The organism is Salinigranum marinum, assembly GCF_024228675.1.
In the GTDB taxonomy this organism is placed as follows: Archaea; Halobacteriota; Halobacteria; order Halobacteriales; family Haloferacaceae; genus Salinigranum; species Salinigranum marinum.
Genome location: NZ_CP100461.1, coordinates 1,632,533 through 1,855,395, shown reverse-complemented (window position 1 = coordinate 1,855,395; position 222,863 = coordinate 1,632,533). Strand labels below are relative to the sequence as shown.

At 68.9% G+C, this 222,863-nt stretch carries 221 protein-coding genes, 2 tRNA genes, 1 other RNA gene and 1 pseudogene (2 of these 225 running past the window's edge); 125 read left to right on the top strand and 100 right to left on the bottom strand.

Translation table 11 applies throughout. The features are described from left to right. The 3 genes from NKJ07_RS09100 to NKJ07_RS09090 all read left to right on the top strand — a co-directional run. Positions 1-97, top strand: partial view of a transcription initiation factor IIB gene (locus NKJ07_RS09100; RefSeq protein ID WP_318570269.1) — the 3' portion only. The gene continues 893 nt to the left of window position 1, outside the view; the window shows 97 of its 990 coding nt (coding positions 894-990); the start codon falls outside the window, past its left edge; it ends in the stop codon at positions 95-97. Between the two features lie 186 nt (positions 98-283). Continuing rightward, positions 284-430 (top strand): hypothetical protein, encoded by a 147-nt coding sequence (locus tag NKJ07_RS09095; RefSeq protein ID WP_318570268.1) that lies wholly within the window; start codon positions 284-286, stop codon positions 428-430. Between the two features lie 63 nt (positions 431-493). Continuing rightward, positions 494-961 (top strand): NUDIX hydrolase, encoded by a 468-nt coding sequence (locus NKJ07_RS09090; protein ID WP_318570267.1) that lies wholly within the window; start codon positions 494-496, stop codon positions 959-961. 33 nt (positions 962-994) lie between these two features. Here NKJ07_RS09090 and NKJ07_RS09085 read toward each other — a convergent pair whose 3' ends face one another. Genes NKJ07_RS09085 through NKJ07_RS09070 form a run of 4 tightly spaced genes read right to left on the bottom strand, consistent with a single transcriptional unit; the run spans position 995 to position 3,579 of the window. After that, entirely contained in the window at positions 995-1,813 is an 819-nt protein-coding gene (locus tag NKJ07_RS09085) for an energy-coupling factor ABC transporter ATP-binding protein (protein ID WP_318570266.1), read from the bottom strand. Continuing rightward, positions 1,810-2,607: a cobalt ECF transporter T component CbiQ gene (gene cbiQ, locus NKJ07_RS09080; protein ID WP_318570265.1), complete on the bottom strand. Its 798-nt coding sequence runs from the start codon at positions 2,605-2,607 to the stop codon at positions 1,810-1,812. The genes NKJ07_RS09085 and cbiQ overlap by 4 nt, the downstream gene beginning before the upstream one ends. A gap of 4 nt (positions 2,608-2,611) precedes the next feature. Next, positions 2,612-2,926: a PDGLE domain-containing protein gene (locus NKJ07_RS09075; protein WP_318570264.1), complete on the bottom strand. Its 315-nt coding sequence runs from the start codon at positions 2,924-2,926 to the stop codon at positions 2,612-2,614. Then, on the bottom strand, positions 2,923-3,579 hold the full coding sequence (locus NKJ07_RS09070; protein ID WP_318570263.1) for an energy-coupling factor ABC transporter permease: 657 nt from the start codon (positions 3,577-3,579) through the stop codon (positions 2,923-2,925). Before NKJ07_RS09070 ends, NKJ07_RS09075 begins: the two co-directional genes overlap by 4 nt. A gap of 209 nt (positions 3,580-3,788) precedes the next feature. Between NKJ07_RS09070 and nikR the strand changes: the two genes are divergently transcribed. Further along, complete coding sequence (nikR, locus tag NKJ07_RS09065) at positions 3,789-4,289, top strand: nickel-responsive transcriptional regulator NikR (protein WP_318570262.1); 501 nt, start codon at positions 3,789-3,791, stop codon at positions 4,287-4,289. A gap of 20 nt (positions 4,290-4,309) precedes the next feature. Here nikR and NKJ07_RS09060 read toward each other — a convergent pair whose 3' ends face one another. From NKJ07_RS09060 to NKJ07_RS09050, 3 genes are read right to left on the bottom strand one after another with little or no spacing between them, the layout of a single operon-like run. Continuing rightward, a complete protein-coding gene (locus NKJ07_RS09060; RefSeq protein WP_318570261.1) occupies positions 4,310-5,464 on the bottom strand; it encodes an asparagine synthase C-terminal domain-containing protein in 1,155 nt (384 codons plus the stop codon). A gap of 5 nt (positions 5,465-5,469) precedes the next feature. Next, complete coding sequence (locus tag NKJ07_RS09055; protein ID WP_318570260.1) at positions 5,470-6,153, bottom strand: PHP domain-containing protein; 684 nt, start codon at positions 6,151-6,153, stop codon at positions 5,470-5,472. Between the two features lie 45 nt (positions 6,154-6,198). Next, positions 6,199-6,402, bottom strand: a complete 204-nt coding sequence (locus tag NKJ07_RS09050; protein ID WP_318570259.1) for a hypothetical protein — start codon at positions 6,400-6,402, stop codon at positions 6,199-6,201. 197 nt (positions 6,403-6,599) lie between these two features. On the opposite strand from NKJ07_RS09050, the gene NKJ07_RS09045 reads away from it, so the two are divergent. The 7 genes from NKJ07_RS09045 (at position 6,600) to NKJ07_RS09015 (ending at position 15,072) form a co-directional block, all read left to right on the top strand. Next, positions 6,600-7,811: a CaiB/BaiF CoA transferase family protein gene (locus NKJ07_RS09045; RefSeq protein WP_318570258.1), complete on the top strand. Its 1,212-nt coding sequence runs from the start codon at positions 6,600-6,602 to the stop codon at positions 7,809-7,811. Continuing rightward, entirely contained in the window at positions 7,812-8,894 is a 1,083-nt protein-coding gene (locus NKJ07_RS09040) for a LeuA family protein (protein WP_318570257.1), read from the top strand. An 87-nt stretch (positions 8,895-8,981) separates the two neighbouring features. After that, complete coding sequence (locus NKJ07_RS09035) at positions 8,982-11,045, top strand: hydantoinase/oxoprolinase family protein (protein WP_318570256.1); 2,064 nt, start codon at positions 8,982-8,984, stop codon at positions 11,043-11,045. Further along, positions 11,042-12,928 (top strand): hydantoinase B/oxoprolinase family protein, encoded by a 1,887-nt coding sequence (locus NKJ07_RS09030; RefSeq protein WP_318570255.1) that lies wholly within the window; start codon positions 11,042-11,044, stop codon positions 12,926-12,928. The genes NKJ07_RS09035 and NKJ07_RS09030 overlap by 4 nt, the downstream gene beginning before the upstream one ends. A 37-nt stretch (positions 12,929-12,965) precedes the next feature. Further along, positions 12,966-13,616, top strand: a complete 651-nt coding sequence (locus NKJ07_RS09025; RefSeq protein ID WP_318570254.1) for an isochorismatase family protein — start codon at positions 12,966-12,968, stop codon at positions 13,614-13,616. After that, on the top strand, positions 13,613-14,272 hold the full coding sequence (locus tag NKJ07_RS09020) for a DUF7351 domain-containing protein (RefSeq protein WP_318570253.1): 660 nt from the start codon (positions 13,613-13,615) through the stop codon (positions 14,270-14,272). The genes NKJ07_RS09025 and NKJ07_RS09020 overlap by 4 nt, the downstream gene beginning before the upstream one ends. Before the next feature lie 152 nt (positions 14,273-14,424). After that, positions 14,425-15,072, top strand: a complete 648-nt coding sequence (locus NKJ07_RS09015) for a helix-turn-helix domain-containing protein (protein WP_318570252.1) — start codon at positions 14,425-14,427, stop codon at positions 15,070-15,072. Here the strand turns inward: NKJ07_RS09015 and NKJ07_RS09010 are convergent. After that, positions 15,059-15,937, bottom strand: a complete 879-nt coding sequence (locus NKJ07_RS09010) for a halocarboxylic acid dehydrogenase DehI family protein (protein ID WP_318570251.1) — start codon at positions 15,935-15,937, stop codon at positions 15,059-15,061. The genes NKJ07_RS09015 and NKJ07_RS09010 overlap by 14 nt on opposite strands. A gap of 137 nt (positions 15,938-16,074) precedes the next feature. Here NKJ07_RS09010 and purL point away from each other — a divergent pair, with 137 nt between their 5' ends. After that, positions 16,075-18,195 (top strand): phosphoribosylformylglycinamidine synthase subunit PurL, encoded by a 2,121-nt coding sequence (gene purL, locus NKJ07_RS09005; protein ID WP_318570250.1) that lies wholly within the window; start codon positions 16,075-16,077, stop codon positions 18,193-18,195. Positions 18,196-18,321: 126 nt separating this feature from the next. Here purL and NKJ07_RS09000 read toward each other — a convergent pair whose 3' ends face one another. Next, a complete protein-coding gene (locus tag NKJ07_RS09000) occupies positions 18,322-19,350 on the bottom strand; it encodes a glutathione S-transferase family protein (protein ID WP_318570249.1) in 1,029 nt (342 codons plus the stop codon). A 218-nt stretch (positions 19,351-19,568) separates the two neighbouring features. Here NKJ07_RS09000 and NKJ07_RS08995 point away from each other — a divergent pair, with 218 nt between their 5' ends. The 4 genes from NKJ07_RS08995 (at position 19,569) to NKJ07_RS08980 (ending at position 23,198) form a co-directional block, all read left to right on the top strand. Continuing rightward, positions 19,569-20,600 (top strand): thiamine pyrophosphate-dependent dehydrogenase E1 component subunit alpha, encoded by a 1,032-nt coding sequence (locus NKJ07_RS08995; protein WP_318570248.1) that lies wholly within the window; start codon positions 19,569-19,571, stop codon positions 20,598-20,600. Continuing rightward, positions 20,600-21,610 carry an alpha-ketoacid dehydrogenase subunit beta gene (locus tag NKJ07_RS08990; protein WP_318570247.1) on the top strand — a complete coding sequence of 337 codons (1,011 nt, stop codon included), beginning with the start codon at positions 20,600-20,602 and terminating at the stop codon, positions 21,608-21,610. Before NKJ07_RS08995 ends, NKJ07_RS08990 begins: the two co-directional genes overlap by 1 nt. Next, complete coding sequence (locus tag NKJ07_RS08985; protein ID WP_318570246.1) at positions 21,611-22,609, top strand: NAD(+)/NADH kinase; 999 nt, start codon at positions 21,611-21,613, stop codon at positions 22,607-22,609. Between the two features lie 82 nt (positions 22,610-22,691). Further along, entirely contained in the window at positions 22,692-23,198 is a 507-nt protein-coding gene (locus tag NKJ07_RS08980; RefSeq protein ID WP_318570245.1) for a VOC family protein, read from the top strand. Positions 23,199-23,207: 9 nt separating this feature from the next. On the opposite strand, the gene NKJ07_RS08975 is transcribed toward NKJ07_RS08980, so the two are convergent. The 5 genes from NKJ07_RS08975 to NKJ07_RS08955 all read right to left on the bottom strand — a co-directional run bounded on the left by NKJ07_RS08975 (position 23,208) and on the right by NKJ07_RS08955 (position 28,186). Continuing rightward, on the bottom strand, positions 23,208-24,800 hold the full coding sequence (locus NKJ07_RS08975; RefSeq protein WP_318570244.1) for a 2-oxo acid dehydrogenase subunit E2: 1,593 nt from the start codon (positions 24,798-24,800) through the stop codon (positions 23,208-23,210). Between the two features lie 136 nt (positions 24,801-24,936). Beyond that, positions 24,937-25,692 (bottom strand): class I SAM-dependent methyltransferase, encoded by a 756-nt coding sequence (locus tag NKJ07_RS08970; RefSeq protein WP_318570243.1) that lies wholly within the window; start codon positions 25,690-25,692, stop codon positions 24,937-24,939. Positions 25,693-25,714: 22 nt separating this feature from the next. Continuing rightward, on the bottom strand, positions 25,715-26,620 hold the full coding sequence (locus NKJ07_RS08965; RefSeq protein ID WP_318570242.1) for a thiamine-phosphate synthase family protein: 906 nt from the start codon (positions 26,618-26,620) through the stop codon (positions 25,715-25,717). Next, positions 26,617-27,258, bottom strand: coding sequence for a dCTP deaminase (dcd, locus tag NKJ07_RS08960; RefSeq protein WP_318570241.1), 642 nt, complete (start codon positions 27,256-27,258; stop codon positions 26,617-26,619). The genes NKJ07_RS08965 and dcd overlap by 4 nt, the downstream gene beginning before the upstream one ends. A gap of 100 nt (positions 27,259-27,358) precedes the next feature. Further along, the gene (locus tag NKJ07_RS08955) at positions 27,359-28,186 is read right to left on the bottom strand and encodes a ZIP family metal transporter (RefSeq protein ID WP_425504739.1); all 828 of its coding nucleotides are present in this window, start codon (positions 28,184-28,186) and stop codon (positions 27,359-27,361) included. A gap of 163 nt (positions 28,187-28,349) precedes the next feature. Between NKJ07_RS08955 and pth2 the strand changes: the two genes are divergently transcribed. Next, complete coding sequence (gene pth2, locus NKJ07_RS08950) at positions 28,350-28,688, top strand: peptidyl-tRNA hydrolase Pth2 (RefSeq protein ID WP_318570239.1); 339 nt, start codon at positions 28,350-28,352, stop codon at positions 28,686-28,688. Between the two features lie 4 nt (positions 28,689-28,692). Next, positions 28,693-30,117: a tRNA pseudouridine(13) synthase TruD gene (gene truD / locus NKJ07_RS08945; protein ID WP_318570238.1), complete on the top strand. Its 1,425-nt coding sequence runs from the start codon at positions 28,693-28,695 to the stop codon at positions 30,115-30,117. A gap of 96 nt (positions 30,118-30,213) precedes the next feature. On the opposite strand, the gene NKJ07_RS08940 is transcribed toward truD, so the two are convergent. Then, positions 30,214-30,384 carry a DUF7550 family protein gene (locus NKJ07_RS08940; RefSeq protein WP_318570237.1) on the bottom strand — a complete coding sequence of 57 codons (171 nt, stop codon included), beginning with the start codon at positions 30,382-30,384 and terminating at the stop codon, positions 30,214-30,216. 268 nt (positions 30,385-30,652) lie between these two features. Here NKJ07_RS08940 and NKJ07_RS08935 point away from each other — a divergent pair, with 268 nt between their 5' ends. Both NKJ07_RS08935 and NKJ07_RS08930 read left to right on the top strand, forming a co-directional pair. Beyond that, the gene (locus tag NKJ07_RS08935) at positions 30,653-32,419 is read left to right on the top strand and encodes a glycoside hydrolase family 13 protein (RefSeq protein WP_318570236.1); all 1,767 of its coding nucleotides are present in this window, start codon (positions 30,653-30,655) and stop codon (positions 32,417-32,419) included. 106 nt (positions 32,420-32,525) lie between these two features. Continuing rightward, positions 32,526-34,301 (top strand): alpha-glucosidase, encoded by a 1,776-nt coding sequence (locus tag NKJ07_RS08930; protein ID WP_318570235.1) that lies wholly within the window; start codon positions 32,526-32,528, stop codon positions 34,299-34,301. A gap of 67 nt (positions 34,302-34,368) precedes the next feature. Here NKJ07_RS08930 and NKJ07_RS08925 read toward each other — a convergent pair whose 3' ends face one another. Continuing rightward, the gene (locus NKJ07_RS08925) at positions 34,369-35,790 is read right to left on the bottom strand and encodes an MATE family efflux transporter (RefSeq protein ID WP_318570234.1); all 1,422 of its coding nucleotides are present in this window, start codon (positions 35,788-35,790) and stop codon (positions 34,369-34,371) included. Next, positions 35,697-36,359 carry a hypothetical protein gene (locus tag NKJ07_RS08920; protein WP_318570233.1) on the bottom strand — a complete coding sequence of 221 codons (663 nt, stop codon included), beginning with the start codon at positions 36,357-36,359 and terminating at the stop codon, positions 35,697-35,699. The genes NKJ07_RS08925 and NKJ07_RS08920 overlap by 94 nt, the downstream gene beginning before the upstream one ends. 241 nt (positions 36,360-36,600) lie before the next feature. On the opposite strand from NKJ07_RS08920, the gene hisF reads away from it, so the two are divergent. Beyond that, a complete protein-coding gene (gene hisF, locus NKJ07_RS08915) occupies positions 36,601-37,419 on the top strand; it encodes an imidazole glycerol phosphate synthase subunit HisF (protein ID WP_318570232.1) in 819 nt (272 codons plus the stop codon). Positions 37,420-37,440: 21 nt separating this feature from the next. Here hisF and NKJ07_RS08910 read toward each other — a convergent pair whose 3' ends face one another. From NKJ07_RS08910 to NKJ07_RS08895, 4 genes are all read right to left on the bottom strand, one after another. Then, on the bottom strand, positions 37,441-37,725 hold the full coding sequence (locus tag NKJ07_RS08910) for a DNA-directed RNA polymerase subunit L (RefSeq protein ID WP_318570231.1): 285 nt from the start codon (positions 37,723-37,725) through the stop codon (positions 37,441-37,443). Between the two features lie 291 nt (positions 37,726-38,016). Then, a complete protein-coding gene (locus tag NKJ07_RS08905; RefSeq protein ID WP_318570431.1) occupies positions 38,017-38,997 on the bottom strand; it encodes an MBL fold metallo-hydrolase in 981 nt (326 codons plus the stop codon). A gap of 537 nt (positions 38,998-39,534) precedes the next feature. Next, positions 39,535-40,164 carry a uracil-DNA glycosylase family protein gene (locus NKJ07_RS08900; RefSeq protein ID WP_318570230.1) on the bottom strand — a complete coding sequence of 210 codons (630 nt, stop codon included), beginning with the start codon at positions 40,162-40,164 and terminating at the stop codon, positions 39,535-39,537. 159 nt (positions 40,165-40,323) lie between these two features. Beyond that, positions 40,324-40,797, bottom strand: coding sequence for a DUF5793 family protein (locus NKJ07_RS08895; RefSeq protein WP_318570229.1), 474 nt, complete (start codon positions 40,795-40,797; stop codon positions 40,324-40,326). An 86-nt stretch (positions 40,798-40,883) separates the two neighbouring features. On the opposite strand from NKJ07_RS08895, the gene NKJ07_RS08890 reads away from it, so the two are divergent. The 8 genes from NKJ07_RS08890 to NKJ07_RS08855 all read left to right on the top strand — a co-directional run bounded on the left by NKJ07_RS08890 (position 40,884) and on the right by NKJ07_RS08855 (position 48,849). Continuing rightward, complete coding sequence (locus NKJ07_RS08890) at positions 40,884-41,387, top strand: DUF7549 family protein (protein WP_318570228.1); 504 nt, start codon at positions 40,884-40,886, stop codon at positions 41,385-41,387. Positions 41,388-41,483: 96 nt separating this feature from the next. After that, a complete protein-coding gene (locus tag NKJ07_RS08885) occupies positions 41,484-43,106 on the top strand; it encodes a type II/IV secretion system ATPase subunit (protein WP_318570227.1) in 1,623 nt (540 codons plus the stop codon). Between the two features lie 6 nt (positions 43,107-43,112). Then, on the top strand, positions 43,113-45,242 hold the full coding sequence (locus tag NKJ07_RS08880; protein WP_318570226.1) for a type II secretion system F family protein: 2,130 nt from the start codon (positions 43,113-43,115) through the stop codon (positions 45,240-45,242). Between the two features lie 144 nt (positions 45,243-45,386). After that, positions 45,387-46,040, top strand: coding sequence for a class I SAM-dependent methyltransferase (locus NKJ07_RS08875; protein WP_318570225.1), 654 nt, complete (start codon positions 45,387-45,389; stop codon positions 46,038-46,040). A gap of 150 nt (positions 46,041-46,190) precedes the next feature. After that, positions 46,191-47,207 carry an NAD(P)/FAD-dependent oxidoreductase gene (locus NKJ07_RS08870; RefSeq protein ID WP_318570224.1) on the top strand — a complete coding sequence of 339 codons (1,017 nt, stop codon included), beginning with the start codon at positions 46,191-46,193 and terminating at the stop codon, positions 47,205-47,207. A gap of 147 nt (positions 47,208-47,354) precedes the next feature. After that, entirely contained in the window at positions 47,355-47,483 is a 129-nt protein-coding gene (locus NKJ07_RS08865) for a hypothetical protein (RefSeq protein ID WP_318570223.1), read from the top strand. A gap of 79 nt (positions 47,484-47,562) precedes the next feature. Beyond that, positions 47,563-47,633: transfer RNA gene (locus tag NKJ07_RS08860), tRNA-Gly, on the top strand. A 514-nt stretch (positions 47,634-48,147) separates the two neighbouring features. Continuing rightward, positions 48,148-48,849: a carbonic anhydrase gene (locus tag NKJ07_RS08855; protein ID WP_318570222.1), complete on the top strand. Its 702-nt coding sequence runs from the start codon at positions 48,148-48,150 to the stop codon at positions 48,847-48,849. A 6-nt stretch (positions 48,850-48,855) separates the two neighbouring features. On the opposite strand, the gene NKJ07_RS08850 is transcribed toward NKJ07_RS08855, so the two are convergent. Next, positions 48,856-49,509, bottom strand: coding sequence for a bifunctional 4-hydroxy-2-oxoglutarate aldolase/2-dehydro-3-deoxy-phosphogluconate aldolase (locus tag NKJ07_RS08850; RefSeq protein ID WP_318570221.1), 654 nt, complete (start codon positions 49,507-49,509; stop codon positions 48,856-48,858). A 197-nt stretch (positions 49,510-49,706) separates the two neighbouring features. On the opposite strand from NKJ07_RS08850, the gene NKJ07_RS08845 reads away from it, so the two are divergent. The 3 genes from NKJ07_RS08845 (at position 49,707) to NKJ07_RS08835 (ending at position 52,634) form a co-directional block, all read left to right on the top strand. After that, positions 49,707-50,756 (top strand): S1C family serine protease, encoded by a 1,050-nt coding sequence (locus tag NKJ07_RS08845; protein ID WP_318570220.1) that lies wholly within the window; start codon positions 49,707-49,709, stop codon positions 50,754-50,756. 57 nt (positions 50,757-50,813) lie between these two features. Then, positions 50,814-51,080, top strand: coding sequence for a hypothetical protein (locus NKJ07_RS08840; RefSeq protein WP_318570219.1), 267 nt, complete (start codon positions 50,814-50,816; stop codon positions 51,078-51,080). A 195-nt stretch (positions 51,081-51,275) separates the two neighbouring features. Next, positions 51,276-52,634, top strand: coding sequence for a hypothetical protein (locus NKJ07_RS08835; protein ID WP_318570218.1), 1,359 nt, complete (start codon positions 51,276-51,278; stop codon positions 52,632-52,634). Positions 52,635-52,676: 42 nt separating this feature from the next. Here NKJ07_RS08835 and NKJ07_RS08830 read toward each other — a convergent pair whose 3' ends face one another. From NKJ07_RS08830 to NKJ07_RS08820, 3 genes are all read right to left on the bottom strand, one after another. Continuing rightward, a complete protein-coding gene (locus NKJ07_RS08830; protein WP_318570217.1) occupies positions 52,677-53,432 on the bottom strand; it encodes an ABC transporter permease in 756 nt (251 codons plus the stop codon). Further along, complete coding sequence (locus NKJ07_RS08825; protein WP_318570216.1) at positions 53,429-54,418, bottom strand: ABC transporter ATP-binding protein; 990 nt, start codon at positions 54,416-54,418, stop codon at positions 53,429-53,431. Before NKJ07_RS08825 ends, NKJ07_RS08830 begins: the two co-directional genes overlap by 4 nt. A gap of 643 nt (positions 54,419-55,061) precedes the next feature. After that, positions 55,062-56,108 carry a Gfo/Idh/MocA family protein gene (locus NKJ07_RS08820; protein WP_318570215.1) on the bottom strand — a complete coding sequence of 349 codons (1,047 nt, stop codon included), beginning with the start codon at positions 56,106-56,108 and terminating at the stop codon, positions 55,062-55,064. A gap of 138 nt (positions 56,109-56,246) precedes the next feature. On the opposite strand from NKJ07_RS08820, the gene NKJ07_RS08815 reads away from it, so the two are divergent. Next, positions 56,247-57,269, top strand: a complete 1,023-nt coding sequence (locus NKJ07_RS08815; protein WP_425504754.1) for an aldo/keto reductase — start codon at positions 56,247-56,249, stop codon at positions 57,267-57,269. A gap of 193 nt (positions 57,270-57,462) precedes the next feature. Here NKJ07_RS08815 and NKJ07_RS08810 read toward each other — a convergent pair whose 3' ends face one another. From NKJ07_RS08810 to NKJ07_RS08790, 5 genes are all read right to left on the bottom strand, one after another. Continuing rightward, complete coding sequence (locus NKJ07_RS08810; protein ID WP_318570213.1) at positions 57,463-57,876, bottom strand: hypothetical protein; 414 nt, start codon at positions 57,874-57,876, stop codon at positions 57,463-57,465. 17 nt (positions 57,877-57,893) lie between these two features. Then, on the bottom strand, positions 57,894-58,124 hold the full coding sequence (locus tag NKJ07_RS08805) for an Rdx family protein (RefSeq protein ID WP_318570212.1): 231 nt from the start codon (positions 58,122-58,124) through the stop codon (positions 57,894-57,896). 66 nt (positions 58,125-58,190) lie between these two features. Next, a complete protein-coding gene (locus NKJ07_RS08800; protein WP_318570211.1) occupies positions 58,191-58,673 on the bottom strand; it encodes a histidine kinase in 483 nt (160 codons plus the stop codon). A gap of 138 nt (positions 58,674-58,811) precedes the next feature. Continuing rightward, complete coding sequence (locus tag NKJ07_RS08795; protein WP_318570210.1) at positions 58,812-59,492, bottom strand: DUF7546 family protein; 681 nt, start codon at positions 59,490-59,492, stop codon at positions 58,812-58,814. A gap of 64 nt (positions 59,493-59,556) precedes the next feature. Then, positions 59,557-61,014, bottom strand: coding sequence for a heme o synthase (locus NKJ07_RS08790; RefSeq protein WP_318570209.1), 1,458 nt, complete (start codon positions 61,012-61,014; stop codon positions 59,557-59,559). A 239-nt stretch (positions 61,015-61,253) separates the two neighbouring features. On the opposite strand from NKJ07_RS08790, the gene coxB reads away from it, so the two are divergent. Continuing rightward, positions 61,254-61,988 carry a cytochrome c oxidase subunit II gene (gene coxB / locus NKJ07_RS08785; RefSeq protein WP_318570208.1) on the top strand — a complete coding sequence of 245 codons (735 nt, stop codon included), beginning with the start codon at positions 61,254-61,256 and terminating at the stop codon, positions 61,986-61,988. Between the two features lie 153 nt (positions 61,989-62,141). Here the strand turns inward: coxB and NKJ07_RS08780 are convergent, their stop codons facing one another. Both NKJ07_RS08780 and NKJ07_RS08775 read right to left on the bottom strand, forming a co-directional pair. Next, positions 62,142-62,582, bottom strand: coding sequence for an FAD synthase family protein (locus tag NKJ07_RS08780; protein WP_318570207.1), 441 nt, complete (start codon positions 62,580-62,582; stop codon positions 62,142-62,144). Beyond that, a complete protein-coding gene (locus NKJ07_RS08775) occupies positions 62,579-63,049 on the bottom strand; it encodes a Mov34/MPN/PAD-1 family protein (protein ID WP_318570206.1) in 471 nt (156 codons plus the stop codon). The genes NKJ07_RS08780 and NKJ07_RS08775 overlap by 4 nt, the downstream gene beginning before the upstream one ends. 124 nt (positions 63,050-63,173) lie before the next feature. Here NKJ07_RS08775 and han point away from each other — a divergent pair, with 124 nt between their 5' ends. Then, entirely contained in the window at positions 63,174-65,087 is a 1,914-nt protein-coding gene (han, locus tag NKJ07_RS08770; protein WP_318570205.1) for a Hef-associated nuclease, read from the top strand. A 324-nt stretch (positions 65,088-65,411) separates the two neighbouring features. Here the strand turns inward: han and NKJ07_RS08765 are convergent, their stop codons facing one another. After that, entirely contained in the window at positions 65,412-67,001 is a 1,590-nt protein-coding gene (locus NKJ07_RS08765) for a phospholipase D-like domain-containing protein (RefSeq protein ID WP_318570204.1), read from the bottom strand. 139 nt (positions 67,002-67,140) lie between these two features. Continuing rightward, complete coding sequence (locus NKJ07_RS08760) at positions 67,141-68,439, bottom strand: HEAT repeat domain-containing protein (protein WP_318570203.1); 1,299 nt, start codon at positions 68,437-68,439, stop codon at positions 67,141-67,143. 746 nt (positions 68,440-69,185) lie between these two features. On the opposite strand from NKJ07_RS08760, the gene dpsA reads away from it, so the two are divergent. Further along, complete coding sequence (gene dpsA / locus NKJ07_RS08755) at positions 69,186-69,734, top strand: DNA starvation/stationary phase protection protein DpsA (protein WP_318570202.1); 549 nt, start codon at positions 69,186-69,188, stop codon at positions 69,732-69,734. Positions 69,735-69,757: 23 nt separating this feature from the next. Here the strand turns inward: dpsA and NKJ07_RS08750 are convergent, their stop codons facing one another. Next, complete coding sequence (locus NKJ07_RS08750) at positions 69,758-69,898, bottom strand: hypothetical protein (RefSeq protein WP_318570201.1); 141 nt, start codon at positions 69,896-69,898, stop codon at positions 69,758-69,760. 97 nt (positions 69,899-69,995) lie between these two features. Between NKJ07_RS08750 and NKJ07_RS08745 the strand changes: the two genes are divergently transcribed. Together NKJ07_RS08745 and NKJ07_RS08740 are read left to right on the top strand one after the other, a co-directional pair. Then, positions 69,996-71,081, top strand: coding sequence for an NADH:flavin oxidoreductase/NADH oxidase (locus NKJ07_RS08745; protein WP_318570200.1), 1,086 nt, complete (start codon positions 69,996-69,998; stop codon positions 71,079-71,081). A gap of 71 nt (positions 71,082-71,152) precedes the next feature. Continuing rightward, the gene (locus NKJ07_RS08740) at positions 71,153-71,914 is read left to right on the top strand and encodes a DUF7547 family protein (RefSeq protein ID WP_318570199.1); all 762 of its coding nucleotides are present in this window, start codon (positions 71,153-71,155) and stop codon (positions 71,912-71,914) included. 9 nt (positions 71,915-71,923) lie between these two features. Here the strand turns inward: NKJ07_RS08740 and NKJ07_RS08735 are convergent, their stop codons facing one another. The 6 genes from NKJ07_RS08735 to NKJ07_RS08710 all read right to left on the bottom strand — a co-directional run bounded on the left by NKJ07_RS08735 (position 71,924) and on the right by NKJ07_RS08710 (position 75,933). Further along, positions 71,924-72,157: a TrmB family transcriptional regulator gene (locus tag NKJ07_RS08735; protein WP_318570198.1), complete on the bottom strand. Its 234-nt coding sequence runs from the start codon at positions 72,155-72,157 to the stop codon at positions 71,924-71,926. A gap of 125 nt (positions 72,158-72,282) precedes the next feature. Continuing rightward, positions 72,283-73,026: a beta-ketoacyl-ACP reductase gene (locus NKJ07_RS08730; protein ID WP_318570197.1), complete on the bottom strand. Its 744-nt coding sequence runs from the start codon at positions 73,024-73,026 to the stop codon at positions 72,283-72,285. 151 nt (positions 73,027-73,177) lie between these two features. Beyond that, on the bottom strand, positions 73,178-74,581 hold the full coding sequence (phaC, locus tag NKJ07_RS08725) for a class III poly(R)-hydroxyalkanoic acid synthase subunit PhaC (RefSeq protein ID WP_318570196.1): 1,404 nt from the start codon (positions 74,579-74,581) through the stop codon (positions 73,178-73,180). After that, positions 74,578-75,099 carry a poly(R)-hydroxyalkanoic acid synthase subunit gene (locus NKJ07_RS08720; protein WP_318570195.1) on the bottom strand — a complete coding sequence of 174 codons (522 nt, stop codon included), beginning with the start codon at positions 75,097-75,099 and terminating at the stop codon, positions 74,578-74,580. Before NKJ07_RS08720 ends, phaC begins: the two co-directional genes overlap by 4 nt. Positions 75,100-75,166: 67 nt before the next feature. After that, complete coding sequence (locus tag NKJ07_RS08715; RefSeq protein WP_318570194.1) at positions 75,167-75,619, bottom strand: hypothetical protein; 453 nt, start codon at positions 75,617-75,619, stop codon at positions 75,167-75,169. A 5-nt stretch (positions 75,620-75,624) separates the two neighbouring features. Further along, the gene (locus tag NKJ07_RS08710; protein ID WP_318570193.1) at positions 75,625-75,933 is read right to left on the bottom strand and encodes an AbrB/MazE/SpoVT family DNA-binding domain-containing protein; all 309 of its coding nucleotides are present in this window, start codon (positions 75,931-75,933) and stop codon (positions 75,625-75,627) included. Positions 75,934-76,089: 156 nt separating this feature from the next. On the opposite strand from NKJ07_RS08710, the gene NKJ07_RS08705 reads away from it, so the two are divergent. Beyond that, positions 76,090-76,731, top strand: coding sequence for a MaoC family dehydratase (locus tag NKJ07_RS08705; protein ID WP_318570192.1), 642 nt, complete (start codon positions 76,090-76,092; stop codon positions 76,729-76,731). A 178-nt stretch (positions 76,732-76,909) separates the two neighbouring features. Continuing rightward, positions 76,910-77,407 (top strand): HTH domain-containing protein, encoded by a 498-nt coding sequence (locus NKJ07_RS08700; RefSeq protein WP_318570191.1) that lies wholly within the window; start codon positions 76,910-76,912, stop codon positions 77,405-77,407. Between the two features lie 184 nt (positions 77,408-77,591). On the opposite strand, the gene NKJ07_RS08695 is transcribed toward NKJ07_RS08700, so the two are convergent. Together NKJ07_RS08695 and NKJ07_RS08690 are read right to left on the bottom strand one after the other, a co-directional pair. After that, a complete protein-coding gene (locus NKJ07_RS08695) occupies positions 77,592-77,969 on the bottom strand; it encodes an OB-fold domain-containing protein (RefSeq protein ID WP_318570190.1) in 378 nt (125 codons plus the stop codon). Beyond that, positions 77,970-79,121, bottom strand: coding sequence for a thiolase family protein (locus tag NKJ07_RS08690; RefSeq protein ID WP_318570189.1), 1,152 nt, complete (start codon positions 79,119-79,121; stop codon positions 77,970-77,972). A 124-nt stretch (positions 79,122-79,245) separates the two neighbouring features. Between NKJ07_RS08690 and NKJ07_RS08685 the strand changes: the two genes are divergently transcribed. The 3 genes from NKJ07_RS08685 (at position 79,246) to NKJ07_RS08675 (ending at position 82,049) form a co-directional block, all read left to right on the top strand. Continuing rightward, entirely contained in the window at positions 79,246-79,653 is a 408-nt protein-coding gene (locus NKJ07_RS08685; RefSeq protein WP_318570188.1) for a DUF7548 family protein, read from the top strand. Positions 79,654-79,713: 60 nt separating this feature from the next. Continuing rightward, positions 79,714-80,024, top strand: an RNA gene (gene ffs / locus NKJ07_RS08680) — signal recognition particle sRNA. Positions 80,025-80,420: 396 nt separating this feature from the next. After that, on the top strand, positions 80,421-82,049 hold the full coding sequence (locus NKJ07_RS08675; RefSeq protein WP_318570187.1) for an extracellular solute-binding protein: 1,629 nt from the start codon (positions 80,421-80,423) through the stop codon (positions 82,047-82,049). Positions 82,050-82,174: 125 nt separating this feature from the next. On the opposite strand, the gene NKJ07_RS08670 is transcribed toward NKJ07_RS08675, so the two are convergent. From NKJ07_RS08670 to NKJ07_RS08640, 7 genes are all read right to left on the bottom strand, one after another. Further along, a complete protein-coding gene (locus NKJ07_RS08670) occupies positions 82,175-82,618 on the bottom strand; it encodes a hypothetical protein (RefSeq protein WP_318570186.1) in 444 nt (147 codons plus the stop codon). 54 nt (positions 82,619-82,672) lie between these two features. Next, entirely contained in the window at positions 82,673-84,559 is a 1,887-nt protein-coding gene (locus NKJ07_RS08665) for a PH domain-containing protein (protein WP_318570185.1), read from the bottom strand. Beyond that, positions 84,560-85,075 (bottom strand): PH domain-containing protein, encoded by a 516-nt coding sequence (locus NKJ07_RS08660; protein ID WP_425504738.1) that lies wholly within the window; start codon positions 85,073-85,075, stop codon positions 84,560-84,562. Positions 85,076-85,174: 99 nt separating this feature from the next. Then, positions 85,175-85,951 (bottom strand): DUF7260 family protein, encoded by a 777-nt coding sequence (locus tag NKJ07_RS08655; RefSeq protein ID WP_425504753.1) that lies wholly within the window; start codon positions 85,949-85,951, stop codon positions 85,175-85,177. Beyond that, a complete protein-coding gene (locus tag NKJ07_RS08650; protein WP_318570183.1) occupies positions 85,948-86,931 on the bottom strand; it encodes a metallophosphoesterase family protein in 984 nt (327 codons plus the stop codon). The genes NKJ07_RS08655 and NKJ07_RS08650 overlap by 4 nt, the downstream gene beginning before the upstream one ends. After that, entirely contained in the window at positions 86,928-87,050 is a 123-nt protein-coding gene (locus NKJ07_RS08645) for a hypothetical protein (protein ID WP_318570182.1), read from the bottom strand. The genes NKJ07_RS08650 and NKJ07_RS08645 overlap by 4 nt, the downstream gene beginning before the upstream one ends. A 124-nt stretch (positions 87,051-87,174) precedes the next feature. After that, the gene (locus NKJ07_RS08640; RefSeq protein WP_318570181.1) at positions 87,175-87,621 is read right to left on the bottom strand and encodes a transporter; all 447 of its coding nucleotides are present in this window, start codon (positions 87,619-87,621) and stop codon (positions 87,175-87,177) included. Positions 87,622-87,940: 319 nt separating this feature from the next. Between NKJ07_RS08640 and NKJ07_RS08635 the strand changes: the two genes are divergently transcribed. From NKJ07_RS08635 to NKJ07_RS08600, 8 genes and pseudogenes are all read left to right on the top strand, one after another. Beyond that, positions 87,941-88,447, top strand: coding sequence for a macro domain-containing protein (locus NKJ07_RS08635; RefSeq protein ID WP_318570180.1), 507 nt, complete (start codon positions 87,941-87,943; stop codon positions 88,445-88,447). Positions 88,448-88,479: 32 nt separating this feature from the next. Next, on the top strand, positions 88,480-88,746 hold the full coding sequence (locus NKJ07_RS08630) for a DUF8145 family protein (RefSeq protein ID WP_318570179.1): 267 nt from the start codon (positions 88,480-88,482) through the stop codon (positions 88,744-88,746). A 114-nt stretch (positions 88,747-88,860) separates the two neighbouring features. Continuing rightward, a pseudogene (locus NKJ07_RS08625) lies at positions 88,861-89,469 on the top strand (beta-class carbonic anhydrase). Positions 89,470-90,059: 590 nt separating this feature from the next. After that, the gene (locus tag NKJ07_RS08620) at positions 90,060-91,328 is read left to right on the top strand and encodes an oxidoreductase (protein WP_425504752.1); all 1,269 of its coding nucleotides are present in this window, start codon (positions 90,060-90,062) and stop codon (positions 91,326-91,328) included. A gap of 79 nt (positions 91,329-91,407) precedes the next feature. Further along, entirely contained in the window at positions 91,408-91,782 is a 375-nt protein-coding gene (locus NKJ07_RS08615; RefSeq protein ID WP_318570177.1) for a helix-turn-helix domain-containing protein, read from the top strand. Then, positions 91,782-92,075, top strand: a complete 294-nt coding sequence (locus tag NKJ07_RS08610) for a DUF7521 family protein (RefSeq protein ID WP_318570176.1) — start codon at positions 91,782-91,784, stop codon at positions 92,073-92,075. The genes NKJ07_RS08615 and NKJ07_RS08610 overlap by 1 nt, the downstream gene beginning before the upstream one ends. Positions 92,076-92,233: 158 nt before the next feature. Further along, positions 92,234-92,662 (top strand): thioredoxin, encoded by a 429-nt coding sequence (gene trxA / locus NKJ07_RS08605; protein ID WP_318570175.1) that lies wholly within the window; start codon positions 92,234-92,236, stop codon positions 92,660-92,662. Positions 92,663-92,702: 40 nt separating this feature from the next. Then, the gene (locus NKJ07_RS08600; RefSeq protein ID WP_318570174.1) at positions 92,703-94,181 is read left to right on the top strand and encodes an AMP phosphorylase; all 1,479 of its coding nucleotides are present in this window, start codon (positions 92,703-92,705) and stop codon (positions 94,179-94,181) included. A gap of 32 nt (positions 94,182-94,213) precedes the next feature. On the opposite strand, the gene NKJ07_RS08595 is transcribed toward NKJ07_RS08600, so the two are convergent. Further along, positions 94,214-94,909: a hypothetical protein gene (locus tag NKJ07_RS08595; protein ID WP_318570173.1), complete on the bottom strand. Its 696-nt coding sequence runs from the start codon at positions 94,907-94,909 to the stop codon at positions 94,214-94,216. 128 nt (positions 94,910-95,037) lie between these two features. Here NKJ07_RS08595 and NKJ07_RS08590 point away from each other — a divergent pair, with 128 nt between their 5' ends. Continuing rightward, entirely contained in the window at positions 95,038-95,985 is a 948-nt protein-coding gene (locus NKJ07_RS08590; protein ID WP_318570172.1) for a ribose 1,5-bisphosphate isomerase, read from the top strand. Positions 95,986-96,321: 336 nt separating this feature from the next. Here NKJ07_RS08590 and NKJ07_RS08585 read toward each other — a convergent pair whose 3' ends face one another. Both NKJ07_RS08585 and NKJ07_RS08580 read right to left on the bottom strand, forming a co-directional pair. Beyond that, complete coding sequence (locus NKJ07_RS08585) at positions 96,322-97,242, bottom strand: sodium:calcium antiporter (RefSeq protein ID WP_318570171.1); 921 nt, start codon at positions 97,240-97,242, stop codon at positions 96,322-96,324. A 60-nt stretch (positions 97,243-97,302) separates the two neighbouring features. Beyond that, positions 97,303-99,204, bottom strand: coding sequence for a DEAD/DEAH box helicase (locus NKJ07_RS08580; RefSeq protein ID WP_318570170.1), 1,902 nt, complete (start codon positions 99,202-99,204; stop codon positions 97,303-97,305). 117 nt (positions 99,205-99,321) lie between these two features. Between NKJ07_RS08580 and NKJ07_RS08575 the strand changes: the two genes are divergently transcribed. Then, positions 99,322-100,620, top strand: coding sequence for a hypothetical protein (locus NKJ07_RS08575; protein WP_318570169.1), 1,299 nt, complete (start codon positions 99,322-99,324; stop codon positions 100,618-100,620). Positions 100,621-100,638: 18 nt separating this feature from the next. Here NKJ07_RS08575 and NKJ07_RS08570 read toward each other — a convergent pair whose 3' ends face one another. The 3 genes from NKJ07_RS08570 to NKJ07_RS08560 form a co-directional block, all read right to left on the bottom strand. Further along, positions 100,639-101,802, bottom strand: coding sequence for a pyridoxal phosphate-dependent aminotransferase (locus tag NKJ07_RS08570; protein ID WP_318570168.1), 1,164 nt, complete (start codon positions 101,800-101,802; stop codon positions 100,639-100,641). After that, a complete protein-coding gene (ribH, locus tag NKJ07_RS08565) occupies positions 101,799-102,203 on the bottom strand; it encodes a 6,7-dimethyl-8-ribityllumazine synthase (protein ID WP_318570167.1) in 405 nt (134 codons plus the stop codon). The genes NKJ07_RS08570 and ribH overlap by 4 nt, the downstream gene beginning before the upstream one ends. Positions 102,204-102,382: 179 nt before the next feature. After that, positions 102,383-103,456 carry a 2,3-butanediol dehydrogenase gene (locus NKJ07_RS08560; RefSeq protein ID WP_318570166.1) on the bottom strand — a complete coding sequence of 358 codons (1,074 nt, stop codon included), beginning with the start codon at positions 103,454-103,456 and terminating at the stop codon, positions 102,383-102,385. A 332-nt stretch (positions 103,457-103,788) separates the two neighbouring features. Between NKJ07_RS08560 and NKJ07_RS08555 the strand changes: the two genes are divergently transcribed. The 17 genes from NKJ07_RS08555 to NKJ07_RS08475 all read left to right on the top strand — a co-directional run bounded on the left by NKJ07_RS08555 (position 103,789) and on the right by NKJ07_RS08475 (position 121,844). Beyond that, positions 103,789-105,543 (top strand): flippase activity-associated protein Agl23, encoded by a 1,755-nt coding sequence (locus tag NKJ07_RS08555; RefSeq protein ID WP_318570165.1) that lies wholly within the window; start codon positions 103,789-103,791, stop codon positions 105,541-105,543. A gap of 87 nt (positions 105,544-105,630) precedes the next feature. Beyond that, the gene (locus NKJ07_RS08550) at positions 105,631-106,848 is read left to right on the top strand and encodes an MFS transporter (protein ID WP_318570164.1); all 1,218 of its coding nucleotides are present in this window, start codon (positions 105,631-105,633) and stop codon (positions 106,846-106,848) included. A gap of 211 nt (positions 106,849-107,059) precedes the next feature. Beyond that, positions 107,060-108,154 (top strand): 5-(carboxyamino)imidazole ribonucleotide synthase, encoded by a 1,095-nt coding sequence (locus tag NKJ07_RS08545; protein ID WP_425504751.1) that lies wholly within the window; start codon positions 107,060-107,062, stop codon positions 108,152-108,154. Positions 108,155-108,156: 2 nt separating this feature from the next. Continuing rightward, positions 108,157-108,777 (top strand): 5-(carboxyamino)imidazole ribonucleotide mutase, encoded by a 621-nt coding sequence (gene purE, locus NKJ07_RS08540; RefSeq protein ID WP_318570162.1) that lies wholly within the window; start codon positions 108,157-108,159, stop codon positions 108,775-108,777. Positions 108,778-108,946: 169 nt separating this feature from the next. After that, positions 108,947-109,360, top strand: a complete 414-nt coding sequence (locus NKJ07_RS08535; RefSeq protein ID WP_318570161.1) for an NADH-quinone oxidoreductase subunit A — start codon at positions 108,947-108,949, stop codon at positions 109,358-109,360. Next, the gene (locus NKJ07_RS08530) at positions 109,357-110,058 is read left to right on the top strand and encodes an NADH-quinone oxidoreductase subunit B (RefSeq protein ID WP_318570160.1); all 702 of its coding nucleotides are present in this window, start codon (positions 109,357-109,359) and stop codon (positions 110,056-110,058) included. Before NKJ07_RS08535 ends, NKJ07_RS08530 begins: the two co-directional genes overlap by 4 nt. Continuing rightward, positions 110,058-111,731, top strand: coding sequence for an NADH-quinone oxidoreductase subunit D (locus NKJ07_RS08525; RefSeq protein WP_318570159.1), 1,674 nt, complete (start codon positions 110,058-110,060; stop codon positions 111,729-111,731). The genes NKJ07_RS08530 and NKJ07_RS08525 overlap by 1 nt, the downstream gene beginning before the upstream one ends. Next, entirely contained in the window at positions 111,731-112,798 is a 1,068-nt protein-coding gene (locus NKJ07_RS08520) for a complex I subunit 1/NuoH family protein (RefSeq protein WP_425504737.1), read from the top strand. Before NKJ07_RS08525 ends, NKJ07_RS08520 begins: the two co-directional genes overlap by 1 nt. 2 nt (positions 112,799-112,800) lie before the next feature. Beyond that, the gene (locus NKJ07_RS08515) at positions 112,801-113,262 is read left to right on the top strand and encodes a NuoI/complex I 23 kDa subunit family protein (RefSeq protein WP_318570158.1); all 462 of its coding nucleotides are present in this window, start codon (positions 112,801-112,803) and stop codon (positions 113,260-113,262) included. Positions 113,263-113,317: 55 nt separating this feature from the next. Further along, positions 113,318-113,599: an NADH-quinone oxidoreductase subunit J gene (locus NKJ07_RS08510; protein ID WP_318570157.1), complete on the top strand. Its 282-nt coding sequence runs from the start codon at positions 113,318-113,320 to the stop codon at positions 113,597-113,599. Continuing rightward, the gene (locus tag NKJ07_RS08505) at positions 113,596-113,982 is read left to right on the top strand and encodes a proton-conducting membrane transporter (RefSeq protein ID WP_318570156.1); all 387 of its coding nucleotides are present in this window, start codon (positions 113,596-113,598) and stop codon (positions 113,980-113,982) included. The genes NKJ07_RS08510 and NKJ07_RS08505 overlap by 4 nt, the downstream gene beginning before the upstream one ends. Beyond that, positions 113,982-114,284, top strand: a complete 303-nt coding sequence (nuoK, locus tag NKJ07_RS08500; RefSeq protein ID WP_318570155.1) for an NADH-quinone oxidoreductase subunit NuoK — start codon at positions 113,982-113,984, stop codon at positions 114,282-114,284. The genes NKJ07_RS08505 and nuoK overlap by 1 nt, the downstream gene beginning before the upstream one ends. Before the next feature lies 1 nt (position 114,285). Continuing rightward, positions 114,286-116,304, top strand: coding sequence for an NADH-quinone oxidoreductase subunit L (gene nuoL, locus NKJ07_RS08495; RefSeq protein WP_318570154.1), 2,019 nt, complete (start codon positions 114,286-114,288; stop codon positions 116,302-116,304). Next, a complete protein-coding gene (locus tag NKJ07_RS08490) occupies positions 116,301-117,824 on the top strand; it encodes a complex I subunit 4 family protein (RefSeq protein ID WP_318570153.1) in 1,524 nt (507 codons plus the stop codon). The genes nuoL and NKJ07_RS08490 overlap by 4 nt, the downstream gene beginning before the upstream one ends. Continuing rightward, complete coding sequence (locus NKJ07_RS08485) at positions 117,825-119,339, top strand: NADH-quinone oxidoreductase subunit N (RefSeq protein WP_318570152.1); 1,515 nt, start codon at positions 117,825-117,827, stop codon at positions 119,337-119,339. A gap of 216 nt (positions 119,340-119,555) precedes the next feature. Continuing rightward, positions 119,556-121,016: a DHH family phosphoesterase gene (locus NKJ07_RS08480; protein ID WP_318570151.1), complete on the top strand. Its 1,461-nt coding sequence runs from the start codon at positions 119,556-119,558 to the stop codon at positions 121,014-121,016. Between the two features lie 45 nt (positions 121,017-121,061). Then, complete coding sequence (locus tag NKJ07_RS08475) at positions 121,062-121,844, top strand: CBS domain-containing protein (protein WP_318570150.1); 783 nt, start codon at positions 121,062-121,064, stop codon at positions 121,842-121,844. A 10-nt stretch (positions 121,845-121,854) separates the two neighbouring features. On the opposite strand, the gene NKJ07_RS08470 is transcribed toward NKJ07_RS08475, so the two are convergent. Both NKJ07_RS08470 and NKJ07_RS08465 read right to left on the bottom strand, forming a co-directional pair. Then, complete coding sequence (locus NKJ07_RS08470) at positions 121,855-122,106, bottom strand: DUF7543 family protein (RefSeq protein WP_318570149.1); 252 nt, start codon at positions 122,104-122,106, stop codon at positions 121,855-121,857. Positions 122,107-122,249: 143 nt separating this feature from the next. Further along, a complete protein-coding gene (locus NKJ07_RS08465; RefSeq protein ID WP_318570148.1) occupies positions 122,250-123,254 on the bottom strand; it encodes a DUF7544 domain-containing protein in 1,005 nt (334 codons plus the stop codon). A 93-nt stretch (positions 123,255-123,347) separates the two neighbouring features. Here NKJ07_RS08465 and NKJ07_RS08460 point away from each other — a divergent pair, with 93 nt between their 5' ends. Both NKJ07_RS08460 and NKJ07_RS08455 read left to right on the top strand, forming a co-directional pair. Beyond that, positions 123,348-124,466, top strand: a complete 1,119-nt coding sequence (locus NKJ07_RS08460) for a M24 family metallopeptidase (RefSeq protein WP_318570147.1) — start codon at positions 123,348-123,350, stop codon at positions 124,464-124,466. 56 nt (positions 124,467-124,522) lie between these two features. Beyond that, positions 124,523-125,650, top strand: a complete 1,128-nt coding sequence (locus tag NKJ07_RS08455) for a serine hydrolase domain-containing protein (protein WP_318570146.1) — start codon at positions 124,523-124,525, stop codon at positions 125,648-125,650. Between the two features lie 152 nt (positions 125,651-125,802). Here NKJ07_RS08455 and NKJ07_RS08450 read toward each other — a convergent pair whose 3' ends face one another. The 6 genes from NKJ07_RS08450 to NKJ07_RS08425 form a co-directional block, all read right to left on the bottom strand. Continuing rightward, positions 125,803-126,126 carry a DUF6176 family protein gene (locus NKJ07_RS08450; RefSeq protein WP_318570145.1) on the bottom strand — a complete coding sequence of 108 codons (324 nt, stop codon included), beginning with the start codon at positions 126,124-126,126 and terminating at the stop codon, positions 125,803-125,805. A 98-nt stretch (positions 126,127-126,224) separates the two neighbouring features. Next, complete coding sequence (locus tag NKJ07_RS08445) at positions 126,225-127,316, bottom strand: phosphotransacetylase family protein (protein WP_318570144.1); 1,092 nt, start codon at positions 127,314-127,316, stop codon at positions 126,225-126,227. Next, entirely contained in the window at positions 127,313-129,454 is a 2,142-nt protein-coding gene (locus NKJ07_RS08440; RefSeq protein WP_318570143.1) for an acetate--CoA ligase family protein, read from the bottom strand. The genes NKJ07_RS08445 and NKJ07_RS08440 overlap by 4 nt, the downstream gene beginning before the upstream one ends. A gap of 88 nt (positions 129,455-129,542) precedes the next feature. Next, positions 129,543-129,842 (bottom strand): DUF7967 family protein, encoded by a 300-nt coding sequence (locus NKJ07_RS08435; RefSeq protein WP_318570142.1) that lies wholly within the window; start codon positions 129,840-129,842, stop codon positions 129,543-129,545. 40 nt (positions 129,843-129,882) lie between these two features. Continuing rightward, positions 129,883-131,187: a hypothetical protein gene (locus NKJ07_RS08430; RefSeq protein WP_318570141.1), complete on the bottom strand. Its 1,305-nt coding sequence runs from the start codon at positions 131,185-131,187 to the stop codon at positions 129,883-129,885. 66 nt (positions 131,188-131,253) lie between these two features. Further along, a complete protein-coding gene (locus NKJ07_RS08425; protein WP_318570140.1) occupies positions 131,254-131,730 on the bottom strand; it encodes a YbaK/EbsC family protein in 477 nt (158 codons plus the stop codon). Positions 131,731-132,205: 475 nt separating this feature from the next. On the opposite strand from NKJ07_RS08425, the gene NKJ07_RS08420 reads away from it, so the two are divergent. Together NKJ07_RS08420 and NKJ07_RS08415 are read left to right on the top strand one after the other, a co-directional pair. Further along, positions 132,206-133,048, top strand: coding sequence for a ZIP family metal transporter (locus NKJ07_RS08420; RefSeq protein ID WP_318570139.1), 843 nt, complete (start codon positions 132,206-132,208; stop codon positions 133,046-133,048). A gap of 65 nt (positions 133,049-133,113) precedes the next feature. Next, positions 133,114-133,275, top strand: coding sequence for a hypothetical protein (locus NKJ07_RS08415; protein ID WP_318570138.1), 162 nt, complete (start codon positions 133,114-133,116; stop codon positions 133,273-133,275). Between the two features lie 203 nt (positions 133,276-133,478). On the opposite strand, the gene NKJ07_RS08410 is transcribed toward NKJ07_RS08415, so the two are convergent. Then, entirely contained in the window at positions 133,479-133,763 is a 285-nt protein-coding gene (locus NKJ07_RS08410; protein ID WP_318570137.1) for a DUF7545 family protein, read from the bottom strand. 105 nt (positions 133,764-133,868) lie between these two features. Then, a complete protein-coding gene (locus NKJ07_RS08405; RefSeq protein WP_318570136.1) occupies positions 133,869-134,996 on the bottom strand; it encodes an NAD(P)/FAD-dependent oxidoreductase in 1,128 nt (375 codons plus the stop codon). 199 nt (positions 134,997-135,195) lie between these two features. On the opposite strand from NKJ07_RS08405, the gene NKJ07_RS08400 reads away from it, so the two are divergent. The 3 genes from NKJ07_RS08400 (at position 135,196) to NKJ07_RS08390 (ending at position 136,230) form a co-directional block, all read left to right on the top strand. Continuing rightward, positions 135,196-135,477 carry a DUF357 domain-containing protein gene (locus tag NKJ07_RS08400; RefSeq protein WP_318570135.1) on the top strand — a complete coding sequence of 94 codons (282 nt, stop codon included), beginning with the start codon at positions 135,196-135,198 and terminating at the stop codon, positions 135,475-135,477. An 83-nt stretch (positions 135,478-135,560) separates the two neighbouring features. Next, positions 135,561-135,836, top strand: coding sequence for a winged helix-turn-helix domain-containing protein (locus NKJ07_RS08395; protein WP_318570428.1), 276 nt, complete (start codon positions 135,561-135,563; stop codon positions 135,834-135,836). Between the two features lie 88 nt (positions 135,837-135,924). Further along, positions 135,925-136,230: a DUF8036 family membrane protein gene (locus tag NKJ07_RS08390; RefSeq protein WP_318570134.1), complete on the top strand. Its 306-nt coding sequence runs from the start codon at positions 135,925-135,927 to the stop codon at positions 136,228-136,230. A 32-nt stretch (positions 136,231-136,262) separates the two neighbouring features. Here the strand turns inward: NKJ07_RS08390 and cysS are convergent, their stop codons facing one another. From cysS to NKJ07_RS08375, 3 genes are all read right to left on the bottom strand, one after another. Then, on the bottom strand, positions 136,263-137,744 hold the full coding sequence (gene cysS / locus NKJ07_RS08385; RefSeq protein WP_318570133.1) for a cysteine--tRNA ligase: 1,482 nt from the start codon (positions 137,742-137,744) through the stop codon (positions 136,263-136,265). 67 nt (positions 137,745-137,811) lie between these two features. Then, the gene (locus NKJ07_RS08380; protein ID WP_318570132.1) at positions 137,812-139,557 is read right to left on the bottom strand and encodes a globin-coupled sensor protein; all 1,746 of its coding nucleotides are present in this window, start codon (positions 139,555-139,557) and stop codon (positions 137,812-137,814) included. Between the two features lie 134 nt (positions 139,558-139,691). After that, positions 139,692-140,186 carry a DUF7523 family protein gene (locus tag NKJ07_RS08375; protein WP_318570131.1) on the bottom strand — a complete coding sequence of 165 codons (495 nt, stop codon included), beginning with the start codon at positions 140,184-140,186 and terminating at the stop codon, positions 139,692-139,694. A 159-nt stretch (positions 140,187-140,345) separates the two neighbouring features. Here NKJ07_RS08375 and NKJ07_RS08370 point away from each other — a divergent pair, with 159 nt between their 5' ends. From NKJ07_RS08370 to NKJ07_RS08360, 3 genes are all read left to right on the top strand, one after another. Further along, positions 140,346-141,224, top strand: a complete 879-nt coding sequence (locus tag NKJ07_RS08370; protein ID WP_318570130.1) for a CbiX/SirB N-terminal domain-containing protein — start codon at positions 140,346-140,348, stop codon at positions 141,222-141,224. Between the two features lie 135 nt (positions 141,225-141,359). Further along, positions 141,360-141,545: a methytransferase partner Trm112 gene (locus NKJ07_RS08365; protein ID WP_318570129.1), complete on the top strand. Its 186-nt coding sequence runs from the start codon at positions 141,360-141,362 to the stop codon at positions 141,543-141,545. 123 nt (positions 141,546-141,668) lie between these two features. Next, complete coding sequence (locus tag NKJ07_RS08360) at positions 141,669-142,250, top strand: DUF7524 family protein (protein WP_318570128.1); 582 nt, start codon at positions 141,669-141,671, stop codon at positions 142,248-142,250. Positions 142,251-142,283: 33 nt separating this feature from the next. Here NKJ07_RS08360 and NKJ07_RS08355 read toward each other — a convergent pair whose 3' ends face one another. Beyond that, positions 142,284-143,399 (bottom strand): DR2241 family protein, encoded by a 1,116-nt coding sequence (locus NKJ07_RS08355; RefSeq protein ID WP_318570127.1) that lies wholly within the window; start codon positions 143,397-143,399, stop codon positions 142,284-142,286. A 193-nt stretch (positions 143,400-143,592) separates the two neighbouring features. After that, positions 143,593-144,918: an adenylosuccinate synthase gene (locus NKJ07_RS08350; RefSeq protein WP_318570126.1), complete on the bottom strand. Its 1,326-nt coding sequence runs from the start codon at positions 144,916-144,918 to the stop codon at positions 143,593-143,595. 237 nt (positions 144,919-145,155) lie between these two features. Here NKJ07_RS08350 and NKJ07_RS08345 point away from each other — a divergent pair, with 237 nt between their 5' ends. Next, positions 145,156-145,461, top strand: coding sequence for a hypothetical protein (locus tag NKJ07_RS08345; protein WP_103425160.1), 306 nt, complete (start codon positions 145,156-145,158; stop codon positions 145,459-145,461). An 88-nt stretch (positions 145,462-145,549) separates the two neighbouring features. On the opposite strand, the gene NKJ07_RS08340 is transcribed toward NKJ07_RS08345, so the two are convergent. After that, on the bottom strand, positions 145,550-148,120 hold the full coding sequence (locus NKJ07_RS08340) for a DUF7527 domain-containing protein (protein WP_318570125.1): 2,571 nt from the start codon (positions 148,118-148,120) through the stop codon (positions 145,550-145,552). 123 nt (positions 148,121-148,243) lie between these two features. Between NKJ07_RS08340 and NKJ07_RS08335 the strand changes: the two genes are divergently transcribed. Continuing rightward, a complete protein-coding gene (locus tag NKJ07_RS08335; RefSeq protein WP_318570124.1) occupies positions 148,244-149,029 on the top strand; it encodes a DUF547 domain-containing protein in 786 nt (261 codons plus the stop codon). 25 nt (positions 149,030-149,054) lie between these two features. Here NKJ07_RS08335 and NKJ07_RS08330 read toward each other — a convergent pair whose 3' ends face one another. Beyond that, positions 149,055-149,303, bottom strand: a complete 249-nt coding sequence (locus NKJ07_RS08330; protein WP_318570123.1) for a CDGSH iron-sulfur domain-containing protein — start codon at positions 149,301-149,303, stop codon at positions 149,055-149,057. A 25-nt stretch (positions 149,304-149,328) separates the two neighbouring features. After that, a complete protein-coding gene (locus tag NKJ07_RS08325) occupies positions 149,329-149,694 on the bottom strand; it encodes a hypothetical protein (RefSeq protein ID WP_318570122.1) in 366 nt (121 codons plus the stop codon). Between the two features lie 54 nt (positions 149,695-149,748). Here NKJ07_RS08325 and NKJ07_RS08320 point away from each other — a divergent pair, with 54 nt between their 5' ends. Then, the gene (locus NKJ07_RS08320; RefSeq protein ID WP_318570121.1) at positions 149,749-151,404 is read left to right on the top strand and encodes a potassium channel family protein; all 1,656 of its coding nucleotides are present in this window, start codon (positions 149,749-149,751) and stop codon (positions 151,402-151,404) included. Positions 151,405-152,098: 694 nt separating this feature from the next. Here the strand turns inward: NKJ07_RS08320 and NKJ07_RS08315 are convergent. Next, on the bottom strand, positions 152,099-152,950 hold the full coding sequence (locus NKJ07_RS08315; RefSeq protein WP_318570120.1) for a cytochrome c oxidase subunit 3: 852 nt from the start codon (positions 152,948-152,950) through the stop codon (positions 152,099-152,101). Positions 152,951-153,038: 88 nt separating this feature from the next. On the opposite strand from NKJ07_RS08315, the gene NKJ07_RS08310 reads away from it, so the two are divergent. From NKJ07_RS08310 to NKJ07_RS08300, 3 genes are all read left to right on the top strand, one after another. Beyond that, on the top strand, positions 153,039-154,466 hold the full coding sequence (locus NKJ07_RS08310) for a hypothetical protein (protein ID WP_318570119.1): 1,428 nt from the start codon (positions 153,039-153,041) through the stop codon (positions 154,464-154,466). Beyond that, positions 154,463-154,813: a DUF7410 domain-containing protein gene (locus tag NKJ07_RS08305; protein ID WP_425504736.1), complete on the top strand. Its 351-nt coding sequence runs from the start codon at positions 154,463-154,465 to the stop codon at positions 154,811-154,813. Before NKJ07_RS08310 ends, NKJ07_RS08305 begins: the two co-directional genes overlap by 4 nt. A 137-nt stretch (positions 154,814-154,950) precedes the next feature. Then, the gene (locus NKJ07_RS08300; RefSeq protein WP_318570118.1) at positions 154,951-156,732 is read left to right on the top strand and encodes a PAS domain-containing sensor histidine kinase; all 1,782 of its coding nucleotides are present in this window, start codon (positions 154,951-154,953) and stop codon (positions 156,730-156,732) included. On the opposite strand, the gene NKJ07_RS08295 is transcribed toward NKJ07_RS08300, so the two are convergent. Beyond that, the gene (locus tag NKJ07_RS08295) at positions 156,733-157,809 is read right to left on the bottom strand and encodes a phytoene/squalene synthase family protein (RefSeq protein WP_318570117.1); all 1,077 of its coding nucleotides are present in this window, start codon (positions 157,807-157,809) and stop codon (positions 156,733-156,735) included. It lies immediately after the preceding gene. Positions 157,810-157,993: 184 nt separating this feature from the next. Here NKJ07_RS08295 and NKJ07_RS08290 point away from each other — a divergent pair, with 184 nt between their 5' ends. Continuing rightward, positions 157,994-159,139: an acyl-CoA dehydrogenase gene (locus NKJ07_RS08290; protein ID WP_318570116.1), complete on the top strand. Its 1,146-nt coding sequence runs from the start codon at positions 157,994-157,996 to the stop codon at positions 159,137-159,139. Positions 159,140-159,185: 46 nt separating this feature from the next. Here the strand turns inward: NKJ07_RS08290 and NKJ07_RS08285 are convergent, their stop codons facing one another. Beyond that, complete coding sequence (locus NKJ07_RS08285) at positions 159,186-159,767, bottom strand: RAD55 family ATPase (protein WP_318570115.1); 582 nt, start codon at positions 159,765-159,767, stop codon at positions 159,186-159,188. A 176-nt stretch (positions 159,768-159,943) separates the two neighbouring features. Between NKJ07_RS08285 and NKJ07_RS08280 the strand changes: the two genes are divergently transcribed. Next, entirely contained in the window at positions 159,944-160,219 is a 276-nt protein-coding gene (locus NKJ07_RS08280; protein ID WP_318570114.1) for a DUF7111 family protein, read from the top strand. Between the two features lie 86 nt (positions 160,220-160,305). On the opposite strand, the gene NKJ07_RS08275 is transcribed toward NKJ07_RS08280, so the two are convergent. Next, positions 160,306-161,004 carry a protein sorting system archaetidylserine synthase gene (locus tag NKJ07_RS08275; RefSeq protein ID WP_318570113.1) on the bottom strand — a complete coding sequence of 233 codons (699 nt, stop codon included), beginning with the start codon at positions 161,002-161,004 and terminating at the stop codon, positions 160,306-160,308. 168 nt (positions 161,005-161,172) lie between these two features. Here NKJ07_RS08275 and NKJ07_RS08270 point away from each other — a divergent pair, with 168 nt between their 5' ends. Further along, on the top strand, positions 161,173-161,613 hold the full coding sequence (locus tag NKJ07_RS08270) for a plastocyanin/azurin family copper-binding protein (protein WP_318570112.1): 441 nt from the start codon (positions 161,173-161,175) through the stop codon (positions 161,611-161,613). Positions 161,614-161,853: 240 nt separating this feature from the next. Here the strand turns inward: NKJ07_RS08270 and NKJ07_RS08265 are convergent, their stop codons facing one another. Genes NKJ07_RS08265 through NKJ07_RS08250 form a run of 4 tightly spaced genes read right to left on the bottom strand, consistent with a single transcriptional unit; the run spans position 161,854 to position 164,496 of the window. After that, the gene (locus NKJ07_RS08265) at positions 161,854-162,498 is read right to left on the bottom strand and encodes a 30S ribosomal protein S3ae (protein ID WP_318570111.1); all 645 of its coding nucleotides are present in this window, start codon (positions 162,496-162,498) and stop codon (positions 161,854-161,856) included. Continuing rightward, a complete protein-coding gene (locus tag NKJ07_RS08260; protein WP_318570110.1) occupies positions 162,491-162,838 on the bottom strand; it encodes a KEOPS complex subunit Pcc1 in 348 nt (115 codons plus the stop codon). Before NKJ07_RS08260 ends, NKJ07_RS08265 begins: the two co-directional genes overlap by 8 nt. Next, positions 162,835-164,031 (bottom strand): exonuclease RecJ, encoded by a 1,197-nt coding sequence (locus NKJ07_RS08255; RefSeq protein WP_318570109.1) that lies wholly within the window; start codon positions 164,029-164,031, stop codon positions 162,835-162,837. The genes NKJ07_RS08260 and NKJ07_RS08255 overlap by 4 nt, the downstream gene beginning before the upstream one ends. Continuing rightward, complete coding sequence (locus NKJ07_RS08250; protein WP_318570108.1) at positions 164,032-164,496, bottom strand: 30S ribosomal protein S15; 465 nt, start codon at positions 164,494-164,496, stop codon at positions 164,032-164,034. Between the two features lie 338 nt (positions 164,497-164,834). Between NKJ07_RS08250 and NKJ07_RS08245 the strand changes: the two genes are divergently transcribed. The 6 genes from NKJ07_RS08245 to NKJ07_RS08220 all read left to right on the top strand — a co-directional run bounded on the left by NKJ07_RS08245 (position 164,835) and on the right by NKJ07_RS08220 (position 170,970). Continuing rightward, the gene (locus tag NKJ07_RS08245) at positions 164,835-165,119 is read left to right on the top strand and encodes a DUF7553 family protein (protein WP_318570107.1); all 285 of its coding nucleotides are present in this window, start codon (positions 164,835-164,837) and stop codon (positions 165,117-165,119) included. 103 nt (positions 165,120-165,222) lie between these two features. Further along, a tRNA-Ala gene (locus NKJ07_RS08240) sits at positions 165,223-165,294 on the top strand. 729 nt (positions 165,295-166,023) lie between these two features. Beyond that, a complete protein-coding gene (locus NKJ07_RS08235; RefSeq protein ID WP_318570106.1) occupies positions 166,024-166,875 on the top strand; it encodes a polymer-forming cytoskeletal protein in 852 nt (283 codons plus the stop codon). Positions 166,876-167,022: 147 nt separating this feature from the next. Then, positions 167,023-168,618, top strand: a complete 1,596-nt coding sequence (locus NKJ07_RS08230; protein ID WP_318570105.1) for an ATP-binding protein — start codon at positions 167,023-167,025, stop codon at positions 168,616-168,618. Positions 168,619-168,672: 54 nt separating this feature from the next. Then, the gene (locus tag NKJ07_RS08225; protein ID WP_318570104.1) at positions 168,673-169,737 is read left to right on the top strand and encodes a DUF4349 domain-containing protein; all 1,065 of its coding nucleotides are present in this window, start codon (positions 168,673-168,675) and stop codon (positions 169,735-169,737) included. Positions 169,738-169,794: 57 nt separating this feature from the next. After that, positions 169,795-170,970 (top strand): redox-regulated ATPase YchF, encoded by a 1,176-nt coding sequence (locus NKJ07_RS08220; RefSeq protein WP_318570103.1) that lies wholly within the window; start codon positions 169,795-169,797, stop codon positions 170,968-170,970. Positions 170,971-171,102: 132 nt separating this feature from the next. Here the strand turns inward: NKJ07_RS08220 and NKJ07_RS08215 are convergent, their stop codons facing one another. Further along, positions 171,103-172,224, bottom strand: coding sequence for a pyridoxal phosphate-dependent aminotransferase (locus NKJ07_RS08215; RefSeq protein WP_318570102.1), 1,122 nt, complete (start codon positions 172,222-172,224; stop codon positions 171,103-171,105). A 459-nt stretch (positions 172,225-172,683) separates the two neighbouring features. Here NKJ07_RS08215 and NKJ07_RS08210 point away from each other — a divergent pair, with 459 nt between their 5' ends. From NKJ07_RS08210 to NKJ07_RS08185, 6 genes are all read left to right on the top strand, one after another. Beyond that, the gene (locus tag NKJ07_RS08210) at positions 172,684-173,592 is read left to right on the top strand and encodes an ABC transporter substrate-binding protein (RefSeq protein WP_425504750.1); all 909 of its coding nucleotides are present in this window, start codon (positions 172,684-172,686) and stop codon (positions 173,590-173,592) included. Between the two features lie 6 nt (positions 173,593-173,598). Next, positions 173,599-174,438, top strand: coding sequence for an ABC transporter permease (locus NKJ07_RS08205; RefSeq protein WP_318570100.1), 840 nt, complete (start codon positions 173,599-173,601; stop codon positions 174,436-174,438). Beyond that, positions 174,426-175,268: an ABC transporter ATP-binding protein gene (locus NKJ07_RS08200; protein ID WP_318570099.1), complete on the top strand. Its 843-nt coding sequence runs from the start codon at positions 174,426-174,428 to the stop codon at positions 175,266-175,268. The genes NKJ07_RS08205 and NKJ07_RS08200 overlap by 13 nt, the downstream gene beginning before the upstream one ends. A gap of 125 nt (positions 175,269-175,393) precedes the next feature. Then, on the top strand, positions 175,394-175,852 hold the full coding sequence (locus NKJ07_RS08195) for a pyridoxamine 5'-phosphate oxidase family protein (protein WP_318570098.1): 459 nt from the start codon (positions 175,394-175,396) through the stop codon (positions 175,850-175,852). 107 nt (positions 175,853-175,959) lie between these two features. After that, positions 175,960-176,310 carry a hypothetical protein gene (locus tag NKJ07_RS08190; protein WP_318570097.1) on the top strand — a complete coding sequence of 117 codons (351 nt, stop codon included), beginning with the start codon at positions 175,960-175,962 and terminating at the stop codon, positions 176,308-176,310. 132 nt (positions 176,311-176,442) lie between these two features. Then, positions 176,443-178,104, top strand: a complete 1,662-nt coding sequence (locus tag NKJ07_RS08185; protein WP_318570096.1) for an acetate--CoA ligase — start codon at positions 176,443-176,445, stop codon at positions 178,102-178,104. Between the two features lie 12 nt (positions 178,105-178,116). On the opposite strand, the gene NKJ07_RS08180 is transcribed toward NKJ07_RS08185, so the two are convergent. Then, positions 178,117-178,314 carry a hypothetical protein gene (locus NKJ07_RS08180; protein WP_318570095.1) on the bottom strand — a complete coding sequence of 66 codons (198 nt, stop codon included), beginning with the start codon at positions 178,312-178,314 and terminating at the stop codon, positions 178,117-178,119. Between the two features lie 93 nt (positions 178,315-178,407). Here NKJ07_RS08180 and NKJ07_RS08175 point away from each other — a divergent pair, with 93 nt between their 5' ends. From NKJ07_RS08175 to NKJ07_RS08165, 3 genes are all read left to right on the top strand, one after another. After that, on the top strand, positions 178,408-179,748 hold the full coding sequence (locus NKJ07_RS08175) for a DEAD/DEAH box helicase family protein (protein WP_425504735.1): 1,341 nt from the start codon (positions 178,408-178,410) through the stop codon (positions 179,746-179,748). Between the two features lie 148 nt (positions 179,749-179,896). Further along, complete coding sequence (locus NKJ07_RS08170; RefSeq protein ID WP_318570094.1) at positions 179,897-182,275, top strand: PAS domain S-box protein; 2,379 nt, start codon at positions 179,897-179,899, stop codon at positions 182,273-182,275. Between the two features lie 104 nt (positions 182,276-182,379). Beyond that, positions 182,380-183,915 carry a DUF790 family protein gene (locus NKJ07_RS08165; protein ID WP_318570093.1) on the top strand — a complete coding sequence of 512 codons (1,536 nt, stop codon included), beginning with the start codon at positions 182,380-182,382 and terminating at the stop codon, positions 183,913-183,915. A 27-nt stretch (positions 183,916-183,942) separates the two neighbouring features. Here the strand turns inward: NKJ07_RS08165 and NKJ07_RS08160 are convergent, their stop codons facing one another. Beyond that, positions 183,943-184,467, bottom strand: a complete 525-nt coding sequence (locus NKJ07_RS08160; protein WP_318570092.1) for a DUF7122 family protein — start codon at positions 184,465-184,467, stop codon at positions 183,943-183,945. After that, positions 184,464-185,369 (bottom strand): RsmB/NOP family class I SAM-dependent RNA methyltransferase, encoded by a 906-nt coding sequence (locus tag NKJ07_RS08155; RefSeq protein WP_318570091.1) that lies wholly within the window; start codon positions 185,367-185,369, stop codon positions 184,464-184,466. Before NKJ07_RS08155 ends, NKJ07_RS08160 begins: the two co-directional genes overlap by 4 nt. A 193-nt stretch (positions 185,370-185,562) precedes the next feature. On the opposite strand from NKJ07_RS08155, the gene NKJ07_RS08150 reads away from it, so the two are divergent. The 5 genes from NKJ07_RS08150 to NKJ07_RS08130 all read left to right on the top strand — a co-directional run bounded on the left by NKJ07_RS08150 (position 185,563) and on the right by NKJ07_RS08130 (position 190,794). Beyond that, complete coding sequence (locus NKJ07_RS08150) at positions 185,563-186,300, top strand: proteasome assembly chaperone family protein (RefSeq protein WP_318570090.1); 738 nt, start codon at positions 185,563-185,565, stop codon at positions 186,298-186,300. A 60-nt stretch (positions 186,301-186,360) separates the two neighbouring features. Continuing rightward, positions 186,361-187,026, top strand: coding sequence for a nucleotide exchange factor GrpE (locus NKJ07_RS08145; RefSeq protein ID WP_318570089.1), 666 nt, complete (start codon positions 186,361-186,363; stop codon positions 187,024-187,026). Between the two features lie 244 nt (positions 187,027-187,270). After that, a complete protein-coding gene (gene dnaK, locus NKJ07_RS08140; protein WP_318570088.1) occupies positions 187,271-189,187 on the top strand; it encodes a molecular chaperone DnaK in 1,917 nt (638 codons plus the stop codon). A gap of 188 nt (positions 189,188-189,375) precedes the next feature. Continuing rightward, positions 189,376-190,548: a molecular chaperone DnaJ gene (gene dnaJ / locus NKJ07_RS08135; protein WP_318570087.1), complete on the top strand. Its 1,173-nt coding sequence runs from the start codon at positions 189,376-189,378 to the stop codon at positions 190,546-190,548. A 117-nt stretch (positions 190,549-190,665) separates the two neighbouring features. Further along, on the top strand, positions 190,666-190,794 hold the full coding sequence (locus NKJ07_RS08130; RefSeq protein WP_318570086.1) for an IS1/IS1595 family N-terminal zinc-binding domain-containing protein: 129 nt from the start codon (positions 190,666-190,668) through the stop codon (positions 190,792-190,794). 36 nt (positions 190,795-190,830) lie between these two features. Here the strand turns inward: NKJ07_RS08130 and NKJ07_RS08125 are convergent, their stop codons facing one another. Then, positions 190,831-192,171 carry a glycerate kinase type-2 family protein gene (locus NKJ07_RS08125; protein WP_318570085.1) on the bottom strand — a complete coding sequence of 447 codons (1,341 nt, stop codon included), beginning with the start codon at positions 192,169-192,171 and terminating at the stop codon, positions 190,831-190,833. A gap of 70 nt (positions 192,172-192,241) precedes the next feature. Here NKJ07_RS08125 and NKJ07_RS08120 point away from each other — a divergent pair, with 70 nt between their 5' ends. Further along, entirely contained in the window at positions 192,242-193,915 is a 1,674-nt protein-coding gene (locus tag NKJ07_RS08120) for a TraB/GumN family protein (RefSeq protein ID WP_318570084.1), read from the top strand. Further along, positions 193,912-194,559 (top strand): zinc metalloprotease, encoded by a 648-nt coding sequence (locus tag NKJ07_RS08115; protein ID WP_318570083.1) that lies wholly within the window; start codon positions 193,912-193,914, stop codon positions 194,557-194,559. The genes NKJ07_RS08120 and NKJ07_RS08115 overlap by 4 nt, the downstream gene beginning before the upstream one ends. 582 nt (positions 194,560-195,141) lie before the next feature. Here NKJ07_RS08115 and NKJ07_RS08110 read toward each other — a convergent pair. Next, complete coding sequence (locus tag NKJ07_RS08110; protein ID WP_318570082.1) at positions 195,142-195,384, bottom strand: DUF8028 family protein; 243 nt, start codon at positions 195,382-195,384, stop codon at positions 195,142-195,144. 258 nt (positions 195,385-195,642) lie between these two features. Between NKJ07_RS08110 and purM the strand changes: the two genes are divergently transcribed. Together purM and NKJ07_RS08100 are read left to right on the top strand one after the other, a co-directional pair. After that, positions 195,643-196,701 carry a phosphoribosylformylglycinamidine cyclo-ligase gene (gene purM / locus NKJ07_RS08105; protein ID WP_318570081.1) on the top strand — a complete coding sequence of 353 codons (1,059 nt, stop codon included), beginning with the start codon at positions 195,643-195,645 and terminating at the stop codon, positions 196,699-196,701. Between the two features lie 47 nt (positions 196,702-196,748). Then, on the top strand, positions 196,749-198,083 hold the full coding sequence (locus tag NKJ07_RS08100) for a cytochrome P450 (protein ID WP_318570080.1): 1,335 nt from the start codon (positions 196,749-196,751) through the stop codon (positions 198,081-198,083). Positions 198,084-198,136: 53 nt separating this feature from the next. On the opposite strand, the gene NKJ07_RS08095 is transcribed toward NKJ07_RS08100, so the two are convergent. Further along, positions 198,137-198,679 carry a CBS domain-containing protein gene (locus NKJ07_RS08095; protein ID WP_318570079.1) on the bottom strand — a complete coding sequence of 181 codons (543 nt, stop codon included), beginning with the start codon at positions 198,677-198,679 and terminating at the stop codon, positions 198,137-198,139. A gap of 38 nt (positions 198,680-198,717) precedes the next feature. Beyond that, complete coding sequence (locus NKJ07_RS08090; protein WP_318570078.1) at positions 198,718-199,077, bottom strand: DUF555 domain-containing protein; 360 nt, start codon at positions 199,075-199,077, stop codon at positions 198,718-198,720. A gap of 319 nt (positions 199,078-199,396) precedes the next feature. Here NKJ07_RS08090 and NKJ07_RS08085 point away from each other — a divergent pair, with 319 nt between their 5' ends. Further along, positions 199,397-199,582: a hypothetical protein gene (locus NKJ07_RS08085; RefSeq protein ID WP_318570077.1), complete on the top strand. Its 186-nt coding sequence runs from the start codon at positions 199,397-199,399 to the stop codon at positions 199,580-199,582. 179 nt (positions 199,583-199,761) lie between these two features. Beyond that, positions 199,762-200,502: an archaeal proteasome endopeptidase complex subunit beta gene (psmB, locus tag NKJ07_RS08080; RefSeq protein WP_318570076.1), complete on the top strand. Its 741-nt coding sequence runs from the start codon at positions 199,762-199,764 to the stop codon at positions 200,500-200,502. Between the two features lie 155 nt (positions 200,503-200,657). On the opposite strand, the gene NKJ07_RS08075 is transcribed toward psmB, so the two are convergent. Further along, entirely contained in the window at positions 200,658-202,187 is a 1,530-nt protein-coding gene (locus NKJ07_RS08075) for a glutamate-cysteine ligase family protein (RefSeq protein ID WP_318570075.1), read from the bottom strand. Between the two features lie 98 nt (positions 202,188-202,285). On the opposite strand from NKJ07_RS08075, the gene NKJ07_RS08070 reads away from it, so the two are divergent. Beyond that, entirely contained in the window at positions 202,286-203,053 is a 768-nt protein-coding gene (locus NKJ07_RS08070) for an MBL fold metallo-hydrolase (protein ID WP_318570074.1), read from the top strand. Positions 203,054-203,068: 15 nt separating this feature from the next. Here NKJ07_RS08070 and NKJ07_RS08065 read toward each other — a convergent pair whose 3' ends face one another. Continuing rightward, the gene (locus NKJ07_RS08065) at positions 203,069-203,626 is read right to left on the bottom strand and encodes a hypothetical protein (RefSeq protein WP_318570073.1); all 558 of its coding nucleotides are present in this window, start codon (positions 203,624-203,626) and stop codon (positions 203,069-203,071) included. 115 nt (positions 203,627-203,741) lie between these two features. On the opposite strand from NKJ07_RS08065, the gene NKJ07_RS08060 reads away from it, so the two are divergent. Continuing rightward, complete coding sequence (locus tag NKJ07_RS08060) at positions 203,742-204,089, top strand: CDGSH iron-sulfur domain-containing protein (protein WP_318570072.1); 348 nt, start codon at positions 203,742-203,744, stop codon at positions 204,087-204,089. Here NKJ07_RS08060 and NKJ07_RS08055 read toward each other — a convergent pair. Together NKJ07_RS08055 and NKJ07_RS08050 are read right to left on the bottom strand one after the other, a co-directional pair. Beyond that, positions 204,086-205,183, bottom strand: a complete 1,098-nt coding sequence (locus tag NKJ07_RS08055) for a DNA topoisomerase IV subunit A (protein WP_318570071.1) — start codon at positions 205,181-205,183, stop codon at positions 204,086-204,088. The two genes, NKJ07_RS08060 and NKJ07_RS08055, sit on opposite strands and share 4 nt — an antisense overlap. Then, entirely contained in the window at positions 205,184-207,634 is a 2,451-nt protein-coding gene (locus tag NKJ07_RS08050) for a DNA topoisomerase VI subunit B (protein ID WP_318570070.1), read from the bottom strand. Between the two features lie 296 nt (positions 207,635-207,930). Here NKJ07_RS08050 and gyrB point away from each other — a divergent pair, with 296 nt between their 5' ends. Both gyrB and gyrA read left to right on the top strand, forming a co-directional pair. Then, entirely contained in the window at positions 207,931-209,847 is a 1,917-nt protein-coding gene (gyrB, locus tag NKJ07_RS08045; RefSeq protein ID WP_318570069.1) for a DNA topoisomerase (ATP-hydrolyzing) subunit B, read from the top strand. Next, entirely contained in the window at positions 209,847-212,438 is a 2,592-nt protein-coding gene (gyrA, locus tag NKJ07_RS08040; protein WP_318570068.1) for a DNA gyrase subunit A, read from the top strand. Before gyrB ends, gyrA begins: the two co-directional genes overlap by 1 nt. Before the next feature lie 69 nt (positions 212,439-212,507). Here the strand turns inward: gyrA and rocF are convergent, their stop codons facing one another. Beyond that, positions 212,508-213,422, bottom strand: coding sequence for an arginase (gene rocF / locus NKJ07_RS08035; protein WP_318570067.1), 915 nt, complete (start codon positions 213,420-213,422; stop codon positions 212,508-212,510). A 264-nt stretch (positions 213,423-213,686) separates the two neighbouring features. Here rocF and NKJ07_RS08030 point away from each other — a divergent pair, with 264 nt between their 5' ends. Beyond that, entirely contained in the window at positions 213,687-214,220 is a 534-nt protein-coding gene (locus tag NKJ07_RS08030; protein ID WP_318570066.1) for an Rrf2 family transcriptional regulator, read from the top strand. Positions 214,221-214,513: 293 nt separating this feature from the next. On the opposite strand, the gene NKJ07_RS08025 is transcribed toward NKJ07_RS08030, so the two are convergent. Both NKJ07_RS08025 and NKJ07_RS08020 read right to left on the bottom strand, forming a co-directional pair. After that, on the bottom strand, positions 214,514-215,692 hold the full coding sequence (locus tag NKJ07_RS08025) for an NAD(P)/FAD-dependent oxidoreductase (protein WP_318570065.1): 1,179 nt from the start codon (positions 215,690-215,692) through the stop codon (positions 214,514-214,516). 82 nt (positions 215,693-215,774) lie between these two features. Beyond that, positions 215,775-216,593 (bottom strand): nucleoside phosphorylase, encoded by an 819-nt coding sequence (locus NKJ07_RS08020; protein WP_318570064.1) that lies wholly within the window; start codon positions 216,591-216,593, stop codon positions 215,775-215,777. A 194-nt stretch (positions 216,594-216,787) separates the two neighbouring features. Here NKJ07_RS08020 and NKJ07_RS08015 point away from each other — a divergent pair, with 194 nt between their 5' ends. After that, positions 216,788-217,117, top strand: a complete 330-nt coding sequence (locus tag NKJ07_RS08015; protein WP_318570063.1) for a DUF8106 domain-containing protein — start codon at positions 216,788-216,790, stop codon at positions 217,115-217,117. 47 nt (positions 217,118-217,164) lie between these two features. On the opposite strand, the gene cdd is transcribed toward NKJ07_RS08015, so the two are convergent. After that, the gene (gene cdd / locus NKJ07_RS08010) at positions 217,165-217,593 is read right to left on the bottom strand and encodes a cytidine deaminase (protein WP_318570062.1); all 429 of its coding nucleotides are present in this window, start codon (positions 217,591-217,593) and stop codon (positions 217,165-217,167) included. A 92-nt stretch (positions 217,594-217,685) separates the two neighbouring features. Here cdd and NKJ07_RS08005 point away from each other — a divergent pair, with 92 nt between their 5' ends. Next, positions 217,686-217,943, top strand: a complete 258-nt coding sequence (locus NKJ07_RS08005) for a DUF7520 family protein (RefSeq protein WP_318570061.1) — start codon at positions 217,686-217,688, stop codon at positions 217,941-217,943. A 63-nt stretch (positions 217,944-218,006) separates the two neighbouring features. Next, the gene (locus NKJ07_RS08000) at positions 218,007-218,222 is read left to right on the top strand and encodes a DUF8142 family protein (protein WP_318570060.1); all 216 of its coding nucleotides are present in this window, start codon (positions 218,007-218,009) and stop codon (positions 218,220-218,222) included. Between the two features lie 18 nt (positions 218,223-218,240). Here NKJ07_RS08000 and NKJ07_RS07995 read toward each other — a convergent pair whose 3' ends face one another. Then, entirely contained in the window at positions 218,241-218,825 is a 585-nt protein-coding gene (locus NKJ07_RS07995; RefSeq protein ID WP_318570059.1) for a GNAT family N-acetyltransferase, read from the bottom strand. A 230-nt stretch (positions 218,826-219,055) separates the two neighbouring features. Here NKJ07_RS07995 and NKJ07_RS07990 point away from each other — a divergent pair, with 230 nt between their 5' ends. After that, the gene (locus tag NKJ07_RS07990) at positions 219,056-221,086 is read left to right on the top strand and encodes an AMP-binding protein (protein ID WP_318570058.1); all 2,031 of its coding nucleotides are present in this window, start codon (positions 219,056-219,058) and stop codon (positions 221,084-221,086) included. 18 nt (positions 221,087-221,104) lie between these two features. Here the strand turns inward: NKJ07_RS07990 and NKJ07_RS07985 are convergent, their stop codons facing one another. Continuing rightward, on the bottom strand, positions 221,105-221,842 hold the full coding sequence (locus NKJ07_RS07985; protein WP_318570057.1) for an acyl-CoA synthetase family protein: 738 nt from the start codon (positions 221,840-221,842) through the stop codon (positions 221,105-221,107). Positions 221,843-222,017: 175 nt separating this feature from the next. Between NKJ07_RS07985 and NKJ07_RS07980 the strand changes: the two genes are divergently transcribed. Further along, a protein-coding gene (locus tag NKJ07_RS07980; protein ID WP_318570425.1) for a glutathione-independent formaldehyde dehydrogenase crosses the window boundary here: on the top strand, positions 222,018-222,863 show its 5' portion. Its footprint extends 315 nt past the window's final position; 846 of the gene's 1,161 nt are visible here — the first part of the coding sequence; the start codon lies at positions 222,018-222,020; the stop codon falls past the right edge of the window.

Here is a 222,863-nt window from a genome sequence, read left to right as displayed (position 1 = left end):
GTCGGAGGTCTCCGACGTCGCGAACATCTCTGAGGTGACGATCCGCAACCGCTACCACGAACTGCTCGAAGCCGAAGAGCAGGTCCAGCTCGGCTGATCGGTCCGTTCTCGCGCTCTCGTCGACAGCGTTCGTCGTGCACGACGGCTGCTCTCCGGACCGTCCGCTCCGGCCGGGGCGCCGCGGCACGGACCGCCGTCGACCGACCAGCCGAAGGGTTTTGCCCGGCGTCGCACACTCCCGAACCACGCCCGTCGAATCCGGTCCCGTGACCGCGTACGCCGCGTGGCACCTCGTCCTCGTCGGTCTCTGGACGCTCGCGTCGCCGTTGCTCTCCACCGTCGAGGAGCGGCGCTCGACGACACCATCGGCGTCGGGATGGTGACGACGGCGCTCGCGCTGTTCGTCGCGGTCGGCATCCGGCGGGGCTGAGACCCACCGACTGCACCGCGGCCATAGCGGAACGCAAAAGCCCGCCGCGCCGGACCACCGCCCATGGAGACGACACGCCACTTCACCGCCACCGTCTACGTCGTCAACGAGGGGGCGACCGCCCTCCACGCACACCCGGGGCTCGGCATCCGTCTGCCGCCCGGCGGCCACGTCGACCGCGACGAACTCCCCCACGAGACCGCGCTCCGGGAGGCGCGCGAGGAGACCGGTCTCGACCCGACACTTCTCACCGACCACCGCGAGATCGCCTCGGAGACGTCGCGGGCGGTCCCGCGGCCCCGGCACCTGATGCTCGCCGACGTGAACCGCTTCGACGACCACGTCGGCCACCAGCACATCGACCACGTCTACTTCGCGACGGTCGACTCCCGTGCGATCGCGCCGGACGACGGCGAGGAACCGGCCGCGGCGTGGGACTGGTACACGGCTGCGGAGCTCCGCGCGGCCGACGTGGACGAGGACGTGTGCGCGCTGGGAACCGAGGCGATCGAGACGGCGGCCGCCGACTGACGACCCGTACCCGGCTCGCCGCCTCGCCCGCGCTCAGCGGCGCGCGAGACCCCGAGCGGCGAGTCGCTCGGCAGCCGCGTCGACGTCGACCGGCGGATCGTCCCAGCCGAGTGTCTCGAAGAGGCGGACGACCGTGGGCGGTTCGAGCCCCGCGGTCGCCAGCGTCTCGGCGTCGGTCAACACGTCCGAGACGGGACCGTCGGCGACGATGGTTCCCGTGGGGCCGACGACGACGATCCGGTCGGCCACCCGGGGGAGCAGTTCGACGTCGGGCGTGACGGTCACGAGGGTCGCTCCCGCTCGACAGCGCCGGTCGAGCAGGTCGAGCACGTCGGCCGTCCGTGGCGCGTCGACGGCGCTCACGGGCTCGTCGAGGAGGAGCACGTCCGGTTCGAACGCGAGGACGCTCGCCAGTGCGGCGCGCTTCTTTTCGCCGCCGCTCAGGCGGTGCGGTGGCTTGTCGAGCAGGTCGCCGAGATCGAGCGCGTCGGCGAGAGCCGCCACGCGGTCGTCGGCCTCCTCGCGCGGCACGCCGAGTTGGGCGGGGCCGTACTCGACGTCCGCTCTCACCGTCGTGTTGAACAGGTAGTCGTCGGGCTCTTGCAGAAGGACGCCGAGTCGCTCGCGGACCGCCTCGGCGTTCGTCGTCTCGCCGAAGTACTCGACCCGTCCATCCGCGGGTTCGACGAGGCCGCCGAGCGCCTGCAGGAGCGTGCTCTTCCCCGACCCGTTCGGGCCAGTGATCGCCACGCGCTCGCCCGACGCGACGGTGAGGTCGACGCCGTCGAGCGCGACGGTCCCGTCGGGGTACGCGTACCGGAGGTCGCGCGCACGGAGGACCGGCGCGGTCACGACAACACCACCAGCGCGAGCGTGCCGAGCGCCGTCAGGGTGAACAGGCCGTCGCGCACGCCGAGCGGCCGCGGCCGACGGTACGGCGTCGCCGGTCGCGCACCCCCCCGGGCCCGCATCGCTCGCTCGACGCGCTCGCCGCGTTCGATCGTCCGCAGGAGAAAGCTCCCCGAGAGCGCCCCGAGTTCGCGCCACTCGGCGGCGATCCCGCGCGGGCGGAGCCGTCGGCTCTCCCGCGCAAGCAGCGCCCGGTGGAGCTCGGCGAAGCTCACGAACAGGTAGCGGTAGGTGAGCGCGAGGAGCGTCGTCGGCGTCGTCGGCGCGCCGAGCCGCCGGAGCGTCGCCACGAGCGTCCCGAACGGCGTCGTCAACGTGAGGAGCGTCACGAGGGCGACGCTCGCGGTCACGCGGGTCTCGAAGACGGCGACGTACGCGAGCCCCGTGTGGGTGATCTCGACGCCCCAGAGTGTCGCTGCCGTCGGCCCCGGGTAGAGGATGAGCTGGGGGAGGACGACGACACCCGAGAGCGCCGCGACGGCGAGCGTCCGCGCGAGGAACGATCGGAGCGGCACCCGCGACGCGACCGCGAGGGCGACCGCGAGAGCCAGCAGGCCGACGAGGACGACCAGATCCGCCGAGAGCGCGGCCGCGACGAGGAGCGCGACGACGCCGAGGAGCCGGACGGCGGGGTGGAGTCGCTGGACGAAGCCGTCGACCGCCGCCGTCTCCTCGGTTTCGAGCGCCGCGCGGACCACACCGACGAGATCGGTCGAGACGTGGAGGAGGGCCGTCATCGCCTCACGGGTCGGGGTTGCGGTCGAGTAGCCGGCCGACGCCGAGCGCGACGCCGAGGGTGATCGCCGTGCCGACGACCCCCGAGACGAGCGTGCCGACGACCGTTCCGGTGCCCGGGACGGAGTAGTCGGGGAGGGGGCTTCCGAGGAGCGTCCGCTCGTGTTCGACCGCGCCGGTCGCCTCGGCGACGTTCTCCAGCGGTTCGGCGTAGCCGACCGCGCCGGCGGCCAGCGCGAACACCGGCGCGAGCAACACCAGCACACCGACGGCGACGAGCGAGCGGCGGAGCCACGGGCGGGTCACGGCCGAGGCGCTCACGCCGCCACCTCCTCGGGGGTCGCGCGGGCACGGCCGAGCCCGAGCACGAGGTCTGGTCGGACCTGCACGAGGTAGCGCACGACGAGGACGGTGATCGCTCCCTCGACGAGGCCGAGAACGGCGTGTCCCGCGGTCATGACGGTGAGGGTCGTCCCGAGGTCGTACGCGAACGTCGACGAGAGGCCCGCCTGAAGGCCGACCGCGGCCGCCGAGACGGTGATCGCACCCCAGCCGGCGACGAACGCGGCGAGGGTCTCGTCGACGCCGACGAGCGCGCGGAACAACACGTAGCCGACAAACACGTCGATGACGGCCATGTTCAGCAGGTTCGCGCCGAGCGCGAGGACGCCCCCGTCACCGAAGACGAACGCCTGGACGACGACGACCGACGCCATCGCCAGACAGCCGAGATACGGACCGAGGAGAATAGCGGCGAACGCGCCGCCGACGAAGTGCGCGCTCGTGCCGCCGGGGATCGGCCAGTTGAGCATCTGTGCGGCGAAGATGCCGGCGGCAACGACGCCGAGAAGCGGGACGCGCGCCCCGTCGAGGCCGCCGCGCAGTTTCCACGAGGAGACCCCGACCGCGGCCGCCGCCAGCAGGAAACAGCCGGCGAGCACCCACGGGTCGAGAAAGCCGTCAGGAATGTGCATGTGGGGTTCGACCGGAACGTTTTGCCCGGCGCGGATAATACTTTCTACTCGGTTCGTAATATCGGTTCTGTTCTCCGAGAATTGACAACGAAAGCGCTTTTATCCGGTCGAGAACCGGTTGTTCGGTCACTCATACACGCTCGATCGTGACGACGCCCGTGGGTCGGCGGAGAGAAAGCTTCATCGCGCCGGAGGCGGGACCGGGAGGCATGGCCGAGCGCCTCGACCGTGTGAGTCTCACCGTCCCGACCACCCTGCTCGCGGAGGTCGACGACGTTGTCGCAGACGCCGACTACGACAGCCGTTCGGAGGCGATCCGGGACGCCCTCCGCGGGTTCGTCTCCTCGTACCGGTGGCGCGACGACCTCGACGGTCGCCATCAGGGCTCGGTCGTCATCCTGTACGACCACGATGTCGCGGGCGTGACGGACGCCCTCCTGGCTCTCCAGCACGAACTCCACGAGACGATCGTCTCGACCCAGCACGTCCACCTCTCGGCGGACCGGTGTCTGGAGACGCTCGTCGTCGACGGGCCGGCGGCCGACATCCGCGACCTCGTGCGCCGCATCCAGTCGCTCCGTGGCATCCAGCAGGTGCAACTGGCGGTCGTCGGCGACTCGGACGACGAGATCAGGTCCGTCCACGGCGGTGGCCACGGTTACGACCACCACGACGGTCACGGTCACGATCACGACGGCCCCGACCGCTGAACCGGTCCGCGACCGACCCGTCAGGTCTCGTCGACGAGCGACCGCACGTACTGGCCGACGTGGTCGTCCAGCCGGCGTTTGTAACCCGCCTGTCGCGCCAGCCGGTCGAGTTCGCGGGAGACGAGGCTCCCGTACTGGACGGCTTTCTTTTTCGAAGCGGCGACCGACGCGGGGACGACCCCCTCGGCGGCACGCCTGAGCGCGACCTTCCGCTCCTCGTCGGTCGCCAGCAGGTCGCCGGGGAGCGGGAGCGCCGCCCGGACCACGCGGTCGTCCAAGAGGGGTGCGACGGGTTCGACGCCCGCCGCGCGGAGCGCGAGGACGTCCCGTTCCAACTGCCGGGGTAACGTTTCGACGGTCTCCCGGCGGGCACCCCTGACGGTGTCGGCGTCGACGCGGTGGTCCTCGGCGGGGGAGACGACCTTGGCGTAGCCGCCGAACAGTTCGTCCGCGCCCTGGCCCACGGCCAGCCGCGAGAAGCCGTCCGCGCGGGCGCGCTCGGCGACGAGGACGAGCGGGAGCGCGATCCCCACGTCCATGGGGTTCGTCCGGCCCGTCGCGGCGACGACCCGCGGCACGGCGTCGCGGAGGTCGTCGTGGGTGAGTTCGACGACTCGGAGGTCGCGGTCCATCGCCGCGGCGGCCTCCCGGGCGGCGGCGACGTCGTGTGAGTCGGGAAAGCCGGCGACGTAACAGGGGGCGTCGACGCCGCTGGCGACGAGCGCGGAGTCGACGCCACCGGAGAACGCGACCGCGAGGCCCTCGTCGTTGACGCCGCGGACACTCTCCAGCACGGCCGTCCGGACCGCTTCGATCGCCCGCTCGCGGTCGGACTCCGGCGGGTGGTCGGGAAGCGTCCACACCCGCGCATCGTCGCCCGAATCGAGGTCGACGACGCGGCCCGCTCCCACGGGTCGTGGCTCGTCGAGTCGACCGGGTTCGAAGCTCCAGCGATGGCCGTCGACGAAGACGGGCTGTCGCCCGAGGACGTCGCGGACGACGCGCCCGCCGCGCCCCCCGGCCGCGCCCTCGCCGGTCCCTCCGTCGTCGGCCGAAACGGCCGCCCCGGTGTCGAGCGCGCCGGCGAACCCGCCGGTGCCGGGGAAGGGATCGCGGTCCGCGAGCGCCGCCCGGACGACGGCCGGCGCGGCACCGCGGAGAACGTCACGGGCCATCGGCGTCACAAGGCGTCGAGGACGGTGTGTTTCACCCGGCGCGGGACGCCCGACAGCGCCTGTCGGACCGAGACGCGCCACGGCGTTCGCCGGCCGACGACACTCGTCCGCCCCTCGCAGACGGCGTCGAGGATCGCTTCCGGCGTGCGATCGTCGGTGCCGACCGCGGTGACGGCGCGTCCGACCATCTCGGCGATGTGCGCGTCGCTCCCGGCGGTCGTCGGGAGGTCGTGTCGGGCGGCGAACTTCTCGGCTTTGCGGTTGGCGAGGCCGGTCAACAGCCGCGAGTTGTACACCTCGATGGCGTCGGCGCTGGCCAGTTGCGCGGGTGAGACGTGTCGAGCGACGCCGTGGCGAGAGCTGTGGAACGGATGGGGAACGATCGCGACGCCGCCGCCCTCGCGGATCCGGTCGAGCGTCTCGTCGAACGGGAGGCCCGCGGGAACGAGTTCCTCGACGCCGAGCGCGAGGACGTGGCCCGCGGCCGAGGAGATCTCCATACCGGGGATGCCGACGAGGTCGTAGTCGGCGGCGATCGACGCGGCTTCGAGGCTGGCGTCGATCTCGTCGTGGTCGGTGACCGCGAGCGCGTCGAGGTCGGCCGACCGTGCCCGTTCGAGGAGGTCCTCGACGGGGTCACGCCCGTCGTACGAGAGCGCCGAGTGTGCGTGCAACTCGACCGATAACACGGCCGTATTTTGCGCGGGTCAGTAGAAAAGCGCCTCGGTCCCGCCTCACTCGCCGGCGACCATGCTCGGCCCGATGACGAGGAGCGTCACGACGGTGACCGCGGCGACGCCGACGACGTAGACGACGATCGGTTCACCGACGTGTCCCTCGCCGAGCGCCGTGAGGAACTCGTGGTCCAGCGCGATCACGACCAAGCCCGCGAGGGCGAGCAGGATCCCGAGCGTACCCCAGATGCGTGACTCTTCCATTACTCGTGGGTGATTCGGGCGCTCGATAAATGCGTGTCGAAATTCGCCGTCGGGAGTCCAACTCGAGCGTCCACCGTCGCCGCCGACGGCGCGTGGCACACTGATAAACGACCTACGCTCGGAGGGGCAAACCGTTTTAGCCGGATCGTCGTACGTGGCCCAATGCCCGTCAGTTGCCTCTCGACGCCGGAGGATCGATGACCGCGCTCTCACGCCCTGGGCCGCTCGACGGCCTCCGAGTCGTCGACTTCTCCGGCATGATCAGTGGCGGCTTTGCGACGCTCATGCTCGCCGACTTCGGCGCGGACGTCGTCTTCGCCGAACACCCCGAGCACCCCGATCCCCTCCGCGAGTGGCCGCCGTTCGAGGCGGGCGTCTCGCTGTGGTGGAAGGCGATCGCCCGGAACAAACGCTGTGTGACGCTGAACCTCTCGACCGACGAGGGGCGAGATCTCGCGCTCGATCTCGTCGCGGACGCCGACGTCGTCTTCGAGAACTTCCGCCCCGGCACGATGGAGCGGTGGGGGCTGGGCTACGAGGACCTCAAAGCCGTGAACGAGTCGGTGATCATGCTCCGCATCTCGGGCTACGGCCAGACCGGGCCGCGCTCGGAAAAGCCCGGCTTCGGGACCGTCGCCGAGGGGATCTCGGGGTGGGCGCACGCCAACGGCTTCGCCGACCGCGAACCCCTCCTGCCGCCGATCTCGCTCGCGGACCTCACGGCTGCGCAGTTCGCCGTTCAGGCGACGCTCATGGCGATCTTCGAGCGCGACGTCGGCCGCGGCGGCAGCGGCGAGGGCCAGGTGATCGATGTGTCGCTGTACGAACCGCTCTTCCGGCTGTTCGTCGGCGACGTCGAGGCGTTCGACCAGGACGGGTCGGTGCGCGAGCGCCGCGGGAACCAGCATCCCAACGCCGCGCCGCGGAACGTCTACGAGACCGCCGACGGCTACATCACGCTGTCGGCGTCGAACCAGCGCATCTGGGAGCGCGTGGCGCGGGCGATCGATCGCGAGGACCTGCTCGAGCGCGACGAGTTCGCCACCAACGAGAAACGGGTCGAGAACGCCGACGCGCTCGACGCCGAGATCGAGGCGTGGACGCGCGAACACCCCACCGAGGAGGTGATCGAGACGATCGAGGCCGAGGGCGGCATCCTCGGGCCCGTCTACGACATGCGCGACGTTTTCGCGGACGAGCAGTACGCCGCCCGCGACAACGTCGTCAGCGTCGACGACGACGAGGTCGGGCCGTTCCGGACCCACGGGGTGGTTCCGAAGTTCTCGCGGACGCCCGGCGAGGTGACCCACGCGGGCCCGCCCCACGGCGAACACAACGTCGAGGTGTACACCGAACTCGGCCTCGACGCGGAGGAGATCGCCGAACTCGAAGCCGGGGAGATCATCTGAATGCGCCTGCAGGACGTCACCGTCCGCGAGGGCGGGCAGATGCCGGGGCGATCGTACGGCGTGGACGACCGGGTCACGGCCGCGAGCGCGCTCGATCGCCTCGGCCTCGACTACGTGCAGGCCGGCTTCGCCGTCACGGGCGACCCCGACGCCGCCGCCATCGACCGGGCGGCGAGCGTCTGCGACGCGGACATCGTCTCGATCGCCCGGGCCGTCCCGAGGGACGTCGACGCCTCGCTCGACGCGGGCGCGGACGTCGTCGAGGTGTTCGGCCCGCTCTCTGAGCTCCACTTGGCGCACACCGTCGGGAAGTCACGCGCGGAGATGCTGGAGGCGATGCGCGCGGCCGTCGATCGGGTCCGCGAGGGCGGCGCGACGCCGTTTCTGACGCTCGTCGACGCGTTCCGCACCCCACCGGAGGTCGTCGTCGACGCGGTCGCGGCGTTCGACGACTGCGCGTTCGTGAGCTTCGCCGACACGGTCGGCAACGCCACGCCGCGGTCGGTCCGGGCGTTCCTCGAATCGGTCGGCGAGTCGGTCGACCTCGGTCGTACCGGCGTCCACCTCCACGACGACCTCGGCTGTGCGACCGCGAACGCGCTCGTCGCTTACGAACTCGGGGTGGGGAAGGCGGACGTGTCGGTCGCCTCACTGGGCGAACGCGCGGGCAACACGGCGCTGGAGGAACTCGTCGTCGCGGGCGTGCTCGACTACGACGAGGGGTTCGGACTCGCGGTCGAGGAACTGGTTCCGGCCTGCCGGGACGTGCTCTCGACGCTCGGCGAGTCGGTCGACCCGCGGAAGGCGGTGCTGGGCGAGGAAGTCCACGAACACGAGTCGGGCATCCACGTCGCCGCCATGCTCGAAGCGCCGAGTTCGATGGAGCCGTACGATCCGACGCGCTTCGGCGGGTCCCGAACCCTCGTGTTCGGTCCCGAGACCGGCCGCGGCGGTGCCCGCCGACTCCTCGACCGGGCGGGGGCGGAGGTTACGGACGAGCGCGTCGAGCGACTCGTCGCCCGACTCGCCGACGAGGGGCCGATGGAACTCGACGACGCGGTGTCGCTCGCGGACGAGGTCTGAGCCGCCCGTTCGGCGCGTGCCCGGCCAACAGGGGGAGGGCAACAGTTAGGCCCCCCGCCCCTCCAGTAACGCGTGGAGTGTTTACAGGTGACACATAATCTCGGTGTTGACGTCGGGGGAACGTTCACCGACGTCATCGTCTTCGACGAGGAATCCGGCGAACTCACGATCTCGAAGGTGCTCTCCACGCCGGAGAACCAGTCTGAGGGGGTCGTAACAGGTGTGACGCGGGCGACGGAGAAGGCGGACACCGCCGTCGGGGATCTCGATCTCGTCTTCCACGGGACGACCGTCGTGACGAACATGCTGTTGGAGGAGACGGGTGCGGACGTGGGGCTGCTCGTGACGAACGGGCATGAACACGTCCTGCACCTCGCCCGGGCGTGGACGCCCGGCCCGCTGTACGGCTGGATGGCGATGGAGAAACCCGCGCCGCTGGCGGATCTGGTCGACACCCGCGGGATCTCGGGCCGGGTCGCCTCCCCCTCGGGCGAACGCACGGAAGGAATCGACGAGGCCGAGGTCGAAGCCGCGGTGGACGAACTCGTCGACAACGGCGTCGAGGCGCTCACCGTGGCGCTGTTGAACTCGTATCTGAACCCTGCTCTCGAACGACGGGTCCGGGAGGTCGTCGCCGACGCATACCCCGACCTCCCCGTCTCGATCTCTTCGGAGATCGTCCCCGAGTACGGCGAGTACGAGCGCACGCTGACGACGGTGATCAACGACTACGCCCGCCCGACGGTCATTCGCTATCTCGACACGCTGGACGATCGACTCGCCGCCGAGGGCTTTCACGGGAGCATGAACCTCGTCCGCTCGGACGGGGGGCTGATGTCGTCGGCCTCGGCGAAACGGCGACCCGTCGAACTCGCGCTGTCGGGGCCCTCGGGCGGCGTGGTGGGCGCGGCGACCCTGGCGGAGAAGAAAGGCATCCCGGACGTCCTCACCTTAGACATGGGTGGCACCTCGACCGACGTGTCGCTGGTCGAAGGCGGCTCGCCATCGACGTCGCGAGAGACGAAGGTGGGCTACCGCGAGTTCAAGGCACGGTCGGTCGACATCAACACGGTCGGGGCGGGTGGGGGCTCGATCGCCCGCGTCCAGATCAACGGCTCGCTCGTCGTCGGTCCCAACTCGGCGGGGGCCGACCCAGGGCCCGCGTCGTACGGCAGAGGCGGCGACCAGCCGACCGTGACGGACGCGAACGTCGTCCTCGGGCGCATTCCCGAGGCGGTGAAGCTCGGCGGTGATCTCGAACTCGACCGCGACGCCGCCCGGTCCGCGATGGAACGCGTCGCCGCCGACCGTGGGTCAAGCGTCGAGGCGGCCGCCCAGGCCGTCGTCGACCTCGTCAACGAGAACATGTACAGCGCGCTCCGGGTGGTGAGCGTCGAACGCGGCTACGACCCCCGCGAGTTCGGTCTCGTCGCCTTCGGCGGTGCCGGACCGATGCACGCCAACGCGCTCGCGGATCTCATCGGCTCCTATCCGTTGCTCATCCCGCCGGGTCCGGGCGTGATGTCGGCGTTCGGCTTCCTCACGAGCGACGTCCAGAACGAGTTCACCGAGACGTTCCTCGAGACCGAGACCGACGTCTCCGGCGGCGACGTCGCCGCCGCGTACGACGGACTCCGCGAGGAGGCCGCGGCGTGGCTCCGCGACGAGGGGGTCGACCCCGCGGATCACACGTTCGACTACTACGCCGACTGCCGCTACTACCGCCAGGACATCCAGATGTCCATCCCCGTCGAACGCGACGCGCTGACGGGCGAGAGGGGGCTCGCGGAGATCAAGGGCGACTTCGAGGACAGACACGACCGGCAGTTCGGCTTCTCGCTCGACGCGCCCCTCGAGATCGCGAACCTCCGCGTCATCGGGAAGGGGACGGTCCAGGGGGTCGAACTCGCCGCCGAAGAACTCGGGGGCGAAGACCCCTCGGCGGCGCACCTGGCCACCGAGTCGGTCTACTTCGGCGACGGGTTCCACGAGACGCCCGTTTACGACCGCGAGGAACTGCGGCCGGGCAACCGTCTCGCGGGCCCGGCGGTCGTCATCGAGGACGACGCCACCGTGGTCGTCCAGCCGGACCACGTGGCCGAGATCGATCGGTTCGGCTGCATCGAGATCACCCGAGGTGACACCCAATGAGTGAACCCGAGACCGAGACCGAAACCGAAGCCGAACCGGACTTCGTGGGTGCCCACGAGCGAATCGATCAGACGACGCTCGACATCGTCGAGTCCACGCTCGCGAACACCCGCTACGAGATGGATCGCGTCGTCGAGACGACGGCCATCTCGCCGGTCATCCGCGAGCAGTCCGACCAGTTCCCGATGATCGCCGACCGCAAGGGGCGGATGGTCATGGGGCAGTTCGGCTCCGCCATCGACGACATCATCGCCAACTCCCCGTTCGGGTGGGACGAGCTGGAGGAGGGGGACGTGATCGCCACGAACGACCCGTACATGTGCGAGGGGGCGGTCTCACACCTGCCGGACATGATGCTCCTCCGCCCCGTCTTCTTCGAGGGCGACCTCGTCGGCTTCTCGAGCCAGTGGGGCAACCTGATGGACGTCGGCGGGAAGACGCCGGGGTCGATCCCGATCAACGCCAACACCGTCTTCGAGGAGGGCATCCGCCTCCCACCCACCAAGCTGTACAAGCGTGGCGAGTTCGACGCCGAACTGCTGGAGACGTTCAAACACAACACTAGACTCCCCGACCACGCAGAGGCGGACATCAAGGCGCTCGCCGCCGGGACGAAGGCCGCGGAGACGCGCATCAAAGAGCTCTGTGAGCGGTTCGGCAAGGAGACGTATCTCCTCGCGTGTGACGCCATCCTCGACCGCACCCGCGACGGCGTCACCCAGCTCATCCGCGACCTCCTGCCCGAGGGCGAGACGTTCGTCTTCGAGGACTACGCCGACGACGACGGCCAGGGCAACGGCCCGATCAAGCTCCACATGGAGATGCGCCGCGAGGGCGACGACATCCACGTCGACTGGACCGGGACGGACGAGCAGGTGCCAGGCACGGTGAACTTCCTCCTGAACGAGAACATGTTCAAGATGTTCACGGGGGTGTTCCTCATCATGGCGTTCGATCCGCAGCTGACGTTCAACGACGGCTTCTACGACCGGATCCACGTCACTATCCCCTCCGGAACGGTCCTGAAACCGGAGTTCCCCGCCGCCCTGGGGAACCGACTGACGCTGATGGCCCGCCAGTTCGACCTCTTGCAGGAGGTGTTCTCGAAAGCCCTGGGCGAACAGTTCTCCGTCGCGGGTTCCTACGGGACGAGCCCCAACCTGGTGTACGCGGGCACCGACGCCGACGGGAACGACTTCCAACTCCTCGAAATCCTCTACGGCGGCATCCCCGCCCGGCCCGGCGGCGACGGGCTCGACGGCCACTCGTGGTGGCCGCTGTTCAAGACCGTCCCGACGGAGTACCTGGAGGCGTACTACCCGCTCACGATCGACGAGTACTCAACGCGAACGGACACCGGCGGCGCGGGCCGGTTCCGCGGCGGCCACGGCGTCCGGAAGGTGTACACGTTCGAGGCCGAGGGGGCGATCACCTTCCAGGACGACCGCGCACTCACTTACCCCTACGGTGTCGACGGCGGCGCGCACGCCCAACCCTCACGGAAGGAGCTGGTGCGGACGGACGGCACGCGCGAGGCGCTTCCCTCGAAGGTCGAGAACGTCCCCGTCTCGCCGGGCGACAAACTCGTCTTCGAGACGGCCGGCGGCGGCGGGCTCGGCGACCCGCTCGAACGCGACCCCCAGACGGTCGCCACCGAGGTGCGCCGGGGACTGATCTCCGCCGAGAGCGCCCGCGACGACTACGGCGTCGTCCTCGACGAGGGCGACCTCGACGCTGACGCCACCGCGGCCCTGCGCGAGGAGCGCCGCGCCGAGCGCGGCGAACTCCCGGAGTTCGACTTCGGGCCGCTCCCGAGCGAGGCCGAACTCGCCGCCCAGATCGAAGAAGAGCGCCGGGAGTTCGACGCGCGGTACACCAGCTGATCCATCAGTAGCCAGCGACCTACGTTCATCTCAACCCATGACAGACGACACGGCCACCGCCCACGGCGACGCAGTCGCCCGCTACTACGCCGACCACGAGTTCGGCAGCGACGTCGGCTTCGGCGACCGCCCCGCGCTCGTGGTCATCGACCTCATCAACGCCTTCACCGACCCGGAGACCGACCTCGGCTCGGACGTCTCCGCCGTGCTGGACGCCACCGCCGACCTCCTCGACGCGTTCCGCGAACACGACCTCCCGCGGTACTTCACCACCGTCGCCTACGAGGAGTCGTACGGCGACGCGGGCGTGTTCATCGAGAAAGTACCGGCGCTGCGCGAACTCCGACTGGGAACCGCGGCGGTCGACGTCGACGACCGCGTCGCGCCCGTCGGCGACGAACGGGTGTTGCTGAAGAAGTACGCGAGCGCCTTCTTCGGGACCGACCTCTCGACGGAACTGGTCACCGATGGGGTGGACACGCTCGTGCTCGCGGGCGTGACGACGAGCGGCTGTATCCGCGCGACCGCGGTCGACGGCATGCAGCACGGCTACCGCGTCGTCGTCCCCGAGGACGCGGTCGGCGACCGCGCCGAGGGCCCTCACCGGGCGAACCTCTTCGACATCGACGCGAAGTACGGCGACGTTCGGCCGCTCGACGCCGTGCTCGCGGAACTCGACCGGGAGTGAAAGTCGTCGGCGATGACCGCGTCGATCCGCTCGCCGAACTCGGGCCGGTAGGTCCACGTCCCGAGCCAGGTGTTCGGTGTCTCCTCGACGGCGACGAGCGCTGTCCCCGCTGCGGCGGTCGCGTCGAGGCGCGGTACACGGCCGATCAGGTCCTCTACGTCGACTGCGTGGCCTGTGCCCTGCGCACGATGATGATCCACGTGCCGCAACACGGCGTCGCCGGCCGCTCGCGGGAGGCGTTGCTGACGGCGGGATCGATCCGCTTTCGGGCCCACGTTCGGAGCCTCGTCGCCGGCGTCTGTCCGTGGTGTTCGGGGCGCGCCGACGCCGCCGTCTCCCCGGTCGACGACGGGACGCGCGGCCAGCCGGTCGCGACCTTCCTCTGTCGCGACTGCGGCGGCGTCTACTTCCCCTCGGTCGGCGCGACGCTCCTCTCACATCCGGCGGTCGTCTCGTTCTGGCACGACCGCGGGGCCGATCTCCGCGACCGCCGCCCGTGGACCGTCCCGTTCGCCGTCGCACCCGACCGCGCGGCCGTCACGTCACGCGATCCACTCCGGGTCCGGGTCGACGCACGCCGTGCGGGCGACCGCTGTCGGGTCGTCGTCGACGACCGGCTCACGGTCCGCTCGGTGACGGTCGAGTCGGCCGAGTGACGGCCGACTGATGCCCCTGGCGTCGCCGACACGCGGGGGGTCGCGGTCGACCCCGCCGGGTGATCGTCCCCCTTCGAACAGCACAGTCGAGCGCTGTACATGTGAAACGTTTATCATACTGGCGCGCGACTCGCGTCACAGAGAGGGGAGAGATGTTTCAGGCGACCTTATACTTCAAGCAGCGGACGGACTGTATCCTCAACGAGCTGCTGGACGGTACCGACGACTCGGTCGTCATCGAGGTCGAGGAGGTGCAGAACGACCTCGTCACGTTCGTCATGCGGGCCGGCGACCACGCCGACGAGTTCTACGACCGCCTCGCCGCCGCCGACCACGTCAGGGAGGTCGCCCGCCTCGACGACGACAACCTGCTGGTGACGAAGCCCTCCTGTGGGGCGTACTCGGCCATCTACAAGAACCACGGCACGTTGCGCCGGCAGAACACGGTCGCCGGGAGCCAGCGGATTTACCACGTCCTCTTCTTCCGGCGGGAGGACTTCAAGCGGATCGTCAGCGACATGCGTGAGATCGGGACGGTGTCGCTCGGCCGCCTCGAGAAGATGGGCGACCGACAGGGGGAACTCACCGAGCGCCAGCGCACGGTCGTCATGCACGCGCTCCAGGCGGGCTACTACGAGTGGCCTCGCGAGGTAAAAAGCGAGGAACTGGCCGCCGAGCTCGGGATCTCTCGGGCGACGCTCCACGAACACCTCCGCAAGGCCGAACAGACGCTCCTCTCGGACGCGCTCGGCATCCGCGACGAGCCCACCGCGGCGTTCGCCGACGCTACGATTTCCTGAGGCCCGCGCCGACGCTCGCCGCGAACAGCGGCACGGCCGGCAGCACCGTCTCGACCGGCCCCCGTGCGAACTCGTCGAACAGCGCCCGGACGGCCGTGATCGTCTCCCCGTCGAACCCCGCCGCCGCGAGCGCCGCGGGCGTCACGCCCGGCGCGTACGGCGTCGACTCGGCGAACTCGACGGCGACCGCGCGAGCGTCCGCACACGCCGTCTCGAACGCCCCCGACCGCACGAGCGGTTCGACGTCGTCCCACAGCCGGGTGAACGCCGTCGGCCACTGGACCAGACAGCGGTAGACCGACGGGAGCCCCTCGTCGAAGCCGTGGAACGCCTGCACCGCCGCGACCGTCTCCGCGACCGCCGCGGGCGGGTCGTCGAACGCCGCCATCGTCGGCTCCAGCCCGCGGTCGCCGTCGAACCCGTCCGGGAGCGGCGCGGTCGCGGCGGCGTCCGTCCGCGGCTCCGTCCCGACCGGCTCGTCGTGGAGCGAGCGGTAGAGCAGCTCGAACGCGAGCGCCAGCCGCGGGGCGACGGTGTCGAACGTCCGGAGCTGGCCGCGGAGTTCGCGCCAGGCCCACGGGGCACAGCCGAGGTCGGTGGCGCGGTACCGGGGCCGGTCGTCGGTGAACGGCTCCAGCACCGCGTCGCGGTAGGCGGCACACGCCTCACCGCACGCCCGCGTCTCGAAGACGGGCTTGAGCTGCCCCCAGAGATATCGGGTGAGCTCGGTGTCGTTCGCCGCGAGCGTCCGGAAGATCCAGTTGACGACCGGCGCGCGGAACGTGGCCTGGATGTCGTCGTAGAGGCCCCGTCGCCACCCCGTCGCGTCGGCCGCGGACAGCTGGGCGCTGGTGTCGAAGCGCATGTCCCCCGCCACGGCCCCGTGGTATATAGCTCGATCCCGCCCGTGCGTGGATCGCGAGAGGGCCGGCGACGGCCGAGAGTATCCACGAACGTGCGTACAGAAACGCATTAATGGGGACGGGATCGACAGGGAAGTGAATGAGCCTCCGCGATTCGGACCGCGCGATTGTCGAGCGGGAACTCGGCCGCGCCCCCACGGCGGCCGAGGCCGCTCTCTTCGAGAACCTCTGGAGCGAACACTGCGCGTACCGCTCCTCTCGGCCCTTGCTCTCGGCGTTCGAGAGCGAGGGCGAGCAGGTGGTCGTCGGCCCCGGCGACGACGCCGCCGTCGTCGCACTCCCCACCGACGACGCCGACGACCTGTACATCACACTGGGCATCGAGAGCCACAACCATCCCTCGTACGTCGACCCGTTCGACGGTGCCGCGACGGGCGTCGGCGGCATCGTCCGCGACACGCTGTCGATGGGCGCGTACCCGATCGCGCTCACCGACTCGCTGTACTTCGGCGACTTCGACCACGACCACTCGCGGTACCTCCTCGAAGGGGTGGTCGACGGCATCAGCCACTACGGCAACTGTATCGGTGTTCCAACGGTGGGCGGGAGCGTCTGTTTCCACCCCGACTACGAGGGCAACCCCCTGGTCAACGTCGCCTGCGTCGGCCTGCTCTCGCCCGAGCGTCTCGTCACCGCCGAGGCCCAGTCCGTCGGAAACAAGCTCGTCCTCGTCGGCAACGCGACGGGGAGAGACGGCCTCGGCGGTGCCTCCTTCGCCAGCGAGGACCTCAGCGAGGACGCCGAAACCGAGGACCGCCCGGCCGTGCAGGTCGGCGACCCCTACGCGGAGAAGCTCCTCGTCGAGTGCAACGAGGCGCTCGTCGACGAGGGTCTCGTCCGCGCCGCGCGCGACCTCGGGGCGGCGGGGCTCGGCGGTGCCTCCTCGGAACTGATCGCCAAGGGCGGCTTCGGCGCGCGGATCGAACTCGACCGGGTCCACCAGCGCGAGCCGAACATGAACGCCCTCGAGATCCTCCTCGCCGAGTCTCAGGAGCGGATGTGTTACGAGGTCGCCCCCGACGACGTCGAGCGCGTCCGCGAACTGGCGACCAGATACGACCTCGGCTGTTCGGTCATCGGCGAGGTCACGGAGGGCAACTACGTCTGTACCTTCGAAGGCGATCGGGTCGTCGACGTGCCCGCCGAGTTCCTGGCCGACGGCGCGCCGATGAACGACCTCGAGTCGGTCGCGCCGGCGGCGCCCGAGCCGTCCCTGCCCGACGCGGAACTGGCCGCGGCGGTCGAGGCCGTCGTCGGCAGCCCGAACACGGCGTCGAAACGGTGGGTGTACCGCCAGTACGACCACGAGGTCGGCAACCGCACGGCCGTTCGGCCGGGCGACGACGCGGCCCTGCTGGCGATCAGGGAGATCGGCAAGGGGCTCGCGCTCTCGGCGGGTGCGGACCCGAACTGGACGAGCGCCGCGCCGTACGAGGGCGCGCGCGCCGTCGCGCTGGAGAACGCGACGAACCTCGCGGCGAAGGGTGCGCGCCCGCTCGCCGCGGTCGACTGCCTCAACGGCGGCAACCCCGAGAAGCCCGACGTGTACGGCGGGTTCACGGGCGTCGTCGACGGCCTCGCGGACATGTGTCGGACGCTGTCGGTTCCGGTCGTCGGCGGGAACGTCTCGCTGTACAACGACTCCGCGACGGGACCGATCCCGCCGACGCCGACGCTCGCGATGGTCGGCATCTCGGACACCGTCGCCGCACCGCCGGCCTCGGTCGCAGGCGAGGGGACGCTTCTCGTCGTCGGTGACCCGGGGAACGCGCTCGGCGGCTCGGAGTACCTCGCACGGCAGGGCGGGACCGACCGGTTCCCCGCACTCCCCGACGAGCCCGCGGCGGTCGTCGACGCGCTCGCGGCGGTCGCGAGCGCGGAGTCGACGCTGGCGGTCCACGACGTGAGCCACGGCGGGCTCGCGGTGACGCTCGCCGAGATGGTCGGTCCCGACGCGGGCGTCACTGCGGCCGTCGATTCCATCGAAACGCTGTTCGACGAGACGCCCGGCCGCGCGGTCGTCGAGACGATCGACCCGGCAGCCGTTCGCGCGCGGTTCGAGGGCGTCGCCGCGGTCTCCGCGGTCGGCGAGGCGACCACGGACGGGACGCTGACGCTCGACTGCGGCGGCGAGACGGTGACGTACGACCACGACGCGATCCGCGAGCTCCGGGACGTGCTGGTCCGCGAACTGGACTGATCGATCGGCCGCTCCGGTGTGGCTGCCGCGCCGTGCTGGCAACGCCGTCCGCACCGCGCCGACGGCCCGTGGCCTCGACCGCTCTCCGGTAGAATCGGACCGCCCTTCGGCCTCGCTTTTGACCGCTCAGTCGTCCGCGGGTGCGGCCGCGTCCGCGAGATCGGCGGGCGGGCCGCCGGGGAGGCGAGCGCGGTCGTGTGGCTCGGTGAAGTCGATCTCCGGCCCGGTCGGCACGAGTCGCGAGGGGTTCACGTCGCCGTGGCTCCGGTAGTAGTGCTCGACGATGTGTTGCACGTTCACCGTCTCCGCCACCCCCGGCAGTTGGGAGAGCTCCTTCGTGTAGTTCCAGAGGTTCGGGTACTCGTGGATCGCCCGGCGGTTGCATTTGAAGTGGGTGTGGTAGACGTGGTCGAACCGGACCAGCGTCACGAACATGGCCACGTCGGCCTCGGTGAGGACGTCGCCGGCGAGATACCGCTGGTCGCCGAGGAGCTCCTCGTACTCGTCGAGGGCGTCGAACAGTTCGTTCACGGCGCGGTCGTACGCCGCCTGCGAGCCGGCGAACCCCGCGCGGTAGACGCCGTTGTTGATCGGCTCGTAGATTTCGTCGATGAGCCGTTCGACCTCCTGTCGATGTTCTCCGGGCCAGAGGTCGACGTCCCGCTCCGCCAGGTCGTCGAACGCGACGTTCAGCATCCGCATGATCTCGCGGGACTCGTTGTTGACGATCGTCTCTTCTTGTTTGTCCCAGAGGACGGGCACCGTCACGCGTCCGGTGAACTCGGGGTCGGCGCGGGTGTAGATGTCGCGGAGGTACGGTTCGTCGAAGAGCGGATCGGGGTACTCCTCGGAGAACTCCCAGCCGTCGTCGATCCGGACGGGCTCGACGAGCGAGAGCGACACCACGTCTTCGAGACCTTTCAGCGCCCGGGTCATCGCCGCGCGGTGTGCCCACGGGCAGGCCCGACAGATGTACAGGTGGTACCGGCCGGGCTCCACGGAGAACGCGGAGTCGGGGTCCGGGTTGGCACCCTCGCGAACGCCGTCGCCGCCGACCCACCCCCGGAAAGCGGTTTCTTGACGGTCGAACTCGCCGTCGTCGGTCGTCGATTCGTACGCGTCGACGCGCCACTCGCCGTCGACGAGCATGTTCATCGTCTCACCGCCATCGTCTCACCGCAGAAGTGGTCTGCATACGCGATCGAACGGGACGGCGACCGAAAAGCGTTGCTCGCTCGTGTACGCCCGGAATAATAAGTCGGATGTATAATCTGGTAGTAACGCGCAGTCAGGCATTAATACACCTCAATTACTTACAGATATCTATTATTTGTACGAACTATTATGAGGGTCGGAAGAGTCCCTACGGATGCATGGTATCCATAGACATCGAGACGGAGGACGGACAGCGGGAGATCCTCCGCCGAATGTTGACTATCAGGGCTTTTGACACGAAGGCTGGAGAACTGTTCGCCGACGGCGAACTCCCAGGGTTCGTTCACCTGTACATCGGCGAGGAAGCAGTGGGGGTCGGGGCGATCTCCGCGCTGGAAGAGCAAGACTACATCACCAGCACCCACCGTGGGCACGGTCACTGTATCGCGAAAGGGCTCGACACGTACAAGATGATGGCCGAGCTCTACGGCAAGCGAGACGGCTACTGCAACGGCAAGGGTGGGTCGATGCACATCGCCGACGTGGACGCAGGGATGCTCGGCGCGAACGGCATCGTCGGGGCCGGTCCACCGCTGGCGACCGGTGCGGCACTGACCGCCCAGTACAAGGGCGAGGACAAGGTCGCGCTGGCGTTCTTCGGTGACGGTGCCGTCGCCCAGGGGCAGGTCCACGAGGGGATCAACCTCGCGGCGACGTGGGATCTCCCCGCCGTGTTCGTCGTCGAGAACAACCACTTCGGCGAGGCGACGGCGATGGAGGACCAGCACAACGTCGAGCATCTGTCGGCGACGGCCGAGGCGTACGACATCCCCGGCTTCACCGTGGACGGGATGGACGTCACTGCGGTGTACGAAGCCGTGAAGGAGGCCCGCGAGCGCGCGGCAAACGGCGAGGGACCGACGTTCATCGAGGCCGACACGTATCGGTACGAGGGACACTTCGAGGGCGACCACCAGCCCTACCGAACGGAGGAGGACATCGATCTCTGGAAGGACCGCGACGCCATCGAGACGTTCAAGAACCGCCTGGTGGAGGCGGGTGCCGTCACCCAAGACGAGTTCGAGGAGATGCGCGACGAGATCGAGGCCGAGATCGAAGACCACGCCGAGCGGGCGAAGGCAGCGGACTACCCCGACCCGTCGGAGGCGTACGAGGACATGTTCAACGCGAACGTCCCCGAGATCAACGACTTTGCGGCGCGGATGCGCGCCGACGGAGGTGAGCGATAATGAGCACAGACACCGCAAGCGGCGAGGGCTTCTCAGACACCGAGACGATGACCGTCCGTGAGGCGATCCGGCAGGCGCTTCGCGAAGAGCTGGAACGCGACGAGGACGTCTACGTCATGGGCGAAGACGTCGGCACGTTCGGCGGCGTCCTCGGCGTGACGGGCGACCTCGTCGAACAGTTCGGCGAGACGCGGGTGCGAGACACACCCATCAGCGAGGCCGGGTTCACCGGCGCGGCCGTCGGTGCGGCCGCGACCGGCACCCGCCCCGTCGTGGAGATCATGTTCTCGGACTTCATGGGTGTCTGCTCCGAGCAGATCCTCAACCAGATGGCGAAGAACCGCTACATGTTCGGCGGGAAGACCGAGATGCCGGTCACCATCCGGACCACCGAGGGTGGCGGCATGGGTGCGGCCAGCCAGCATTCGGGAACGATCCATACCTGGTTCGCGCATCTCCCGGGCATCATGGCTGTCGCGCCCGGGACGGCCCACGCGGCGAAGGGCCTGACCAAGTCCGCGATCCGCTCGGACGACCCGGTCATCATCTTCGAGAACAAGCAGATCTACGAGAACGAGGGCGAAGTCCCGGTCAGCGAGGAGTACACCATCCCACTCGGCACCGCGAGCGTCGAGCGCGAGGGCGATGACGTGACCGTCGTCGCCACGCAGCGGATGGTCGGTGAGTCGCTCGACCTCGCCGAGGAACTGGCGGGCGAGACGAGCGTCGAAGTGATCGACCTCATGTCGCTGTACCCGATGGACACCGATACGCTCCTGAAGAGCGTCGAGAAGACGGGCCGCCTCGTCGTCGCCGACGAGAGCCCGCTCTCGTACGGGACCCACGCAGAGGTCGTCGCGCGCGTCCAGGAGGAGGGCTTCTTCAGCCTCGACGCGCCCATCCAGCGCGTCGGCGTCGCGGACACGCACATCCCGTTCAGTCCCGCGCTCGAAGAGGAGATCCTCCCGCACGCCGAGGACGTCCGCGCGGCCATCGACCGCGTGGTCTGAGTGGGCGCGACAGTCGGTCTGGTCGTCAATCCCGCTGCGGGCCGCGACATCCGCCGCCTCACCGGCGGTGCGAGCGTCAGCGACGACTACGAGAAACGTCGGACCGCCGAGTGCGTCCTCTCTGGGCTGACGCTCGCGGACGACATCGAGGTGCTGGTCATGCCCGACCGCGGGAGCCTCGGCCAGAAACTCGTCAGCCGCGGCCCCGACGAACTCGACATCAGCCTGCTCGACATGACCGTCGGCGGCGACGGCCAGGACTCGAGGCGAGCAGCGGAGATATTCGCCGACGAGGCGGACGCGATCGTCGTCCTCGGCGGAGACGGAACGAACAGAGATGTCGCCCACACCTCGGGTGACGTACCGCTGGTAAGCGTCTCGACCGGGACGAACAACGTGTTCCCCAACGCCGTCGACGGAACCGTCGCCGGCGGTGCCGCCGGCCTGGTGGCGACGGGGGCGGTCCCGCGGTCGGAGACGACGTACCGACACGGGATGGTCGAGGCGGTCGCGGACACGGCGAACGGCGAACGCAGCGTCCGTGGACTGGCGACGCTCGGACTGCTCGATCACAAGTTCATCGGGACCCGCGCGATCCTCGACGCCGAGAAGATCGTCGGCGGCGTCGTCTCGCGGGCCTTCCCGACCGAGATCGGCCTGTCGGGCATCGCGGGCGGCCTCGCGGTCCACCCGCCCGACCGGTCGGGCGGGATCGGCTACCGACTCGGCGCGGCCGAGGACTGTCCGGAACAGGTCGACGCGATCACCGTCCCCGGCGTCGTCGAACGCCTCGGCGTCCGGGAGTGGGAACGACTGGACGACGACCAGCCGATGACGTTCGAACTCCCGCGCGGCGTCGTCTCGGTCGACGGCGAGCGCGAACTCGAGGTCAGGGAGGCCGTCATCGACGTGCGGCCCATCGCGGACGGGCCGTGGGTGGTCGACATCGACGCGGTGTACGAACACGCCGCGCGAGACGGCTACTTCCGGCGGCACTGAGCTCGCCGCCGACCGTCACACGTTCCTGAATTACCGTTATGTTTGCGTAGAAGTATATCCCCCTCGACGGCGAACGACGGGTATGGATCCGACAGTTCCAGACCTCGGTATCGAGATCCCCGAGATTACCCAGATCGCATTCGTCGTCAGGGATATCGACGACGGCATGGACCGCTTCGGCGGGCTCCTCGGCCTCGGGCCGTGGGACGTCTACCGGTTCGAGCCGCCGACGCTGACCGACACGACGTACAGAGGGGAGCCGCACGACTACTCGATGATCCTCGCGCTGACGTTCGCCGGCGACACGATGATCGAACTCATCGAACCGCTGGAGGGACCGAGTATCTACACCGAACACCTCGACGAACACGGCGAGGGACTCCACCACGTCGCCTGCTTCGCGTTCGACGACACCGAGGCCGTCGTCGAGACGTTCGAGGACGCCGGCATGCCCGTCCTCCAGAGCGGCGTCTACGGCGAGACGCCGTACTGGTACTTCGACACCCAAGAACAGCTGAACGGCGTGACCTTCGAGACGGCGACGAACCTCGAGGCGATGCCCGATCCGGACCGGACGTACCCCGAGTAGCGCAGCGACTCAGCGCCCGTTCGCGCCGATGACGAGCGGCCAGGGGTTTTCGACGTGTTCCACGAGCGAGTTCAGGAACCGCGCCGCGTCCGCCCCGTCGACGATCCGGTGGTCGAACGAGAGGTCGAAGGAGATACGCTTGCGGACGCCGACCTCGTCGTCCCCGACTGGCACCACCTCCTTCTTGATCGTGTTCACGCCGAGGATCGCCACCTGCGGCGGGTTGATGACCGGATCGAACGACTCCACGCCCAGGACGCCGAGGTTCGAGACGGTGAACGTCCCGCCCGAGAGGTCCTCCATCGTGTAGTCCCCGGAGAGCGCTTTTTCCGTCATGGCGCGGCGCTTCTCGGCGAGTTCGACCAGGGAGAGTTCGCCCACGTTCCGCACGACGGGGGCGATGAGCCCCTCGTCGATGTCGATGGCGAGACAGATGTCCTGCGTCCGGTGGAGTCGGTGGACGTCCTCTTCGAACGTGGCGTTGAACGCCGGGTGCTCGTCGAGCGCCGCCGAGAGCGCGAGCAGGAGGACGTCGTTGACGCTCACTTTCACCCCGAGGGCGTCGTTCGCGGCGTCGGCCGCGGCCAGCATCTCCTCGGCGTCGGCCCCGCGGTGTTCCGTGACGTGGACCGCTTCGCGGTCGCTCTGCCCGAGACGGTTGGCGATGGTGCGGCGCATCCCGCTCAGGGGGCGCTCCTCGTCCCGCGTGCCGGTGTCGTCAGCCGTCTCCGTCGCCGCCTCCGCGTCGGCAGCCTCGCCGTTCCCGACCGCACGGACGTCCGCCTCCGTGATGGCACCGCTCGGCCCCGACCCCTCGACGGTTTCGAGGTCGACGCCCAGTTCCCGGGCGAGACGCCGGACCCGCGGCGGGGCGAAGACCCGGCCTTCCCCGCCGGTCTCGGCTGCCGACTCCGCGTCGGGTTCAGCGGCGGGTTCGGCAGCGGTCTCCGCGGCGGCCTCGACGTCCTCCTCCGAAACCGCACCCTGCGGTCCAGTCCCCTTGACGCCCGCGAGGTCGACGCCGAGTTCCTCGGCGCGTTTCTTGGCTCGCGGCGTCGCTTTCACCGACCCCGCGGCCGCGCCCTCGCCGCCTTCCGCGGCGGCCTCGACGTCCTCCTCGGAGACGGATCCTTGCGGCCCTGTCCCCTCGACGGTCGTCAGGTCGACGTCGAGTTCCTCGGCGCGTTTCTTGGCTCGCGGTGTCGCTTTCACCGACTCGGCGCTCGCACCTCCGCCCGACCCGCTTTCGGAGACCGCCGAGGGGCCGTCGAGACTCGCCTCCGCGGGTGACGAGTTGTCGTCCGCGGACGCCTCGGCGGCGGCCTCCGGTTCGGCGGTCGCTTCGCCGCCCGCGCCGGAGACGAGATCGGAGATGTCCTCGTCAGGGCCGCCGACGACCGCGACGTCGCCGCCCGGCTCGACGCTGTCGCCCGTGTCGAGGAGGATCGCCCGGAGCACGCCGTCCTCGCGGACTTTAATCTCACCGGTCGTCTTCTCCGACTCGATCTCGGCGACAACCTGACCCGACTCCACCTCGTCGCCCTCGTCGACAAGCCACTCGACGATGGTGCCCTGATCCATGTCCATTCCCAGCTTCGGCATTTTCACAACGTAGCCCATGGCGGACGTACACACGACGGAGCCGATTAAAAAACCAGCACCTGTCCGTCGGCGAAAACCGGCCGGTTGCGCGGTCGACGGCCACGAAAATCACGTCAGCGAACTCATCGGTGTGGCGTCACGGTCGCCGCACATCGGCGTGGTCCGTGTCGGACGCGGGGTCGGTGTCGGCGACGGTGCCGACGCTCAACCGCGCGTAGCCCAGCGCGTGCGTCTCGTGTTCGACCTCCTCACAGAGCTCGAAGAGCGCGCGGTGGGCGGCGACGACCCGTCGATCGAGCACTGCCGCGGGGGCCTCGTCGAGTCGCGAGCGCGTCCCCGGCGGCGAGGTGCCACGGACGACCAGCCCGAAGAGGTCGTTGAGCGGACGACCGACGGGCCGGGTGCTCCGCGCGAGATCGAGGAGGCCGAGCCGCCCGCCCGGTCCGACGATGTCGGCCCACGTCCGCACCGCGTGTGCGGGCTCCGCGAGCATGCCCGAGACGAACGAGGCGAACACGGCGTCGGCCTCGCGGACGGGCGGGCGGGTGGCGTCGCCGCGGACGACGCCGACGCCGTCGAGGTCGGCGAGGCGGTCGCGCGCGATGCCGAGGACGCCAGGCGTGAAGTCGACGCCGAGCACCCGTCCCGTGGTGCCGACCCGCGTGCGGAAGTACGGCAGGTTCGCGCCGGTGCCACAGCCCATATCGACGACCACGTCGCCCGCTTCGGGCGCGAGGCGGTCGGCCGCGCGTTCGCGGAGCCCGCCGACGCCCGGCGTCCGCCGCGCGACGGCGTCGTACAGCCGGGCCCACCGGGTGTAAAACGCCTGCGTCGTGGCGACGCCGCCGTCGGTCAGGGCTCGCTCACGGGTGGTGCGGTCGGTCACGGTCACGGGGACGTGTCGTCGGTCATGGTCACAGGAGCGTCCGGACGGTCTCGGCCACCGTGGGGGCGTCCGGGCCGAGGACGTACGTGATCGGTTCGATGCCGTACCCGCCGGTCTGGTAGAGGACGAACACTCCCGAGAGCTCCTCGTCGAGGCCGTCGAGCGCGGCGTGGACGCCGCCGATCTCGCCGTCGTCCTCGGGAGCGAACTCGACGCAGGCATGGCCGGCCGCGCGGAGGTCGTCGACGAGCCCCGGCTCGTACCGGACGTTCACCGCGGCTCGCGCTGGCGCGTGCTCGCGCGCGGCCAGGAGGACCGACGCGACGTACTCGCTCACGCCGAACTCGGGGTCGCCCGGAACCGTCGCTCGCCCCTTCACGTCGAAGATGCGACCGGGGACGGCGGCGACGTCGTCGATGGTCGTCGCCTCGGGGAGACACTCGACCAGGTTCGCGCCGACGTTGGGGATCAGCGACGAGAAGCCCGAGGCGTTGGTGAGACTGCGGACTCCCCTCCGGACCGACGAACGGACCCGCTCTGTCGCCCGAACGGCGCTGTCGGGGTCGTGGATCCGGGCGTGGTCGACCGCCGCGAGCTCCGGCATCGCCGCCTCGTGGAGGTCCGCGAGGAGGTCGCCGGCCTCCAGCCGACGGACGAGCACCTCGCTCTCGACGAGCGCCTGCACCCGGGTCATGTCCCCGCTAGCCAGCCCCGCGCCGACGCGTTCGACCAGGTCGTGGACGCGCTCGTCGGCGGCGATCCGCTCGTTGCGCGCCACGTCGCCGTGGGCGTACTTCGAGACGGCGCTCTGGCTGATGCCCAGCGCCGAGGCCACCTCGCTCTGGGTCAGGCCTCTCTCACGCAGGTCCTCGGCGAGCATCGAACGGAACGTCGGGAGGAACTCCTCGACGACGACCTCCTCGATGAACTTCATCGGCCGGTGTCCGCCTCCTCGTCGACGGTGTCGCGGTCGCGCGAAGGGCCGCCCTGACGCCCGTGGAACTCGTCGTCGCCCCCGATCCGTGACGCCTGTGGCCCGGTCTGGTCCTGGTACTTCGACCCCCGCTCGGTGCCGTACGGCCGCGTCGCCGGGCTCTTCATCTCGGTGAAGACGAGCTGGGAGATGCGCATCCCGGGCGTGAGCGCCACGGGGGCCGTCCCGAGGTTCGAGAGTTCGAGGGTTATTTTCCCTCTGAATCCAGGATCAATAAATCCGGCAGTGGCGTGAACTACCACGGCCAACCGCCCGAGCGACGAGCGCCCCTCGACCTGCGCGACGAGGTCGGGCGGCACCTCGACCCGTTCTTTCGTCGTCCCGAGAACGAAGTCGCCGGGGTGGAGGATGAACTCGTTGCCCTCGTCGACGATCGTCTCGGAGACGTACTCGTCGACCTCGGCCTCGCTGTTGGGGTGGATACAGGGGATGTTCGCGCGCTGGAACTCGAGGAACTCCCGGCCGAGTCGGACGTCGATGCTCGCGGGCTGGACCTGCAGGTCGGGATCGTCGAGCGGTTCGACGACGAGATCGCCGCCGCGCAACCGTGCGAGGAGGTCCGTGTCCGACAGAATCATACAGGGAGGCACTCCGCGGGCGGCTTTAGTCTTTAGTCTCCGTGCCGGCAGTGGCGAGACGTCCAGCTCACGTCGCTTCGACCCACGACTCCGACTCCGATCATCCGAGCGAGATGTCGAGATACAGCATCACGATCGCGCCGAGGATCGTCCCGATGGTCGCGACGCGCTCGTGGCCCTTTATATGCGTCTCCGGGACGATCTCGTCCATGATGACGAACAGCATCGCCCCGGCGGCAAATCCCATCGCGTACGGGAGGAGCGCCGAGACGGTCTGGACGGCGTACGCGCCGAGCACGGCTAGGGGGATCTCGACGACGCCCGAGCGAACTCCCGCGAACACGGCGTAAAACCGCCTGTCGAGGCCGGCGTTGATCGCCGCGACGGAGACCGCGAACCCCTCGGGGATGTTCTGAATGCCGATCGCGAGCATCAGCGGAATCGCCGTCGCGAGGTCGCCGCTGCCGAACCCCACGCCGACCGCGAGCCCTTCGGGCATGTTGTGGAGCGTGATCGCCAGGATGAACAGCACGACGCCGGCGAGCCGGTCGTCGTCGACGGGGAGGTCGCTTCCGGGGTTCGCGGCGTCGGTTCGCCGTCGCCCCGAGAGCAGGTAGTGCGCGTGCGGCACGAGCACGTCCGACCGGTCAAGAAAGGCCGCGCCGAGGGCGACGCCGACCAGGACGGGGACGGGGTTACCGTTCGAGTACGTCTCGATGCCGGGGATGATCAGGCTGGTGAAACTCGCCGCGAGCATCACGCCCGCGGCGAAGCCCAGCGCGCCGTCCATCGCTCGCTCGGAGGGGTCCCGCCAGACGAACACCAGCATCGCGCCGAGGAGGTTGAGCGAGGCGATGACGAGGCCGCCGACGAGCCCGTGCACGATCGGATCGGACCCGAACAGCGCGGTGAAGCTGTCGGCTACCACGCGCGCCACCTCGTGGTGGAACTCACCGTCTCACGACTCCCGTTGTCGGAACGCATCGTCTCACGGCCGGGGTACACGGTCGGGCGTCTTGAAGATTGAGTGATCGCCTCGCCGGCATCGCCCGGATAGCAGGAGACTTCACCCCGGCCCGACGAGGGAGCGTATGAAACAGGCCATCGCCGCCCGGACGGACATCGGAATGGGACGCGGAAAGCTCGCCGCCCAGGTCGCCCACGCGTCGCTGTCGGCGTACGAGGACGCCTCGACGTCGGCGCGCACGGAGTGGAAAGGGTCGGGCCAGAAGAAGGTCGTGCTCAAGCTGTCGGGCGAGCAGGCGGTGTTCGACGTCGCGTCGGAGGCCGAGCGCCTCGGACTCCCCAACGCGGTGATCCGCGACGCCGGCCACACCCAGCTCGACCCGGGCACCGTGACCGCCGTGGCCGTCGGCCCCGCCGCGGACGACGAGGTCGACCGCGTGACCGGCGATCTCTCGCTGTACTGAACCGATGCGCGAGGCACACCTCCGGGAGCGGACAGTCGGGATGGCGTACTACGCGAGCGACGGGGACGGGATCGGCGGCCGTCTTCGAACCCGGCCCGAGGAGTTCCGCGTCCGGGAGGTCGAGACCGTCGATCCCGCGCCCGTCGACGCCGACCCCGGCGACTACGCGCATCTGCTGATCCGGGCGACCCTCCACGGGTGGGACACGAACGACTTCGCCGCCCGGATCTCCGACGCGTTCGGGATGAGCCGCGAGCGTGTCTCGTGGGCCGGCACGAAGGACAAACACGCCGTGACGACACAGCTGTTCTCGCTCCGGGGGGTCGACGCCGCCGCACTCCCCGGGATCGACGGCGCCGAGATCGAGGCCGTCGGGCGTCTCGGGCGCGCCCTGCGGTTCGGCGACCTCGCGGGCAACGCGTTCGTCGTTCGCGTCTCCGACCTCGCGGTCGACGCGGACGAGGCGCGCGGACGCGTCGATCGCGTCACTGAGGAACTCCGTTTGGTGGCGGCCACGGACGACAGGACCGCGACCGACACGACCGCCGACGAGCGGGGGACTCTCGTCGGCGTTCCCAACTACTTCGGCCACCAGCGGTTCGGTTCGCGCCGCCCCGTCACCCACCGCGTCGGTCTCCACGTCGTCCGCGGCGAGTGGCGCGAGGCCGTTCGTGCCTACTGTGGCGACCCCGCCGACACCGAACCGCCGGAGACGCAGGCGGCGCGTGCGGTCGTCGACGAGGAGGCCGCGACGGCCGATCCCGACTGGCAGCGGGCGCTCGACGCGATGCCGGGCTACCTGCGGTACGAGCGATCGATGCTCCACCGACTCGCCGACGCGCGAGCCGGCGACGCCGAGGGAGGCGACGCGGACGAGGACGGCCGGTTCCGGGACGCGCTCGAAGCCGTGCCGTCGAACCTCCAGCGCCTGTTCGTCAACGCCGCCCAGTCGTACGCGTTCAACCGGATCGTGAGCGAGCGGCTCCGGCGGGGACTGCCGCTCTCGGAGCCGGTCGAGGGCGACGTGGTCTGTTTCGCCGATCGATCGCTCGACGAACCGTTCGCCGTCCCCGACACCGACCGCGAACAGCGCGTCACCGGCCGCCGCGTCGACATCGTCGGGAAGCACTGCGCGCGCGGACGGGCGTTCGTCACCGCTCCGCTCGTCGGGACCGGAACCGAACTCGCCGACGGCGAACCTGGTGAGATCGAACGCGAGGTGCTCGCGGAGCTCGATCTCTCGCCCGACGCGTTCGAACTGCCCGGCGCGTTCGACTCCTCGGGGACGCGGCGGGCGATCCTCGTGCGGACGCGACTGGACGCGACCGTCGACGACGAGGGCGCGACGTTCGAGTTCGCGCTCCCCCGGGGGGCGTACGCGACGGTCCTCCTCAGGGAGTTCCTGAAAACGGACCCGATCGATCTCTGAGACGGGGTGTCGTCTCTCTCCTGGGGCTTCGCCGACCGCCCCGGCGACTCCCGGTGGTGACGTCCGACAGGTGATCGACTCGTGTGACGGTGCCGGTTACGCCGCGAGCAGCGGCACGCCGAACGTGACGAGGAGGCCGACGGCGAGGACCGCGAGGCCGACGCCGACCTGCGCCGTCGAGAAGTTCTGCATCGGTGAGGTGACGCGTCCGCCCTCGGAACCCTGGTGGTCGCCGTGGTCGTGGTCGCCCGCGTGGTGGTCGTCCATACGGGTCCGATACGAGTGAGAGTACAAAAACGGCGGGGAATCCGACGGGCGCGGTCGATGACTGCTCGGCACCGTCCCGGAGGCGGCGAGCGACGACTCCGGCCCGGCCCCCGCGTCACCCCTGACGAGCATCGCGACCGGGACCGGCTGTTTCCCCGCCTGAACGCCGGCTGGACACACGAAGTCGCGGTCGGCTCGACGTCGAACGACGGCACCGAGAGCTGACGAACCGACGGAACCAAACCGTCTCCGCTCGCGCCTCTGGACGATGACCGAGCGCGACATCGAACGGCGATGGTGGAAGGAGGCCGTCGTCTACCAGGTCTACCCGCGGTCGTTCAACGACACCGACGGCGACGGGATCGGTGACATTCCCGGGATCGTCGAGAAACTGGACTACCTCGACGACCTGGGGGTCGATGTCGTCTGGCTCAACCCGGTGTACGAGTCGCCGAACGCGGACAACGGCTACGACATCGCCGACTACCGGGCGATCATGGACGAGTTCGGGACGATGGCCGACTGGGAGGACCTACTGGCGGGACTGCACGACCGCGACATCAGACTCGTCATGGACCTCGTGGTCAACCACACCTCCGACGAACACGAGTGGTTCGTGAAGTCGCGGGCGGGCGATCCCGACTACGAGGACTTCTACTGGTGGCGCGAGGGGCGAAACGCCGACGCCGTCGACTGGAGCGCGACGGAGGGGCCCGAAGGGGAGGCCCCGCCGAACGCCTGGCGGTCGTACTTCGGCGGGCCGGCGTGGGCGTACGACGACGACCGCGGCGAGTGGTATCTCCACCTGTTCGACCGCAAACAGCCGGATCTCAACTGGGAGAACCCTCGCGTCCGCGACGAGGTGTTCGACATGATGGAGTGGTGGTTCGAGAAGGGGATCGACGGCTTCCGGATGGACGTCATCAACCTCGTCTCCAAGCCCGAGGGGCTCCCGAACGACCCCGACGATCCGTTCCGTGGGGCGATGACGGGGCCGACGAACGGGCCGCGGATCCACGAGTTCCTCTCGGAGATGAACGAGCGCGTCCTCGACCCCGACCTCCTCACCGTGGGCGAGATGCTCGGCCCGGAGATGCGGATGGAAGACGCCCGCCGGTATCTCGACCCCGACGAGGACGGCCTCTCGATGCTGTTTCACTTCGAGCACATGCTGCTCGATCGAGGCGACGCCATCTGGGAACGGCGCGACTGGGCGCTCTCGGATCTCAAAGCCGTGTTCAACCGCTGGGACCGTGGGCTGGGCGACGAGGGGTGGAACTCGCTGTATCTGAACAACCACGACCAGCCCCGGCTGGTGTCGCGGTTCGGCGACGACGGCGAGTACAGGCGGGAGTCGGCGACGGTGCTGGCGACGCTGCTCCACACGCTCCGCGGGACGCCTTACATCTACCAGGGCGAGGAACTGGGCATGACGAACTACCCGTTCGACTCCCTCGACGAGTTCCGCGACGTGGACACGCTCAACCCGCTCCGGGAGGCGCTCGACGAGGGCGAGATCGAATCGTTCGACGCGGTCAAGGAGGCGGTCCGTGCCAACAGCCGCGACAACGCGCGGACGCCGATGCAGTGGGATTCGACCGAGAACGCGGGCTTCACAGACGGGGAGCCGTGGATCGGCGTCAACCCCAACCACGACGAGATCAACGTCGAGGCCGAGCGGAGCGATCGAGAGTCGGTGTGGCACTACTACCGCGACCTCATCTCCCTGCGCGGGGAGCACGACGTCGTGGTCTACGGCGACTACGAGCCGTTGTTCCCCGACGACGACACCGTCTGGGCGTACACCCGGACGCTCGCGACGGACGCGGGCGAGGAGCGACTGCTCGTCGCGCTGAACTTCTCCGACGCCGCGGTCGCCGTCGGCCTGCCGGACGGCGTCGGGAGCGACGACGCGACGCTGCTGCTCGGCAACTACGGCGACTGGGGCGACGCCGACTCCGTACGCGAACTCGCGGCCGGTGATCTCCACCTCCGGCCGTGGGAGGCGCGGGTCTACTACGACGGCGCGAACTGACGGCGTCGCGGTTCGTCTCCGGGTCGGGGTCGCCACCCGGCACCCGACCCACGTCCCGCGCGCCCGGACCGACGGACAAAAGAGCGCCGGCGGGGGAGTTCCGACGATGACCGTCCCCGAGCACGAACGCGCGTGGTGGAAGGAGGCCGTCGTCTACCAGATCTACCCGCGGAGCTTCAACGACACCGACGGCGACGGGGTCGGCGACATCCCCGGGATCGTCGAGAAGGTCGAGTACCTCGACGATCTGGGGATCGACGTCGTCTGGCTCTGTCCGGTGTACGAGTCGCCGAACGTCGACAACGGCTACGACGTCGCCGACTACCGGGCGATCCTCGACACGTTCGGCTCGATGGCCGACTGGGAGACGCTGGTCGAGGAACTCCACGCCCGCGGCATCAGGCTCGTCATGGATCTCGTGGTCAACCACACCTCCGACGCACACGAGTGGTTCGTGAAGTCGCGGGCGGGCGACCCCGCGTTCGAGGACTTTTACTTCTGGCGCGAGGGAGAAGCCGTTTCGGAGGCCGAGTACGAGGCCGGGCTGTACGACCCCGCCGACTACGGCCTCCCGCGCGACGCCCGCGAGCGTCCCCCGAACGACTGGGAGTCGTTCTTCGGTGGGCCGGCGTGGACGTACGATGACGACCGCGGCGAGTGGTATCTCCACATCTTCGACGAGCGCCAGCCGGACCTCGACTGGGACAGCCCTGCGGTCCGCGAGGAGATATTCGAGCTGATGGAGTGGTGGTTCGAGAAGGGGATCGACGGCTTCCGGATGGACGTCGTCAACCTCATCTCCAAACCCGAGGGGCTGCCCGACGGCGCGGACGACGACGCCATCGTCCGCGGCGCGGATCAGTTCGTCAACGGGCCGCGGGTCCACGAGTACGTCCGCGAGATGCACGACCGGGCGGTCCCCGACGACGCCATGACCGTCGGCGAGATGGTCGAGTTGAGCGTCGACGAAGCGACGGAGTTCCTCGGCCCCGACGGCGACGGGATGAGCATGGCGTTCAACTTCGACCACATGCGGCTCGACTTCGGCCCCGAGGGCGGGCGGTGGTCGCGCGGCGACTGGAGCGTCCGCGAACTGAAAGCGACTATCAGCCGCTGGCAGACGAGGCTGGACGGCGAGGGGTGGAACTCGCTGTATCTGAACAACCACGACGAGCCCCGGCTGGTGTCGCGGTTCGGCGACGACGGCGAGTACAGGCGGGAGTCGGCGACGGCGCTCGCGACGGTTCTCTACACCCTCCAGGGCACACCGTACCTCTATCAGGGCGAGGAGCTCGGGATGACGAACTACCCGTTCGACTCGATCGACGAGGTCCGGGACGTCGACACGCTCCACAACGTCGCCGAACTCGAACGCGAGGGGCGCTTCGCCAGCGACGACGACGTCCTCGAACTCGTCCGGTACCGCTCGCGCGACAACGCGCGAACGCCGATGCAGTGGGATTCGACAGAGAACGCGGGCTTCACAGACGGGGAGCCGTGGCTCCCGGTCAACCCTAACCACGACGAGATCAACGTCGAGGCCGAGCGGAGCGATCGAGAGTCGGTGTGGCACTACTACCGCGACCTCATCGACCTCCGGGGTCGCGAAGACGTGCTCGTCTACGGCTCGTACGATCTGCTCCTGGCTGACCACGAGCGGCTGTGGGTGTTCACGCGGACCCTCACGCACGACGCGGGGGAGACTGCCGAGCGGACGCTGACGGTGGTGAACGTCGCGAGCGAGGAGACGACGTTCGAGCCGCCCGCGGCGGTCGCCGGCGCGGCCGACGAACTGCTCGTCTCGAACTACGACGTCGACTCGACAGTGGTCGAACGGGAGACGCTTCGGCCGTGGGAGGCGCGGGTGTACCGGCTGGCGTAGCCCGCCTTTCGACCGGCGATCACCCCCGGACCGTCGCGGCACGGTACCGCGCCGTTGGCCCCGTCGCTCACTCCGGCTCCGGTTCGGCGCGCTGCGGACGATACGTCCGGCTGATCGCCTTCCAGGTGCCGGCGCGGAACCGGGCGACGTTGACGACCATCGGAACGAGCGTCTCCGCGACGAGCGCGAGCAGCAAGCCGGCGACCCCGAGCGCCGTGACGCTACCGAGCCACGCGACGGGGAGCGCGACGAGGTAGAGCCCGGCCAGCGTGGCGACGAGCGGGACGTTCGTATCGCCGGCTCCGCGGAGCGTGCCGGTGACGGTGCCGTCGACGCCCAGCGGGACCGCGCTGACGACGGCGACACGGACGAACGAAGTCGCAACCGAGAGCCCCTCGCTCCCGACGAAGACGGCGGCGACCGGGCGGGCGAACACCGCGACGACGGCCGCCGTCGACACGTAGACCACCACGGAGAGCTTGGTGATCTCCCAGCCGTAGGCGGCCGCCGTCGCCTCCTCACCCCGGCCGAGCGACTGGCCGACGAGCGTCGAGGTGGCGATCGAGAAGCCCCAGCCGAAGCTGTCGAGGAGCGCACGGACCTGTCGCGCGACGCCGACCGCCGCGACCACGAGCGGGCCGAAGGTGGCCGCGATCGCCAACAGCGGGAAGACGGCGGCGGTCTGTGCGACGCGCCGGGCGACGAGCGGTGCCGAGACGGTCACGAGCTGCCGGCACAGGTCCCGGTCCGGGAGCCGAGCGAACGTGACGGGGACGGGGCTCGCCCCGCGGCCACCGTACGACCGCCCGGACAGCCCCCACGCGAACGCGACGGCCACGAAGACGGTCGACAGCGTGGTCCCGATCGCCGCGCCGGCGACGCCGTACCCCGCCCCGAGGACGAGGCCGCCGCTCAACACTACGTTCAGCAACGCGCCGGTCGTGCGCAGCGCCATCGGCGTCAGCGTGTCCCCGACGCCGGCGTACGTCCGCGAGGCGACGAGGTTCAGCGACTCGAAGAACAGCCCCGGGGCGACGATCGCCAGGTAGGTCGCTCCGTAGCCGAGCGTCGTCGCGTCGCTCCCGACGAATCCGACGAGCGGCCGCGACCCGACGACTAACAGCCCGACGAGCGGCAGCGCGACGATCCCGGCGAGCAACAGGCTCGCCTCGACGGTCCGGGAGGCGCGGCCGACGTCGTCCCCGCCGTAGTTCTGTGAGACGAGCGCGATGGTCCCCCCGGCGAGGCCGACGAAGACGAACTTCCCGACCGTCCAGTACGCGTTCGCCAGCGTGAGTCCGGCGACGGCGGTCGGCCCGATCGCGATGCCGACGATGGCGAGGTCGACCGTCCGTTTCGACATGATCGCAAAGCCGGTCAGGATCCGGGGCCACGCTAGGTCGGTCGTCTCGTGGAGCCGCCGCTCCTCGATGACTCCCGCGGTGGCGAGGAAGGCGGCCAGGGCGGCGGCCAGACGACGGGGTCGCACGTCCGTGGATTCGTGAGCGAACGGATACGCGTTTTCATCGACTTTAGCGGGCGCTTCGGCGCCGACGCATCCTTGACCCCCAGCCCGGACGCATCAGCCGGACTGCTCTCCGAGCGTCCGTAGTCGCTCGACGGTCCGCCCCACGAGGTCGACGAGGACGGGTTTCGGCGGGCGGTTGAGCGCGGATTCGTACGTCGTCTCGACGCCCTCCAGCGGGTCGAGAGGGCGGGCGACTCTCCCTCCGCGTCGGCCGCCCGCTCGTCGGCGACGCCGTAGGCGACGAGGTGGCTCTCGGCGGTTATCTCGATTTCCTCGCCGGCGACGCTCCGGCGTCGAGTCTCCGAGAGCTCTTCGTGGTCGGCGCTCGGGTAGTCGAACTGCTCTATTCCTCCGGGAGTGAGCCCGGCGGGAACGGCGGTGAACGTCTGCCGTGTGACGCCGCCACACCCCGCGAGCGATGCGGTGACGCCCGCGCTCGCCGTCGCCCGCAGCAGTCGCCGTCGGGTCACGCCCGTCAACTGGTCCGATCCGGTTCCTCTTTCGGCATTGTCTGTCTCCTCTCGTTCCATCCGGCCCATCGGGTCAACAGGTCGTGTGAACGATCAGCACACTTCTGCCTCTACGTCACGGTCCACCTACATGACTGTTTGGCCGACTGTTTCTCTCGCGAACAGGCCACTCCTGACGTCGAGGTGAGGGGCCGAGGATCCCGGATTCACCGGCGAGCATCCCGTGAGCTCCCAACGAGCGTGCGGCGACTGTCGCAGACGAAACGGTCAAACCCGACACCCGCGAAGGAGCCGATAGCGAATGCTCACGAAGCGAATCATCCCCTGTATCGACGTCGACCTCGACGACGAGGGCAACGCGGCAGTCTACACCGGCGTCAACTTCGAGGATCTCAAATACACCGGTGACCCCGTCGAGATGGCCAAACGGTACAACGAAGCCGGCGCAGACGAGTTCGTCTTCCTCGACATCACCGCGAGCGCGGAGGGCCGCGAGACGATGCTCGACACGGTCTCGCGCGTCGCCGACGAGGTGTTCATTCCTCTCACGGTCGGCGGTGGCATCCGCACGAAGGAGGACATCAAAGAGACGCTTCGGGCGGGCGCGGACAAGGTCTCGATCAACACCGCGGCGCTCCAGCGCCCCGAGATTATCGACGAGGGGGCACGCGCGTTCGGTTCGCAGTGTATCGTCATCTCCGTCGACGCGCGCCGGCGCTACGACGACGAGGGCGAGTACTACGAGCAGGTCGACGGCGAGTCGTGCTGGTTCGAGTGCACGGTCAAGGGCGGGCGCGAGGGAACCGATGTCGACGTGGTCGAGTGGGCCACCGAAGCCGAGTCACGCGGGGCGGGCGAACTGTTCGTCAACAGCATCGACACCGACGGCACGAAGGACGGCTACGACATCCCGCTGACGAAGGCGGTCTGCGACGCGGTCTCGACGCCGGTGATCGCCTCCTCGGGTTGTGGCGGCCCGGAGCACGCCTACGAGGTGTTCACGGAGGCGAACGCCGACGCGGCGCTCGCGGCGTCGATCTTCCACTTCGACGAATACACCGTCCGCGACGTCAAGGAGTACCTCGACGAGCGCGGGGTTCCGGTGCGGCTCGAAGGCTGAGCCGCGCGCGAAAAGCCCCGTTCAGTGGGCCGCCTCGAACGCCTGGCGGAACGCGTTCGTGGTGTCCTGTACCCGTCCCGCGGCGTCGGCGAGCGCGTCGAGGGGGTCGACGCCGGGTTCGGTCTTCAGCGTCAGGATCGGTTCGGTCTGTCCGCCGGACTGTTCGGGGTTGACGTCGTACGTCGCCGCCGCGACGCCGGGCGTCTCCAGCAGGCTCCCCTTGAGGACGTTCATGAACGTGTGGTCCTCTCCCGCGACCTCGATGCGGAGTTGCTCGTCGGTCTTGTCGATGACCCGCAGTTCCATACCTCTCCTTCCCCGGTGACGTGTTTCAACGTTTCGTGTCCAGCCGGTGGGCGTCGTTCGTGGCGCGCGAGAGCGTTCGTCGGAGTGATGAGTCGCGGACGGAACGATCACGGTCGCCACGGCGGCGATATGCCAGGCCCTCCCCAGCCGATTCCGTCACTCGTTCAGTCAGCCCTCGCGCGTCGGCCCGGCCGGAGTCGGGCCGGCCGCGCCACCGCAGGTCGGTCGAGGCGTAGCTTCGAGCTGTGCTCCCGGTGACCGGCACGCAGGATCGCTCGAACGCCGACCGACTCAAATCTCCGGAAACAGCGATCCGACGTCCACGTCCTCGTCGATCAGCGCGTACGCGTGGCCGTCGCGGTCGACCACCCCGGCTTCGTGCAGGTGATCGAGGTGCGCCCAGGCCTCGCCGGGACCGTGGAGGATGTGGATGCGTTCGAGTTCCCCGAACAGGTGCGCGGAGACGGTCCAGACGTCACAGGGGCCGTGTGTCGAGAGCACGTCGACGACCCGGCCGGTCCGTTCCCTGTGGTGGTCGAGGATCGTTCGGGCCCGCTCGACTGGTGTGTCGATCGGGTCCCGGTGACCGGGCCACGCGCGGGTCCACCCGGCGTCGACGACGCGTCCGAGGCTCTCGACGTACTGCTGGAGCGGCGAGTCGACCCGGAGATCCGCGCCGCCGACGTTCGGCGTGTACTTCGGGAGGATCGCGTCCCCGACGAACGCCTCGCGACCCTTCGCGGCGTCGAAGTCGAACCCGCAGAGCCCGGCGGCGTGGCCCGGCAAGTGGACGATGTCGAGGTCGTACCCCCCGATCCGCAGGCTTTCACCGTCGGAAAACGGGGTCACGTCGACCGCGTCGCCCTGGACGTCCGCGTGCGCGTCGAGGAACGAGCGCAGCTCCGCCCGGGGCCCAGCGGGGATCCGCCACTCCTCGAACCGGCGTGTCTCGATGTCGTGGTAGCGATCCCACGCTGTCGGGTCGCCGGAGACGAGTTCGGCGTCGGCGTCGTGGACCCGGACCGTCGCGCCGCTTTCGGCCTGTATCTCCCCCGCGAGTCCGGCGTGGTCGGCGTGCCAGTGCGTGAGAACGACCTCGTCCACGTCCGCGAGTTCGTACCCGAACTCCGCCAGTCCCGCCGCGAGTTCGTCGCGCGTGTCGCGGGTGGCGACGCCGGCGTCGACGAGTCCCAGCCCTCCGTCCGTCCCGCCGAGGACGTAGACGGCGTTTCGTCCCTCGAACACCGTGTTTCCGAGTTGGATACGGCGCACGGTGAGGTCCCGACACCCCTCGTTCGGGTTCGCGTTCGGATCCGTAGCCATGCTCCTCGTCTCCGTGGCGTCGTAATGAGGCTTTTCACCGCTCGGGAGCCGCCGGAGCCGACTCGCGGGCGTGAGCCGTCGCTGTGGACGGAGAGGCAAACGGGGACCGCAACGATGGCGGGCCCCGGACTGACCAAGCCACTGCAAGGAGCACCAGTCCTGCAGGTGCCTGACGCGCCCGGCGGAGTCGATACCACGCGCGCCAGGAGTTTGTTACGTGGATGTATTAAAAAAGGTAGTGTTACCGCCAATTACGACCACTCGATCCGCCACGTACTAGAACATCGTGTTATTGCTTGCCATATTATTGGATACTGGCAAACCAAAATCGAATACCTCACGAACGTCCGGGTAAAACGGCGTCGGCGGACGCGGCTTGACTTCCGACTCTGTCGTGTCCCAGTGGTCGGCTCACGGTCCGCCCGCTCGCCCCCCGTCTCCCGTGCCCGTCTCAGCCGACGGTCGCTGTCACCCCCATCGTCGCCGTCACCGGACGTGGTACGGCTGATCGCCGGCGATGAAGCGCCCGAGATCGACCTCGCGTCGGTAGTCGGTCCGCTGGAGTTCCTGGAGCCCGGCGACGAGACGGTCGTGGTCCTCGTCATCCCACTCGGCGGGGTCGCGAACGGGGACGACGAGAAAGCCCGAGCCGCGGAGTTCGGTTCCGTGTAACGCCGCCATATCCAGCGGCGACGTCACAGATCGGGCGGTGTAGTTCCGCAGGACGTGCGCCGTCGCCCGGGCCCCGACCGGGAGCAAGACGTGTGCGGCGATCGCCCGGAGTTCGGCGTCGAGGTACCGCTCCATCTCCGTGTACGACCGCTCGTCCGGCTCCTCGCCGTCCGGCACGCACATGTGGAGGTACGAGAGGTACGTCTGGTCGACGCGCGGTTCGTCGCCCGTCGTTTCGAGGAGGCCCGCGGCTTCGAGCGCGGCCTGGAGTCGGTGCCCAGCGTCGTTGGTGAAAGGGACGCCGGTGTCGATACCCCCGTGGACGCCCGGGTGGTCACCGACGACGTGGAAGTGCGCGTTGGCGTCGCCGTAGCCGGGGACGAACCGCTCGCACGACGGCTCCATTCCGAACGGGTTGCTCGTTCGATCCGTGACGTTTCTCACGCCCCAGGGTAGGACCGACGGCTGTTAAATCGACGCGGTTTCGAAACGGCTGAGGCGAGGAGACGGCGCTCCGTCGGCGGGGACGGGCCTGGAGGCGACGGCGCCGTGGACGAGCCGAACCGTGAGGCGACGACGGCCCGCGACGGGGGACAGCGACGGCTACAGTTCGACGCCGGAGGGGATGAGACTCTCCGACCGGAGGAGGTTCCCCTCGGCGTCGTAGACGAGGAACGTCTGTTTCTCGTAGACGACGAGGTCGTCGCCGTCGAGCGAGATCTCCACCCGGTACCGACCGTCGTCGGCGTCGGCCGTCCGGCCGTACTCGCGGGCCGCCCGGATGAACCGGAAGACGTCATCGGCCGCCTCGTTGAGTTCGAGGACGAAGTCGCCGGTCACTCGGTTCGTGACCCCGACGACGCCGGCGGCGGCGTCGGTGTCGAGCGGATCGACGAGGCGGAACGCCACGTCGGTCTCCGACGCCGAGAGGAGGTCACCATCACCGCCCGTGAGGCGCTCTGTGAGCAGTTCTTTCGGGCCATGGAAGTCGATACGCACCAGTGGTTTGTGGGGCTGTTCCCCCGCGTCGACCCAGTCGACGTCGTGGACGTCCAACGTGAAGTAGTCGCGCCTCATTCGACGGATGGGGCTAGGGTATGCCCCCGTATGAACGTAACGCCCGACGCCGACAGCTTTTTTCGCCCCGGAGGTGGCTACGAGGTATGGTCTGGGTCCGCTCGGAGTACGCCGGGGAACTCGCCGTCCTGTCGGCGTGGCTGTCGGCGTTCATCCCCTGGAACGTGATGCTCTCCTCGGTGGCGGGCGGAAGCGTCCTGTTCGTCCGGTTCGTCTTCGTCCAGGTGCGGTACACCTACGGTGTCCCCTTCGCCGAGGGCGTCGCCGTCTCCGATCCGCTTTCGGCCGTCTCGTTTCAGGCCGGCAACTCCATCGCGGTCGCCTACCAGGCGTGGGCGGTCGGTGCCGGCGTCTTCGGCGTCGTGTTCCTCCTCTCGATCGCGTACTACCTCGCCGAAGCGCGGGTCGAGGCGCTCCCCGTCGACCCCGTCCGCCTGATCGGTGCGCTCCTCGGCCTCTCGGGGGCCGTCCTCGCCGCCGCGACGTACCTCCTCACCACCCGCGGCTTCCCGGGCGTCCCTCTTCCCATCGGCGTCGTGTTCCTCCTCGTCTTCGCGGGCGTGCTCCTCACGATCGATCGGACGGACTGACCGTCGATGGATCGACTGCCGATCGAGTATCACCTCTGATACCCGCTGGGCCGGACTTATGTACCGACGCGGCGGACGCTCTGACGATTGGTACGAATGTCCGGACAGACGACCGAGGGGGAGGCCGCACGGACGGCCCCGCGGGCGGGGCTCCGTGACCGGATCGAGCAGTTCGTCGAACTGCTCCGGGGAACCGACTACGAGACCCAGCCGTTCCGTCCGGCGACCGACGGGCCGCTCGCCTCGTTCGACCACCCGCCGGGTCACCGCGAGGTCGACCGGTACTGGGTCAACGCGCCGTACGCGTACGTGGTCGTCACCTACGACCGCGAGGCGTCCGAGCACCAGTATCACGTCGTCGAACCGGACGTCGACGAGTTCACCGCGACGCTGCTCGACCGCGTCCGCCGGGACATCCGCAACCCACTGTTGTACGGCGACGACGACGATCCGACCGGCGAGTCGACGCTCCGGGCCGAACTCTCCGACCTGATCGGCCAGTACGGCGTCGCCGTCGACGTCGCGACGTTTCACGCGATGGTCTATTACCTGTTCCGCGACTTTCGGGGGTACGGTCGGGTCGACCCGCTCATGCGGGACCCTCACATCGAGGACATCTCCTGTGACGGCTACGACCTCCCCGTCTTCGTCTACCACGACACATACTCCGACATCGAGACGAACGTCGTCTTCGACCGGGAGGAACTCGACCACTACGTCGTCCGCATGGCCCAGCGGTCGGGCCGTCACATCAGCATCGGCGACCCCGTCATCGGGACGACGCTCCCGAACGGGTCGCGCGCTGAACTCGTGTTGGGCGAAGAGGTCACGCCCCGCGGCTCCGCGTTCACCCTCCGAATGTACGCCGACGAGCCCTTTACGCCCATCGACCTCATCGACTACGGGACCTTCTCGGTGGAGCAGATGGCGTACCTCTGGCTCTGCATCGAACACAACAAGTCGCTCATCTTCGCCGGCGGGACCGCGTCGGGCAAGACCACGTCGATGAACGCCGTCTCGATGTTCATCCCCCCGCGGGCGAAGGTGCTGTCGATCGAAGACACCCGCGAACTCTCGCTGTACCACGACAACTGGCTCTCCTCCGTGACGCGACAGCGACTCAACGAGGGGACCGACATCGACATGTACGACCTCCTCCGGTCGGCACTCAGACATAGACCGGAGTACATCATCGTCGGCGAAGTGAGAGGAGAAGAGGCCGTCACGCTGTTTCAGGCGATGAACACGGGCCACACGACGTTCTCGACGATGCACGCCGACAGCGTCGAGACGGTGATCAACAGGCTGGAGAACGAACCGATCAACGTCCCGCGGCCGATGATCCAGTCGCTCGACCTTCTCCTCGTCCAGACGCTCACCCGCCTCGAAGACGAGCGCGTCCGCCGGTCGAAGGCGATCGGCGAGATCGGCGAGATCGACCAGCGGACGGGCGAACTCGACTACGCGAACGCCTTCTCGTGGAACACCGAGGCCGACCGGTTCGAGCGTCACGACAGCACGCTCCTCACCGAGATCCGCAAGGACCGCGGATGGACACAGGCGCGGGCCCGCCAGGAACTCAGAGAGCGTGAGCGGTTCCTCCGCTTTCTCTCCGACCGCGGGGTCACCGACTACCGCAAGTTCACCGCACTCGTCAACGAGTACTACGCCCACCCCGACGAGATCATCGACCGCATCGACGAGGCCGAGGGCCGGTGAACCGGCGTGGTCCTCGTCTATCTCCCGCTCGTGGCGGCCGTCGGCCTCGGTCTCCTCGTCGCCCTCGCGCCCGTTAGCTCGACCGTCGATCGGTTGGTGTCGGCGGCCGCGCTGTGGCTCTTCGGCGACTACGTCTCCCGCGACACGCCCCGCCACACGGCGGAACTCGAACGGATGCAGGCCGCCCACGTCGACGGGACCCACCGCCAGTACGCCGCGCGCACGGCGTTCGTCGCGCTGGTCGTCGGCCTCGTCGGCTCGACCGTCGGGATCTACGTGGTCGCCGGGGCGCTCGTCGTCCTCTCGGTGAACTCGTCGGCCATCGGTGTGTCCCTCCCGCCGGCGCTCGACGTCGTCAGCGGTTCCGTGCGTCCGTCGATCGAGTACGGTCGGCTCCTCCTGTTCGCCGCCGGCGCGGGCGTCCCCGTCGGGGCGGCCCTCGCCGGGGCCACGTACTGGGCGCGGTGGCTCTACCTCGACCAGGTGGCACAGACGAGACGGAACCGGATCGACGCGTCGCTGCCGCGGACGGTCGCGTTCGTCTACGCGCTGTCGCGCTCGGGGATGCCGTTCCCGATGGTGCTGGAGACGCTCGCCGACAACCAGCACGTGTACGGCGAGGCCGCGACGGAGTTGGCCGTCGCCGTCCGCGAGATGGACACGTTCGGGACCGACGTCGTCTCCGCGCTCCAGGCCGCCGGTGACCGCTCGCCGAGCGAGGCGCTCGAGGAGTTCGCCGAGAACCTCTCCAGCGTCCTCTCCAGCGGTCGGAGCCTCTCGTCGTTCCTCCACATGCAGTACGAACGCTACCAGGAGGAGGTCGAAGCACAACAGGAGAAGTACCTCGACCTCCTGGCCGCGTTCGCCGAGATCTACGTCACCGTCCTCGTCGCCGGCCCGCTGTTTTTCATCACCGTGCTCGTCATCATCGGCCTCGTCATCAGCGACACCCTCCCGCTCATCCAGTTCATTACGTATCTGGGCATCCCGCTCGCGACGCTCGCGTTCGTCGTCTACATCGACAGCATCACCCAGGGACTCCGCGGCCCCGGCTGGAAGAGCAGCCTCGACGTCTCGACCGACCGCGTTCCCGACCGCCGGCTCGCGTCGACCGGCGTCTCGATCGCCTCCGACGGCGGGACCTCTGCCCGGGCCCGAACGGCGCTCACCCGCCTCGACGCGTACGACCGGCTCGAACCCGTCCGCCGGTGGCTGTCGGAGCCGTTCCAGCAGCTCCTCAACCGACCGACGGCGACGGTCTACTTCACCCTCCCGCTGGCGGGGCTCTGGGTCCTCTGGCGCGTCGGCTTCGACGCGCTCTCGCCCTCGGGCGCCGCGGCGACGCTCGGCTCCGCGTCGACGCCGGATCTGACCGCGCTCGTCGCGGCGGTCGACGAACCGCTCATCGAGGTCGCCGTTTTCGTGCTCGTCCCGGTCTCGCTGGTGTACGAGCTGCGCAAGCGGCGGTACCGCGACTTCGAGAACGCGACCCCGGACTTCCTCGACCGGATGGCGAGCGTCAACGAGGCCGGGCTGACGGCGATCGAGAGCATCCACCGGGTCGCGGGGACCGACCTCGGCTACCTCGGCGACGAACTGCAGAACGTCTCCCGGGACATCTCCTGGGGGGCGGACGTGTCGACGGCGTTGCGGCGGATGGCCAGCCGGACGCCCGCGCCGTCGCTGAACCGCTCGATGACGCTCATCACCAACGCGATGCGGGTCAGTGGCGACATCTCGCCGGTGCTCCGGATCGCGGCCAACGAGACGCAGAGCGCGCGCCGCCTCCGCCGCGAGCGCCGCCAGGAGATGATCACCTACCTGCTCGTCATCTACCTCTCGTTTTTCGTCTTCCTCGGGATCATCGTCGCGCTCACCGTCTCGTTCATCCCCGCGATCGAGGAGGCGGCCAGCGCGTCGGTGCTCGACAGTGACACCATCTCGGTCGGGATCTTCGCCGGACTGCGCGACGTCCAGACCGAGGGCTACCGGCTCATCTTCTTCCACATCTCGGTCGTCCAGGCGGTGTGCTCGGGACTCGTTGCGGGGCAGCTCGGCGAGGGCAGCGTCTACGACGGCCTGAAACACGCGCTGGTCCTCCTCGCTGTCGCCTACGCCCTCTTTACGTTCCTATGAGCCGACGGCCGCCCTCGCCACGGCGGCCGGTTCACGCTGCCCCCCGCCCCGCGGGCCGACGCCGGCACCGGCACCGACATCGGCACCGGCCTTGGAGTCCACGGCGTTCCGCCCCCTTTTGTACCCTCGCGCCGACCCTCGGGTATGGCCGACGGCCCCGGTGAGACGTACGACCGCATCGCCGCCCATTTTTCCGCCACGCGGGAGTACGCCTGGCCCGAGGTCGAGACGTTCCTCGACGGACGAGGCGGCCGACGGGCGCTCGACCTCGGCTGTGGCAACGGTCGCCACACGGAACTGCTCGCCGGCCGGGCCGAAACAGTCGTGGGGTTCGACCTCAGCCGCGGCCTCCTCGGGGAGGCGCGGAGCCGTGCCACGGAGCGGGGGTTCGACGTCGGACTCGTCCAGGGCGACGCCGCGGCGCTGCCCCTCCGTCCCGACCGGTTCGACTTGGCCGTGTACGTCGCGACGCTCCACCACCTCCGTCCCCGGTCGCGTCGCCTCGGGAGCCTCGACGAACTCGCGCGCGTGCTCGCCCCCGGCGGCCGGGCGCTCGTGAGCGCCTGGGCGACGGTCCACGACCGCTTCGCGGACGAGCACGGCGACGCGGACGAGGGGTTCGACACGCACGTCGACTGGACGCTCCCCGGCGGCGAGCGCGTCCCCCGTTTTTACCACATCTACGCGCCGGCGGAGTTCCGCGCCGACCTCGACGCGAGCGCCCTCTCGGTCGCCGAGACGTTCGTCTCCAGCGGGAACTGCTACGCTGTGGTGGGGTCCGCGGTAGCGACGGACTGAGCGACGGTCGGTGTCGAGTCGCCATCGTCGGGGCGTCGGGGCGGCGGCACGAGGACGCCGAGTCCGTGAGGGTTGTCAACGTGTGTCGGCTGGTCCGGATCGGCGCACGAACGTCCGACGTTTAAGCCCACGCAGTCCTATCTCCAGACGATGGCTGATTCGTCTACCCTCAGGGAGTTCGAGGTCGTAGTGATCGGCGGCGGCCCCGCGGGGCTGACGTCGGCGCTGTACACCACGCGACTGGGACACGACACCGCGCTGATCGATCGCGGTGGGGGTCGCGCCGCGATGATGCTCGACACGCACAACGTGATCGGCGTTCCCGAATCGGTGTCCGGAAACGAGTTCCTCCAGACCGCCCGCGACCAGCTGGAGGAGTACGGTACCGACCTCGTCCGTGACTTCGTCACCGAGGTCTCCCACACGGACGACGGGCGGTTCCGTCTCGCCGGCAACGACGGCGAGTACGTCGCCGAGCAGGTCGTGCTCGCGACCGGGTTCAACGACGAGCGCCCGGAGCCGCCCCTGCCCCGAACCGGTCGCGGGCTCCACTACTGTCTGCACTGCGACGCGTACATGTTCGTCGACGAGTCGGTGTACGTGATGGGCCACTCGGACTCGGCGGCGTACGTGGCGATGATCATGCTCAACTTCACCGACGAGGTGGACGTCCTCCTCCGGGGCGACGAGCCAACGTGGAGTGACGAGACCGACCGTCTGGTTCGTGCACACCCGGTCGACATCGTCGAGGAGGAGGTCGTCGGGCTCACGAAGGACGACGACGGCTGGCTGGAGAGCTTCGAGTTCGAGGACGGATCGGTCCGCGAGTACCGGGGCGGTTTCGCGATGTACGGCTCGAACTACAACACCGGCCTCGCCGAGCAGTTCGGCGTCGAACTGAACGACGACGGCACGGTCGACGTGGACGATCACGGCCGCACGTCGGTCGACGGCGTCTACGCCGTAGGCGACATCGTCCCCGGACACAACCAGATACCGGTGGCGATGGGGATGGGCGCGAAGGCCGGGATCGCCATCCACATGGCCCTCCGGGAGTTCCCCAAGTCGCTCGACGAGATCGAGAGCGAGGGCCCGGTCGACGGCGAGGCCGTCCCCAGCATCTCCGACGAGTTGCGCGAGACGGCGCGCGCCCACGGCGGCGATTAGAGCGGGCGGGTCGAAGTCGGTCTCGGTGATTTCGCCGTCCGGTTTTCGTTGCTCTGATGCAGAGACGCTTCACTCGAAGGACGCTGATGGCACCGTTCTACCGAGCGAACACGTGGGGTACGGAAACCGGAAACCGGTCGCCAGGGTGTGGGCACCACGGGCCTCCCCAGCCGAGTCGCGCTCTCACTCGCGCTGCTCGGTCGGTCGCTCATCCCTCGCGCGATGACCTCGCGGCACGGGAGCCGCGAGGCCGCGCACCACCGCACCGACGAGTAACGTAACACCCTTATTCCGGGGTTGGGTACGGGAGGGTGAACGCTCCACTTCGGCGCGCGAGCGAACGAAGTGAGCGAGCGCGCCGGTGGTCTAGTGGTAGGACCTGAGCCTTCCAAGCTCATGGCCCGGGTTCGAATCCCGGCCGGCGCATGCCGTCTCGAACGACAGTGAGAGACGTGTCTGCGCACCGATGGCGATTCGAACCCTACCGGTCGCAGCGCCCGAGCGAAGCGAGGGCGACCGTCCGGTTTCGGTTCGAATCCCGGCCGGCGCACTCTGCGAGGAACGGACGTGACGAGCGAACGCGCCACGTAGGGATGCTGAACCCGACGAGTCGCAGTCCGCACAGCGGAGCGAGCAGGAACGTCTCGGCTCGGTTCGAATCCCGGCCGGCGCAGTTCAGTCGCGGAGTCGTAGCGCGGAGAGGTTTCTCGGGCGTTCGTTGACACTCACCGGAGTTCTCCGTGGTTGGAACCAGTCGGCGACCGGTCCGTCTCCGTGGGGGAATGGGAGGGAGCGTGTGACACGTCGTGTCCCTCCGAAAGAATGTACGGAAATGATGGATATAACGGTTGTGTTGTGTGGCGTCGGGCGCGGTGGACCGACCGGCGGTGCCGTCGGACGTTTCCGAGGTGCTTTGCACCCGGCCCTCGTTGGCGCAGCCATGTCACTGGACGAAACCGACACGCTCGACGAGACCGACACCCCGGACGAAACGCTCGCCGAACTGCTCGCCGGCAACGCTCGCCACGTCGCCCGGGCCGATGCGGCGGCCTTCGACGCCGTCCGCGACGCCCAGCATCCGCCCGCGGTCTCTGTCTGCTGTTCGGACTCGCGCGTCTCACAGGAGGGGATGTGGGACGTTTCGGAGCCGGGGACGCTGTTCACCGTCGCCAACATCGGCAACCGCGCGACGACCACCGTCGACGGCGAGCGCGTCCTCGACGGCGGCGTCGCCTATCCGGTGACGTTCACCGATACGGGGCTCGTCGCGATCGTCGGGCACACCGGCTGTGGGGCCATCACGGCCGCCTACGACGTCGTCCAGGGCGAGACCGACATCGCGGACCTCCCGCCGGGCGTCCGCCAGGATCTCGGGTCGCTCGTCGCGTGTATCGAGCGCGCGCCGGTCGATCTCGACGGGCCGACGGACGCGGTCGTCGACCGACTCGTCGAGCACAACGTCGGCGAGCAGGTCGAGTTCGTCGCCTCGCGGACCGACGCGTCGGTGTATGGCTTCGTCTACGACTTCCACCACCGGTACGGGGACCGCGACGGCCGGACCTACCTGGTCGCGGCGGGCGACGGCGACCCCGCGGACGCCGTCTCGACCGACAACCGCGACGCCGTCCGGTCGCTGCTGTAACTCGACTCACTCCGAGCGCGCCTCGGCGACGGCCGCCGAGAAGGCGCGAGCGTTCTCCGTGACCGTCTCGAACTCGCCCGCGGCGACCGCGTCGCCGGGGACGAGCGCGCTTCCGGCCCCGACGACTTCCGCGCCCGCGCGGATGAACGCGCCCACGTTGTCGGCGTCGACGCCCCCGGTGGGCATGAGCGGGATCTGCGGGAGCGGGCCCTTGATCCCGCTGAGGTGGCCCGGGCCGCCGGAGGAGGCGGGGAAGATCTTCACGAAGTCCGCGCCGGCCTCGTACGCCGAGAGCGCCTCCGTCGGCGTGAACGCCCCCGGCGCGACGAGCGTCCCGTAGCGGTTGCAGGCGTCGATCACGTCGGGTTCGACCGTCGGTCCGACGACGAACTCCGCACCCGCGCGGATGGTGTCAAGCGCCGTTGACGCGTCGAGGATGGTTCCCGCGCCGACGACCACCTCGTCGTCGAAGCTTCCAGTGACCGTGTCGATCATCGACAGCGCGTCGGCGTTGTCGGCCGTGATTTCGACGGCCGTGACGCCGCCCTCGCGGAGGGCCTCGACGGTCTTCATCAGCGTGTCGGCGTCGGCACCGCGCATCACCGCGACGGTTCCGCTGTCCGTGAGTCGCTGCATCACGCCGTGTTTCGGGAGGCTCATGCTCGTGGCTCCGCCCGACGCGGTATTAAAACCCGGCCGGTTCGACGCGCGTGCGTGCGCATCGGCGACCCTCCCCGACGGAAAAGTGTGGTACCGCACGACAGCGTCATATCGGCTCGGCACTTACCCGAGGTAAGCGTCACAGTCGACCGGCTGTCGACCCTCGACAGCGCGGTCCGGGGACGCACACGTGCCACATGTACGCCGCGATCGATTACGAACGGTTGTACCGTGACACCATCCCCTCGGTGGTGTCGATCTACGTCGGACGCCGCGGGCCCGCGATGGGCGCGGGTTCCGGGTTCGTCTACGACGCGGCCGCGGTGGAGTCGCTCGGTGTCGGGGACGCGGACACCGACGCGGACGAACACGCCGTGCGCTACGTCGTGACGAACGAACACGTCGTCAGGGGCGACACTGACGTCGAGATCCGCTTCGCCGACAGCCAGTGGCGGACCGGCCGCATCGTCGGGCGCGACGCGTACACCGACCTGGCCGTAATGCGCATCCCCGACGCGCCCGAGACGGCCCGGCCGTTGCCCGTCGCCACGGAGAACCCCACGCCGGGTCGGCCGGTGGCGGCGCTGGGCAACCCGCTGGGGCTCGACGGCTCCATCTCCGCGGGGATCGTCAGCGGGGCGAACCGATCGATGCCGACCTCGGGCGGGTTCGCTATTCCGGACGTCGTCCAGACGGACGCGCCGATCAACCCGGGGAACTCCGGCGGCCCGCTCGTCGCGCTCGCAATGGCGGACGACGAACCCACCTACGAGGTCGTCGGGGTCAACAGGGCCCGTCAGGGCGACAACATCGGCTTCGCAGTTTCGCCCGCCATCGTCACGCGGGTCGTTCCGTCGCTCGTCGCCGAGGGCCGCTACGGTCACTCGTACCTGCGCACCCGGACGCTCGACGTCACTCCCACCGTCGCGACGGTGAACGGCCTCGACGAAGCTCGGGGGGTGCTCGTCGTCGACGTCGCCACCGGCCCCGCGGCGGGTGATCGTCTCCGGCGGTCGACCGGGGCGCGGACCGTCCGCGGCCAGCGTGTCCCCACGGGCGGCGACGTCATCGTGGGGATCAACGGCCGGGAGCTCCGGTCGCACGAGGAGCTCATGCGGTATCTCATCACCGAGACGCGGCCGCGTGAACCGATCGACATCGACGTGATCCGCGACGGCCGGCCCCGGACACTCTCGGTCGTGCTGGGCGAACGCCCCGACCCCAACGGGCGCGTCACGGTGCACTGATCGCGGGTCGTCGCGGGTCACGACTCCCGGGAATGGCTCTGCCGAGGGTCTCAGAACGTGCGAGGAATCACGAACCGAGCGGAGAGCATGGGCGGGATAAAGAGCGTCAGGGAACCAGTTGACGAAACCACGACGCGACTCACGGTTACGAGCGGTCGATACGTCCTCTATCCAGTCTGCCAGCCGACGACCTTCTCGAACCCGTACGTGAACCCGAGAAAGACGACGGCAAACACGAACCAGCGGAACACATCGAACGTGCCCGTAAACGCGAGGACGTTGAAAATATACGACAACGACGCGTCGACGAGCGAAGCTACGTAGAGGTTTCGTCGGACGTTCGTGGGGAGTACTCCAACGAACGTCGGTTAATTCTTCTCCCGACGGGTGCCAGTTCGGGTCGACCCGACCAACCGTCGGAACCGATCACCGTCCGAGGGGTCCGACGAACGCCCCTCCGAGAATCAACACTGATACCTCGACACGAACGCTCAAGCCGTCGGCCACTCGCATGCCCGTATGGACCACACTCGACGACGGCTGCTCGCGGTGACGTCGTCGCTCACGCTCCCGGCGCTCGCCGGGTGTACCGGACTGGTCGGTGGCGGCTCGGGGGGCGACAGTTCGACCGGAGAGAACAGCGACGACGGCGGCACCGACGGCTCGAACAGCGAGCAGACGGCGACCGCGACCGCGACCGCGACGCCGGAGCCGCCACAGAACCGGGCGTTCCTCGACCGCACCCGGGCCGTGATGGACGAGATCAGCTGGTTCGGTTCCGAGTACGAGCGAGCGAGGCGGCAGTACTTGCTCCAGGTCAAACCCGTCCAGGAGACGGTCGCGGAGCTCAGGGAGCGAAACACGCTCGCGGCGGCCGACGTTTCCGAACTCCGGGCGAAAACCACAAGCCTCGCGACCTACGTCCGCGAGGAACTGGCACCGCACTTCGAGCTCGAACGACGCCTGCGCAACGGCGAGAACACGTTCGTCCGGGACTTCGCCGCGGCCGTCGAGCGGGACGACACCCAGGCCAGTCAGGACGCACTGGGTCGGCTGTCGGTGTTCTACAACCGGATCACCGCGGACGCGTACATCGAACAACACCTGTCGGCACACCCCATCGAGGAGCCGCTGCACGGGCTCTTGCAGTCGAGTTCGGAAGGACAGGCAATCTTCGGCGTGAGCTACCCGCCGGGGGACAACTTCACGACGCAGACGTTCTCCGACGAGTACAGCGACCGGAGCGACGACGTCGCCCGCCCACACGCCCACACGTTCCCGACCGGGCAGACCATCTTCGACCACGCCCACCAGTACGGCGCGAACCACGACATCAACGACCACACGAACGAGCGGCCCGACGGCCTGGTGTACACGTTCTCGCAGGGTGCGGTCGACATGATGAAGGACACGAAGGCGTGGCGCGAACGCCTCGCCGACTACGAACCCGAGTACACCAACGTCTTCGACGCGGTCGTCGCCCGCGACGGGCGCGAGGACTACGCGTACGTGATGGCGAACAAACTCGTGACCGATCAGTCGAAGGAGGCGCAGTTCGGTGGCCGACCGATCTTCCTCCAGCGGTTCGAGAGCGAAGAGCGCGCGGTGTCGGCGCTGAACACGCTCATGGAGACCACCCTCGGCGACGACGGGACGACGACGCTGGCCGGCCGCGAGTGGCGGCGGGTGTACTACGACTACGACGGGGCGAACCTCTACGCGAACGTGCTCCAGGTGGGCGAGTTCGTTCTCGCGACGAGTGTCTCGCCGGAGCCACACACCGACCGGACCGAGAAGGATCAGTGGCCCGAACAGCTCACACTCTCGTGGCTGGGGATGGAGGTCTCCGAGGGCGAGACGACCGAGACGGGCGGGTAGCGCCCGACGCCCGCGACTCCCGCGGTTCGATCTCTGTTGTACTCACTCGGTCCAGGGCACCGCCGCCGCGCCCACGACGAAGACGACTGTCGCGAGCGCCGCGAGCACCGCGAGGGGGAGTGTCCAGTCGCCACCCGAGAAGGTGAGCGCCCGCACGCCGCGGGCGAAGTACGTCAGCGGCGACAGCGCGGTCACCGGACGGAACCACGCCGGGAGCAACTCCGGCGTGACGAACGTCTCCGAGAGGAACAGCAAGGGGAGCGCGACGGCGTTGCTCGCGGCGATGACGCCGTCCTGCGAGCCCGCGAGGCGGCCGATGAGCGCCCCCAGTCCACAGAAGAGCGCCACGCCGAGCACGACGAACGGGACGAGCGCGAGCGTCGCCGGGGCGAGCGGCACGCCCGCCCCCGTCACGGCGACGACGAGCACGAGGAGCAAGAGCGCCGCGAGGCCGATGACGACCGCGTTGACGAGCGTGTGCGCGAGGAGCCACTCCGTGCGCGACAGCGGCGTCGTCGCGAGTTTCTGGAAGCGGTTGCCTTCGCGGTGACGCGCGACGGTCGACCCCACGCGCGACAGCGGGGTGAACAGCACGACGACGGCGAGGTAGCCCGGGACATAGTAGCCCGGGGGCTCCGCGAACAGTCCGCCGCCGGTCGGCTGGGTCTGGACCAGCACGCCGAAGATGAGGACGATGATGACGGGGAAAAAGAAGGTGAAGAAGACGGCGGTCCGGCGGCGGAGAAACGAGTCCCACGCGGCCGTGAACTCCGCGGTGACGCGGTCGCGCCGGCTCATGGCGACTGCCCTCCCGCGTCGACGGCGAGCGGATCGCCCCCGTCGGCGGCCTCCGCTCGGCCGGTCGTGGTCGACTGGTCGCTCTCGGCGCGCGGCCCGAACGACTCGCCGGTGAGCGACAGGTAGACGTCTTCGAGCGACGGCTCCGACCACGCCAGCGAGCCGTAGACGACGCCGGCGTCGTCGAGCACCGACGCCACGTCGCCAATCTCGCGCGGCGCGACCCCGCCCACGACGACGCCGTCGGTCGATCGATCGACGGCGTACGCCGGTTCGAGCGCGGTGCGCGCCGCCGCGGGCGCCGCGGTGTCGATCGTGAGCGTGCTCTCGCCGCCGTGTTCGGCGACGAGTTCGGTCGGGGAGCCGGTTGCGACGAGTTCGCCGTCGCGCAGGAGCCCGACGCGGTCGGCCAGCCGTTCGATCTCGGCCATCGAGTGGCTCGTGAGGAAGACGGTGGTGCCGCCGTCGGCGAGGTCGTCGACGAGCCGCCACACCGCGCGCCGGCCGGCGGGGTCGATCCCCGTCGTCGGCTCGTCGAGAAAGAGCACGTCGGGGTCGTTCACCAGCGCGGCACCGACGCAGGTCCGGCGCTTCTGGCCGCCCGACAGCTTCTCGTACCAAGTGTCGGCCGCGTCGTTGAGGCCCACCTCGTCGAGGACGACCTCCGGATCCCGCGCCGTGTCGTAGAGCCCGGCGTAGTACGAGAGGAGTTCCCGCGGCGTGAGCCGTGCGGCCGGCGAGAACGACTGCGGGAGCAGTCCAAGCCGGTTGGCGTCGACGTCGCCGGGTGCGGTCCCGAGTACGCGGACGGTTCCCTCCACGCCCGTGGTCCCGGTGAGTGCCCGGACGAGCGTCGTCTTGCCCGCCCCGTTCGGCCCGATGAGGCCGAACACCTCGCCCGCCCCGACCGAGAGCGAGACGCCCCGGAGCGCCCGAACGTCGCCGTACGACTTCCGAACCGCGTCGGCGACGAGTACCTCGTCCATACCGTACGCTGACGCCGGTCCGGAAGTAAGGGTTCGGTTTTCGGTTCGTGCCGGGTGATGTCTCCGCTCGTCACGGGGATTAATGTCAATCTAGCGAGGGTAATCGTCGGAGACGCGTCGCGAACGGACTACTCGACGTGACCATGGACGGCGACGCGTGCAGTCCGGGGAGGAAGGCGACCGAGACGGTCGGCAGGGCAGTAAGACCGCCCCAGCCGATTCGGTCACTCGCTCCCTTCGGTCGTCCGTGACCTCGTCCCTCTCGCGCACGTCGCCCGGCGAGGGCGTCGGTCTCGCTGGTTCCCGTTCGAGTGGCTCACGGGAACGCACACGAGTGGCGCGACGTCACGCGCCGCCGCACCACGGGTGACCGGCGCGCGGGAGCGAACGAGTGGAGCGAGTGAGCGACTCGCGCGAGGGGCCTGCTCGCGGCTCCGTCCGCGAGCAACCCGGCTGGGGAGGTGTGAGGTACACTACCGCCCTGGCGGCTGTACTCGTTCGCTGCAACCCACTGCGCTCCGGGCCGAGGGTTCGTCTCCCGGTTCCGAGTGACAGCCACACGTCCCGGACGCGTCGTCTGAACCGGGTCGTCCGAACTCGACCCTGATCACCGACTCCGTGACACGCCCTGGCCCCGTTCGACTCAGCCGTCCAGCCCCGAGACCGCCACCCGCTCGCCGCGTTCGGCGGCCTCGTACGCCGCCTCGGTCAGCGCGACGACTCGCCGGCCGTCCGCGGCGGGTATCTCTAAGTCGGCCCCTTCGGTGATGGCGTCGACGACGTTGCCCAGCTTGCGACGCGTGAGTTCCTCGAAGTCGGGCACGGAGGGGGTCGTCTCGTACGTCACGCCCGCCTCGCAGACGGTGACGGTCTCGCCGTCGAACGAGACGGTGCCGTCGGTCCCCCAGATCCGGAGCGATTCGCCGGGATCGGGGATCGAACTCCCCGCGCCGGAGACGCCGACGCTCGCCGTGAGCCGGTCGGGATCTGCCGTCTCCCGTCCACGGTCCCCCGCCACGCCCTCGGCGTCACGGCGTTCGAGCGAGACGGTGAGCGCGCTGTTGACGTCGACGTCGTGCGTCCGGCGGTCGACGGTCGCGGTGACGGAGACGGGGTCGGCACGGAGCGTCCACAGGAGCACGTCGAGCAGGTGCGAGCCGGAGTCGTACAGCTGGCCGCCGCCCGAGAGCTCGGGATTCGACCGCCACTGGTGTTGCGTCCAGCGGATCCACTCCTGTTCGAGGTGGCCGACGGCCATGTGCGGCCGGCCGATGCGCCCCGAGTCGACGAGCCGTCTGATCTCGCGGAAGCGGGGGTCGAAATGCCGCTGGTAGCCGACCGCGAGCACGAGGTCGTGGGCGTCCGCACGTTCGATGAGGTCGTCGGCGTGGGCGAGCTCAGTCACCATCGGCTTCTCGAGGTGGACGTGGACGTCGCGCGAGAGACACTCCCGGGCCTGGTCGTAGTGGAGCGTGTGCGGCGTGACGATCGCGACGAGGTCGACGGACTCGCCCCCGAGCAGGTCGTCGACGCTCTCGTAGGCGGGGCGGCCGAGTTCGTGCTCGAACTGGTTCCGGGCGCCGGGGGCGGGGTCGGCACCGCCGACGAGGTGGACGTCGTCGAGCGAGTCGAGCACCGACGCTTCGAGCCGGCCGAGGTCGCCGAGGCCGATACAGGCGACGTTGAGCATGTCGGTGGTGGCGGGAGGGAGCCGGATAAGTCCGCGGATCGGGGCAGACACGCCGCCGCTCCGGCGTGTGTCGGCCGCGTCGGCCGCGACCCCGACGGTTTTATCCTCCGTCCGCGAACGACGCGGACGATCATGAGCATGGACTACCGCCGACTCGGCTCGACCGGGACACGGGTGTCGGAACTCTGCTTCGGGACCTGGCGGTTCGGGCGCGAGACGGGCGGCGTCGTCGAGACGAAGAAGGACCAAGCGCACGACCTCCTCGACGCCTTCGCCGATCACGGGGGGACGTTCATCGACACCGCGAACGTCTACGGCGACCCCAACGGCACGAGCGAGGAGTGGATCGGCGACTGGCTCGCCGACCACGACCGCGACCAGTACGTCCTCGCCTCGAAGGTGTACTTCGGCTTCGACGAGTCGAGCCCCAACGGATCGGGGCTCTCCCGGACTCACATCCGCCGGCAGATCGAGGGAACGCTCGACCGCCTCGGCACCGACTACCTCGACGTCTACTACATCCACCGCTGGGACGACGAGACACCGATCGAGGAGACGCTCTCGACGCTGACGCGCCTCGTCGAGGAGGGGAAGGTGAACTACCTCGGCGCGTCGACGATGGCGGGCTGGCAGCTGATGAAGGCGCTCGGCGAGAGCACACTGCACGACTGGGAGCGGTTCGAGGTGACCCAGCCGCTGTTCCACGCCGCGTACCGCGACGACGTCGCCGACTACCTCGACGTCTGCGCCGATCAAGACCTCGCGGTGTGCCCGTACTCGCCGCTCGCGGGCGGCTTCCTGACGGGGAAGTACGAACGCGCCGACCCGGACGATCCCAAGCAGGTAAAAGCGCCGGACGGCTCCCGCGCGACCATCTATGAGTCCTTCTCGGACTACTACCTCTCCGAGCGCGGCTGGCACGTCCTCGACGCCGTCAGGCAGGTGGCCGACGAACTCGACGCCACGCCCGCGCAGGTCGCGCTCCGTTGGCTCATGGAGCAGGAGGCGTTCACCTGTATCCCCATCGTCGGCGCGCGGACGACCGACCAGCTCGACGAGAACGTCGGTGCCTGTGACGTCTCGCTTTCCCCCGACCAGTTCGAGCGGATCGAGAACGCGCGGTACGCTGATCCCGAGCGGAAACAGCGCTGGGGGCACTGAGCGGACGAACGCCGGGTCGTGCCCGCCCTCGGATCCGGACCCGGACCTTCTTATTCGAGGACGCATCCATCCCGCGTCGAGACGTGGTCTGACGATCGACGTGCGGCGGGTCGCGGGTGCCCGGTACGACGCCGCACGAGCGGACGTACCGGCTGTCAGCAGACGGATCCGATCCGAGTACGATGCGCGACGCTCACGCCACCTCGGCGTCACGAATCAGGTCGGCGACGACGTGCGCGTAGAGGAGGACGGCGACGAAGACCGCGAACCGCGCGTCGACCAACGAACAGACGCCGACGAGGACGCCGCCGACGAGGAGGTGCGAGAGGAGTCGGTACTGTCGCAGGCGTGTCTCGTCGGTGTCGGCGAACACCTGTTCCTGGTCGACCAATCCCACTCGGGGGTTCGAGACCGCCCGCCGGAGGTTCGTCCAGTCTCCCTGCATCGCCCGCGCGATGACGAAGTGGTCGAGGTCGACGAACACGGAAACGAGCACGCCGACGACCCAGAGGCTCGCCTTCGTCGGGAACGCCACGGCCGGGAAGAGGACGGAGACGGATACGACTCCGACGACGGCTCCGATGGCCGCGTGCTCCGGGGACTTCATCGCGGCGTCGGCCCGCCTCAGACGTACTCGCGGGTACGTCTGGTGATCTCGTCGAGGTCGTACTCGTCGTCGTCCTTGTCCCACACCACGTCGCCGTCGACGCGGACGCGAAGCACGCCCTTGTCACCGGTGACGAGTGCCGCCGAGTCGATCCGTTCGCCGAACTGCTGGAGGAGTTGGTGCTGGATCGCCTCGGCGCGTTCGAGGAAGTCACACGGAACGCAGTACTCGATCTCGATCGCCGTCATGTCCTCCGCTTCGCAACGGGGGATCAAAAGCCGTCCGGGAACGGACGACCGCGGCCGAGCCCGTGGCTACAACAGGTCGCGCAGCACGGGGAAGACCGCCCCGAGCACCAGCCCGTAGACGCCGTGGCCGACGAAGCCCATCAGCGTGAGGTTCGGAAGCGGCGGAGCGTTCGGGAAGCCGACGGCGGCGAGCCACAGCGGCATGGCGATCCCCGCGGTCGGGATCGTGAGCACCAGGCCGTAGGCCAGTCCGACGGCCGCGGCGGAGCCGACGCTCGCCACGTACGGCCCGACCGACGGACGGGTCGCGAGGAGCCCAAAGCCCAGGCCGAGCAACGCGCCGTGGACGAGGTGGATCGCCCACCCCGCGAGGAGGTTCGGTCCGGAGACGCCGTAGAGGGCCGGGATCGCGACCGCGATGACGCCGGTCGCGCCCATCACCATCTGTACCGCGCCGAACACGACGGTCCCGACGATCCCCGCGAGGCCGGCACTCAACCACACGTTCGATCCCGATTCGGTCTCTGTCTCGGATATGACTGAACCCATCGGTACCGACAACTCGCGGTCGTGAAATAGGCCTATCTCGCCGCGGCACGACCGCCGCACTGCCGTGACCCTCGCACGTCCGTCGGAACCGGACGTTCCGTCGTTCGCGAGCGTCAGCACGACCGACACTGTCGGGCGTCACCGCACGAGCGGTCGCCAGGTCAACAGCGCCACGGTCGCGAGGAACGCGACGGTCGAGATGTCGTACGGCCAGGTGGTCGCGGCGACGACGACGGCAGAGCCCGACCCGAAGATGCTCGTGACGAGCGAGCCGACGACGGGCCACGTGCACGAGACACAGGAGAGCAGCCCGAGCGAGCCCGAGACGACGGTGCCGGCGGCGTCGATGACAGTCGCGTACACGAGGTACGCCAGCGCTAGGTACCCGACGATCTTGTACGGCATGAGGATGACGAGCAGCCACGACCCCTGGTAGACGAGCGCCGGCCCCCATCCCGGTGGGAGGAGCCTGAGGTCGAAACTCCCCGCGGCCGCCGTGCCGTGGCTGTGGAGGTGTCCGTCGGTGATGAGCGACGCGAGCGGACTAGTGTGGCTCGGACCGACGATCCCACCCGCGACGGCGAGGACGAGGAAGTACCCTCCGGCGACGAGGAGCGCGATCCGCTTCGTCCGGGGTGTCGTCTGCGCGGGCGTCGTCTTGGCGACGGCGTAGATGCTCGCGTTGATCCAGAGGAAGCCGTAGAGGATGAACCGCCACGACTCGATCACGACGGGCTCGACCGCCAGGTAGAGGAGGACGACGAGCAGTTCGGCGTTGAGGACGACCGCGCCCGCGAGCAGGTCCGTTCGGGTCGGCATCCAGTCGGTTCGGGTGACGGTGGACATTGGGTTCGCGTGGTGAGGGGTGCAGTCGGAGTCGAAATCAGACGACGAGCGTGTCGACGACGATCGCCAGGAGGAGCGCGCCGAGGTAGGCGTTCGAGGCGTGGAACGCGCGGAACGCCGCCCCTTCGCTCTGCTCGTAGTGAAGACGGACGACAGCCCAGAGGAAGACGCCGCCGAACAGCGCACTCGTGAGAACGTAGACGGGGCCGAGCGCGGTCATCGTCGCCAGCGCGCCGGCGGCGACCAGCGTCGCGCCCAGGTAGCCGACGATATGCTTCCGCGTGACGGTCTCCCCGCGGACGACGGGCAGCATCGGGAATCCCCCGCGCTCGTAGTCGTCCTTGTACGCCAGGGCGAGGTTGTAGAAGTGCGCGGGCGTCCACAGGAAGATGACCGTCGCCAGCGCGATGCCGCCCCAGCCGATCGACCCCGTGACGGCGACCCAGCCGATGAGTGCGGGGAGCGCGCCGGCCGCCCCGCCGATGACGGTGTTCTGGACGCTGTTGGGTTTCAACAGGAGCGTGTAGACGACGGCGTAAAACGCGATGGCTCCCAGCCCGAGGACGGCCGCCAGGAGGTTCACCGAGGCGAACAGCGCGATCGACGTCCCGCCGAGCAGGAGCGCAAAAGCGAGCGCGTTCCGGACGGGGACGATGTCGGTCGCCAGCGGCCGGTCGGAGGTCCGTTGCATCCGCCGGTCGATGTCGCGCTCGAAGACGTGGTTCAGCGTGCCCGCGGAGCCGATCGAGAGGACGCCACCGCCGAGCGTGGCCAGCATCACCTGCGGGGTGAGCCCCGGGTGGATCGAGCCGGCGAGCGCCATCCCCGCCGAGGCGACGAGACAGAGCAGCCACATCAGTCGCGGCTTCGTCAGCCGGAAGTAGGCGTACGCGACGGTCTTCGCCCGTGCCAGTGGCGAGGTGGGGAGTTCCGGCCGGTCGCCGGCGGCCGGGCCGTGGTCGTAGTCCGACTCCCCGGCCGGGTCGGCGGCCGGTGGGCCGTCCGGCCGGCCCGCGGGCCTGTCGTTCGGATCGCCGGTGCGCGATTCGAGCGTCCACGCCAGCGCGGCGACGAGCCCGCCGAAGATCGCCATCCCCACGACGAGGTGGGCCGCCCGGAGGACGCCGCCTTCCGTGGTGGCGACGAGCGCGCCGAGTCCGGCCTGGAGGGGGTAGAGCGCGGCCGACGCGGTGGTCGCCGCTCGGACGCGGCGAGGCTCGCTCTCGCGCCAGGCGGCGACGAGCACGGCCACGACGAGGAGGCCGACGAGCACCGCGGCGACCCGGTGACCGAGGGCGACGTACCCCGCCGCGGTCGCCGGGAGCGCGAGCCCGTCGCCACAGGCGGGCCAGGCCGTGCAGGCCGACGCCGCGTCCGTCAGCGCGGTCGTCGCACCGACGAGTAACAGGAGATAGACAGCCATGGCCGCGGCCGCGAGGAGGCCGGGGTACCGTCCCCGCCCCTCCGCCCGCGACTCGCGTGCGTCGCGCGACATACGCCAGTCTTGGGAACGGGCATACTTAGACGCCCCGCTTCGCGGGACCGCCACTCACCGACGGATCGCCCACGGATCGCCGGCGGCGACCGCCGCTTCGGCGCTGGTCCGCCGGGACGCGTCGATCGGCTCCCGTCGGCTCCCCCTCCTTCGCGAGCCTGGGCAGAACCACGCGACACGGCGGTGGTGAGCATCGAGTCAGTAGGTATTTACGTAGCAGTTCCTAACCCCCGATTAGCATGAGACGGACGCGACTCGGGCTCGTTGCACTCCTCTCGGCCGTCGTCCTCGCGCTGGTCGCTGATCCAGTCGCCGCGCAGGCGTCGGCGACCTCGGGCCTAATCAACGAGCTCAACGGAAAGCTGCTGTACGTCGCCATTCCGATCACCGTCATCACGGAAGCCATCCTCATCTACACCGTGATCCGGTTCCGGCGCAGTGACGAGGCGCAGCCGACGAAGGAGAACCGCCGCCTGGAGATCACGTGGACGATCGCGACCGCGGCCGTCCTCCTGTTCGTCGGGGTCGCCTCGTACGGCGTGCTCGCGAACCCGAACGTCACCTACATGGAAGGCATGAACGACGGCCCCGGTGAGGGCGACGTCGTCGTCGAGGCCGAGGCATACCAGTGGGGCTGGAACATGAAGTACCCCGAAGAGGGTAACATCACGGCCCCGAACGTCGAGGGCAACCCGCAGATCGTGATCCCGAAGGACACCGACGTCTACTTCCGGATCACGTCGACGGACGTGATACACGGCTTCGCCGTACCCGAACTCGGGCTGAAGCAGGACGCGATGCCCGGGGCGACGAACACGATCAAGACCGTCGCGTACGAGGAAGACACCTACCAGGGCTACTGTACGGAGTACTGCGGCGTCGCCCACTCGCAGATGTACTTCACCGTCGAAGTCGTCTCCCAAGAGGAGTACCAGGAGTGGCTCGACGAGCAGCAGTCGAGCCAGAGCGGCTAATCGAGCGCAGACGCGTCCCACGACGACACCCTCCGACCGGCGATTGAGCGAGACCGTCGCGTCGGAGCCGACCAATCCTTATCCTCCGATCGATTCGCCGAGCATCCCTTTTGCCGTCCGAGGCCCCACCAGCCCGGTTTCGGCTCGTCCGCGCTACCGTCGCTCGGAGAGCACCCGGTCGATGATGTCGCCCGTCGAGAGGAATTCCTCGTCGTAAGCGGGCTCGCGTGCCGACGCCCGCGCCACTTCACAGTCGAGGCCACGCGCGTCGAGCGCCGCCCGGAGCGCCTCCTCGTCGTGGTGCTGGTCGTGGCCGAGCACGATGACCGCGGGGTCGATCTCGTGGATCGGGACGAAGATGTCGTCGGGATGCCCGAGACGGGCGACGTCGACGACGTCCAGCGCGGCGACCATGTCGCGGCGCTGGCGGTCCGCGAGCAGCGGCGGCGACTTGTGGGTGACGTTCTCTCGGCGGGCGACGATGACGTGGAGTTCGTCGCCCATCGCCCGCGCCTCCCGGAGGTAGTGGAGGTGACCGGGGTGGAGAATGTCGAACGTCCCCTGTGCGACCACCCGAACCGGGTCCGTGGTCACAGGAGGTCCTCCTCGGTGAAGTCGAAGAACTCGCCCGGATCGGGGAGGTCGACGTCGAGCACCGGCAACCGCGTGGGATCCCCGTCGCTGTCGAACGCTCGCCAGTCGTCGGGTTCGTACGGCGCGCCGATGATGAGGTGGACATCGCCGCGGGTGAACGTCGCGAGGTCGGCGTCGCTCGGGCGGAGCACGCCGTTTGGGTGTGAGTGGACCGATCCGACCGCGCGGCGGTCGTTGGGAATCATGTCCGTCTGGACGGTCGCGCTCACGGGGTTCGACTCGGTCCCGGGGATGACGAGGATATCTGTGACGACGGTGCCGTCGCGGTCGAGCCCGAGGCCGCGCGCGTCCTCGCCGCGGAGAAAGCCCATGTACTCGTTGGGGTGGGTCTCGCGGGAGGCTTCGAGCGCGAACCGGAGGGTGTCGGCGGCGATCCCGATCACGTCGCTCGACCGGAACAGGCGCATACGGCCACCTCGGGTGCGTCCCCTTCTAAGCGTTCCGGTAGCCCGGGTCAGCCGGTCGGTTCCGGCCGTCGTGGGGGAACACGATCATGAAACGCTTATCACCGGGCGGCCGTCACCTCAACGTATGACTGTGGAAAACGCCGGGGATTCCGGCGCGGACGCGGGTTCGAGTTCGGACTCGCGGCCGACCGTCTACGATCTCGCTCCGAACTGTACCGTCGACGAAGTCGACGAAGGAAGCTACTACCACGCCGTGGTCAACGGCGTCGTCGACTACGGCGTCTTCGTCGACATCTCCGACGTCGTCTCCGGGCTGATCCACGAGTCGAACCTCGACCGCTCGTACAGCGTCGGCGACCGCCTCGTCGTCCGTCTCGACGAGATCCGCGACAACGGCGACATCTCCTTTTCAGTCGCCGGCATCGACTCCTACCGAACGGAGACGGTCGACCACGAACCGACGATCACGACGATCACCGACCTCGAAACCGGTGCGAACGCCACCATCGAGGGTGAGGTCGCACAGATCAAGCAGACCGCCGGACCGACCGTCTTTCGGATCGTCGACCAGTCAGGGATCGTCGCCTGCGCCGCGTTCGCCGAGGCCGGCGTCCGCGCACACCCCGAGGTGGAACTCGACGACGTGGTGCGGATCAGCGGCACCGTCGAGGAGCACGACGGTGGGGCACAGATCGAGGTCGACGACCTCGACCGGCTCTCGGGCGAGGCCGAAACCGCGGCCCGCGAGCGGATCGAGGCGGCGTTGACGGAGCGCGCGGCCCCGCACGCGGTCGAGCCGTTCGTCGACTGGCCCGCCTTCGAGTCGATCCACGACGAACTGGAGGACGTCGCCCGCCTGCTCCGGCGGACCGTCCTCGAAGGCCGGCCGATCCGCGTCCGCCACCACGCCGACGGCGACGGGATGTGCGCGGCGCTGCCCGTTCAACTCGCGCTGGAGCGTTTCATCGAGCGGACCCACGACGACGACGACGCCTCCCGGCACCTGTTCAAGCGGCTCCCCTCGAAGGCACCCTTCTACGAGATGGAGGACGTCACGCGCGACCTCAACTTCGCGCTCGAAGGCCGCTCCCGGCACGGTCAGAAGCTTCCGCTCCTCCTCATGCTCGACAACGGCTCGACCGAGGAGGACGTGCCGGCGTACCGGAACCTCGCACACTACGACGTCCCCATCGCGGTCGTCGACCACCACCACCCCGACCCCGAGGCGGTCGATCCGTTGCTCGACGCCCACGTCAACCCGTACCTCCACGGCGAGGACTACCGCATCACTACGGGGATGATGTGCGTCGAGCTGGCGCGGATGATCGACCCATCGGTCACGGAGGAACTCCGGCACGTCCCCGCCGTCGCGGGCCTGTCGGATCGCTCGAAGGCCGAGGTGATGGCCGACTACGTGGCGCTCGCCGAGGACGAGGGGTACTCGCGGGAGGACCTCGGAGCGATCGGCGAGGCGCTGGACTACGCCGCCCACTGGCTCCGCTACTCGGACGGCCAGTCGCTCGTCAACGACGTCCTCGACGTCGGCTGCGACGACGACGCACGCCACGAGGAGCTGGTCGCGTTCCTTTCGGAACGAGCCGAACGCGACGTCGACCGCCAGCTTGAGGCGGCCGACCAGCACGTCGAACACGAACGGCTCGCGAACGACGCGCACCTGTACCGGATCGACCTGGACCGCTTCGCCCACCGCTTCACCTACCCCGCACCCGGGAAGACGACCGGCCAGCTCCACGACCGGAAGGTGCAGGAGACGGGCGACCCCGTCATTACCATCGGCTACGGCCCCGACTTCGCCGTTCTCCGCTCCGACGGCGTTCGGCTCGACATCCCGCAGATGGTCGCCGAACTCAACGACGAAGTGGTCGGCGGTGGCGTCTCCGGCGGGGGGCACCTCGTCGTCGGCTCGATCAAGTTCGTCAAGGGGATGCGCGAGGACGTGATCGACTCGCTCGTCGAGAAGATGGCCGACGCCGCCATCGACGACGACCTCTCCTCGACGGCCGCGCTGGACGACTAGTCGGTACACGTCCTGCTGTTCTGTCTCTCGTCGACGCTGATCGGTCGTGTGTCGTCGTAGTATGCGCGGGAGTGAGCGAAACGAGTCCAGTCACCAGCGCGATGTGGCCACGCCACCGAAGCGGCGGAGCCGCTTCGAGCCGTTCGTTCGCTCGCGACACTCGCTCACGAAGACCTCCCCAGCCGGTTCCCTCACTCGCTCTGCTCGTGCGGTCGCCCGTCCTTCTCGCGCGGTCGCGCTCAGACGGAGCGCGACGCCACGCGCCATCCGCACCACACTCCCCGACACCGCCTCTCGATCGATACCAGGTCCACGTCCGACACCCTACTCTCTCACCTCGAACCGCAACCGTCGCCAGGCGAGCACCGCACCCGCGACGACGCCAACCGCCGCGACCGGGACGAGTCCGCCGGCGTCCCCACCCAGCCCCTGGCCGCCGCGCCAGTCCGCCTCGAACACCCCGCGGTAGTACGCGGCCGCCTCATCCTCCAGCGCGACGACCACCTCGCGGTTCTCCCGACTCGAATGGCGGTTCCAATTGAGGCTTCCGACCAGCACCGTGTCGTCGGCGATCACCCCCTTGGCGTGGATCTTCTCGTAGCTGTCCCCGGGGCGGGCGAGCCGCGCCTCCAGCGGGAGGTTCTCCTCGGCGGCGCGGCGGTTGAGCCACTCGGCCGTCGCTTCGTTCTCCTCGCGGACGTACCACGCGCTCGACAACAGGATCCGCACCTGGACGCCCCGCCGTGCGGCGTCGAACACCGAGATGAGAAACGGGTGGTCCCGCTCGACCGACACCTGCACCACGTCGACGCGGTCCTCGGAGCCGTCGACGACGCCCACGACGGCGTCCTCGGCGTTGCCCGGCGCGGTCAGCAGTCGGATCGACTCGGTTCGGAGCCGCTCGGGGTCGTGACGCGTCGGGAACGTTCGGTCCGAGAGCGGCTCGCTCTCGGTGAACCCCCGTCCCCGCCGAAAACGCGTCCACGAGGTGACGTCCCGCCCAGCGATGTCCGCAGCGAACAGCTCCGCGAGGTCGTCGGCGAGCGCCGGCGAGTCGACCCTGACGCCCCACCCCCGACTGGAGCGGCCGCCAGTCCCCGACGGCTTCCAGTTCTCCGTGAGGACGAGTGCCGTGTGGTCGACCACGGCGTACTTGGGGTGGTGGTACGAGAAGCGCGCGCCGGTGCCGCCGATAACGCGGACTTCTACCCCGCCCCGGGCGAGTCGGTCGAGCCGCCGCGCCTCGCGGGTGGTGAGCCCGCCGACGGGGGCGTCGTCCACGAGGACGCGAACCCGGACCCCACGCCGGGCGGCGTCGACCAGTGCCCCGGTGATGCGCTCGGAGGTGAAGGTGTACCCCGCGAGGAGGATCCGGTCGTCGGCGGCCCGGAGTGTCTCGAGGGCCACGCCGGGCGTGTCGGGGAGGACGAACGCCGTCGCCTGGGCCGCACCGCGTTCGACGACCGGGCGCGGCTCGTAGCCGAGTGGCAGCCACCGCCGACCGTCGGCGTCGCGGACGAGTCGCTCCCCATCGGGCGCTCGTTCGTAGACGACGGTGTCGACGACCGTCCCGTCGACGGACAGGACCAGTCGCTCACCACCGTTCGCCAGTTCGAGTCCCTCGATCCCGACGACGGGGTGATCGGTGAGCGCGCGTGTCGCGGTCGGTGCCGACGAGAGGGCGACTGTCCCGCCGGGGACGTGCGCCTCGACCCGCGTCTCGCCGTCCGAGAGCGTGACGGTGGTCTCGTGGGATGCAGAGACGACGACGAACTCGCCCGCGTCGCCGTCGGCGAGCGGGTTCGGGTAGACGACCTCGAGCCGGGGGGTGTCGGTGGTCGCCGTCGCGGCCGGGACCGTGCCGACGACGGCGACGAGCGCGACGGCGACGAGCCTGGGGCGGGTACGGGACACGCCACACGCTGGCCGCGTGTTCCGGTATGAACTCTCGGATGGGTACGGAGCAAGACGGAGATGGGGTGTACTAGGGAGAGAACGGGGACCGGAGACGGAGACAGAACGGTGAGCGGGGAGAACCCCGAGCCCGGACGCGTCAGGCGGTGGTCGCGGCCGCGTCGGTGCCGGCGGCGTCGAGCGTCTCACGCGCGAGTTCGGCCTCGTGCTGGACGGTGAAGACGCGGTCGTCGGTGTACTCGGCGGCCGCTTCCAGCGCCGACTCGGTGCCGATCTGCCGGAGCGCCCACGCGGCGGCCGCGCGGACCTTGTCGCTGTCGTCGTCGGCGAGCGTCTCGGTCAGGGGCTTCACCGCGCGGGTGTCGCCGATAAGGCCGAGCGCGCGGGCGGCGTACGGCCGGACCTTGTCGTTCTCCATGACGAGCTTGTCCGCGAGGGGCTGGGTCGCCTCCTCGGAGCCGATCTCGCCCAGCGCCTTGAACGTCACCTTCTGGAGCTGTGCGTCCGAGTCGGCGTCGACGTAGTCGAGGAGGGTCTCGACGGCGCCTTCGGCACCCGCGCCCATCTTCCCGAGCGCCGTGATCGCGGGCTTCCCGCGCTTTTGGGCCCGGGCGTGCATCTCGTCGAACGCCCCGGGGTCACCCATCCGCGTGATCGCTTCGAGACAGTGCTCCTCCATGAACCCCGAGTCGAACGTCTCCAGTCCGAGCAGGATCATCTCGACGTTGCCGCGCTTCTCCCACTCTTTGAGCGCCGACCACTCGGGCGGGTAGTCCTTGTAGTGCCCGAGACAGTCGTAGAAGCCCTGGGCTTCGAGCTGTTCGTGGACGAGGAGGTCGTCCCACTCCTGGGCGTCGTCGAGTCCGGCCGAGAGCGCGTCGGTCGCCTCCAGCAACGCGGCGATCGCCTCGGCGTCCTCGTCGGCGCCGAAGCCGGCGGCGTCGACCGCGTCGGCGACCCCATCGAGCGCCGACAGCAGCGCCTCCTGGTCGTCGCCGTCGGGGGCGGACACGTCGCCAGCGAGGGTGTCCGAGGCGGACCCGACGAACTCGGTGACCGCGTCGGCGATCTCGGTCTCGCCCTGCTCGGTCCACCGGGTGTCCTCGATCGTCGACTTCGCGTCGTCGATCGCCGCGACGATGTCCTCGCCGTACGGTCCGCGCTGGTCGTCGAGCGTCGTCCGAAGCTCTTCGACCGCCGCCTCGAGGTCCGCGCGCGGATCGTCCGCGTCCTCGTCGTCCTCGTCGGGTTCCGGGAGGTCCGCGGCCTCGATGTCGGCCGCGATCCCGTCGAGAGTCGCTTCGACCGCGTCGAGGTCGTCCTCGGACTCCGCGGCGTCCAGTTCTTCCTCGACGGCGGTCAGGCGGTCTTCGAGGCTCTCCGCGGTGGGCTCCTCGTCCGCCTCGTTCGCGTCGTCAGCGTCGTCCCCGTCGCTCATACGTCGGAACTGCGTCCGTCGGTGAAAAGAGCGTTTCCATCTCGGTCTCGGTGACGCCGGGTTCGGACAGGGTCGATCGCCCGGGAGAACAGTGGCGCGGCTCGACCGGACGCGGTACGCTCACTCGAGGGGGGCAGTCGGGAGTGGGTGGTTGTTGAGTGCCCCCAGTGAGGGTGGATCGCTGTCTAGGTTCACTGTTGTGGCTAACTGATTATATCGCCGCGGACTGTCGGCACTCGCGTCCACGCTCATCGGCTCGCCGCGACGTGTGCGCCCTCCGGTTCGAACTCGATTCGCAATCGACGGACGGCCGATCCCGCGAGCGAAGCCCACGGTGCGCTCGGGGACGGCTCCAGACGGGAGGGGCGTCATCCGAGCCTCGGGAGGAGGGGATAGCGGGGGGATCGGATGACACCCCGACGGACGTACTCGCGCCCCCGATTTCTGTAACGTGGCTATCCATTGAGTGCGAGGACGACGCGCTCGGACCGTGATCGGAGGTGGCGACCGCGGCCCTACCCTGCGGGAACCCCATGACGTAACCCGCGGTGATCGCGGTCACCGCGCTGGTCACGACCGACCAGCGTCTCCTCTACGTCAGCAGAGCACATCTGTCTGTCCCCGGCACCGTGTGTCCCAACCGGTCCGCCGACACGACGGTTCCGAGACGATTAGTTTCCACACTCGAAAACAAATTTTTCTAAAACACAAGCATAAAGTGCGTTCTGGCCCAACGAAGAGACGTAATGAGCACACAGGAGACCGTCCGACAGCGCGCGGACACCGTTGAGGGAAGCGAGGCACTCCGTATCGACGCCGACCGCGCCGAACAGCTCGTCGACGCGCTCAACACCGACCTCGCGGCGACGTACGTCCTCTACCACCAGCTGAAGAAGCATCACTGGGTCGTCGAGGGGGCGGAGTTCCGCGACCTCCACCTCTTCTTGGGCGAGGCCGCCGAGGAGGCCGAGGAGTTCGCCGACGAACTCGCAGAGCGGGCGCAGGCGCTCGGCGGCGTTCCGGTCACGGGCGGCAAGCGCCTCGAAGAGCGTGCGCCCGTCGACCCCGAGGGCGGCGACGTGTACGACATCCGGACCTCCCTGGAGAACGACATGGCGATGTACGGCGACATCATCGAGACGCTCCGGGACCACGTCGACCTCGCACAGAACCTCGGTGACCACGCGACCGCGCACATGCTCCGGGAGAACCTGATCGAGGTCGAGGAGGCGGCCCACCACATCGAGCACTACCTCGAGGACGACTCGCTGGTCCTCGAAGAGACGACGCACTGATCCGCCGGCGTACCGTCACCGACTCACCGCGACGCGTCGAGCGAGACGGTCGTATCGCTCGCGATCCACCCGTCCCTGTTGCCTTCTTCGGTGAACACCAGTCGCCCAGGTGAAGACTCCACCGCCGACACCCTCCGGCTCCGAGTTCCGTCCGGTCCGTTCATACAGCCGTGTGAGCGCTTGCGGCACATAACTTTTTGGCCAGCCTAAATCGGTCGCCGCGATCGACAACGGTAACGCACCCGAGGAGAAGGGTGGGTGATGACTCACTCGCTGTTCTCCTCGCTCGGCCTGCGGGAGACGACGGTTCCGAACCGGATCGGCGTTTCACCGATGTGTCAGTACTCCGCCGTCGACGGCGTGGCGACGGACTGGCACCTCGTCCACCTCGGGAGCCGTGCCGTCGGCGGGGCGGGGCTCGTGATGACCGAGGCGACGGCTGTCTCCGCCGCGGGACGCATCTCGCCGGAGGACCTCGGCATCTGGACCGACGAACAGGCCGACGCGCTGGCACGGATCGTCTCGTTCGTCCGCGACCAGGGATCAGTCCCGGGGATCCAACTGGCACACGCGGGGCGGAAGGCCAGCAAACGCCGCCCCTGGGAGGGGTCCACGCCGGTCTCCGTCGACGAGGGCGGGTGGGAGATCGTCGCTCCCAGCGAGACGCCGTGGCCGTACGACGACGGCGACTTCGCGCCCGTTCGTGCGCTCTCCAGGGCTGCGATCGACGGCGTCGTCGACGACTTCGCCGCGGCCGCCGAACGCGCGCTCGAGGCCGGCTTCCTCGTCGCCGAAGTTCACGCCGCCCACGGCTACTTGCTCCACCAGTTCCTCTCGCCGGTCACGAACCGTCGCGACGACGCCTACGGCGGCGACTTCGAGGGACGCAGCCGCCTGGTGCGGGAAGTCACGGCGGCGGTCCGCGAGGTGTGGCCCGACGACCGACCCCTCTTCGTGCGCGTCTCTGCGACCGACTGGCTCCCCGACCGACCGTCGTGGACGGTCGACGACACGGTCCGCCTCGCGGCGCGGTTGCAGGACCTCGGCGTCGACCTCGTCGACGTGAGCAGTGGGGGGATCCACCCCGACCAGCGACTGCCCGACACGGGTCCGGGCTACCAGGTCCCGCTGGCCGAGCGCGTTCGGACCGATGCTGACGTGCCCGTCGCGGCCGTCGGTGCCATCACGAACCCGCGCCACGCGGACGCGCTCGTCCGGAACGAGCGGGCCGACGTCGTGCTCCTCGGCCGCGAGCACCTCCGCGACCCCTACTTCGCCCACCACGCCGCCCGCGATCTCGGGAACGACGCGGCGTGGCCCCCGCAGTACCGGCGCGCGAGTCGGTGACCGCCCGCGGAAACGACGCTGGCGAGGTGCAGAGGGTTCAGGCTTTTCACCTCGCCGCCCCAACCGAACGTATGAGCCGCGACCGCGACCCTGACGACCTCGCCGCCCTTCTCGGTGACCTCCGCACGACGCTCGACGAACTCGAGCGCACGATCGACACCGACGCCCGAACGGACCGCCGACGGCCGCGGTCGCGCGACCCGCCCCGCGGGAGCGACGTCGTCCGGTTCACCGAGGAGTACACCATTCCGACGGTCATTGCGATCCTCGAAACGACGATCCAGTCGCTCGAACTGCTGCGTGGCGTCCTCCGACTGGTCGACCCCGAACGCGGGTTCCCCACCGACCGACGCGGCGGCGACCGGTTCGACGGCGTCGACGGACGCGTGGTCCAGGGGGCCGAACGGGCGGTCGAGGACCTCCGGCGGGCGCTCACGGGCACCGAAGAGCCCGCCGACCCGGTCGCCCGTGACGTGCTCGGCGACGCGCGGGGGCTCACCGCCGAGATCGAGTCGCTCCTCGCCGAGGCGCGCGGGGACGCGGACGCCTCGCGCGCGGAGTCGGCGTCGCGACGCTCGCGAACGGGACGACGGGACGACCGCGAAAGCGTGGTCATTCCGGTCGACGACGAGACCGACGCCGGTCGAACGGACGACCGACAGACCGATGACCATTCTGACGACGAAGCCGGCGACGACGCGGGCGTCGAGATCGACGTGGACGCAGAGCTTGAGTCGATACGGGACGAGGTACACGGCGAGTCGACGGCGGTCGACGGCGCCGAGGCCGACGACGAGGGCGACGGCGAGAACGGAACCGAAAACGAGGTGTGACCCGACGGTTCAGGCCAGGGAGTACGTCTCGCCTTCGCAGTCGACGAGGCCCTTCTTCGAGAGGCTCTTCAGGAGCGGGTACAGCGAGATCTTCTTCATGTCCAACGACGCCTGCAGGTCTTCGACGGTGCACTCGCCCGTGGTCCGGAGATAGAGGTAGACGAGTTTCGAGGACGTGGATTCGAGTTCGCTCGGCAGGGTGGTCGTCTCCCCGTCAGTGCGGGTGAGGAGTTGTTGGCTCATGTCTATTCAACGGATTGACCTGATCGTACTTAAGCTTACCTTGGACACTAACCTATATTGCTAATATTGTGGGTATGTGATTATACGTCCTTGGTCGTTCGGTACACAGTGACGTGTCCCGTCCGTCAGAGGTCCATCGCTCCGTTGACGTCGATGACCTCGCCGGTGATGTAGGAGGCCTCCTCGCTGGCGAGGAACTTGACGATGTGCGAGACGTCCTCAACCTCGGCGAAGCGCCCCATCGGGATCTCTTCGAGGATACGCTCTTGGATGTCCTCACGGACGTCCGCGAGCATATCCGTGCGGGTAAAGCCCGGTGCGACCGAGTTGGAGGTCGACCCCGACGGGGCGAGTTCGAGGGCGATCGTGCGTGTGAACCCGAAGATGCCCGACTTCGCGGTCGCGTAGTTCGCCTGGCCGAAGTTCCCCTGCTTGCCGACGATGGAGGAGATGTTGATGAGCCGCCCCTGGTCCGACTGCTTGATGTCGTCGAAGAACACCTTGGTCGCGTTGAACGTCCCGTTGAGGTTGACGTCGATGACCGTCTTCCACTCCTCGGGACTCATGCGCGCGAACGACGTGTCCTTCGTGATGCCGGCGTTGTTGATGAGGATATCCGCCGGCCCGAAGGCGTCGACGACCTCCTCACGCATCGCTCCGACGGCCTCGTAGTCCGTGACGTCGGCTTGCGCCGCGATGGCGTCGCCGCCGGCGTCGCGGATGGTGTCGACGACGTCCCGTGCTTCGTCGGCCGAGGATCGATAGTTGACGACGACGTTTGCCCCCTCGCCCGCCATCTCCTCGGCGATCCCGCGGCCGATCCCCCTCGATGCGCCCGTGATGACACAGGTTCTGTCTTCGAGTTTCATAGTCGGAGTGAGCACGCGCCCGGTCCGCGCTCGGACCGTGCCAGTCGCTCACAGTTCGTGACTCTCGGAACCGGAGTATAATAGTGCGGGTCCAGCGGTGCGCGCCGGACGGGTCGCCGCTGGTCAGTCCGGTGGTCGCTTCGTCGGGGGGTCAGGAGGTGAGTTCGCCCGCGTGGTCGACCCAGTCGGCGATCCGCGAGGGGGCGACGTCGACGCGGTCGGCGAGCGTCTCGGGGTCGGCCGCGGCGAGTTCGGAGACGGTTCCAACGCCCGCCTCACGCAACCGCTCGGCGTACGCGGGGCCGACGCCGCGGACCTGGTCGAGGTCCGTGTCGTCGAAAGCGTCCTCCTCGCCTCCGTCGGCACCGTCTCCGGCGTCCGTGTCGGCCTCGGCGGCCTCCTCGGCGCGCTCGTCGTCCGGAGCCTCGATCTCGATGTCGACCGCGTCGTCCACGTCGAGCACGGAGCGCTCGGCGAACCACTCGGCGACGTTCGGCCAGAGGTTCGCGTGGGACTTGCCCGACACCGACAGGCCGATGTGTCCGGTCGACTCCTCCATGATCGTCGTGTCGCCGCTCGGCACCTGATCGTTGAACGGGCGGGACGCCTCCGGCGGGATGAGGTGGTCGTACTGGCCGATGACCTGGAGGACGGGCATGTTGATCTCGCCCAGATCGACGTGTTTCCCGTCGAGTTCGAGTTCGTTCCGGTACAGTTTGTTCTCTTGGTAGACGTCCTCGAGGAACTGGACGTACGTCGAGCCTGCGAGATCGATGCCGTCGGAGAGCCACCGCTCCATCCGGGCGAAGTTCTGGACGAAGTCCTCGTCGTCGAGGTTGTCGTACAGCGTGGTGTACTTCGCGACGTAGTTGTTGACGGGGTCCATGAGCGCGAAGCCGACGTCGAGGAACTCCGCGGGGACGTTACCGAACGCGCCGGTGACGTCGCGCGGCGAGTAGTACTCCTCGTCGCCCCACTCTTCGAGGATACCGCCGGTGCCGGCGAAGCAGAGGCCGGCGGCCATCAGGCCCAGGTTCCGCACTTTTTCGGGGTGGTGCGAGGCATACATGACGCTCATCGTCCCGCCCATGCAGTAGCCCAGGAGATTGATCGCGTCGACGCCAGCGCGGTCGGCGACGACGTCGACGCAGTTGTCGACGTAGCGGTTGACGTAGTCGTCGAGCGTCAGCGACTGGTCGAGCATCGACGGCTCGCCCCAGTCGATGAGGTAGACGTCGAAGCCCGCCTCGAGCAGGCGGCGAACCACCGACCGGTCGGGCTGGAGGTCGAGGATGTACGGCCGGTTGATGAGCGCGTAGACGACGAGGATCGGCACGTCGTGAGTCTCCTCGGGGTCGATGCCGGCCGCCTCGGCGTCGTAGCGGAGCAGTTTGAGCTTGTTCTCCTCGTAGACGACCTCACTCGGGGTCTGCCCGACTTCCACCGAGGCCATTCGTTCGAGCCCGTCGGGGGCGGCGTCGGCCGTCTCGACGGCCTCGGTCCACGATTCGAGCATCTTCCGCTGCGCCTCGAACGGTGCGGTGAAGGGGTTCATTCGTCTAGGAGCCGGTCGAGTTTCTCCTCGATGGCGTGCTGGCGACGCTCGATCTCGACGAGCCGTTCACCCACCTCTCGGACGTCACCCGTTGTCGCAAAGCCCATCCCGTGGAGGGTCTGCTCGGCGGCTTCGTTCAGCTGTTCTTGGAAATCGAGGACGTCCTCGACGTTCTGGCCGGTCGCGGCGGCGAACGCGGTCGTCGACATCGACTCCTTGAACGCCTTGTTCGCGGCGTTGAGCCAGATGTCGCGGAACTCCTCGGGATCGACGTCTTCGCCTTCGAGCGCGTCGCCGACGCGCTCGTAGGACGCCTCCGCGGCGTCCATCCACGCCTCGTACGCGCGGACCGCACCCTCGGAGGCGTCGTCGAGCCGTTCCTCGGAGAGGGCCTCCTCCATCGACTCCATCCAGGAGTCGGCGAAGGCGGCCTGGGCGTCCACGTTTCGTTTGATCGCGTCCGTGTACGTCTGCGACATCTGTTCGAAGAACGACTCCATCGCGTCTGCGTCTGTCATGTCAGCCATATCGGTCATGTGGGTGTATACTCTCGAATAATCGGGGCGAGTGGGAAAAGTCGTCGGCTTACTGTTCGACGACTTCGGCGGCCTCGTCGGCGACCTCGGCGGCGTCGGCGTTGACCTGGATGAGCGTCTCGTACAGCTCGTCGACCATCTCGGCCTGCGCCTCGGTCAGTTCGTCGTACGAGTCGACGGCGTCCTCGGCGGACTGCTCGAACGACTCCCAGGCGTCGTCGTGAACCTCGTCGAGCGCCTCGTACTGCTCGTCGATGGCCGCGCGGAGGTCGCCGACGACGTCAGCGGGCAGGGCCTCTTCGACGGCGTCGAGGTTGGCGTGCGACGCACGCTTCGTCAGGTCGACGCCGCGCTTCTGCAGGGACTTCGTCGACTCGAAGCTCCCGAGGAACGCGTCTGAGGCGACCTTCTGGAGCTTGAGGGAGCTCTCGAACGCGGACTGGCTGGCTTCGATGTACGTGCGCTGCATCTCGAACATGGTGTTGAAGGGGTTTGCGGACATGGTAATCACCGGTTTCGTTTGACGGGGATGACGATCGCCTGGACGATGTCGCCCTCCTCGATGTCGAGCGCCTCGCGCTCGGCGTCGGGGATGGAGATGCGGCCGCCGCTCTGGACGCGCGTCTTGAACATCGCGCTGCCCATACTCATCGCGTTCAACTGCGAGAAGCCGTCCACCCCACCCGTTCCGGCCTTCATGAACTGTTTGAACAGCTCCTGCTGGCCCTGGGTGGCCTGCTGGGACGCTTCCTGCATCTGCTTCGCGAACGCGGCGGGGGACCACATCGGTGTCCCATCGTCCGGGTCGTCTGTCATCTCGATTTCAACAATGCCCCACGAGTGGATAAGCTTTACTATCGCAACCATCCAATGCCATCCTATGGCAACAAGTGGTTTGACACGTGGAGAACGGCCGTGGCTCGCCCGCGACATTCACAACTGTTATGAATGTTCCAGACGTTCGCACGGAGCATGGAACACGGCTCGATGGATATGACCGCTCCCGTCCGCGGCATGACCTCCGCGTGGCTCCGGTCGTCGAAGCACTTCTCGAAGAGCCTCGTCCACATGTACTCGAGCGTGGCCGAGGCCAACCGAGCGATGATGACGGGCCGGAACGGCGACTCCGAGCTCCGCGAGCCCGAGATCGACTCGGTCGCGTACACGCGCGAGTCGTGGTCGATGGAACGCACCGTCGACTCCGACGAGGCGCTCGGCGTCGGCGACGTCGTCCGGTTCACGAAGCAGATCACAGAGGAGGAGGTGCTGACCTTCGCGGCCATCAGCGGCGACACCAACCGGCTCCACCTCGACGACGAGTTCGCCGCCGAGACCCGTTTCGGCCGCCGGATCGTCCACGGCACGCTCGTCTCCGGGCTCATCAGCTCCGCGCTCGCGCGCCTGCCCGGCATGACGGTCTACCTCTCGCAGGACCTCCGGTTCCTCAAACCCGTCGACATCGGCTCGGAACTCACGGCCGTCGTCGAGATCGTCGAAGACCTCGGCGACGACCGCTACCGCCTCGACACGGTCGTCGAGGACGCCGACGAGACGGCCGTGATCGACGGCGAGGCCGTCGTGCTCATCGACCCCGCGCCCGAGCCCGAAGCCTGAACCAGCGGAGCCGCCGACGCTCGCTGGCCCGGCGACGACCCGGTTCCCCGGCAACCGACGTCGGGACCCGCGCCCGGCCGTGCCGCCCTTCTCCCGACCAAATATTTAATGATCCTTATACAGGTATGCCCCATCGAAGGGGAATCAGGACAACCTTTTCATACTCTGGTTGTCATCAATGGAGACGAAGGGGGATGCCAGAATGAGCTTCACTATCAGTAGTGCCGACCCACCCCGGGTCACGTTCTACGTCCGGGGGGACATGTTCGGTGCCAACGACCAGCAGAACGCCGTCGTCGACAGACTCCGCGAACTGGACGCCGCCGACCTAATCGAGGGGTACGACGTCTGTGTCTGGAACAGTCGCGTCAGGTTGACCGACGGTGAGACGCCGCCCGCCGTCGCGCAGTACCACGAGTTCGAGTCGTGGGCGGCCGCCGAGGGGGTCGACATCGACCCGTTCTTCACCGTCCGCGAACGCGACTCGTTCGTCGACGGCGTCGCACGCGAACTCATCCTCCCCGTGATGTGTCTCGCGGTCCACGGCGACGACGGCCTCGAAGCGGTCGCACCGAACACGCGCGGTGCCGAAACGAACACCGTGCAGGACTGTCTCGACGCGCTGGAGACGCCCAACGCGCCCGCCCGCCCCGTCACCGTTCCCGCCGAGGACTGACGCACCAGCCCGTTTCCATCGATCGCTGTTTTTCCATCGGCGTCATCGACGGTTCTCGTGACTTCCGTTCCCGTCAGCCCTGCCGGCGTTCACGCGGCGCTCCCGACCCGGTCAGCGACGGGACGCCTCACTCGGTCGGCTGGAACCGCAGGTCCGACCCGGAGACGCCGCACGAACCGCGGCCTCAGACCGGTTCGAACCTGAACCCGTCCCACTCCTGGCTGTCGGGGTGACGGATGCCGGCGTCGGGATCGCGGAGCTCCGCGCAGTACACCGCTTCGACCTCGTCGCCGATGTCGACCTCGCCGTCGACCTGCCCGATCGCTCGCACGGGCTCGCCGTCGACGTCGAACTCGACGATCGCGATCGTGTTCGGCTGGCGGACGCCCGGCGGCGTCGCGGTCGACGTCGTCCACGTCACGACCGTCGCCGTGTACGCGCTCAGATCGACCGTCCCCTCGGGCTCGGAACCGTCCGGACCCACGGGGTGACCGGGGTAGGTGATGCTGCCGTCGGAGTAGCGGTACGCCTCCATCTCGTGTTTTTCCTCGGAATCGGACATTTACTGACCCTCCAGGATCGTGGTGATGACGCAGTTGCCGAAGCCGCCGACGTTGCACGCGAGGCCGACGTCCGCGTCGAGTTGCTGGGTGTCGGCGTCGCCGATGACCTGTTTGTAGATCTCGTACACCTGTGCGACCCCCGACGCGCCCAGCGGGTGGCCCTTCGACTTCAGGCCGCCCGAGGGGTTGACGGGGATCTCACCGTCCAACTCCGTCGCCCCCTCCTCGATCGCCTTCCAGCCCTCGCCCTTCTCGAAGAAGCCGAGGTCCTCCGACTGGAGGAACTCGAGGATGGTGAACATGTCGTGCAGTTCCGCGACGTCGACGTCGTCGGGACCCATGTCGGCCATCTCGTAGGCGATCTCCGAGGACTCGACGACGCCGCGCATCGTCGTCGGGTCCGCGCGCTCGTGGACGACGTGGGTGTCGGTCGCGCCGCCGACGCCCGCGACGACGGCATAGTCGTCGGTGTACTCCTGGGCGACCGACTCGGGACAGAACAACAGCGCCGCCGAGCCGTCGGTGATGGGACAGAAGTCGTACAGCCGCAAGGGGTCGGCGACGATCGGCGACTCCAGCACGGTCTCGAGGGAGACTTCCTTCTGGAACTGCGCGTGGGGGTTGTGGACGCCGTTCTTGTGGTTCTTCACCGCGACCTTCGCCAGCGACTCCCTGGGCGCGTCGTACTTGTCGAGGTAGAGCCGGGCGGTGAGCCCCGCAAAGGAGGGGAGCGTCAGCCCGTGTTTGTACTCCGCGCGGTGGGTGATCGACGCGATGACGTCCGTGGCCTCGGCGGTCGAGCAGTGGGTCATCTTCTCGCCGCCGACGAGGAGAGTCATCTCGCTCGCGCCCGACGCGATCGACTGGTAGGCGGCGTAGACGCCCGCACCGCCGGAAGAAGAGGTCTGGTCGATCCGCTGGGTGTACGACGGCATCGCCGCCAGGTCGTGCGCCAGGTAGTTCATCGACCCCGTCTGCCCCTCGAACTCGCCGCTCGCCATGTTCGCGAGGTAGAGGTGGTCGATCTCGTCCGAGGAGACGCCGGCGTCGTCCAGACAGGCCATCCCCGCCTCCGCGAGGAGTTCTTGGAGCCAGGCGTCCCGTTGCCCGAACTGGGTCATCGATGCGCCGATGATTGCAACGCGTTCCATACCCGACGACGAGTACCAACCCGCTTACCTTTTTCCACTCTCCGGCCGAAGGGACTCACCGACCCGCGTCGCCGGCGCGGCTCGTTTCAGACGTATTAAGGCCGCCGAGGTCCCCGGGCAGAGTATGGAGGTCGAAGACGTCGCGCCGCTCGCCGGGAGTGCCGCCTGCGTCGCCTGCGTCGCCGCGCTCGTCGCACCGTTCGTGCTCCTCGCCGATCCCGGCACCGAACTCGGCATCTACTACGCGTTCGGCCCGGTCGGCGGGACGGCACCGGGCTTTCTCGCGCCCGTCACCGTGGTCGTCTTCCTCGCGGGCCGCCGCGGCCGGACCGATCCGGTGACCGCCGCGGGCCTCACGCTCGTGCTCGGCCTGGGGATGGTCGGACTCGCCGCCTCGTGGGCGCTCGCCGTCGATCCCGAACTCGTCTACAGTTTCCCCGCCGCGTGGATGGGTTACCACCGGTGGCTCGTCCTCGGTGTCTCGGCGCTCGTCCCGCTGAGCGCGGGCGCGTACGCCCGCGCCGTCCTCTGATTCTGGGAGCACCCGCGAGACCCAAGCCGAAAGGCCCTTATGTGGCACCAGGATAGAAAGGGGTGGACTAGGTCGGGCAGTTAGGCCCTGCTCCTCACCCGTGAAATAGGTCTTCAGCGGGGACCGAACCCGGGGGCGTCCGGTCAGACCGACACGGGCCCCGGGAGCCGACGGAGAAGCCTCGTCCGTCGGGGGCAGCGGTCCGCGGTTCCCACCCGCAGGGGTGGACGATCGCGGTCTGTCGGTGGAATCGGGTCAGGCACGGAAGTGAGCAGCCCACCGCCGGACGTGCGCCGCTCGACGGGTTGCGGGGTGGAGGAGGCAACCGGGACTACCCCTGCCGGAACGCCGGGCAATCCCGCTGTCCGCCATTCATACGGATCTCATCCGGCGAGCGACCGGTGTCGTGGCCGTGACCGAACCGACTCGACTCTCGGCCCACACGGACGACGGCGCTCGCTACCCCCTGTCGCGGTCGATACAAAGCCACGAGCGGCGACCCCCCGTACCGCTCGGAGGTCGTGACAGCAGTAACGAATATGTGTCTCGAGAGATAGTTCCGATCGGCACGGTTCAGCGATACGTGGCGGTTGCTGGACTGTCGAAGGGAGATCGGATATGACATGACACAGCGACCTCGGGTACTGGAGCACGAACGACGGACACGCCGCACGTTTCTGAAAGGAGTGGGTGTATCGTCGGTAGTCGCCGGCTTCGCGTCCACCGGAGCTATCGCCCGTGCGAGCCGTCGTCGAAGCGCGACGGCGATGCAGAGCCAGACGACGGTACGGATCTCCGCTCCCCCGTGGCTCACGGATCGGCAGGCCGAACTGAACAGCGCCCTCACCGACGGCGGAGGGCTCCCCCCCGGTATCCGGGTCGAGTTCGACGACGAGGCGTACGCGGGAGACGCACTCGAGACGTACGGTCGGTGGCTGAGCGAGGGGAGAACGTCGCCGACGATCATGGTGATGGACAACCCGTGGCCATCGGTGTTCATCGACCGCGAACAGTTACAGCCACTCGACCCGTTGCTCGCCGAGAGCCTGACGGATCGTATCCGAGAGGAGTACCTGTCGTCGATCGTGTCCACAGCATCCGACGACGACGACACCCTGTACGGCTTGCCGCTCATCATCGACCTCCCGACGATCCTGTACCGAAAGGACGTACTCAGACAGGCGGGATACACCGACTCGGAGTTCCGGCGGTGGTCGAACGACTCGATGAGCTGGCAACAGTTCTCGGCGGTCGTCGAGGCGGGGATGGCGGCGTCCGGACTGGACGGGTTCCTCTGGCAGGGGGCCGCGTACGAGGGCTTGGCGTGTTGTACCTTCGTCGATTTCATGTCGTCGTGGGGCGGGGCCTACTTCGGTGGGTACGAGAACCTGTTCGGACCCGTCGGGGACCGGCCGATCACGGTCGACGAGCAACCCGTCGTCGACGCGATTCGGATGCTGCGGACGTTCATGTACGGGCCGTCGGACGACGCCGCGCTCGACGGATACGCGGCGATCTCGCCGGAGGCCGTCGTCGACTACACCGAAGACGAATCGCACCGGTCGTTCACCGACGGACAGGCGATCGCGCTCCGCAACTGGACGTACTCGATCGACGCCAACGGGGCGGAGGACCGACTCGGTGACGACCTCGGTGTGATGCCGATTCCGTACGAGGTCAGTAGAGCCGAATCGAAGTACGGGCCGGAGATCGGCGGCATGCCCGCGGCACTCGGGGGGTGGCATCTGACCGTGAACCCGAACGCACCGACAGCCAAGCAAGAGGCCGCTGTCGAGGTCTTGCGGGCGTTCCACACGCCGCAGGTACGACACCATCTGTTCGAATCGTACGGGCTGGTCTCTCCGGTGCCGGACGATCTCACACGGGACGAGTTCCGGGAGGCGGATCCCCTCGGCAGATACGCCGATACGCTCCAGACTGCCCTGGAGAACCTGGTTCCACGTCCAGTGACACGCGTCTGGCCACCACAGTCGGACGCGATCGCGACCGAGGTGAACGCCGCACTCCGACGGCGAAAGGGACCGCAAGGAGCGATGGACGACCTCGAACAGCGTCTCCGGGAGATCGAAGAGAGCGTCCTGTCGCCGACTTCGACGCCGACGCCGACGGAGAGGTCGGGAGGGGGCCGGACCGAATCGGCGGGTCCCGGATCGTCCGGGACCAGGGCCGCCTCCGGTTCGACGGGGTCCGGATCGTCAGAGCCCACGACGAGCTCCACCTCGGTGGGGACACCCACCGCCGAGCGGGCAACCGACGTCGCGAACGAGGACGGCACCAGAGCGGGGACGAGCCGTGAGTCCGCCCCGGGGTTCGGGGTGCTCGCCGCACTCGCCGGGTTCGGTGCGCTCGCGTGGCGTCGGCGACGAAGGGACTGAGAACGTGACTCCCTCCGTGAGACGGTTCGGCTCACCGGGGGGAGCGTCGCCCGTCGCGGACCGGTCAGCGAACGTCGAGATCCGCCCGTCGGGATCGCGACCCGCCCAGGTCGTGGCGAGTCGGCTCACGTCGTATCGAGCAGTTCCTGCACGTACCCCGCCGCGTCGGGGTCGTCGCCGTACTCCTCGACCAGCCACACGCGCGTCTCGGCGGAGAGGTGTCGCGACAGTACCTCCCGAAAACCAGGGTCGTCACGGAGCCGCCTGAGGAACACCGCCTCCTCGTCGCGCAGGGCGTCTTCGACCACGGTGTCGAGATTGGCGACGGTGACGCCCGACTCGTGCGGAAACGACGACGGCCGTCCGTCGGAGTAGATCAACACGAGCTCCTGGTCGCCGCCTCGACCGACGTCGACCTCGTGGGGCGCGTACGCCCGGATCGGGTCGATCTCCTCCGGGGGGACGCCGTCGAGCACGAGGAGCGCGGCCGTGCCGGTCCACGCGAGCGCCGCTCGCGTCTCGGCGTCGAGCGCCTCCCAGTCCGCGGTCGTCGTCTCGTACACCCGCACGGTGGGGCTCTCACGCCCCGTTCGTATAGCTCTGCTCCCGCTCCGCGGGCGGACTCACCGTTCGTCGTCTCGGGCCTCGCTCTCGTCGGGTGGCGTCTCCGCCCCAGTCGCGTCGTCAGACCCGCCGACGAATGGGTCCGTGCGGTCGGTCCCGGCCGCGGAATCGGGGTCCGTCGACCCTTCGGTGTCGCCCTCGTCGTCCGGCGATTCACCGTCCGAGCCGTCGGTCGCCGGTTCGTCGCGCGTGCCCCAGACGAAGCCGTCGTCGCCCGCTCCGTGCGGCGCGTCGGGCCCTTGTTCCGAGCGGGGCTGGCCCTCTGGATTTGAACCGTCCGGCCGGCGGTCGCCGTCGGTGTCGGCTCCGGCTTCGCCATCGGCGTCGCACTCTCCGCCCGTCTCGGCTTCGCGTCCGTCGTGGTCGTCGCCGGCGGCCGCGACCGCGTCGGTTTCCCGTGCCCGTCGGGCCCGTCGGACTGCGAGCGCGGTCCGCAGCCGTTCGTCGAGTTCGGCGCGGAGTTCGTCCGCGACCGCGTCGTCGACGTCGACGGCCGCGGCGTCACCCCCGGTGATCGAGAGCGACCCGGCCGTGTCGATCGTCACCGTCGCGAGGCTCCATCGCCGCTGGAACGGGGTGCGAGTGTCGATCACCGTCTGGATCCGGTCGTAGGGGACCACCTTGGTCTGTCGCTTCAACACGCCGTTGCGTGTGACGACGTGGCTCTCGCCGAGCCAGTACCCCCGGTGGGTCCACTTGAGATGAGCCGCGGGGGGGATCGCCACGAGCACGCCGAGCGGTAGATACCACGGGAACGGGAGCCCACCGAGCCCGAACGCGCCGGCGAGGGCGGTGTCGACGCCGAAGAGCACGCCCGTGAGGACGCCGACGACGATGAGATACCGGACGGCGTACCGGCGACGGACCCGTCTCGGAGGGCGCCGCAGGTCGGGTTCGCCGAACGCGTCGATGTCGTTTGCGAGCTCGAACACGCGGTCGCGCGTCGCCAGCGGGACCGCCGCCTCCGAGCCGCGACCGCCGCCCGAGGACTGCCCCGGCGCGTAGCCCGCCGTCTCGATGAGCAGCGTCGCGTAGCCGAAGTACCGCTTCAGGGGGGTGTCTTCGACCGTGAGCGTCTGGACCTTCTCCAGCGGGATCGAGCCGTCGTACCGCTGGAGCAGTCCGCGCTCGTACTGGAGTTCGTCCCCCGCGCGCACAAGGTGGAAGCCATAGTAGTTGACGACGGCGGCGACCGCCCCCGCGGCCCACGAGAAGAGCACGACGCCCGCCACGACGAGGAGTACGAAGCCGACGAGCGCGACCGCCCCGCCGCGCGGCAGGAACGAGGAGACGACCGGCACCGACCCCGAGAGCAACAGCGCGAGGACGCCGGGGACGCGGACGTCGAACGACAACAGCCCGACGAGGGTGAGCTCGCGGTCCGAGAGCGCGAACAGCTCCGTCGCGGGCTCGGGTTCGGCCTCGCGGTCGGCGTCGGGGTCGACGCCGCGTTTCATCCGTGGGACCTCGCGCTGGAGCCGTTTGGCCTCCTCGAACGAGACGAACCTGAGGGAGGCCTCCGTCTCGCTCCCGCCCGCGGTTTCGAGGTCGACGAGGGCAATGCCGAGCACCCGCTGGACGACGTTACGCGAGATGTCGACGTTCTGGATCCTTCGTAACGGAATCTCGCGCTCGCGGCGGGCGAAGACGCCCGATCTGATGTCGAACGTGTCGGCCGTGAGTTCGTACTCGTACCGCTGGTAGTACGCCACCTGGTAGGCGACGAGCGCGAGCACGCCGACGCCGAGGAGCGCGACGAGTGTCAGCGGCCCGGCCACGCCGCCGAGGAACGACCCACCGGAGAAGACGAGGAACACCGCGGCGACGAGGAGGCTCCCGCCGCGTTCGAGGATGCGGTACGGGACCGAAAGGGGTGAGAGCTTCATCTATACAGCGTCGTCGCCCTCCGCACGGATCGCCAGTCGCTTCAGCCGTTCGCGCAGATCGTCCGCGCTCGCCGGCGTCAACCCCGGGACGGTCACGTCCGCCCCCCGTGATCCGGCCGTGTAGATGACGACGCGGCCCAGCCCGACGGCCCGTTCGACCGGGCCGCGGGAGGAGTCGACGTGCTGGATACGGACGAACGGGACCACGGTCCGAACGTGGGTGAGCACCCCTCGTTCGAGGTAGATGGCGTCGTCGCGCACCTCGTACTGCCACGACCGGTATCTGAGCACCGCGTGGACGACGCCGACGACGAGGACGCCGCCCGCCAGCCCGACCGAGACCCACTCGGGGACGAAGGGGGCGACCCGCGCGGCAAGCGCGAGGACGACGCCGAGAATCGCGGCGCTGACGACCGATCGGGCGGCCCAGACGAGCCGGACGCGCGGGTTGAGGCTGGTCATCGGGAGCGACTGACGGAGGGCGTTCGCGGCGAAGCCGGTCTCATGTCCTCCCATCCGAGACCGTGCAGTAAGAAGGTGCGGTCTCCGGGTCGCGTATCGCCTGGTGTCGGGCACCGGTCGTTCGGTCAGGTGTGGTTACTCCGCCCGGCCGAGTTACTCCGCCCGCCCGACCCCGTCCGCGATCGCCCGGCGACCGTCGGTGACGCGCTGGCCGAGCGACGCGATCGTCGCGAGGCCCGGTCGACAGCCGTACAGGTAGCTCGTGACGTCGTCGTCGACCACCGCGAACGAGCGGCGGTGTCGCGCGAGTGTCGCCTGCCGGTCGGTGGCGACCTCGTCGAGGTGCGTCTCGATCCGGTCGAGTTCCGACCACGCCTCGAACGCCGCGTCGAGTGGGACGCCGGCGGCTGCCCGCTCCCACGAACGCGCTCGGTCGATCCGCGACCGAAGCCGGCGACAGGTCCCGTCGACGGCGTCGACGGAGTCGGCCTCGCGACCGAGCAGTTCGACGAACGACTCGCGTGCGCGGATCGCGACGCCGGTCCGGTCGACAAGTGCCTGCCGGAGATCGGGCGTCATCGGGCCAGTCTGGACGCGCCGTGCCAGGTCCGCGCCCAGCTCCGCCGCCACGTGCTCCGTCAGCGTCTCGTCGTCGCCGACGTGGTCGGCGGCCAGGACGGAGCGACGGTACGCGTCGCGGACCGACCTACAGCCATCACTCGCGTCGGCCGGCTGCCCCGCCGGGACGCCGAGCGTGCGGGCCGTGGTCACGGCCGCCCGCCCACCCCGCGCCGTCGAGGGCTCGACCGGAGCGTCGGAGCCGCCGTCGAGTCGGGCGACGGCGGTGCGGAACGACCGGAAGGCCTCGCGTTCGGCGACGCAGACGCGTCGCTCACGGTCGACGGCCCGCCGTGCCGCCGCCAGCGTCATCGCCACCGCAACGCCTCCGGCACGTCAGCGCCGACGGCATCGACGCGTTCGTCGGCCTGCGGAACGTCGGACAGGAGCCCGCGGTCGGCGTAAGCCGCGACCCCCTGGCCGTGGGCGTTCCCGGCGTCAGCGCGGACGTACGCCTCGGCCATCCCCTGCCGCCCGGCGAGCGGGACCAACCTGACGGTCGTTCCGGTAGGCCCGGAGTCGATCAGTAGCCCGGACGGCGGGAACGAGCAGGTGGCGGGCGCGACGACCTCGCGGACGCCGCCGCGTGCCGTCGTCGTCGGGAGGTGGAGGTGCCCCGAGAGGGTGAGGACGCCGCCGCGCTCGGCGAGCACCTCGTGGACGGCCCGGGCGTTGCGGAACTGGTAGAAGTCGCCGTCGGGGAACGGCCCGACGTGGTCGCGGGGGTGAAACAGCGTGTGGTGGGCCACTACGACGGGAGTGTCGACGCGGGTGACGGTCCGGCGAAGCCAGTCGAGCGCCGCCGCGCTCAGTTCCCCCTCGTGGGTGTGCGTGAGGCGGCCACCCGCACTCGCCGTGTCGAGACAGAGGAGGTCGAGCCCACCCACCCTCGCGTGGAACGGGTACGGCCCGAGGCCGTAGCGTTCGCCGAATTCGGCGGCGGTCGGGGCGACGTAGTCGTCCCACCGCTTCGGCACGTCGTGGTTGCCCGGAACCGCGACGAGCGGGGCCGACAGGTCGGCGAGCACCTCGTCGGCGAGGGCGTACTCCGCCTCGCGGCCGTCGCACGTCAGGTCGCCGAGGAGGATGACGGCGTCGACGCCGAGGTCGTCTGCGGTGTCGACCGCCGCCCGAAGCCGGCTCTCGGTCCGGTGGTACACCTTCCACGTCCCCGACTCCGTCGACGACAGGTGTGGATCCGAGACGACGAACAGTCGCGTGGGCGCCTCGGGGCGCGGGCGCGACAGCCTGGCGAACACCGGGCCGACGTCGTGGTCGGTGGCCGTCCTCATCGATTCACCGTCTCCGTGTACGTTCCCAGTGGCGTCTCCCGGTGGACCCGGATGCGTCCCGTCTCGGCACAGAGTTCGATACGGAGCGGAGGGACTCGTCGCTCGTCGTCACCCGTCATCGTTCGTCACTGGCGGCAGTCTGCCTGTTAAACGTATCGTATATATTATATATTGTGCTGCGGTTCTATCTATTCTCTCGGGGGAGATACAGAGCACTCCCGAGACGGGGTGGGCGACGGGCGCTCAGGTCACGATCGCGCCGGCGGTGACGAACAGGAGCACGCCGACGACCGCCGCTCCCCGGTAGAGACCGAGCGCGGCGGCCGCCGGTTCGCGGACTTTCTTCTGCCCGACGCCATCGCGGAGGCGGCTCCCGCCGACCTCGACGAGTCCGGTGAGCGCGAGCCAGAGGACGACCATCGCGACGACGAGGTTGCCGTTCGTCGTCGACGCGAGCGTCCCGAACGTGTAGCCGGTGGCCGCGAGGTGGCCGCCCGACGCCAACATGACGACCGCGGCGAGCCGCGACCACCGGGTCAACGCGGTCTCCATCGATTCGAGCGGGCCGGCGTTCAGCCCGCCGGAGCGAGCCATGGGGAGGACGGCCGCGGCGAAGAAGCCGACGCTTCCGACCCAGAGGGCACCGACCAACAGGTGTACCGTCGCGAGCGCAGTGTCGACGAGAGCCATGCCGCGAGCGACGGACGGCCCCGCCTTGAACTCCCCGTCTCGCGGTCGTCCGCGGCCGGCGTCGGCACGCGTCGGTCCAGCCGACTTCTCCCGCGCGTCGCCAGCGATCCGTTCGCTCCCCCGGCAGTGCAGAACAGAAGAAATTTAACGGATTCCGAACGACAGAACCGCGGGGACGACGCGGCTTCGTGCCGATCCCGTGCACGCCATACCCACCCTTGCACGGAGCGTCCCCTTCTACTCGACGCCGACACCGCTCCGGGGAGACGACAGTCCCGACCGGAGGAGGCTTTTGTCGAACGCGATCGACGAGTCGCACATGGAGTTCACCGTCGTCCAGGGAGACATCGCCACACAGTCCGCCGACGCCCTCGTCAATGCGGCCGGGACCAGTCTCCGGATGGGCTCGGGCGTCGCCGGCGCGCTGCGCCGTGCCGCCGGGGAGGAACTCGACGCGGCGGCCGTCTCGATGGGGCCGATCGACCTCGGCGCGGTCGCGGTGACGGACGCGTACGACCTCGACGCCGACTACGTCGTCCACGCCGCCGCGATGCTCCACTACGGCGACGGACGAGCGACCGCCGAGAGCATCCGCGACGCCACGCGAAACGCGCTCGCGGCCGCCGACGAACGCGGCTGTTCGTCGCTCGTCGTCCCCGCGCTCGGCTGTGGCGTCGCGGGTTTCGACCTCGCCGAGGGAGCCCGCATCATCTGCGAGACCATCCACGGGTTCCAGCCGTCGTCGCTCTCGGACGTCCGGTTCATCGCCTACAGCAATGCCGAGTACGAGACGATCCGGGGGGTCGCGGACGCGGTCCGGGAGTAGCCTTTTGCCGTCCCGGTCCTCAGGAGTCGCCGATGGACGTCCCCGAGGACGCGCCCGCCGTCTGCCCGGTGTGTGAGACCGCCTACGAGTCGGTCTCCCGGCACGACGCGGGCCTCATGGTGAACCTGCTCGACAACGAACGGTACCGTCGGGTCTGTTTCGAACCCGTCTCGTACGAGGGAACCCCTCACGTCCGATTTTACCACCACACCCACGGCCAGGTCGGCTCACGACACGACGGACGCGACGATAGCGCCGCTGTCGACGCGGCCCCCGGCACCGATCCGGTGTCGTGGTAGCCGCGGCGGGGTCGTGCTCGCGTCGAGGCAACAAGTACTGCCGCCGTCTGGGTCAATCGGTTGCTCTTGCAGGGACGCGAAGCGTTGGGCGCTTCCTCCCCGTACCCCCATGCGATGCTCGAAGACCACGACCACGACTACGACCGCGTCCACGAGTACGTCGACGACCGCGTCGACGACCGCGAGAACTGGGCGCGCCGTCGCCGTGAGGGGATCCCGACGGACGAGAACCTGCTCGTCGTCGCCTGCATGGACGAGCGGATCCCCGTCGAGTCGGCGCTCGGACTCGAACTCGGCGACGCACAGATCTACCGCAACGCGGGCGGAAAGGTGACGGACGACGTGATCCGGAGCGCCGCGCTCACGACGAACTTCTTCGACACGGAGGAGATCATCGTCGTCAACCACACCGACTGCGGGATGATGAGCGCCGCCGACGAGGACGTCGTCGCGGGGCTCGAAGCGCAGGCAGGCGACCTCGACGACGTGGACCTCGACCCGGCGCTCCCCGAACTGACGATCGGCGACGCCTCGGTCGCGGAGTAGGTCCGGATGACGGACGATATCGACGAGGCCTGCGCCGCACAGGTCGCCTACCTGGAGGCGCACGAACTCCTCCCCGACGACGTCACGATCTCGGGCTACGTGTACGAGGTCGAGTCCGGCGAACTCCGCCGGCCGAACGGGCGGATCGCCGAGGAGATCAGCGAGCGGCAGGGCTGACGCCACGGACCTTCTTGTACGATGGGGCAGCCACTCCGTCGCGTGATCTGATGCCGGTCACGGGACGGGCCGCGACGCGACGGCACACCCGTCTCGTGTGTGGATCGTGCCTCCGTTCGCCAACCGAGTCGCCTCACGTCTCGTCCACTTCCCCGCGAGGGCTGGCGGCGCGCAGGAACGCGGTGAGGGGACCCAACCGAGTGACCCGTACGAGGGGCCTGCTCGCGGCTCCGTCCGCGAGTGACCCGGCTGGGGAGAGCCGAGACGTCTCGCCGCGCATCGGGGACTGTGCGGTTCCGCTCACCGCGTCGAGACGCATGGAACACCACTTCGCAGTTGTGTGCCGAGACTCGCAGAACCCGACTCCGACCGAAGTCCGTACTCCGGTCGACCGGCGCGATCCCGACCGTCTTGGGAGCACCGCACCCGAGCGACGCGATCGTTTCGACGCCGAGTCTCGACGTACTCACACACGCGATCGAGCCCCCCGAGGTTTTGCCACTCCGGACCCTCACGACGGTATGGTCCGACTCGAGGACCCGCTCGACATCGGCGGTCTCACCGTCCCCAACCGCCTCTACCGTGCACCCCTGCTGGAGTGTGCCGGCAACGGCGACGGTGCGGTCGACGCGCTCGTCTCGCACCTCGAACCCGCCGCGGCGGCGGGCGCGGGGCTGGTCTGCCAGGGGGCGACCATCGTCCGCGGCCCCGGCGGCTGTGCCGCGCCGAACATGACGTACGTCGACGACCCGGCGTTCGTCTCTCGGCTCTCCCGGCTCACCGACGCGATCCACGACCACGGCTCGACGATCGCGATCCAGCTCGAACACGGGGGGCTCCGGAGCATGGAGACGTGGCACGCCGGCTTTCGGGCGAAGCACGCGGACTACCAGCAGTTGGCGGTGTCGCCGCTCCCCCGGCTGCTCCGACTGCTGGACCGTCTCGGGTTCCTCGCGTACGATCCCGTCGTCATGTCGACCGACGAGGTGTACGACCTCGCGGCCGACTTCGGGCGTGCGGCCGGCTACGCCGCCGACGCCGGCTACGACGCGATCCACCTCGCCGGCGCGAACATGGGGATCGTCCACCAGTTCCTCTCGCCGTTTTACAACCGGCGCGACGACGAGTTCGCCGACGGGGTGCGCTTTCTCGAGGTCGTCCACGACGAGATCCGCGAGCGAGCCGGCGACGTCCCCCTCATGACGAAGGTGCCCGCCGAAACCGAGGCCCCGCCGGGCGTCGCCCACATCACCGACCGCGAGGCCGTCCACGTCTGCCGCCGACTCGCCGACTACGGCTACGACGCGCTCGTCCCGGTCACTGGCTCCGTGTTCTGGGACGCGAGTATCGTCCGCGGCGCGTTCCCCGAGACGGCGTGGCGCGACGACCGCTTCCGCGACGGCTACGCCGCTGCCTTCGGGGGCAGACTCCGTGCGGGGCTCGTCGCCCTCGGCAACTGGCTCGAATCGCTCGTCTACGACTTCGAGCCCGCCTGGAACGCGGGGGTCTGCCGCGCGGTCCGCCGCGTCGTCGACATCCCCGTCCTCGCCGAAGGCGGCATCCGAACCCGCGGTGAGATCGACCGTCTCCTCGGTCGGTCGTGCGACATGGTCGGGATGGGGAGGCCCTTCTACGCCGAGCCGCGGCTCCCCGCGCGGCTGCTCGACGCGGCGTCCGAGACGAGCGTCGTCTGTGCGAGCTGTAACAACTGCACCGTCCCACAGGTCACGGGTGCCGACGGCGTCTGCCGAACCCCGGACGTCCTCGCCGCCGCGGGGCGGTTGCGACGCGACGGCGCGTACGAGCGACCGGACGCGGCGTCGACCCGGTCGTCGGACGACGGGGGAGGGGACACCTGAGCGTCCGGCCGACATCGGTGCGCTTTCGCCGTACCGGAACCCCCGAACGTTATAAGTGACCGATGCGGACGGCTTCGTAATGGCTCGCGACCGCTCGGACGAGGAACCAGACGAGTTGCAGTCCGTCCTCGACGCGCTCGACGACGCGGACGCGAGAACGATCATCAGAGGACTCGAAGAACCAATGACCGCGAGCGAGATATCCGAAAGCTGTGAGATCCCGCTGTCGACGACGTATCGGAAACTCGATCTGTTGACCGACGCGTCGCTCCTCACCGAGGGGACCGCAATCCGCGCCGACGGCCACCACGCCACCACGTACGAGGTCTCCTTCGACGCCGTTCGCGTCCTGCTCACCGAGGAGCGCGACTTCGAGGTGGAGATCGAAGGCGCCGGACGGGCACCCGACGAACGGCTGGCGGACATCTGGTCGAAGGTCCGGAGGGAGACGTAATGGTCCACACGGCGGCCTCTCCGGCGGTGGTGTCGCTCATCGTCGCGGTGAAGACGGCGATCCTCGTCCTCGGCGGACTCATCACCTACTTCAGCTACAAGGCGTACCGGAACACGGGCGAGGGCTCGCTCCGTGCGCTCGCCATCGGCTTCGGCATCATCACGTTCGGCGCACTGCTCGCGGGGGTGCTCGACGCACTGCTCGACATCTCGCTCGCGTTCGGCGTCCTCATCGACGCGGTGCTCACGCTCATCGGCTTTGCGGTCATCACCTACTCGCTGTACTCCGACTGAGGCGTGGGCGGTCCGCTCTCCGGTGCACTCGCTCGGCCACGGCCGCGCTCGTTCGTCTCTTCTCGTCTCTGTCCGGTCGCTCCCGAGACCGATATCGCCCCGTAGTGTTGTCATAGACGCGCAAAACCGTTAAGCGTCGTCGCCGAGTACACCCGGCCATGTCCGATTCGGAGGAACTGGACGAGATCCGGCAGCGAAAGCGCGAACGGCTCGAACGTCGCCTCGCGGCGGGCGAACCCGACGACGTCGCCGGCACACCGGAGACGCCGACGGAGCCGATCCACGTCGAGAGCGAGTCGCATCTCTCGGAGATCGTCTCGACCCACGGCGTCGTCCTCGTCGATTTCTACGCCGACTGGTGTGGGCCGTGCAAGATGCTCGAACCGGCGGTCGCCGGCCTCGCTCGTGACTCGCCCGCGGCGGTCGCGAAAGTGGACATCGACACGCATCAGGGACTCGCCTCACAGTACCGCGTCCAGGGCGTGCCGACGTTGCTCCTCTTTTGCGATGGGGAGCCGGTCGAACGCGTCGTCGGGGTGCGCGATCAGGGGTCCCTCGCGTCGCTCGTCTCGCAGTACGCCGGCTGACGCGGACACAGTTAACCCCGTGACACGTGATCGGGGGCGTATGCAGCTCGACGTCGAACCGGTCGACATCGCCTCCCGGTCGCCGACCGTCCTATTGAACGAGCGTGACGCGGCCGAACTCGGCGCGCACCCGCTCGATCGGGTTCACCTCGCTACCGACGACGGGACGACAGTCGCCATCGTCGAACTCACGGACGAACTCGTCTCGCCAGGAGTGGTCGGCACGACGCGACGGCTCACCGACGTGACGGGACCGGTCGACGTCTCGCTGGCCCCGACGCCGGCGTCAGTGCGGTACATCCGCAAGAAGCTCGACGACATCGAGCTCGACGGCGAGGAGTTCGAGCGGATCGTCCGCGACATCACCGAGGAACGGCTCGCGGACGTAGAACTCGGCGCGTACGTCGCGGCGGTGTACGCCAACGGGCTCTCGCTGGCGGAGACGATGCATCTCACGGAGCGGATGACGGCCGCCGGCGAGGTGATCACGTGGGAGCGAGACGTCGTCGCGGACAAGCACTCCATCGGCGGCGTCGCCGGCAACCGCGTCACCCCCGTGTTGGTCCCGCTCGTCGCGGCCGCGGGGCTGACGGTGCCGAAGACCTCCTCGCGCGCCGTGACCTCCGCCGCGGGGACCGCCGACACGATGGAGGTGTTCTGCGACGTGGCGTTCTCCCGCGCCGGCGTCGAGCGGATCGTCGACGAGGCGGGCGCGTGTCTCGTCTGGGGCGGCGCGGTGAACCTCTCGCCCGTCGACGACAAGATCATCCGCGCGGAGACGCCGCTCTCGCTGGACCCGCCCGGCCAACTCATCGCGTCGGTCCTCTCGAAGAAGAAGAGCGCGGGGTCGACCCACGTCGTCGTCGACATCCCCTACGGCGAGGGGGCGAAAGTCGAGAGCCTCGCCGCCGCGCGCGAGTTCGCGACTGACGTCCGCCGCGTCGCCGAACACATCGGTCTGACCGTCGAGTGTGCGATCACCCGCGGTTCACAGCCGATCGGGCGCGGCGTCGGCCCCGTGCTGGAAGCGCGCGACGTCCTGGAGACGCTCGACGGTGCCGGTCCGGCGGACCTCCGGCTGAAGAGCGTCCGACTCGCCGACCTGCTGTTCGACTGTTGCAGCGTCGACGCCGACGCGACCGCCCTCCTCGACTCGGGGGCGGCGCGCGAGCGGTTCCAGCGCATCGTCGCCGCCCAAGGGGGCGACCCGGAGGTCACGCCGGGAGACCTCTCCGTTGGCCGACACACGCGCGTCGTCCACGCCGACCGGTCGGGCGTCGTCACCCACGTCGACAACCGCCTCGTCAACGACGTCGCTCGCCGCGCGGGGGCACCGAAGGACGCGGGTGCCGGTCTCGACCTCCACTGCCGCGTCGGCGACGCGGTCGAGACCGGGGAGCCGCTGTTTACCGTGCACGCGGAGGTGCCAGCCAAACTCGACGACGCGGAGTCACTCGTCGACCGGAGCGAGGCGGTCCGCGTTCGCGGCGCACAGGAGACGCTCGTCGAACGGGTGTGACGTGAGGTCCGCGAGCAGGTCGCGGCGAGCCGTCACCCGGTCACAGGGGTCACCGTCGCCTCCGGTGTCGCACGTGCGGCCCGCCGGAAGAGGACGGCGAGCGCGATCGTCGCGCCGGGGAACGTGACCGCCCACACGGAGGCGATCCAGATCAACGGAGGGTAGTAGATCTGGAGCGCGAGGAACGGGAGCACGAGCCCGTTCGCGATCAGGAACAGACGAACCGCCCGTTCGATCCCCGGACCCGTGAAGACGAACGCGGCGAACAGCGTGGCGAGGCTCATGAAGCTGTATCCGAGGAGATCAACCGAGTAGAGGAACGAGTCGAACGGAACGAAGAGGAACGGCTGGAGTCGGACGCTCTCGGCGGTGCCGTCGAGCAGCCGGGGGAGGACGAAGGTGAGCTGGACGTAGTAGTTGATGCTGATCAACACGGCGTAGATCGTCGCGAACACGACCCCGAGGTGGCTCCAGATCTTCCGGTCGTCGGGCGCGTAGTAGTGGACGCTGACCATGAGGATCGCAAAGGCCGTTCCGAGGAACAGCGACGGGGTGAGGAGCACGACGAGCCCGAGGGGAGTGCTCGTGCTCTCCGGGCCACCCGCCGAGCCCAACAGCCCGAGCCACTCGGCGACCTGCGCGACGACGTAGCTCACGCTGAACAGCGCGGCGAAGAGGGCCGACCAGAACCCGAGTCTGCTGACGGTCCGTGAGGGCGTGATCTCCATGAGTACTCACTCGCGTCGACGGTCGATAAACACGTCTCGTGGTTCTCAGTTCCGTGGATTCCTGGGCCCCGTCTCCGTACAGGATACGCGCCACCTCGTTTTTCCCTCGTGGCGTGAAACGTCCCCACATGGACGTCCACGAGGAGGTGCGCGAGACGGCCGCGGCCATCGACACCATGGAGACGCGTGGCGCGGCGGCCATCGCGGACGCCGCCGCGCGCGCGCTCCGGACACAGGCACGGGCGAGCGACGCCGACAGCCCGGAGGAGTTCCGCGCAGAGCTTCGGGCGGCGGCGCGGCTTCTCTTCGCCACGCGCCCGACGGCGGTGAGCCTCCCGAACGCCCTCCGGTACGTCCTCCACGGACTGGCGGGCGAGACCGTCGAGGAACTCCACGCATCGGTCGAGCGAACCGCCGACGACTTCTGTGTTCGACTCGACCGCGCGCAGTCCGACCTCGGACAGGTCGGTGCGAACCGGCTCCGCGACGGCGACGTCGTGATGACCCACTGCCACTCGACGGACGCGCTCGCGTGCGTCGAAAGCGCCGTCGACCAGGGCAAGGCGCTGGAGGCGATCGTCAAGGAGACCCGCCCGCGGAACCAGGGGCACATCACGGCCGAGGAACTCGACGCGATGGGCGTCCCGGTGACGCTCGTCGTCGACAGCGCGGCGCGACACTACCTCAACGACGTCGACCACGTGCTCGTGGGCGCGGACTCCATCGCCGCCGACGGGAGCGTCATCAACAAGATCGGGACCTCGGGGCTGGCGGTCAACGCCCGCGACCGCGGCACGCCGGTGATGGTCGCCGCCCAGACGCTGAAGCTCCACCCGGCGACGCTCACGGGCCACACCGTCGACATCGAACTCCGCGACACCGAGGAGGTGATCGACGCGACGCATCGAGAGCGGATCGGCGACCCCAAGGTGGTCAACCCGGCGTTCGACGTGACGCCCCCGAGATACGTCGACGCGATCGTCACCGAGCGCGGCCAGTTCCCGCCCGAGAGCATCGTCACGCTGATGCGCGAACTGTTCGGCGAGGGCACCACGAGGCCGTGGGAGGAGCCCTGACGGACTCGAAGCGGGCCGGCACCGACTGGAGCGGTTGCCGGTGTGTGCGGTGGCGCGCGGCCCCCGCGGCCGCCGTGCCGCGGGGACGCTCGTGCGAGGGATGAGCGCACGAGCGTCCGCAGGGAGCGAGAGCGCGAATCGGCTGGGGGAGGCCCGTGGTCTCACCGCCCTGGGGACTGTCGTCGCCCGATTCCGCCCACTGTCGTCGCCCGATTCCGCCCACTGTCGTCGCCCGGTTCCACCCACTGTCGTCGCTCCGATCTGCACACCCGTCGATGGCGTGGCGATGACGAGCGACGGCGACCGACCGCGAGCCACACGACATGAGCGCCGACGTCACACGAACAGGAACGTCGGCAGATACAGACCGAGACACACCACGGCCGTCCGACGGTCGATCCCGCGCCGCCAGTAGAACAGCCCCAGTACGACGAGCGATGCGACCAGCATGTACGTCGCCGACGGGATGACCGAATCGAGATCGGTGACGACGACGTCGGCGACGAGCGCGCCGATGCCGAGCGAGAACACCGGATCGGTGATGTTGCTCCCGAGGATCGACCCGACCGAGATCCCGCTCGACCCGCGGCGGGCGGCGATCCCCGCGACGAAGATCTCCGGGGTGGTCGTCCCGAGGCCGGTGAGGATCCCGACGAGGTACTCCGAGACGCCGACGATCCGCGCGAGCGCGATCCCGTTCGTCACGAGCAACTGCCCGCCGACGGCCACCAGCGCAAGGCCGCCGACGATCCACGGGAGCGCCCGCTCGGGCGGTTCGGCCTCGTCGACGACCTCCTGGGCGATCTCCGTCCCGCCCTCGTTGGTGTACAGCGTGTAGACGAAGTTGACGTACGCCAACATCATCAAGAACCCCTCCGAGCGCTGGATCACGCCGTCGTCAAGCGTGAGCAGCATGACGACCATCGCGAGCGTCATCGCGCCGCCGTAGATCATGACGTTCCGCCGCTCGGCGACGATCGGCGACAGCAGCGCGACGATGCCGATCGCGAGCGTGATCTGGGAGGTCTCGGAGCCGACGATGTTGCCGACGACGATGTCGCCCGCGCCGTACCACGCGCCGTACACCGACGTCACCATCTCGGGGACCGAGGTCCCGACGGAGATGAGCGTGACGCCGATGAAAAACGACGACACGCCGTAGTACCGGGCGACCTCCGCCGCGGCCGTGACGGCGCGGTCCGACCCGACGACGAGGGCGGCAAGTCCGACGACGAAGAGGGCGACCTCGGCGAGCACGTCCGCGGGGACGGCTGTCGGGGAGTAAACTCTTGCCTCTCTGACACCGACGCGCCGGCCTCAGAGCCGGTCGCGAACCTCGCGGAACGCCGAACCGTCCGCGTCGAGGACGGCCGCGACGGCGGCGGCCGCCCCGAGGAGCCACTCCGCGCGCTCGACGCGGGATTCGAGGTCGCCCGGGCCGATGCGGTACTGCTCGACGAGGTCGTCTGTCGAGGCCCCGTCGGCCCACTCCAGCAGGATCCGGGCCGTCTTCACCGCCTCCAGCCAGCGCTCGAACGTCTCCGTCTCGCCCATCGACGTGGTGAACTCGTCGGCGTGGCTCCGGGCGTACTGGTACATCGCTGCGCGTTCGCGGTTGCCGAGGTAGGTGCCGTGCATGTCCGGCGTGTCGCAGACGATTTCGAGCGCCGTCAGCCCCGTCACGCGCTCCATCCCGCGCATCGTCCGGAGTCCGTCGACGATCCGCGCGCCCGTCCGCGGCGCGACGTACTGCCGGGAGACCGCGGTGCCGAGTTCGGTCGCGGCCAGCCCCTCCCCGGTGGTGAGCATCTCCCAGGCGACCAGATCCGACACCACGTCGTCGACGAGCCCCGCGAGGCTCTCCTCGGGTCTGCCGTGGGCGTAGAAGGTCGCGTCGAGGACGTCGAGCACGCCCCCGCGCGACTCGGCGAAGCCCGAGGCGACGATGGCGAGCACGTGCGTCCGGAGCGCCTCGCGGTCGGCCAGTTGCGACTCGACGGCCTCGGGCGCGGCCCCGACGTATCTCGATTCGAGTTCCTCGCGGTCGGCGTCGCCGGCGACGAGCACCGCCTCGCCGTAGGGGTCGAGGTGGGGTCGGCCCGCGCGGCCGCACATCTGGTGGACTTCCAGGACCGGAAGCCACTCCATCCCCGACCCGGTGTAGCGTTGCTGATCGCGGATCACGACCCGGCGGGCGGGGACGTTCACCCCCGCCGCGAGCGTCGGCGTCGCACAGATACACTTCAGGCGGCGGTCGCGGAAGGCGTTCTCGACGATCGCGCGGTGTTCCGAACGGAGCCCCGCGTGGTGGAAGGCGACGCTCCCCTCGACACAGTCGGCGAGCCGCCGCCCGGTGTCCGTTCCGCCCGCGTCCCGCACGTCGGCGGCCACGGCGCTCGCCGCCCCGACCGACTCCTCGGCGAGTCGGGCGGCCAGCGTCTCGGCCTCCCGGCGCGAACGGACGAACGCGAGACACTGCCCGCCGTCGTCGATCGCCCCTCGAACGAGCTCGACCGTCGTCGCCGTCCCGACGCCTCGATCGTCTGCCTCGGCGTCGACCGCGACGGCGAGCGTCGACCCGTCGTCGAAGTCGACGCGTCCCCCGGCGCAGACGCCCGTCCTGAGGTCGACCGGCCGCCAGCGACTCCGGACGAGCTCCGCGTCGAGCCACTCGGCGATCTCCTCGGGGTTGGCGACGGTGGCGGAGAGCGCCACGATCTGGACGTCGGGCGCACGCCGCCCGAGGGTCGCCATCGTCACCTCCAGCGTCGGCCCTCGCCCCTGCGAGCCGAGGAGGTGGACCTCGTCGACGACAACGCAGGCGAGGTCGTCGACCCACGACGCCCCGCTTCTGATCGCGGAGTCCACTTTCTCGGCGGTGGCCACGACGACGTCGGACCCCCCCAACTCCTCGGCGGAGCCGAGGTCGCCCGTCGCGATCCCCACGTCCACGCCGGGTACCTCCGAGAACGTCTCGTACTTCTCGCGTGCGAGCGCGCGAAGGGGAACGATGTACAGCGCCGGTCCGCCGGCGGTGAGCATCGCGAGTTCGGCGACGAACGTCTTCCCGCTCGCCGTGGGGACCGCGACGACGACGTTCGTCCCCCCTGTGATGCCGGCCTCGACGGCCGCCGCCTGCGGCGGATAGAGTTCGGTGATCCCCTCCGACTCGTGGTGGGCGATGACCTCGTCGGGGAGCGGCAGGTCGCTGACGCGCATTCGTTCGGTTCTGGAGCCGTGACGTGATAAAAACTCTCCGCGCCGGATCGGTCACCGGTGGTCGAACGCCCCGCCCACCCGCGGTGAGTTTACGCCCGCCCCGTCCGACGGTCCGGTGTGTTCCGACGGACGTTCCTCGCTTCCGGTCTCGGCCTGGCCGGCGCGCTCGCCGGCTGTGCCGCCCCGCTCGCGCCCGACGGCCGGACCGATCCCCCGCCGACGCCGGCTGTCGGGACGGACTCGCCGCCCCCGCCGCCCGGCGACGCCCCGCTCGGCTACACGCATCTCCGCCCCGACGGGAACCGGCTCATCGACGGTCGCGGCTCGCTCCCCCGCGCCGATCCCGTCGACGTCGGGCTCGACGCGAAGCCCGAGTGGGTCGTCGGCGTACCGTGGGAGGACGGAGTCCGCCTCGCCGTCGTCACCGCCGGCGGCGCGCGCGTCCTCTCGGTCGTCGACGGCGACGTCTCTGTGCTCGATCACGACCTCGACGCCCCGCCGGGACCGCCGCTCCTCGTCGGCGCGTCGGAGCCCGTGCTCGCGCCCGTGATCGGCTCGCCGCTCACCCACGCCGTCCCGACGACGGGTGGGTGGGCCTCGGTCACGCCCGACGGCGCGGTCCGACTCCCGGCCGGGGAGAACGCCGACGTGGATGCGCTCCCCGACGCGCGGATCGTGCGCGCGGCCGGACGGCTGTGCGCGGCCGGACGGCTGTACGTGCTCGCGTCCCGCACGCGCGAGTACGCCCACGGCGTCCTCGGCGACGAACTGGAGGCCGCTTCGATCGCTGTCCTCGACCCCGCCGGCGGCCTCGAAGCCACGCTCGCCCCGCCGTCGGGCGTCGTCGAGGGGATCGCTCCCATCGTCGCCGACGTGGACGACGACGGCGAGCGCGAGGTGGTCGTGACGGCGAGTGACGCGGAGCGGGGGGCGCGGCTGGTCGCGCTCTCGGCGGCGGGCGACGCGACGGAGGGAGTGGCCGTCGGCTCGGGCTTCCGGTGGCGACATCAGCTCGCGGTCGCGCCGTTCGGCCCCGGTGGCGAGACCGAACTGGCGGCAGTGAAGACGCCACACGTCGGGGGAACGGCGGAGTTCTACCGCGTCCGCGACGGCCGGCTCGACCTCGTCGCCTCCCTGCGCGGCTACTCGACGCACGCCATCGGGTCGCGGACCCTCGACAACGCGGTCGCGGGTGATCTCGACGGCGACGGCTCGATGGAACTGCTGGTGCCCGACGATCCGCAGCGGGAACTGGTCGGATTGCGACGGCTCGACGGCGACGGGGGAGGCGTCGTGGAGGCGTGGCGCGTCCCGCTCGGCGGACGACTGACGTCGAACCTCTGTGCCGTCACGGGGCCGGCGGGCGTCGTCGTCGCCGCGGGGCGAGCGAACGCCCTCAGGGTGTGGCCGGCGTGAGCAGTCGAGGCGGCGGGTTCAGATGAGGTCCGCGTCGGCGAGGCGGTCGACCGCCTCGCGGAGGCGCTCCTCGCTGGCGGCGTAGGAGATGCGGGCGTACCCGGGCGCGCCGAATGCGCTTCCCGGTACCGTCGCGACCTGCGCCTGTTCGAGCGCGTCCTCACACCACCGTTGGTCGTCGCCGTCGTCGGCGAACTTCGGCATCATGTAGAACGCGCCGTCGGGGTACGGCACCTCGACGCCGTGGTCGTCGAAGAGGTCGAGCAGCATGTCGCGGCGGTCGCGGAAGGAGTCACGCATCTCCGTTACCGTCGAATCCGTCCGCTCCGACAGCGCCTCGACGCCCGCGTGCTGGACGAAGTTGACGGCGCACGACACGGAGTGCGAGTGGATCTTTCCAGCTTGGGAGACGAGTTCCTCGGGCGCGGCGTAGTAGCCGAGCCGCCAGCCCGTCATGGAGAAGGCCTTCGAGAAGCCGTTGAGCGTGATCGTGCGGTCTTCCATTCCATCTAACGACCCGAGGGAGGTCGGCTCGACGCCGTAGGCGATTCGCTCGTAGATCTCGTCTGAGATCACGGCGATGTCGTGTTCGACCGCCAGGTCGCGGACGCCTTCGAGCGCGGCGTCGCTGAAGACGGCCCCCGTGGGGTTCGACGGCGAGTTCACGATCAGGAGTTCGGTGTCGTCGCCCACTGCTCGGGAAAGGTCGTCGAGGGCGGGTTCGAGCTGGAAGCCGTACGGCGAGAGGTCCACCCGGGAGAGGGAGCCGCCAGCGAGCTTCACCATCGCCTCGTAGGAGACCCACGCCGGATCGAGGAGGACGACCTCGTCCCCATCGTCGACGACGGTCTGGATGACCTCGAACAGCCCCTGCTTGCCGCCGGGCGTGACGACGACGTTCTCCGACGAACAGGGGACGCCGTTGCCCTCCAGTTTCGCGGCGATCGCCTCGCGGAGTTCGGGGATCCCGTTGGAGGAGGTGTAGCCCGTGTGGCCCGCGTCGATCGCGTCCTTGCCGGCCTGGATAACGTTGTCGGGGGTGGGGAAGTCGGGTTCGCCGACCGAGAGGTCGACGACGTCTTTCCCCTGCGCTTCGAGTTCCGAGGCGAGGTTCGAGATGGCGAGCGTCGCGCTCGGCTCGACCCGGCCGACGCGTGCCGCGAAGTCGAATTCGTGCGTCATGCTAGTGCCTCCACCATTTCGACGGCGGCGTATACCGCTTCCGCTCCTTTCTCGACGCGCTCGCGCGCCTCGGCCCCGCTCATCCCCGGTCCCGAGACGCCGAACAGGACGGGCGTGTCCCGGTCGAGGCTCACCTGGGTCAGCCCCTGCGCGGTCGCGTCGGCGATCACGCGGTCGTGGTCGGTGTCGCCGGTGACGACCGCCCCGAGGACCGCGACGGCGTCGACGTCCGACCGGCGGGCGAGCCGGTCGGCCGCCAGCGGCGTGTCGTAGCTCCCGGGCACGTGGATCGTCTCGACGATCTCGGCGTCGCGCTCGGCGGCGGCGTCGCGGGCCTGTTGCTCCATCGGCCCCGTCACCGACTCGTTGAACCGCGCGACGACCAGTCCCAGTTGGGTCATATCCGTGGGTCCGGCGGGTGGGTAAAAGAGGTATCGTCCCGGGACGGCCACACCGCCCCGCCTCACGCGTCGTTCGGCCGGCCCGGTCGGTCGGACAGACCGACAGGGCCGTTCGGCAGGACCGCTCGTCCCCTCCGATCGGCCCCGTCGCGGGCCGTTACCGGGGCGTCAGCGGGCCGTTACCGAGGGGTGACGAGGATCTTCACCTGGTCGCTGTCGGGGTCCAACAGCGACTCGAAGCCGCGGTCGACGATCTCGTCGAGGTCGATGCGGGCCGTGATCAGCGGGTCGACGTCGAGCGCCCCGCTGGCGAGCATGTCGATGACCATGCCGTACTCCTCGGCCGAGCGCGGCCCCCCGAGGTACGCGAGCGTCCCGGTGATGGTCCGTTCGCCGAGCACGAGGTCGATCGGGTGCGAACTCGCTTCCTCCTCGAAGATGCTGACGATAGTCGTCGTCCCGTGCGGACGCGTCGCCTGGATCGACTGTTTGTACGTCGTCTCGATGCCCGCGACCTCGAACGTCTGGTCGGCACCCCCGCCCGTATGTTCGCGGACCTCCTCGACGGCATCCGTCTCGGTCGGGTCGATGAGCGTCGTCGCCCCCGATTCGGTCGCCAGTTCGCGGCGTGCCGGTCGCGGCTCGGAGACGATGATATCCCCCGCGCCCGCCGCTCGCGCCGACTGGATGACCGACAGGCCGATTGGGCCGCTGCCGAAGACGGCGACTGAATCGCCCGCCTGCACGCCCGCACGCCGGACCGCGTGCAGGCCGACGGCCAGCGGTTCGACCAGCGCGCCGTGTTCGATGGGGACGCCTTCGACCAGGGGGACGGCCTGGTGTTCGTCGACGACGACGCTCTCGGAGAAGCCCCCGCCGCCGCCCGACAGGCCGACGAAGCCGATCGAGTCGCAGATGTGGTAGTTCCCCTCGACGCACTGGCGGCACTCGCCACAACAGAGGATAGGGTTGATCGCGACCGCGTCACCCTCGGCGAGCGACGTCACGCCCTCGCCCACCTCGCTCACGACGCCGCTGAACTCGTGGCCCATGGTGACGGGCAACTGCTCCCCGGAGACCGGGTGCGGGTCGTCGCCCGGAATGAAGATCGGGCCCGCGGCGTACTCGTGGAGGTCGGTCCCGCAGATCCCACACGTCTCTACGTCGACCCGTACCTGCGCTGGGCCGACGACTCCCGGCTCGACGTCCTCGATCCGGACGTCCTTCTGCCCGTGGTACACTGCTGCTCTCATTGCACGTACCGGTAGCACGTACCCCATTATAAATGATGATGTATTTGATACGTCGCCTGACAGTCACCGCGGGAGACACGAGCCGTGGGCTTCGGAGCGGTCGTCGTCCGGTCCGCCGCCGGACCCGGGTCACGGACGGGACAGCCGTCACGTCCGACACGTAACACAAGCCGTCACATCCGACACGTAACACAAGCCGTCACATCCGACACGTAACACAAGCCGTCACATCCGACACGTAACACAAGCCGTCACATCCGACACGTAACACAAGCCGTCACATCCGACACGTAACACAAGAGTTGTAATCCACGGGCCCCCGACTACGACTCATGCGTACCGACGAGGGGCCGCTCGCGTCCCGGACCTTCCTCGCCCTCTTGGGGATCACCCTGCTTTCCCTCCTCCTCCGCGTCGTCTCCCTCGGCGGCCGCGTGATGCACTGGGACGAGGGTCGTGTCGGCTACTGGATCCTCCGCTACGGCGAGACGGGGATCCACTCGTACCGTCCGATCGTCCACGGCCCGTTCCTCCCCATCGTCAACGACTACCTGTTCGCCCTGCTTCCCGCCTCCGACTTCGCGGCGCGGCTCCCCGTGGCCGTCGTCGGCGGCCTCTTACCCTTGGCGGCGTGGCTCTTCCGCGACTACCTCCGCGACGACGAGGTCGTGGCGCTCGGCGCGCTGCTCGCGTTGAACCCCCTGCTGGTGTACTACTCGCGGTTCATGCGCAACGACGTCCTCGTCGCGGCCTTTTCACTCGTCGCGCTCGGCTGTCTCCTCCGACTCCTGACGACGCGTCGACTCGGCTACCTCGTCGCCGCGGGAGCCGCGTTCGGCCTCGCCTTCACGACGAAGGAGAACGCCCTGCTGTACGTGCTCTGTTTCCTCGGCGCGACCGCGCTCGTCCTCGATCACCGACTCGTCCGCGAGACGCGCGCGGGGACGCGACTCGGCGACGTCCTCGCCGAGACGTGGCCCACCGCGGCGTACCGCTGGCTCCGCGTCCAGGGCCCGACGTTCGAGCGTGCCCTCCTGCGGACGGGCGCGTACACGGTCGGTGCCGTCGCGGCCTTCTTCGCGGTCGTGGTGTTCTTCTACGCCCCCCGGCCCGACCTCTGGGGGGCGCTCTCGAACCCCGCGGCGCTCCCGGGCGTCGTCGAAGCCGGCACGATCGAGCCGGCCGAACGCTTCTACGGCACCTGGGTCGACGGCAGTCACCAGGACCACGACTACCTCCCCTACCTGTACGACTACCTCGAGACGCTCGCGTACGGCGCGCCGGTCGTGCTCGCGTTCGGCCTGATCGGTGCGGTGACGGACCGGTACTCCCCCGAGACGCCCGGATTCCGCCCGCTGGTCGCCTTCGCGACCTACTGGGGGCTCGCCAGCGTCGTCGGCTACCCGCTGGCGACCGACATCCAGGCGCCCTGGGCCGCCGTCCACGCGGTCGTCCCCTTCGCCGTCCCCGCGGCGGTCGGCGTCGCGTTCGTCGTCCGTGCGGGGCGCGACGCCTTCGCCCAGGACGACGCCGTCTCCACCGGCCTCGCGGCGCTGTTGCTCCTGGCGGCCGTCGGCGGCGTGGTCGGGGCGAACGCGGCGTACTGGAACTCGACCGAAGAGGCCGACAAGGAGGTGCTCCAGTGGGCCCAGCCCGGCAACGACCTCAGGTGGTCGCTCGCGGACGTCCGGACCGTGGTCGAGGCCAACGAGGGGACGGACGTGCTCTTCTACGGCACGACGACGCCCGGCGGCGACTCGGTCGAACTGTACGTCTCGAACGAGTCCTCCGCCGACACCCCGCCGCCGGGCGGTCCGGCCTGGCACTCCCGCCTCCCGTTCCCGTGGTATCTCGAACTGTACGGCGCGGAGGTCACCTCGACGGACCCCGACACGCCGACCGGGGAGGCGCTCGCGAACCCGCCGCCGGTCGTCGTCGCCCACGACTGGGACCGTGACGAACTCGCGCCCCACCTGGAGGGGTACACGGCCCGCGAACACGCGTTCAAGCTCTGGGGCGAACACGTCGTCGTCTTCGTCGACGAGGAGGCGCTCCAGCGTGCCCAGCGGTCGGCACCCGACGCCTGATCGGTCGACGGGTGTCCGGGACGAGAGCCGTCCGACCGACGGCTCCGAACCGTAACCCCGAAAGCCGAGACGACCGAAGCGCCGCCAGTGGCAACTGCGACGGTGCGGCGGCGCTCCCTCTGGGTCCTGGTCGCGGCGGCGACACTGACGGTCATGGCCGGGGCGATCCTGGGTCCGATCGTCCCGCAGATCCGCGACGAACTCGGCGTCTCCGGGGCCGCGGCCGGGCTCATCATCACCACCCACGGCGGGGTGATCGTCCTGGCGAGTCCGCTGATGGGGGTGCTCGTCGACCGCCTCGGCCCCCGCCGGCCGTTCGTCGGCGGGCTCGCCGTCTACGGCCTCGGGGGCGGTGCGGGGCTCGTCGTCGACAGCTTCCTCCCGCTTTTGGCCTCGCGGGCCGTCCTCGGGCTCGGGACCGCCGCGGTGTACACCGCCGTGACGGTGCTCATCTACGACCTGTACGAGGGCCGGGAGATGGAGCGGGCGCTGGGCTACCGGAGCAGTGCGAACAGCGCCGGGGCCGCGGTCTGGCCGCTCGTCGGCGGCACGGCCGGCACGGTCGCGTGGAACCTCCCGTTCGGGGTGTATCTCGTCGCCCTCCCGCTCGGGCTCGTCGCCGCCGCGACGATTCCGGAGACCCACACCGACCGGGGAACCGACGCCGACGCGGTCGCGGACGGCGCTCGCGCGCCGGGGCTCCGCGACCGCCTGGCGGCGACCCTGGCCGTGTTCCGCCGTCGACCGGCGCTCCTCGCGGTGTACCTGCTCTACTTCGGCGCGAACGCGCTCCTGTACGTGGTCGTCGTGTTCTACCCGCAGTTTCTCCCCGGCGTCGGCGTGTCGTCGTCGTTCGCGATCAGCCTCTACCTGGCCGCCAACGGCGTCGCCGGCGGCGTCGCGGCCGCGGGGTACGACCGACTGGTGCGCCGCGTCGATCGGTCGACGCTCGTGTTCGCCGCGCTCTGTCTCTGGGCCGTCGGCTTCGGGGCCGCGACCGTGGCCGCGAGTGCCGTCGCGTCCGTCCTCCCGGTCGTCCTCGCGGGGCTCGGTGTGGGGCTGGTGTTCCCGTCGACGTTCGCCTGGGTTGAGGCATTCGCGCCGCCGGACCGTCAGGGCCAGTTCAGCTCCTACGTCGCGTCGTTCGGCTACACGGGACAGTTCCTCTCGCCGCTCCTGTTCGGCCCGCTGGTCCCGGTCGTCGGCCTCCGCGGAGTGTTCGGTGCCGCCGCGGTCGTGGCCGCCGCCGCTGCGGTCGGCCTCGGAGTGGCGCGCCTGCGCGGATCGGAGCGCGACCACGCGTGAGCACCCGATCGACACGATACCGACACGGACACTCGCGACGGCCGTTCGGCCGACGGCTGCCGGGGTCTGCACGTTCGTGTCTACTCGGCCGCCCGAGGTGGCAACTCTTATGCACCGACGTACACGACTCCCGCGCGTGACACTCGACTCCGACTCGCCAACGGTGCCCGGGCCGACGCTCGGCGTCGTCGGCGGGGGACAGCTCGGTCGGATGCTGGCGGAGGCCGCGGCCCCGCTGGGCGTCCACGTCGTCGTGCTCGACCCCACGCCCGACTGCCCCGCGTCGGTCGCCGCCGACCAGGTCGTCGGCTCGTTCGACGACCCCGAGGGCGTGGCCGAACTCGCCGCCCGCTGTGACCTGCTCACGTACGAGATCGAACTCGCCGACCCCGACCTCCTCGACGAGGTGAGCGAGGCGGCCGGCGTCCCCGTCCACCCATCGCCCGACACGCTCCGCGTCATCGAGGACAAGCTCCGGCAGAAGCGGACGTTCGAGGAGGCGGGGATCCCCGTCCCTCCGTTCCGCCGGGTCGATACCGTCTCGGACCTCGAATCGTGTACGAACGAGTTCGGCGGCGTCATGCTGAAGGCGCGCCGCGGCGGCTACGACGGCCGCGGCAACGTCCCCGTCCACGACGCCGACGAGGCGGCCGCGGCGCTCGAATCCCTTGGAGGGGACGCGATGGCCGAGGCGTTCGTCGACTTCGACCGCGAACTGTCGGTCATCGGCGCCGTCGGCCGCGAGGAGATCCGGACGTTCCCCGTCGGCGAGAACGTCCACGAGGCGGAGATCCTCCGGGAGACGGTCGTCCCCGCGCGCACGACCGACGCCGTGACCGAGCGCGCCGAAGAAGTGGCCCGCGAGGTGCTCGATCTCCTGGAGGGCCGCGGCGTCTACGGCATCGAGCTGTTCGAGGCCGACGGGGAGATCCTGGTGAACGAGGTCGCCCCGCGGCCGCACAACTCGGGACACTGGACCATCGAGGGCGCGGTCTCCTCGCAGTTCGAACAGCACGTCCGCGCCGTCCTGGGGTGGCCGCTGGGCGCGACACGACTCCGCTCGCCGACGGTGTCGGCCAACGTCCTCGGGACGGTCGATGCACCAAGGGCGGCTCGACTGGGGAACGTCGACGTCGTCCTCTCCGAACCCGGAGCCGCGCTCCACTGGTACGGCAAACACGAGGTTCGGCCGCTCCGAAAGATGGGCCATCTGACCCTCGTGGGCGACGCCGGCGACGAGGAGGAGGAGATCGATCGTCTCCTGAAACGCGCGCGAGAAACCCGCGACGGCCTCGACTTCCACTGACCATGACCGACGAACGCGACCTCATCGACCGACTGCGCGACGAAGCCGCACAGGACCGCCCCTCACGGGGGACGCCCGACGTGGGGATCATCATGGGGTCGGACTCGGACCTCCCCGTGATGGCGGGCGCGTACGAGGCGCTCTTCGAGCTCGGCTTCGCCGAACAGACCGACTTCTCGACCCCGCCCGAGGAGCGGTTCACCTTCGAGAGCTACGTCGTCTCCGCCCACCGCACGCCGGACCTGATGTACGCGTACGCCGACACCGCCGAGGCACGCGGACTCGACGTGATCGTCGCCGGCGCGGGCGGGAAGAGCGCGGACCTGCCGAACATGACCGCCTCGATCGCCTTTCCCGTTCCAGTCGTCGGCGTCCCCGTCCAGGAGAAGTCCGTCGACTCCGTCATCGGCATGCCGACGGGAGCGCCTATTACCGCGGTAGACGCGGGCAAGTCGTTCAACGCGGCGCTGTCGGCCGCCCAGACCCTCGCGCGCGAACACGACGAGGTCCGAGACCGGCTCGTGGCGTTCCACGACTCCCAGAAGGCGGGGGTCGCGGACGTCTCCCGGGAACTCCACGACCTGGGCCTCGCGGGCTTCCGCGAGCGACACGACGACGCGTAACCGGGATCGGCCGCGTCCGACCCGCTCACGTGTGGTTTGCTACCACAGGCACTCACAGCGACCCGCTCGGCCGGCGTTTCCGGACGAATCGCTTTTTCGGGCACGCCAGAGCACAAATCAACGCTTATAGTGGTGGTGTTCTAAGCGACGGACGATAGGAGAATCCCGTATGAACGATTGGATAGCAATCGGCGCGTTGGGCCTCGTCGGCGTCGGCATCCCCGTCGGGATGATGGCGGTGTCGGCGCTACTGCGCCCCACGGTGCCCGAACAAGGCAAGAGCGCCACCTACGAGAGCGGTGAAGTCCCCACCGGGACGGCGCGCGTCCAGTTCAACATTCAGTACTACATGGTCGCGCTGCTGTTCGTCGTGTTCGACATCGAGACCGTTCTCATCCTCCCGTGGACCGTCATCTACCGGTCCGCGCTCGAACAGGGTGCGAGCCTGTCGACGGTGTTGCTGCCGATGTTCGTCTTCATCGGCGTCCTCGTCGTCGGTCTCGTGTGGGCGTGGCGCAACGGAGCCGTCAAGTGGGTCAAGAGCCCGCGTGCCAGCCGCCGGAAAACCGAGAGGGAAGCATGAGTAGCGACAACAAACCGTTCGTAACAGACGACACGCAAGTACAGACCGAGACGCGCGACGCCCGGATGGCCGGCGCGGACAGCCGTTTCAATTCGACCCTGCGGGAGGCGTTCGGCTCCTCGCCGTTCATCCTCACCAAGTTCGACCAGTTCATGAACTGGGTCCGCGGGTCGTCGATGTTCATGCTGCAGTTCGGCATCGCCTGCTGCAGCATCGAGATGATGCACACCTACGCCGTCAAGCACGACCTCGACCGCTTCGGTGCCGGTGTGCCCCGCGCGTCGCCGCGGCAGGCCGACGTCATCATCGTCCCCGGAACGATCGTCTCGAAGTTCGCCCCGCGCATGAAGCGCGTCTACGACCAGATGCCCGAGCCGAAGTTCGTCATCGGCATGGGCTCGTGTACCATCTCCGGGGGGCCGTTCCAGGAGGGGTACAACGTCGTCAAGGGTGCCGAGGAGGTCATCCCGGTCGACATCCACGTCCCCGGCTGCCCGCCGCGGCCCGAGGCGCTGGTGTACGGCGTCGCCAAACTGCAAGAGCGCATCGCCAACGGCGAGTCCTCGCCGGTGACCGTGAAGCCGTACGAACTGGAGCAGTTCGGCGACTTGGAGCGCGACGAGATCGTCGACCAGCTCGCCGAGGAGATCGACGAGGACGACCTCGTCATGCGATACAACTGGGGTGACTCGCCGTAATGAGCCTCGAAGAACCGGAACCGGAACCGGAGCTCGTCGAGGAGACGCTCCCGACCACGGGCGACGAACTCGAAGCGCTGCTGGGCGACGACGTGCTCGCCCGTGACGACCACCTCAACGCGCCGGGGTTCGAGATCCGCCCGGACGCGGTCCAGGACGTGCTCTTCCGCCTGCGCGACGAGGCTGGTTTCGACCACCTCTCGTGCGTGACGAGCCAGGAATACGAGGACCGCTACGAGTCGATCTACCACCTCACCTCGTACGACGACCGGACCCGGGAGGTGAGCGTGGTCGTTCCCACGTCGAAGGACGCCCCGAAGAGCCAGACCGCCGAACCCGTGTTCCGGACCGCGGACTGGCACGAGCGGGAGGCTTACGATCTGGTAGGGATCGAGTACGAGGGTCACCCCGACCTCCGACGGATCCTCCTCCCCGAGACGTGGCAGGGCCACCCGCTCTCGCTCGACTACGACCAGGACCGTCCCCAGATCGTCACGCTCAAAGAGCACGCCAACCCGCTCCAGGAGGACCACACCGACGACGAGGGCAACACGATGTTCGTCAACATCGGCCCGCACCATCCGGCGACTCACGGCGTGCTCCACGTGAAGACGACGCTCGACGGCGAGCAGATCGCCGATCTGGAGTCCGACATCGGCTACCTCCACCGGTGTGAGGAGCAGCTCTGTCAGCAGGGAACATACCGGTATCAGATCATGCCGTACCCCGACCGCTGGGACTACATCTCGGCGGGCCTGCTCAACGAATGGGCGTACGCGCGCGCGGCGGAGGACATGGCGGACATCGAGGTGCCGGAGTACGCACAGATCATCCGGACCCTCGGCGCGGAACTGTGCCGCATCGCCGCGCACATGCTTGCCGTGGGAACGTTCGCGCTGGACGTGTACGGCGACTTCACGGCCATCTTCATGTACGCCGTCCGCGACCGCGAGAAGACCCAGAACATCCTCGAAGACCTCACGGGCCAGCGACTGATGTTCAACTACTTCCGCCTCGGCGGCGTCGTCTGGGACCTCCCCGAGCCCCGCGAGGAGTTCTTCGACAAGATCCGGTCGTTCCTCGACGAACTCCCCGAGTCGCTGGAGGAGTACCACGACCTCATCTCCGCGAACGAGATCCTCCAGGTCCGTACCGTCAACACGGGCGTCCTCCCTCCGGAGGTCGCCAAGTCCTACGGTGCGACCGGGCCGGTCGCCCGCGGATCGGGTGTCGACTACGACCTCCGCCGCGACGACCCCTACGGCTACTACGATGAACTCGACTGGGACGTCGTCACCGAGGACGGCTGTGACAACTACTCCCGACTGCTGGTCCGCCTCCGGGAGGTCGAGGAGTCGGCGAAGATCATCGAACAGTGCGTCGACCTGCTGGAGGACTGGCCCGAAGAGGAGCGGAACATCCAGGCGAACGTTCCGCGGACCCTGCGGCCCGAGGACGACACCGAGATCTACCGCGCCGTCGAGGGTGCGAAGGGCGAACTCGGCATCTACATGCGCGCCGACGGCACCGACAAGCCCGCGCGCTTCAAGATCCGCTCGCCGTGCTTCTCGAACCTCCAGACGCTTCCCGAGATGAGTGAGGGCGAGTACATCCCCGACATGATCGCCTCGCTCGGGAGCCTCGACATCGTGCTCGGTGAGGTGGATCGGTGATGCCAGCGCCCCCGCTCTTGCAGTCGAGCGCGCCCCTGCCCGACGCCATCGCCCGGCTCATCGGGCTCGACGGGATCGCCGGTGCGGTCGTCGGCGGGCTCATCGGCGCGTTCATTATCGCGAACCTGATGCTCACGATGACGGCGGTCGCGGGGCCGTGGGCCAAGCGGAAGATCACCGCGGCCTTCACCGACCGAATCGCGGTCAACCGCATCGGGCCGTTCGGCCTGCTCATCATCGTCGCGGACGCCGTGCGACTCCTCTCGAAGGAACTGATCGTCCCCGAAGGGGTCGACCGGCCGGCGTGGGACCTCGCACCCATCGTCCTACCGTTCTCGGCGCTGTTGGGCTTCGCCGTCATCCCGCTCGGCTCCGGCATCCAGTTGGCGGACCCCGAGACGGGGCTGGCGTTCGCCTTCGCGGCCGCGTCGATCGCCTCGCTGGGGCTCGTGATGGCCGGCTACGCGTCGAACAACAAGTACTCGCTCCTCGGCGGGCTCCGGTCGATCGCGCAGAACATCGCCTACGAGATCCCCCTCATCGTCACGGCCGCGTCGGTCGTGCTCTTCACCGGGACGCTCCAGATGAGCGGCATTGTCGCCGCCCAGACCGAGCCCCTCGTGACCGTGGCGGGTGTGTCGATCCCGAGCTGGTTCGCGTTCGTCAACCCGTTCGCGTTCGTGCTGTTCATGGCGGCGAACATGGCCGAGATCGGCCGTAACCCGTTCGACATCCCGGAAGCGCCGACCGAGATCGTCGCCGGGTACCAGACGGAGTACTCATCGGTGTACTTCGTGCTCTTCTACCTGGGCGAGTTCATCCACATCTTCCTCGGCGGCGCGCTCGTTGCCGTGCTCTTCCTCGGGGGGCCGGCCGGACCGGTCCTGCCGGGCTTCGTCTGGATGATCATCAAGATGTGGGCGTTCTTCCTGTTCACGCAGTGGTGCCGGTCGGCGGTGCCCCGCGTGCGGATCGACCAGCTCATCGAGATCGGCTGGAAGGGGATGCTCGTGCTCTCCTTCGCGAACCTGGCGCTCACGGCCATCATCGTGGGAGTGATCGCGTAATCATGATCGGACTACTCAAGGGAATGGCGACGACGATGAAACACGCGCTGGACGGGCAGACGTTCACGGTCGAGTATCCGGACGTCGCGCCCGAGGTGAGCCCCCGGTTCAGGGGCGTCCACAAGTTCTCACAGGAGCGGTGCATCTGGTGCCGGCAGTGTGAGAACGTCTGTCCGAACGACACCATCCAGATCGTGACGGACGACCAGCGAAACGGCGAGGAGTACAACCTCCACATCGGCCAGTGCATCTACTGCCGCCTGTGCGAGGAGGTCTGCCCCGTCGACGCGATCCTGCTCACGCAGAACTTCGAGTTCACCGCGGACACGAAAAACGAGTTCGTTTACAACAAAGAGCAACTGAAGAACGTCCCCTGGTACAAGGGGATGGACCCGCTCAACGAGCGCAATCCCGATCGAAACGCGTGGGTCGGCGAGAGCGACGGCGAGGTCGACTACCAGTAACCGTCGCGGACCGTTCTCGAAATCTTCAAAGGGTACCCACAAGGAGACACACACAATGGCTACCGTTTATGAACTGGCCGCGTTCCTGCTGTTCGCCCTCGTGACCGTGGGGAGCAGTCTGGGCGTCGTCCTCGTGCGGGACGTCTGGCACTCCGCACTCCTGCTCGGGGCGGCGCTTCTGAGCGTCGCGGTGCACTACGTGATGTTACAAGCGGAGTTCCTCGCCGCGATGCAGATCCTCGTCTACGTCGGCGGGGTTCTCATCCTCATCACGTTCGCCGTGATGCTGACGCGGACGGAGACAGAACCGGACGAACCGGAGGTGAGTCGCACATGACGACCAAACCAGAGTTGGACCTCGGATCGCATCTCGTACCGGGCGTCGCGGCGCTCGCGCTGTTCGTCGTGATGGCCGTCGCGTTCCTGAGCGCCGAATTCCCGGCCCCACAGGGCTTCCCGGCGGACGCGAACATCACCGCGAGCATCGGCTACGCGATGTTCAACCTCGACTTCGGCTCCGTGCCCGCGGAGTCGTTCCTCGTCGCCTTCCTCATCATCGCCATCGCGCTCGACGCGGCGATCGACGGGGCGATCATCCTCGCGCGGCGCGAGTCCGACGGCGAGACGGTCTCGCTGCTCACGGACGGCGGCAGGGAGCTGAAACGCGCCGTCCTCGGTGACGACGCCGACGGGGACGCAGACACTGGAGGTGACCGCTGATGGTCCCGCCGCAGTGGTATCTGCTGCTCGCGGGGGCGGTGTTCTGTATCGGCCTGTTCGGCATCCTGACGAAGCGCAACGCGCTTTTGTTCTTGATGTCGGTCGAGTTGATGCTGAACGCCGCGAACATCAACCTCGTCGCGTTCTCGCAGTTCTGGGGGAACGTCACGGGGCAGACGTTCGGGCTGTTCACGATGGCGCTCGCCGCCGCCGAGGTGGCGGTCGGTATCGGCATCATCCTCGTCCTGTACCGCAACTTCAACGACGTCGACGTGACCGTCCCGAAGAGTATGAGGTGGTAAGATGGCGGGAATACTCGACTTCGCGCCGGCCATCGTCCTCCTGCCGTTCTTCTCGTTCGTCATCGCCCTGTTCGCCGGGCGGTACATGCCGAAGGGCGGGGCGTTCGCGGGAATCGCGGCGACCGGAGGATCGCTTCTGCTCTCCGTCGCGACGGTGCTGTCGGTCGCCGGTGGTGGGGCGTACAACGAGACGATCTACACGTGGGCCGAGGGGCTAGAGGCGGTCGACCTCACGTTCGGGCTCCTCATCGACCCGCTCGCGGCGATGATGCTCGTCATCGTCTCGCTGGTCGCGTTCCTCGTCCACGTGTTCAGCCTCGGCTACATGAACGACGAGGGCGAGACGGGGCTCCCCAGATACTACGCCGCGCTCGGCCTCTTCACCGCGAGCATGCTCGGCTTCGTCGTCAGCAACAACCTGCTGATGGCGTTCATGTTCTTCGAGCTCGTCGGGCTGTGCTCGTACCTGCTCATCGGCTTCTGGTTCCGCGAGGCCGGCCCGCCGTCGGCGGCGAAGAAGGCGTTCTTAGTCACCCGCTTCGGTGACTACTTCTTCCTCGTCGGTGTCGTCGCCGTCTTCGCGACGTTCGGCACCGCCGCGTTCGCGGGCGAGGGGTCGTTCCCCGTCCTCGCCGAACAGGCGATCGCGGGCGAGGCGAGCGTGAACACGTTCGGCTTCGACCCGATGACGTGGTTCACGATCGTCGGCCTGCTCGTTCTCGGGGGCGTCATCGGCAAGTCCGCGCAGTTCCCCCTCCACACGTGGCTCCCGGACGCCATGGAGGGCCCGACGCCCGTCTCCGCGCTGATCCACGCCGCGACGATGGTCGCCGCCGGCGTCTACCTCGTCGCGCGCATGTACGGCTTCTACGCCGTCTCGCCGACGGCGCTCGCGATCATCGCCCTCATCGGCGGCTTCACCGCCTTGGTGGCGGCGACGATGGGCGTCGTCAAGCGCGAGATCAAGCAGGTGCTCGCGTACTCGACAATCTCACAGTACGGCTACATGATGCTCGGGCTGGGCGCGGGCGGCTACGTCGCCGCGACCTTCCACCTGATGACCCACGCCTTCTTCAAGGCGCTCCTGTTCTTGGGTGCCGGCTCCGTCATCATCGCCATGCACCACAACGAGAACATGTGGGACATGGGCGGGCTCAAGGATCGGATGCCCGTCACCTACTACACCTTCCTCGCCGGCTCGCTCGCGCTCGCGGGCATCTTCCCGTTCTCGGGCTTCTGGTCGAAGGACGAGGTGCTGTACGAGACGCTCATCCACGGATTGGGCGGCTCGCCGATCCTCCTGTTGGCGTACGCGATGGGGCTTCTCGCCGTCTTCTTCACCGGCTTCTACACCTTCCGGATGGTCTTCTTGACCTTCCACGGTGAGCCGCGGACGGAGACGGCACGCGATCCCCACGGCGTCCGCTGGAACGTGAAAGCACCCCTGGGCGTCTTGGGGACGCTCGCGGTCGTCGCGGGCGTCGTCAACATGGTGCCGATCGAGAAACTGCTCGGGGTCGGCGGCATCGACTTCCTCCACCAGTGGCTCGACGGTGGCTTCGAGTCGCTCACCGCTCACCACTACGGCGACGTCCTTCCATACTCGTCGTCGTACATCGGCGGTGAGGCGGCGACGGTGGCGATCGGCGCGGCCGTCTCGCTCGGACTGGCGCTCGCCGGTGCAGGGCTCGCGTTCAAGCTGTACAACGTGCCCGAGCCGGTCGAACACACCGACAAGCTCGGGAACGTCAAGACGCTCCTGTACAACAACTACTACCAGGACGAGTACCAGGTCTGGCTGGCCGAAGAGGTCGTTCGACCCATTGCCCGGGTCGCCGACAAGTTCGACCAAGGCGTCGTCGACGGCGTCGTCAACGGCGTCTCCTCCGTGAGCCTCGTCGCGGGGTCGCGGATACGCCGCATCCAGACCGGTGTCGTCTCTAACTACGCCGTGTTGCTCACGCTGGGGCTGACGGCGCTGCTCGTCGTCTTCGGTCTGATGGGAGGCTGGTTCGCATGATTATCGAAGCTCTACTCGCGTTCACGTTCGTCGCCGCGCTCGCCGTGATGGTCGCCCCGGACGAGTACGCCGGACGCCTGGCGTTCGCGCTCAGTCTGGCACCCGTCGTCGGGAGCCTCTGGATGTGGTCGCGGTTCGACGCGAGCGGCAACGCCCTCATGGACGGCTCGATCGCGTTCGAGACCGACATCGTGTGGTTCACGCTCGGCGGGTTCGACCTCCACTGGTTCGTCGGCGTCGACGGCATCTCCCTGCCGCTGGTGGTACTGACGACGATCCTCACCTCGCTGGCGATCGTCTCGGCGTGGACGCCGATCGCCGAACGTCAGAGCCAATTTTACGGCTTGATGCTGTTCATGGAGGCGAACCTCATCGGCGTCTTCACGGCGCTTGACTTCTTCGTCTGGTTCGTCTTCTGGGAGGCCGTCCTCGTCCCGATGTACTTCCTCGTCGGCGTCTGGGGCGGCCCGCGGCGGAAGTACGCCGCGATCAAGTTCTTCGTCTACACGAACGTCGCCTCGCTGGCGATGTTCATCGGCTTCATCGCCTTGGTGTTCGGGCTGGGTGACTCGATCGGGTCGACCCGGCTGCCCGAGATCGCGATGGCGCTTCGGGCGGACGAACTCGGCTCGCTGTTCGGCATCCCCGCGCCGACGCTCGCCACCGCCGCGTTCGTGGCGATGTTCGTCGGCTTCGCGGTGAAGGTGCCCGTCGCACCCCTACACACCTGGCTGCCCGACGCCCACGTCGAGGCTCCGACGCCGGTGTCGGTGATGCTGGCGGGCGTCCTCCTGAAGATGGGCACGTACGCCCTCTTGCGGTTCAACTTCACGATGCTCCCGGAGGTCGCCGTCCAGCTGGCGGTGCCGATCGCGATCCTCGCGGTCGTCAGCGTGATCTACGGCGCGATGCTCGCGCTGGCCCAGGAGGACCTCAAGCGCATCGTCGCGTACTCGTCCGTGTCGTCGATGGGCTACGTCATCCTCGGGCTCATCGCGTACACGACGTACGGCGTCGGCGGCGCGACGTTCCAGATGGTCGCCCACGGCCTCATCTCGGGGCTGATGTTCATGACCGTCGGCGTCGTCTACAACACGACCCACACCCGGATGGTCGGCGACATGTCCGGCATCGCCGACCGGATGCCCGTCACCGCGGGCATCTTCGTCGCCGGCGCGTTCGCCTACATGGGCCTGCCGCTGATGGCCGGCTTCGCGGGCGAGTTCTTCATCTTCAAGGGCTCGTTCGAGTCGACCACCTTCGCGGGCATGCCGCTCTTTACCGCGGCGGCGATGTTCGGCATCGTCATCGTCGCGGGCTACCTGCTGTTTGCGATGCAGCGGACGCTCTTCGGGCCGTTCCGGTTCGACGGCGAGTACGATATCACGGAAGCGCCCGTCCACGACGTCGCGCCGCTGGCGGTACTGCTCGCGCTCATCATCGTCCTGGGCGTGGCTCCCGACCTGTTCTTCGGGATGATCCAGGACGCCGTCAATCCCATCCTGGGAGGTGTCTCGTAGATGTACGACCTCGCGCTCCAAGCGTCGCTGCCCGACTGGACCGCCACCGCACCGATCCTCGCCCTGGCGGCGACGGCGCTCGTCCTGTTGCTGGTAGACACGATTGACCCCGACTCGTCCAACAGCACGCTGTTGGCGGCCGTGGCGACGATCGGCTCGCTGGTGTCGTTCGGCCTCGCCGGCTGGCTCCTCGTCGCCGGTACCGGCCAACCCGCCACCGGCGGCGCGATCGAGCTGTTCGGTGCCTCCCTCGTCGTCGACGGAATGGCGCTGTTCTTCCAGCTCATCTTCGCCTCCGTCACGGCGCTGGTCGTCGTCGCCTCGGTCGACTACCTCAAAGGCGAGGCGTACCAGGGCGAGTTCTACTCGCTCGTGCTGTTCGCCGCGACGGGGATGGCCCTGATGGCCGCCTCGAACTCGCTGGCGACGGCGTTCGTCTCGCTCGAACTCGCCTCGCTCCCGTCGTACGCGCTCGTCGCGTTCCTCAAGCGCAACCGGGGGAGCGTCGAAGCGAGCCTCAAGTACTTCCTCATCGGCGCGGTGTCGTCGGCGGTGTTCGCCTTCGGCATCTCGCTGGTGTACGCGGCGACCGGGACGCTCGTCCTCGGGGACGTCGCTGCCGGCCTGGCGGAGGCGACCGGCATGGTCGGCGTCGCCGGCATCGGCGTCTTCATGATCCTCGGCGGCTTCGCGTTTAAGACCGCCTCCGTCCCGTTCCACTTCTGGGCACCGGAGGCGTACGAGGGCGCACCCGCACCCATCTCGGGCTTCCTCTCGTCGGCGTCGAAGGCCGCCGGCTTCGCCGTCGCCTTCCGCGTCTTCACGGTCGCGTTCCCCGTGGGCGAGCTGGTGCCGATGGGGATCGACTGGCCGCTCGCGTTCGCAGTGCTGGCCGTCGTCACGATGACGCTCGGCAACTTCGCCGCCGCGACGCAGGAGAACGTCAAGCGCATGCTGGCGTACTCGTCGATCGGGCACGCGGGCTACGCGCTCATCGGCCTCGCCGCCCTCTCGGGCGGGGGACCGAACGGTGACGTCATCGGCGCGTCGATGGCGCACCTCCTCGTCTACGGCTTCATGAACACCGGGGCGTTCCTCTTCATCGCCATGACCGAACACTGGGAGCTCGGGCGGACGTTCGAGGACCTCAACGGGCTGTCGACGCAGGCCCCGATGGCCTGTCTCGCCATGACCGTCTTCATGTTCTCGCTCGCCGGCCTCCCGCCGTTCGGCGGCTTCCTCTCGAAGTACGCGCTGTTTTACTCGGCGATCGAGGGTGGCTTCTGGTGGCTCGCCGCCGTGGGTGCGGTGAACAGTGCGCTGTCGCTGTTCTACTACTCCCGCGTCGTGAAGGCGATGTGGATCGAAGACCCCGTGGGAACGGTCGAACTCGGCTCGCGGCCGCTGGGGCTGTACGTCGCCGTGATGGCCGCGGCGATCGGAACTCTCCTACTCCTCCCGGCGTTCGGTCCCGTCGTCGAGACGGCGCAGGCCTCCGCGGCCGCGCTGTTCTGACGACCGACCACCGCGCCCGTTCGGCGATCGCTCGCGCTCTCGCGTTCTCGCGTTCACCGCCTCACTCACACTGACACTTACACTCACGCTCGCGCCTCGAAGGCTCTCGTCGCACCGTTTCTCGGCTCTCTCGTCGTCCTCCGCTCGCCGTGAGTCGCGAGACGGCGGTGAGGACATCCCGGCAGGGTTTTTTGTCAGCACTGGCAACCCCCGGCTATGTCGCGGCCCAGTCGACTGGTACTCGGGTGGAGCCCCGTCGCCCGTGCAGTCGTCAGGGAGATCCAAAGACAGCCCGGGCAGCTCCGCGTCGTCTCGCCCGCCCGCGGTCACGTCGACTCGCTCCGCGACGACGGCGTCGACGCGGTGGTCGGCGACCCGACCGATCCCGAGACGTACCCGGACCGAGCCAGCACCGTCCTCGTGGCGGGAGTCGACGCGGAGACGAACCTGGCGGCCGCCCGCGCCGCCCGCGAACGGTTCCCCGACGCACTGCTCGTCGCGTACGCCGGCTCCGACCCCGGCGACGGGGCGGCGGAACTCCGTGCGCTCGCCGACCGCGTGATCGACCCCCGAGAGGCGCTCGCGGACGACCTCGGCGACCTCGTGTCGGGGTCGGACGTGACACGGATCAGCCGGCTCCTGCGCGTCCTCCGGGGGATCGACGGAACGCTGGCGGTCGTGATGCACGACAACCCCGATCCCGACGCCATCGCGTCGGCGCTCGCGCTCGTCCGGATCGCGGATCTCGCCGGGGTCGAGGCGGTGCCGTGTTACTTCGGCGAGATCTCCCACCAGGAGAACCGCGCGATGATCAACCTCCTCGACGTGAGCCTCAGAAACCTCGACCCCGGGGAGACGATGGACGAGTACGCCGGCATCGCGCTCGTCGACCACTCACGGCCGGGCGTCAACGACGGCCTCGACCCGGAGACGCGCGTCGATGTCGTCGTCGATCACCACCCGCCACGGGCACCGGTCGAAGCCCGGTGTCTGGACCTGCGGAGCGACGTCGGGGCGACGAGCACGCTGTTGACGGAGTACCTCAGTCGACTCCGGATCACTCCCGACCGGACGATCGCGACCGCGCTCCTGTTCGGGATCCGCGTCGACACCAACGACTTCTCCCGCGAGGTGTCCGCGGCGGACTTCGAGGCGGCGTCGTTCCTCTGCCCGCACGTCGACCACTCGCTGCTCGACCAAGTCGAGAGCCCGAGCATGGGGCCGGAGGTGCTCGACACGCTCGCACGCGCCATCGGCAACCGCGAGGTGCGCGGCGACGCGCTGGCGACGAACGTCGGCGAGATCCGCGACCGGGACGCGCTCGCACAGGCGGCCGACCGACTCCTCGGCATGGAAGGCGTCCACGTCTCGCTCGTCTACGGCTACATGGGCGACACCGTCTATGTCTCCGGGCGCGCCCGGGGGACGGACGTCGACCTCGGGGAGACGTTCCGGGACGCCCTCGGCTCGATCGGGAGCGCGGGCGGCCACGCCGACATGGCCGGCGCACAGTTGGATCTGGGGGTGTGGGCCGCGGAGTTCGTCGAGGGCGACGAGCGGTTCGAAGACCTCGTCACCGAGGTGATCAACGGCCGGTTCTTCGAGACGCTGGAGACCGCCCCATCGACCCCGTCGTACCCCGACGGGATGCCCGGCTTCGAGTTCTCCGTCGAGTGACGCGGGTGAGGTAGGGTTTTGGCCCCCGTCGGCGTACAGGACGCTATGCCCGGCACGGCGACCGTCAAAGAGTATATGACCCGGGACGTCGCGACGGTGTCCCCCACCGACACCGTGGGCGAGGTCGCACGACGCATCGTCGAGAGCGACGGCCACAACGGCTTTCCGGTCAGTGAGACGCGCAAGGTCGAGGGGTTCGTCACTGCGAGCGACCTCCTCCTGGCCGACGACGACGCGCTCGTCTTCACCGTGATGACCGAGGACCTCATCGTCGCTCACCCGGACATGAACGTCGACGACGCCGCGCGAGTCATCCTCCGGTCGGGCATCCGCAAACTGCCGGTCGTCGACGACGCCGGGAACCTCGTGGGCATCATCTCCAACACGGACGTCATCCGCTCGCAGATCGAGCGTGCCACGCCCGAAAAGGTGGGGAAACTGATGCGAACGCTCGAACAGATCCACGGCATCACCGTCCACGAGGAGCGCGACACCGTCGAACTCGCGGCGCTCATCCCCACGCAGGCGCGCGTCTACGCCGACGAACTCGAAGGCCGACAGTACGAACTCGAACGCGGGCTCGCCGAGCCGCTCGTCGTCATCGACAACGCCGGGACCCTCCTCCTCGCCGACGGTCACCACCGTGTGATGGCCGGCGACCGCGCCGACATCGAAGAGATGGACGCGTACGTCATCGTGGTGGACGACCCCGTCGAACTGGGCATGGAGCGTACCGCCGAGAAGGAGGGGCTCCGCTCGCTCCGGGACATCGAGGTGGTCGACTACGCCCGCCACCCGCTCGTCGAGACGACCCGCCGGCTCCAGTGAGCCCTCGTTCTCAGGCGTCCGTCCGCTCGTCGGCGACGTCGTACGCCTCGCACCACGCCGACACGACCTCCGCGGCCTCGGCACGGCTCCCGACGCGCTCCTCACGGTAACACGACCCCTCGGGTGCCTGCGTGAGCCGATCGAGTCGGACGACCCACGAGCCGTCGCTCCGCTCGCGCAGGCGGATCGTCGCCCAGCCGTCCTCGCGTTCCCACTCGTCGACCGACTCCGCCGCGCCCGTCCGCGTCTCCGTCCACGCCATACGGGTCGGTCGTCCCGGACGGACCTGTAGTTTGCCGTCCACGGGCCGTCGTGATACCGCCGTCGTCGGCCCGTCCGGCCCGCGCGTCGTGAGGGTGTCGGTGGCGCGTGGTCGGAGCGCAGAAGCGCCCGACCGCCGACGGCTCACTCCGCGTTCCGCACGTCCGACGGCCGGCCTCGGACGAGGTCGAGCCGGTCGTCGAGCGCGCCGAGCACGAACAGTCCGTAGTACCGGAAGTAGGTGACGACGGGCACCTGGACGACGACGCTCACGGCGACGACGGCGAGGAGAAAGACGACGCCGAGCACGCCGAGGGCGACGAGCCCGGGGCCCTGCATCCCGACGGCGAGCACGACCGCACCCCCCGCGAGCACGAAGGGGATGATGACGACGAGCGCCGCGAGGCCGACGACGAGGCCGACGACGAGGCTCGCGGCGATCCCGAGTCCGATCCGAATCGCGAGGTAGAGGGCGACTTCCGCCCACATCGAGCGGACGAGCGGCACGACGCGACGCCACGCCGAGAGGACCCCCCGCCCCTCCGCGATCATCGTCGGGACGACGAGCTCGGTCGTGAGCCGGAGGACGAGTAGGCCGGCGAGCCAGGCGACGACGACCACGACGACGAGCAGCGGGACGAAGAGGACGCCGACGGCGGTGATCGATAGCACGCCGACGACGACGAGCACGGGGAGCGCCGCGAGGGCGACGAGCACGACGACGACCCCGAGGCGGAAGGCGAACAGGCGGACGCCGGGGCCGAGGTACTGTCGGAACGGCCGGCGGAGTTCCACCCGGCGGGTCCGCAGACACGCCACGAGCACGAACTCCATGACCGCGCCCACGAGGGCGTGGCCGACGACGACGACGGCGAGCACGGCGACGGCGGCAACGACGACCGCACCGAGGCTCTCGGGGGAGACGTCCGGGACCGGCGGGAGGTCGACGCCCCCGAGGCCGGCTCCCGGCGGCGTCGGCGACGACGTCGCTCCCTGTGCGGCCTGTCCTGCGCCGCCGCCACCGCCGACGCCGCCGACAAAAAACGTCACGACTGCGAGCCGAAGCCACGCGCGCCACGAGACGGGGAAGAGAAGCGACTGCGTCGCGGTCCGGGCTTCGTCGAGCGAGTCGATCGCGTCCCACGACATCTGTCGTCGTCTGCGACGCCCCCGCGGTACAAAAATCGCGTGGAGCGACGCGGCGGAGACAGCTACTTGCCACCGCGTCCGCAACCCTCACGCGTGACCGCGACACCGCACGAACGGCGCACCCGTGCCTGTCAAGAGCGGCTCCGCGCGCTCGACGCGGCGGCCGTGATCTGCTCGCCCGGGGCGAACCTGCAGTACCTGACCGGCGTCGACGAGACGCCGAGCGAGCGACAGTTCCTCTGTGTCGTCTCCGCCGACGGCGACCCCGTCTTCTCCGTCCCCGAACTCGCCGGGACGCAGGTGGACGAGACGACCTGGGTCGACGACGTCCGCGTCTGGCGCGACGGCGGCGAGCCGCGAGCCGCCCTCGACGAGGTGCTCGCCGACTGCGAGCTCGGCGCGGGCCGCGTCCTCCTCGACGAGACGATGCCCGCCCGGTTCGTCCTCGACGTCCAGCGACTCCTCGGGGACCGGGCGTTCGGGCTGGCGACCGAGGCGCTCGGCTCACTCCGCGCGCGGAAGGACGAGGCGGAACTCGACGCGTTGCGCAGGGCGGGTGTCGTCGCCGACCGGGTGATGCGGGGCCTCCGCGAGGACGCTGCGGCTCTCGTCGGTCGGTCGGAGGCGGCGCTCGCCCGCGAGGTCGAGCACCGATTGGCCGACGCCGGCGGCGACGGCGTCTCGTTCGAACCCATCGTTGCCGCGGGCCCAAACGGCGCGAAACCCCACCACGCACACGGCGACCGCGTGATCGGGGAGGGTGATCCGGTCGTCTTCGATTTCGGGACGCGCGTCGACGGCTACCCCAGCGACACCACCCGGACGGTCGTTCTCGCGGGCGATCCCCCGACAGAGTTCGAGACGGTCCACGGCGTGGTCAGGGAGGCAGCGACGGCGGCGATCGACGCGGTCGAGCCCGGCGTCGAGGCGCGCGCGGTCGACCGGGCCGCCCGCGACGTCATCGAGGCGGCTGGCTACGGCGAGGGGTTCGTCCACCGCACCGGCCACGGCGTGGGCCTCGACATCCACGAGGAGCCGTACATCGCGTCGGACTCGGAGACGCGCCTCGAACCGGGAATGGTGTTCAGCGTCGAACCCGGGGTCTACCTCGACGGCGCGTTCGGCGTGCGGATCGAGGACCTCGTCGTGGTCACCGAAGCGGGCTGTGAACGGCTGAACGACTCCCCCCGCGGGTGGTCCGTCGACGGCTGAGCCAGGGGTTCGACGACGCCCGAAGCTTCATGCCGCTGTGACGTGTGTGAGAGGTCATGCCACGGCTCAGTTCCGCGGATCGCGACCGGCTCGGAGCGGCGTTCGACCGACAGCTCGACGTCGGGCTCCACGATGGTGCGCAGCTGGCCGTCTTCGTCGACGGCGAACTCGCGGTCGACTTCGCGGGCGGGACCGACGGACACGGCGGCGAGACGACACCGGAGACGCGCCACCTGATCTTCTCGTGTACGAAGCCGTACGCGGCTGTAGGCCTCCACCAGCTCGCAGAGCAGGGGGACCTGGCGTACGACGACCCCGTCGTCGATCATTGGCCCGGCTTCGCCGACGCGGGGAGCGAGAAGGCCGAGATCACCGTCAGGCAGGTCCTCAGCCACACCGCCGGCATCCCCTACGGCGAGTTCGACGACCGCGCCGACCAGTGGGGCGACTGGGACGCGGTCGTGGCGGCGATGGAGGAGATCGAGCCCGTCTTCGCGCCCGGCGAGCAGCCGGCCTACCACACGTTCAACTTCGGCTGGCTCGTCGGCGAACTGACCCGACGAGTCAGCGGCGAGCCCGTCGAGGAGTACGTCGCCGAGAACGTGTTCGACCCGCTCGGGATGGAGCACACCTCGATCGGTCTGCGCGAGGGCGAGGAAGACGACGTCGCGGCGCTGTCGGGGTTCGAGGTGTTCGACCGCTGTCGCGACCCCGGCGAGGGGCTCGGCATCCCCGCTTCGGAGTCAGCGGCGGCGTTCAACGAGGAGGCGGTCCACCGCGCGGTGATCCCCGCGGCGAACGGGATCGGGACCGCCCGCGACATGGCGCGGTTTTACGCCTGCATCGCCAACGGGGGCGAACTCGACGGGACCAGCCTCCTGACCGAAGAGACCGTGGCCGAGGCGACGCGAACCCACGCCGAGACAGACGACGACGGGACGCTCTCGCGGCCGGCGCGCTACGCGCTCGGCTTCTGGACCGGCGGGCTCGCCAACGACATGTTCGGGTCGGCCAGCCACGAGCGGATGGTCGGCCACGCGGGGCTGGGGAGCGTCTTCTGCTGGGCGGACCTGGACGCGAACGTGAGCTTCGCGTACGTCACGAACGGCATCCGCGAGGAGTCGTGGGAACACGCCGCGCGCGTGGCGGGGCTGTCCGACGCGGTGCGACTGCTGGTCGACTGAGCGCGGTCGTTGTGGGGGTCAGAGATCCGTCTCGTGGGATCGACGTTCCGGTGTCCGGCCGGGGGCCCGTCCGCTCCGGCCGGCTACGGTGGCCCCAATGAGCGGACAGTGACGGTTCCGGATCGAAGCCGGCTACGTCCGAGTGGGGTTCGTCAGGTGATACAGCGGCTCGATCTCCGCCGCCGGTTGGTCGTCGTCGACCACCGCCGCGAGTAGTTCTCGAAACTCGCGGTCGATCTCGTAGGGGGACGACTCGAACGCCTCCTAGGCCCGATCGAGGCTCTCGGCCTCGACGTAAAAACAGACGTAGTCGCCTCGGGGCGTGACTCGAGGAACGCGGCCTCGGAGACAACGCCCCCGTGCTGGAGCGTCTCGACGGCCTCTGATCGGCGAGACCGAACCTCGGTGGCCCACTCACGAACCCGCTCCGTCGCTCCCGGTTCGAGCCGGTATCTGATCAGGGTGATCTCGGCCATACTGGGAGCCGAGACGGCCAGTGCACAAACGCGTTGGGGCGGGCGGCGGCTGTCGGGGTCGGAGGGAGACGGAGGCCGATCCCGACGCCCGAGACGGGTCAGGCCGAATCGTCGCGTTCGGGCTCGGGGCCGGAGCCGACGAGCGAGTCGGCGTCGGCGTGCTCGAAGAGCAGGTCGCGCATCCGGCCGACGGTCCGCTCGTCGCGCGTCCGCCCGCTGTGGACGACTTCCTCACAGCGTTCGACGACCGAGAGGGTGTCGCCGCTGACCAAGAGCACGGGAACGCCCTTCTGTTCGGCCTTGCCGACGACGGCGCTCGGGGGCTGATGTGCGCCCGTGAGCAACAGACACTTCACGCCCGGCGCTTCGAGCGCGGCCGTGTGGATCTCGGCGCGGTCGCCGCCGGTGATGACGGCGGCGTTCTTCGTCCGCCGGAAGTACCGGAGCGCCTCGTCGCCGCCCATCGCGCCGACGAGGAACCGCTCGACGAACGCGTCGGTCGGCACGTCGGTGACGATCTCGGCACCGAGTTCCGCGGCGAGGTCGGCGACGGTGACGCCCGCGAGCTCCTGTACGCGGGGGATGACACCGACGACCGGGACGCCACGGGCTTCGAGGAACGGGACGACGTCGTTTTCGAGCTCGTCGTACGCCGCGTCGGCGACGCGGTTGAACAGCACGCCGCCCAGGCGGTCGCCGATGTCGTCGGCCGCCGCGAGCAACGCGTCGAGATCGGTCGGCTCGGTGTACTCCGTCACGAGGAGCACTTCCGCGTCGAGGAGGTCGGCGATCTGTGGGTCGGTGAGATCGACGATGCCGCCCGTCGTGTGGGTGCCGCCGCCCTCGACGAGCATGAGGTCTCGTCCGTCGGCGAGGGCGTCGTACTGCTCGCGGACGGTGTCGGCGAGCTCGTCGGGGTCTTGCTGCCCCCGGATCGCCCCCCGGACGAACGTCGGCGAGTAGACGATCGGCTCCATCTGGTGCATCTCCGCGTCGAGGTCGAGGAGTTCGCGCGCGAGCATCGGGTCAAGGTCGAGCGTCTTCCCGACGTTCGACTGGAGGCGGGTCCCCTTCGGCTTCATGTAGCCGACGTCGAGGCCGCGCTCTCTACCGAGCAGCCCCAGCGCGAGGGTGATAGCCGTCTTGCCTGTGCTCTCTCCGGTCGAGGTAACGAGTAGTGTCTGGGTCATTGGTCGGGCTCCGTGTCGACGAGCGTCGTCTCCTGTGAGTCGCGCTCCATCGCGTCCGTATCGACGGTCAGCCGCACGTCGATCGCCTGTGCGCCGTCCGGTGTCGCCACGAGGGGGTTGATGTCGAGTTCGAGGATCGCGGGGAAGTCGGTCACCAGTTGCGAGAGGCGCTCGATCGTCTCCGCGACGGCGGCGACGTCGACGGGATCGCGGCCACGCGCACCCCTGAGCAGGGGCGCGGCGTCGATCTCGCCCGTCATCTCCCGCGCCTCCTCGCCGGAGACCGGCGCGACCCGGAACGTCGTGTCCTCTAACACCTCGACGAAGATGCCGCCGAGGCCGAACATCACCAGGGGGCCGAACTGCGGGTCGCGGTTCATTCCGACGATGGTCTCCACGCCCGCGTTGAGGTCGACGATCTCCTGGACCTGCACACCGAGGATCTCCGCGTCGGGCTGATAGTTGCGCGCGCGCGTCACGAGGTCCTCGTACGCGTCGTACACCTCCTCGTTCGGCACGCCGACCTTCACGCCGCCGATGTCCGACTTGTGGAGGATGTCGGGGGAGACGATCTTCATGACCACGTCGCCGTCGATCTCTTCGGCGAGTTCGAGCGCGTCGGTCGGGTCGGTCGCGATCCCCCCCTGCGGGGTGGGGATGCCGTAGGCGTCGAGGAGGTCCATCGCCTCGACGCCGAGGCGGGGATCGTCGCGTTCGACAGCGCGCGCGAGCACCGCCTCGGCGGCCTCGCGGTCAACGTCGAACTCGGTGGGCGCGTCGTACTCCCGGGTCGAGATTTCCTTGAACCGAACCAGCGCGTCGAGCCCCTCGATGGCGCGGGCGGGGTCGAAGTAGTTCGGGATGCCCGCGTCGCCGAGGACCTCGGCGGCGGCGTCGACCCGCTCCCCGCCCATGAAACAGGCGGCGACCGGCTTGTCGTGCTCGCGCTGGAGTTCGACCGTATCGCGAGCGAGCCCCTCGTAGTCGAGCACTGCCGTCGGGCAGGAGAGGACGAGCGCACAGCCGACGTTGTCGTCGGCGAGGGCGACATCGAGCGCCTGTCTGAACCGCTCGTTGTCGGCGTCACCGACGATGTCGACGGGGTTGTAGATGTTCCCCTCGGCGGGGAGCGTCTCGGAGAAGGTGTCGAGGGTCTCCTCGGTGAACGACGCCATCGCGAGCCGGGAGTCGCCGACGGCGTCCGTGGACATGACGCCTGGGCCGCCGGCGTTCGTGATGACAGCTACGTCGCCGCTGTCGGGCATCGGTTGTGACTCGAGGACGCGCGCGGCGTCGAACAGCCCCTGCACCGAGTCGGCGCGGAGGACGCCCGCCTGGTCGAGGCCGGCCTCGTACGCCTGCTCGGAGCCGGCGAGCGTCCCGGTGTGTGAGGAGGCGGCCTGCGCGCCGGCCTCGGTTCGGCCGGACTTGACGAGGACGACCGGGGTGTCCTGTGTCACCTCCCGGGCGGTGTCGATGAACGCCCGACCGTCCTCGATCCCTTCGAGGTAGCCGATGATGACATCGGTCTCGGGGTCCGCACCCCACTCGCGAACGAAGTCCGCCTCGTCGAGGACGGCCTTGTTGCCGAGCGAGACGACGTCTTTGAAGCCGATCCCCTGGTCGTTGGCCCAGTCGAGCACCGCCGTGATGAACGCGCCCGACTGCGACATGAACGACAGGTTCCCCGGGCGGGCGTTCTCCGGTCCGAACGTCGCGTTCATGCCCCGCCGCGTGGACAGGACGCCGAGCGAGTTGGGCCCGACGAGGTTCAGGTCGTGCTCCGCGGCGACCGAGGTCAGTTCGTCTTCGCGGGCCGCGCCGTCGCTACCGGTTTCGCCGAAGCCGGCGGTGATGACGACGACGGCCTCGACGCCGGCCTCGCCCGCCTCGCGGACGACGTCGACGGCGACCGACGGCGGGACGACGACCACGGCGAGGTCGGCGTCGGCGTCGGCGACCGACGCGACGCAGGGACGGTCGAACACCGTCTCTCGCTTGGGGTTCACGGGGACGACCTCGCCGTCGTAGTCGGCAAGGAGGTTCTCCATGATGGCGCGGCCGACCGACCCCTCGCGGTCCGTGGCACCGACGACGGCGACGCGGCCAGGGGCAAACAGTGCAGCTAGCTCTCCCATCGTCTAAACCCTGACTCGGGACGGAATTAAAACCGCCGAGTCTCCCCCGCACGGTGAGAATCGCCCGCCGGCGGGGGAGGTGTCAGCGTCAGACGACGTCGGCGGGGTCGTGCGCCGCACGCATCCGCCCTGCTTCCGCCGCGTAGCGCTCGCGCGTCTCCTCGTCGTCGACCCGTCCCAGCGACTCGGGGCCGACGTCGACCGCCGCCGTGGTGTCGCGCCGATCGGTGAAACTCACGAGCGCACGCTCCTTGCGGTAGTAGCGTTCCCCGTCCGGGGTGGCGTAGACGAGGATGATGACGTTCTGCTCGTCGTCCGAGTACGTCCGCTCGACGAGCCAAACACGGACCGTCTCGTCGGCCTCGTCTCCTTCGACAGCGGCGTTCATACCGACATTCCGACGTGCGGCGGCAAAAGTCCAGCCGTGATCACCGCCGAACGAGAACCGTCTCGACCTCGTCCGCGCGCTCGGCGGCGACCCGCGCGGCGTGGTAGTGGACCCACGCCTCGGTCCGCAGTCGGACGGGCGAGACGTCGTTTCCTCGTCCGAACTGCCTCAGCGTGATGTCGCCGCTCTCCATCGCCCCCGTTGCGTGGCGGAGGTGGTCGCGAACGAGCGGCGAGGGGCCATCGTCGAGCCGACGCCGCAGGGCCCCCCGCGCCGCGCGCTTCTCCTCGAACACCGCGTCGGCGTCCGGCGGCGACGACGGGTCGAGCGTCTCCAGCGCGTCGACGAACGCGTGGCTGTGGACGAACCCCGCGGCCGCCTTGGCCGCGCCGAACGCGGGGTAGCCGTTCGTCCCGCGGTACGCACCCTCGCGGACCTCGTTCCGGCCGCGCATCCCCCGGGTCCAGATCCCGTCGGCGAACGCGTCGGGGTAGCGCTCGTGTTCGTCCTCGAACGTCTCGAACCGCGCGACAAGCGGGTCGAGGTCGGCGACGAGCGCCTGGACGTTCCGCGCGAGCGCGTCGGCGAACGGTCGGCGCTCGACGCTCGGATCGCCGTCGCCCAGTGGCCGTTTCCGGGCGACCGCCCGGTACTGCCGGACGTCGAGGAGCCGGGCGCGTGCCCTTGCGTGCTGGCCGAACAGGCTCGCCTGCCCCTCCGGGGTAGACCGGTCGGCCCCCGACTGAACGTCGCCGCCGGGGACGACCGCCGCCGCCCCGCGCCGACCCCACCACCGCTGGTGGTCGATGCGGCGGGCGTACGGGAGGTACCGTGCGGGATCGGCGCACGCGTGGTCGACCCGGAGCGAGTCGAACGCCGACCGCGTCTCACGGGCCCGGCCGACGAGGTCGTCGAGGTCGAGCGAACCGTCGAGCGCCTTCGCGTATGCGAGGGCTCCGACGGCCGTCGCGACGCGCCACATCGCCGTCCCGATCGTGTCGGAGTTCCGTGGCTTCGCGTCGAGTTCCGTGAGGAACGCCCGGGCGTCCGTGACATCCTCGTGAGTGTAGGTGGGAACGTCGGGCAGCGCGTCGCGGTCGATGGTGCTCCACGCTCGTTCGGCGCGAGGGACGGCACGCTTGAGGCGCGCACGGTAAGCGTCGACGTGGCTCTCGAAGACGGGGAGGGTCGTCTCGACGGACGGGGTCGCCGTGTGTCGGGTTCGTGCACGGACCAGGACGGGTGGGACGGAGCCGTTCGGGAGCGCGGCACAGCCGCTCGTGGCGGCGAGCGCCGCCGTCGCAACCGCGAGGAACCGTCGCCGGGAGAGCAATGGCGGGGACACGTCAGGGTCGTTCGTCCATCGGTGTCATGTGCCTTCTGGTGCTCGGCAGCCCGCGAGCGACGAACGTCACTCGGTCACGCCGACGGCCCGAGCGCCCGCGAGCGAACGCATCTCCTCGGGGGCCATCGGAAACACCGCCTCGGGGGTGCCGGCGGCGGCCCACACCCGTTCGTGATCGAGGAGCGTCTCGTCGAAGAGCACGGTGACGTCCGCGTCGTGACAGAAGGGTGGCACCCCGCCGATCGACCAGCCGAGACGGTCGGCGATACGGTCGGGGTCCGCCATCGCCACCGCCGACCCGTCGACGCCGAGGTGATCGGCGAGCCGCGTCTCGCTGACACGGTTGGCTCCACTGGTCACGACGACCACGAGCTCGTCGCCGGCGTCGAACGCGAGGCTACTGGCGATCTGGGCGACCTCACAGCCGACGGCCGCCGCGGCGTCGGCCGCGGTCTTGGTCCCATCGGCGAACTCCTCGACCGCGACGTCGACGCCGTACTGTTCCCTCGCGCGCTCGGCGAACTCGGCCGCTCGTGGATGCATACTCGGGCGACGGAACCCACCGACAAAACTCCTGGGCGGCGACGTGACCGCGACGCGGCCCTGACACGACCAGGAACTCCCGGGTCCTGGTCGATGGGGTAACCGCTCGCCCGTTTTGGCCGAACTGATATCTGAAGTGATACTCAGACGACTAGTCTTATGTACTCTCTTCCGAACTACCGAACGCGCACAGTCGACGACGGTCGTCCGATCGAGGGGAGGTGGGGAGACAAACTGCGGCTTCCACCCGACCGCAGGCGCACACAGCCCGACCGACGTCGATGCGCGCCCTCTGTACCATGTGTCCGGGCGGTCCACACCGCCCCTCTCCTCTCCGAGCGACGGTCAGTTGACACCCACGTCCGACTCGCGTCTCCCGAATCGTGCCCCGAGCCGGCCATCTCGGATTTAGGGATCCCGAAAACTATCGAGAAGATGATAATACTTATCAAAGCCCTGGTGGTAGCATCCGCCGATGGTCGACTTCGCGAGCCTCACGTTCGTCTTCGTCGCCGGGTTCATCACGGCGCTGGCAACCGGCCTCGGTGCGATCCCGTTCTTCTTCGTCGAGGATGTCGGTGACCGCTGGAACGTGGCGCTGTGGGGGGTCGCCTCCGGCATCATGGTTTCGGCGTCGGTGTTCGGACTCGTCCTCGAAGCGTTCGGCACGTACGTGACGCTCTCGTTCGACGGACTCGTGGTCGGTGCGGTTCCCCCCCGCCTCGTCGGCCTCCTGGTCGTGGGGCTGTCGACCGGCGTCTTTCTCGTTGTCGTCGCCCACCGGATCATCGACGACTACGAGGTCTCCCCGAAACGGTACGAGGAGGCCGACTTCAAGAAACTCCTGTTGATCCTCGGAATCCTCACCGTCCACTCGTTCCCCGAGGGCGTCGCGGTCGGCGTCGCCTTCGCCGACCTCGGCTTCTCGGGGCCGACGCTGTTCGGCTTCGTCGTACCCGTGCTGGGGATCTTCATGACGGTCGCCATCTCCATCCACAACGTCCCCGAGGGGCTCGCCATCTCCATCCCGCTGCGGGCGATGGGCGTCTCGGAGTGGCGGATGGTCTGGTGGGCCGTCTTCTCGTCGCTCCCCCAGCCCGTGGGCGCGGTCATCGCCTTCTACTTCGTCCGCCTCGCCCGCGATTTCCTCCCGTTCGGCTTCGGCTTCGCCGCCGGCGCGATGATCTACCTCGTCCTCACGGAGTTCATCCCCGAGGCGCTCGAACTCGGCCGGGGGCTTCCCGGCGGCGGCAAGCGCGAACTCCTCGCGGGGCTCGCGGCGGGCTTTGCGGTGATGGTGCCGCTGGCGTTCCTCTGACTCTGCCGCGGTCCGGAGCCGGCCGAAAGCTTGTCGTGCGTCGACCCACTATGTGTTTGTGTACCATGTGCCACCACATCGACGACCGACGGTGGGAAGCGCACGCCACGGACGAGTACGGAACTGACGACGCCGAGGACAGCGAGGAACCGGACGAACCGGCGTTCCTCGTCGACGACCCGGCCGAGGACGTCGACCTGCTGACCGATGGCGGCGACGAGAAGTAGCGTCGGCAGCAACTCCGTGTCACGTCACCACCGCCGGGACGGACGCGGCCGGCCCGCGCGTGCGTGAGGGTCGTGACCGCTACGCTCCGTTTCTTCTATCCGACCGGTGCCACGAGGGAGCGACCGCTCGGTCCCGGCGCGCCGGGAACTTCCCCGCGATTCCCCGTGGGGGCTGTCGGAGCGGCTGGCTCGTAAAAAAAGCGCTAGTGCGAGTGGCCCATCGCGTCGGCGAGCGAGACGCCGAAGCGCTCCTCGAAGAGCCGCTCCATCTCGTCGTTGAGCGCCTCGAGGTCGCCGGGGGTGTCGCCCTCGGCGTGGTGGACGACGACGTGTGCCTGCTGTGCGAACGCCTGCACGACGATGTCGCCGACGACGTCGGTCGGTTCCTCGCCCTGTTCGGCGAACACGTCGACGAGGCCGGCCGGGAGTTCGATCGCTTCCGTGTCGCCGCCGGGTCCTTCGATGGTGTACGTCTCGGTTTCGACCATACCCTCCCTGGGTGATCCCCACTAAAGGGTCTGTGGGATTCGGACCACCTCCGCGCACGGTTGGCGGGGGAGGATCGGGGAGACCGCGCGTCCCGCGTGTCGGGCTCAGTCGTCCGATTCGACCGTGGCGGGTTCGCCCGTCGCGACGGGCGAGCGTTCGAGGTCCTCCAGGTAGTCGTCGGCATCGATCGCGGCCTTGCTCCCCATCCCGCCGGCGGTGATCGCCTGCTGGTAGTGGTAGTCGACGACGTCGCCGGCCCCGAAGATGCCGTCGACGTCCGTTGCGGTCTGCCCGCCGCCGAAGCCTCCCTTCGTTCGCAGGTAGCCGTCGTCGTCCATCTCCACGCCCGTTCCCTCCAGATACGCCGTGTTGGGCGTGTGGCCGATGGCGTAGAACACGGCCCCGACGTCGAAGTCGAACTCCTCGACCTCGTCGGCCCGCTCGGAGTCGAGCTTCTCCTTCGGATGCCCCTCGGGGTGACGGACCAGCGTGACGTGGTCGACGCCCTCCTCGGGACTGCCGTGAATCTCGGTCAGTTCGGTGTTGCGCATGATCTCGATCTCTCCGTCCTCGACCTTCTCCATCGTGCGATCGATCCAGTAGTCCTCGGCGCGGAACTCCTCGCGGCGGTGCACGAGGTAGACCGTCGAGGCGAACTTGGTGAGGAAGTTCGCCTCCTCCATCGCGGCGTCGCCGCCGCCGACGACCATGATCTTCTCGTCGCGGAAAAAGGCCCCGTCGCACGTCGCACACGTCGACAGCCCGTACCCCATGAGGTCGTCCTCGCCGGGGACGCCAAGCGTCCGCGCGGAGGCCCCCGACGCCGCGATCACGGCGTCGGCGGTGTAGACGTCGCCGTTCTTCAGTTCGACGCGGAACGGGCGCGGGGAGTCATCACCAGGACGCGTCGCGTTCTGGTCAGCGGTCGAGCTTCGCTCGACGCGCTCGACGGACTCGACGATGCCGTGTTTCACCTCGGCACCGAAGCGCTTGGCCTGCTCTTTCATGTTCGTCACGAGTTCGGGTCCAGAGATCCCCTCGGGGAAGCCGGGGTAGTTGTCGACCTCGGTGGTGAGCGTCAGCTGGCCGCCCGGTTCGTCGCCCTCGAACACGAGCGGGTCGTTGTTCGACCGCGCCGCGTAAATCGCGGCGGTGAGCCCGGCGATGCCCGATCCGGCGATGACGAGCCGACGGTGTTCGGTCACGTCGGCGTCCTGCGACGTCTCTGTCATTGGTACGTCGTTGCCGGTGACGGGCTATTACGCTTGTGCTGTCGTGCACCGATCGGCGCCCACTCGCCAGGCAATACCACACCACACGGCCGCCGCCGGGCAGTCGCGAGCGTGACGGACGGCGCGCCGAGTCCGATCCGGACCGTGCCCACGGTCGCCGCGTCGAAGCGCTCTTTGACCCGCGACGGCTGCGTTCGGCATGGCCGATCTCGCGGAGAAGACCGACCGGTACGAAAGAATGCTCGACGCGGCGCTCGCGGCGGCGACGGTGACCGCCCCGTCCGGGACGCCGCTCGGCGACGCCGCCGCCGAGTGCGAGGAGATGGCTCGGTCGTACCTCGACGACGGTCGCCACTTCCGGGACGAGGACGATCTCGTCAACGCGCTGGCGTCGTTTTCGTACGGCTACGGCTGGCTCGACGCCGGGGTCCGGATGGGGCTGTTCGACGTTCCCGAGGGCTCACATCTGTTCACCATGTGACGCTCTGCGTCCGACTCCCGTAGCTGGATCACGACCGTACTCTGTCGATGACCTTACGTATCGGGGGTGTGTCGGGTGGGGTGATGGAGGCGGTCCTCTGGTACGTGTTCACCGGAACGCGAGGTGGCAAAAACCGCCTCCGTATCCTCAGGGCGGTCGACGAGCGACCGCGAAACGCGAACCAGCTCGCCGAGAGCCTCGACCTCGACTACAAGACGGTTCGACACCACCTCGACGTCCTGGTCGAGAACGACGTCGTACAGAAGAGCGGCGACGGGTACGGAGCCGTCTACCTCCCTTCGGACCGTGCCCGCCACCACTGGGAGACGATCGAGACCATCATGGAGCAGGTAGAGTGAGCCCGAGCACGGCCGCGCCGAGTGGAGTCCCGACTATGGACGAATTTGGGAAAGTCTATTTCATGTCCGAATCGCTAGAGAGGAGTAGATGAGCCTCTGGTTCGACGTCGCGCGGGTCACGGCGGGACTCAACGTTCTGCTCCTCGCCGTCCTGCTGTCTATCTGGGGTCGAAACTACCTCGACCTCCGCTCGAAGCACGCGCTCGGGCTCATGGTGTTCGCCGTCCTCCTCCTCTTGGAGAACCTCGTCGCCCTCTACATCTACCTGGTCGATCCGACGCTCTCCGTCTGGTTCTCCTCCGCAGTGCCCGACATCGCCTGGCAGGGGATGATGTCGCTCCACGTCCTCGAGACGATCGGCGTGGGCTTTCTCGTCTGGATCACGATGGACTGAGCCGACCGGTCGGGCCGGGGTTCCCGGGCCGGTCAGGGGAGCCGGTACGTCGGTCCCTCAGCGCTGTCGCCGACTTCGACGCCGAGCGCCTGGAGCTCCTCACGGAGTTCGTCGGCACGGTCGTAGTGTCCGGCCTCCCGCTCGCGCTCACGCACCTCGAGGACGAGTTCGACCACGTCCGCGGCGAGAGTGACCTCCCCCGTGCCCTCCGCCCCGAACTGCAGGCCGAACACGCCCCCACCGAGTTCCTCGACCGTCTCGATGGCGGCTTTCAGCCCGCGGTAGTCGTACGCCTCGCCGTCGAGGTGGCGGTTCACCGCCGTCGTGAGGTCGAGCAGCGCCGCCATCGCCTCGCGCACGTTGAAGTCGTCGTTCATCGCCGCGCGGAACTCCTCGCGGGTCGTCTCGACGGCCGTCCGCAGGGGCTCGTCTTCGACCTTCGTGCGCGCGTCGACGCTGTCGCAGGCGGCGACGGCGTCCTCGTACGTTCGTTCGAGCCGTTCCCACCGCTCTTCGGCCTCGGCCATCGCCGCCTCGGAGAACGTCTGTTTCGTGCCGTACCGGGTCCCGAGGTAGAACGTCCGGAGGACGTTCACGCCCCAGCGGTCGAGCGCCTCGCTCACATAGAAGTAGTTGCCGAGCGACGACGACATCTTCTCGCCCGCGGTTTCGAGCAGTCCGGTGTGGAGCCAGTACTTGCTGAACTGTTTCCCCGTGGCGGCTTCCGACTGGGCGATCTCGTTCTCGTGGTGCGGGAAGACGAGGTCGTGCCCGCCGATGTGGATGTCGATCGTCTCGTCGAGATGCGTCATCGACATCGCCGAGCACTCGATGTGCCAGCCCGGCCGGCCCTCGCTCCACGGCGACGCCCACGTCTCGCCGCACTCGTCCCCAAGCGGCGGCAGGTCAGGGTCGCGATGCTCGGCCACGTCGTCGGGGGTGACGCCGCCGGCCTTCCAGAGCGCGAAGTCCGCCGGGTGGCGTTTCTCCGACTGCTCGCCGTCGGGTCCCTGCGCCTCCAGGTCGTCGACCCGCTGGTTCGACAGTTTGCCGTACTCCTCGAACCGGGTGACGTCGAAGTAGACCGAGCCGTTGGCCTCGTAGGCGTACCCCTTCTCGCAGAGCGTCTCGATCAACTCGACGATCTCGGGGACGTGTTCGGAGACGCGGGGGTACACCGTCGCCCGCAGGAGGTTGAGCCCGCGCATATCCTCGATCACGGAGGCGGTGAAGCCGCGCGCGACGGCGGCCTCCGAGTCGCCGAGGTCGTCCTCGCCCACCCGCGCGACGATCTTCTCGTTCACGTCGGTGAAGTTCTCGACGTGCCTGGTCGGGTATCCCTCGTGTTCGAGCCAGCGGTGGATCACGTCCGCGTGGGTCCACACGCGGGCGTGGCCGAGGTGTGCGTCGTCCGAGACGGTCAGCCCACAGACGTACAGGAGGACCTCGTCGCCGACTGGTTCGAACGGTTCCTCTTCGCCTGTGAGGGTGTTGGTCACGGACAGCGCAGGCATGGACCGAAGATTGACGCGCGGGTTTTTTGAACTCGTCGGAACGGGCGTCGGCGAGAGACGCGTCAGCCTACTTCGTCCACTCGGGCCGATCGAGTTCGCCCCGTCTGATCTGCGCTTTCGTCTCCTCATCGAGCATCTCCTTCACGAAGCCGGGCATCCCTGCGGGGAGGCCGTCGCCGCCCGTCTCGGCGGACTCACCGCCGTCGTTCCCGGTCGCCTCACGGCTCCACTCGAAGTCGTTCGACCCTCCCCGTCCACGGCCGGGAGTCGACGCGGTTCCCCCGTCGGTCGTCGCCTGCGTCCGCGTCCGGGCACTGGTGTCGCCCGCGGCTGCCTCGACCGATTCGAGTTCGTCGAGCGCCTCGTCGATCTCCGTCGCGGTGTCGGACTGCGACCGGACGCTCTCGAGGAGTTCGTCGAGTTCCGCGGCCACCTCGTCGGCCCGGTCGGCCGTGTCGTCGACCCGCTGGGCGAGTTGGGCGCTCGTCTCCGCCTGGTCATCGGTCGCGCGGGCCACCTCCCCGATTCCCGTCGACGCCTCCTCGACGGCGTCGCGGATGCGTTCGAGCCGCGTCATCGACTCCTCGACCTCGTCGATCCCCCGTCTGATGTGGTCGTCGGCGTCGTCGAGACTGACCGCCGTCTCGTCGATGTGGTCGGTCACCTCGTCGATCATCCCCTCGACCCGTTCGGCCTGCTCTTTCGACTCGTTCGCCAGCGCCTTCACCTCGTCGGCGACGACGGCGAAGCCGGACCCGGCCTCGCCGGCGCGGGCGGCCTCGATCGAGGCGTTCAGCGCCAGCAGGTTCGTCTGCTCGGCGATCCCGTTGATCACCTCGACGATCTCGTCGATCTCGTCGATGGTGTCGACGAGCGTGTCGACGCGCTCCGTGATGTCCCCGCGGGCGTCGTCGACCCGCGCCATCGTCTCCGCGGCGTTGGCGGCCGCCTCGTGGCCCTCCTCGGCCATCTCCTCGGCCCGAGTGCTCGTGGCGGACACCTCGTCGGCCGTCGCAGCGACCTCCTCGACGGAGGCGGAGAGATCCGAGAGCCCGTCGGCGAGTTCCTCCGTGTTCGCGGTCTGTTCCGCCGCCAGCGCGTCGATGGTGTCGACCCCCTCGGCGGCCGACGCCGCCTCCGTCCCGAGCGACTCGACCGTCCCGGCGATCCGTTCGCGCATCTCCCGCGACTTGTCGATCTCCTCGCGCATCTCCCGCGAGTACGAGTGGAGGTAGGTGTCGTTGACGACCTGCATGTCGAGGTTCGCCCCACGGACCGCCGCCCGCGCGTTGGCGAACCCCTCGCCGATCGACGCCTCGACGTCCGCCGCGTCCTCGGCCGACAGCGACTCGGTGGCCGACTCCACGGTCAGGGACTCGATCTCGTCCAGGAGGATGTTCAGGAAGTTCCCGAACATGCCGCCGAAGTAGTGCAGCGGCATGTCCAGGCGGTCGTGGAGTCGGCCGATGCGACACCGGTGGGTGTAGTACTGCTGGTCGTACGTCCCGCCGGTGAACATCTCGAGGTAGCCCGAGACGATCGCTTCCAACTGGTCGTTCGTCCGGGGCGAGCGCCCGACGATCTCCCTCGTGCGCGCGTCCGAGAGGATCGGTTCGAGAAACGCCTCGACGAGTTCCTCTTCCTTCGACTCGACGACCGCCGACATCGACGCCAGCCGCTGTTCGTCCTCGCTGGTGAAGTTCAGAAACTCCTTCCGCCAGGCGATCTCCTCGGCGTCGAGGCCGATCTCCTCCGCCAACTGCTCGGCCGAGATCCCCGTTCCGATGGAGTCGCCGGGTGCGATCGAGTCCATGCGCGTCGTACCGGCACGTGACTGATAACCCTGCGCCCGCGAATATCACGGATGATAGAAAACTTCGAAGACACCGCCCGCGTCGCGGCCGCCGAGCGCGGGGAGCGCCGGCGGGTCGAGCGCGGTTCGACCCCTCAGGCCGGGACCGAACCGAGCGCGTCCTCGACGACGCGGAGCGCCGTCGCTCCCTGGCGGTTCGGCACGACGACGACGAGTTCGCCACCGGCGACGCCCGCCGCGTCGACCAGCACCGACGCCGCACCGAGTCGGGCGAGCGTGTGCCCCAGCGCCCGCGCGTCGACGTCGCCGGCCGTGCGGACCGCGGTCATGTCGCCGCCCCGGACGAGCCGCTGGTCGCCGACCGCGACGACGACGTCCTCGTCGTCGACCTCCTCGGAATCGGCCAGCCCCACCCCCCGTTGCATCCGGACGGGCGCGTCGACCGCGTCGGTCGCGGGCGAGTCGAGTTCGTCGGCGTAGCGCCGGAGGGCGGTCGCCACCGCGTCGGGGTCGCCGTCGAGGTCGAGGTAGTGGGCCGCGGCGCGGTAGTTGACGACGCCGGCCCTGAGCGCGCGGTGGAGGAACGGTTCCGCCCGGACGGCCTCGCGGGCCGCGGCTGCGAGTGACATGTGCTGGCTCTGGGAGCGGCCGCGCAAAAAACCGCCGCCCGTGTCGTGTTCCGCGCGTTTGCGCGTCCGCGCATCCGCGCGGCGGCGCGGGCCGGGTTCTGCCGGGCGACGAACGTCCGAGCCGAAGTCCATAAGACCGCTCCGTCCCGCCTCTCTTACATGAGCGCACTGGTCATCGTCGCGCACGGGTCGCACCTGAACCCCGACTCCTCGACGCCCACGCACGACCACGCGGACACCATCCGCGCCGTGGGCGCGTTCGACGAGGTCCGCACGGGTTTCTGGAAGGAAGAGCCCTCCTTCCACGAGGTCCTCCGAACCGTGGACGCCGACGAGGTGTACGTCGTTCCGCTGTTCGTCAGCGAGGGCTACTTCACCGAACAGGTCATCCCCCGCGAACTGCGGTTGGACGGCTGGGACCCCGAGGCGTGGGACTCAGACGGGACGAGCGCGACCGACGTGACCCTCACCGCCGAGGACACGGGCCAGCGGATCCACTACTGTGGGCCGGTCGGCACCCACGACTCGATGACCGACGTGATCGTCCGCCGGGCCGAGAGCGTCACGGGCGACCCCGCGGTCGGCGAAGGGTTCGGCATCGCCGTCGTCGGCCACGGCACCAAGCGCAACGAGAACTCCGCGAAGGCGATCGAGTACCACGCCGACCGGATCGAAGCGCTGGGCCGGTTCGACGAGGTCCAGGCGCTGTTCATGGACGAGGACCCCGAGGTGGACGACGTCACCGACTTCTTCGAGTCGGAGGACGTCGTGGTCGTCCCGCTGTTTATCGCCGACGGCTACCACACCCAAGAGGACATCCCCGAGGACATGGGGCTCACCGACGACTACCGCACCGGGTGGGACACCCCCACGGAGGTCGACGGCCACCGGATCTGGTACGCCGGTGCCGTGGGGACCGAGCCGCTGATGGCCGACGTCGTCCTCGAACGGGCGGCCGACGCCGGCGCGAACGTCGGCGGGGCGATCGAACGTGTCCGCGAGGAGACCCGTCAGAGCGAGTCGGTCGCGGGCGACTGATCCCGACGCGGTGGACGAGCCCGAGCCCGGGGCGGTCACCAGAGCCCAGGGCGATCCATCGAGGTCTCCCCCGCCCCCAGTCCATCCACACCGAAGCCGTACGCTTTTTTACCGACACCCGCCAAGGGAGAACCGATGAAAGAGTCACTCGTGGACATCCTCTGCGACCCGCTCGACAAGAGCGATCTCGAACTCCACGTCACGAAGCGCGAGGGCGAGGAGATCATCGAGGGGAAGTTCGTCGGCACGGTCACGGGGGAAGAGTATCCCATCGAGGACGGCATCCCGGACCTCCGGCCGCCGGACATGCGCGACGAGTGAGCCGTCGGCGCTCGCCGGTCGACCCTCCACCGCCAAATCAGCCGCCGGCTCGAGACCGACGGCGGGCGTGAGTGGGACCGACGGAGCCTGAACCTTTTTGCCCCCCCGAGCAGAGTCGTAGGTGTGCCAGCGTCGCTACCCGTCGAGCTGAACCGTGGACGGCTCCACGCCCTCGAGGCAGCGGTCGAGTTCGTTACCGACGGGTCGTTTCGCGTCGAACTGACGAACCACGGCGAGGGCGTCCACGTTCACCTCCATCTGGACGACGACCTCTCGACGGTCGCCCGCATCGACAACGGGAACGTGTTCGTCGCCGGCGACACCACCACGCGGGTCGACGTCGTCGTCGACAGGGATCCGACGAACCCGGTCACCGGCAAGCTGAAAGTGTCGACCGGGTACGGGGCCGAAACCACCTACGTCGACGTGACGATCGAACCGGTCGAGGAGCAGCCCCGACAGGTCCCCGTCGACGAGTCGCTGTCGAAGCCCCCACAGCGGGAGCCCTCGGAGCCGTTTCTCGCCCGGCTCCTCGGCGCGCTCCCCGGGCCGAACGCGCTCCCGTTCGTCGTCTTCGTCCTCCTCGCGGTCGCCATCGCGATCGCCGCCGTCGTCGTCGTCGGGGCCACCAGCCCGGCCGTGCTCGTCGGCGTCGGCGTCGTCCTCGGCGGGGCCGTGGCGGCGCTCGTGTTCATCATGAAGTGAGCGGCGCGGGGCCGCCTCGCCTCGGTCCCGACCTCAGTCGTCCGTGGGCTCGGCTTCCGCCGCGTCCTCGTTCTCGTCGGGGTCGGTCGGCGTCCCGGCGAGGTTTCCGTCGTCGTCGAACAGCTTCGCACGGAGGAACCGCGCCCGGTAGCGGTTCGCGCCCTCGTACACGTCGGCCTCGCGGATCTCGCCGGTCCGGCCGTCGGCGACCGCGTCGACGATCGCCTCGACCTGCTCTTTCTCCGAGGGCGTGAGCTCGAACTCGTACGTCCGCGGCTCCTCGGCTTCGAGCTTGGTCCAGCGGCGGGCGGCGGAGACGACGAGCGAGCAGGGCTCCCGGCAGGGGAACACCCCATCGCCGCCGTCGACGTCGAGCTCCGTCTCCTCGTCGTACTGCCACTCGCGGCGTTTGAGACACTGCGAGTCGTCACAGCAGGCCTCGGCCACCCAGTTAACGTGTTCGTACCCCTCACCGCGGTCCCAGGTCTTGACGACGCCGTACATCCCCGTCTGGCGTTCCATCGTCTCGCGCCAGTGGCTCACGTCAAGGTCCCCTTCGCGCTCGCGGTGCCAGTTGGCGATCGTCGCCGGGTAAAACGCCTCGACCGCCTCGACGAGCTCCGTCGGTCCCAACCCGGTGAACCGCCACCCCGTCCGTAGCGACGGTGCGGTCTTCAGTGGCCGGTACCGGTCGCGTGTGTCGGTCGTGGCGATGTCACGGGCGGCCAGCGGGTCGTCGTACGCGTCCAGGCTGTCGGCGTCGCGATCCGCGTCGTCGACGTGCCGGAGGTGGTACCGCCGCCGGCCGGCCTCGCCCAGGCTCACCGTTATCTCCAGCTCGCCCCAGTCGGTCGCCACGCCGTCGGCGAGCGCGTCGTAGCGGTCGTCGACGCCGCCGGAGGGTTCGAGCCACCGGAGGAACGCCCAGCGGTCCGCCTTCTGGGGGGCGACCGCGTGCCAGAAATACCAGTTCGTCGCGTGTCTCGACTCCGCGGCGACCGCACGAATGCTGGACTCGTCGAGTCCAGTGTGGGTCGCCGCGGGGGTCTCGAACGCGTAGCCGTCCGCCGCCCGCTCCACGCGCAGGTCGTCGAAGCTGATGCCGTCCGGGGCGGTGGCCACCAGCGCGTCCACGTGCTCGCCGGTCATGTTCGACGGCAGGGACCGGAGCAGAAAAAGTCGGCCGGTTCGCGGCTCGGGGGACGGTATCTTTGTGTCACCAGCCACCTCGACGAGGCGTTCGCCGCCCGCGGCGTAGCCGCCCCCGGCTGCGAGGCCGTGCTCGGCGCGGTTCAGGGGCTGAAGCCGGCGGAACTCGGCGAGTGACCGGGAGAGAGCCGCGTTACCGTTCGAACGGGTCGTGCAGTTCGATCGTCTCTGCACGATCGGGGCCGACCCCGACGGCGTAGATCGGGACGCCGACCGCCGTCGAGACGTAGTCGAGATACGCCCGGGCGTTCTCGGGGATCGCCTCGTAGCCCGCCTCGGCGACGGCGGTCCAGTCGACCTCGGGCCACGGCTCGAACTCCTTCAACACGGGCTCACACCGCGCCCACTGCTCGGTCGTCGTCGGCACCGTCTCGATCTCGTCGCCGTCGAACGCGTACGCGTGGCCGACTTTTACCTCGTCGAGACCGGCGAGTACGTCGAGGTGGTTGACCGCGATCCCGGTGAACCCGTTCGCGCGAGCGGCGTGTCGCAACATGGGAACGTCGAGCCAGCCGATCCGCCGCGGTCTGCCCGTCACCGTGCCGAACTCGCCGCCCTTCTCGCGGATGTGATCGGCGAGCGGCTCGTCTGTCCCCGTCAGCTCCGTCGGGAGCGGGCCCGTGCCGACTCGCGAGAGGTAGGCCTTGACGATACCGACGACTTCGCCCTGGCCGACGACGGTCGGTCCGACGCCCGATCCGACGGCCGCGCCGCCGGCGGTGGGATTCGAGGAGGTGACGTACGGGTAGATGCCGTGGTCGATGTCGATACTCGTCCCCTGTGCCCCCTCGAAGAGGAGTTCGTCGCCCGCCTCGTGGCGCTCGTGGAGGTACTGCCCCGAGTCGACGGTCATCCCCTCCTCGGCGAGACGCTCGCCGATGGCGGCGTACTCCTCGTGGAGGGCGTCGACGTCAAACGCCTCGCCTGCGTCGAGGCCGAACACCTCCTCGACGAGCGCGCGCTTCTGCGGGACGACGTAATCCAGGCGGTCCCGGAGCACCGCCGGGTCGAGGAGGTCGCCAACGCGGATGCCGCGGCGACCGGCTTTGTCCTCGTACGTCGGGCCGATCCCCCGCCCGGTGGTCCCGGCGTCGAGGTCCGAATCCGACTTGGCCTCCTCCTCGATCCCGTCGAGGGCGCGGTGGTACGGCATGATGACGTGGGCGCGCTCGGCGACCCGGACGTCGGGTTCGAGGCCGCGCTTGCGGAGCGTATCGATCTCGTCGAAGAGGGTCCGTGGGTTGACGACACAGCCGTTTCCGAGGATACCGACCTTGCCGCGGACGGCACCGGACGGAACGAGCGAGAGCTTGTACTCGTCGCCGCCTTCCACGACGGTGTGGCCGGCGTTATCCCCGCCCTGGTAGCGGACGACGACGTCAGCAGCGCCCCCCCACAGATCGACGAGGGCCCCTTTGCCCTCGTCGCCCAACTGAGAGCCGACAATCGTGACGGTCATGGACGCGAATTTCCCCCCGGCGGTCAAACCGGTTACGGTCCGGTCACGCGATGCGTCGTCCGACCCGTCACCGCCCGCTCGCTCGCGGGTGTCCCTGAGTACGGCCGTCGGTCGGCATAACGTGTCGTGACGGTGCCAGAAGTGTTAACATGGTGTACCGTGTGGGAGTATACGATCGCTTTTCGTCCGCCCCCGAGGGCAACGTTTAAAACCTCCAAAGACAAGTTAACAAATGGCATGATAGATCGACTTGAGAAGGAAGTGGATATGTTGGAGCGGCATCTGCAGGTGTTGAAGATGGTCATCGACAACGAGCCCATCGGCATCGTCAAGATGTCCAACGAGACCGGCTATCCACACCACAAGGTCCGCTACTCCCTTCGCGTTCTCGAGGAGGAGAACCTCATCGAGCCCTCCAGCCAGGGTGCGATCACGACCGAACGCACCGAGGAGTTCGTCGACGAACTCGACGAGAAACTCGACGACATCGTCCAGAAGCTTCAGTCGATGAAGATCGAGGACGCCGCCGAAATCGAGTCCTGAACTGTTCGTCGACCGCCCGTCGTACCGACCCCCGACCAACCTGATCCATCGCCCGCACCCGTCGGTCCGGATCGAGTGGCTCCTCTCGCTACAGTTCCGGAACGCTCAGGTGGAACTCGCCGTCCCTGGCTTCGACCAGACCGAGATGGTAGCCCCGTTTTCGTGAGAGCTTCACGAAGCTCTTCTTGCTGTTCCGGCTGAGGAGCCCGCCGGTCGTCTCCGACGTCACGGCGTCGAGCGCGTCCGGCTCGAAGAAGGAGGTGGTGACGAAGAACGCCCCCCCGAGGGTGTCCTTCGAGGTGCCGACCGCCCGCGCGCCCTCGACGAGCGAGCCGACCGCCCCCGCGGTGGTCGCGTTCCGTTCCGTGTTGAGGTTCGCGACGAACAGGGGGTCGCCCATCGAGTCTCGGAAGACGAGGTCGAACGTTCGGGCCTCGTGGCTCTCCCCGCCGTCTCCTTCGACCGTGACCGACACCTCCCCGTCGAACTGTACACGGTCGATCTCGGGGATTCGGTCGAACAGCGCCGACAGGTCCGCTCTGTGCCCCGAGCGCCCGATCTCGTACAGCAACTCCTCGACGACCCACCGTACGAACCCCCACTCGGTGGTCCCGTAGAGGAACGTCTCGTACGGTTCTCCGTCGACCGTCGCCGACTCGTTCTCGAAGGTGGTGTGGTACTCGATCCGAAGGTTCTCCACGACCGCGTCCTGTCTGGCCTCCCCGGCCCGTGCCGTCTCGAGCGTCGGCTTCCCCTTGCTCCGGTACCGCACGAACAGGTTGGTGCCCTCCCGTGCGGCCGCCGGAGACAGCCGCTCGGCACCCGCGTCGTCCCCCTCGGCTCCGGCCCGATCGACCGCCTCGCGGAGGCGCTCGATCTCGGATTCGAGGTCGTCGATGCGCGAGCGGTGCTCGTCGCGTTCGCGGGTGACCGCCTCCAGCCGCGACTGGAGAGTGTCGACCCGCGCGGCGAGTTCGTCGCGCTCGGACTCCGTCGCCGCCAGCTTCTCCCGGAGCGAGTGACGGTCCGCGTCGGGGGCGTCGGCGATCGCCCCGGCGGGCCCGCTCTCGGGTGCGTCCGTTGGCTCCGGGTCGGCTCCCGCCTCGACCGCTTCGGGTCCGCCGCCCGGCGGTTGCTCGGGTTCCTCGACCGACGCCTCCGATCCTTCGCTCTCGTGCGCGCGCGGCCCCTGCCGTTCGGCCGCTCCCTCGGTCTCGGCGGGACGCCCGGCCGGGGGCATCGACTCGTCGGGATCGAGCGCCGGGATGCGCCGTGTCTCCTGCCACTGGCGCTCCGCGCTGAAGGCGCCCTCGGCGGCCGCGGCGTCCGTCGGATCCGTCGACTCCGTTGCGTTCGTCGGCTCCGTCGGAGCCGCGTCGACACCCACCTCCGCATCGGTGTCGGCCTCGGCATCGTCGCCCGTGTCGTCCAGTCGGGCCATCCGCGGCTCGTCGGCCACGGTCGCGCCGTCGCCCTCGTCCACGGACGAACGGCCCGCGCCGTTCGCTGCCTCCGGTCCCGTGCCCGTGACCGCGTCGCCGAACGTCTCGGTGTCGTCTCCCTCGCCGAACGTCTCGGTGTCGTCGGTCCTGCGTCGTTCGTCGACTCCGTCGGGCTCAGCGGTGTCACGTGGTTCCTCGCCCCCGCTGTCGTCGGGATCACTCTCCCGCTCGTCGGCGGGCCCGATCTCTCTCCCTTCGTCGGCCGCTCCGTCACTCCCGTCGCTCTCCGCGCCCGCCTCGGCACGCGCCTCGCCGGTCGGTGGGCGGATGTCGTCTCCGTCCTGCGGTTCGGTGTCGCCGCCGAGACCGAAGTCCGCGGACGAGGCGGCCCGTAGCGACGGGCCGGAGTCGTACTGATTCTCGTCGTCACCGTCGGCGTCCGCGTCGGTGTGTGCTTCCGTCGTACCCGTCTCGTCCGCGTCGCCGCGGTCGCCGAACGTCACGGCCCCCGTCGCGGCTGGTTCGTCCGCTGGGGGATCGTCGCCATCGTCGCCGTCAGTCGTTTCGAGCGACCCTCCAGCCTCGGCTCCGACTCCGGCCGTGGCTCCGTCCTCGTCGGTCATCGCTCCGTCACGATCGACCGACGAGTCCCGGTCGGCGGCGGCCTCGTCGGCCGATTCGCCGGGGATATCCACGACCGTGATGTCGACCGCGTTGACGTCGTAGATTCCGACCTCGTCGGCGGCGAGCTCGAACGCCTCCTCGTCGGTGACCAGGCGCTCGCTCGCCCCGACGTAGGCGACACTCATCGACCGTCCGCCGTGGTAGACGACGTAGTAATCGCCCGAGAGGACGTTCTCGGAGAGTTCGACGTAGCCGGTGAAGTTCCCAGCTGACAGCGTCCGATCGACCTCTTCGAGTGGCGTCTTCTCGGTGTAGTACTGCCCGCGGGTCTCGCCGCCGGTTTCGCGCATGGCGAACAGGAGTGCGAGCGCGGGCTCGAGTGCCCGGTACGCCGTGAGGTCGGCGTCGGCGAACTCCTCGATGTCGCCGTCGAAGACACCGACGATCCGGCCGTTGAGGAAGAACGCCCAGGCGAGGCCCGCCGTCACGGCACCCGAGAAGTCGTCGGCCGCGAGCGACCGGAGTCCCGCGTATCCCGACCCCGCGGTGACCGACTCCCATCCGGTCACCGTGCCGGTGATCTCTGGGTCCATTTGGCACAGTATCGAGGGAAACACGTGAAATACTTTCCCCCGGCGTATCTCCGGTGATAACGCGTGGCGTGTCGAGTGCACACCCCCGCGCCGTTTATTTGACGCCGGCCGATACTCGTCTGTATGAGCGAGGTCCGCGACCCCGTCGAACGGTCAGCGCGGCTCCTCCGGGCGGCCCGCACGGGCGAGGCGGCGACCGCGGCGGAGATCCGGCGGGAGCTCGCCGACTACGCTTCGGCCGACCTCGCGGCGGCCCTGTCGGACGCCGACGCGCGGACGGCGTTCTGGCTCAACACGTACAACGCGACCGTCCAGGACGACCTCCGCGACGACCCCGCTCGCTACGACTCACGGCTCCGCTTTTTCGTCGCCGACCGCGTCACCGTCGCCGGGCGTCGACTGAGCCTCAACGACATCGAACACGGGATCCTCCGCCGGTCGAAATCGATCTTCGGGCTCGGTTACCTCCCTCGACTGCTTCAGTCACGGTTCGAGCGGACCCACCGCGTCACGGAACTCGACGCTCGGATCCACTTCGCGCTCAACTGCGGGGCGGCGAGCTGTCCGCCCATCGCCGCGTACTCCCGCGAGCGGCTCGACGAGGAACTCACGCTCGCCAGCCGTTCGTATCTCGGATCCGAGGTCGAGTACGACCGCGAGGCCGGCGTCGTTCGCGTCCCGCAGCTCCTGCTGTGGTACCGTGGCGACTTCGGCGGCCGCACGGGAATCCTCGACTACCTCCGCACGTACGGCCCGCTCTCGGGCGACGCCGCGCCGAAGCTCCGCTACCGATCCTACGACTGGTCGCTGGAACTGGAGAACGCCCTCGACTTCGACGACGTCGACACGACGGACCGCCCCAGTGAGACGCGGAGCGACGAGGGACGGGCGGTCGAGACCGAGGGCTGACGGTTCGGTCGCCGCGCCGCCCGTCTCACTCGGACTCGCCGTCGGCACCGGTTCGGTGCGCGTAGACGAACTCGACCACGCGGCGCTCCCCGTCGACGTACTTGTGTCTGACACCCGGCTCTTCGTCCTCCGTCCGACGGTGAGAGCCGTCACAGAACGGGGGGGTCGCGGTGATTCCACACCGGCAGACGGCCACGTCGCCGTACTCCTCGTCGATGTCGTCGGTGGTGAGTTCGTACGGTCCGCGGGCCGTGTGTGTGACTTCTCGCGCCATATCCGGCGTCTCGACCGGACGCGGCTTAGTGGTTCTCCCGTCTCCACAGCCGTCGCCACGCGACGTGTCCACCGAGCAGTCCCAAATAGGTACAGAGCCCCGCGCTCAGCGCCGTCAGCACCCACGGCCCCGCGACGACGGCGAGACCGACGCCGCCGACCACGCCGACGCCGACCGCGGCCGCCTGGACCCGCCGATCGGCCCAGACGGCGCGCACGCGCGAGGGATCGATCGACAAGAGGAGTTCGACGGCGACCGCACCCCCCGTTCCGAGCGCGACCACCGTCGGCGAGAACGGCGCGTCGAGGACGACCGCAGCGGCGGCCACGGGTGCCAGCACCGCGAGCGTCAACGCGGCGTCACGACGTGTCGTTCCGCCGCCGTCTCCCATATCCTATCGAAGGACGGTGTGCTTTTATTCCCCGCGGGTCGAAGCCGGGGTATAATGTCGCAGGCCGTCGCCGACGGGGCCCTCACCGAGGCGCGTCGGCGCGTGCTCGTTTATCTCGGCGTGGCCGCGGTCGTGATGCTCGCCTACGCGGTCGTCTACCAGTGGGCGATGGGCTACTTCGAGAGCACGCAGGTCAGCTACGTCGAGTCCCTCCACGTCGTCGTGGAGACGTTCACCACCACGGGCTACGGTGAGGACGCCAACCGCTGGTCGACGAACGGCATGTGGTTCCTGATGATGGCCATGCAGTTCACCGGCCTCGCGCTCTTTTTTCTCACGCTCCCCCTCTTTTTGGTGCCGCTCGTCGAGGAGTCGCTCCGGACCGCGCCGCCGACGTCGACGTCGCTCACGGATCACGTCGTCATCTGCGAGTTCACACCGCGGGGGCGTACCCTCGTCGGCGAACTGGCGTCGATGAGCACGGACTACGTGATCGTCGAACCCGACCGGGAGCGCGCGCGTGCGCTCGACGTCGACGGCTACTCCGTGACCCACGGCGACCCCGAGTCCGTCGACGACCTCGAAGACGCCAACACGGCCGAAGCGGTCGCGCTTGTCGCCGACGCCGACGACGAGACCAACGCCAGCATCATCCTCTCGGCGAAGCAGGTCTCGGACGACATCCGCGTCATCAGCCTCATCGAGAACGCGGACCTCGCCGACTACCACCGCTACGCCGGTGCCGACAGCGTCGTCTCCCCTCGTCGGTTGCTCGGCGACAGCCTCGCCAGCAAGGCCGCCACGTCGATCTCGACCGATCTCGGGGACGCCGTCGAGATCGCCGAGGACTTCGAGATCGTCGAACTCCTCGTCCAGCGTGGGGCCAAGGTCGAGGGCGAGACGATCGCTGACTCGGGCATCGGACGGGAACCCGGGGTCAACATCATCGGCGCGTGGTTCCGCGGCGAGTTCATCTCGCCGCCCCCGCCGGACGAGGTCATCGACGAACACACGATCCTCCTGGTGACCGGCCGGGAGGACCAGATCGACCGACTGAAAGAGCTCACGCTCTCGGAAGCCAGACGCTACCGGCGGGGGACCGTCGTCGTGGTCGGCAACGGCGAGGTCGGTTCGACCGCCGCCGACGCGCTCGTCGCCGCCGAGGTGCCGTCGGTCGTCGTCGATCTGGCGGAGAAGCCCGGCGTCGACGTCGTCGGCGACATCACGGAGCGGCAGACGATCCGCGAGGCGGGCGTCTCCGACGCACGGAGTGTCATTCTCGCGCTCGACAACGACACCACGGCGGTGTTCGCGACGCTCGTCATCAACCAGGTCGCGCCGGGGATCGAGATCATCGCCCGGGCGAACGAGGCCGAGAGCATCCCCAAACTCTACCGTGCCGGTGCGGAGTACGTCCTCGCGCTGGCGACCGTCTCGGGTCGGATGCTCGCGTCGAACCTGCTCGACGAGGAGGTCATCGCGCCGGAGGCTCAGCTGGAGATCGTACGGACGACCGCCCCCGCGCTGGTCGGCACGAGCCTCGCCGAGGCGGACGTCCGCGCGCGGACCAACTGCACCGTGATCGCCGCCGAGCGCAACGGGACGCTCATCACTGAGGTCGGCCCGGAGTTCGTCGTCCAGACGGACGACACGCTCGTCGTCGCCGGTCCCGACCGCGACGTCAACCGCTTCAACGAACTGGTCGGTTGAGGGCTGGCCGACGGCACTCCACAGACCACGACGCGACGTGCCGTGCTCCGCGGGACGCGCCGTGGCTCGTGTTCAACGCACGGGATCGGTGGCTGCGGTATCAGTTATGAACGTTCGGTCAGCGTGTGTTCGGGCATCGGGCTGCTGATCGACCCGTTCCCAGTGAGACGTCGTCGGGAGCCGGTCGAGATGGGGAGTATTCGAGCCGGTCGAGATGATGAGTGACCGGTGTGCGGCGAAACGTCTCACACGCCGAACCGCCGTAGGCGATTCGAGCCTGCACCCGCTCCGCTCGTGAAGACCTCTCCGACCGGTCGCTCACGCCTCCGTTCGCTCGTTTTACTCGCTCACTTCCGCGCGCCGACCGCCGCTCCGATCGCGGTGGCTCGCGGCGTCGCGGATGCCCGTCCGCGACTGACGCGCGAGGGATGAGCGAGCGAACGGAGTGGGTGAGCGAATCGGCTGAGGAGTGGGTGGCGACGCCGCCTTGGTGGCCGCGTTCGACTCGCCCTGCGGTCCGGACTCCCGACGATCCGTTCCGGAGTGGGTCGGTTCCCGTGTCACACCCGGATCCGTTGCACACCGGACCCCGACTCGTCGCACGACTGACTCCAAAACAAGCGTTGCGCCGACAACCCGTGTCAGCGCTCCGTGCCGCTCCGTCGAACCAGAACCGCCCTGGGTCGCCCGCCTGTCACCCGAGTTCCGCGCCGGCGTACAGCACGACCACGAGGAAGATCCAGACGACGTCGACGAAGTGCCAGTACATCGACGCGGTCGACACCGAGACGTGCCGGTCGGCGGAGTACTGCCCAAACAGCGCGCGGACGAAGACGATGCCGAGGATGACCGCTCCGAGCGAGACGTGCAGGCCGTGCAGGCCGGTGAGCCCGAAGAAGGCCGACGCGAAGATGCCCGATTCGAGCGTGAAGCCCTCACGGATGATGAACTCGTAGTACTCGAGCACCTGTCCGCCGATGAAGACGACTCCCAGGAGGAGCGTCACCGCGAGTCCAAGGATGAAGTTCCGCCGGTTCTCGTTGCGGATGGCGACGTGCGCCCAGTGGAGGGTAAACGAAGACGCCACCAGCAGGGCGGTGTTTGCGAGGACGAGCGAACTCGTCAGTGCCGGGAGCTCTTGCGGGGGCCAGGTGCCCGCGCGGATGAAGAAGTAGTAGGTGAACACCGCGCCGAATGTCGCGAGTTCCGATCCCAGAAAGGCGATCATCCCCCATCTGAGCTTCGTCTCGGAGTGGTGGCTGACGCCGCGGTCCCAGAAGTGGACGACGAAGGCGTGGTAGAGCCAGCCGTAGATGCCGACGAGGAACAGCCCGATGGAGCCGACGAACGTCGCCGGGCCGATCATCGGACCGACGATCGGTTCGGCTCCCTGTCCCATGATGTACAGCGCGGCACCGACGTAGATCCCCGCGCCACCGAGGGCGGTGATGAAGGGCCACCAGCTGGCCTCGCCGAAGCCCCGCGGCCAGTCTTCCACCGCCGGGAGGTGGTGACCGTGGTCCTCGTGAGATTCTTCGGTACTCATGGACGGGAGTTACGATTCGACTGGTAAAAATCCACCCAAACCGCCGCCGAGTCGCAACCTACTCTTCGCTCCGCTCCCTAGCGCGGCCATGGACCGTTTCAACCGACGCACGGCTCCCGGTGGTCGCGTCGGTCTGCGCTGTCGCCTCGTCGGACCGGGCGTCGTCGCCGTGTCGACGCTCTTCCTGCTGGTCGCGACGTCGGGAGTCGTCGCCGCCCACGGCGGGGCGGTCCGCGGGGCCGCCCGCGGGTCGATCTCTGTGCCGACGTGGCTGTTCCTCCTCACCGGCGGTGGCGTCGTCGGCGCGTCGTTCCTCCTCGCGAGCTTCGTCACCGACCGGGCGTTCGTCGTCGCCGTCCACGCCTGGAACCGCGCCCTCGCTGCCCCCGGGGTCGTCCTCAGCCGGTTCGGCCAGTTGGGCGGCGTCGTCGCGCTCGTCGCCGTCGTCGCCGTCGGGTTCGGCGGCCCCGACACGCCGACCCGGAACCTCGCAATCCTCGTCGTCTGGGTCGGCTGGTGGGGCGGCTACGTCGCCTCGACGTACCTCGTCGGGAACACGTGGCCCGCCGTCAACCCGTTCCGGACGATCGCCTCGCTCCTCCCGTCGCTCGACCGCCCGTACCCCGAGCGCCTGGGCGCGTGGCCGAGCGTCGCCGGCCTGCTCGCGCTCGTCTGGCTGGAGATCACCTCACCGCTCGCGGAGGACCCGCCGCTGCTCGCGACCGTCGTCGTCGCCTACGGCGTGGTCACCGTCGCCGGCGCGGTCGTCTTCGGCCCCGACCGGTGGTTCGAGACCGTCGACCCCCTCTCGCGGGCGCTCCGGTACTACGGCCGCGTCGCCCCCGTCGAGCGAACGGCGTCGGGGCTCCGGTTCCGGTTCCCCGGGGCGGCGCTCTCGGAGACGCGGCTCGTCACCGGCCGGGACGAGATCGCGTTCGTCGTCGCGATCCTGTTCGTGACGACGTACGACGGGGTCGTCGCCACCGGCCCGTGGGCGGCGTTCGCCCGATCCGTCGTCGGCGCGGGCGTCCCGCCGCTGGCCGTCTACCTCGGCGCGTATCTCGGCGGCTTCGCGCTCTTTTACGCCGCCTACCGGGCCGCGACCGGCGCCGCGCGCCGCACCGGCGACAGCTACCTCTCCGCGACGGAACTCGCCCGCCGGTTCGCGCCGTCGCTGCTCGCCATCGCCGCCGGCTACCACCTCGCGCACAACCTCGGCACCGTCCTCACGCTCGCGCCGACGTTCCTCGCCGTCGTCGCCGCGCCGCTGTCGCCGCCCGCGAACCCCCCGGCGCTGGTGATCCCGGCGTGGTTCGGCGCGGTCGACCTCGCGTTCGTTCTGCTCGGGCATCTGGTCGCCGTCTGGGTTGCCCACGCGACCGCCTACGACCTCTTCCCCAGCCGGCTCCAGGCCGTCCGCGCCCAGTACGGCGTCACCGTCGTCATGATCGCCTACACGATGGTGAGCCTCTGGGTCGTCGCCGAACCGTTCGTCACGCCACCGTTCCTCTCATGAGCCGGTCCGCTCCAGCCTCACCGCCGTCGACCGACGCGCCCCCGAACAGCACGGACGCCGGCGCGGACCCGACCACCGCCGCCCGAACCGCCGTCGAGACCGTGGTGCCACCGGACGGACCGGTCCACCGCTGTGCGTACTGTGACCGACCGTTCGCCGAGGAGTCGTACCTCGTCCTCCACCGCGGCCTCGCCCACGCCGACGAGCTCTCACCCGACGAGCGCGAGGCGTTCACGGCGGCGTACGACGACGAGGAAGCCGAGCTCCAGCGGTTCCGCATCGTCGCGCTCGGTCTCCTCGTCTTGCTGTACTTCGGATTCCTGTTCACGTTCGCAGCCGTGACGTGAGCGGCGAGCCCACCCGCCGACGCCGCGGTCACGACCGCCGTGACCGCCACTCCGTCCCCGCCGTGGGAACTCACTCACGGTCGACCCCGGGAGCGGAGCGTTGATTACCGGTCCCCGAGTATCGGGGGCGGTAGCAGATGACCTCCGAACCCTCGACGGAGACGCTCACGGAGATCCTCGCGCTCTTCGACGCCGGCGGGGAGCCCAGGGCGGCGACCGAGGTCGCCGACTGCCTCGGGCTGAGCCGCCGACGCACCGTCGCCGGACTCGACCGACTCGTCGACCGCGGCGACCTCGCGGCGAAGTCGGTCGGCACCGACGGCCGCGTGTGGTGGCGGCCGCTCCCGGCACGGGCGGACGCCGTGGACGACGCTGCGCGGGAGGCGGTCCAGGCGGGAGGACGCCCCCTCGGGGAGTTCGCCGACCGGGCCGCTGACGCCGTCTGGGCGCTCGACGACCGACTCCACTTCAGCTATGCGAACAGTCGCGCCCGGGAACTGCTCGATCTCGACGGGGCGGCCGTCGTCGGGACGGACGTGCGGGACGTCGAGGCGCTCCCTGATCGCCTCGCGGCCGCGCTCGTGGACACACACCGAACGCGGGAGCCGGTCCCGATCGAGGCGTACGCCGAGCCGTTCGACGCGTGGTTCGAACACCGGATCTCCCCCTCGGAGACGGGGCTGTCGGTCTACTCCCACGATGTCTCCGAACACAAGCGACTCGAACGTGAGCTCCGCACCGAGCGGGAGCAGTTCCGTGTGGCGCTGCAGAACTCGCCCGTCGTCGCGTTCAGACTGGATACGGATCTCCGCTACACGTGGGTCGGGAACCCGCGCGCCGGCTTCGACGCCGCGACCGTGGTCGGGAAGCGCGACGACGAACTCCTCGACTCGGCGGCCGCCGAGACGGTCATGGAACCGAAGCGGCGGGTACTCGAGACCGGCGAGGGTGTCCGCGAGGAGGTGACGTACGAACTCCCGACCGGCGAGGTCACGTACGATCTGACGATCGAACCGCTCCGCGACGACTCCGGGGAGATCGTTGGGCTCACCGCTGCGGCCCTGGACATCACCGAACGGAAGACGCACGAGCGCGAACTCCGGGAGAGAGAGGCGGAACTCCGCCGGCAGAACGAACGGCTGGAACGGTTTGCAAACGTCCTCTCACACGACCTCCGGAGCCCGCTCACCGTCGCCGACGCTCGACTCGAACTCCTCGCCGGACGGACCGACGAGACCGACCACGTCGACGCTATCCGCCGTGCACACCGCCGAATGGCGACGCTCATCGACGACGTCCTGACGCTGGCCCGGCAGGGTAACGCCGTCGTGGAGACGACCGCCGTCCCGCTCCGCCGGGTCGCGAGGCTGGCGTGGCAGCAGGTCGCGACCGGCGACGCGACCCTCGACGTCGTCACGGATCGGACGGTTCGCGCCAACGAGAGCCGCCTCCAGCAACTGTTCGAGAACCTGTTTCGGAACAGTGTGGAACACGGTTCCACAGGCAACTGGACTGCCACGCAGTCCGGTGACACCGTCGAGCACGGCTCGACGAGCCCTCGCTCGCCGGCTCGTGAGGACAGCGTGGAGTACGCCTTCACGAGCAGCCGGCCGGAGGCAGACGACAGCGTGGGACACGCCTCGGGAGCCTCCGGCGGTGCGACCGACGCCGACCGCGCGGGCGTGACCGTCCGCGTCGGCGCGCTCGACGACCACGCCGGCTTCTCCGTCGCCGACGACGGCCCGGGCATCCCCCCGGGCGAGCGCGAGCAGGTGTTCGACGACGCGTACTCGACGGGGGCGGGGACGGGGCTCGGGCTCGCCATCGTCCGGGAGATCGTCGAGAGCCACGGCTGGACGGTCACGGTGACGGACGGCGACGAGGGCGGCGCGCGCTTCGAGATCCGGGGAGCGCGCTAGTCAGTCGGCGCTCGTCCGCGCCAGATGGTACGGCTGGCGGTAGATCTTCTCTTTCAACTCCGCGAGCGAGTCCCGGCCGGCGTTGCCCGTCATCGTGCCCACGACGGCGAACACCTCCTGCCGTGAGATCTTCACGCCGCGGGTGGAGACGGCGTCCTCGGGCCGCGCGAGCAACTCCCGGAGGGTCCCCACGGCGAGGAGGAAGGGGATCGCCCACGCGGCGAGCGTGTTGCCGTCGGTGAGCGGGACCGTCTCGAGGTACGTCTGGGCGTCGTCGAGAAAGCCCGTCGCGTGGTCGGCGGTGCGTTCGACGACCGCCGCGGTTCCCGTCGCGTTCTCGGGGTCGAGGACGGCCTCCTGGCTGACGCCCTCCTCTTCGAGCCACTCCGCGGGGAGGTAGACGTTGTTCTCCTCCTCGTAGTCGTCGTGAACGTCCTTGGCGATGTTCACCAGCTGGAGGAGGAGTCCGAACTCCTCGGCGGTCTCGTACAGCTTCGTGCGAGTCTCGGAGGCGACGTCGCCGCGGGTGACCAGGTTCGTGATGAGATTCCCGACGGTGCCAGCCGCGTAGTAGCAGTACTCTTCGAGCTCCTCGCGCGACTGGATGCGGAGCCCGCCCGTCTCGGCGTAGCGCTCGACGAACATCGCCATTCCCTGGACGAGCTCGCGCGCGGGCGGTGTGACGGCCTCGCGGACGTCGTGCGGGAGGCCCTCGAAGGTGCGGACCACACGCGGGGCGTTGGCCACGACGCTCCAGTCCTCGGAGCGCTCTTTCTCGTCCGGGAGATACGGTTCGACGCCCTCGAGGAACGCCTCGATGGTGGTCTCGTCGTCAGGGTCGAGCGCCGCGTCGTAGCGGCGGAGGATCCGCGCCTGGGCCGCCGGCGGGATGTGGTCGGCGTCCTCAACGGTGTCGGCGATTCGACAGACGAGATAGCCGACGCAGATGTACGACGACATCGGCTCTTCGAGCACGTCCACGGTCAGGGCGAACGTTCGCGAAACCCCCTGGACCGCCTCGTGACACCACTCCAGATCGGCGTCGACCCCCGGTGGGCGGTCTACGTGTCTAGACATTCGAGATAGCCGGATGTAGGCATGGGGGCATAAAAAGTTCGTGGGACATACACTCGCCGAGCGAGGGGGCGTCGGTGTGTGGACTCGACTCACCGCGGTCGGCTCTGGCCGTCGTGGGTCCGCCCGGGGCCGAAGCGGGTCGCTCCGCGCCAACATTCAAGCCGGGACCCACCGAAGCGCGGGTATGGAGTTCGCCCTCACGACCGAACAGAGACAGATCCGCGAGATGGTCGCGGAGTTCGTCGACGAGGAGATCGTGCCGCGCGCGGCGGAGATCGACGAGGCCGACGAGTTCCCCCACGATCTCGTCGGGGAGATGGCCGACCTCGGCCTCCTGGGGATGCCGTTCCCCGAGGAGTACGGCGGCGCGGGCCTCGACTACCACTCGTACGCCATCGGCCTCGAAGAGATCTCGCGCGGCAGCGGCGGCCTCGGGACGGTCGTCGCCGCCCACACCTCCCTCGCCGGGAACATGCTCTACGAGTTCGGGAGCGAGACGCAGAAACAGGAGTACCTCGAACCGCTGAACCTCGGCGACGATATCGGCGCGTTCGCGCTCTCGGAGGCCGGCGCTGGCTCCGACGTGCCGGCGATGGAGACCGTCGCCAGAAAGGAGGGAGACGAGTACGTCGTCGACGGCTCCAAGCTGTGGATCTCGAACGGCTCGGTCGCCGACACGGTCACGCTGTTCGCCAAGACCGACGAGGAAGCCGGCAACCGTGGCATCTCCTCGTTCGTCGTCCGGCCGGACGAGGACGCGGGCTTCCACGTCGAGGGGACGGAGCACAAGCTCGGGGACAAGGGCTGTCCCACCGCTGAGTTGCGATTCGACGGGATGCGTCTGCCAGCCGACCGGCGCATCGGTGAGGAGGGCGAGGGGTTCGTCCAGGCGCTGAAGACGCTCAACGGCGGCCGCATCACCATCGCGGCGCGCGGCGTCGGTATCGCTCGCGCGGCGCTCGACGAGGCGCGTTCGTACGCGACCGACCGCGAGCAGTTCGACCAGCCCATCGGCGAGTTCCAGGCGATCAAACACAAGCTCGCGGACATGGACACGAAGCTCCAGGCGGCGAAGCTGCTCATGCACAGGGCCGCCGACCTGAAGATCCGCGACGAGTCCTACGTGAAAGAGGCCGCCCAGGCGAAGCTCTACGCGTCGGAGGTCTCGAGAGAGGTGGCGAACGAGGCGATCCAGATCCACGGCGGCTACGGCTACACGAAGGACTTCCCCGTCGAACGCTTCTACCGCGACGCGAAGCTCAACGAGATCTACGAGGGCACCTCCGAGATCCTCCGCAACACGATCGGCGATCAGGTCCTCGACGGCTGAGACGCGTCGTCGCGGCGCTTTCGTCTCTGGCCCGCCGCGCCGGCAGTCACTCGCAGGCGTAGGGGTTCTCTCGCGTCCCCGGCGGACGCTGGACGCGGAGGTACGGCGGTTCGTCGACGTACTCAACGAGCGAGGTGGAGCCGACGAACCCGCAGGGCGACTTCTGGAGCGTGACGTACTGCAAGCCGCCGTCTTCGAGCCAGATGTCGAGCACCTGATCGGTGGTGGAGCGGTAGAACGGCGCGACGCAGTCGTCGATCGTCTCGGGACTCGTCACGTGCAACAGCAATTCCTCGTCGTCGAGTGACTGGAGGGCGAGTTCGTCGTCGCCCTCGGTCGTCTGGCCGAGGGTGGCGTGGACGGAGACGAACGTCAGGTTCTCGTGGTCGACGTCGAAGCTGAATCCCGAGAAGGAGTCCCGTAGTTCGCCGATCGTCTGTTCGGTACCGACGTACAGACAGTCCTCGCCGGCGGCCAGTCCCGTCTGGCGGTACTGCATCGCGAGCGTGCTCTTTCCGGATCCCGGGCCGCCGGTCACGAGCACCGTGCGGTTCTCCGGAATCCCGCCGTTGAGCATCTCGTCGAGGACGGCGTCTCCGAGAGCGGCCCGCGCATCGCCATCTGACATGTGATGGTCCACTCCGGGTTCCGAGATATCTGTACCCCTGTCCCTCTCAGTTCTCGAAACCAGCCGGAGTTCGACTCTCGGCTCGGCCTCGGACTCGATCCGGTTCACCCTCGAACCGACTCGATCCGCTCTCGAAAACCGACAGCTTTCCCTGCCTCCGCTCCTTCCCGACAAGCATGAGCGAGGCCCGTGCGGACGACATCGGTGTGACCGCCCGCTACTACGAGACCGACACCGAGCGCGTCCTCGCGTTCGACCGCGACGGACGGACCGCGGCCGTCGCACAGAACCGCGAGGGGTACGCCATGTTGAAGATCCGGCCGACCGCCGACGGCGACGAACTCGAACGCTACTACGGCTTCGACATGGCGCTGGACCACGCCGGCGAACTCCTCGGCGTGAACCCCCACGATCTGCCCGTCCCCGACGCCGCCGCCGACATGGGGATGTGAGCGCGGGGGACGGACGCGCCGACGATGGACGGGCGTCGGGCGCGTGCGGTCCTCGCCCGTCCTCGCCCGAATCCCCCGAACCGTTCTCAGAGCCCGTCGCGCCAGTACAGGACCGGGGCCAAGAGGAGGTAGCCGAGCGCGAGAAACAGCAGGGCGTACGCGAACCCCCGGCCGTACCAGCCCCGGGAGACGACCGCCGCGAACTGGACGAGCCCCATCACGAGCGCGTCCTGTGCGTGGAGGTCGGGGTAGGTGATCGTGGTCACCATCAGGACGGCCAACACGAGCGTGAGCGGCACCAACACGACCGGATCGTCGAAGCCCGCGAGGACGGTCGCCGCGAGGACGGTCGCCGCGAGCGTCGTCTGGACGCCCTGCGTCTCGCTCACGTCCGTGTCGTACGCCGTGTACAGCCCGAGCCGGATGACCGCCATCGCGACGAACGCCGCCGGGAGGCCGACGCCCGCCACGAGCGGTCCCGGATCGACCGCAGCTCCGGCGACGAGCGGCCATTCGGCCTTGACGACGCAGGCGACGAGCAACGCCGGCGCGACCCCGAACGAGGCCACGTCGGCCAGCGAGTCGAGGTACGGCCCCGCGGGCGTCGAGCCGACCTTGCGGGCGACGACGCCGTCGAGCGCGTCGGTGATCGCCGCCAGGAGAATGACGCGGGCCGCGAGGCCCACGTCGACCGTCGCGGCGACCGCGGCGACGAAGCCCAGCCCCGCGTTCGAGACAGTGACGGCGTCCGCGAGGCCGAGCCGACCGACGAACCGCGGTTTCATACCTCCCGCGTGAACGAGAGCGGCTTTACGTCTTTACATCCGGGCGCGCTCGGCCGAGCCGTCGGCGTCTCTCGTCCCCTGTCGCGGCGGTCGACGGCCCGCCGTCGACGCTCTGTGAGCGGGTCCCAAACCACGCGACATTTACGCGCCCGGTCCTGACCGGTAGGTATGAGCCGTCTCAGCGACGCCGCCTCACGACGGCAGGTCCTCGCCGCCCTCGGCGTCACGGGGGTCGCCTCGCTCGCCGGCTGTACGGCGCTCGTCACCGGGAGCGGCGACGAGTTCGACGTCGGCATGACCGCGAACGCGTTCAACCCGCCCGAGATCACCGTCGCGGTCGGTGAGGAGGTCGTCTGGCACAACACCAGCGCCCGCGGCCACACCGTCACGGCGTACGAGAACGCCATCCCCGAGGAGGCCGACTACTTCGCCAGCGGCGGGTTCGACGGGGAGTCGGCGGCCCGCGAGGCCTGGCGCGAGGGGCTCGGCGGGAAGATCGACTCCGGGGAGTCGTTCCGTCACACCTTCGAGATCGCGGGCAGATACGACTACGTCTGCATCCCGCACGAACAGGCCGGGATGGTCGGGGCCATCATCGTCGAAGAGTAGCTGGCTCCGTGAGTGTTCTCGGTCGACACCCGTGGCACGTCGTGTGTTCGTGTAAGACGCGTGGGTTCGTGTTCGTGTAGCTTCGTGAATGGCATACGATGTAGAGGCGTCCACGAGGACCGTGCGCTCCCGTGCTCGCTCGTCTCTGCCGTTTCGATCCTGTCGCCTCGACCGCCCGGCGATCTCTCTCACCGTCGCGCCTCGTGAGTCAAAAAACCGTAACTCGCCTCCGACGGCGGCTCAGTCCTCGTCGACGGGGACTTCCTCGGCGTCGACGTCGACGGCGGCCTCCTCTTCGGCCTCGACCTCTGCGGGGCGGGCTTCGAGGGTGAGCTTCTGGACCTCCACCCGGCGGAGCGGGTAGATGACCTTGGCCTCGCCGTAGATCGCGGAGGAGAGCCGACCCTCGACGACGCTGTCGACGAGCTGTTCGTACGTTCGCTCGCTGGCGGCCTCCTCGACGATGTCGACCATCACCTTGCGGATGGCCTGCTCTTGGCTCCGGTCGGCCTTCTTCGTCGTGAAGGCCGCGGGCTGGAGCTGGACGCGGTAGTCGTCGGTCGTCAACACGGTGATGTTGGCGTCGACCTTCGACGCGCCGCGGCGCACGAGGCTCCGCAGGTAGTCGCGCGTGAGTTCGTGCTTGATGAACTCGGTGTACGCTGTATCGGAGGCGACCTCGGTGATCTTGAACGTGAGCTTGGTGTTGTTCGCACCGGCGTCGCCGGTGAGTTCGCCGAGCGTCACGTCGATGGTTCGTCCCTCTACTTTCTCCGGTTCGTCGGCGAAGGTGGTCCCCAGTTCCTCGCGGTCGAACTGTTCGGGTGCGAGGATGGTGTACCACCGCTTGCCGCGCTTCTGTCTCGAAACTGATCGTTCACTCATGGGTGTCGTGTGTGGTGTCTGTCTGGTCGTCTGTCGGTTCGGTTCTGTCTATCGGTGTGTCCGCCGTCGTGCCGTCCGCGTCGTCGGCCGCCGTCGCGTCGTCGCGTCCGGCCGCGGGCCGCCCTGCGTCGACGAGCCGGTCGGCCACGGTGAGGTTCACGACGTAGTCGTCGACCGACGAGTGGAGCCCGCCAGTCGCCTCGCGCTCGATCGTCGTCACGACCGCGTCGCCGTCGACGCGCGTCGTCATCGAATCGGTGTTGTCCGGCTCGACCGCGCCCGCGACGACCGCCGCGGCCTCGGGGGAGGCGTGCGTCGTCCGGAGCGCCGCTCGTCTCACGACAGTGCCTCCCGGACCGCCGTCTCGAACGCCTCGGCGTCGCCCGCGAACCGGGTGTCGGCCTCGCGGGCCGTCCCGTCGGCGTCCGCTGTCTCGACGGCCCTTCCGAGCGCGTCGGCCGCGTCGACCGCCTCGTCGTGGGTCGCCGCCGCGGCGATCCCGTCGGCGACGGCGAGCGCAGTGGGTTCCGGCGAGCGGAAGTCCCGCGCGAGTCGCGCGACGGTCCGCAGGCGGCCGGCCGTCCGTCGGGCGTGGACATCCGGCTCGGTGTCGTCCGAGTTCGCGTCCGCGCCCCCGTCGGCCGGGAGCGACACTCGAACGACGAAGACGCCCGTGTAGCGGGCCGTCTCGGCCTCGCGGAGCGCCGTGTGTGCGTGCCGCGCGTGCGTCCGCCACGCTTCCAGTGCCGGCGTCCGCGCGTCGTGACCGAGCGCGAGGGCGACCCCCGTTCCCGGCCGTTCGCGGGCGACCGCACAGAGCACGTCGCCGTACCCTTCGACGGTCGCGAAGGGGGCGTCGTCGAGCCTGAGCGGATTGAGCGCCCGCGCGACCGCTTCGGCCGCGCGCGGCGTCGCGCCGGGAGCCGTGGTCGTCTCGACCGCCGCGAGCGAGGCGACGCGCCGGCGTGCGTCCCCGTCGAGTTCGGCCGGCAGTCCCAGCTCGGCGAGCATCGCCCCTGCGGCGTCCGCCCCGTCCGAGAAGGGGGCGTGCAGGAGCGTCGAGTGGCCCAGGCCGTCGGCGAGGTCGGCGACCGGCACCCCCGCCCCGGGCGAGCGGTCGAGTCCCGCCACGTCGGCGAGCGTCGACACCGCGGGGTCGGTCTCGCTCGCGGCGACCCCGGCGAGCGCCAGCCGCGGGTCGGGGTCGGTCCCCAACTCGCGGGCGACCTCGAAGGCCATCGTCGGTGCCCGCGCCGGCTCCGCGAGCGTCAGGTCCGCGGGACCGGTCGAGCCCACGCGGAGGGTGAACGCGTCGTCGGTCACCGCGTACGCGGAGGCGCGCCGGACGCGCACCTGGAACGGGATCGCACGCTCGCGAAGCGCACGCGCGACGACGCCGCTGGCGGCGAGGGAGGCCCCGGTCGGCGCGGCGACGACCCGGACGAACCGGGCGTCGGCGAGCGCGTCGGCGACCTCCTCGGGCGTCGGCGCCTGTGGACCTCGTGGCGATTCCATGACGGCGGTGACGGACATCTACTCCAGCAGTTCGACGGCGACGTCGTAGCTGTAGGTGAACTCCTCGTCGAGTTCGTCGCCGCGGTAGTACTTGACCAGGCGGCGGATCTTCGACTCGGTGTTCTGTAGCGCGCGTTTGTTCTGGGCGTCCTGGGGGTTCGCCTCCATGTGCTCACGCAGGCGGATCGCCCGCTCCATCAGGTTGGTGAGGTCCTCGGGGAGGTCGCTCCCGGCGTCGTGTTCGTCGAGGACGGCCGTGAGCTTCTTGCCCGTCGCGAGTTTGACGTTCGGGATCGGCGTTCCCTTGACGCCCTCGTCGCGGAGCTTCATCCCGATCTGGGAGGGCTCGTACCCCTGTTCTGCGAGTTCGACGATTCGTGCTTCGACGTCGTCGGCGTCGACGTCGCTCCACTCCGGCGGTTCGTCTGCCACCGGCTTGTCCGAACTGGACGAGCCACGGCGGCGGGTGTGCATTCGTGCCATATGTGCGAATTGGAACCCACAGACCGCAGGAGAGCGCCGTGTCTATCGACTATCGACGCACTTCCGCAATCCCAAGTCCGAGCGCCGGACGAGTCAGATTTGCGGCCGTGCTGGTTCCCTATCTCATCGAGCCCGCCCTGCGAACTAAACGGTTACGACATCCCTCGCGGGCTCGTTTCGGGCCCGATGGACCGTCGGACCCCCACGATCCGCGCGAACCACCCGGCGAGGACGCGCACCATCCGGGACGAGACCGTCCGCCGTGGGGTTTCGAAGACGGTCAGTCGTTCTGTCAGGTGTCCTAGTGATATATGTGTGGCCGAGCCGACAGATCCTGCATGGCCCGCATCCGTGACGACCTCAAGGCCGCCAGCGACGAACTCTCGAAAGCACTCGACAGCGCCGGTGACGAGCTGAAGTCCGGCGTACAGCGCGCCTCTTCGCAGGTGTCGCGGCTGCTCGACGACATCGAAGCGGGGGCCGACGAGACCGAGGCCGAGGCACACGCGAAACTCGACGACCTGCTCGCGGACGTCGAACAGCTCATCGACCGCGCCGACGAGGAGACGACGGCGCACCTGGAGTCCGTCCGCGACCGACTCCGCGACGCGAAAGAGGACTGACTCCGCCGTTCTCCACGAGACCGCCTCCGTGAGAGCCAGTACCGCGCTCTCAGCGAGTCGAAGCCCTTAATACCGTAACCCGGATACGGACTGGTGCGACAGCGGGCTCGTAGATCAGTGGTAGATCACTCCCTTGGCATGGGAGAGGCCCCGGGTTCAAATCCCGGCGAGTCCACTACCGTTCCTCGGTCATACTCAGGGTTCACGACCGCACGGTACGGACTCTGATTCGACCGTATTCGCCACTTCTGGGTTTGAGATCACTCCCTCGCAGAAGGGAGTTCAACAGCAAAACAAGCGCGGGTCGCCGCTTGCTTGCGATCCTGTGAGGGAATGGAGGTGGTCGACGTGACCGTCCGCCTGGACGGCATCGACCGCGCTCCACCCATCTGTGAGTTCTGCGGCTGCACAATCGACTATCCTGGCAAGCGCTGCGTGGCGCTCGAGGATGGGAGGTGTCAGCCGTGACGCGAAAGCCCATCAAGAGGGCCCATCACCGTTCCAAGGCATCTGCCCTCACCGGCTTTTCGCTCCAATTTATTGGCGCGCACCGACCAACCGCAGGCCCCAGAGAGGGGTCACAGGAGGTGGTCGGCCGTATGTAACGTCTATATCGGTCCAGTCGAGCGTTACACCGCCGATGTGCCGACCGCCCATACGGGGTGGTTGGCGTGACGGACCCCGACGACTTCTCGACGAGGGGCGATTCGCAGCCGTCGCTGCAGGTGCAGTTGCGTACACTACCCGTAATCCTCTTTGCAGGATGAACCGGGGCTCTGGTCGCTTCCCACCCCTGAACGTTCGGTGGGACGATCACGTACGAACACGGACGGCACAGGTCGCCTCCCTCCGTCAGACGCGCGTCGCACGAGAGTATATTACTCGTGACGTGCCATGACCTGGTGTGTCACTCGGAACGGACCCACTGGACGCTCTGGAGATCCCCGACGGGACCACCGTCGAGGAGCACGACCTCGTCACCGACCGTGACGTGATCGTCGGTGGGCAGAGTTCCGTCGAGTTCGGCGTCCGCGGGCGGAACGTGATGGCGGGCGAGCGCGTCCGGTTCGGCGGCGACATCGAGGCCGAGGGCGACTGTCGGCTCGACGTCTGGTGTCAGGTCGCGGGCAACGTCCTCGTCGGCGCGGACGCCTACCTGGGAGAGCGCGTCCACATCGAGGGCCGGCTGATGGTCTCGGGCGACCTGGACATCGGCGACGACGTCGACATCGACCAGGGGTTCGAGGCGAGCGGCTGGATCGTCATTCGGAACCCCATGCCGACGCTCGTCTTCTACTTCATCGTGCTCTCGCAGTTCCTCCGCATCGGCGAGCAGGACGCGGCCGACGAGATGGCCCAGGCGCTCACCTCGGACGGCGGACAGACGCCGCTGGTCGTCCCCCGGGGCGCGGACGTCTCGGACGACGCCTGGCGGGTCTCGACGCCCGCCCACGTCGGCTCGGACTGCCGCCTCCACGGCAACATCCGCGCCGCCCGCATCGAGATGGGCGAGCGAAACAACGTCTTCGGGAGCCTCCGGGCCAAAGGCGACATCGCCATCGGCGAGGGGACGCGAATCCACGGCGACGTCACCACCCGCGGCGGACAGGTGGTCGTCGAGGAGGACGCCCGTGTCCTCGGCGACGTCTCCTGTGGCGACCTCGAACTCCACGAGGGCGCGACGGTCGACGGGACGGTCCGCGCCCGTGGCGAGATGCGTATCCACGGCGTCGACGCCTCCCGCGACGCGGAGTGAGGCACTCGCTTCCCGCTGTCGGTCGGTCGCAGGACCGAGCAGGCCGGCGGTTCCGTCGCTCCCGGCTACCGACTTGCCGACGCCCGCGTGAGGTGGCGCTGTCGTGCCGGGTCAACGCTTATTTGTTCGCTCGCGTTCGGGGTCAGTATGGAACCCGAGGGGGTGCCGCGCGCACGCGTCCTCCTCGTCGGCGTCGACGCCGACGTCGGCGCTGACCTGGACGCGCGAGGCGAGTTCGACGTCCGACGCGTCGAGACTGCGGCCGAAGCCCGCCGCGTGTTCGGTGAGTGGGGCTCGAACGCCGACGCGACGACCGACCAGTGGCCCGACTGCGTGGCGAGCGCGGCGGTCCTCCCCGACGACGAGGGGCTCTGCCTCCTCCGATGGGTCCGCGAGCACGCACGCGACGTCGCGACGGTGCTCGCACCCGGTCCGGCGGACGGCTCCGAACGGCTGGCCAGCGAAGCGGTCGCCGCCGGACTCACCGGCTACTGCCTCGCGGGGACGCCGCTGGACGAGGCGGTCGAAACCGCGCTCGGCCGGGAGTGGACTCCCCGGACCGACGACGACAGTCAGCGGTACCGGACGCTGGCGGAGAACCTGCCGAACGGTGCCGTCGCGCTCTACGACCGGGAGATGCGCTACCTCGTCGTCGCGGGGACGGTGTTCGAGGATCTCTCCCTCGATCCGGACGACCTCGAAGGCGAACGCTTTGAGGAGGCACACTCGCCGGCGTTCGTCGAGCGGTACGGCCCGCTGTACCGGGCGGCGCTCGACGGCGACCGGTCCGACTTCGAGTTCAGCTACGAGGGGCAGGTGTTCCGCGGGCACACGGTCCCGGTTCGGGACCGGACCGGAGCCGTGGTCGCCGGGATGGCGCTCACGCAGGACGTCACGGCCGACCGCGAGCGCCGAGCGCGACTCGAACGGCAGAACGAGCGGCTCGACCGCCAGAACGAGCGACTCGATCGGTTCGCCGGCATCGTCAGCCACGACCTCCGGGCCCCGTTGAACGTCGTCGAGGGATCGGTCGTGCTGTTGCGAGACGCCGCGGAGGCGGGCGACACGGAAGCGGTCGACGAGAACGTCGAGCGCGTCTCTCGCGCGCTCGCTCGAATGGCCGACATCGTCGAGAGCCTCCTCACGCTCGCCCGCCGGCCTGAGACCGTCTACGATCTCGACGACGTCCCATTCCGTGACGCGGTCACCGAGGCCTGGGCACCCGTCGCGCCGCCCACGGCGACGCTCTCGGTCGACCTCGGAGACCGCGACGGCCTCGTCATCCGCGCCGACCGGGACGCGCTGTACCGACTGTTCGAGAACCTGCTCTCGAACGCGGTCGAACACGGTTCGACGAGCAGTCAGCGGGACGCCGACGACGCCGTGGAGCACGGCTCCACGAGCCCTCGCTCGGGGACTCGCGAGGACGCCGCCGAGCACGGCGCGTCCGTCCACGTCGAGTGGTTCGTCGACGGCGACGAGCGAGGGTTCGCCGTCGCGGACGACGGCCCGGGCATCCCGCCGGCCGACCGCGACCGCGTGTTCGACTGGGGGTACACAACCGACGAGGAAGGGGGGCTCGGCCTGGGGCTCTGTATCGTCCACGAGATCGCCGAGGCCCACGGCTGGACCCTCTCGGTGACGGAGAGCGCGGCGGGCGGCGCGCGCTTCGAGGTGCGCGGGGTCGACACGTCGGCCACCGGAGACGGGGCGGGGGTCGGAGACGACGGCGTCGATGAGTGAAGCGCGCCTTTGTCCCTAACCAAGGGTTTTGACGTGTCCGTGTGACGACCGGGTATGGAACGGAGTCGAACTCGGACAGCCGCGACGGTCGTCGTCGTGCTCCTGACGGTGCTCGCCGGCTGTGGCGGGGCCGCACAGAGCGGGGGTGGCGACAGCGGCGGGGCCGATGGCGCGGAGTACAGTGACGCCGCGGCGACCGCTCAGGCAGAGCCCGAAGCGACCGCCGTCGCCCAGTCGGGGGGCACCTCGGACGACGCGTCGTCGACGGGGTCGATCGACTCCCGGGCGCTCATCAGAACCGGGCGAGTGACGCTCGAAGTCGACGACTTCGAGGCGACAGAGCGGAACCTCACTCGGCTGGTGGAGTCCCGGGGCGGCTTCGTCTCCGACACCAAGCAACGCCAGCAACGTGTGGGTGAACAGACGTACCTGACGGGGACGGTCGTGCTCCGGGTGCCGAACGAGCGGTTCGCGACGACGTTCGCGGACGTCCAGCGCGAGGGGGAGGTCATCGAGTCGTCGACTTCCACGGAAGACGTCACGGAGCAACTCGTCGACATCGAGGCGCGCCTGAGCAACCTCCGGGCTCAGCGCGACCGCCTCCGCACGCTGTACGAGCGGGCGAACGACACCGAGTCGATCCTCCAGGTCGAGCGCCGTCTCTCGGAGGTCCAGACCGAGATCGAACGGCTGGAGGCGCGACAGCAGTCGCTCGAACGCCGGGTCGCGCTCTCGACGATCACCGTCGAGATCCGCGAGGACCGACCCGACCGCCTCGGCGTCGACGAGAAGTGGTACGACATCGGCTTCGTCGGCGCCTTCCTCGAATCGGTCAACGGCGTCGTCGTCGCCGTCCAGGCCGGCGTCGTCGTCCTCGGCTACGTCCTCCCGTACCTGCTCGTGCTCGCGACCCCCTTCGGACTGCTCGGCGGGGCGCTCGCGTGGCGACGCGGCTGGTGGCCGTTCGGCCGCGGCGAGCGCGTCGTTGAGGACGTGCCGAGCGGGCCAGCGGGGCCGCCCGATGACCGCGAGGACGAGACGGAAACCGGGGATGCCGACGCGGACGCCGACGCGGACACCGACGCCGGCCCCGACTCGTCGGACGACAGCCGGGAGTAGGGCCCGTCCGACACCGCGACCGAAAGGCAGTTTTCCCGGACGGACGAGGGAAGCGGTATGCTCTCGCTCGCGCTCGCGGGCAAGCCCAACGCGGGCAAGTCCACGTTCTACAAGGCGGCCACGATGGCCGACGTCGCCGTCGCCAACTACCCGTTCACGACGATCGACGCCAACCGGGGGGTCACGTACGCGCGGACGCGCTGCCCCTGCCTCGATCGAGACGAGCGCTGCGGGAACTGCGAGGACGGCAAGCGGTACGTCCCCGTCGAACTCGTCGACGTCGCGGGGCTCGTCCCCGGCGCGCACGAAGGGCGCGGTCTGGGGAACCAGTTCCTCGACCAGCTCACGGACGCCGACGCCATCCTCAACGTCGTCGACGCCTCGGGCGGGACGAACGAGGAGGGCGAACCCGTCGAGGTCGGGACGTACGATCCGATCGACGAGGTCGACTTCATCGAGCGGGAGATGGACCAGTGGATCGCCGGCATCGTCGAGCGCAACTGGGAGTCCGTCGAGCGCAAGTCGCGGTCGCCGGAGTTCGACATCGACGACGCCCTCTCGGAGCTCCTGACCGGCGTCGGTGCCACGGAGTACGAGGTCGCCGCGACCCTGCGCGATCTGGAGTACCCCGACGACCCGATCCAGTGGACGACGACGGAAACGGAGGCGCTCGCCCGCGAGATCCGCAAACGGACGAAGCCGATCGTGCTCGTGGCGAACAAGGCTGACGTCGCCCCGCCCGAGAACCTCGATCGGATGCGCGAGACGGGGAAACTGACCGTGGCGGCGACCGCCGACGGCGAACTCGCCCTCCGCAAAGGGGCGGAGGCGGGCGTCGTCGACTACGACCCCGGAGACGACGACTTCGCGATCGCGGGCGACCTCTCGGCGGCCCAGCGGCAGGGGTTAGAAAAGATCCGCGAGGTCGTCGAGGGGCACGGGGGAACGGGGGTCCAGCAGTCGATCAACACCGCGGTGTACGACCTGCTCGACCACGTCACCGTCTACCCCGTCCAGAACGAGTCGAAGTGGACCGACGGGACGGGCGACACCCTCCCGGACGCCTTCCTGCTCCCGCGGGGGTCGACGCCGCGTGATCTGGCCTACGCCGTCCACTCCGACATCGGCGAGGGATACCTCCACGCGGTCGACGCGAAGTCGAACCGGCGGATCGGCGAGGACTACGAACTCGTGGAGGGCGACGTGATCAAGATCGTCAGCACCGCGCGGTAGGTCCGACCGACCCCGTGGACCCGACCGACCCCGTGGACCCGACCGACCCCGTGGATCCGTCCGAACCTGTGGATCCGATGCCAGCGAGGCCGTGGCCACCGACGGGTGTGTGACCTGCGCGACTCCGTTCGACTACTGCACGGCCTCGTACGCCGCGCCCATCCGATCCAGCGCCTCCTCCAACTCCGCGACGTTCGTCGCGTACGAGATCCGGGCGTACCCCTTCCCGTGAGAACCGAACGCCTCGCCGGGGACGACGATGACCCCTCGTTCGATGCAGGCGTCGACGAACCCCTCCGGCACCTTCGGCATCGCGTAGAACGCCCCTTTGGGCGTGGGACACTCCAGCCCGATCTCCTCGAGACCGTCGAGGAGGAGGTCACGGCGCTCGCGGAACGACTGGGTCATCTCCGCGACGAGTTCGGACGAGCCGGTGAGGGCGGCTTCCGCGGCGTACTGGGCGGGAGCGGAGGCACATGCCTGCACGTACTGGTGGACGCGGACCATCCGTTCGACGCGCCGGCTGGACCCGTACACCCAGCCGAGCCGCCAGCCCGTCATCGAGAAGAGCTTCGACGCGGAGTTGATGACGACGACGTTGTCCGTCTCGGCGTACTCGATCGGCGAGTGGTGGGCGCCCTCGAAGACGGTGTACTCGTACACCTCGTCGGAGAGACAGAGCACGTCGTGCTCGTCGGCGATCCGGGCGAACTCCCGGACGTCCGCTTCGGTCGAGACCGCGCCCGTGGGGTTGCCGGGAGAGTTGACGACGAACGCGGCGGTGTCGTCGGTGATCGCCGCCTCGATCGCGTCGGGATCGATCGTCAGGTCCTCGCGCAGGGGGACCGGCACTGGCTCGCCACCAGCGAGCTTCGTCAGCGCGTCGTAGGAGACGAAGCCCGGGTCGGGGATGATCACCTCGTCGCCCACGTCGACGTGCGCCTCCAGCGCGATGTGCAGCGCTTCGGAGCCGCCGGCGGTGGCGATGACGTCGTCGGGCGAGAGCTCGATCCCCTGGTCGTGTTCGTGTTTGGCCGCGATCGCCTCCCGGAGCGAGACCATCCCCTTGTTCTCGGTGTACGCGTCTGCCTCGCCCGCCATGATCGCCTCCGTGGCTGCCCGGCGGGCGTGCTCCGGTGCCGCGAAGTCGGGCTGGCCGAGCCCGAGGTTGATCGCGCCCTCGCCCGCCGCCTCGAACACCTCGCGGATGCCGCTGATGGAGATGCGCTCCACCCGGTCTGAGAAATCTGTCATACCCTCACCCGGGTCGCGAGTCGGGATAGTTCTTTACGAACCGTCGGTGCGCGAGCGGTCGTGCGATGCCGGCGTCCGACACCGGTAGCCGGTGCGGCGACGGTGATCAGACATCCGACATGAGCGTGGCGTGTTGTGGGAAATTCATGCCGTGTTCTATGACGTCCGTCAGCGAGCAGAACAAGTCGAAGGAGTCCGCTGACGGCCGATCGCACCGGAACGCGGCGTCAGCTCTCGAACCCGCTGCGGACGACTCTTACCGGCGACGAGTCGGACAAAAGGCTCCGTTCCGTACTAGTGGCAATGACAGCACGCAGACGCGGCGACGCGGTCTCGGTTTCGCGACGGCGGTTCCTGGGTGCGGCCGGCGCGACGGGCGCTGCCGCCCTCGCCGGCTGTACCGGCACGATCACGGGTGGGGACGGCGGCGGCGGGCTCTCGGAGCTCCGGGTCGCCTACATGCCGATCTACCCGGACATGCAGTACTTCGTCATGCAGCAGGAGGGCTACTTCGACGACCTCCCCGTCGAGGTGTCGGGGACGCTCTTTTCCGACGGCCCATCGATCGTCCAGGCCTCGGCGAAGGGGGACTTCGACGTGATGATGTTCGGCATCGTCCCCGCGATGATCGTCATGGACAAGGGGATCCCCTCGAAGATCACGGCGGCGAACATCGAAGACGCGATGCAGATCCTCGCGACCGACGAGTTCGCGGAGATGTGGGCCGAACACGGCACAGACGCCTTCTCGGTGTTCGAGGAGGAGAAGGGCCGCAAGTTCACGTTCGGCACCTTCCCGCCGGGGTCGGTCCCGGACATCCTCCTGCGCTTTTGGATCGAGGAGGTACTGGGGCTCGGTTCCGAGTCGGACGTCGAGATCACGGCGCTCGGCGGGGCCGGGCCGGTCCGGCAGGCGCTCCTCTCCGAGAAGATCGACGGGACGAGCATCATGGAGCCCGTCCCGACGGTGATCGAGGCGAACGACGCGCCGTTCTCGCCCATCGCGTGGGCGGGCGACTTCATGCCCGGTCAGCCCGCCGCCGTAACGCTGATGCACGACCGCCTCCGCGAGCAGAACCGCGAGGTCGCAGTGGAGTTCGTCCGCCAGCACCAGCGCGCGACCGAGTTCGCGCTGTCGAACCCCGACCGGGCCGCTCAGCACGCCTCGACCGTCATCGGCGAGGAGGCGCTCCCCGTCGGAACGGCGCGGCAGGCGATGGAGTCTCGCGCGTCGGCGTTCGTCACGGACCCCCACGAGATCGAGAGCGGTGCGGGGATCTTCGCGGAGTACGCCGCCCGCCTCGGCAAGACCGAAGCGGAGCTGAGCGTCGACGAACTGTTCGACTACGGCGTCTACGACAGCCTCTGAGTGGAGATGGCGATCGAAACAACGTCCGACCCCGAGACGGCGCGCACGCTCGCCGCCGTCGACGCCCGGCGACTCCTCCTCGGCGCGGCGGGAACGCTCGGCTTCCTCGTCGCGTGGCACGCCGCGGCGCTCGCCATCGGGAAGGCGTACCTGCTCCCGACGCCGGTGGCCGTCGCCGTCGCGTTCGTGACGGAGCTCACGGCGGCGGAGACGCTCGCGCTCGGCTTCGGCGTCGAGGTGCCGGCGACCCGGATGGTGGCGAAACTGGTCCAGAGCCTCTTTCACTACCTCCCCGGGCTCGTCGTCGGGTCGCTCCTCGGCATCTCGCTCGGCGTCGCGATGGGGTGGAACGAGACGCTTGACGACGCGCTGACGCCCGTGACGCGCGTGCTCCGGCCGATCCCCCCGCTGGCGTGGATCGCCTTCGCGATCGTCTGGATCGGCATCAACCACTCGGGGGCGGCGTTCATCGTCGGAATCGGCGCGTTCTGGATCAACTTCTACAACGCCTACTCCGGCGTCGAGGGCGTCCCTCAGCACATAAAGGAGGTCGCCGGCTCGCTGGGCGTCGACTCCGACCGCCGGATGATCCGGAAAGTGATCGTCCCCGCCGCCTCGCCGTCGATCATGACCGGGATCCGGACCAGCATCGGTCAGTGCTGGATGATCGTCGTCGCCGCCGAACTGTTCGGCGCGCCCGGCGTCGGCTTTCAGATCATCAACGCCGCGCAGAACCTCCAGATGGACGTCTCCGTGGCGTACATGCTCGTCATCAGCGTCGTCTTCCTCGCGAGCGACGGGCTCTTCCGAACCGCCGAACGGAGGGTTCTCGAATGGCGCGCCTAGAGGGTGACTCGATGACCGACGCCGGCACGGACGCGAGCGAGCGGACACCCACGGACGCGGGGACAGACAGCCGATCCGGGGAGGCGAGACGGACGGTCGTCGTCGACGGCCTCGGCAAGCGCTACGACTCCGAGCGCCAGACGGTCCAGGCGCTCGACGGGGTGAACTTCTCCGTCGGGGCCGGCGAGTTCGTCTGTCTCGTGGGTCCCTCCGGCTGTGGGAAGACGACGCTCTTCCGGCTCATCGCGGGGCTCGAAACGCCGACCACGGGCGAGGTCCGTCTCGACGGCGATCCCGTCACCGGCCCCGGAACCGACCGCGGCATGGTGTTCCAGGAGTACGGGCTGTTCCCGTGGCGCACGGTCGAGGCCAACGTGGCGTTCGGCCTCGAAGAACAGGGGGTTCCCGCGGCCGAGCGCGCCCGGCGCGTCGAGGAGATGATCGACCTCGTCGGGCTCGACGGCTTCGAGGACGCCTACCCGAAGGAGCTGTCGGGCGGGATGAAACAGCGGGTCGGCATCGCCCGCGCCCTCGCCGTCGACCCCGAACTCCTCCTGATGGACGAGCCGTTCGGGAGCGTCGACGCCCAGACGCGGGAGATGCTCCACGCCGAGTTGCTCGAGGTGTGGGCCGAAACGGCCAAAACGGTGCTGTTCGTCACGCACGACGTCGAGGAGGCGGTGACGCTCGCCGACCGGATCGTCGTGATGGCGGCGAACCCCGGCCGCGTCCGCGAGGTCGTCCCGATCGAGCTCGACCGGCCCAGAACGCGGACCTCGCCCGCGTTCGCCGACGACGTCGAGCGGGTCCGGTCGCTCATCGGCGACTGACCCCCTCGCGTGCCGGTTCGAGGTGGCGGGTGCGTGACGACGAGCGAGCGTCGTGGTGTCGCCCGACTCTCGGTAGTTGACAACGAGCGGATCTGTTCAAGTGCGTGTACTGACGACTGACAGACATGAGTGCCACCGCGACCCACATGGATGCGGACGAGATCGCCGCGTTCCTCGACACGCAGGAGACGGGGGTCGTCTCCTTTGCGGACGACGACGACAGCTACGCGATCCCCGTCTCGTTCGCGTCCGACGTGGACGACGAGGGCGGCGCGGCAGAACTCTACTTCCGGTTCGGCTTCGCACCGGGAAGCGAGAAACGGGCGTACCTCGACGCGAGCGACCACGTCTCGTTCGTCGTCTACGACGACACCGCGGCGGGCTGGAAGAGCGTCGTCGCCCGCGGGCGACTCGAAGCGGTCTCGGCGCGGAGCCTCGACGCGATCGTCGCCGAAGCCGTCCACGGCCTCGACATCCCTTACTTCGCCGTCCACGACAGCCCGGTCGGGGAACTCCACTTCACCCTCGTTCGCCTCGACGCCACGGAACTGACGGGGATCGTCGAGGCGACGCCCGAGGAGTGAACGGACCGGCGCGAGAGACCGACCCCCAGCGCCCACCGCTCTCGGCGACCCCGTCCGCCGCCCCTCGCGCCCACAGTGTTATCAGTCTAACACGTGTGTGTCCGCACATGGCCGACACCAAACGTGGGCGAGAGGAACAGGCGCGCCACGAGGAACGCCGCCAGCGCGAGCGGGAGATCGAGCAGGCGCGCGAGCGGGCGGACGAACCCGCACCGCCGACCGAGGACGAGGCCCGGGAAGGCGTCGACGCCCGGAGCTGTCATCGCCGCGGCTGCGACCGGCCGGCGTCGTTCGTCGTCCTCGAACGCTATCTCGAAGACACCGGCCACGGTCCGGTCGAAGCGACGGCCGCACTCTGCGAAGAGCACACCCGCGAGGAGAGTCCGACGCGCCTCGACGACGCCTACGCCGACTACGTGTTCCGCGTGGTATCGATCGGATCCACCGAGCAGGAGTGACGCGGTCGGTTTCGACGTCGGACGAACCACCGATAGCGAACCCGTCCAGCGGATGCATCGCACCCGGCGCGGCCCGTCCGTCCCGGTCGTGACGCCGAAAAGACAATGATTATTGACGAGAGACCGTGTGGCATGTCTTCACCCCACAACCTCACCGACTACGACGACACGGCCGAGTCGTTCGAGTGGACCGACATCTACGCGCAGGCGGACTGGGACGCGCCCGACTCGCTGAACATCGCCCACGAGACGGTCGACCGCCACGCCGACGACCGCTCGCGCGTGGCGCTGTACTACGCCGGAACGGAGGGCGAACGGGAGACGCTCACCTACTGGGAACTCGCCGAGCGGTCGAACCGCGTGGCGAACGTCCTCGACGGCCTCGTCGACGAGGGCGACCGCGTGTTCTCGTACATGCCGCGGATCCCCGAACACTACGTGGCGATGATCGGGACGCTGAAGCGCGGAGCCGTCTGGGGGAGCGTCAACGAGCGGTTCGGCCCCGACGGCATCTCGTATCGACTGGCGGACTGCGACGCGTCGGTCGTCTTCACCACGGCGGAGAACCGCGAGACGGTCGCGCGGGCGCTCGACGACGCCCCGTCGGTCGACCACGTGGTCGTCGTCAGCGACGACGGGACCGGGATCCGACGGGGGGACGTCAGCTACCGCGCCGCCGTCGACGAGGCGTCACGGGAGTACGACGTCGCCGACACCGGCGGCGAGGACGACGCGCTCCTGTACTACACGAGCGGGACGACCGGCTTGGCGAAGGGCGTCCTCCACGGACACCGCTGGGTGGCGGGCGTCGCGGCGACACAGAAGTACAGCGTCGACCTCCAGGAGGGCGACCTCTACTGGAGCACCGGCGATCTGGGCTGGCTCACGGGGCCGATCAACACGCTCGGCGCGTGGTTCTGGGGCGCGACGCTGTTCACCTACGAGGGCGAGTTCGACCCCGAGACGTGGGCCTCGCTCCTCGACGAGTACCCGATCACGGTGTTCTTCTCCGTCCCGACGGTGTTCCGGCTGTTCCGCGCGAACGAGGCGGTCCTCGACGACGTCTCGCTCGACCTGCGGCACGCGCTGTCGATCGGCGAACCGCTCAGCGCGGGCGTCGTCGAGTGGGGCCGCGAGCGCCTCGGCGTCACCATCCACGACACGTACGGCCAGACCGAGACGGGCAACATGATCATCAACAACTACCCCGCGATGGACGTCCGTCCCGGCAGCATGGGCAAGCCGCTCCCGGGCGTCACGGCCGCGGTGGTCGACCCCGACACGGGCGAGGTGCTGGACGCCGGCGAGACGGGCGTCATCGCCGAACGCGGCGACTTCCCCTGTTTCTTCGCGGAGTACTGGAATAAGCCCGACAAGACCGCCGACTGTTTCGTCGGCGACTGGTATCTCTCGGGCGACCTGGGCTACCGCGACGAGGACGGCTACTTCTGGTTTGAGGGCCGCGCCGACGACCTCATCATCTCGGCGGGCTACCGCATCGGCCCGTTCGAGGTCGAGAGCGCCCTCGGCGAACACCCGGCGGTCGCCGAGGCCGCGGTCGTCCCCAAGCCGGACGAGGAACGCGGCAACATCGTCAAGGCGTACGTGGTGCTCACCGACGGCTCCGAGCCGAGCGCAGCGCTCGAAGGCGAGATCCAAGACCACGTCAAGCGCGATCTCGCGGCTCACGAGTACCCCCGGGAGATCGAGTTCGTCGACGACCTGCCGAAGACCGTGACGGGGAAGATCCGCCGGACGGAAATCAGAGACCGGACCGACGACCCGACCGCGTGAGCGTGACCGAGGTCAGTCGTCCTCGTACGTGTCCCGCAGTTCGCCGACGTGGTCGCCGAGACGGGAGAGCGCGGCGTCGGGGTCGAGGTAGCCCTCGTTGTACTCGTAGTAGATCTGTTCGGCGGCGTCGATGAACGCGGCGACGGCCGCGGGCGTCTCCGCCGGGCCGTCCGCGCGGTCCGTGCCGTCCGTGTCGTTCGAATCCGTCATGTCCGCCCAGACGATGCCCGTCGTGTTGGTCGTTTCCCTCCGCCGCCCCCAGAGCGGTGACGCTTTTGCCCGTCGGCCGGCTACCCCTCGCCAGTGACCACGCTCTCGTTCGAGGACGGCACGGTTCGCGTCGACGACCCGCCGCCGGATCTGCAGTTGCCCTTCCTCGAAGCGGACCCGCGGTCGGGGGACGCCCGCGCTCCCGCGTTCCGGTACGCGGCGTTGCGAGACGTCCTCGACGGCTGCGACGAGGTGTACGACGACCGCGTGCGGTCGTGGGACCCGCTCGACCTCTCGACGACGTACGAACTCCGCGACTACCAGCGCGAGGCGCTCGATGCCTGGGAGCGCGCCGACGGACGCGGCGTGGTCGAACTCCCGACCGGCGCGGGCAAGACCGTCGTCGCCATCGCCGCGATCGTCTCGCGGGGGCTCCCGACGCTCGTCGTCGTCCCCACGGTCGACCTGCTGAACCAGTGGCGGCGTGAACTCGAAGCCGAGTTCGCGGTCGAGATCGGACAGTTCGGCGGGGGACAGCAGACGAAACGACCGATCACGGTGTCGACGTACGACTCCGCATACCTCCGCGCCGACGACGTCGGCGGCGACTTCGGCCTCGTCGTCTTCGACGAGGTCCACCACCTCGGAGGAGAGGGCTACCGCGACATCGGCCGCCTGCTCGCCGCCCCCGCCCGCCTGGGGCTGACAGCCACGTTCGAGCGGCCCGACGGGGCACACGAGGTCGTCGAGGCGCTCGTCGGGCCGCGGGTGTTCAGCCTCGCGGTCGACGATCTCGCGGGCGACCACCTCGCCGAGTACGACATCAAGCGGATCGAGGTGTCGCTCTCCGAGGCGGAGCGCGCGGCGTACGACGACGCCCAAGAGACGTTCGTCGACTACCTCCGGACCTCGAACCTCGACATGCGGTCGGGCGCGGACTACCGGAAACTCGTCATGCGCTCGGGGAACGATCCCCGCGCCCGCGAGGCGCTCCTCGCCAAGCAGCGCGCGCGCCGCGTGATGATGAACGCCGACGCCAAACTCGACGCGCTCGAATCGATCCTCGCGCGCCACCGCGACGACCGCGTCATCGTCTTCACCGCCCACACGGATCTCGTCTACCGGCTCTCCGAGCGCTTTCTCCTCCCGGCGATCACGAACGAGACCGGGACGAGCGAGCGGCGCGAGATCCTCGACCGCTTCCGCGAGGGGAGCTACTCCCGGGTGGTGACGGCGAACGTCCTCGACGAGGGGGTCGACGTGCCCGACGCGAACGTGGCGGTCGTGCTCTCGGGGTCGGGCTCCGAACGGGAGTTCACCCAGCGGTTGGGACGGATCCTCCGCCCCAAGTCGGACGGCGGGCGGGCGTTGCTGTACGAGCTCGTCACGCGGGAGACGACCGAGGAGGACGTCGCGGAGAGACGGCGGGGGTAGCGCCGCGCCCTGGGGTCGTGGCGGCGGACGGTCGGGTCGCGGAACCGTCGAGCAACTGAGCCGCCGCGGCCGGTCTCACGACTGATGCCACGGAACCAACATTTATACACACATACGGATAACGTAGCGCTCGTCCGACGGGACGGAGATGACGAACAGCACCGATTCGATTCGCGTCCTCCACGTGGACGACGAGCGCGACTTCGCGGAGCTGACAGCGACGTTCCTCGCTCGCGAACTCGACCGAATCGACGTCGTCACGGCCGCCAGCGCCGACGAGGCGCTTGCCGTCCTCGCCGACGAGGACGTCGACTGCGTCGTCTCCGACTACGACATGCCCGGGCGGAACGGGATCGAACTCCTCGAACGCGTCCGGCGGACGCGCCCGAACCTGCCGTTCGTCCTGTTCACGTCGAAGGGGAGCGAGGAGATCGCGAGTCGGGCGATCTCGGCCGGCGTCACCGACTACCTCCAGAAGGGACAGGGGCGAGAGCAGTACACCATCCTGGCGAACCGGATCGAGAACGCGGTCTCCCGGCACGCCAGCAACCGCGAACTCCGCCGGTGGAAGCAGGCCATCGACACCGCCACCGAGGGGATCGCGATCGTCGATCCGACGGGCCGGTATCTCCAGATGAACGACGCGTACGCCGAGGTGTACGGCGCGTCACCGGTCGATCTCGTCGGGACCGACTGGCGCGAGCGCTACGACGACGACGAGGCCGAACGGTTCGCGTCCGAGATCGTCCCTCGGCTCCGCCGGGACGGGGAGTGGAGCGGCGAGGCGGTCGGCCGGCGCGCCGACGGGACGGCGGTCGACGAAGCGCTCTCGCTGTCGCTGCTCGACGACGGCGGGCACGTCCGCATCCTGCGTGACATCAGCGACGCCAAACGACGCGAGCGCGAACTGGAGCGCTACAAACGGGTCGTCGAGACCGTCGGCGAGGGGGTGTACGTCCTCGACGACGACCTGCAGTTCATCTTCGTCAACCGCGCCATGACCGAACTGACGGGGGTCGACCGCGAGGAACTCCTCGGTTCGACGCTCTCGCGGATCGTCGACACGGAGAGCACCCCCGCGGGACGGGAGGCCAGGGAGGCGTTGTTGACGGGCGACCGCGCGGTCGAGACCGTCGAGGCCGAACTCCGGGCGACGGGCGGCGACCCGGTCCACTGCGAGTTCCGCTTCACCGTCTTCCCGAGCGACGCCGGCGTCCACACGGTCGGCACCGTCCGCGACGTCACCGACCGGGTGGCGTACGAGACGGAACTGGAGGCGGTCCGCGACCGGATGGAGTTCGCGCTGGAGGCGACCGACTCGATCATCTACGAGGTGGACATCGGGACGGGGGTGCAGACGAGACACGGGCCCTTCGAGCGGCTGTATGGCATGCCGTCGACGGACGTGCCGACGACCGAGGCGTTCTACGACCGCGCGATCCACCCCGACGACCGCGACGCGGTCGAGGCCGCCCGGCGAACGTTCCAGCGCAGTCCGAACGAACGCGTCGAGTACGAGTACCGGACCCACCCCGACGCCGGCGCGATCCGCTGGATCCGGTCCGAGGCGTACGTCCACGCCGGCCCGACCGGCGACCCGCAGACCCTCATCGGGTTGGCGACCGACGTCACCCGCCTGAAGCGCCGCGAGCGGGAACTCGAACGCCGGAACGAACGGCTCGACGAGTTCGTCAGTGTCGCCTCCCACGACCTCCGAAACCCGCTGAACGTGGCGATCGGTGCGCTCGAACTGGCCCGCGACGACTGCGACTGCGACACCGAGCAGTTCGACGCGGTCGCGCGTGCACACGAGCGGATGCGGGCGCTCGTCGAGGACCTGCTGACGCTGGCGCGGGGCGACGGAACGCTGGTCGAGACCGAACCGCTCAGCCTGACCGACCTCACAGAGCGGTGCTGGGAGACCGTCCAGACGGCCGACGCCACGCTCGCCGTCGAGGGCGATTGCGTCCTCCGGGCCGACGAGAGCCGCCTCCGGCAACTGCTCGAGAACCTCCTCTCGAACGCCGTGGAGCACGGCTCCACGGGCCCCCGTTCGCAGACTCACGGGGACGCCGTCGAACACGGTTCGACGAGCCCTCGCTCGGGGACTCGCGAGGACGCCGTAGAGCACGGCTCCACGAGCAACCGGACTGCACGGCAGTCCGACGACGCCGCCGAGGGCGGCTCCACGGACGCGACACGGCACGACGGCGTCGTCGCCAACGGCGGGAAAGGCGTCCGGATCACTGTCGGCCCCCTCGACGATGAACACGCGAGCGAGGCGGGGGACGCGAGCGAACGGGACGCTCGTGGAGGGTTCTACGTCGAAGACGACGGTCCGGGCGTCCCGCCCGCCGAGCGCGACCGGGTGTTCGACGAGGGGTACTCGACGGCCGCCGACGGTACCGGCTTCGGGCTCCACATCGTCAGGGAGATCGCCGACGCCCACGGCTGGGACGTCACCGTCGTGGAGGGCAGCGACGGCGGCGCGCGGTTCGAGATCACGGGCGTCACGCGGGTGGAGTGACCGACGGGGCCGCCGCCGAGCCGACGGCCGCTGACCGTTCGGGGTCGTCGTCCGCCCTCGCGTCCTCCAGCGCGTTTTTACCGCCGAGCCCCGTTCGTCCGGCCGTGCTCACGAAAGACCTCCTCCGCGTCTCCCGACGCGGTGGCGGCTACCACCCGCAGTTCGTCGACCGCGCGGCACGGCCGCTCGCCGCGCGAGTGCTGGGGACGTACCAGGGCCACGTCGGCGAGTCGCGTGCCGCGCTGGAGGAGGCACTGGAGACGCTCGAACACGACGCCGACGACTTCAAGCTCGTCCGCGGCTTCGCGGCGCTCGTGGATCGAGAAGCGACGTTCGAGACGCGCGCGCCCCTGCCGCCGACCCGGGCGCGGCGGGCCGCGTTCGAGGCGAGCGAGGCCGTGGGCGTCGCAAGCGAGGCCGAACGCCGAACGGCGCTCGACCGGGCGGCTGAGCGACTCGGCGTCGACGCCGACGCGGTCGCGGCGTCGCTGTACGCCGACCGCGAGGTGAACCAGGTACTCGCCGCGTTCGACTCGCCGTGGGATCTCGACGACCTCCTGGCCCGGTACGACCTCTCGCTCGCACAGACCGCGCTGTTCGACGCGCGCGAGGTCCGGGTCCGCTCCGCGGATCCGCGGGCGCTCGTCTCCGCGGTCAAACGGCTCCGGCTGATGTACGAGATCCGGACGACAGACGACGGCCGAGTCGTCGTCGTCACGGGTCCCGACGCGCTGTTCAGGCGGACGAGACGGTACGGGACGGCCTTTGCCCGCCTGCTCCGAACGCTCGTCGACGCGCCTGAGTGGCGGCTCGAAGCGACGATCGACGACCGCGGCACCGACCGCGAACTCGTGCTCACGGAGGCCGACCTCTCGCCCCCCGACGGCGACCCGATCGCCGAGCCGTCGTTCGACAGCGGCGTCGAGGCCGACTTCGCCGCCCGCGTCTCCAACCTGGATCTCGACTGGGACCTCGTCCGGGAGCCCGAACTGCTGGCGACCGGAACCCGAGCGATGGTCCCCGACTTCGCCTTCGACTACCGACCCGCGGGCTCTGCGGGGCCGAACGACACGGGCGGCGAGAGCGCGTTCCGCGTCTACTTCGAGATCATGGGTTTTTGGACCCCGGAGTACGTCGCGAAGAAACTCGCCCAACTCGAGGCGGTCGAGGACGTCGAACTGCTCGTCGCGGTCGACGAGTCGCTGGGCGTCGGCGAGGAGATCGCCGCCCGCGACCATCGGGTCGTCACCTACTCGGGGCAGGTCCGCGTGAAGGACGTCGTCGACGTGCTCCGGGAGTACGAAGCGGACCTCGAGGCCGCGGCAGCGGCGTCGCTCCCCGGCGAACTCCGCCCGGACGACGACGCGGTGTCGCTGTCGACGCTCGCCGAACGCCACGGCGTGAGCGAGGCCGTCCTCGACGACGTGGCGACGCCCGAACACGAGCGCGTGGGCCGAACGCTCGTCCGACCGGCCGTACTCGACCGCCTCGGCGACGAACTCGAGACCGGGCTGTCGCTCGCCGACGCCGAGGCGGTGCTGGGTACACACGGCATCGACGACGCCAGCGCTCTCTTGTCCCGGCTGGGCTACCGCGTCGAGTGGGAGGGACTCGGTGGTGGCGTGCTCAGGGCGAAGTGAGACGCGCCGGGGCTCGGACGAGACCGACTACTCCGGAAGCGTCTCCTGTGTCCCCTTCGGCACCACCGAACGGAGTTCGCCGTGGAGGAAGAGCCCCACGCCGAGCGGCGCTCGCTGCCCCGCGACGACCCGCGTGGCGATGAGGTAGCCCCAGTCGCCGTCCCACGCCAGTTCCTGGTCCTCGCCGGCGGCGAACCGCTTCGCCTCCTTCCGAGAGAGGTCGACGACGTTCCGCGTCGCGAGGTGACCGAACCGCTGGACGGCGACGGTCGTCGGCTTCCAGTGTTCCTGCCGCGTCCGCAGGAACGTCATCCCGAGCCCCTCGACGCGGTTCGGGTCGGGTGCGTCGCCGGCGAACACCCAGATCTTGCCCGCACCTTTCTCCCAGAACGTGACGTCGGCGAACGTCTCGGGGCCGATGCCGAACCGGTCGTCCCACCACTCAAGCACCTCCGCGCGGGAGGCCCGTCCCGGAACCGATCTCTCCGAAGGTGTCGCCGGGAGCCGGTCGAACCGCTGGCCGTCGTTTTCGCTTTTCTCGTCCCCGCTCATCCCGTCACCTCCAGCTTCGCACAGAAGAACCCACCCGTGTCGTTCTGATGGGGATAGACGCGGTGGGCCTTCTCGACCGAGGGATCGAACGTCTCCCCCTCCCACTCAGTGACGCCCGGCGACGTTTTCAACGGTGGCTCGAACCCGGCGAGCCGGCACGGCTCCTCGCCCAGGACGTGGTCGAGCACCGCCTCGTTCTCCTCGGGGGCGAACGTGCAGGTGGAGTAGACGACGCTCCCGCCGGGGCGCGTCGCCTGGATCGCCCGCCGGAGGATCCCCTTCTGGATGCCGGCGACCTGCCGGACGTGGTCGAGCGTCCACTCGTCCAGTACTGTCGGGTTCTTCCGGCAGGTGCCCTCACAGGAGCAGGGGGCGTCGACGACGGCGCGGTCGAACTCGTCGAACCCCAGTTCGCGGAGCGAGAAGTTCCGCGCGTCCTGGTTCGTGACGACGAGGTTCGTCACGCCCAGCCGTTCGGCGTTGTGGCGGAGCGCGGACAGCCGCCCCAGGCTGTTGTCGTTGCCGACGAGCGTCCCCTCGTCTCGCATCAACGCGGCGAGCTGGGTCGTCTTCGACCCGGGCGCGGCGCAGGCGTCCCACACCCGGTCGCCGGGCTGTGGGTCGAGCACCGCGGCCGGCAGCGCCGACACCTCCTCCTGGCCGTGGACCCAGCCGAGGAAGTACGGCCACGTCCGGCCGGCCTTCCCGTCGAGCGTGAAGAGTTCGGGGTGCCAGTCGACGGGCGCGTACGAGACGCCTTCGTCGTCGAACGCTCCGGTCACGCGGTCGGCGGTCGCCTTGATCGTGTTCACCCGGACGGCGTACGGCAACGGCCGCGCACACGCCTCGCGGAACGCCTCGCGGTCGTCGACGAGCGGCTCGTACCGATCGATGGGGTTCATCGGTGCCTCCGCCGTCGACGACGCGCGCGGTGTGGTCGGGCCGCGACCGAGTTCATGGCCGGGGTTCGATGGGGGCGCGTTTGTGGGTTTCGGAGTGCTGACGAGGGGTGTCTCGGACGCGACCCATCTCTCGAGTTGTCGGTCCAGCACACACCGCCCGCACCGTTATACGACTCCCGGGAGTACGTCAGGTATGGCACACGTTGACGTCCTCGACGCCGTCGAACTGGACGCCCCGACGATGATCGAAGGGTTGCCGGGTGTGGGTCTCGTGGGGAAGATCGCCGCCGACCACCTCGTCGACGAGTTCGGGATGACACACTACGCGAACGTCCACTGTACGGCGATCCCGAAAGTCGCCGTCTACCAGGAGGACGACGCGACCCTCCACCCGCCCGTCCGACTGTACGCCGACGCCGACCGCGACCTCCTCGTCCTGCAGAGCGACGTCCCGGTCACGCCCGACGCGGCCCAGGAGTTCGCCGGCTGTATCGGCGACTGGTTCGACGACGACGGGGTCTTCCCGATCTACCTCTCGGGCATCGGACGCGAAAAGACCGACGCCCCGCCGTCGGTGTACGGTGTCGGCGTCGACGAGGGCGTCGACCGCCTCGACGGTGCCGGAATCGCGGTCCCACCGGAGACCGGGCTGGTGTCGGGGCCGACGGGAGCGCTGTTGAGCGACGCGGTCGAACACGGCCGTCCCGCGGTCGGTCTCGTCGTCGAATCCGACCCGCGCTTTCCCGACCCCGAGGCGGCGCGGGCGCTCATCACGGGTGGGATCGAGCCGCTGGCGGACGTCGAGGTGGCCGTCGACGACCTGGTCGACCACGCCGAGGAGATCCGGGCGGCGAAGGAGCGACTCGCAAAGCGGATGCAGGAGGCGGGCGACGAGAGCACGCAGGCGCGGCCGCTGGGCATGTACCAGTGATCGCCCCGGGAGCGTCGGCGTTTCTACACTCTTAAGAGTCGTCGGCCACTTCCCCCGCATATGAGTGACGACGCGGAGGCGGACTTCGAGTCCACGCCCGACGCGGACGGTGTCTCGGACGCCGACGCCACCGACGCGGCGGCCGACCCCGGAGCCGGGGGCGAAGCGACCGACGCCGAGTCGGCGGAAACGGCAACCGAAACGGACCTCGCGGCCCGTGTCGCCGCCGTCGACGAGGAACTCGCCGCGGAGGTCGCCGAACTGGCGGCCCGCGCCGACGAACTCGACTCGGAGGTCGCGGACCTCCGTTCGAAGCTGAAACGGAAACAGGCGGACTTCCAGAACTACAAACAGCGCACGAAGCGCAAGCAGGAGCAGATCAAAGACCGCGCGGCCGAGGACCTTGTCGAGCGACTCGTCCCGGTCCGGGACAACCTCCTGCGCGCCCTCGACCAGGACGAGGGGGCCGACATCCGTCCGGGCGTCGAGTCCACTCTCACGGAACTCGACCGGGTGCTCGAGGACGAAAACGTCGACATCATCGAGCCCGACTCGGGCGACGAGGTCGACCCCCACCGACACGAGGTGATGCTCCGGGTTGACGCCGACCAGCCGGCGGGAACCGTCGTCGACATCTACCAGCCCGGCTACGAGATGGCCGACAAGGTGCTCCGTCCGGCGCAGGTCACGGTGAGCACCGGCGAGGGCGGCGACGCGGCCGAGTGAGCGACAGCGCGTCGACCGATCCGTGTGCTCGGCGGGCCGCCGACGCTCGTCCGGCCCGCCGTGGCGCGGCGAGACGGCACCCATCTCGATCCGCCTGAGGCGGTGTGGGCGGTTCGATATAAACGTCCCGCCTCGGCGACCCGCCGGATCGAGAAAAACGCATGACTGCGGCGACTTCCGATCCGGGTATGAGGAGCCTTATCTAGTAACCTTTAACCGACGCAAGCCGGTAGGTGGAGTCAAGATGGCGAGCAACAAGATTCTCGGTATCGACCTCGGTACCACCAACAGCGCCTTCGCGGTGATGGAGGGTGGCGACCCCGAGATCATCGTGAACGGCGAGGGCGATCGAACGACGCCCTCGGTCGTCGCGTTCTCCGATGACGGCGAACGACTCATCGGCAAACCCGCCAAGAACCAGGCCATCCAGAACCCCGACCGCACCATCCGCTCGATCAAGCGGCACATGGGAGAGGACGGCTACACCGTCGAGGTGGGTGACGACGACTACACGCCCGAGCAGATCTCGGCGATGATCCTCCAGAAGATCAAGCGCGACGCCGAAGAGTACCTCGGCGACGACGTCGAGAAGGCTGTCATCACCGTTCCGGCGTACTTCAACGACCGACAGCGCCAGGCCACGAAGGACGCCGGCGAGATCGCCGGCTTCGAGGTCGAACGCATCATCAACGAGCCGACAGCGGCGTCGATGGCGTACGGGCTCGACGACGAGTCCGACCAGACCGTCCTCGTGTACGACCTCGGCGGCGGCACGTTCGACGTCTCCATCCTCGACCTCGGTGGCGGCGTCTACGAGGTCGTGGCGACGAACGGCGACAACTCCCTCGGGGGCGACGACTGGGACGAGGCGGTCATCGAGCACCTCGCCACCGAGTTCCAGAACGACCACGGGATCGACCTCCGCGAGGACCGCCAGGCGCTCCAGCGGCTGAAGGACGCCGCCGAGGAGGCGAAGATCGAACTGAGTAGCAGGAAAGAGACGACGATCAACCTCCCGTTCATCACGGCCACGGATTCGGGTCCGGTCCACCTCGAACAGAAGCTCACCCGGGCGAAGTTCGAGTCCCTTACCGCCGATCTCATCGAGCGGACCGTCGGCCCGACGAAGCAGGCGCTCGAAGACGCGGGCTACGACAAAGACGACATCGACGAGGTCATACTCGTCGGCGGGTCGACCCGGATGCCGCAGGTCCGCGACCAGGTCGAGGAGATCCTCGGCGTTGAGCCGAAAAAGAGCGTCAACCCCGACGAGGCAGTCGCGCTCGGCGCGGCCATCCAGGGCGGCGTCCTCTCCGGCGACGTCGACGACATCGTCCTGCTCGACGTCACGCCGCTGTCGCTCGGGATCGAGGTCAAGGGCGGCCTCTTCGAGCGCCTCATCGAGAAGAACACCACCATCCCGACCGAGGAGTCGAAGATCTTCACGACCGCCGCCGACAGCCAGACGAGGGTTCAGGTACGCGTGTTCCAGGGCGAGCGCGAGATCGCGGAGAAGAACGAACTGCTCGGCGAGTTCCAGCTGTCGGGCATCCCGCCAGCGCCGGCCGGAACGCCGCAGATCGAGGTCTCGTTCAACATCGACGAGAACGGGATCGTCAACGTCTCCGCTGAGGACAAAGGCTCCGGCAACAAGGAGGACATCACGATCGAGGGCGGCGCGGGGCTCTCCGACGACCAGATCGAGCAGATGCAACAGGAGGCCGAAGAGCACGCCGAGGAAGACGAGATCCGCCGCGAGTTCGTCGAGGCGCGTAACGAGGCTGAGAGCACGATCCAGCGCGCCGAGACCCTCCTAGAGGAGAACGAGGAGAACGTCTCCGACGAACTCCGCGAGGAGATCGAAGGCGAACTCGAAAACGTCGAGGACGTCCTCGCGGAGAACGAAGAGGCCGACGACATCGAGGCCGCGACCGAGGAGATCGAAGAGGCGGTCGAGGAACTCGCCGCGGCGCTCCAGGAGATCGGCAAGCAGATGTACGAACAGCAGGCCCAACAGCAGGCCGCCGGCGGTGCCGGAATGGGCGGTGCCGGTGGCATGGGTGGTATGGGCGACATGGGCGGTGCGGGTCCCGACGGCGAGGCCGGCGACGACGAGTACGTCGACGCCGACTTCGAGGACGTTGACGACGACGAGCAGTAGCGAGTCGTCGTCAGCCCGCCGGACGCAGTCCGGCGACGTAGACAAAGACGACGAGTAGTCGTCAACGACCCAGCCAGCGTTCCTGCTGCGACTGGAATCGGCGTGGTGTGTGCTTGAACGGCCGAATCCCACCCTCGTTCGGAAGGCGCGTTTTTCAAGTAGTTCGGTCGAGTACGGGTGAGTAACGGATGAGCGAGGACTTCTACGACGTGCTCGGGGTGTCGCGTGACGCCTCGGAAGACGAGATCAAGAAAGCCTACCGGAAGAAGGCCTCGGAGTACCACCCGGACGTGAGTGACGACCCCGACGCCGAGGAGAAGTTCAAGAAGGTCCAGAAGGCCAAGGAGGTGCTCACCGACGACGAGAAGCGCCAGATGTACGACCAGCTCGGCCACGACCGCTTCCAGCAGGCCCAAAAGCAGGGCGGCGTCGGCGGGGGCGGCCGCGGCGGCCAGGGAGACCCCTTCGGCGGCATGGGCGGGGCCGGCGGCATGGGCGGCTTCGAGGACATCTTCAACCAGTTCTTCGGTGGTGGGGGCGGGGGCCAGCGGCAGAACGGGCCCCGTCAGGGGAAGAACATCCGGACGGGCATCACGCTCGACCTCGAGGAGGCGTACGAGGGGCCGACCAAGCAGTTCACCATCCGCCGACCCGAGCGGTGTCCCGAGTGCGACGGGAGCGGGCATCCCCCCGACGCGGACGTCGAGACCTGTCCCGAGTGCGACGGCCAGGGACAGACCACGACCGTGAGCCAGACGCCCTTCGGCAGGGTACAGCAGACCCAGGCCTGCCGGCGCTGTGGTGGCGAGGGCGAACTCTACTCCGAGACGTGCGCGGAGTGTGGCGGGGAAGGACAGGTCCGCCGCGAGGCCGACCTCTCGGTCGACATCCCGGCGGGGATCCAGTCGGGGCAGACGCTCCGGATGGACGGCGAGGGCGCGCCGGGGGAGAACCGCGGGCCGAACGGCGACCTGCTCATCGAGGTCGAGGTCCGCGACCATCCCGACTTCGAGCGCGACGGCGACGATCTCTTCCACCAGCACGCCATCTCGTTCCCGCAGGCCGTCTTCGGGACGACGGTCGAGGTGCCGACGCTCGACGGCACCGTCGAGATGGACGTCCCCGACGGGACTCAGAGCGGCGAGACCTTTCGTCTGAAAGGCAAGGGGATGCCGAAACTCCAGCAGCGTCGGCGTCGGGGGCGACAGCGCTACGGCGACCTGTACGTCCAGGTGCAGGTCGTCACGCCCGACAACCTCAACAAGGAGCAGCGGAAGGCGCTGGAGCGGTTCGCCGAGGCCGGCGGCGACGAGGTCGACGTCAAGGAAGGTTTCTTCGAGCGCATCAAGAACTCGTTTTAACTCCGGGCTCGGGCCGTCCGCCCCCGCGCGGCCGGTCCGCCACTCGACGTTCGTTCGTGATGGAACGTCCGTAGCTACAGGCAGCTGGAGTCGCTCTGTGTAAGACGACCACACGGGATGTTCCTGAACGGCGACGCCCTGCTCTGTCCGTACTGTGGGAGCACGGAGACGGCGCGAGAGTCGGACCGCGATCGGGAGCGCGTCTACGGCTGTCGCGCGTGCGACCGGACGTTCGTCGCGCCGTGACCGCCGCACCCCCGACCGTCGGGGTGGGGGAACGGCTCACGTCCGGTCGATCACCAGCACCCGCAGGTCGTTGACGTTCGTCCCGGTCGGGCCCGTCCGGATCACGCAGTCGCACTCGTCGAGCAACGGGAGCGCGTCGTTCCGCGCGAGGGCCTCCCGCGCCGCCGCACGGCTCTCGCGTTCTTCGAGCGTCGTCCCGTCGACGACGGCACCCGCCACGTCGGTCCCGCCGTCCTTCCCGTCCGTGTCGACGCTCGCGAGTACCGCACGCGTCTCGCCGGCGAGTTCGACCGCCGCCGAGAGCGCGTACTCCAGGTTGGGCCCACCGACGCCGTCGCCGCGGACCGTCACGGTCGTCTCGCCGCCCGAGAGCACGACCGCGGGCGGCTCGACCGGGTTCCCCGTCGCCAGCACCTCCTCGCCGACGGCCACGTGGCTCTTGGCCGCCTCGCGCGCCTCGCCGCGGACCCGCGAGGAGAGCACACAGGGGTCGTAGCCGTGGGCGTCGGCTTCCGCCCGCGCCGCGTCGAGCGCGGTGAAGCCGTCGGCGAGGACGTGGGTGTCGACCCGGTCGAACACCGGGTCGCCCGGTTTCGGCGTCTCGGCGAGGTCGCCCGCCGAGCCGCGCTCCAGTCGCTCTCGAACCGACCCGGGGACCGACAGCCCGTAGCGGTCGACCACGGCGAGCGCGTCGGCGTACGTCGTCTCGTCGGGCACCGTCGGGCCCGAGGCGACCACGCCAAGGTCGTTGCCGACGACGTCCGAGAAGACGAGCGAGACGACCGTCGCGGGGGCGGCGGCGCGAGCGAGGCCGCCGCCTTTCAGCGTCGAGAGGTGTTTGCGCACGGCGTTGATCTCGGCGATCTCCGCGCCGCTGTCGAGCAGTCCCTCCGTCGTCCGCTGGAGGTCGACCAGGGAGACGCCGTCGGCCGGCGCGGGCAAGAGTGCACTGGCCCCGCCCGTGACGACGGCGAGGACGAGCGTCCGGTCGGTGGCCTCTCTGAGCAGGCTGACGACACGGCGGGTGCTCTCGACGCCCCGTTCGGAGGGGACCGGGTGGTCGCCGGGGAGGTGGTCGATCCGTTCTCCGTCGCCGGGGTCGTAGGTGACGACCGCGCCGGCGTCGATCCGGTCGCCGAGCACGCGTTCGAGCGCCGCGGCGACCCCGGCGGCGGCCTTGCCACCGCCGCCGACGACCACGCGGTCGAACCTGGCCAGGTCGTAGGCGGCGTCGGCGACGTGGAGACGGCCGTCGTCGACCCGGACCGTCGACTCGAGGACGCGCTCGGGATGGGCGGCCTCGATCCCCGCCCGGAGACAGGCGAACGCCGTCTCGTGTCTCTCGGTCGGGGCGTCCGCGTCGAGGGTCACGTTCATGTCCCCGGGTCGACCGGACGAGTAATAAAGCACCGACAAGCGTATGAGGGGCCGCCTGAAAAACCCGGCAATGAGTCAGGACGCGGCCCCGTCACCGGCTCGGGGACGGGTGCAGGTCGTGGGGACCGCCCACGTCTCCGCTGACAGCGTGACCGAAGTCGAAGAGACGATCCGACGCGAGCGTCCCGACGTCGTGGCCGTCGAACTCGACGAGGGGCGCTACCGCCAGCTGAAGGGGGGAACGCCCGACGACATCGAGCCCGGCGACCTCCTCGAAGGGAATACCGTCTTCCAGTTCATCGCGTACTGGATGCTCTCGTACGTGCAGGCGCGCCTGGGGGAGAAGTTCGACATCTCGCCGGGTGCGGACATGCTCGCCGCGGTCGACACCGCCGAGGAGGCGGGGATCGACGTGGCGCTCGTCGACCGCGACATCCAGACCACGATCCAGCGCTTCTGGGCGCGGATGTCGCTCGTCGAGAAGTTCCGGATGGCCGGGGGGCTCGTCTTCGGCGTCTCCGACGCCCGCGCCGTGGGGATCGTCGTCGGCGTGCTCGCGGGCGTGCTCGTCGGCCCCATCGTGGGACTGTTCGGCGGGAGCGTCGGCGTCACGCCGTTCGTCCTCGGGCGCGTGACCGGCGGGGTCGTCCTCGCACTCGCGGCCGGCCTCGCGCTCCGAACGCTCGGCGACGCGTTCCTCGACGGCGACGACGCCCTCTACCTCGGCCTCGGCGGCGGCCTCGCGGTCGGCCTCGTCGCCGGCGTCGGCCTGGGCCTCGCCGCCCCGCTGGTCGATCGCCTGAGCACGTTCGTCGTCCAGGCCGTCGGAAGCCTCGCGATCGGTGTCGGCCTCGGGGTCGCCGTCGGTGGGTTCGGCGGCCTCCTCGCCCACGGCCTCGGCGTCGGCTCGTACGAGGAGGTCGACGAGTTCGACATCGAGGAGCTAACCGACGCCGACGTGGTGAGCGTCATGATGGAGGAGTTCCGCGCCTTCTCGCCCGGCGGCGCGGAGGCGCTCATCGACGAGCGCGACGCGTACATCGCGCACAAACTCGTCGCGCTGCGGGACCAGGGTGCACACGTCGTCGCCGTCGTCGGCGCGGGTCACCGCGCGGGCATCGAGGCCTACTTGGAACGACCGGAGACGCTCCCGCCGATGGCGTCGCTCATCGGGCAGTCGTCGAAACGTGGCATCCCGTGGGGGAAGATCGTCGGCGGCGGTCTCTCCGTCGTGTTCGTCGGCTTCTTCGTCCTCCTGGCGATGGCCGGCGTCCGGAACGGCTTCCTGCTCCGGGTGTTCGCCGCCTGGTTCCTCATCAACGGCGTCTTCGCCGCTGGCCTCGCCAAGGCGGCTGGCGCGCGGTGGCCGTCGGCGCTCGTCGGCGGCGCGGTCGCGTGGCTCACGTCCGTGAACCCCCTGCTCGCGCCGGGCTGGTTCACCGGCTACATGGAGCTCCGGCACACACCCGTGAACGTGACCGACATCGGACGCCTGAACGAACTCCTCTCGGACGAGGAACGCCCGCTCCGCGCGATTGTCTCCGACATGTTCGACGTCCCGCTCTTCCGGCTCATCATGGTCGTCGCGATGACCAACATCGGGAGCATCGTCGCTAGCCTGCTGTTCGTCGCGTACGTCCTGCCGCTGTTCGCGGCCGACCTCGGCGGGGTAGACGCCGTCACCCGGCTGATGCTCGACGGGGCGGCCAACAGCGCCGACCTCGTCTGGAGGGCCGTCACGTGAGCCGGACCGTCGACCGGGCGCTCCGGTTTTCGGACCGCGAACTGCGCGACCTCGCGGTCGCGTGGGTCGCCCTCGGCGTCGCCTTCGCGGTCTTCTTCGCCGGCGGCGGCCGCGGCCTGCTCACGCTGTTGTCCCAGGGGGGCTTCGTCGCCGCGGTCGTCGTGAGCCTCCTCACGGCGGGGATCGGCTTCCTCCTGCACGAACTCGCCCACAAGGTCGCCGCGGTCCGCTTCGGGCAGGTCGCGGAGTTCCGCGCCGACTACGGGATGCTCTTCCTCGCGGTAATGAGCGCGCTCGCGGGCTTCATCTTCGCCGCGCCGGGGGCGGTGTACCACCGCGGCGTCCTCTCGGACCGCGAGCACGGCCTCATTGCACTGGCGGGCCCCGCCGCGAACATCGGGCTCTCGCTCCTGTTCCTGCCGATCCTCGCCGTGGGGAGCCTCCTCGGGTCGGGCTTCGTCGAACTCCTCGGCGCACGTGGCCTCGCGATCAACCTCTTCCTCGCGGCGTTCAACATGATCCCGTTCGGCTCGCTCGACGGCCGGACAGTGCTCGACTGGAGCACGCCCGTGTTCCTCGCCGTCTTCGTCCCGAGCCTCGTCGTCGCCATCGTCGTGGTGTTCGTCTTCGGCGTGGGCTTTTGATTCGGACCGGGTTCCGTTTCGATTTCCATGACGCGATCGATCCCGCTCGCCCGTCCGTGTCGTTTCGGCGTGTGCTTCGGGGAGGGAGACGGCGGGTTTTCCGGGGAGGAAACGGCGGGTTTTCTGGGGACGAGACGGTGCGTTCTCCGGGCATGACAGTCGACGGGATGCGCGGCCGCTGGGGCGACATAATGCCTCACGCCTCCCCAGCCGGGTGCTCGCGCACGGAGGCGCTCGCGGCCCCTCGCGCGGTCACTCGCTGACGCTCGTTCCTCGCGCGCCGCTCGTCTCGTTTCGACCGCACTGCGGCGGCGCGTGCTGGCGCGGCCCCCGTGGCCGCGCCGCAGACGAAGCGAAGGAGTAAGTCGGCTGAGGAGGTGGTGGCGTCACCGCCCTGGCTGCCGAACCGTCGATACACCCCCACGGTCGCTCGGTGCTGCAGGGACGCTCGTCAGGTGAGCCGAGAGTGGTTCGAAACCTCACAGCACGAGGAGAACCCATGATGGCGCGGAGGGCGTGCGCGGGTGGAGGGCCGAAACGGAGGACCGGGTTGCGTGTGCGTGGGTCGTGGACGAGTGGGAGCTACCGGCGGTGGTCGTGACCGACCGTCAGGGCGACGACGTTCGCCGCGAGGAGGGTGACGAAGGGGACCAGTTCGCTCCCGGCGACGCCGTCGGCGACGAGGGGGAGGTACGCCACGGGGAGGACGACCGCGAGCCAGAAGGCGACGGCCCGGACTGTCGCGGCCGTCCGTTCGGCGAGCGTCGCGAGGGTGTTCGTGCCGACGCGGCCGAGACGCGGGGACTGAGAGTGTGCACCGGACATGGGCACCTGAACGTATGGACCGGGACCCGCATATAAATAGAAGAGCGTTGTCTCGTCTTCGCCCCAGTTACGAACTGTTTACGACCGTGTGAGACCGTTCTGGTCGTCGTGACGACGTTTCACGACTGTTTCTCTCGCTTCGAGAAGTTTTACGAACGTTTCTCAGGCCGTTTCGACCGAACCGAGGTCGGCAGAGAACCTGACGCTCGCGCGGCGGCAACCGAGGGGTTCTTGCCCGGGCCGTGCGGGCGTTCGGACATGACTACTGGCTCTACGCTCCGGACCGACGGCGGCGCGGACCCGGACGCGGACGACGCGGAGGAACTGACGTACGCCGAGACGGGCGTCGACATCGACGCGAGCGAGGCGGCGACGGCGGCGCTCGTCGCCGCGGCGGGCGACGCCGGGTCGGGCGACTACGCCGGGTTACTCGACATCGGCGACCGCTACCTCGCGCTCGCGACCGACGGCGTCGGCACGAAGCTCCTCGTCGCCGAGGCGCTCGGCGACTACTCGACCGTGGGGATCGACTGCGTCGCGATGAACGTCAACGACATGGTCGCCGCCGGGGTTCGGCCGGTGGCGTTCGTCGACTATCTCGCCGTCGACGAGCCGAACGAGACGTTCTCGGCGCAGGTCGGCGAGGGGCTCAGCGCCGGGGCCGAGGCGGCCGACATCGAACTCGTCGGCGGGGAGACCGCGGTGATGCCCGAAGTCGTCCGGGGGCTCGACCTCGCGGGGACCTGTGCGGGGCTGGCCGGCAAGGACGCGCTCTTCCCCGGCGAGGCGCAGGCGGGCGACGCCGTCGTCGGCTTCCGATCGTCGGGCATCCACTCGAACGGCCTCACGCTGGCCCGGTCGGCCGTCACGCGCCGGCACGCGTACACCGATCCGTACCCCTTCTCGAACGCGAACGACTACGAAGACGAACCCGACTACGACAGCGTCGGCGCGGCGCTGCTCGAACCGACGCGAATCTACTCTCATCTACTGGATCCGATGCGGGCCCACGGCGTCCACGCCGCGGCGCACGTCACCGGCGGCGGATGGACCAATCTGACGAGGATGGGCCCGTTCCGCTACGCCATCGACGACCCGTTCGACGCCCACTCGGTGTTCGCGTTCGTCCAGGCGGAGGGGAACGTCTCCGACGAGGAGATGCACCGCACGTTCAACATGGGGACGGGGTTCGTCTGCACGCTCCCGCCCGAAGACGCCGCGGCGCTGGCCGACGCGACGGAGGGACGGATCGTCGGCCACGTCGAGGCCTGTGACGACGGCGACGCGGGGGTTTCGATCCGTGGGCTCGACCTCTGAACCGACGGACGGACACTTTCTTGAGGGGCGCTCCGAGACGGAGGGACGTGACCGAGAGACCGCCGTCGCCGGCGGGGCTTCCGCTCCTCGGCAACACGATTGCGTACGCTCGTGACCCGTTCGGCTTCGCCGAGCGAGCCGTCGACGCGCACGGGGACGTCGTCGACCTCGACGCGCTCGGGACCGACGGTCCGTACGTGCTGGCACATCCGGACCACGTCGAACGGGCGCTCGTCGACGACCGCGAGGCGTTCGCCAAGACGGCGGACTTCGCCGAAGCGTTCGGCGAGGGACTCGTCGCCGTCGAGGCTGACGAGTGGGCCCAACAGCGCGAGTTCCTGCAGCCACTGTTCTACGGCGACGCCATCCGCGGCTACGCCGACACAATGGTCGAGCAGATCGAACGGCGAATCGACCGCTGGAAGCCGGGCGAGACACGCGCCATCGAGACGGAGATGCAGGCGCTCGCGCTCGACGTGCTGTTCGCCACGCTGTTCGGGCGCGAACTCCCGGTAGCGCCCGACGAGGGAAGCGACGCTGCCCGGCTCCGGGCGGCCGCCGCCGGCCTCAACGCGCGGTTCGTCCCGACGTCGTGGGTACTCCCCGAGTGGGTGCCGACGCCGAGCAGACGCCGGTTCGAAGCGTCGAAAGCGACGCTCCGCGCGGAGGTCCAGCGTCTGCTCCGAGAACGGAGCGGCGGCGAACCCGGCGCTGGGAACGATCTGCTGTCGATGCTGGCGACGGCCCGGTCGACCGACGGCTACCCCAGCAGCGAGAAGGCGATCGAGGACCAACTCGTCACGATGGTGTTCGCGGGTCACGAGACGACTGCACTGACGCTCACGTACACGTGGTACCTCCTCGCACGCCACCCCGACGTCGCCTCGCGCGTCCGTGAGGAAGTCGGCGCGGTCGTGGGCGACGACCGGCCCGCGGCCAGTCACCTCGACTCCCTTTCGACGACCGCCCGTGTCGTCCGGGAATCGATGCGCCTGTACCCGCCCGTACACACCCTCCCACGGCGGACGGATCGGGAGGTCGTGGTCGGTGGCTACCGGCTGCCGGCCGGTGCGGAGGTCCACCTTCCGAGCTTCCTGATCCAGCGCGACCCGCGCTTCTTCGACGACCCGCTCGCGTTCAGGCCCGAGCGATGGGCCGACGGCGACGACCGACCTGCGTTCGCGTACTTCCCGTTCGGCGGTGGCCCGCGGCGCTGTATCGGCCAGCAGTTCGCGCTGACCGAGGCGACCCTCGCCGTCGCATCCATCGCTCGGCGATACCGGCTCGACTGGGTCGGCGACGGGGATCTCGAACTCGCGCCAGCGATGACGACGCAACCCAAGGAAGAGGTGCGGATGCGGATTGGGACGGCGGTCGAGTAGAACGGGGCGCGCGGACAGCGGGCTCGTGGCTCGGTCGCGACGTCGACCCCCGATCAGGGCATCTGTGCCGCGATGTCGGCGTCGGTGATGATCCCGACCGTCGTCCCGTCCTTCATCACGAGGACGGCGTCGTGGCGGTCGAGGTAGCTGTCGACCTCTTCGAGGGTGGCGTCCGGCTCCACAGTGGTGAACGACTCCCGCATCACCTCGGCGACCGGCAGGTCGGCCACGTTGTCCTCGTGGACGTGCCGGATGTCGCTGTTCGAAATAAACCCCCGCGGCTGGCCGTCGCGAATGACGGGTAACTGTGAGAACCCCTCCTTCAGCATCCGGTCACGCGCCTCGCGGACGGAGTCATCGGGAGAGACCGAGACGACGTGTCCGTTCATCACGTCCATCGCCCGGACCACCTCCCCCTCGGCCTCGTTGAGCGCGTTGACGATGCGCCGGAGCGTTGAGAGGCGGGGGTCGACGTCGTCTCCCTCGATCCGGGCGATGAGCGGCTGGGAGACGTCGGCCATCTCCGCGAGTGTGCTCTGCGTCAGATCGAGTGACTCCCGGCGGTCTTTCAGTTCCTGCGGTGTCGGGAGTTCCATACCTCGGTATAACCCAAGGTAATGACTAAAAGGTTTGGTTACGACTCGTCTTCGGCCTCGGTCTCGACGATCTCGATGACCGACAGCGGGACGTCACGGAGGGCCCCGCCGACCTCGCTCTTGGCGATGCGGGCGGCGTGTTTCTCGCTGTCGGCGTTGAACACCTCGATCTCGAGGTCGAGGCCGACGAGCGCCGTGTTCGCGGCGATGAACGCCGAGTCGAACCCCTCCCCGCAGAAGGGACAGCCGGTGAGGCCGACGTTCACGTCGACGAACTCCTTGTTCTGTTCGTTCAGCCGCTTGCCGGCCTCGCTGACGGCGACCCCGATGGCGTCGTCGACGCCGTCGACGTCGCGCACGAGCCACGCGGCTTCGAGGGCGACGAGATAGTTGCTCATACCACCTTCACGGGAGTCGGGCTTTCGTCTCTTGCGGTTCGCGCGTCGAGTGGCAGTCGTTGACAGTCACGGCTCCCGCTCGGCGGTTCTCCCCGGCGTTCGTCGTGGCGTGAGAGAGGCGCACGTCCTCCCGATTACGCTCGTAACTTATGAGTAAATTCGCCGTGAGGCACTTCACCGCTACTCGACTCACACGTGATAATCTACCCGACGGGACGGTCCCCCGACGAGACAGAAAACCGCACGACAGCGGCGGTGTCACTCGATCCTCCGAAGGAGAAAGCTTATGTACTGGAACGCCTGCGTCGCTGGTACGAAGATGATCGAAACCACGTACCGTGTCGGCCTGCTGGTCGCCTACCAGTTCGCCGTCTTCCTTGGCATCCTGATGATGCCCCTCGCACTGCTCGCCCGCCAGGTGGGCGTGACCCTCCCGGTCGGCCGCCTCGTCCGAACGCTCGACACCGCCTACACCGACGCCGCTGGCGACGCCGACGCACGGTAATCGGTACCCGGACCTTCTCGACGCGACTCCCGTCCCGAGTGCCGCGGTCCGTCGTCGACCCATCCACTCGGAGCGGCCGCTGTCGCCCCATCGCCGGTTTTTCGACGCGGCGAGCGATCGAGGCGGCAACGGCGGGGGGAAGGGTTGCATTTATCAGCACCGGACTGCAAGAACCCACGATGCGTACCCCCACTCACGACGGATTCTCCGACGGGCACGACTCGCGACTTCGCGGAAACCGTCCCGTGTTCGGCCCGGAACTCGGCGAGTTCCCCGACGCGGACCAGCGCCGCCAGTCGGCGGGCGAGGGCGACACGAACGAGATGAAGACCGGGACGACGACGGTCGGTCTCAAGACCGACGACGGCGTCGTGCTCGCGACGGACATGCGCGCGAGCGCGGGCTACATGGTCGCCTCGAAGGACGTCCAGAAGGTCGAGGAGATCCACCCGACGGGCGCACTCACCATCGCCGGCTCGGTGTCGGCGGCGCAGTCGCTCATCCGGTCGCTGAAGGCCGAGGTGAGCCTCTACGAGTCCCGCCGCGGCGAGGACATGTCGATGCAGGCGTTGTCGACGTTGACCGCGAACTTCCTCCGGTCGGGCGCGTTCCTCATCGTCCAGCCCATCCTCGGTGGCGTCGACGACGACGGCCCACACATCTACAGCATCGACCCCCTCGGCGGCACCACCGAGGAGGAGTACACGGTCACCGGCTCGGGCAGCCAGTACGCGCTGGGTGTGCTCGAACAGGAGTACGACGAGGAACTGTCGGTCGAGGAGGCCAAGACCGTCGCCGCCCGTGCGATTGAGAGCGCCGTCGAGCGCGACCTCGCCTCCGGCAACGGAATCAACGTCGCTGTCGTCACCGACGAAGGCGTCGAGATCACCCGACACAAGGACTTCGCCGAGGTTCTGTAAGCCGCGGTACCGTCCCGTCGGGTCCGTCTCACCCGTTCTCCGCGTTGTCGCTCGAGTCTCGTTCTCGTACCGAGCACCGCGGCGGATCGAGAGCGGGCCGACGCCGGACCGACCGTGCGAGCGGCGTCCGGCTGGGACCGCCCCCGACCGGGCGTTCAGATCCAGCCGGTGAAACAGCCCTCCAACAGCGTCTCCTTCTGCCGCTCGACGTACGTCCGCTGCATCCCGGACACCGCCGTCTCGAAGGAGTCGCCGTCGTCGAGTCTCGTCCGTACCTCGCTGCGCTTCCACGCGGCGGGCGTCGTCGCGGTCTCCACTCGCCGCCGGAGCGGTTCGACGTAGTAGGCGGCCTCCTCGGCGGTGAAGCCCGCGGATTCGAGGCCGTCGGCCGCGTGGTCGAGGAGGTCGTCGTACAGTTCGCCGGTGTTCGTCGTGGCCTCGCCAGCGTTCGTCACCCACGTCAGGTCGGCGTCGAGCCCGTCGCGCGCGGCGGCGTAGAAGTTCTCCTTCGCGGTCCCCCACGACAGCCCCTCGACCGGGTGGGCCCGCCGCGGCAGGCTCTCCATCAGCCCGGCGAAGGTGGCCTGAAAGGCGATGGAGTCCCTGACGGTCGGCTGGGCGGCGATTGGCCGGAACTCGATCCGGGCGTTCGCGTCCGACCGGGTGGCCCCGTCGAACACCGGCCGGACCCACCGCCAGAAAGTGCCGTGCTTCCGTCGGAGGGTCGCGAAGCGGTCGTCGTAGCGGTCGCCGCGGGAGACGGCCATCGGGACGACGCTGGGGTCCTGCGCCACGCGGTCGACCGCCTCCTCGACGGTCTCGATGTCGCAGGGGAACCGGACTTTTTCGGAGTTCTCGGCGTTGAGCACGGACTCGAACACGGTGATCCGGCTCTCGTCCCAGCCGTCGGCCAGGATCTCCTCGGCCGTCGCCCCGGGCTCGTAGAGGTCCGGCGGGAAGAAGGGCGAGTTGGCCCCGAGCGCGAGCAGCGGCCCGGCCACCCGGAGCGCGTACGAGAAGTACTGCGGGAGGTCCGCGGCGTGGGCGACCTGGAAATGCGGCTGGATCGAGGTGATGAGACTCTCGGGCATCACGGTCGGCGCGTCGAAGGAGACGTGCGGGGCGTCGATCTCCATCGCGTCGGGCGCGTTCGGCCCGTTGGCCATCGCGTGGTAGCGGACCGCGTCGCTCATGTTCGTCGCCAGCCGCACGCCGTCGACCTCGATGGCGTCCGCGAGGTAGCCGCGTGCGGTCTCACCGGCCGGCGGGATCGTCCACAGCGCGTCGCTCACGAGCCGCATCCCCTCCGAGCGGGCGCAGTCGAGCGCGGCGGCGAGGCGGGCTTTCACCTCCGACTCCTGTGCTCGCAGCCCGTACGCCGAAAAGGGCTGTGGCGACGTCGTCATCTCGGCGTTGTGGAGGCCGAGTTCCTTCTCGAAGCCGATGAGTTCGAGGAGCCGACGGGGAACTCGACTGAGCGCGTACGCGCCGTCGTCGGCACGCCAGCGGCCGTCAGCGACGGCGTAGAACTCGTACTCGAGTCCGACGATCGCCTGCTGGTTGTCGAAGGAGCCGTCGTGCAGTCCCTCCTTCACCACCTCGGCGTCGGCGCGGGCCTGTGCCTCGAACGCCTCGGCGTCCACGTCGAGGACGTCCCTGACGCGATCCGCGAGGTCGGCAGTCATACCCCTCCGTTCCCACTCATACCCCTTGAACGCGCCGCATCCAGGACCCGTGGCGGACAGCCCGACCCATTAAGCCGTCGGCCCGTCTTCGCTCGCGTATGAGCGTTCGTCACGACGGTCTCGCCGTGGAGTGGTTCGGCTACGCGACGGTCAGGATCGAGACGCCGGACGGGTTCGTCGCCTACCTCGACCCCGGGCGGTACGGCGTTCTCACAGGTGAGTGGACGGCCCCCTCGGCGTCTGCCGAGGGGGCCCATCCCGCCCCGATCGACTACCACGCCCGCGACGCCGACCTCGTCTGTGTCACTCACGGCCACCACTACGACTCCGACGGCGTCGAGCGCGTCGCGGGCGAGGACGCGACGCTCGTCGTCCACGAGGCGGTCGACGCGGACGAGATCGACCGCGACGTGGTCCCGCCCGAGGAGCTCCCCTACGAGGTCGTCCGTGTGAACGACGACGACCACCGGGTCGTCACGGGGCCGGGCGGGGAGGTCGACGTCTGGACCGTCGCGGCCTACAACGAGCCCGAGGGGCCGTACGCGCGCCCCGACGACTCCGTGGTCCACCCGCGGGGTGAGGGCTGTGGCTATCTCCTGTCGCTCGACGGGACGACGGTGTTCTGGCCGGGCGACTCGGACGCCCACGACGACTTCTCGCGGCTGTCCGTCTCGCTCTTCCTCGCCAACATCTCGGGGTCCGTCTGTATGGACCGCCACGACGCGGCGGACCTCGCCGAGACGCTGGACCCAGACCTCGTCCTGCCGGTCCACTACAACACGCTCGACTTCCTCGAAGCCGACTCCGCCGCGTTCGCGACGGACGTGGCGAAACGCGGGATTCCGATCGTCCTGGACGAGCGCTGAGACGAGTCGTCCGAGTCACTCGACCTCGACGCCGACGGACGAGCCGTCCGTCCCCCACGCACTCGACTCCGCTCCGCGCTCGGACCAGTCGTCCGACAGCGTGTACTCGACGCCGCCCTCGTCGAGCAGTCGCCGGAGGACGCCGTTCCCCCGCGGGACATCGATGCCGACGTGATCGATGTGTTCTTTCGGGTGCTCGGCGGGTTCGGCCTCGAAGTGTGCGGTCAGTTCGAGCCCCGGCGGGTCGTCGTGGCGGTAGCCGCGGATGTGGACCTGCCACCACTGGAGATCAGGGTACGCTGGGACGTGCGCCCACTCGACCCGCCGGAGGTTGAGGATCTCGCCGCGGAAGCTGTAGGACATTTCCCACCCGGGCTCGAAGTTGCGCTCGCCGAAGAAGCGCTGGGCCGCCGCCTTCGTCAGTTCCACCACGAGATACGGGTTGTCAGTCTTCTCGTGGGTGAAGACGGTCTTGCGGAGCCACCAGTACGACCGGAGGAGCTGTTCGGCGACCTGCGGGACGGCCTTGATCCGTCCGGGGTCGGTTCCGAGCCGGGGGCTGTCTCGAGACATACGGGGATATCGACCGCGACGTGCTTGAGAATACCTGTCACGAAACGGTCGGGCGGCTCCAGGCGAACCGGCGGAGCCGACAGGCGTAAGCGGCCCGGGCGTGAGGAGTGAGGGGATGGCTCGTGAGACGACGCACGAGGCGACCGGACCGCTCCGACTCGACGAGGCAGCCCTCGCAGCGAACGGTGGCTCCGTTTTGCTCTGTCGGTGCGGGCTCTCGGCGGCGTATCCGTTCTGTGACGGCTCTCACGAGGCGACTCACGACGAGGCCGAGAGGACGCTGTACCGGTACGACGGCGACGACACCGAGCGCCACGAGATCAGCGCGGTGGTCGCGGTCGACGGCGACGGCGCCCGGGAGGTCGTCTCGGTGCTCACCGACGACGTGGACGGCGCGGAAGAAACGGACGATTCGGCCTCGACAGAGGGGATGGAACTCGACCGGACGGGCGAGGACCGTTAGATGACGCCCATCTCGTCGAGTCGCTCGGGGAGGTAGGTGTCCGTCACGAAGTCCAGCCCCCGGGAGGCCAGCGCCTGCTGTTCGGCCTTCTTCTCGATCTCCAGCTGGAGTTCGATCTGTTCGACCCAGTAGTCGGTCATGAACCGGGGGTCATCGAGTTCGGACTGGAGGGCGTTGACGTCTGAGTCGGAGAGGGGATCGGTGGGGAGGTCGTAGTCGACGATGTCCTGCGGCTGGATGCCGACGAACTCGGCCTCGGGGGTGGCGAGGTACTCCGAGAGGTGCGCGGACTTGATCGAGCCGTAGGCGACGGAACCGAAGATGCGGTAGCTCCACGGATCGCCGTCAGTGAACACCACGACTGGGAGGCCGAGTTCGTCGTGGAGCCGCTTGGTGATGCGCCGGGTCGCCCGCGCTGGCTGTCCCTTGAGGTGGACCACCATGACGTTGTACGCCTCGTCGAAGCCGTTCTCGACCAGGCGGTCGCGCATCCCACCGGTCTCCACACAGAGGACGAAGTCGATGTCGTGGTCGAGGAACTCGATCGTGTCGGGGTTGTTGGGGATCTGGTAGCCACCCTCGCCGACGTCCTCCTGGCAGTGGATCTCGCGCTCGCCGCGACGGGTCTGTTCTCGCAGTCGAAGCGGCCCCATCAGCGTCGCCCCCGACTCCTCGGGCCGCATGTGGAAGTCCTCACGGGTGACGTGCGAGACGATCTCGAGGTCTTCGACCAGCTGGTTGGACTCGTCTTGGTCGGAGAAGTGTGCCTCCTCGGAGTCCCACGACTCCGAGAGGTAGTACAGCTCACGCAGGGTCGACGAGCGGCCCTCCTCGAGCTGCCGGGCGAGGAACTCGATGGTGTACGCCGCCTTGAGGAGCTTGCGCGCGCCCCGGACGGAGTTGGCCGACCGCGTCGAGGTGCGGTCGCCGTACGTCCACACCTTCGACGCCTCGTCGTACTGGATGTTGCTCTTCGTCCGCGTGGGGAGGGTCATCTCGGGGACCTCCCCGCCCGCGAACTGGTCGTAAAACTCCGCCGCCAGGTCGATGAGGCGCTCGCGCGCCAGCTCGTCTTCGAGTTTCGTCTGAGACATTTACGTGTTCACCGTGAGTTTCTCCCGCTCGATGCCGTCGACGTCGATGTCGAAGTCGGTGTCCTCGGGGAGGGTGTAGCGCAACTCCGCTGTCTCGCCCGCCGGGACGGACGGGGACCACTTCACGAACCACTCGCCATCGAGGTCGATCACCTGCGCGTCGCCGTTGACGTCGCCGGGCTCGGCCGAGAGGATGTCCGTGATCTCGGGCGCTTCCGCCCGACTCGAGTGGTTCTCGACGACGAGCGTCACCGTCTCACCCTCGACGACGCGTTCGACGCTGACGTTGTTCATGATGCGGGCGAGCGCGCCGTCGATGTTCGGCCGCTCCCGACCCGTCACCTCGGAGAGCTTGTCGGCCATCTCCGGGAGGATCTTGCCGAGGACTTCCTGTTTCTTCCGGCGTTTCTGCATCGACCGCCGGCGGTTGAGATACGACTTCAACTCCCGGGCGGCCTCGCGGATCGCGAGTTCGACCTCGTCCTCGATGTCGGGGACGTTCGCGACGGCGTCCTTCGATTCGCTGGTGAAGGGGACGTTCGTCGAGGCGACGTGGACCATGACGACCGCGGGTCCCTTCGGGATGCCCGACCCGCCGGGCTGGTCCAGTCCGTAGTTCCGCCACCCGATGCCCTTGACGACGCCCGTGATCGCACAGGCACCCTGCTGATACACCAGCGGGACCCGGTTGGCGAAGCGCAGGAGGTCGACCGAGCCTTCAGAAGCGAGTTCGCCCCCGTAGGCGATGCCGGCCTCGACGACGAACGGATCGCCGGCGTGGACCTCGGCGTCGCGCGTCGCGGCAGCGTAGAAGTCGGCGTCGAACACCTCCCGAAGCCCGGCCTCGATCAGTTCGGCGGAGATCGGCGAGAGACACGTCGTCGGCGGCGCGAGGATGTCCGTCTCGCGCATCGCCTCCAAGAGCGCCTGTGCGCTGTCGCGGTCGTCGACGATCGCACTCACGTCTGGGGGGTCGTCGGGGACCGTCCGGGCGCGGCTCCAGATCGCCTCCGTGACGTTCTCTCGGGCCGTGTCGCCGAAGGTGACGTCGTCGTACTCGACGGTGTCGTCGGCCGCGCCGTCGACGAGATCGACGAGCGCCCGGTGGGTGAGCCGGTGGCGACCGTCGTCGAGCGCCGCGACCTTCCGCGCCAGTCGCTCCGCGATGCCGCGCTTCGTCGCGTCGTCTTTCCGCTTCGACGTCGCGTCGTCGACGAGGGTGTAGAGGTCGGTCGTCAGTCGGGGCTCGGTGTCGTCGTCGCCGTCGTCGTCGGTCGGCTCCGCGTCGCCGGTGCCCGTCACCGCGGCCCAGACGGCCTCAACCGTGTTCTCCCGGACTGTCGCCCCGAACCGTGTCCCAGACTCGTCTTCGACCTCGTCCGCACAGGTGTCGACGACCGCGCGTACGTCGTGGTGGGTCACCCGCTCGCGGTTTGCGAGCGTCGACGCGACCCGCTCGGCGAAGTCGGCGGTCGCCGACGCGCCCTTGTTCGCGACGGCGCCGTCGATCACGCTCGCGAGGTCGACCGTCTCGTGTGCCTGGGGAGGCGTCCACGACAGTTCACGCCCGAAGTGGCGGTCGCGGAAGTTGTCGAGCACCTTGTCGGCGGTCTTCTTGCCCACCCTGGTGAACTCCCCTTGGAGGAAGCCCGAGACCGAGTACGACTCGGTCGCCGTGAGCATCTTCCGTAGGGTGCCGAGTTCGACGCCGTGGGGGTGCGGCCGGATCTCCTCCGTGGAGTCGGGGAGTTGGTCGGTCGCACGCTCGAACTTCATCGGCTCGTCCAGCCCGGGTTCGCGCAGCTCCAGACGGGCGTGGGGGTTGACGACGGCGGTGTGTCTGATGTAGTCGTGCAGTTGCGTCCGGGCGCGCATATTCGCCTCCATCTCCAGTTCGATGCGCGTCCCGTGCGAGCGGTCCCACGACGTCTCCCGCGACGCCTTGATCTCCGGTTCGTTCGTGTCCGTGTCGATGATCAGCTCGAAGTACTGCGCTTCGGGCCTTCCTTGCGTGCGGCTCGTGATGCGTGCGGGTTTCCCGGAGGTGAGCTGTGAGTACAACACCGCCGCGGAGATGCCGATCCCCTGCTGTCCGCGGGACTGTTCGCGGGCGTGAAACCGCGACCCGTAGAGGAGTTTGCCGAACACCTTGGGGACCTGTTCTTTCGTGATCCCGGGGCCGTTGTCCTCGACGACGAGCCGGAGGTAGTCGTCGACCTCCCGGATCTCGACGTAGATGTCGGGCAGGATCTCGGCCTCCTCGGTCGCGTCGAGGGCGTTGTCGACCGCCTCCTTGACGGCGGTGACGAGCCCTCTGGCACCCGAGTCGAACCCGAGCATGTGTTTGTTCTTCTCGAAGAACTCGGCGATGGAGATCTCACGCTGGCCCTTGGCCAGCTCCTCGGCGATATCCTCGTCTCCCTCGCCGAGGGTCGACTGAATCGAGGTCATCGTCTGTCAGCCTCTTCCGTAGCGACGCTTAAGAACTCTCCGTTGGCGTGGTGGAAGTGAAATCGACGGATTCACGCCGTCATGCTGGGGTTGTAGGCCGTGCGTCGCGCGCGCGTCGGACGGCTCCTTCGTACACGGCGTCGGGCACCGAATCGAACGGGGTTACTGGCAGGGTGCGAACAAATCTTGTCCCGATCGGAGCGAACGTTAGCGGATTGCGAAGTCCCTTTTCAGGTACTCGCACGCGCGCGTGAGAGGGTTTAAGACACGCCGTACCCTAGCGTTGGACAGATTCTATGTCAGGAGAAACCGAGTACGGCGCGGACCAGATCCAGGCTCTCGAGGACCTGGAACCGGTCCGACAGCGCCCGGGAATGTTCATCGGTTCTACAGGGCCGCGAGGTCTCCATCATCTCGTCTACGAGGTCGTCGACAACGCGATCGATGAGGCGCTCGCGGGCTACTGCGACGACATCACCGTCACGATCCACGAGGACGGATCGGTGAGCGTCTCGGACAACGGCCGCGGGATCCCGGTCGATACCCACAAGAAGTACGACCGGCCGGCGGTGGAGGTCGTGATGACGGTCCTCCACGCGGGCGGGAAGTTCAACAAGGACTCGTACTCCGTCTCCGGCGGCCTCCACGGCGTGGGCGTCTCCGTCGTGAACGCCCTCTCGAAGTGGCTCGAAGTCGAGGTCAAACGCGACGGCGGCGTCTGGTCCCACCGGTTCGACCACGGGGCACCCGAGGAGGGAGCGTTCGAGCGGGTCCGCGACCTCGAACCCGGCGAGGAGACCGGGACCACTGTCAGATTCTGGCCCGACAGTGAGATCTTCGAGACCACCGACTTCGAATACGCCACCGTCGTCAACCGCCTCCGGGAGTTGGCCTTCCTCAACTCGGGCGTCCGCATCTCGATCGAGGACGAACGCACGGGCGACTCGGACACGTTCGAGTACGAGGGGGGGATCCGAGCGTTCGTCCGCTACATGAACGAGACGCGGACGACCCTCCACAACGACGTCATCTACTACGAGGGCGAACAGGAGGGGATCCACGTCGAGGTGGCGATCCAGGCGACCGACGAGGTGCAGTCGTCGATCCACGCCTTCGCCAACAACATCAACACGCGCGAGGGGGGAACCCACCTGACGGGGTTCAAAACGGCGCTCACCCGGACGGTCAACGACTACGCCGACCGCCACGACATGCTCTCGGACCTCGACGGGACGCTGAAGGGCGAGGACGTCCGGGAGGGGCTCACTGTCGTCCTCTCGGTGAAACACCCGGACCCGCAGTTCGAGGGGCAGACGAAGACGAAGCTCGGGAACAGCGAGGTCAGGGGAATCGTCGAGTCGGTGACGAACGCCAAGTTAGGCACCTACTTCGAGGAGCACCCCGACGTCGCCCAGTCGATCGTCCTGAAGGCCGTGGAGGCGGCGAAGGCCCGGATGGCCGCGAAGAAGGCCGAGGAGCTCACCCGCCGCAAGTCGGCGCTCGAAACGACGGCGTTGCCGGGCAAACTGGCCGACTGTCAGACGCGCGACCCCAGCGAGTCCGAACTGTTCGTCGTCGAGGGCGATTCGGCCGGGGGGAGCGCCAAACAGGGCCGCGACCGCTCGTTCCAGGCCATTCTCCCGCTCCGGGGGAAGATCCTCAACGTCGAGAAACACCGCCTCGACCGCATCCTCGAGAACGAGGAGATCCGCTCGCTCATCACCGCCATCGGGGCGGGCGTCGGCGAGGAGTTCGACGTGAGCGAGGCGCGCTACCACCGCGTCATCCTGATGACCGACGCCGACGTCGACGGGGCACACATCCGGACCCTCCTCCTGACGCTCCTCTACCGATACATGCGGCCGCTCGTCGAGGCCGGCTACGTCTACGCCGCGAAACCGCCGCTGTACCGGGTCCGGTACAGGGGGGAGACGTACGACGCGATGACCGAGGCCGAGCGCGACCGGATCATCGAAGAGAAGTGCGGCGGTAATCCGACGCAGGTCCAGCGCTTCAAGGGCCTCGGAGAGATGAACCCCGACCAGCTCTGGGAGACGACGATGAACCCCGAGAACAGGGTGTTGAAACAGATCACCGTCGAGGACGCCGCCGCCGCCGACCGCATGTTCAACGTCCTGATGGGCGACGCGGTCGAGCCGCGCAAGCAGTTCATCAAGCAGCACGCCGGGGACGCCGAGTGGGTGGACATCTGATGAGCTCCGACTCGGACCCCAGCAAGCCAAAGATCGCCGCACAGATCGAGAACGCCCGCATCGAGCAGGAGATGGAGCAGTCGTACATCGACTACGCCATGTCCGTCATCGCGGGGCGGGCCCTCCCCGACGTCCGCGACGGCCTCAAGCCCGTCCACCGGCGCATCCTCTACGCGATGCACACTGCGGGGATCTCCTCGGGCTCCTCACACCGCAAGTCCTCGTCGATCGTCGGCGAGACGATGGGCGACTACCACCCGCACGGCGACTCCGCGATCTACGATACTTTGACCCGGATGGCGCAGGACTTCTCGATGCGGTACCCCCTCGTCGACGGACAGGGGAACTTCGGCTCGGTCGACGGCGACCCGGCGGCCGCGATGCGCTACACGGAGGCGCGGATGGCCTCTATCGCCGAGGAACTCCTAGCGGATATCGACAAGGACACCGTCGACTTCCAGTCGAACTACGACGACCGCACGACCGAGCCGACCGTCCTCCCGGCGGCGTTCCCGAATCTCTTGGTAAACGGATCGTCGGGGATTGCCGTCGGGATGTCGACGAACATCCCGCCGCACAACCTCGGCGAGGTGATCGACGCCACCGTCGAACTCATCCACGAACCCGACAGCACCGTCGAGGACCTCATCGACACCCGCGACGGCCAGGGCAACGGCTCCGACGGCCCGATCACGGGGCCCGACTTCCCGACCGGAGCGAACATCGTCGGCAAGAACGCCGTCTACAAGGCGTACACGACCGGTCGTGGCCGGATCCGGGTCCGAGCGAAGTTCGACGTCTCCGACGACCGCATCGTCATCGACGAGCTGCCGTACCAGGAGAACAAGGCCCGGCTCATCAAGCGCATCGCCGACGACGTCAACGACGGTTCCCTGGAGGGGATCCGCGACATCCGTGACGAATCGGATCGAGACGGTATCCGCGTCGTCATCGAACTCAAGCGCAACGCCGACCCCCAGCTGGTGAAGAACCAGCTGCTGTCGTCGCATCTCGAATCGACGTTCGGCGTCATCAACCTCGCGCTCGTCGGCGGCGAGCCCCGTATCTTGGATCTGAAGCAGACGCTGACGGCGTATCTCGACCACCGCAAGGAGGTCGTCCGTCGGCGTTCGGAGTACGACCTGGGCGAGGCCGAAGACCGCGCACACATCCTCGAGGGGCGGCTCACGGCGCTCGAACACGTCGACGAGGTCGTCGACCTCATCCGGGGCGCAGAGGACAGAGACGCGGCGAAAGCCGTCTTGCGGGGGACGTACGACTTCTCGGAGGCGCAGGTCGACCACATCGTCTCGATGCAACTCGGCTCGCTGACGTCGATGGAGACCGACGCGATCGAGGCGGAGTACGAGGAGGTCCAAGCGCGCATCGCCCGGCTGGAAGAGATCCTCGCCGACGAGTCAGAGCTCCTCGGCGTCATCGAGGAGGAGCTCCTGGCGATCAAAGCCGAGTACGGCGACGACCGCCGGACGGGGTTCGTCGCGGACGACGGCGAGGTGACGAGGGAGGACCTCGTGCCCGAGGAGGACGTCGTCGTCGTCGTCACCGAGGACGACTACGTGAAGCAGATGCCGCTGTCGTGGTTCCGCGCCCAGCGGCGCGGCGGCAAGGGAATCATCGGGAGCGAACTGAAAGAGAGCGACCGGGTCGCCAGCGTCTTCGTCGCCAATACCCACGACTACCTGCTCTGTTTCACCGATCAGGGACAGGTGTACAAGCTGAAGACCTACCAGCTCCCACGCCCCGAAACGCGGTACACGAAGGGGAGTGCCCTCGTGAACTACCTCGACCTCGACCGGGGCGAGGGGATCCAGGCCGTCGTGAACTGCGACGCCCTGGAGGTCGACAGCGACGACGAGAAGGTCGACGAGCGGTATCTGACGATGGTGACCCGGAACGGGCGAGTCAAGCGCACCAACGTCGACCGGTTCCAGAACATCCTCTCGACGGGGATCCGTGCGATCACCCTCGAGGGTGACGACGAACTCGCGGACGTCGAGGTCACGGACGGGAGACACGACCTCATCGTCGCCACGGCGGGCGGGATGAGCATCCGCTTCGACGAAAGCGAGGTCCGCGCGATGGGACGGAGCGCCCGCGGCGTCGGCGGGATCCGGCTCGAAGACGGCGATCGCGTCGCGGGTATCGCCGCCGTCGACGAGGAGCGCCACGACTGGACGCTCACGGTCACGGAGAACGGCTACGGCAAGCGGACGGCGATCGCGGACTACCGGAGACAGTCGCGCAACGGCAAGGGGCTCATCGACATCAAGACCGACGACCGCAACGGCCCCGTCTGCACGATCGAGACGGTCGGGTCGGGCGACCACGTCGTCGTGATGACCGAAGGCGGCCAGATCATCCGCACGCCCGTCGACGGCGTCTCGATCATCGGACGCAACACCAAAGGCGTCCGCGTGATGGACATCGACGACGGCGACATCGTCGGCTCTGTCACGGTCGTCCCCGCGGCTGTCGCCGACGAGAACCGATCGGACGAAGCGGACGGGACGGACGCGGAAGACGAGGACGAGGGCGAAGACGTGACGGCCGACACCGACGGGACGGAGTAGGCCGCCCCCTCCGACTCCCTCGCGTACTTTCTCGCGCGTTCCCCCGGTCGGACAGTGCCGGCCTCTCGCTCAGAGGACGCGCTTGCCGAACGCGCTCGCGGCGAGTTCGACCGCGAGCGCCGCGGTCTCGTTGTGTTCGTCGAGGACCGGGTTCACCTCGACGAGTTCCATCGACCGGAGCGAGCCGCTGCGGGCGACTGCCTCCATCGCCAAGTGCGCCTCGCGGTAGGTGACACCGCCGCGGACGGGCGTCCCGACGCCGGGGGCGACCGTCGGATCGAGCCAGTCGAGGTCGAGCGAGACGTGGATGCCGTCGGTTCCGTCGGCGGCGACGGTGAGCGCGTCGTCGACGACGGTCGCGATTCCCCGCTGGTCGATGTCGGACATCGTGTACGCGGTGACCGCCGAGTCGCGGATCGCGTCGCGCTCGTCGTCGTCGAGCGAGCGGAGGCCGACCAGCGCGACGTGAGCGGGATCGAGCCCCTGTGCACGCGCCCAGCCGTACTCCGCGGCGGTGAAGTCGCCGACGCCGAGAGCCGCCGCGAGCGGCATCCCGTGGACGTTTCCGCTCGGCGACGTCGTCGGGGTGTTGAAATCCCCGTGGGCGTCGAACCAGATCGCGCCGACGGCGGCGTCGCGTGCCGACCCGGCCAGGGAACCGATCGCGATGGAGTGGTCGCCTCCGAGCGCCAGCGGGGTGGCACCGTCGTCGATGCTCCCGGCGACGCGGTCGGCGAGGGCCGTGCAGACCTCCCGGGTCTCGCGGAGGAACCGGGCGGTGCCGGCGGGGGGTTCCTCGGCGTCGGGGATCCGCTCTTCCATCCGCGGGACGGAGAGATCGCCGCCGTCGCGGCAGGCGACACCGGCGGCTTCGATTTCGTCCGCGAGTCCGGCGTAGCGGATGGCTGACGGTCCCATGTCGACGCCACGACGGTTCGCTCCGTAGTCGGTCGGCGCACCGATGAGCTGGACGCGTCGAGTCATGGTCGAGACGTGACAGAGCGTCCCGTTAGCCGTTCCGGTCGGCGCTCGCGATAACGCACGCCGCCGGTCTGGTGGCACGGTCCGTGACTCGTGGCGAGGTGACCCGGTACCGATGCGGGACGCAAGATGAACAGATCCGGGTTCGATCGGTGGCATAGAATCGGTCTCGTGAGGTGTGAAAACTACCCGCAGTGACGCTGTTTCCCCGGATCGTGTCCTGTGTCATCCATCGCATTTAATAAGCCCACGGACCAACAACGCCCTATGTCATCAATCGAACTTACGTCGAGTCAGAAGACGATTCTGACCGCACTCATCAACCTCTACCGCGAGTCCGAGAGCGCGGTGAAAGGCGAGGACATCGCCGAGGAGGTAAACCGGAACCCGGGAACGATCCGGAACCAGATGCAGAGCCTGAAAGCCCTCCAGTTGGTCGAGGGCGTACCGGGGCCGAAAGGCGGCTACAAACCGACGGCGAACGCGTACGAGGCGCTCGATGTCGATCAGATGGACGAACCCGCGGCGGTGCCGCTGTTCCACAACGACGAGGAGGTCGAGAACGTCAACGTCGACGAGATCGACCTCTCGAGCGTCCACCATCCGGAGCTCTGCCGGGCGGAGATCCACGTCCAGGGCTCGGTCCGCGACTTCCACGAGGGCGATGCCGTCCAGGTCGGGCCGACACCCCTGTCGAAGCTCGTCATCCGCGGCTCCGTCGACGGCAAGGACGACACGAACAACATCCTCATCCTCCGGATCGAGGGGATGGAGGCTCCGGTCGGCGACCCCGCCCACTGAGTCGGCGCTGATCCCGATCGTCCGCGCGGCGCGAGCGGTGTCTCGCCTCCGCGACGTTCCTCGTTCTGTCTCTTCTCGTCGACCTCACTCCGGGAGCCGCGTCGCTCGCGGACCCGTCTCGGAGTGAACTCTCCGGTTGACCGACCGACTGGTGCCCACTGTGGCCGGCCCGGAACCCGGGCCACCGACCGATCGGAGACACAGAAGCCGACGCTGATCGAGTAGGCTCTCACCCGGCGACGCGGCACGGAGCACCGGGTGTGACGATCTCGTGGGCGGTGACGGACCCGACGTTACATGTCCCCCCACGCGTCGATCGCGCGGGAGACCGAGGCGACGTCGGCGATCCAGCGGGCCGCGATGGCCTTCTTGAGCATCCGGGCTGGCGTGCCGCCGAAGACGTTGATCGGGACGCCGTCGACGTCGTGTGCGACGGCGTCCTCGCCGATCGAGACGACCGTCCCCTTGTCCTTGTGCGTCCACGTCTTCAGCGGCTGCCCCCGGAGCGCGCGTGCGACGTTCTCGCCGGCGACGTCGGCGGCCTGCCAGGCGGCCTGTGCGGTCGGTGGGGCGAGCGCGTCGGGGCCCTGTTCGACGAGCGCCGAGTCGCCGAGGGCGAACACCCGATCGTCGCTCGTCTGGAAGTCCGAGGCGGCGTGGATGCGGTTCGATCGCTCGTCCTTGTCGACGGCGCAGTCGGCGATCTCCTTCTGGCCGGTGATGCCGCCGGTCCAGACGAAGACGTCGTACGGGAGCTCCTCGGGCGCTTCGTCCTCGCCGCCGCCGATGTAGATGGTCTCCTCGTCGACCTTCGAGACGAACTCGCCGCATTTGATCTCGATGCCGCGGTCTTCGAGCCGGCGGCGCAGGGCTCCCTGCAGTTCGGGGTCGTTGTTCGGGAACACCTGGTCGAGGCCCTCGACGAGGACGACGTCGATGGGCGCGTCGTGGTCGTCGCGGTACTCGGCGACCTCGCCGGCGGTCTGGATGCCCGAGAGTCCGGCCCCGCCGATGACGACCGTCGCCGGCTCCGACGCCGTCGCGTCCCCCGCGGCGTTCGCGACCCGCTCGTGGATCTCGCGGGCGTCGTCGAGTCCTTTCAGTTCGAGCGAGTACTCCTCGAGCCCGTCGATCCCGTAGAAGGCGGTCGAGCTGCCGATCGCGACGAGCAGGTAGTCGTACGCGACCGACTCGCCGCCGTCGAGTTCGACCGCGCGCTCGTCCACGTCGACGCCGGTGACCCGCGCCTCGACGAACTCCGTCGACGGCGACTTGACCTCGTCGATCGGGATCGCGACCTTCGACTCGACGCTCGGGTCGCTGATACAGCGGTGCGCCTCGTGCAAGACGAGGTGGTAGTCGTGGTCCGAGATCCAGGTGATCTCCGCCTCACCGTCGAGTTCCTTCTCGAGCCGTTGTATCGCGCCCGTCCCCGCGTACCCCGAGCCGAGAACGACGACCTGCGTACTCATATCTGTCTCGTGGTGAGGATTCATCCGATAAGAGGGTGTTGAAATGCTCGTGGGACTCGGTCGTAAACGACCGTTAGAGAACCTATATCGACAGTCCAGCGTGCCACTCAGTGACACCCGCCTCTCGCTTCACCTCGTCCATCCGTGCGAGGAGCGCCACGGCGAGGCTCGCCGTCTCGGCCGCCTTCGACTCGCCCTCGGTCAGGAACTCGCCGGTGACGCGGTTCGCGAAGACGGAGCAGACGACCCCCGCCCGGAGACCGTAGAGGTTCGCCAGCGTGAGGATCGCCGCGGCCTCCATCTCGATGTTCGCCACGTTCGCCTCCTGTAACTCCTCGACGAGCGCCTCCGAGCCGGCGGCCTCGAACCCCCCGAACCCCTCGCGGCCCTGCCCGGCGTAGAAGGCGTCGGCGCTCATCGTGAGGCCGACGTGGTAGTCGTGTCCCAGCCGCTCGGCCGCGGCGACGAGCGCCGAGACGACCTCGTGGGAGGCCACGGCCGGGTAGTCGTCGCGAACGTACTCGCGGCTCGTCCCCTCCTGTCGGACCGCGCCCGACGTGATGACGAGGTCGCCGACGGCCATCCCCGGCTGGATTGCTCCACAGGAGCCGACGCGGATGAACGTGTCAGCGCCGACGCGCGCGAGTTCCTCGACGGCGATGGCCGCCGAGGGTGACCCGATTCCCGTCGAGGTGACCGAGATCGGCGTGTCGTCGTACGTGCCCGTGGCCGTGCGGTACTCGCGGTGGTGTGCTTCCTCCTCCCAGTCGTCCCACAGGTCGGTGATGACGTCGACACGTTCTGGGTTGCCGGGGAGCAACACGGACGCGGCGACGTCGCTGGGAGCGAGTTCGACGTGGTACTGGCGTTCGGCGTTCGGGTCTTCCGCGTCACCGGGCATGGCCCCCGGTCGGGCGGGTGAGAATAAATAACTCGCCCTCCATCTCCCGGACAGACGTAGGTGACTACCGTCCGTCGGAGACGGACGCTCGCCGTCATCCGCGCGCTATCCATTTAATGGGTCTTGAAGCCGTTTAATGGGGTTCCAGACCATCGTGCCGAAGGCTTATGCCTGCCGTCCCCTTCAGTTCAGATATGTCCCCGTCACGGCGGGCACCCCGCTCACAGCAACGGCTGAAGGCGACCCTGTTCTGCCCGGACTGCGGTCACGAGAGTCACGTCACGGGTGAGTGGGTCGTCCGCACCACCGCCGAGCGGATCACGACCGACTGCCCGGACTGCGGCACCTGCATCGACGACCGCCCCCGAGCGGTGGATCCGTCCGGTCGGTCGGACCCCCCGATCGGTCCCGCGTCGTTCCTCGGCGCGGCCGTCGCGCCCGTCGACTTCTCCTGGACGGTCCAGCGGCACCTGCTCGCGTGGTGGACGACACAGGGCAAGCGTCTCCTCTCGACGACCGGGTGAGCCGGGTCGCCGACGGCCGACGGGCGACCAGTGGCGGTTACGGATCCCTACTCGCGGTCGACGCGTTCGGCGGCGTCCAGCGTGTCCAGCGAGATCGTGTTCGGGAGCAGTTCGCCGAGGGTGTACCGAGTCACGGCGTCGCCCTCGTCACAGAGCACCACGAAGTCGTCGTCACAGAACTCCGCGAGTGTCTGGCGGCACATCCCGCAGGGCGTGACGCCGTCGCGGACGCCCGACGAGACGGCGATGCGGTCGAAGCTGGCGTGGGCGTCTTTCACCGCGGCGGCGATGGCGACTTCCTCGGCGTGGAGGCTGTTCGAGTAGTTCGCGTTCTCGATGTTGCAGCCGGTGTACACCGTTCCGTCGGCGGTCACGAGCGCCGCCCCCACGCGGTACTCCGAGTAGGGGACGTACGCGTCGGCGAGGGCGTCACGGGCGGTTTCGACGAGCTCCGCGTCGGTCGGTCCGTCGGACATACGCTGGAGTTCGTCGGTGGGGTTGATATACTGTCGGGCGCGGCAACCCGCCGACGAAAAGGGTCTATAGCGTCGGGTCCTTACCGTCGGGCGTGACAGACGACAGTACCGACGGACGCCCAATCTTCGTCGTGATCGCGGTGACCGTCGTTCTCCTCGCGGGGGTCATCGGCTTTTTTGTCGGGTCGAACGGGGCGACGGTCGCCCCCGCGATCCAGGTAGTCGGGGGGATCGCCCTCCCAACGACTCCCGTGACGATGACGCTGTACGGAATGGCGATCGCGGTGCTCTCGCTCGGCGGGCTCTTCGGCCTCGTCACGCTCGCCTCGCGGTTCGACGAGGTTGACTGAGGCCGTCCCGACGCGTTCCCCCGATAGCGGACCGTTTTTGTCCCTCGCCCCCTCAGTATCCGTATGTCCACCACGCTCGTCGGCGAGACGGGGAAGAACCGCAAGCGTGCGGCGCTGGCAGTCCTGCCGTTCCTCGGTATCGGGCTCGCGGACGTGGTACTCCTCCTCTTTTGGGGGATCGAACCGCTCTGGGGACTGGCCATTCTCCCGCCCATCCTCTTCTGTTCGGTGCTCGCGTGGATCGTCTTCAGCACCGACTTCCTCGAAGACCGGACCTGATACCCCACAGACGCGCCGTCACTGGCCAGTGTCGTACTTGTACGTTGCGCTCTCGGGGTCGATCCCGAAATCCTCGGGCTGTTCTTCGGGTTCGGACTCGCCGCCCTCGACCGGGACCGCCATCTTGAACGCCTCGCGGAGACGGGCGGGCATCTCGAAGGCGTCGACGGGGAGCCGCATCGCGACGATCTCGTCGTCCATCGTCCGGCGTTTCGCGTCGAGGCGCTCGCCCAACGGCTCCGGCAGTTCCGACGCCGAGGCCGGTTCGAAGCCGAACTGTGCGAGGTAGGTCGGTTCGAGCGCGAACGAGTACACCTCGTCGAAGCCGTCGTCGCCGGCTTTCTCGATCAGCCGTTCCACGACGTGCGCGCCGACCCCCTGCCCGCGCCAGGCTTCGAGGACGCCCATCCCCGTGAGTTCGCAGTAGTCGCCCTCGTCGGTCTTGTGGACGCGAACCCGGCCGAACCCGGCTTTCTCGTTCGTCTCCTCGTCGAGCGCGACCACGTAGTCACGGGAGCGGAACGCTGCGTCGTCCAGGCCCATCGCCTCGATGTGGTCGAGCAACCAGACCTCCTCTCTGTTTTTGGCATCCCGGACGTACATGCCCGCATGTAGACGACGGCGTCGTAAAAGGGTTTATCGCCGGCCATCGGGCCGTTCCGGTCGGGATCGAGCACCGGCGATCTCTCCGCCCGCACGACCGTTTCTGACACCCGTCTGCGGGGGTCGGGAGCCGCGCGCTCCTCCTGTCGTTCCCGAGCGTGGCTCCGTCGATCCGAGGCATCGAGAATACCTCCCGAAAGATTAGGGTAAACCACCGTCGACTCTCATGTATGGAGATCCCTGCCACCGACGAGGTCGTGCACGAACCGTCGGCGGAGTTCGTCGAATCGACCAACGTGTTCGAGTTCATGTCCACGTACGGCATCGACGACTACGACGAACTCATCGAACGCACCACCTCGAATCTCGCTGGCATCGACGAGTCGGGCGTCGAGTGGTTCTGGGACACCATGCCCGAGTACCTCGGTGTCGACTTCTTCGAGCCCTACGACCGGGTCAGAGACGACACCGACGGCCCACAGTTCACCGACTGGTACCCCGGCGGGGAATTGAACGTCGCCCACAACGTCGTCGACCGCCACGCCGCCGTCGACGCCGAAACCAGGAACACGGTCGCCTGCATCTGGGAGGGAGAACCGGGTGACGTCAGAGAGATCACCTACCACGAACTCGCCCGCCAGTCCGACAAGGTCGCCAACTACCTCGAATCGAAGGGCATCGACACCGGCGATACCGTCGGCCTCTACATGCCCATGGTCCCCGAGGTCGTCTCCATTCTGTACGGCTGTTTCAAAATTGGTGCCATCGCCGTCCCCATCTTCTCGGGCTTCGGTGTCGACGCGACCGCGACCAGAATCGACGACTCCGAGTGTTCGGTGCTCTTCACCGGCGATGGCTTCTACCGGAGAGGAAAGCCGATCACGCTCAAAGGGACCGCCGACGAGGCGATCGCCCAGGCGGGCCACGTCGACCACACGGTCGTCTACGACCGCCTCGGAGCCAGCGAAAGCGAACCCGACGGCGACGGCGACGGCGACGGCGACGTCGACATCCCCTGGCACGACGAGCGTGACGAGTGGTGGGCCGACGCGGTCGAAACCCAGGACGACGACTACGACACCAAGTCCCTCCCCTCGTCGCAGGAGTCGATGCTGCTGTACTCGTCGGGCACCACTGGGAAGCCAAAGGGCATCGTCCACACCCACGCCGGGGTGCAGATGCAGTGTGCGAAAGAGATCTACTTCGGCTTCGATCACAAGCCCTCGGACCGATTCTTCTGGGTGTCGGACATCGGCTGGATGATGGGCCCGTGGACCCTGATCGGCAACCACACCTTCGGCGGGACCGTGTTCATGTACGAGGGCGCGCCCGACCATCCCCAACCCGATCGGTTCTGGGAGATGATCGACCGTCACTCCCTGTCGACGTTCGGGATCTCGCCCACGGCCATCCGCGCGTTGCGAAAACACGGCGACGAGTGGGTCGAAGACCACGATCTGTCGTCGATTCGACTGCTGGGCTCGACCGGCGAGCCGTGGGACCCCGAGTCCTGGCAGTGGTTCTACGAGAACGTCGGCGGCGGGGAGGCACCGATCATCAACATCTCGGGCGGGACCGAGATCTGCGGCTGTTTCCTCATGCCGATGCCGACGCAACCGCTCAAACCCACCTCCCTGGGCGGCCCCGGGTTGGGAATGAACATCGATATCGTCGACGAGTCGGGCGAGTCGATCGCCGACACCCACGAACGCGGCTTTTTGATCGCGCGGGACTCGTGTCCGTCGATGACGAAGTCGCTGTGGGAGGGCGACGAGAGGTATCTGGCGGAGTACTGGTCGACCTGGGAGGGTCTGTGGGACCACGGCGACTGGGCGCAAAAAGACGACGAGGGCTTCTGGTTCCTCCATGGACGGGCGGACGACGCGCTCAACGTGGCGGGGCGGAAGGTCGGTCCCGCCGAAATAGAAGGCGTCCTCACCGAGCACGAGGCAGTGAACCAGGCGGCCGCGGTGGGCGTGCCCGACGACACGACGGGCACGGCGGTGGTGGCGTACGTCGTGCTCGAACCAGACCACGAGGCGAGTGATGGCCTCCGGGACGAACTGTCGGCGCTCGTCGGCGAAGAACACGGCAAGCCGTTCCGGCCGCGAGAGATCCTCTTCGTCTCCGCGCTCCCGAAGACCCAGTCGGGGAAGATCATTCGCCGAGCGATCTCGTCGGTCTACCAGGGCGAAGAGCTCGGAGACATGTCGAGCATCGAAAACCCCGACGCCTTAGACGAGATCCGAGGGGCGTCGTAGGTCGGGGAGTCACCCGGCTCAGAGCGGCACGTCCGCGGGTCGGCAGCTCCGTGGTTCGGGAACGTCGTCCGTGTCCACGTCCGTGCCGACGACCGCGACATCGGCCGAGTCGCCGTCGTCCGGGACGACGACGGTTCCGCCGGCCAGGATCGGCGCGACGAGGCCGGCGGCGACCACGTGGGGATCGGACAGCGGCCCGCGGACCGCGACACGGCCTTGGGCGTCGAGGCCGAACCGCTCGACTGTGGCGGCCGCGGCGTCGAGCATCGCTTCGTGGGTGTACGTCTCCGTCCCCGCGACCAGGAGGGGATCCGACGGGGTTACCTCCGTCGGGTGGACCGCTGGGTTCTCGCTCCAGAGTTCCTTCTCCCAGTGGAGCGTCGTCGCCCGTGCGGGCGCGCCGCCGTACGTCGCGAGCTTCGTCCCCGGCGGGGGGTCGGCCACGCCCTCGTGGTCGACCGGCAGTAAGAGCACGCGCGGAGCGTTCGCGGGCGACCAGTCGTCCGGGTTAACGAACCGAGTCACGGCACCGAGCTGTGCCGCCCCGTAAAAGCCCCACAGCGGATGCGAACCGACCGTCCCGCCGACGGCGATGGTCGACTCCTCGCGGACACCGAGATACCGGAGCACGTTCCCGGCCTTGTACGCCGTCGTGCAGAAGTCGCGGTACGAGATCGACCGGTCGGTCTCGACGACGTGAACCGCCGGCCGGCCGCTCCGCCGTTCGCGGGCGACGAGGTCTCCGAGGACGTCCATGGGCCTCGTAGCGGCTTCGATCCCATAGGTCGAGCGGTTCGGTTCGTCGCCACCCGGATCGTGTCACGACTCATGTTATTCGTTTGTTGTTTCCGAAACACGCGTGATAAAATGTCAGCCAGTAAATATAATAGTCGTTGCGTTGAGTTCCCTATGAGGTGTCTCACCGATGTCAATGAGAGCAGTCGTGTACAAGGGACCGAAAGAAGTGGCCGTCGAAGAGGTCGACGAGCCCGAACTCGAACACCCGAACGACGTCATGATCGACATCACGACGTCGTGTATCTGTGGCTCCGACCTCCACATGTACGAAGGGCGGACGTCCGCCGAGGAGGGGATCGTCTTCGGGCACGAGAACATGGGGATCGTCACCGAGGTCGGAGAGGGCGTGTCGACGCTCGAAGAGGGCGACCGCGTGGTCGCGCCGTTCAACGTCGCCTGCGGCTTCTGTAAGAACTGTGAGAACGGCTACACGGGGTTCTGTACGAACGTGAACCCGGGCTTCGCCGGCGGGGCTTACGGCTACGTCGCGATGGGGCCGTACAAGGGCGGGCAGGCGGAGAAACTCCGCATTCCCTACGCCGACTTCAACGCGCTCAAACTCCCCGAGGGCGGCGCGAACGAGGACGCCTTCGCGCTCCTCGCCGACATCTTCCCGACGGGCTGGCACGGGACCGAACTCGCGAACCTCCAGCCCGGCGAATCCATCGCCATCTTCGGTGCGGGCCCGGTCGGTCTGATGGCCGCCTACAGCGCGAAGATCAAGGGCGCATCCGAGATCTACTCGGTCGACCGCGTCCCCAGCCGACTGGAGCTCGCCGAGAAGCACTGTGACGCGACGGCGATCAACTTCGAGGAGGGCGACCCGATCGAGCAGATCAAGGACGCACACGGCGGCGAAGTCGACAAGGGCGTCGACGCCGTCGGCTACCAGGCGATCGATCCCGAGACCGACCCAGGGTCGGACGCGTACGACCCGGCGCGGGAGAACCCCGCCGTGGTCCTGAACCAACTGATCCAG

What these genes read in the sequence shown, in the direction of transcription:
- NKJ07_RS08930 (WP_318570235.1), top strand. Translation starts at nt 32,526, where the DNA reads ATGACCGTCCCCGAGCACGAACGCGCGTGGTGGAAGGAGGCCGTCGTC.
- NKJ07_RS08640 (WP_318570181.1), bottom strand. Translation starts at nt 87,621, where the DNA reads ATGGCTCTCGTCGACACTGCGCTCGCGACGGTACACCTGTTGGTCGGT.
- NKJ07_RS08210 (WP_425504750.1), top strand. Translation starts at nt 172,684, where the DNA reads ATGCCGATCTACCCGGACATGCAGTACTTCGTCATGCAGCAGGAGGGC.
- NKJ07_RS08130 (WP_318570086.1), top strand. Translation starts at nt 190,666, where the DNA reads ATGTTCCTGAACGGCGACGCCCTGCTCTGTCCGTACTGTGGGAGCACG.
- NKJ07_RS08055 (WP_318570071.1), bottom strand. Translation starts at nt 205,183, where the DNA reads ATGTCTCAGACGAAACTCGAAGACGAGCTGGCGCGCGAGCGCCTCATC.
- coxB (WP_318570208.1), top strand. Translation starts at nt 61,254, where the DNA reads ATGAGACGGACGCGACTCGGGCTCGTTGCACTCCTCTCGGCCGTCGTC.
- purM (WP_318570081.1), top strand. Translation starts at nt 195,643, where the DNA reads ATGACTACTGGCTCTACGCTCCGGACCGACGGCGGCGCGGACCCGGAC.
- NKJ07_RS08685 (WP_318570188.1), top strand. Translation starts at nt 79,246, where the DNA reads ATGGAGGTCGAAGACGTCGCGCCGCTCGCCGGGAGTGCCGCCTGCGTC.
- NKJ07_RS08000 (WP_318570060.1), top strand. Translation starts at nt 218,007, where the DNA reads ATGTCCACCACGCTCGTCGGCGAGACGGGGAAGAACCGCAAGCGTGCG.
- NKJ07_RS09040 (WP_318570257.1), top strand. Translation starts at nt 7,812, where the DNA reads ATGCGCCTGCAGGACGTCACCGTCCGCGAGGGCGGGCAGATGCCGGGG.
- NKJ07_RS08940 (WP_318570237.1), bottom strand. Translation starts at nt 30,384, where the DNA reads ATGGACGACCACCACGCGGGCGACCACGACCACGGCGACCACCAGGGT.
- NKJ07_RS08935 (WP_318570236.1), top strand. Translation starts at nt 30,653, where the DNA reads ATGACCGAGCGCGACATCGAACGGCGATGGTGGAAGGAGGCCGTCGTC.
- gyrB (WP_318570069.1), top strand. Translation starts at nt 207,931, where the DNA reads ATGTCAGGAGAAACCGAGTACGGCGCGGACCAGATCCAGGCTCTCGAG.
- NKJ07_RS08990 (WP_318570247.1), top strand. Translation starts at nt 20,600, where the DNA reads ATGAGCACAGACACCGCAAGCGGCGAGGGCTTCTCAGACACCGAGACG.
- hisF (WP_318570232.1), top strand. Translation starts at nt 36,601, where the DNA reads ATGCTCACGAAGCGAATCATCCCCTGTATCGACGTCGACCTCGACGAC.
- NKJ07_RS08850 (WP_318570221.1), bottom strand. Translation starts at nt 49,509, where the DNA reads ATGAGCCTCCCGAAACACGGCGTGATGCAGCGACTCACGGACAGCGGA.
- NKJ07_RS08815 (WP_425504754.1), top strand. Translation starts at nt 56,247, where the DNA reads ATGGACTACCGCCGACTCGGCTCGACCGGGACACGGGTGTCGGAACTC.
- NKJ07_RS08545 (WP_425504751.1), top strand. Translation starts at nt 107,060, where the DNA reads ATGCTGGCGGAGGCCGCGGCCCCGCTGGGCGTCCACGTCGTCGTGCTC.
- phaC (WP_318570196.1), bottom strand. Translation starts at nt 74,581, where the DNA reads ATGAACCCCTTCACCGCACCGTTCGAGGCGCAGCGGAAGATGCTCGAA.
- nuoK (WP_318570155.1), top strand. Translation starts at nt 113,982, where the DNA reads ATGGTCCCGCCGCAGTGGTATCTGCTGCTCGCGGGGGCGGTGTTCTGT.
- NKJ07_RS08820 (WP_318570215.1), bottom strand. Translation starts at nt 56,108, where the DNA reads ATGCTCAACGTCGCCTGTATCGGCCTCGGCGACCTCGGCCGGCTCGAA.
- NKJ07_RS08390 (WP_318570134.1), top strand. Translation starts at nt 135,925, where the DNA reads ATGAGCCTCTGGTTCGACGTCGCGCGGGTCACGGCGGGACTCAACGTT.
- NKJ07_RS08085 (WP_318570077.1), top strand. Translation starts at nt 199,397, where the DNA reads ATGATCGAAACCACGTACCGTGTCGGCCTGCTGGTCGCCTACCAGTTC.
- NKJ07_RS08335 (WP_318570124.1), top strand. Translation starts at nt 148,244, where the DNA reads ATGAGCGAGGTCCGCGACCCCGTCGAACGGTCAGCGCGGCTCCTCCGG.
- NKJ07_RS09060 (WP_318570261.1), bottom strand. Translation starts at nt 5,464, where the DNA reads ATGGCCCGTGACGTTCTCCGCGGTGCCGCGCCGGCCGTCGTCCGGGCG.
- NKJ07_RS08420 (WP_318570139.1), top strand. Translation starts at nt 132,206, where the DNA reads ATGGTCGACTTCGCGAGCCTCACGTTCGTCTTCGTCGCCGGGTTCATC.
- truD (WP_318570238.1), top strand. Translation starts at nt 28,693, where the DNA reads ATGCGCGAGGCACACCTCCGGGAGCGGACAGTCGGGATGGCGTACTAC.
- NKJ07_RS08405 (WP_318570136.1), bottom strand. Translation starts at nt 134,996, where the DNA reads ATGACAGAGACGTCGCAGGACGCCGACGTGACCGAACACCGTCGGCTC.
- NKJ07_RS08275 (WP_318570113.1), bottom strand. Translation starts at nt 161,004, where the DNA reads ATGAAACCGCGGTTCGTCGGTCGGCTCGGCCTCGCGGACGCCGTCACT.
- NKJ07_RS08435 (WP_318570142.1), bottom strand. Translation starts at nt 129,842, where the DNA reads ATGAACGCCGCTGTCGAAGGAGACGAGGCCGACGAGACGGTCCGTGTT.
- NKJ07_RS08485 (WP_318570152.1), top strand. Translation starts at nt 117,825, where the DNA reads ATGTACGACCTCGCGCTCCAAGCGTCGCTGCCCGACTGGACCGCCACC.
- NKJ07_RS08980 (WP_318570245.1), top strand. Translation starts at nt 22,692, where the DNA reads ATGGATCCGACAGTTCCAGACCTCGGTATCGAGATCCCCGAGATTACC.
- NKJ07_RS08510 (WP_318570157.1), top strand. Translation starts at nt 113,318, where the DNA reads ATGGCTACCGTTTATGAACTGGCCGCGTTCCTGCTGTTCGCCCTCGTG.
- NKJ07_RS08415 (WP_318570138.1), top strand. Translation starts at nt 133,114, where the DNA reads ATGTGCCACCACATCGACGACCGACGGTGGGAAGCGCACGCCACGGAC.
- dnaJ (WP_318570087.1), top strand. Translation starts at nt 189,376, where the DNA reads ATGAGCGAGGACTTCTACGACGTGCTCGGGGTGTCGCGTGACGCCTCG.
- NKJ07_RS08740 (WP_318570199.1), top strand. Translation starts at nt 71,153, where the DNA reads ATGAGCCGCGACCGCGACCCTGACGACCTCGCCGCCCTTCTCGGTGAC.
- NKJ07_RS08700 (WP_318570191.1), top strand. Translation starts at nt 76,910, where the DNA reads ATGGAGACGAAGGGGGATGCCAGAATGAGCTTCACTATCAGTAGTGCC.
- NKJ07_RS08580 (WP_318570170.1), bottom strand. Translation starts at nt 99,204, where the DNA reads ATGCGCGTCAGCGACCTGCCGCTCCCCGACGAGGTCATCGCCCACCAC.
- NKJ07_RS09050 (WP_318570259.1), bottom strand. Translation starts at nt 6,402, where the DNA reads ATGGAAGAGTCACGCATCTGGGGTACGCTCGGGATCCTGCTCGCCCTC.
- NKJ07_RS07990 (WP_318570058.1), top strand. Translation starts at nt 219,056, where the DNA reads ATGGAGATCCCTGCCACCGACGAGGTCGTGCACGAACCGTCGGCGGAG.
- NKJ07_RS08600 (WP_318570174.1), top strand. Translation starts at nt 92,703, where the DNA reads ATGCAGCTCGACGTCGAACCGGTCGACATCGCCTCCCGGTCGCCGACC.
- NKJ07_RS08515 (WP_318570158.1), top strand. Translation starts at nt 112,801, where the DNA reads ATGATCGGACTACTCAAGGGAATGGCGACGACGATGAAACACGCGCTG.
- NKJ07_RS08845 (WP_318570220.1), top strand. Translation starts at nt 49,707, where the DNA reads ATGTACGCCGCGATCGATTACGAACGGTTGTACCGTGACACCATCCCC.
- NKJ07_RS08805 (WP_318570212.1), bottom strand. Translation starts at nt 58,124, where the DNA reads ATGACGGCGATCGAGATCGAGTACTGCGTTCCGTGTGACTTCCTCGAA.
- NKJ07_RS08145 (WP_318570089.1), top strand. Translation starts at nt 186,361, where the DNA reads ATGAGTGACGACGCGGAGGCGGACTTCGAGTCCACGCCCGACGCGGAC.
- cdd (WP_318570062.1), bottom strand. Translation starts at nt 217,593, where the DNA reads ATGTCCGACGGACCGACCGACGCGGAGCTCGTCGAAACCGCCCGTGAC.
- NKJ07_RS08560 (WP_318570166.1), bottom strand. Translation starts at nt 103,456, where the DNA reads ATGAGAGCAGCAGTGTACCACGGGCAGAAGGACGTCCGGATCGAGGAC.
- NKJ07_RS08790 (WP_318570209.1), bottom strand. Translation starts at nt 61,014, where the DNA reads ATGTCGCGCGACGCACGCGAGTCGCGGGCGGAGGGGCGGGGACGGTAC.
- NKJ07_RS08060 (WP_318570072.1), top strand. Translation starts at nt 203,742, where the DNA reads ATGGCTCGTGAGACGACGCACGAGGCGACCGGACCGCTCCGACTCGAC.
- NKJ07_RS08185 (WP_318570096.1), top strand. Translation starts at nt 176,443, where the DNA reads ATGTCTTCACCCCACAACCTCACCGACTACGACGACACGGCCGAGTCG.
- NKJ07_RS09000 (WP_318570249.1), bottom strand. Translation starts at nt 19,350, where the DNA reads ATGAACATGCTCGTCGACGGCGAGTGGCGCGTCGACGCGTACGAATCG.
- NKJ07_RS08610 (WP_318570176.1), top strand. Translation starts at nt 91,782, where the DNA reads ATGGTCCACACGGCGGCCTCTCCGGCGGTGGTGTCGCTCATCGTCGCG.
- NKJ07_RS08720 (WP_318570195.1), bottom strand. Translation starts at nt 75,099, where the DNA reads ATGACAGACGCAGACGCGATGGAGTCGTTCTTCGAACAGATGTCGCAG.
- NKJ07_RS09070 (WP_318570263.1), bottom strand. Translation starts at nt 3,579, where the DNA reads ATGCACATTCCTGACGGCTTTCTCGACCCGTGGGTGCTCGCCGGCTGT.
- NKJ07_RS08475 (WP_318570150.1), top strand. Translation starts at nt 121,062, where the DNA reads ATGCCCGGCACGGCGACCGTCAAAGAGTATATGACCCGGGACGTCGCG.
- NKJ07_RS08395 (WP_318570428.1), top strand. Translation starts at nt 135,561, where the DNA reads ATGGAGGCGGTCCTCTGGTACGTGTTCACCGGAACGCGAGGTGGCAAA.
- NKJ07_RS08555 (WP_318570165.1), top strand. Translation starts at nt 103,789, where the DNA reads ATGCGTACCGACGAGGGGCCGCTCGCGTCCCGGACCTTCCTCGCCCTC.
- NKJ07_RS08830 (WP_318570217.1), bottom strand. Translation starts at nt 53,432, where the DNA reads ATGAGCCGGCGCGACCGCGTCACCGCGGAGTTCACGGCCGCGTGGGAC.
- ribH (WP_318570167.1), bottom strand. Translation starts at nt 102,203, where the DNA reads ATGACCCAACTGGGACTGGTCGTCGCGCGGTTCAACGAGTCGGTGACG.
- gyrA (WP_318570068.1), top strand. Translation starts at nt 209,847, where the DNA reads ATGAGCTCCGACTCGGACCCCAGCAAGCCAAAGATCGCCGCACAGATC.
- NKJ07_RS08065 (WP_318570073.1), bottom strand. Translation starts at nt 203,626, where the DNA reads ATGTCTCGAGACAGCCCCCGGCTCGGAACCGACCCCGGACGGATCAAG.
- NKJ07_RS08295 (WP_318570117.1), bottom strand. Translation starts at nt 157,809, where the DNA reads ATGTCTAGACACGTAGACCGCCCACCGGGGGTCGACGCCGATCTGGAG.
- NKJ07_RS08310 (WP_318570119.1), top strand. Translation starts at nt 153,039, where the DNA reads ATGGACCGTTTCAACCGACGCACGGCTCCCGGTGGTCGCGTCGGTCTG.
- NKJ07_RS08870 (WP_318570224.1), top strand. Translation starts at nt 46,191, where the DNA reads ATGGCTGATTCGTCTACCCTCAGGGAGTTCGAGGTCGTAGTGATCGGC.
- NKJ07_RS08810 (WP_318570213.1), bottom strand. Translation starts at nt 57,876, where the DNA reads ATGAAGTCCCCGGAGCACGCGGCCATCGGAGCCGTCGTCGGAGTCGTA.
- NKJ07_RS08480 (WP_318570151.1), top strand. Translation starts at nt 119,556, where the DNA reads ATGTCGCGGCCCAGTCGACTGGTACTCGGGTGGAGCCCCGTCGCCCGT.
- NKJ07_RS08190 (WP_318570097.1), top strand. Translation starts at nt 175,960, where the DNA reads ATGGCCGACACCAAACGTGGGCGAGAGGAACAGGCGCGCCACGAGGAA.
- NKJ07_RS08750 (WP_318570201.1), bottom strand. Translation starts at nt 69,898, where the DNA reads ATGAACGGACCGGACGGAACTCGGAGCCGGAGGGTGTCGGCGGTGGAG.
- NKJ07_RS08895 (WP_318570229.1), bottom strand. Translation starts at nt 40,797, where the DNA reads ATGAGGCGCGACTACTTCACGTTGGACGTCCACGACGTCGACTGGGTC.
- NKJ07_RS08505 (WP_318570156.1), top strand. Translation starts at nt 113,596, where the DNA reads ATGACGACCAAACCAGAGTTGGACCTCGGATCGCATCTCGTACCGGGC.
- NKJ07_RS08730 (WP_318570197.1), bottom strand. Translation starts at nt 73,026, where the DNA reads ATGAAACTCGAAGACAGAACCTGTGTCATCACGGGCGCATCGAGGGGG.
- NKJ07_RS08370 (WP_318570130.1), top strand. Translation starts at nt 140,346, where the DNA reads ATGAGCGCACTGGTCATCGTCGCGCACGGGTCGCACCTGAACCCCGAC.
- NKJ07_RS08355 (WP_318570127.1), bottom strand. Translation starts at nt 143,399, where the DNA reads ATGACCGGCGAGCACGTGGACGCGCTGGTGGCCACCGCCCCGGACGGC.
- NKJ07_RS08345 (WP_103425160.1), top strand. Translation starts at nt 145,156, where the DNA reads ATGATAGATCGACTTGAGAAGGAAGTGGATATGTTGGAGCGGCATCTG.
- NKJ07_RS08660 (WP_425504738.1), bottom strand. Translation starts at nt 85,075, where the DNA reads ATGGGAGGACATGAGACCGGCTTCGCCGCGAACGCCCTCCGTCAGTCG.
- NKJ07_RS08205 (WP_318570100.1), top strand. Translation starts at nt 173,599, where the DNA reads ATGGCGATCGAAACAACGTCCGACCCCGAGACGGCGCGCACGCTCGCC.
- NKJ07_RS08400 (WP_318570135.1), top strand. Translation starts at nt 135,196, where the DNA reads ATGGCCGATCTCGCGGAGAAGACCGACCGGTACGAAAGAATGCTCGAC.
- purL (WP_318570250.1), top strand. Translation starts at nt 16,075, where the DNA reads ATGAGCCTCCGCGATTCGGACCGCGCGATTGTCGAGCGGGAACTCGGC.
- NKJ07_RS08570 (WP_318570168.1), bottom strand. Translation starts at nt 101,802, where the DNA reads ATGACGCACGAATTCGACTTCGCGGCACGCGTCGGCCGGGTCGAGCCG.
- NKJ07_RS08615 (WP_318570177.1), top strand. Translation starts at nt 91,408, where the DNA reads ATGGCTCGCGACCGCTCGGACGAGGAACCAGACGAGTTGCAGTCCGTC.
- NKJ07_RS08090 (WP_318570078.1), bottom strand. Translation starts at nt 199,077, where the DNA reads ATGAGCAACTATCTCGTCGCCCTCGAAGCCGCGTGGCTCGTGCGCGAC.
- NKJ07_RS08280 (WP_318570114.1), top strand. Translation starts at nt 159,944, where the DNA reads ATGAGCGAGGCCCGTGCGGACGACATCGGTGTGACCGCCCGCTACTAC.
- nikR (WP_318570262.1), top strand. Translation starts at nt 3,789, where the DNA reads ATGGCCGAGCGCCTCGACCGTGTGAGTCTCACCGTCCCGACCACCCTG.
- NKJ07_RS08885 (WP_318570227.1), top strand. Translation starts at nt 41,484, where the DNA reads ATGTCCGGACAGACGACCGAGGGGGAGGCCGCACGGACGGCCCCGCGG.
- NKJ07_RS08270 (WP_318570112.1), top strand. Translation starts at nt 161,173, where the DNA reads ATGAGCCGTCTCAGCGACGCCGCCTCACGACGGCAGGTCCTCGCCGCC.
- NKJ07_RS08030 (WP_318570066.1), top strand. Translation starts at nt 213,687, where the DNA reads ATGTCATCAATCGAACTTACGTCGAGTCAGAAGACGATTCTGACCGCA.
- NKJ07_RS08155 (WP_318570091.1), bottom strand. Translation starts at nt 185,369, where the DNA reads ATGAACCCCATCGATCGGTACGAGCCGCTCGTCGACGACCGCGAGGCG.
- NKJ07_RS08255 (WP_318570109.1), bottom strand. Translation starts at nt 164,031, where the DNA reads ATGTCCGTCACCGCCGTCATGGAATCGCCACGAGGTCCACAGGCGCCG.
- dcd (WP_318570241.1), bottom strand. Translation starts at nt 27,258, where the DNA reads ATGATTCTGTCGGACACGGACCTCCTCGCACGGTTGCGCGGCGGCGAT.
- NKJ07_RS08285 (WP_318570115.1), bottom strand. Translation starts at nt 159,767, where the DNA reads ATGTCAGATGGCGATGCGCGGGCCGCTCTCGGAGACGCCGTCCTCGAC.
- NKJ07_RS08800 (WP_318570211.1), bottom strand. Translation starts at nt 58,673, where the DNA reads ATGGGTTCAGTCATATCCGAGACAGAGACCGAATCGGGATCGAACGTG.
- NKJ07_RS08160 (WP_318570092.1), bottom strand. Translation starts at nt 184,467, where the DNA reads ATGAGCGGGGACGAGAAAAGCGAAAACGACGGCCAGCGGTTCGACCGG.
- NKJ07_RS08775 (WP_318570206.1), bottom strand. Translation starts at nt 63,049, where the DNA reads ATGCGCCTGTTCCGGTCGAGCGACGTGATCGGGATCGCCGCCGACACC.
- NKJ07_RS08470 (WP_318570149.1), bottom strand. Translation starts at nt 122,106, where the DNA reads ATGGCGTGGACGGAGACGCGGACGGGCGCGGCGGAGTCGGTCGACGAG.
- NKJ07_RS08995 (WP_318570248.1), top strand. Translation starts at nt 19,569, where the DNA reads ATGGTATCCATAGACATCGAGACGGAGGACGGACAGCGGGAGATCCTC.
- NKJ07_RS08890 (WP_318570228.1), top strand. Translation starts at nt 40,884, where the DNA reads ATGGTCTGGGTCCGCTCGGAGTACGCCGGGGAACTCGCCGTCCTGTCG.
- NKJ07_RS09015 (WP_318570252.1), top strand. Translation starts at nt 14,425, where the DNA reads ATGTTTCAGGCGACCTTATACTTCAAGCAGCGGACGGACTGTATCCTC.
- NKJ07_RS08195 (WP_318570098.1), top strand. Translation starts at nt 175,394, where the DNA reads ATGAGTGCCACCGCGACCCACATGGATGCGGACGAGATCGCCGCGTTC.
- NKJ07_RS08445 (WP_318570144.1), bottom strand. Translation starts at nt 127,316, where the DNA reads ATGACCCAGACACTACTCGTTACCTCGACCGGAGAGAGCACAGGCAAG.
- NKJ07_RS08690 (WP_318570189.1), bottom strand. Translation starts at nt 79,121, where the DNA reads ATGGAACGCGTTGCAATCATCGGCGCATCGATGACCCAGTTCGGGCAA.
- NKJ07_RS08365 (WP_318570129.1), top strand. Translation starts at nt 141,360, where the DNA reads ATGAAAGAGTCACTCGTGGACATCCTCTGCGACCCGCTCGACAAGAGC.
- NKJ07_RS08455 (WP_318570146.1), top strand. Translation starts at nt 124,523, where the DNA reads ATGCCACGGCTCAGTTCCGCGGATCGCGACCGGCTCGGAGCGGCGTTC.
- NKJ07_RS08855 (WP_318570222.1), top strand. Translation starts at nt 48,148, where the DNA reads ATGTCACTGGACGAAACCGACACGCTCGACGAGACCGACACCCCGGAC.
- NKJ07_RS08290 (WP_318570116.1), top strand. Translation starts at nt 157,994, where the DNA reads ATGGAGTTCGCCCTCACGACCGAACAGAGACAGATCCGCGAGATGGTC.
- NKJ07_RS08170 (WP_318570094.1), top strand. Translation starts at nt 179,897, where the DNA reads ATGACGAACAGCACCGATTCGATTCGCGTCCTCCACGTGGACGACGAG.
- NKJ07_RS08225 (WP_318570104.1), top strand. Translation starts at nt 168,673, where the DNA reads ATGGAACGGAGTCGAACTCGGACAGCCGCGACGGTCGTCGTCGTGCTC.
- NKJ07_RS08635 (WP_318570180.1), top strand. Translation starts at nt 87,941, where the DNA reads ATGGAGTTCACCGTCGTCCAGGGAGACATCGCCACACAGTCCGCCGAC.
- NKJ07_RS09090 (WP_318570267.1), top strand. Translation starts at nt 494, where the DNA reads ATGGAGACGACACGCCACTTCACCGCCACCGTCTACGTCGTCAACGAG.
- NKJ07_RS08520 (WP_425504737.1), top strand. Translation starts at nt 111,731, where the DNA reads ATGCCAGCGCCCCCGCTCTTGCAGTCGAGCGCGCCCCTGCCCGACGCC.
- NKJ07_RS08710 (WP_318570193.1), bottom strand. Translation starts at nt 75,933, where the DNA reads ATGACAGACGACCCGGACGATGGGACACCGATGTGGTCCCCCGCCGCG.
- NKJ07_RS08745 (WP_318570200.1), top strand. Translation starts at nt 69,996, where the DNA reads ATGACTCACTCGCTGTTCTCCTCGCTCGGCCTGCGGGAGACGACGGTT.
- NKJ07_RS09045 (WP_318570258.1), top strand. Translation starts at nt 6,600, where the DNA reads ATGACCGCGCTCTCACGCCCTGGGCCGCTCGACGGCCTCCGAGTCGTC.
- NKJ07_RS08650 (WP_318570183.1), bottom strand. Translation starts at nt 86,931, where the DNA reads ATGAGGACGGCCACCGACCACGACGTCGGCCCGGTGTTCGCCAGGCTG.
- NKJ07_RS08095 (WP_318570079.1), bottom strand. Translation starts at nt 198,679, where the DNA reads ATGGAACTCCCGACACCGCAGGAACTGAAAGACCGCCGGGAGTCACTC.
- han (WP_318570205.1), top strand. Translation starts at nt 63,174, where the DNA reads ATGACTGTGGAAAACGCCGGGGATTCCGGCGCGGACGCGGGTTCGAGT.
- NKJ07_RS08655 (WP_425504753.1), bottom strand. Translation starts at nt 85,951, where the DNA reads ATGACGCTGGCGGCGGCACGGCGGGCCGTCGACCGTGAGCGACGCGTC.
- NKJ07_RS08590 (WP_318570172.1), top strand. Translation starts at nt 95,038, where the DNA reads ATGGACGTCCACGAGGAGGTGCGCGAGACGGCCGCGGCCATCGACACC.
- NKJ07_RS08425 (WP_318570140.1), bottom strand. Translation starts at nt 131,730, where the DNA reads ATGCATCCACGAGCGGCCGAGTTCGCCGAGCGCGCGAGGGAACAGTAC.
- NKJ07_RS08265 (WP_318570111.1), bottom strand. Translation starts at nt 162,498, where the DNA reads ATGAGTGAACGATCAGTTTCGAGACAGAAGCGCGGCAAGCGGTGGTAC.
- NKJ07_RS08975 (WP_318570244.1), bottom strand. Translation starts at nt 24,800, where the DNA reads ATGCCGAAGCTGGGAATGGACATGGATCAGGGCACCATCGTCGAGTGG.
- NKJ07_RS08350 (WP_318570126.1), bottom strand. Translation starts at nt 144,918, where the DNA reads ATGACCGTCACGATTGTCGGCTCTCAGTTGGGCGACGAGGGCAAAGGG.
- NKJ07_RS08675 (WP_318570187.1), top strand. Translation starts at nt 80,421, where the DNA reads ATGCAGAGCCAGACGACGGTACGGATCTCCGCTCCCCCGTGGCTCACG.
- NKJ07_RS08920 (WP_318570233.1), bottom strand. Translation starts at nt 36,359, where the DNA reads ATGGAACGAGAGGAGACAGACAATGCCGAAAGAGGAACCGGATCGGAC.
- purE (WP_318570162.1), top strand. Translation starts at nt 108,157, where the DNA reads ATGACCGACGAACGCGACCTCATCGACCGACTGCGCGACGAAGCCGCA.
- NKJ07_RS08825 (WP_318570216.1), bottom strand. Translation starts at nt 54,418, where the DNA reads ATGGACGAGGTACTCGTCGCCGACGCGGTTCGGAAGTCGTACGGCGAC.
- NKJ07_RS08025 (WP_318570065.1), bottom strand. Translation starts at nt 215,692, where the DNA reads ATGAGTACGCAGGTCGTCGTTCTCGGCTCGGGGTACGCGGGGACGGGC.
- NKJ07_RS07995 (WP_318570059.1), bottom strand. Translation starts at nt 218,825, where the DNA reads ATGTACGTCCGGGATGCCAAAAACAGAGAGGAGGTCTGGTTGCTCGAC.
- NKJ07_RS08380 (WP_318570132.1), bottom strand. Translation starts at nt 139,557, where the DNA reads ATGGACTCGATCGCACCCGGCGACTCCATCGGAACGGGGATCTCGGCC.
- NKJ07_RS08220 (WP_318570103.1), top strand. Translation starts at nt 169,795, where the DNA reads ATGCTCTCGCTCGCGCTCGCGGGCAAGCCCAACGCGGGCAAGTCCACG.
- NKJ07_RS08150 (WP_318570090.1), top strand. Translation starts at nt 185,563, where the DNA reads ATGGCACACGTTGACGTCCTCGACGCCGTCGAACTGGACGCCCCGACG.
- NKJ07_RS08245 (WP_318570107.1), top strand. Translation starts at nt 164,835, where the DNA reads ATGGCCCGCATCCGTGACGACCTCAAGGCCGCCAGCGACGAACTCTCG.
- NKJ07_RS08305 (WP_425504736.1), top strand. Translation starts at nt 154,463, where the DNA reads ATGAGCCGGTCCGCTCCAGCCTCACCGCCGTCGACCGACGCGCCCCCG.
- nuoL (WP_318570154.1), top strand. Translation starts at nt 114,286, where the DNA reads ATGGCGGGAATACTCGACTTCGCGCCGGCCATCGTCCTCCTGCCGTTC.
- NKJ07_RS08695 (WP_318570190.1), bottom strand. Translation starts at nt 77,969, where the DNA reads ATGTCCGATTCCGAGGAAAAACACGAGATGGAGGCGTACCGCTACTCC.
- NKJ07_RS08450 (WP_318570145.1), bottom strand. Translation starts at nt 126,126, where the DNA reads ATGGCCGAGATCACCCTGATCAGATACCGGCTCGAACCGGGAGCGACG.
- NKJ07_RS08535 (WP_318570161.1), top strand. Translation starts at nt 108,947, where the DNA reads ATGAACGATTGGATAGCAATCGGCGCGTTGGGCCTCGTCGGCGTCGGC.
- NKJ07_RS08070 (WP_318570074.1), top strand. Translation starts at nt 202,286, where the DNA reads ATGAGCGTTCGTCACGACGGTCTCGCCGTGGAGTGGTTCGGCTACGCG.
- rocF (WP_318570067.1), bottom strand. Translation starts at nt 213,422, where the DNA reads ATGACTCGACGCGTCCAGCTCATCGGTGCGCCGACCGACTACGGAGCG.
- NKJ07_RS09010 (WP_318570251.1), bottom strand. Translation starts at nt 15,937, where the DNA reads ATGCGCTTCGACACCAGCGCCCAGCTGTCCGCGGCCGACGCGACGGGG.
- NKJ07_RS08645 (WP_318570182.1), bottom strand. Translation starts at nt 87,050, where the DNA reads ATGACGGGTGACGACGAGCGACGAGTCCCTCCGCTCCGTATCGAACTC.
- trxA (WP_318570175.1), top strand. Translation starts at nt 92,234, where the DNA reads ATGTCCGATTCGGAGGAACTGGACGAGATCCGGCAGCGAAAGCGCGAA.
- NKJ07_RS08705 (WP_318570192.1), top strand. Translation starts at nt 76,090, where the DNA reads ATGGAACACGGCTCGATGGATATGACCGCTCCCGTCCGCGGCATGACC.
- NKJ07_RS08465 (WP_318570148.1), bottom strand. Translation starts at nt 123,254, where the DNA reads ATGTCGTGGGACGCGATCGACTCGCTCGACGAAGCCCGGACCGCGACG.
- NKJ07_RS08735 (WP_318570198.1), bottom strand. Translation starts at nt 72,157, where the DNA reads ATGAGCCAACAACTCCTCACCCGCACTGACGGGGAGACGACCACCCTG.
- NKJ07_RS08180 (WP_318570095.1), bottom strand. Translation starts at nt 178,314, where the DNA reads ATGACGGATTCGAACGACACGGACGGCACGGACCGCGCGGACGGCCCG.
- NKJ07_RS08375 (WP_318570131.1), bottom strand. Translation starts at nt 140,186, where the DNA reads ATGTCACTCGCAGCCGCGGCCCGCGAGGCCGTCCGGGCGGAACCGTTC.
- NKJ07_RS08330 (WP_318570123.1), bottom strand. Translation starts at nt 149,303, where the DNA reads ATGGCGCGAGAAGTCACACACACGGCCCGCGGACCGTACGAACTCACC.
- cbiQ (WP_318570265.1), bottom strand. Translation starts at nt 2,607, where the DNA reads ATGACGGCCCTCCTCCACGTCTCGACCGATCTCGTCGGTGTGGTCCGC.
- NKJ07_RS09025 (WP_318570254.1), top strand. Translation starts at nt 12,966, where the DNA reads ATGACAGACGACACGGCCACCGCCCACGGCGACGCAGTCGCCCGCTAC.
- cysS (WP_318570133.1), bottom strand. Translation starts at nt 137,744, where the DNA reads ATGCCTGCGCTGTCCGTGACCAACACCCTCACAGGCGAAGAGGAACCG.
- psmB (WP_318570076.1), top strand. Translation starts at nt 199,762, where the DNA reads ATGCGTACCCCCACTCACGACGGATTCTCCGACGGGCACGACTCGCGA.
- NKJ07_RS08340 (WP_318570125.1), bottom strand. Translation starts at nt 148,120, where the DNA reads ATGGACCCAGAGATCACCGGCACGGTGACCGGATGGGAGTCGGTCACC.
- dnaK (WP_318570088.1), top strand. Translation starts at nt 187,271, where the DNA reads ATGGCGAGCAACAAGATTCTCGGTATCGACCTCGGTACCACCAACAGC.
- NKJ07_RS08490 (WP_318570153.1), top strand. Translation starts at nt 116,301, where the DNA reads ATGATTATCGAAGCTCTACTCGCGTTCACGTTCGTCGCCGCGCTCGCC.
- NKJ07_RS08525 (WP_318570159.1), top strand. Translation starts at nt 110,058, where the DNA reads ATGAGCCTCGAAGAACCGGAACCGGAACCGGAGCTCGTCGAGGAGACG.
- NKJ07_RS08665 (WP_318570185.1), bottom strand. Translation starts at nt 84,559, where the DNA reads ATGAAGCTCTCACCCCTTTCGGTCCCGTACCGCATCCTCGAACGCGGC.
- NKJ07_RS08795 (WP_318570210.1), bottom strand. Translation starts at nt 59,492, where the DNA reads ATGCCGACCCGAACGGACCTGCTCGCGGGCGCGGTCGTCCTCAACGCC.
- NKJ07_RS08020 (WP_318570064.1), bottom strand. Translation starts at nt 216,593, where the DNA reads ATGCCCGGTGACGCGGAAGACCCGAACGCCGAACGCCAGTACCACGTC.
- NKJ07_RS08315 (WP_318570120.1), bottom strand. Translation starts at nt 152,950, where the DNA reads ATGAGTACCGAAGAATCTCACGAGGACCACGGTCACCACCTCCCGGCG.
- NKJ07_RS08440 (WP_318570143.1), bottom strand. Translation starts at nt 129,454, where the DNA reads ATGGGAGAGCTAGCTGCACTGTTTGCCCCTGGCCGCGTCGCCGTCGTC.
- NKJ07_RS08250 (WP_318570108.1), bottom strand. Translation starts at nt 164,496, where the DNA reads ATGGCACGAATGCACACCCGCCGCCGTGGCTCGTCCAGTTCGGACAAG.
- NKJ07_RS08875 (WP_318570225.1), top strand. Translation starts at nt 45,387, where the DNA reads ATGGCCGACGGCCCCGGTGAGACGTACGACCGCATCGCCGCCCATTTT.
- dpsA (WP_318570202.1), top strand. Translation starts at nt 69,186, where the DNA reads ATGAGCACACAGGAGACCGTCCGACAGCGCGCGGACACCGTTGAGGGA.
- NKJ07_RS08200 (WP_318570099.1), top strand. Translation starts at nt 174,426, where the DNA reads ATGGCGCGCCTAGAGGGTGACTCGATGACCGACGCCGGCACGGACGCG.
- NKJ07_RS08530 (WP_318570160.1), top strand. Translation starts at nt 109,357, where the DNA reads ATGAGTAGCGACAACAAACCGTTCGTAACAGACGACACGCAAGTACAG.
- NKJ07_RS08215 (WP_318570102.1), bottom strand. Translation starts at nt 172,224, where the DNA reads ATGACAGATTTCTCAGACCGGGTGGAGCGCATCTCCATCAGCGGCATC.
- NKJ07_RS07985 (WP_318570057.1), bottom strand. Translation starts at nt 221,842, where the DNA reads ATGGACGTCCTCGGAGACCTCGTCGCCCGCGAACGGCGGAGCGGCCGG.
- NKJ07_RS08835 (WP_318570218.1), top strand. Translation starts at nt 51,276, where the DNA reads ATGGACCACACTCGACGACGGCTGCTCGCGGTGACGTCGTCGCTCACG.
- NKJ07_RS08050 (WP_318570070.1), bottom strand. Translation starts at nt 207,634, where the DNA reads ATGACCTCGATTCAGTCGACCCTCGGCGAGGGAGACGAGGATATCGCC.
- NKJ07_RS08595 (WP_318570173.1), bottom strand. Translation starts at nt 94,909, where the DNA reads ATGGAGATCACGCCCTCACGGACCGTCAGCAGACTCGGGTTCTGGTCG.
- NKJ07_RS08910 (WP_318570231.1), bottom strand. Translation starts at nt 37,725, where the DNA reads ATGGAACTGCGGGTCATCGACAAGACCGACGAGCAACTCCGCATCGAG.
- NKJ07_RS08125 (WP_318570085.1), bottom strand. Translation starts at nt 192,171, where the DNA reads ATGAACGTGACCCTCGACGCGGACGCCCCGACCGAGAGACACGAGACG.
- NKJ07_RS08075 (WP_318570075.1), bottom strand. Translation starts at nt 202,187, where the DNA reads ATGACTGCCGACCTCGCGGATCGCGTCAGGGACGTCCTCGACGTGGAC.
- NKJ07_RS08320 (WP_318570121.1), top strand. Translation starts at nt 149,749, where the DNA reads ATGTCGCAGGCCGTCGCCGACGGGGCCCTCACCGAGGCGCGTCGGCGC.
- NKJ07_RS08630 (WP_318570179.1), top strand. Translation starts at nt 88,480, where the DNA reads ATGGACGTCCCCGAGGACGCGCCCGCCGTCTGCCCGGTGTGTGAGACC.
- NKJ07_RS08715 (WP_318570194.1), bottom strand. Translation starts at nt 75,619, where the DNA reads ATGTCCGCAAACCCCTTCAACACCATGTTCGAGATGCAGCGCACGTAC.
- NKJ07_RS08120 (WP_318570084.1), top strand. Translation starts at nt 192,242, where the DNA reads ATGAGTCAGGACGCGGCCCCGTCACCGGCTCGGGGACGGGTGCAGGTC.
- NKJ07_RS08110 (WP_318570082.1), bottom strand. Translation starts at nt 195,384, where the DNA reads ATGTCCGGTGCACACTCTCAGTCCCCGCGTCTCGGCCGCGTCGGCACG.
- NKJ07_RS08325 (WP_318570122.1), bottom strand. Translation starts at nt 149,694, where the DNA reads ATGGGAGACGGCGGCGGAACGACACGTCGTGACGCCGCGTTGACGCTC.
- NKJ07_RS08300 (WP_318570118.1), top strand. Translation starts at nt 154,951, where the DNA reads ATGACCTCCGAACCCTCGACGGAGACGCTCACGGAGATCCTCGCGCTC.
- NKJ07_RS08760 (WP_318570203.1), bottom strand. Translation starts at nt 68,439, where the DNA reads ATGAGCGACGGGGACGACGCTGACGACGCGAACGAGGCGGACGAGGAG.
- NKJ07_RS08965 (WP_318570242.1), bottom strand. Translation starts at nt 26,620, where the DNA reads ATGAAGTTCATCGAGGAGGTCGTCGTCGAGGAGTTCCTCCCGACGTTC.
- pth2 (WP_318570239.1), top strand. Translation starts at nt 28,350, where the DNA reads ATGAAACAGGCCATCGCCGCCCGGACGGACATCGGAATGGGACGCGGA.
- NKJ07_RS08015 (WP_318570063.1), top strand. Translation starts at nt 216,788, where the DNA reads ATGTCCCCGTCACGGCGGGCACCCCGCTCACAGCAACGGCTGAAGGCG.
- NKJ07_RS08230 (WP_318570105.1), top strand. Translation starts at nt 167,023, where the DNA reads ATGGAACCCGAGGGGGTGCCGCGCGCACGCGTCCTCCTCGTCGGCGTC.
- NKJ07_RS09030 (WP_318570255.1), top strand. Translation starts at nt 11,042, where the DNA reads ATGAGTGAACCCGAGACCGAGACCGAAACCGAAGCCGAACCGGACTTC.
- NKJ07_RS08410 (WP_318570137.1), bottom strand. Translation starts at nt 133,763, where the DNA reads ATGGTCGAAACCGAGACGTACACCATCGAAGGACCCGGCGGCGACACG.